The following is a 229,112-nucleotide window of genomic DNA, read 5'->3' as shown; positions in this document are numbered from 1 at the left end:
GATCCGTTTTCGCCGGAAAAACCAGAAGAGACCCGTTTCTGGCAGGGTGTGCTGGATACCACGCACCGGCAGTTCATCGCCATGGTCAAGCAGGGGCGGGGTGAGCGCCTGAAGGATAAGGAGCACCCGGAGTTGTTCAGCGGCCTGATCTGGTCGGGTGAGCAGGCCAAGGCGCTGGGGCTGGTGGATGGCTTGGGCAGTGCCAGCTATGTGGCGCGTGAGATCGTGGGCGAGAAGGAGTTGGTTGACTTCACCGTTCAGGAGTCGCCTTTCGATCGCTTCTCCAAGCGCGTGGGTGCCAGCGTGGCTGAGCACCTGGCGATGTGGATGGGGTTCCAGGGGCCGCAGTTGCGTTGAGTTCGTCGCAGTTCTTGTGGTGCCTGGCAGATCAAGCGCCGCCCGCGCGGCGCATCGCGCGCGGGCTCGCTCATCGATCAGGGTGCCCAGCGGTATGTTGTAGGCGCGGGTTTACCCGCGAATAGGCCGGACCTGCTGTCCAGCATCCCTGATCGTTCACCCTCCCGGGCGGCGCTCGATCTGCCGGGCGCCCCAAATCCCCAGCCAGGTTACGGAACCATCACCCCTTCCTTGGTCAGCATATCCACCAGCCGAATCAGCGGCAGCCCGATCAGGCTGGTCGCGTCGCACCCGTGCGTGCTCTGGAACAAGCTCACCCCCAGCCCCTCCGCCTTGAAACTCCCTGCGCAATCCAGCGGCTGTTCTGCTGCCACGTAACGCTCGACCTGCTCCCTGCTCAGTTCACGCAGTGTCACGGTAAAAGGCACGCAATCCACCTGGCATTGCCCGGTGGCGCTGTTCAGCAGTGCCAGCCCGGTAAGAAAGCTCACCTGCTGCCCGCTGCACTCCAGTAGTTGCTCGCAAGCGCGCTCGAACGTATGCGGCTTGCCCAGCACCTGCTCGCCCAATACCGCAACCTGGTCCGAGCCTATGATCAAGTGTCGGGGGTGGCTGCCTGCCAATGCCTCGGCCTTTTGCCTGGCCAGCCGGCGCACCAGCTCTACGGGCGGTTCGCCATCCAGGCGTTGCTCGTCTATATCGGGGCTTGCCCAGGTGAAGGGCAGGTGCAGGCGTGCGAGCAGTTCGCGGCGATAGGCAGAGCTGGAAGCCAGTAACAAAGGAAGCATGGTAGACTCCGGGTTCGGTTGAACCAATTCTATCACGCACGATGCCGCCTAATTTCCTTTGACAGGGGCGGGGGGCATCCCTAGAATGCTGCGCCTATGTTGAATGACCCGATTCCACCTCACGTTGACCCGCGCAAATTAGCCGATCGTGGCGTAACCCTTAACGGTTCGCTGCAACTCGCTGATTTGGAAAGACTCTGCGACCCGCTTTCCGACAATGTCGGTACGGTGCAGGCGAAGTTCGATTTTGAACGAGATGAACAGCACGTGGTGGTTATCCACAGCGAGCTGGACGTCGAAGTCAAGATGGTTTGCCAGCGTTGTCTTGAGCTGGTCACCCTACCGATCCACAGCGAATGTACATACGCCGTGGTGAAGGAGGGTGCGAATACCCAGTCGTTGCCGAAAGGCTATGACGTGCTGGAACTGGGCGAAGATCCTTTGGATCTGCAGGCATTGGTCGAGGAGGAGCTTTTGCTCGCCTTGCCAATCGTGCCTGCTCATCATCCGGAAGAATGCCAGCAGCCGGCGGGCGCAGACGAGCCCGAATCGAGCAAGGACGAGGTATCGCGGTCCAACCCGTTCAGTGTTTTGGCGCAGTTAAAGCGTGACCCAAACGTTTAGGAGTTAATCAATTATGGCTGTTCAGCAGAACAAAAAATCCCGCTCTGCCCGTGACATGCGCCGTTCGCACGACGCCCTGTCGGAAAACGCGCTGTCGGTAGAGAAAACCACCGGTGAAGTTCACCTGCGTCACCACGTTTCGCCAGAAGGCGTATACCGTGGTCGTAAAGTGGTCGACAAGGGCGCTGACGAGTAATCCTTGTCCGCTCAGGTCATCGCGATCGACGCAATGGGCGGGGACTTCGGTCCCCGCAGCATTGTCCAGGCTAGCATTGCCTGCCTTTCGGCTACCCCCTCGCTTCATCTGACCCTCGTCGGTCAACCCTCCCTCCTTGAAGATCTCATCAGTGGCTTGCCAGCTGCGGATCGCGCGCGCCTGCAGGTTGTGGCCGCCAGTGAGGTAGTCGGCATGGACGAGCGGCCATCCCAGGCGTTGCGCGGCAAGCCGGATTCGTCGATGCGCATCGCCCTCGAACTGGTGCGCGACGGAAAAGCCCAGGCCTGTGTCAGTGCCGGCAATACCGGGGCGCTGATGGCGTTGTCGCGCTTCGTGCTCAAGACCTTGCCGGGTATCGACCGGCCGGCCATGGTGGCGGCGATCCCGACCCAGACAGGTTACTGTCAACTGCTCGATCTGGGCGCCAATGTCGACTGCAGTGCCGAAAACCTCTATCAGTTCGCGGTAATGGGCTCGGTGGCCGCTCAGGCCCTGGGTGTGCATCGGCCACGCGTGGCGCTGTTGAACATCGGTACCGAGGACATCAAGGGTAACCAGCAGGTCAAGCTGGCTGCCACGCTGTTGCAGAGCGCCCGCGGCCTCAACTATGTCGGTTTCGTCGAAGGGGATGGCCTGTACCGGGGTGAGGCAGACGTGGTGGTGTGCGACGGTTTTGTCGGCAACATACTGCTCAAGTCCAGCGAGGGCTTGGCGACGATGATCGGTGCGCGCATCGAAAAACTGTTCAAGGGCGGTGCTTTTGCCCGCGTTGCCGGGGCCGTTGCCATGCCGCTGCTCAAGCGTCTGCAGGCTGACCTGGCGCCGGCGCGGCATAATGGGGCGAGCTTTCTGGGGCTACAGGGTATCGTCATCAAGAGTCATGGCTCGGCGGGCGTGCAGGGGTTTCAGAGTGCCATCCAGCGGGCGCTGATCGAAATTCAGGAAAACCTGCCGCAGCGGCTGCATGGCCGCCTTGAAGACCTGTTGCCTTAGGCATTTCGCCGATGAAGTGCTTAAATGTGACCGCTTGGTCTGTGTTTCCATCCAAGTTTTCAGATTCCGCGCCTGGCCTCGGGCCTGGCGCACACTATCCGACGACAAGATCATAAGGGCTTGTTCAATGTCTGCATCCCTCGCATTCGTCTTTCCCGGTCAAGGTTCCCAGTCGCTGGGCATGCTCGCCGAGCTCGGCGCCGAGAAGCCAGTGATCATCGAAACCTTCAAGGAAGCGTCCGAAGCGCTCGGCTACGACCTGTGGAAGCTGGTCCAGGACGGCCCGGAAGAGCAACTTAACCAGACCGACAAGACCCAGCCGGCGATCCTTACTGCGTCCATCGCACTGTGGCGCCTGTGGCTGGAAGAGGGCGGTGCCAAGCCGGCCTTCGTTTCCGGTCACAGCCTGGGCGAATACAGCGCCCTGGTCGCCGCCGGCAGCATCAGCCTGAAAGATGCCGTTCGCCTGGTCGAGCGCCGCGGTCAGCTGATGCAGGAAGCCGTACCGGCCGGTCACGGCGCCATGGCTGCCATTCTCGGCCTGGACGATGCTGTGGTCGTGGAACTCTGCGCCGAAGCCGCTGAAGATGAAGTGGTCAGCGCCGTGAACTTCAACTCGCCTGGTCAGGTGGTCATCGCCGGTAACAAGGCGGCGGTAGACCGCGCCATGGAGCTGTGCAAGGCCAAAGGTGCCAAGCGCGCCCTGCCACTGGCGGTGAGCGTCCCGTCGCACTGCGCCCTGATGAAGCCAGCCGCCGAGCGCTTTGCCGAATCGGTCAATGCCATCGAATGGAAGGCCCCGCAGATTCCGGTGGTGCAGAACGTCACTGCAGCCGTCGCCGCCGACCTCGATGCCCTCAAGCACGACCTGCTGGCACAGCTGTACCAGCCGGTACGCTGGGTCGAGTGCGTGCAGACCCTGGCCGCCAACGGTGCGGTCAACCTGGTCGAGTGTGGCCCGGGCAAGGTGCTGGCTGGCCTTAACAAGCGTTGCGCCGACGGCGTGACCACCTACAACCTCAACACCCCTGACGCCGTTGCTGCCACCCGCGCGGCACTGGCCTGATTTGGAGAAGCTTGCATGAGCCTGCAAGGTAAAGTTGCACTGGTTACCGGCGCCAGCCGTGGCATTGGCCAGGCCATCGCCCTCGAGCTGGGCCGCCAGGGCGCGACCGTGATCGGTACCGCCACGTCGGCGTCCGGTGCCGAGCGCATCGCTGCCACCCTGAAAGAACACGGCATTACCGGCACTGGCATGGAGCTGAACGTGACCAGCGCCGAATCGGTTGAAGCCGTACTGGCCGCCATTGGCGAGCAGTTCGGCGCGCCGGCCATCTTGGTCAACAATGCCGGTATCACCCGCGACAACCTCATGCTGCGCATGAAAGACGACGAGTGGTTTGATGTCATCGACACCAACCTGAACAGCCTCTACCGTCTGTCCAAGGGCGTGCTGCGTGGCATGACCAAGGCGCGTTGGGGTCGTATCATCAGCATCGGCTCGGTCGTTGGTGCCATGGGTAACGCAGGTCAGGCCAACTACGCGGCTGCCAAGGCCGGTCTGGAAGGTTTCAGCCGCGCCCTGGCGCGTGAAGTGGGTTCGCGTGGTATCACCGTCAACTCGGTGACCCCAGGCTTCATCGATACCGACATGACCCGCGAGCTGCCAGAAGCTCAGCGCGAAGCCCTGCAGACCCAGATTCCGCTGGGCCGCCTGGGCCAGGCTGACGAAATTGCCAAGGTGGTTTCGTTCCTGGCATCCGACGGCGCCGCCTACGTGACCGGCGCTACCGTGCCGGTCAACGGCGGGATGTACATGTAATACTGCAACTCAATGTGACGGGTTTCGTAAAAAAAGAGTCATACTGCGAGCCTAAAATCCGTTATAAAGCTGCAACCAGATTCCAGGCAGCGGGTGTGGTGACTAGCCTGAAGGTGCGTTTTGCTTGAAAAGCGAACGTCTTTCTATAAAATTAGCCACCGGCCAGCTGCCTGACATATATCCATTAGGAGTGAAAACTAGGTATGAGCACCATCGAAGAACGCGTCAAGAAAATCGTCGCCGAGCAACTGGGCGTCAAGGAAGAAGAAGTGACTGTTGAGAAGTCCTTCGTCGATGACCTGGGTGCCGATTCGCTTGACACCGTTGAACTGGTGATGGCTCTGGAAGAGGAATTCGAGACCGAAATCCCTGACGAAGAAGCCGAGAAGATCACTACCGTTCAAGCTGCCATCGACTACGTCAAAGCCCACCAGGCCTAAGACGCTACAGTCGACGTTTCTTGTCGGGGAAAACCGCACTGCCTTCGCTGGCGTGCGGTTTTTTCTTTGCGAGCGCCTCGCATTTTTCAGGCGGCTTCGTTCACCGCGCACCAAGAGCCTGTTGCCATTTCATTCCAGCACTTGAATGCAATGGCAAGAGACTCTGTTATTAGAAAAGGAGAGTACTGTGTCGCGTAGACGCGTCGTGGTCACCGGTATGGGTATGCTGTCGCCACTGGGTACCGATGTACCGAGCACCTGGCAGGGCATTCTGGCTGGCCGCAGTGGCATCGGTCCGATCGAACACACGGACCTGTCTGCCTACTCCACCCGTTTTGGCGGCTCGGTGAAAGGCTTCGAGGTTGAGCAGTACCTGTCGGCCAAAGAGGCCCGCAAGCTCGACCTGTTCATCCAGTACGGCCTGGCGGCTGGTTTCCAGGCCGTGCGTAATGCCGGCCTGGAGGTCACCGATGCCAACCGCGAGCGTATTGGCGTGGCCATGGGCTCGGGTATCGGTGGTTTGACCAACATCGAAGAAACCAGCCGCACCCTGCACGATTCAGGGCCGCGCCGCATTTCGCCGTTCTTCGTGCCGGGTTCGATCATCAACATGATCTCCGGTTTCCTGTCGATCCACCTGGGTCTGCAAGGGCCGAACTATGCCATCGCCACTGCGTGCACCACTGGCACCCATTGCATCGGCATGGCCGCGCGCAATATCGCCTACGGTGAGGCTGACGTGATGATCGCCGGTGGCGCCGAAATGGCCGCTTGTGGTCTGGGCATGGGCGGTTTTGGCGCTTCGCGCGCACTGTCTACCCGCAACGATGAACCCAGCCGGGCCAGCCGCCCGTGGGACAAGGGTCGTGACGGCTTTGTATTGTCCGACGGTGCCGGAGCCCTGGTGCTCGAGGAGCTGGAGCACGCCAAGGCCCGCGGTGCGACTATCTATGCCGAGCTGGTTGGCTTTGGCATGAGCGGCGACGCCTACCACATGACCTCGCCACCCGACTCTGGCGAGGGCGCTGCCCGCTGCATGGCCAACGCCTTGCGCGATGCCGGTATCCAGCCGGAAGAAGTCAGCTACATCAACGCCCACGGCACTTCTACCCCGGCGGGCGATGTGGCCGAAGTGGCGGCGATCAAGCGCGTGTTCGGCGAGCATGCCTACAAGCTGGCGGTCAGCTCGACCAAGTCGATGACCGGTCACTTGCTGGGCGCCGCGGGCGCGGTGGAGGCGATCTTCAGCGTGCTGGCCATCAATAGCCAGATGGCCCCGCCGACCATCAACCTGGACGAGCCGGACGAGGGGTGTGACCTCGACTTCGTTCCCCACCAGGCGCGCAGCATGCCGATCGACGTGGTGCTGTCCAACTCGTTCGGCTTTGGCGGCACCAACGGCTCGCTGGTATTCCGCCGGTTTGCCGGCTGATGCACAGCTGGATCGACGGCCAGCCGGCGACTGCACTCAACCTGCAGAACCGCGGCCTGGCCTATGGCGATGGCCTGTTCGAAACCATCGCTGTGCGAGGCGCCCGGCCCAGCTTGCTGGACGGCCACCTCGCACGCCTGGCACTGGGCTGCCAGCGCCTGGCGATCAACGCCGATCTGGCGCTGGTGCGCGACGAGCTGCTGCGCTACGCCAGCCAGCTGGGTGAGGGTGTCGTCAAACTCATCCTTACCCGTGGCGATAGCCAGCGTGGCTATGCGCCAGCTGTCGATGCAGCGCCGCGGCGTATCCTGCAAGGCAGCCCATTACCCCGTTATCCTGTCGAGCATGCTGAGCATGGCGTGCGTTTGTTCCCTTGCCATACCCGGCTTGGGGAACAACCACTGCTGGCCGGCCTCAAACACCTTAACCGCCTGGAGCAGGTGCTGGCCCGTGCCGAATGGCAGGACAGCGACCATGCCGAAGGCCTGATGCGTGACGCGCAGGGCAGGGTGATCGAAGGGGTATACAGCAATCTGTTTCTGGTGCGCGATGGCGTGCTGCTTACCGCCGACCTTAGCCGTTGTGGCGTGGCGGGCGTGATGCGTGCCGCACTGCTGGAACAGGCCCCGCTGCTGGGTATTGCGGTACAGGTCTGCGACCTGTCGTTCGAGGCGCTGGAGCAAGCGAATGAAGTATTTGTTTGCAATAGCGTTTACGGCATTTGGCCCGTGCGTGGCGTAGCCGCGCTAAACTGGTCGCCGGGCCCGCTCACTCGTAAACTGCAGGCCGTTGCCCGTACGTTACTGGAAACCTGAATTCGTGAGACGTAAATTCCTGCTGTTGCTGGAAATGGGCTTGATCCTTGCCGGCCTGGCGTTTGGCTGGTCGGCCTGGAAGGTCAACTCGGTCCTGGAGCAGCCCCTGCACATCACGCAGGAACGCCTGCTGGATGTGCCCAATGGCACTAACCCCAACCGCATGTTCTACAGCATGCAAAGGGAAGGGTTGCTCGACGACGCTGTCTGGTTGCGTTTGTACTGGCGCTTCAACATGGCCGGCACCCCCCTGCACACCGGCGAGTACCGTCTTACCCCTGGCATGACCGTCGAGCAATTGTTCGACGCCTGGCGCCGTGCCGACGTGGTGCAGTACAACCTCACCCTGGTCGAAGGCTGGACCTTCCGCCAGGTGCGTGCGGCCGTGGCCAAGCATGAAAAGATCAAGCATACCCTGGAGGGCTTGTCGGATGCCGAGGTCATGGACAAGCTCGGCCATACCGGTGTGTTCCCCGAAGGCCGCTTCTTCCCCGACACCTACCGCTTCGTGCGGGGTATGAGCGATGTCGAGTTGCTGCAGCAGGCCTACATGCGTCTGGACGAGGTGCTGGCCAAGGAGTGGGCCGAGCGTTCCACCGACCTGCCGTATCGTGACCCGTACCAGGCGCTGATCATGGCCTCCCTGGTAGAAAAGGAAACCGGCATTCCGCAGGAGCGCGGGCAGATCGCCGGCGTGTTCGTGCGGCGCATGCGCCTGGGTATGATGCTGCAGACCGACCCGACGGTTATCTATGGCATGGGTGAGCGCTACAACGGCAGGATCACCCGCGCGGACCTGCGCGAGCCTACGCCTTACAACACCTACACCATGACCGGCCTGCCGCCGACCCCGATCGCCATGGTCGGCCGCGAGGCGATTCACGCGGCGCTGAACCCGTCCAATGGCACCAGTCTTTACTTCGTCGCCCGCGGCGATGGCAGCCATGTGTTTTCCGACGACCTCGACGACCACAATTCGGCAGTGCGCGAGTTCCAGCTCAAGCGCCGGTCGGACTACCGCTCCAGCCCCGCGCCGCAGCAAGAGGCCAAGCCAGGTGCCGATGATGCCGAACAGGCATCGGGCGCCGACGATGCGCAGCGCCCTGAGCCCCCAGCAGCGGACCCGTCAGCAACGGATGAGCCAACTGCGCAGCCAGCCCCCGATGAAGCGCCCGCGCAGGATGCCCCTGCCGGCGGTGCACAAGCGGCCGAGCGGCCGACGCCTGACGAACAACATTAAGGACTGCCTGTGAGCGGCTTGTTTATTACTTTGGAAGGCCCCGAAGGCGCGGGCAAGAGCACCAATCGCGACTACCTGGCCGCGCGCCTGCGCGAGCACGGCCTGGACGTGGTGCTGACCCGTGAGCCAGGCGGTACGCCGCTGGCGGAAAAGGTGCGTGAACTGTTGCTGACGCCCAGCGACGAAGGCATGGCGGCCGACACCGAGCTGCTGCTGGTGTTCGCCGCCCGCGCCCAGCACCTGGCGCAGGTCATCCGCCCGGCGCTGGCCCGCGGGGCTGTGGTGCTGTGTGACCGTTTCACGGACGCCACCTATGCCTATCAGGGCGGCGGTCGTGGTCTGTCGGTCGAGCGTATCGCGGTTCTGGAACAATTCGTCCAGGGCGACCTGCGCCCGGACCTGACCCTGGTCTTCGACCTGCCGGTGGAAGTGGGCCTTGCCCGCGCCGCCGCCCGTGGTCGCCTGGACCGATTCGAGCAGGAAGGGCAGGCGTTCTTCGAAGCGGTGCGCCAGGCGTACCTGCAGCGCGCCCAAGGCGCGCCACAGCGCTACAGCCTGCTTGATGCGGCACAATCCCTGGAGGCGGTGCAGCGTGACATCGACGTACTGCTGCCAGGCATTCTGGAGCGTTGCCGTGGCTGAGGCCTACCCTTGGCAGCAGGCGCTGTGGCAGCAACTGGCCGGTCGCAGCCGCCACGCCCACGCTTACCTGCTGCATGGGCCGCAGGGTATTGGCAAGCGAGCCATGGCCGAGCGTCTGATGGCGCGCCTGTTGTGCCAGCAGCCGCAGGGCCTGGACGCTTGTGGGGCGTGTAAGTCGTGCCTGTTGCTCAAGGCCGGCAGCCACCCGGACAACTTCGTCCTCGAGCCGGAGGAGGCTGACAAGCCGATCAAGGTCGACCAGGTACGCGAGCTGGTGGCCTTTGTGGTGCAGACCGCGCAGTTAGGCGGGCGCAAGGTGGTGTTGATCGAGCCGGTGGAGGCGATGAATGTCAACGCCTCCAACGCCCTGCTCAAAAGCCTTGAAGAACCTTCCGGTGATACCGTGTTGTTGCTGGTGACGCACCAGCCCAGCCGTCTGTTGCCGACGATCAAGAGCCGCTGCCAGCAGGTGGCCTGTCCGCAGCCCAGTCTGGCCCAGAGCCAGGCATGGCTGGCTGGCGCGTTACCCGACTGCGACGAGGTCGAGCGCGATGAGCTGCTGACGCTGGCGGCAGGTTCGCCATTGATGGCGGTCAGCCTGCAGGCGCAGGGGGTTCGCGAGCAACGCGCGCTGGTAACCGACGGGGTGAAGAAGCTGCTCAAGCAGCAGCAATCGCCCAGCCAGCTGGCCGATGCCTGGAGCGGTGTGCCGTTGTTGCTGCTGTTCGACTGGTTCTGCGATTGGACGCACCTGATCCTGCGCTACCAGTTGACCCAGGACGAAGAAGGGTTAGGCTTGGCCGATATGCGCAAGGTCGTGCAATACCTGGCGCAGAAGAGCCGCCAGGCCAAGGTGCTGGAGGTGCAGGCATGGATCCTCGAACAGCGCCAGAAGGTACTGGGCAAGGCCAACCTCAACCGCGCCTTGTTGCTTGAATCGCTGCTGGCTCACTGGCTGCAACTGCCGGGTGCCCGCTGATTTTCCATTTTTCATGTGTGCCGTTATCCCATGCTCGTAGATTCCCATTGCCACCTCGACCGTCTTGACCTCACTGCTCACCAGGGCTCCCTCGACGCTGCCCTGCAGGCGGCGCGTGAGCGTGGGGTCGGGCATTTCCTGTGCATTGGCGTCAGTGCCGAGAATGCGGGTGCAGTGAAGGCGCTGAGCGAGCAGTACGCTGACGTCGACTGCTCGGTGGGCGTGCACCCGCTGGACCTGGCCCCTGGCGAAACCCCGGCGTTGGAATGGTTGTTGCGCGAACTGGCCCACCCGCATGTGGTGGCGATTGGTGAAACCGGGCTGGATTACCACTACGAGCCGGAGGCTGCCGAGCTGCAGCAGGCCTCGTTCCGCCTGCACCTGGAGGCCTCCAGGCAGACCGGCAAGCCGGTGATCGTGCATACCCGGGCGGCGCGCGCCGATACCCTGGCGCTGCTGCGTGAGGCCAACCTGCCGCAGGCTGGCGTGCTGCACTGCTTTACCGAGGACTGGGACATGGCCAAGGCCGCGCTGGACCTGGGTTATTACATTTCGCTGTCGGGCATCGTTACCTTCCGCAATGCCGATGCCTTGCGGGAAGTGGCGCGGCAGGTGCCGGTCGATCGCTTGTTGGTGGAGACCGATTCGCCCTACCTGGCGCCGATTCCGCACCGGGGCAAGCCGAACCTGCCGCAGTATGTGCGGGAGGTGGCGGAGTATGTGGCTTCGCTGCGTGGGGCCAGTTATGAGCAGTTGGCAGAGCAGACCACGGCAAATTTCAAGCGATTGTTCCCATTGGCGCGGGTGGCTTGATTTACCGGGGTTAGAGATTGTGTGAGGCACGCACCTGACAGCCGTCACACCATCCTCCCCACAAAAACACAAAAAAAACCCGGGTTCTGGGGGAGGAATCCGGGTTAAGACCATTAGGAGTAAAACAAAGGTACGCGGTCCCTGAGCACCTTTATCGGCGCGCCACTGGGGGGGATGCGCCGCGCCAACACTTCAAGTATTGGTCAGGTTTGGCGCAGTGCCAGTGCATATTGGACGTTTTTTAAACAGATTTGGAATACGCCAACGTTTCGTTCCTCCCGCAGCGCATGGCCGTATGCATCGTGAAACACAGACATGCGTGGATGATCCGTGCAATTTCCCGCAAGTTAGGCATAATAAACCGCTTCGATTGTCATCCAGTCCTTCCCATGCAGAAAGAACCTCGTAAGGTCCGTGAGTTTCGCCGTCGCGAACAGGAAATCCTCGATACCGCGCTCAAGCTGTTTCTCGAGCAAGGTGAAGACAGCGTCACCGTCGAGATGATCGCCGACGCCGTGGGCATCGGCAAAGGCACGATCTACAAGCACTTCAAGTCCAAGGCGGAGATCTACCTGCGCCTGATGCTCGATTACGAGCGTGACCTGAACGAGCTGTTGCACTCGGCCGACGTTGACCGTGACAAGGAAGCGCTGTCGCGCGCCTACTTCGAGTTCCGCATGCGCGACCCGCAACGCTACCGGCTGTTCGACCGCCTTGAAGAAAAGGTGGTCAAGGGCAATCAGGTGCCGGAAATGGTCGAGCAGCTGCACAGCATCCGTGCCTCCAATTTCGACCGCCTGACCCAGCTGATCAAGGGCCGTATCAGCGAAGGCAAGCTCGAAGACGTGCCGCCGTATTTCCACTACTGCGCTGCCTGGGCGCTGGTGCACGGCGCTGTGGCGCTGTACCACTCGCCGTTCTGGAGCAACGTACTGGAAGACCAGGAAGGCTTCTTCCAGTTCCTGATGGACATTGGCGTGCGTATGGGCAACAAGCGCAAGCGCGACCCGGAACCCTCGAACTGAGCATTTAGCGAAACGGCGTCGTGCGTTCGCTGCGCGGCAGTGCAGCCCGAAGCGTTTGGCTATCGTTTGGAAATTCGGCATTGCGCATTGGGGCTTGCAAAAACCTGATTTATGAGTCAGGTTTTGCCGGCCCCTTCATCCATGCCGGAGTCATTCATGATTGTCGATCGTCAAGGCAGGCGCTTTCGCAACCTGCGCGTCAGCCTGACGGCTGCCTGCAACTACGCCTGTACCTACTGCGTACCTGACGGAAAGCGGCTGGTGGCGGCGCAGGACGAGCTGTCGGCGGATGCCTTGGCCCGTGGCGTGGCCTACCTGATCGAAGCCGCCGGCATCGAGCGCCTGCGGATTACTGGCGGTGAGCCACTGGTCAGCCCGCGCCTGGATGCCTTTATGGCTGCCGTGGCCAAACTCGACCTTGATGACGTCTCGCTGACCACCAACGGCCAGTTGCTGGCGCGCAAGTTGCCGCAACTGCAGGCGGCCGGGATTCGTCGGCTGAACGTTTCCCTCGACACCCTCGACCCGCTGGCTTTCCGCCAGATTGCCCGTGGCGGCGACCTGAGCACTGTGCTGGATGGAATGGAGCAGGCCAGCGCCCTGGGTATGCGAATCAAGGTCAACATGGTGCCGATGCGCGGGAAAAACCTTGATCAGGTACTGCCCCTGCTGGATTACTGCCTCGCGCGCGGCTTCGAGCTGCGCTTCATCGAACTGATGCGCATGGGCCACCTCTCTCACGATCGCAACGCCTTCCTCCAGCAGTTTGTAGGCCTCGACCAGCTGCTTGCGCTGATCGGCGGCCAGCATGCCTACGCCCAGGTGAATGCGCCGCTGGACGCCACTGCCATGCGTTACCACATCCCCGGCAGGGGCCACTTCGGCGTCATTGCCAACGAAAGCGTGCCGTTTTGCCGTACCTGCTCGCGGTTGCGCCTGTCTTCTACGGGCTGGCTGCATGGCTGCCTGTCGTCAGGTAACCGGCACTTCGTCGGCGACCTGCTGGAAAAACCGCGTCATCAGGCGCTGCCGGCCTTGCAGCGGTTGTTGGTCAAGGCTTTGGCTGACAAGCAGGACGTGGCCTTTTCCGGCGGCGTGACCGTCATGAAAGTGATCGGTGGCTGAAGCTGGCGCAAAAGCTGCATCCGCCGGCTATTCGCCGGTTTTTCGTCGCCGGCCACTGGAGGAAAGATGCGTAGCCTGGTCTTGCTGCTGGCGCTGATGGCGCTGGGCGGCTGCATGAATGTCAGCGATATGGGCGAAGGCGTCCGCTATCACATGAGCGATGCCGGTCTGCTGGACCACAGCGAAACTCGTCGCACCTTGTCGATCCGCCTGCAGCCTGATTCGTTCATCTTCATTGGCCAGGGTGCATTCGTGCCGCCGGGCGAGGGGCCGGTGCCTCGGCAGAATGCAGTGGCCCAGCAGGCCTTCAAGAGCTTCGTCGAATACTTCCCGATGGTACGTCGTGCCCAGGGCCCGCTGGGCCTCGAAGAGGCCATCGCCCAGGCGCGCTCGGTAGGTGCGGACTACGTGTTGTACACGCGCTTCGCACGTACCGACGATCGCATCGGCAATGGTGACGAGTGGTATGACGAGCAGGCCGTCGACCGCCTGGGCTGGGACACTGGCGTGGTGCAGATGATGCTGATCGAAACCAGTACCCGCTATCTGATCGACACCGCACGCATCAAGAGCCGTGGCGGTTTGTTGACGTTCCACGACAACACCCCGGAGGATTTGCTTGGTGCGCCGATGCGCGAGTACGCTCGTAGCCTTCTGGGCATGAGTGAATGAGGCAAGCGTGATGAGCGACTCCGGCAAGGCCAATGACCTTCTGGCGCAGATCCCCAAGGCCAAGGGGCTGCCGCCGGTGCACCTGTGGAACCCGGAATTCTGTGGTGACATCGACATGCGCATCGCCCGCGATGGCACCTGGTACTACCTGGGCACGCCGATCGGGCGCAAGCCGATGGTGCGGCTGTTCTCTACCATCATTCGCCGCGACGGAGATGACTACTTCCTGATTACCCCGGTAGAGAAGGTCGGCATTCGTGTCGACGATGCGCCGTTCGTGGCCGTGTTGCTGGAAGTGCAGGGCGAAGGCGAGCAGCAGGTGCTGCGTTTTACCAGCAATGTCGAGGACCAGGTCGAGGCGGGGCCGGATAACCCCCTGCGGGTGGTGATCGACCCGCTGACGCAGGAGCCATCACCGTATGTGCTGATGCGCAGCAACCTGGAGGCGCTGATACATCGCAATGTGTTTTACCAACTGGTGGAGCTGGCGGTGCCGCATGTGATCGACGGGGAGGAATGGCTTGGGGTGTGGAGCCGGGGGGCGTTTTACCCGATTGGGCGCAGTGATTGAGGCCTCTGTTGGCGATGCCGGCTTCTTCGCGGGTAAACCCGCTCCTACACCGGATCGGTGGTGGACACACATCGGTGGTTGAACACAGGCCGTCGTAGGAGCGGGTTTACCCGCGAAAGGGCCGGGCCTGCTGGCCAATCTCCGCCCGCCGTTCACCGTTGCTGGCCAATAATTCCAGCGCAACGAAAAAGCCCCCGGTTGCTTGCGCATCCGGGGGCTTCTTCAATGTCTGGCTCCGCGACCTGGACTCGAACCAGGGACCCAATGATTAACAGTCATTTGCTCTACCGACTGAGCTATCGCGGAATCTGCGCGTATCTTACTGATTGCCCGGGAGAAGTCAACCCACCCCCAGGCAAAACAATGAGTTACAGCACTTCCACGATCGCTTTGGTCACCACGTGGATGTTGCTCTGGTTCAGCGCGGCCACCGCGATACGGCCGGTGTCCAGGGCATAGATGCCGAAGTCGTTCTTCAGGCGGGTGACCTGTTCAACGGTCAGGCCCGAGTAGGAGAACATGCCGACCTGGCGGCCAACGAAGCTGAAGTCGCGGTTTGCACCGTATTCGGCCAGCAGCGATACCATCTGCTTGCGCATGCCGTGGATGCGCTCGCGCATTTCGGCCAGTTCGGTTTCCCACATCTGGCGCAGTTCTGCGCTGTTCAGCACGGTGGCAACAATGGTTGCGCCGTGGGTTGGCGGGTTGGAGTAGGTGGTGCGGATCACGCGCTTGACCTGCGACAGCACGCGGGTGCTCTCGTCCTTGGAGGCGGTGACGATCGACAGTGCGCCGACGCGCTCGCCGTACAGCGAGAACGATTTGGAGAACGAGCTGGAAACGAAGAACTCCAGGCCCGACTCGGCGAACAGGCGCACGGCGAAGGCGTCTTCGGCGATACCGTCACCAAAGCCCTGGTAGGCCATGTCGAGGAACGGCACGTGGCCCTTGGCCTTGACCACTTCCAGGACGTTCTTCCAGTCGTCCAGGTTCAGGTCGACACCGGTCGGGTTGTGGCAGCAGGCGTGCAGCACCACGATCGAACCGGATGGCAGGGCGTTGAGGTCTTCGAGCATGCCAGCGCGGTTGACGTCGTTGGTCGGCGCATCGTAGTAGCGGTAGGTCTGCACCGGGAAGCCGGCCGATTCGAACAGCGCACGGTGGTTTTCCCAGCTAGGGTCGCTGATGGCAACCACGGCATTGGGCGAGAGGCGCTTGAGGAAGTCGGCACCGATCTTCAGCGCGCCGGTACCACCGACGGCCTGCACGGTGACCACGCGGCCGGCGGCCAGCAGTGGCGACTCGGCGCCGAACAGCAGCTTCTGCACAGCCTGGTCGTAGGTGGCGATGCCGTCGATCGGCAGGTAGCCGCGCGAAGCGTGCTGGGCGGCACGCTGGGTTTCGGCTTCGATCACGGCGCGCAGCAGCGGAATGCGGCCTTCCTCATTGCAATACACGCCTACGCCCAGGTTGACCTTGTCGGTACGTGGGTCGGCGTTGAATGCTTCGTTGAGGCCCAGAATAGGGTCGCGGGGTGCCAGCTCGACAGCGGAAAACAGGCTCATTGTTACCTTGGCTCTGATTGGAGTGTGATAGGGCGTACACGCTCCAGCCGAATGCACTGAAGCGGTGCACAAACGGGGAGTCAGTATAGTGATACCGACCGGTCACCGCGACACTCTGGCGCAGCTTTTGGGGCTATTTGCGCAAATATTTTTCGACCATTGGTCTAAATACCGTGTCCACCGTTGCAGGCGCCCACACCTGTGCCTTGAAAGCGCCCCCGAACGGGCGCATTTGGGTATAGACTACTGGCTAAATTTACAGCTGCTGCACCGCGAGGTCCTTCATGTCCGAGTTCCAGCTCGTCACACGTTTCCAGCCGGCTGGCGACCAGCCCGAGGCTATCCGCCAGTTGGTCGAAGGCATCGAGGCGGGGCTGTCGCACCAGACGTTGCTCGGGGTGACCGGTTCGGGCAAGACCTTCAGCATTGCCAACGTCATCCAGCAGGTGCAGCGCCCGACGCTGGTGCTGGCGCCCAACAAGACGCTGGCCGCCCAGTTGTACGGGGAGTTCAAGGCATTCTTCCCCAACAACGCGGTGGAGTACTTCGTTTCCTATTACGACTACTACCAGCCGGAAGCCTACGTGCCGTCGTCGGACACCTTCATCGAGAAGGACGCCTCGATCAACGACCACATCGAGCAGATGCGCCTGTCGGCCACCAAGGCGCTGCTGGAGCGGCGTGACGCGATCATCGTGACCACTGTGTCGTGCATCTACGGCCTGGGCAGCCCCGAGACCTACCTGAAAATGGTCCTGCACGTTGACCGTGGCGACAAGCTCGACCAGCGCGCGCTGCTGCGCCGCCTGGCCGACCTGCAGTACACCCGCAACGAAATGGACTTTGCCCGCGCCACCTTCCGGGTACGCGGCGACGTGATCGACATCTTCCCGGCCGAATCGGACCTGGAAGCCATCCGCATTGAGCTGTTCGATGATGAAGTGGAGAACATCGCCGCCTTCGATCCGTTGACCGGCGAGGTTTTCCGCAAGCTGCCACGTTTCACGTTCTACCCCAAGAGCCACTACGTGACCCCGCGGGAAACCCTGCTGGAAGCGGTGGAGGGCATCAAGGAAGAACTGAAGGAGCGTCTGGAGTACCTGCACAAGGCCAACAAGCTGGTCGAAGCGCAGCGTCTGGAGCAACGCACCCGCTTCGATCTGGAGATGATCCTCGAGCTGGGCTACTGCAACGGCATCGAAAACTACTCGCGTTACCTGTCCGGGCGCCCGGCCGGGGCGCCGCCGCCCACCCTGTACGATTACCTGCCGCCCGATGCGCTGCTGGTGATCGACGAATCACACGTCAGCGTTCCGCAGGTCGGCGCCATGTACAAGGGCGACCGTTCACGCAAGGAGACCCTGGTCGAGTACGGCTTCCGCATGCCTTCCGCGCTGGACAACCGGCCGATGCGTTTCGACGAGTGGGAGGATGTCAGCCCGCAGACCATTTTTGTTTCGGCCACTCCGGGCCCCTACGAGGCTGAGCATGCCGGGCGCGTGGTGGAGCAAGTGGTGCGCCCGACCGGGCTGGTCGACCCGCAGGTAGAGGTGCGCCCGGCGCTGACCCAGGTCGACGACCTGCTGTCCGAGATCCGCAAGCGTGTCGCGGCAGGCGAGCGAGTGCTGGCGACCACGTTGACCAAACGCATGGCCGAGGACCTCAGCGATTACCTGGCCGACCACGACGTGCGGGTACGCTACCTGCACTCGGACATCGACACGGTGGAGCGGGTGGAGATTATCCGCGACCTGCGCCTGGGCACCTTCGACGTGCTGGTGGGCATCAACCTGCTGCGCGAGGGCCTGGACATGCCCGAGGTGTCGCTGGTGGCCATCCTCGATGCGGACAAGGAAGGTTTTCTGCGTTCCGAGCGCTCCCTGATCCAGACCATTGGCCGCGCGGCACGTAACCTCAATGGCCGGGCCATTCTGTACGCCGATAACGTAACAGGCTCCATGCAGCGAGCCATCGACGAAACCGAGCGCCGCCGCGAGAAGCAGATCGCCTTCAACGAAGCCAACGGCATCGTGCCCAAGGGCGTGGTCAAGGACATCACCGACATCATGGAAGGTGCCACCGTGCCCGGTGCGCGCAGCAAGAAGCGCAAGGGCATGGCCAAGGCGGCGGAGGAGAGCGCCCGTTACGAGGCCGAACTGCGTACGCCGGGCGAGATCACCAAGCGCATCAAGCAGTTGGAAGAGAAAATGATGCAGTTCGCCCGCGACCTGGAGTTCGAAGCTGCGGCGCAGTTGCGTGACGAGATTGCGCAGCTGCGGGAGCGGTTGATCAGCAGCTGAAGCCGGGCGCGGGCCCTGTGGGAGCGGGCGTGCCCGCGAAGAATTCAACGCGGTGGCTGGCACCGGCTGCGCCGGTGTTCGCGGGCATGCCCGCTCCCACAGGGACCGCATCTGATCTGTAATAGCCTCAATGGGCTTCCCCAGCCTTCAACCCTTCCGGCAACTTGCGGGTCAGCAGCACCGCCACCATGCTCACCGCCAACCCGATCCCGACAAAGTGGAAGGCATCGTTGTAAGCCATGATCAGCGCCTGCTGGTGGGTAATTTCGCTAAGTTTGCCCAGCGCTGCATTGTCATTGCCCAAGCGCTCCGCCAATTGCGCCAGCCGCTCAGCCACCTGTGGGTTGCTCGGCACCACCGATTCGCGCAGGTAGTCGAAGTACACCTTGGTGCGCGCATCCAGCAGGGTGGCCAGCAAGGCAATACCGATGGCCCCGCCCAGGTTACGCAGAATATTGAACAGGCTCGACGCGGACCCGGCATCCTGTTGTTGGATATACGCGGTGGCAATCAGCGAGATGGTCACCATGATCATCGGCTGGCCCAGGGCGCGGATGATCTGGATATGGTTGAACTGCGGCCCGGCAAAGTCCGGGTTGAGCACCCCCGAACCGAAACTGGCAGCGCCGAACAGGCAAAACCCCAGCGCGCATAGTACCTTGGGCGATATCACCTTCATCAGTTGCGGCACCAGCGGGATCAGGAACAGCTGCGGAATACCCATCCACATGATCACCTCGCCAATCTGCAAGGCGTTGTAACCCTGTACCTGCGCCAGGTACAGCGGTAGCAGATAGATCGAGCCGTACAGGCCCACACCCATGCCCAGGCTGGCGATGCTCGACAGGCCAAAGTTGCGGTTGCCGAGGATACGCAGGTTGATCAGCGGGTGAGGCTTGGAAAACTGCAGGATGACGAAGGTGATCAGGCTGACCAGTGCAACGCTGCCCAGGCCGACGATCAGGTGCGACTCCAGCCAGTCCTTGCGATGGCCTTCCTCGAGAAACACCTGCAGGCAGCCCAACCCAAGGCCGAGCGTGACGATGCCGGCATAATCGGTACTTTTCAGCAGCTCCCAGTGCGCCTCCTTCTTCTCAAGCCCGTATAACAAGCCGGCGATCATTAGCAGGCCCGGTGGGATATTGATGTAGAAGATGTATTCCCAGCCCCAGTTCTCGGTCAGCCAGCCGCCCAGGGTGGGTCCGATGGAGGGGGCAAAAGTGGCGGTCATGGCGAACATCGCCATGCCTTTGGCGCGGTGGTGCTCGGGCAGCTTGATCAGCGTCAGGGTGAAGGCCAGCGGGATCAGCGCGCCACCGGTGAAACCCTGCAAGGCACGGAACAGGATCATGCTCTCCAGGTTCCAGGCCATCGAGCACAGCAGCGACGACAGCAGGAAACCGCCGGATACCCACACCGCCAGGCGCCGCGCCGACAACAGCTGCACCAGCCAGGCCGTCAGCGGGATCATGATGATTTCCGCCACCAGGTAGGAGGTTGAAATCCATGAGCCTTCTTCCAGGGTCGCCGACAGAGCGCCCTGGATGTCCTTCAGCGAGGAGTTGGTGATCTGGATATCCAGCACTGCCATGAAGGCACCGAGCATCACGCTCATCACCGCGATCCAGTCGCGTCGGGTTGGCTCCGCTGTGGGGCGCAGCAGCTGGTCACCGGCCATTGTGGCCTTCGTCTTCGCTGCGCAGGTCGACGGTGGCGGTCACCGACATGCCGGGGCGAATACGCCCATGCAATGGGTTGTCGGCGTGGAACGTGAGTTTTATCGGGATGCGCTGCACAACTTTGGTGAAGTTGCCGGTGGCGTTGTCCGGTGGCAGCAGGCTGAACTGCGCACCGGACGCGGCGAACAGGCTGTCCACCCGGCCTTCGATCGGTGTGTCGGGGTAGCTGTCGAACAACAGTTCCGCGCGCTGGCCGGGGTGCATGCGGCCGATCTGGGTTTCCTTGAAGTTGGCCTGCACCCAGATGTCTTCATCCGGCACGATCGACAGCAGGTAGGCGCCGGCCTGCACCACCTGGCCATTGCGCGCATTGCGCTGGCCGATGGTGCCGCTGATCGGGGCATGGATTTCGCAGCGGGTCAGGTTCAGTTCGGCCTGGGCCAGGTCGGTGCGGGCATTGGCGATTTGCGCATCGAGGCGCTTGAGTTCGGCGTTCAGGGCGGTGACCTGCTGGCGCTGGCTTTGCAGGTCGGCGCGGGCCTTGTCGACCTGGGAGCCGGCGACATGGCTGTCCGCCGACAGGGTAGTGACCCGCTCTTCAGAGACAAAACCCGGCTTGCGCAGCTTCTCGGCACGGCTCAGGTCCAGCCGTGAACGGTCGAACGTGGCCTGGGTCGCCGCCAACTGGGCCTGGCCGGCAGCAATCAGGCTGCCTTGTTGGGTGAGGCGGCTTTGCGCTTGTGCGTACTCGGCTTCGCGGGTGGCCAGGGCGGCACGGGCGCGTTCGACCGCCAGCTCAAAGTCGGCGGCTTCCAGGCGCACCAGCAGGTCGCCCTTGCTGACGTGCTGGTTGTCCTCGACCGGCACCGTTTCGATACGTGCGCCAAGCTGGCTGGAGATACGGGTGATCTCACCCTGCACGTAAGCGTTGTCGGTGCTCTCGTAGAAGCGGCCCTTGAAGTACCAGTGGCCCAGGAAGGCGAGGGCGATGATGGCCACCAGGGCGAAGAAGAGCGTCAGGCGGCGTTTGAGTTGGGCAGGCATGGGGACTATCGTTCCAGAAATGTAAACAAATTTAACAGCGGCGCAGGGCCCGTCGACAAGTGACGTTCGCGCCATTGCTGGAGCCCGGTGCCCGCCTCCTGCTAACATCCCGCCTTTGTTTCATCTTTCGTTCGAGACTCTCCATGACCACCGTACGCACGCGTATTGCGCCATCGCCTACCGGCGACCCCCATGTCGGCACTGCCTACATCGCCCTGTTCAACTACTGCTTTGCCAAGCAGCACGGCGGTGAGTTCATCCTGCGCATCGAAGACACCGATCAGCTGCGCTCCACGCGTGAGTCGGAGCAACAGATCTTCGACGCCCTGCGCTGGCTTGGCATCGAATGGAACGAAGGCCCGGATGTCGGCGGTCCGCACGGCCCTTACCGGCAGAGCGAGCGTGGCGAAATCTACGCCAAATACGCCAAGGAACTGGTAGACGCCGGCCACGCTTTCTACTGCTTCTGCACTGCCGAAGAGCTGGAGCAGATGCGTGCCGAGCAGCAGGCTCGCGGCGAAACCCCGCGTTACGATGGCCGTGCGTTGCTGATGAGCGCCGAAGAAGTGCAGCGCCGCCTGGACGCTGGCGAGCCGCACGTGATCCGCATGAAGGTGCCGAGCGAAGGGATCTGCGTGGTGCCGGACATGCTGCGCGGCGATGTCGAGATCCCGTGGGACCGCATGGACATGCAGGTGCTGATGAAGAACGACGGCCTGCCGACGTACTTCCTGGCCAACGTGGTCGACGACCACCTGATGGGCATCACCCACGTGCTGCGTGGGGAAGAGTGGCTGCCATCGGCGCCCAAGCTGATCAAACTGTACGAGTACTTCGGCTGGGAGCAGCCCAAGCTGTGCTACATGCCGCTGCTGCGCAACCCGGACAAATCGAAACTGTCCAAGCGCAAGAACCCGACCTCGGTCACCTTCTACGAGCGCATGGGCTTCATGCCTGAAGCGATGCTCAACTACCTTGGCCGCATGGGCTGGTCGATGCCTGACGAGCGCGAGAAGTTCTCGCTGGCCGAAATGGTCGAGCACTTCGACCTGTCACGTATCTCGCTGGGCGGCCCGATCTTCGACATCGAGAAGCTGTCCTGGCTCAACGGCCAGTGGCTGCGCGAGCTGCCGGTAGAGGAGTTTGCCGCACGCCTGCAGAAGTGGGCGTTCAACAGCGACTACATGATGAAGATTGCCCCGCACGTGCAAGGCAGGGTCGAAACCTTCAGCCAGGTTGCCCCGTTGGGCGGGTTCTTCTTCGAAGGCGCGCTCAAGCTGGACGCCAAGCTGTTCGAAAGCAAGAAACTGTCGGCCGACCAGGTGCGCCAAGTGATCCAGCTGATCCTGTGGAAGCTTGAAAGCCTGCGTCAGTGGGAAAAAGAGCGCATCACCGGTTGCATCCAGGCTGTGGTCGAAGCGCTGGAACTGAAGCTGCGTGACGCCATGCCGCTGATGTTCGCCGCCATCACGGGCCAGGCCAGCTCGGTTTCGGTGCTGGACGCCATGGAAATCCTCGGCCCCGACCTGACGCGCTACCGCCTGCGCCAGGCTCTGGACCTGCTGGGTGGGGTGTCGAAGAAAGAAAACAAAGAGTGGGAAAAGCTGTTGGCTTCCATCGCCTGATTCAGCTTTGCACCTAACCAGTGGGAGCGGGCGTGCCCGCGAATGCAATGGTAAATTCAATATCGCATTCGCCGGCACGCCCGCTCCCACAGGCCAACTAAGCCCCAAAAAACCGGGGTAGGGCGGTAAGTGATTGTTATCTGTGAAAAAATTTTTGAATATTTTTGAAAATTAGTTTGACAGCCCTGCAATCCGAACTTAATATGCGCCCCGTCCACAGCGATGAACGAAAACGAAACGCCAGGCACCCAGCCAGCGATTCAGTTCAAAGCGACATTGTGGGGCTATAGCTCAGCTGGGAGAGCGCCTGCATGGCATGCAGGAGGTCAGCGGTTCGATCCCGCTTAGCTCCACCAAATTCCGCTTAGCAGCTAAGGCTGATAAGCAAGACCGGGTCCAGCAACCGGGTCTTGAAGGTAAGAAGGTTCGTCCCCTTCGTCTAGTGGCCTAGGACACCGCCCTTTCACGGCGGTAACAGGGGTTCGAGTCCCCTAGGGGACGCCAGTTTTACACAAGCGATGTTTTAATGTCGCTGGGCCGCGAGGCTAGAAATCCGGGGCTATAGCTCAGCTGGGAGAGCGCCTGCATGGCATGCAGGAGGTCAGCGGTTCGATCCCGCTTAGCTCCACCAATTTTGCCGCGGTTCGCGTTAGCGGATCGGCACGAAGGTTACGTCCCCTTCGTCTAGTGGCCTAGGACACCGCCCTTTCACGGCGGTAACAGGGGTTCGAGTCCCCTAGGGGACGCCACTTTTCCTGCGTTTTGCAGGGCTTAAAAAGGCTCGTCGATTATTGATGAGCCTTTTGTTTCGGGGCTATAGCTCAGCTGGGAGAGCGCCTGCATGGCATGCAGGAGGTCAGCGGTTCGATCCCGCTTAGCTCCACCATTTCTGCCAGGGTTCACGCAAGTGGATCTTCGCGAAGGTTACGTCCCCTTCGTCTAGTGGCCTAGGACACCGCCCTTTCACGGCGGTAACAGGGGTTCGAGTCCCCTAGGGGACGCCACGTTTACCCGCGTTTTGCGGGACTTTAAAGGCTCATTCGCTTATTGAATGGGCCTTTTGTTTTTTCCCTTCTCAATAATTTTCCCCCGACAAACGGCCGCAGATTTTGCTTGCCAAAAAATATGATGAGAATAATATTTCGATCATCATATTTTGCTTGGTGCGTGCCAGATGAGCGACAAGAAGAGCAGAACCCGCGAACGCATTCTGGAGGCTGCGCGCACTGCGTTGATCCAGCACGGCCCGGCCGAGCCCAGCGTCAGTCAGGTGATGGGTGCGGCAGGCCTGACCGTCGGCGGCTTCTATGCGCACTTCGACAGCAAGGACGAGCTTATGCTCGAAGCGTTCCGCCAGTTGTTGGGTGAGCGCCGTGCCTTGCTCGCCCAGATCGACCCCAATCTCGATGGCGCCGGGCGGCGAGCGCTGGCCGGGGCCTTCTACCTCTCGCGCAAGCACCGGGACTGCGAAGTACATGCTTGCCCGCTGCCTAACGCGTTGGGCGAAATGCAGCGCCTGCCGGAGGTCTTCCGCGAGGTGCTGGCCGAGCACATCGAGTTGATGACTGCCGCGATGGTCGACCGCCCTGAGGATGCCGACAAAGCGCTGGCCGACCTGGCCCTGATGGTTGGGGGGCTGGCGCTGGCCCGGGCCTTGGGGACCAGTGACCTGTCTGACCGTATTCTGCGCGCCGCCAAATCGGCGGTGCTTTAACCCTGGAGCATGGCGATGACTACCCTGAGCTGGATTCGCGGTGTCAATGGCACCTTGGGCCGCCTGGCCCCCGAGCATGTCGCGGGCAAGATGCGCCGAGCCTTCATGACCCCGCGCAACCTGCCGCCGCGGGATTGGGAGCTGCCTGTGCTGGCCAGCGCCGAGCGCATTACGCTGCGCTTCGGCCTGTCTGCCTTGCGCTGGGGTCAAGGGCCGACCGTGCTGCTGATGCACGGTTGGGAAGGGCGCCCGACGCAGTTTGCCGCCTTGATCGAGACCTTGGTTCAGGCGGGGCATACGGTGGTGTCGCTGGAAGGGCCTGGGCATGGTCGTTCGCCTGGCGAGCAAGCGAATGTGGTGCTGTTTGCCCGGGCGCTGCTTGAGGCTGCGGCTGAGTTGCCGCCCTTGCGTGCAGTCATTGGCCATTCCATGGGTGGGGCAAGCGTGCTGCTGGCTTTGCAGATGGGGCTGCGCACAGAGGCGGCTGTCAGCATTGCAGCGCCGGCGCGGTTGCTCGGTGTGTTGCGTGGTTTTGCCCATCGCCTGGGGCTGCCAGCACGGGCACGGGCAGCGTTCATTCGCCAGATCGAGCGCGATGTGGGCATGCAGATTGCGCGGCTGGATGTCACGGGGTACCAGCTGGAGCTGCCGGGGCTGGTGGTGCATGCTGCCGATGATGCTCTCGTGCCCGCAGATGAGGCACATGTCATCCACAAGTCCTGGTTCGACAGCCGGCTGATGCTGCTGGAAGAGGGTGGTCACCAGCGAGTGCTGGCCGACCCGCGGCTAAGTGAAGCCGTGCTCGAATTGCTGGCTCGGGCTGAAGCGGTTAGTGTCGGGGCGGCTTCAGTCGCGAACATCGGTATCGCCGCCGGTGCCATCCGCCGCGGTGTCTGATTCGCGGGCAAGCCCGCCCCTATAACGACTGCCTCAGGCTCACGGGGGCTGGACATTGCCCCGCAGATCGCTGCTAAATCGCCTTTTGCGCCAAGGAAGCGAAAATGAGCTGGGACCTGGCAACACCCTTCGTCATCGACCTGCGCGTCGGCAGCGAGGACATCGACGGCCTTGGCCATGCCAACAATGCCGTCTACGTCACCTGGCTTGAGCGCTGCGCCTGGCGCCACTCCCAGCGTCTGGGGCTGGACCTGGCCGAGTACCGGCGCCTTGACCGGGCGATGGCTGTGGTGCGCCACGAAATCGACTACCTGGCCGCCGCGTATGAAGACGACGAGCTGCAACTGGCCACCTGGATCATTGACTGGGACCAGCGCCTGCGCATGACGCGGCGGTTTCAGCTCAAGCGCCCGCGCGATGGTGTGACGCTGCTGCGTGCGCAAACCACCTTCGCCTGCATCGAGCTGTCCAGCGGCAAGCCCAGGCGCATGCCGGCGGAATTCGTCGAAGGTTACGGTCCGGCGCTGATCGGCGCCTGAGTGGCCGGCATTTTTTGTTAAACTGCCGGCTTTTTCCGCTGAGACCCCGACATGCAAATTGCCCTGGCCCCCATGGAGGGGCTGGTCGACAACATCCTGCGCGACGTATTGACTCGTGTGGGCGGTATCGACTGGTGCGTCACCGAGTTCATTCGCGTGTGCGACCGCCTGTTGCCGGCGTCCTCGTTCGACAAGCTGGCGCCTGAACTGCGTCAGGGCGCGCGCACGGCTGCCGGTGTGCCCATGCGCGTGCAATTGCTGGGTTCTGACCCAGTATGCCTGGCGGAAAACGCTGCACTGGCTTGCGAGCTTGGGGCGCCGGTGATCGACCTGAACTTCGGTTGCCCGGCAAAGACGGTGAACAAGTCGCGCGGTGGCGCGGTACTGCTCAAAGAGCCGGAGTTGCTGCACGCCATTGTGCGTGAAGTGCGGCGGGCGGTGCCGGCAAATATCCCGGTGACCTCGAAGATGCGCCTGGGCTTCGACAGCCCCGACGGGGCACTGGAGTGCGCCACGGCTTTGGCCGAAGGCGGTTCGGCACACCTGGTGGTGCACGCTCGGACCAAGGTTGAGGGCTACAAGCCGCCAGCGCACTGGGAGTGGGTGGCGCGGGTACAGGATGTGGTCAAGGTGCCGGTGTTCGCCAATGGTGAGATCTGGACGGTCGATGACTGGCGGCGTTGCCGCGAGGTCAGTGGCGCTGAAGACATCATGCTCGGGCGTGGGCTGGTATCGCGCCCGGACCTGGGCCTGCAGATTGCGGCGGCGCGGGACGGGCGCGACTATCAACCGATGAGCTGGCATGACTTGTTGCCTCTGTTGCGCGAGTTCTGGCGCCAGGCCCAGGCCAAATTGTCGCCGCGTTATGCGCCGGGGCGGATGAAGCAGTGGCTGGCGATGCTGACTCGCAGTTACCCTGAAGCGGTGGTGTTGTTTGCCGAGTTGCGCCGGGAAGATGACTGCGCGCGGATCAGCCGGTTGCTGGGGGTAGAGGCGCAAGTCTTGGAGGCTTGCGTCGCCTGAGCAGGCCGCTGGTACTGCACCTGTAGGAGCGGGTTTACCCGCGAAAGGGCCGGCCCTGCTGGCCAATCCCCACCCGCCGTTCACTGTTGCCGCCGCTACCCTATTCGCGGGTAAACCCGCTCCTACGCCTGATCGAGGATGGACACAGGTCGGTGGTTGGGCACAGGCCGCCGTGTAGGAACGGGTTCACCCGCGAAGAGGCCATCAAACCCCGTGCAAAAAAATCAAATTTTTTCTATTTATCCCTTGAAAGCATTTCCCTCGGCCATATCTTTTGAGTACGCGATGCCGAAGCCGGGTCGCGTAATGACTTACTTGCTGAATCTCAGGAGTTTATGACCATGACTACTGCTTTCTCTCTTGCTCCACTGTTCCGTCATTCCGTTGGTTTCGACCGTTTCAACGACCTGTTCGAATCCGCGGCACGTAACGAGGCCGGTAGCAGCTACCCGCCCTATAACGTGGAAAAGCATGGCGATGACCACTACCGCATCGTGGTTGCTGCAGCCGGTTTCCAGGAAGAGGACCTCGACCTGCAGGTCGAAAAAGGTGTCCTGACCGTGACCGGTGGCAAGCGCGACAATAGCGCCGCTGAAGTGACCTACCTGCACCAGGGTATCGCACAACGCGCCTTCAAGCTGTCGTTCCGCCTGGCAGATCACATCGAAGTGAAGGCCGCCGGCCTGGCCAATGGCCTGCTCAGCATCGACCTGCTGCGCATCGTGCCTGAAGAAGCCAAGGCCAAGCGCATTCCGATCAATGGCGAAAAACCAGCGCTGAACTGATCGAGCTGCAACGAAAAAAAGGGCACCTCCAGAGGTGCCCTTTTTCGTGCTTCTCACGCAGTCCCGCGTAGGTGCGCGGCCGTCATGCGATCAGTAATCTGCCGGCGCCTCCAGCAACATCTGCCGAAACTCCGGTAACGGTAATGGCCGGCTGTGCAGATAACCCTGGTACAGATGGCACCCCAGCCGCTCGAGAAACGCCAGCTGTTCGGTCAGTTCTACCCCTTCGGCAATCACCGCCAGGTCCAGGCTGCGCGCCATGGCGACAATGGCGCGGACAATTTCTGCGTCGTTGGGGTCGACCGGAGCATCGCGTACGAAGCTCTGGTCGATCTTCAGCGCATCGACCGGCAGGCGCTTCAGGTAAGTCAGCGAGGAATAGCCGGTGCCGAAGTCATCCATGGCAAAACTCACCCCGTAGCGCTTCAGCTCGCACATCTTGCTGATGGTGTCTTCCAGGTTCTGTATGACGATGCCTTCTGTGATTTCCAGCGTCAGCATCTGCCGCGGCAGGCGGTAATCGTCCAGGCTGCGCAGCACCCGCCCGACAAAGTCGTTCTGGCGGAACTGTCGCGGGCTTATGTTCACGCACAGGTTGAAATCATCAGCGTCGATCAGCCCGTCGGTCAGCATGCGGGCGCAGGCGTCGCAGGCTTCGTCGAGAATCCAGCTGCCAACTTCAAGGATCAGGCCACTTTCTTCCAGTACCTGGATGAACTGCGAGGGCGGTTGCTGACCCAGTTGCGGGTGGTGCCAGCGCAACAGTACTTCGGCACCGACGATGCGGTTGTCGCGGGCATCCACCTGCGGCTGGAAGTGCAGTGCCAGCTCGCCACGGGCCAGGGCCAGGCGCAGGTCGTTTTCCATGCGCAGGCGCTCGCTGGCGGCCTTCTGCATGGTGGTGTGAAACAGCTGGGTGGTGTTGCGACCGGAGTCCTTGGCCCGGTACAGGGCGATATCGGCACGTTTGAGCAGGTCGGCCGGTGTGGTGCCGTGGTCGGGGATCAGCGCCACGCCGATGCTGGGCGTTACCTGCAGGCGCTGGCCATCCAGTGACATTGGCTCGGCCAGCAGTTCGCGCAGGGTGTCGGCCAGCTCGCGCACTTTCTCTTCAACGTGTTCGCGGCTCCCTTCCAGGCCGCTAAGCAGCACCACGAATTCGTCGCCCCCCAGACGCGCCACGGTGTCCTCCAGGCGCACGCTGGCCTCAAGGCGGGCGGTGATGATCTTCAGCACGGTGTCGCCCACCGGGTGGCCCAGCGAGTCGTTGATGTGCTTGAAGTGGTCGAGGTCGAGGAACAGCAGGGCGCCACGCAGGTTATGGCGCTTGAGCAGGGCGATCTGCTGGCTCAGGCGGTCCATCAGCAAGGCGCGGTTGGGCAGGTTGGTCAGCGGGTCGTGATAGGCCAGGTGGCGTATCTGCGCCTGGGCGTTCTTCAGCTGGCTGACGTCGCGGGCGGTCAGCAGCAGGCAATCCACTTCGTTGAGGGTGATCGGTTCCACCGAAACCTCGACCGTGAGGATATCGCCACGCTTGTTGCGCCCGAGCATCTCGCGGTGGTGTACCCGGCCGCGCTCGCGCAACTCGGCCAGCAGCGCGCTGCGCTGCTTGTCGTCGGCCCAGATGCCGATCTCATACACCGTGTGGCCGATCACTTCATCAGTGCTGTAGCCGGTCAGGCGGCAGAAGCCGTCGTTGACCTCCAGGTAGCGGCCGCTGTGGCGTTCGGTGATGGTGATGGCGTCGGGGCTGGAGTGGAAGGCCTTGGCGAACTTCTCCTCGCTGGACTTCAGCGCGGCTTCGGCGCGTTGTTGCTGGGTGATGTCGCGCAGGGTGGTCACGCTGCAGGGCTGGTCGTCGACGGTGATCAGGCGGCTGGAAATCACACAGGTCAGCGGGTCGCCATTGCGGTGGTTGAGTACCACGGCGACGTTACTCAAGGCCTGTTCGCGGATCACCTGCTCGATACGTTTCGCGCGCTCGACGGACTCGGCCCACAGGCCGATTTCCTCGGCGGTACGCCCAAGCACCTGCGCGCTGCTCCAGCCGAAGGTCTGGGTGAACGCCGGATTGATCTCGATGAACTGGCCAGTGTCCTGGCGTGTGACGCAGATCGGGTCGGGGCTGACCTGGAACAGGCTGGCAAACTTCTCTTCCGAGGCGCTCAGGCGTTGTTCGCGCTCCACCTGATCGGTGATGTCGAGCAAGGTGCCCGCCATGCGCAGGGGGATGCCCTGGTCGTCGCGGTACAGCCGCGCGCGGCTTTCGATGTAGCGTGAAGTGCCGTTTTCCAGCTGCACCCGGTAGGTGATCTGATAGTTGCCGGCGGGCCCTTCGCGCAGGCTACGGTAGGCTTGTCGCATCGAGTTGCGCTCGTGCTCCGGCACGCCCTCGAAGAACGCATCGAACGATTCATGAAAGGGGATGGGCGGCAAGCCATGCAGCTGCGCGGCGCGGGCCGAGCCGTAGAGCATGCCGCTTGGGATGTGCCAGTCCCAGGTGCCAAGTTGCGCCGAGTCCAGGGCCAGGTCCAGGCGCTCCTGGCTGTCCTTCAGGGCCTGCTCGGCACGCTTGCGTTCGGTGGTGTCGACGAATGTACTGATCAGGAAAGTCACGCCTTCCAGCTCGATGCCCTGGGTGCACAGGATGCCGTCATGCACCTTGCCGCTGGTTGCGCGGAATTGCACCTCCATGATCAGCGGGCCGCCGTTGGCACGGGTCGACTCCACTATCTGGTGGCGCTGTTCGGGGTTGACCCACAGGCCCAGTTCCAGGCTGGTCTTGCCGATCACCTGGCTGCCGGGCCAGCCGAACATGTCTTCGAAGTGCTGGTTGACCTCGAAGATCATGCCATCGCGGCGGCGGGTCAGCAAAATGGCGTTGGGGCTCAGGTGAAACAGCGTGGCGAAGCGCTTTTCCGAATTGATCAGCGCCGTTTCCCGTTCGCGCTGGCGGGTGATCTCGCGGATCACGCCGATCATCTGCGGTCGGCCGTGCGGGTCGTGGGTCAGGCTGCCGTTGATCTCCAGCCAGTGCAGGCTGCCGTCCGGCCAGCGGATACGGTGGCGCATGGCTTGCTCCACCGGCTCGCCATTGACCACCGCCTGGAACACCTGGCGCGTGCGGGCGCGATCCTCCTCGGGCAGCAGGTCGAGGTAATCGATATCGGCGGGCAGTGGCCGCTGTGGATCGAAACCGAACAGGGCCTGGGTGCCCCGCGACCAACTAACCCTGCCGCTTTCGATATCCCATAGCCAGGCACCCAGGTGCGCACCGTTGAGCGCTGCCAGCAGTTGCGGGGCGTTCTGCCAGGCCTGCTCGGACTCCTGGGGATCAGCTGCGGGTATTCGCGGCAGGCGCAAAAAGCGGTTTGCTGATTTGGGCATTGGTACCAGACCTGTGGCGTATGACGTGTCCTTGGAATACGAATAGCTGGCTGACAGCCGGTCAGGTGGGCCCTGAGTGGCTGTCGAGCAGGGCCATGAATGCCCTGGCCGCATTCGATAGCGTACGCTCCGTGTGCAGAATGTAGCCTAGCTGGCGCGACAGCTGTATGCCGGGTAAAGCGATGGGTGCAACCTGTTCGTCGAGCATGGTGCGTGGCAGCACGCTCCAGGCCAGGCCGATCGACACCATCATCTTGATGGTTTCCAGGTAGTTGGTGCTCATGGCGATGTTCGGCGTCAAGCCCTGGCTTTCGAACAGGCGCTGGACAATATGGTGGGTAAAGGTGTTGCCGCCGGGAAATACCGCCGGGTGGCGGGCGATGTCAGCCAGGCTGACCGACTGGTTGTTGGCCAGCGGGTGCTCGGGGGCGGCGACGAAGTCCAGGGCGTCGTCCCACACCGGCACGGCCTTGACCAAATGGTGCGGCTCGGGCGCCAGGGTGATAACGGCGATTTCGGCGCGGCCATGCAGAATCTCGTCGTAGGCCTGTTCCGAATCCATGAACTGAATATCCAGTGCTACTGCCGGGTACTGGCGGGTGAAAACCCGTAACAACGGGGGCAGGCGGTGCAGGCCGATGTGGTGGCTGGTGGCCAGGGTCAGGCGACCGCTCACGGCCCCGGTCAGATTGGTCAGCGCCCGTCGGGTATCATCCAGGACGTTGAGGATCTGGTACGCACGCGGCAGCAGTGCGCGCCCGGCTTCAGTCAGGGTCACCTCGCGGCCCAGGCGGTCGAACAGGCGCACGTCCAGTTGCTGCTCCAGGCCGGCGATGCGTTTGCTGATGGCCGGCTGGGTCAGGAACAGGCGTTCGGCTGCGCCGGAAAAGCTGCCGGTTTCGGCAATGGCGATGAAGGCACTGAGGTTGGCCAGGTCCATGGTGTCGTATTCCTTTGGGTTATCCAAAGCATAAAAATTATGAATTTGAGTTATTCAATCTAACCCCCTAGCATCGTCCGTACAAGCCAAGGGGTCTTTGGCATAGAAAGACGCTGATGAGGAACAGTCTGATGGCTGGCAAAACGCTCTACGACAAACTCTGGGAAGCCCATGAGGTCAAGCGCCGTGATGACGGCTCGTCCCTGATCTACATCGACCGCCACATCATCCACGAAGTGACGTCGCCCCAGGCCTTCGAAGGCCTGCGCCTGGCCAACCGCAAGCCATGGCGTATCGACGCCAACATCGCCACGCCCGACCACAACGTGCCGACCACGCCAGAGCGCAAGGGCGGTATCGAGGCGATCGTCGACCAGGTGTCGCGCCTGCAGGTGCAGACCCTCGACGAGAACTGTGACGAATACGGCATCGTCGAATTCAAGATGAATGACGAGCGCCAGGGCATCGTCCACGTCATCAGCCCGGAGCAGGGCGCCACCTTGCCGGGCATGACCGTGGTCTGCGGTGACTCGCACACCTCCACTCACGGCGCCTTCGGTGCCTTGGCCCATGGCATCGGCACTTCCGAGGTCGAGCACGTGCTCGCCACCCAGTGCCTGGTCGCCAAGAAGATGAAGAACATGCTGGTGCGCGTGGAAGGCCAATTGCCTGCCGGCGTCACCGCCAAGGATATCGTGCTGGCCGTGATCGGCAAGATCGGCACCGCCGGTGGCAACGGTCACGCCATGGAATTCGCAGGCAGTGCCATTCGCGAATTGTCGATGGAAGGCCGCATGACCATCTGCAACATGTCCATCGAAGCCGGCGCCCGCGTGGGCCTGGTGGCAACCGATGCCACTACCGTTGCCTACGTCGAAGGGCGCCCGTACGCGCCGAAGGGCGAGCAGTGGAAGCAAGCGGTCGAGTCGTGGAAAGACCTGGTGTCGGATGACGATGCCGTATTCGACACCGTGGTCGAGCTGGATGCCAGCCAGATCAAGCCACAGGTCAGCTGGGGCACTTCGCCCGAGATGGTCCTGGCCGTCGACCAGCGCGTACCGGATCCGGCTGCCGAAACCGACCTGGTCAAGCGTGGTTCGATCGAGCGTGCCTTGAAGTACATGGGTCTGACCGCCAACCAGGCGATCACCGACATCAAGCTGGACCGTGTGTTCATCGGCTCGTGCACCAACTCGCGAATCGAGGACCTGCGCGCTGCGGCGGAAATCGCCAAGGGCCGCAAGGTGGCCGCCAGCGTCAAGCAAGCCATCGTCGTGCCAGGTTCCGGTCTGGTCAAGGCCCAGGCCGAGCGTGAGGGCCTGGACAAGATCTTCCTCGAAGCCGGTTTCGAATGGCGTGAACCAGGCTGCTCGATGTGCCTGGCGATGAACCCGGACCGCCTTGAAAGCGGCGAGCACTGTGCGTCCACCTCCAACCGCAACTTCGAAGGCCGTCAGGGCGCCGGTGGCCGTACCCACCTGGTCAGTCCGGCCATGGCCGCCGCTGCTGCTGTAGCGGGCCACTTCATCGATGTCCGCGAGTTGATCCAAGGGAGCGCAGCATGAAAGCCTTTACCCAGCACACTGGCATCGTCGCACCGTTGGACCGTGCCAACGTCGACACCGACCAGATCATCCCCAAGCAGTTCTTGAAGTCGATCAAGCGCACTGGCTTTGGCCCGAACCTGTTCGACGAGTGGCGTTACCTGGACGTGGGTCAGCCCTACCAGGACAACAGCAAGCGCCCGCTCAACGAAGAGTTCGTGCTCAACCACGCGCGCTACCAAGGTGCCAGCGTGTTGCTGGCGCGGGAAAACTTTGGTTGCGGCTCCAGCCGTGAGCATGCCCCCTGGGCGCTGGACGAGTACGGCTTCCGCAGCATCATTGCGCCGAGCTTTGCCGACATTTTCTTCAACAACAGCTTCAAGAACGGCTTGCTGCCGATCATTCTCAGCGATGAGGAAGTCGACGAGCTGTTCAAGCAGGTCGAAGCCAACCCGGGCTACCAGCTGACCATCGACCTGCAGGCGCAGGCGGTGACCCGCCCGGATGGCAAGGTGCTGCACTTCGAGATCGATGCGTTCCGCAAGCACTGCCTGCTCAACGGTCTGGACGATATCGGCCTGACCTTGCAGGACAGCGACGCGATCAAGGCCTTCGAAGCCAAGCACCGCGCCAGCCAGCCTTGGCTGTTCCGTGATGCCTGAAGTTCGTAGGTGACAGTGCGGGCCTCCTCGCTCCTACAGAAAGTTACGCGGTCGCTGTAGGCGCGGGTTTACCCGCGAAGAGGCCGGCACAGGCAACAAAAATCTAAAGGAACGAGACATGACCAGCACCCAGCACATCGATGTGGTCCAACGCCAGTTCGGCGAGCAGGCCAGCGCCTACCTCAGCAGCGCCGTGCACGCCCAAGGCAGTGAATTCGCCCTGCTGCAGGCTGAGCTGGCAGGGCAGGCCCATGCCCGCGTGCTGGACCTGGGCTGCGGTGCCGGTCATGTCAGCTTCCACGTCGCCCCGCTGGTTGCCGAAGTGGTCGCCTACGACCTCTCGCAGTCCATGCTCGACGTGGTCGCCAGCGCCGCCGCCGAGCGTGGCCTGGCCAATATCACGACCGAACGCGGCGCTGCCGAACGCCTGCCGTTCGCCGATGCTTCGTTCGACTTTGTCTTCAGCCGTTATTCGGCCCACCACTGGAGCGACCTGGGCCTGGCTCTGCGCGAGGTGCGCCGGGTGCTCAAGCCAGGTGGTGTGGCGGCGTTCATCGACGTGATGTCGCCGGGCAGCCCGCTGCTCGACACTTACCTGCAAACGGTCGAAGTGCTGCGCGACACCAGCCACGTGCGCGACTACTCCGCCGCCGAGTGGCAACGCCAGGTCAGCGAAGCCGGCCTGCACGTGCGCAGCCACACCCGCCAAACGTTGCGCCTGGAGTGGAGCACCTGGGTTGAGCGCATGCGCACCCCCGAGCCGATGCGCGTGGCCATCCGCCAATTGCAGCAAGCCATGGGCGAAGAAGTACGGCAGTATTACCAGATCGAGGCCGACGGCTCGTTCAGCACCGATGTGCTGGTGTTGTGGGCCGAGCGTTAAGCACTTTTCGGTGGGGCCCGCTTGGCCACGCCGCGTGAATGGATAGAGGAAAGCATGAGCAAGCAGATTCTGATTCTCCCAGGTGACGGTATCGGCCCGGAAATCATGGCCGAGGCAGTCAAGGTACTGGAGCTGGCCAACGACAAGTTCCAGCTCGGCTTCAGCCTGGCGCACGACGTGATTGGCGGTGCCGCCATCGACAAGCACGGTGTGCCGCTGGCCGACGAAACCCTGGAGCGTGCGCGCAAGGCCGATGCAGTGCTGCTGGGGGCTGTGGGCGGGCCGAAGTGGGACAAGATCGAGCGAGACATTCGCCCGGAGCGCGGCCTGCTGAAGATCCGCTCGCAACTGGGCCTGTTCGCCAACCTGCGCCCGGCCATCCTTTACCCGCAACTGGCCGATGCCTCGTCGCTGAAGCCGGAAATCGTGTCGGGCCTGGACATCCTCATTGTCCGTGAGCTGACCGGCGGCATCTACTTCGGTGCCCCGCGTGGCCAGCGCGAGCTGGAAGGTGGCGAACGCCAGGCCTACGACACCCTGCCGTACAGCGAAAGCGAAGTGCGCCGCATTGCCCGTGTCGGCTTCGACATGGCCCGCGTGCGCGGCAAGAAGCTGTGCTCGGTGGACAAGGCCAACGTTCTGGCCTCCAGCCAGCTGTGGCGTGAAGTGGTCGAAGACGTGGCCAAGGACTACCCGGACGTGGAACTGAGCCACATGTACGTCGACAACGCTGCCATGCAGCTGGTGCGTGCCCCCAAACAGTTCGACGTGATGGTGACCGACAACATGTTCGGTGACATTCTGTCGGATGAAGCTTCCATGTTGACCGGTTCCATCGGCATGCTGCCTTCGGCGTCCCTGGATGCCGACAACAAAGGCATGTACGAGCCTTGCCACGGCTCGGCACCGGACATCGCCGGCCTTGGCATCGCCAACCCACTGGCGACCATCCTGTCGGTGTCGATGATGTTGCGTTACAGCTTCAATCAGTCGGCTGCCGCCGAGGCGATCGAGAAGGCCGTGAGCCTGGTTCTGGACCAGGGGCTGCGTACCGGCGACATCTTCTCGGAAGGCTGCCGCAAAGTTGGTACGCAGGAAATGGGCGACGCAGTAGTCGCAGCGCTGCGGAATCTGTAATCTCTCTGGCCCGCCCCCCAAAATTCCCGGTGGCGGCCCACTTTTAGCAAAGGTGTAGTTGCGATGAAACGTGTAGGTCTGATCGGTTGGCGCGGTATGGTCGGTTCCGTGCTCATGCAGCGGATGCTGGAGGAGCAGGATTTCGACCTTATCGAGCCGGTGTTCTTCACTACCTCCAATGTTGGTGGCCAGGGTCCGAACGTGGGCAAGGATACAGCGCCCCTCAAGGACGCTTATTCGATTGAAGAACTCAAGACCCTCGACGTGATCCTGACCTGCCAGGGTGGCGACTACACCAACGAGGTCTTCCCCAAGCTGCGTGAAGCCGGCTGGCAGGGTTACTGGATCGACGCCGCTTCGTCCCTGCGCATGCAGGATGACGCGGTGATCATCCTCGACCCGGTCAACCGCAAGGTCATCGACCAGCAGCTGGATGCCGGTACCAAGAACTACATCGGTGGCAACTGCACCGTCAGTCTGATGCTGATGGGCCTGGGTGGCCTGTTCGAGGCCGGTCTGGTCGAGTGGATGAGCGCCATGACCTACCAGGCGGCTTCGGGTGCCGGCGCGCAGAACATGCGCGAGCTGATCAAGCAGATGGGTGCTACCCACGCGGCAGTGGCCGATGACCTGGCCAACCCGGCCAGCGCCATTCTCGATATCGACCGCAAGGTTGCCGAGACCATGCGCAGCGAAGCGTTCCCGACCGAGAACTTCGGCGTGCCGCTGGCGGGCAGCCTGATCCCATGGATCGACAAGGAACTGCCGAACGGTCAGAGCCGCGAAGAGTGGAAGGCCCAGGCCGAAACCAACAAGATCCTCGGTCGCTTCAAGAGCCCGATCCCGGTCGACGGCATCTGTGTGCGCATTGGCGCCATGCGCTGCCACAGCCAGGCGCTGACCATCAAGCTGAACAAGGACGTGCCGATCGCCGACATCGAAGGCATGATCAGCCAGCACAACCCTTGGGTGAAGCTGGTGCCGAACCAGCGTGAAATCAGCATGCAGGAGCTGACCCCGACCAAGGTTACCGGCACCCTGAACATCCCGGTTGGCCGTCTGCGCAAGCTGAACATGGGGTCGCAGTACCTGGGCGCGTTCACCGTGGGTGACCAGCTGCTGTGGGGCGCCGCCGAACCGCTGCGCCGCATGTTGCGGATTCTGCTGGAGCGTTGATCGTTCAGGCTTCACCTGAAAAATACCGCACTGGTGACAGTGCGGTATTTTTTTATGCCTGAAAGTATGCATTTGGGTCGCGGGCCTAATCGCCGGATAATTCATGCCGCTGTTTAATGGCGAAATGTCTGCTCTGACAGAGCCGTTGCCGTTGCCGTTGCTTTTGCTTTTGCTTCTAAGTGCGCGGTAGTTCAGGCGACGCAGATTGCGACTTCAGGAGGCCGAGCGCAGGGCTTGCGGAGGGAGGTGACGGGCATGGATGCCCGTCAAGCGCTGGGCCCCAGGATGGGGCCTGCAGCGCGGTCCTCCCGGGAGCAAGCCCGGAGCGAGGGGACCCCGGAGCGTAGCGCAGGGGCCGGATGATGGGAGCCGACGGTTTTTGGTTCCTTTTTGCCACGACAAAAAGGGACCCGCCGTAAGGGCGGAAAGGTGACTATGCGCCACCTGCGTGAATGAATACCTACTCGGTGTGAATGCCCACATCCAAGAAGCAAGAAGCAAGAAGCAAGAAGCAAATTCGTCTGTTTTGACTCAGCGAACAGTCCATTCACGATGGCGACACATACTCACCTTTTCGCCCTTACGGCCATCCCTTTCAAGGTCTTCGGTAGAATTCGCTGAAATCCAGTCAGGAAGACCCGAGCGATGTGGGCTGATGTACTAGCGCGATTCGAGAAAAAAGCACCCGCCAGCGTAATGGCCAAACTTGCCTTGGAGCAGGCCATTGCGCCGGAGTGGGTCGATCAGGTTTTCGAGGAGCACCGCCAACGGCAGTATTCTCGCGAGCTGCTGTTCTCGACCATTATCAAGTTGATGTCGCTTGTTTCATTGGGCTTGAAGCCATCGCTGCATGCTGCGGCAAGACAACTGGACGACCTTCCCGTCAGCCTGGCAGCTCTGTACGACAAGATCAGTCGAACCGAACCTGCCCTGTTGCGTGCTCTGGTGACAGGCTGCGCGCAGCGCTTGGCGCCGACAATCCATGAGTTGGGCTGCTCAGCCATGCTTCCTGATTGGCAAGTTCGGGTGGTCGATGGCAGCCACTTGGCCTCTACCGAAAAGCGTCTTGGCGCGTTGCGCCAAGAGCGCGGAGCGGCTCGCCCCGGGTTTTCGGTGGTGGTTTACGACCCCGACCTGGATCAGGTAATTGACCTCCAGCCGTGCGAGGACGCCTACGCAAGCGAACGAGTTTGTGTTTTGCCGTTGCTGGCTGAAGCAAAGACCAATCAGGTTTGGATCGCTGACCGTCTCTACTGCACGCTGCCTGTAATGGAGGCGTGCGAACAGGTGAAGACATCATTTGTCATTCGCCAGCAGGCCAAGCATCCACGCTTGATCCAGGAAGGTGAGTGGCAAGCACCGATGCCCGTCGCCACAGGCACTGTGCGCGAGCAATCCATCGAAGTAAAAGGCGGGCACCGCTGGCGACGTGTCGAGTTAACGCTTCATTCACCAAACGACTCAGGTGATAACAGCTTGATGTTCTGGAGCAACCTGCCCGAGAGCATCAGTGCGCAACAGATCGCAGACTTCTATCGGCGCCGCTGGAGCATTGAAGGGATGTTCCAGCGGTTGGAAGCAATTCTGGAAAGTGAAATTGAAACCCTCGGCAGTCCGCGAGCCGCCTTGCTTGGATTCACCACTGCCGTGCTGGCATACAACGTTCTGGCCTTGCTCAAGCGAAGTGTTGAACAGGCTCACCGCGATGCCTTGCCCGAGAATTGGGAAGCCTCGATCTATCACTTGGCGGTGCAGATCAGAGGGGGTTACGAAGGCATGCAGATTGCCCTGCCATCCGAGTACATGCCCGTTGTTCCGATGGAAAACCTGGCTCAGCGCCTGCTGGAGCTGGCCAGAAACATCCAGCCCAGACAGGTTGCGAAAAGCCCACGAGGCCCCAAGGTGCTCAAAGCGAAGGCCTGGGTGCAAGGGACGGCTGTACATGCTCATGTTTCGACGGATCGGGTCATCAAAGCCGCCAAAACCAAAAGACCTTGAAAGGGATGGCCCTTACGGCGAGTCACTTTTTGTCAAACGCGACAAAAAGTAACCAAAAAACGCTGCGCTCCCATCATCCGGCCCCTGCGCTGCGCTCCGGGGTCCCCTCACTCCGGCCTTGCTCCCGGCAGGACCGCGCCGAAGGCCCCATCCTGGGGCCTCAGCGCTTGACGGGCATCCATGCCCGTCACCTGCCTCCGCAAGGCCTGCGTTCGGCCTCCTGAAGTCGCGAAGATCAAGATCAAGATCAAGATCAAGATCAAGATCAACAGCAACAGCAATAGCTACAGCAATAGGCAACGCTGGGGGAGGCACAGACAAAACCCTACAATCCGAGTAAAGTGCCGCCCCCGCCGTTTACAGCAAAAGGATCCCTTCCATGACACACCCTTTGGATATCGCCGTCGTCGGCGCCACCGGCAGCGTCGGTGAAGCCTTGGTGCAGATCCTCGAAGAACTGGCATTCCCGGTTGCCACTCTGCACCTGCTGGCCAGCATGGAATCGGCGGGCAGCAGCGTGATGTTCGCTGGCAAGAAACTGAAGGTGCGCGAAGTCGACAGCTTCGACTTCGCCCAGGTCAAGCTGGCCTTCTTCGCCACCGGCGCCGCCGTCAGCCGCAGCTTTGCCGGCAAGGCGCTGCAGGCGGGCTGCACGGTCATCGACCTGTCCGGCGGCCTGGACGACGCCCTGGCCCTGGTGCCGGAAGCCAACGCCGAACGCCTGGCCAGCCTGTCGTTGCCAGCGCGTATCGTCAGCCCATGCTCGGCCGCAGTAGCCCTGGCCGTCGCGCTGGCGCCGCTCAAAGGCCTGCTGGACATCGAGCGGGTGCAAGTGATGGCCGCGTTGGCGGTGTCTGCGCAAGGCCGTGAAGCGGTCAGCGAGCTGGCCCGGCAAACCGCCGAACTGCTCAATGCCCGCCCGCTGGAGCCGCGCTTCTTCGACCGCCAGGTGGCATTCAACCTGCTGGCCCAGGTCGGTGCTGCCGACGAGCAGGGCCATACCGCGCTGGAGCGCCGCCTGGTCAGCGAACTGCGCGTACTGCTGGGCCTGCCTGAACTGAAGATTTCCGTGAGCTGTGTTCAAGTCCCGGTGTTTTTCGGCGATAGCTTCAGTGTGGCCGTGCAAAGCCGTCGCCCGGTAGACCTGGCAGCGGTCAACCAGGCCCTGGAGGCAGCCGACAGCATCGAGCGGGTGGAAAACGATGATTATCCGACCCCGGTAGGTGACGCAGTGGGCCAAGACGTGGTCTATGTTGGACGTGTACGTCACGGTGTTGATGAAGACCAGCAACTCAACCTCTGGCTAACCACCGACAACGTGCGCAAAGGCGCCGCGCTCAATGCCGTGCAAGTGGCGCAATTGTTGATTAAACACATGCCGTAAAAGATACTGGCGAGCACTTTTGTCCTGCTCCGCATGCAGGTTTCGGGACGATTCATACAAGGGAAGAGGTCATGCTTCGAATTCGCAAACTGGTTCTGGCCATGGCTGCAGCATCCGCGCTGTCGTCTGGCATGGCGAATGCGCTGGGCCTGGGGGAGCTGACCCTGAAGTCGGCACAGAATCAGCCGCTGGACGCCGAGATCGAATTGCTCGACGTGCGCGACCTCAAAGCCGCCGAAGTGGCGCCGAGCCTGGCGCCACCGGAAGAGTTCAGCAAGGCCGGGGTGGCGTTTCCGACCTACCTCGAAGACCTGACCTTCACACCGGTGATCAACCCCAACGGCAAAAGTGTGCTGCGCGTGACCTCCAGTCAGCCGCTGCCAGGTCCGGTGGTCAAGTTCCTGGTGCAGGTGATGTGGCCGCAGGGCCGCCTGCTGCGTGACTATAGCGTGCTGCTCGACCAGGCCAAGGCACAGGGCGAACAGCCGGCGGCAGGCAATGTCACACCGGCCATCACCGGTGCCAGCAGCTACACCACCCAGCGTCGCGACACCTTGTGGCAGATTGCCGCGCGTAACACCCAGGGTGGATCGATCCAGCAGACCATGATCGCGATCCAGGCTTTGAACCCGGATGCCTTCATCGGCAACAACATCAACCAGCTGAAGGTTGGCCAGGTACTGCGCCTGCCCGACCAGCAGCAGATCCAGAGCATCGCCCAGGGCGAGGCGAACCGCGAGGTGGCCGAGCAGTATGCGGCCTGGCGTGAAGGCCGTCGCCTGGGACCGCGTGCCCGCCAGCTGGATGCCACTCGCCGTGGCGCCGCCGAGGCTGCACCGTCGCGTATCGCCCAGGGCGACAACCTGCGCCTGGTCAGCCCGGGCAACCAGGCCGGTGCAGGCCAGGCCAAGGCGTTGAATGACGAGCTGGCCATGGCCCAGGAAAGCCTGGACACCAGCCGTCGCGACAACGAAGAACTGAAAAGCCGCATGGCCGACCTGCAGAGCCAGCTGGACAAGCTGCAGCGCCTGATCGAGCTGAAGAACAACCAGTTGGCACGCCTGGAAGGCCAGGGCGCAGCCGCGTCGGCAGCGGCTGCCGATACCCCGGAGCAGCCCGTGGTCAATCCGGCACCTGCTGCTGCCGATACCGCACCCCAGCCTGTGCCGGACACCCAGCCAGCACCCGCCAGCCAGCCGAAGGGGGCGCTCGACTCGGTCCTGGGCAACCCGTGGCTTCTGGGCGTGATTGCCGGTTCCAGCATCCTGGTGCTGGCACTGCTGCTGTGGCTGCTGGCGCGCAAACGCAAGGCCCAGCAAGAAGCCGAGAAGCACCTGCGCATGGCGCGGGCGCTGGAAGAAGAGCAGGGCGCAGGTTTCGACAGCGATATCGAGAGCTTCGGCGGCGTCGAAGCCCCCGAGCCGGGTGTAACCCTGTCGCCGGCTGTGGTTGCCGCTTCGGCTGCAGCTGCCGTCGCTGCGGAAAAAGTGGCAGAACCGGTCGCCGAGGCAGCACCCGAGCCTGAACCACAAGCAGACCCGCACGCCGCGCTGCTGGCGCAAGTCGACCAATGCCTGGCCGAAGGCCGCCTTAATCGTGCCACCGAGCTGCTGGAGCCCGCCGTGGCCGCCGCACCGGAGCGTGACGACCTGCGCCTGAAACTGATGGACGTGTACGCCCGCCAGGGTGACCAGAGCGCGTTCGCCGAACAGGAGCGTCAGTTGCCGGCCAGCGAGCAGAACGTTGCTGAAGTCGCCGGCCTGAAAGAGCGTTACCCCGCCATGCTCGGCCTGGCCGCTGCCGGCCTGGGTGCGGCGGCGCTGGCTGCCGAAATGGATGAGCAGTACGTGCAAGAGCTGCTGCACGATGAGCCCAAAGCGCCAGTGGTTGCCGATGTGGTGCCTGACGAGTTGTCCGGGTTCGAGCCGCAAGAGCAGGCTGAGCCAGAGGTTGTCGCGCAAGCAGCGCCTGACGCTGAGCTGGACGCCTTCGATGATGTGCCAACGCTCGATGCAACGGACCTGGCCGAGCAGGATCTGGACAGCGCCTTCGACCTGAGCCTGGGTGAAGACCTGGCCGATCAAGACCCGCTGGCCGCGTCCGTGCTGGACGAGCCGATGGCGCAGGGGGGCGTACCCGACGAACTGATAATCGCTGAGCCTGTGCTCGATGAGCCCGTACAGGAAGAAGCTCAGCCGGAAGAACAGCCCTTTGCCGTGGATGCCGAGCTGCAAGCCGACGCCGACGCCGATTTCGAGGCCATGCTGGCTCAGGCCGAGCCTCAGCCTGCCGTGGACCTGTCTGATTTCGACCTCGACGTCAGCGAGCCGGTTGCCCCGGCTGCCCCTGAGGCGCTGGAGCAAGATCCGCTGGATGTCACCGCCGAACTGGCTGCCTTCGACAGCGAACCGGAGTTTGATCCGGTCTCCGAGTTCGACTTGCCATCGGACTTCGACCTGTCCCTGTCGTTGGAAGACGATTCGCCAGCCGCCAAGAGCTTTGCCTCGGAGCTCAATGACGTCAACGCCGAGCTGGACAAGCTGTCGCAGAGCCTCGAAACGCCATCGCTGGAGCCGCACTTCACCAGCGAAGACGCGGTGGCGCAACCAGAGCCTGAGCCTTTGGACGACCTGGACTTCGACTTCTTCTCCGGCAGTGACGAAGTCGCCACCAAGCTCGACCTGGCCCGTGCCTATATCGACATGGGTGACAGCCAGGGCGCGCGCGACATCCTCGACGAAGTGGTCAAGGATGGCGACGACAGCCAGCGTCAGGAAGCCGAGGACATGCTCTCCCGGCTGGTCTGATGCAAGCAGGTCAGGCCTCTTGGCGGGCTGACCGCGCCCGCGAAGAGGCCCGCGCATGCAGTGCGCAATCAGCGGCAGCCCTACGAGGCTGCCGTTGTCGTTATAATCCCCGCCATTCCGTACACCCCACAGGTTTCATGCTCTTGGACATCATCGACACCGCTACCGCCGAATCCGCGGCCGAAGGCTACTCCCGCATCGCCCTGGGCGTGGAATACAAAGGCGCGCGCTACCGCGGCTGGCAACGTCAGGCCAGCGGCGTGCCGAGTGTCCAGCAAGCCCTGGAGCAAGCGCTGTCCAAGGTCGCCAACGAGCCGATTTCGGTGGTCTGCGCCGGGCGTACCGACGCCGGCGTTCACGGCTGCGGGCAGGTCGTGCACTTCGATACCCGTGCCGTGCGTGACGAGCGCGCCTGGACCATGGGCACCAACTTCAACCTGCCGCACGACATCAGCGTGGTCTGGTCGCGGCCAATGCCGGCCGACTTTCATGCCCGCTTCAAGGCCTGCGCCCGGCGTTACCGCTATGTCATCTACAACGACCCGATTCGCCCGGCGCACCTGGCCGAAGAAGTGACCTGGAACCACCGTCCGCTGGACGTCGATCGCATGGCCGAGGCGGCGCAGTACCTGCTCGGTACCCACGACTTCAGCGCCTTCCGTGCCAGCCAGTGTCAGGCCAAGTCACCGATCAAGCACATCTACCACCTGCGTGTTACCCGCCATGGCCAGATGATCGTGCTGGACGTGCGTGCCACCGCCTTCCTGCACCACATGGTGCGTAACATTGCCGGTGTGCTGATGGCCATCGGCGCCGGCGAGCGTCCGGTTGCCTGGGCACGCGAGGTGCTGGAAGGGCGCAACCGCCGTGAAGGTGGGGTAACGGCCCACCCATACGGGCTTTACCTGGTGCAGGTGGAGTACCCCGAAGCGTTTGCGTTGCCCAAGCGTTACATCGGCCCACACTTTTTGAGTGGTTACGAGGCGTTGGCAGACTGACGAGCGAAAAGCCATTTGCTAACATCCGCCCTTTCGCCGCAACAATCAGGGTTCTTGTTCCATGAGCAATGTTCGCAGCAAGATCTGCGGGATTACCCGCATCGAAGACGCACTGGCCGCTGCCGAAGCGGGGGCCGATGCCATCGGCTTCGTCTTCTATGCCAAGAGCCCGCGGGCGGTGGACGTGCGCCAGGCGCGGGCGATCATTGCCGAGTTGCCGCCCTTCGTGACCACGGTCGGGCTGTTCGTCAATGCCTCGCGCTGCGAGCTGAACGAGATCCTCGAAGTGGTCCCGCTGGACCTGCTACAGTTTCACGGCGATGAAACCCCGCAGGACTGTGAAGGCTACCACCGCCCCTGGATCAAGGCCCTGCGTGTGCGCCCTGGCGATGACCTGGAGGCGGCCTGTCGGCTTTACGCGGGTGCCCGCGGCATTTTGCTCGACACCTATGTACCGGGCGTGCCAGGGGGAACCGGCGAGGCGTTCGACTGGTCATTGGTACCGGCGCGTCTTGGCAAGCCGATCATCCTTGCGGGCGGGCTGTCGGCCGATAACGTTGGCCAGGCCATTGCCCAGGTAAAGCCTTATGCGGTGGATGTCAGCGGTGGCGTGGAACAGGCCAAGGGCATCAAGGATGCGGCGAAGATCGAGGCCTTCATGCGTGCGGTGAAACAGGCTTGATGGCAGATGTGACGGCTGGCTGCGCGCCATCGTCCATAGCTTTCGCAGCCCTGCGGGCCGCATGCCAGCACCTGTGGCGGCAAAAAAACACATTAGCGGTGGAGTGGCGCGCTGGAAGCCCCGGCGGCCGGTCCACCATCGTTTCATAAAAGATTTTGAGCTCAAGGGCAGGGCAGGGCCGGTGACGCCGTCCCCCGCCTGCCAATACTGGAGAAAGAAAGCATGAGCAACTGGTTAGTCGACAAACTGATCCCTTCGATCATGCGTTCCGAGGTGAAAAAGAGCTCGGTGCCTGAGGGCCTGTGGCACAAGTGCCCGTCCTGCGAGGCCGTGCTGTATCGTCCGGAGCTGGAAAAGACCCTGGATGTCTGCCCCAAGTGCAATCACCACATGCGCATCGGCGCACGTGCGCGCATCGACATCTTCCTTGACGCCGAAGGCCGTGCCGAACTGGGCGCTGACCTGGAACCGGTCGACCGCCTGAAGTTCCGTGATGGCAAGAAGTACAAGGACCGCCTGACCGCTGCGCAGAAGCAGACTGGCGAAAAGGACGCGCTGATCTCCATGAGCGGCACCCTGATGGGCATGCCGATCGTGGTTAGCGCCTTCGAGTTCTCGTTCATGGGCGGCTCCATGGGTGCCATCGTCGGCGAGCGCTTCGTCCGTGCGGCCAACTATGCCCTGGAAAACCGCTGCCCAATGGTTTGCTTCTCCGCTTCGGGCGGTGCGCGCATGCAGGAAGCGCTGATCTCGCTGATGCAGATGGCCAAGACCTCTGCCGTGCTGGCGCGCCTGCGCGAAGAAGGCATCCCGTTCATCTCGGTACTGACCGACCCGGTGTATGGCGGTGTTTCCGCCAGCCTGGCGATGCTCGGCGACGTCATCGTCGGTGAGCCGAAGGCCCTGATTGGTTTCGCCGGTCCACGCGTGATCGAGCAGACCGTACGCGAGAAGCTGCCTGAAGGCTTCCAGCGCAGCGAGTTCCTGCTGGAGCACGGTGCCATCGACCTGATCATCTCCCGTGGCGAATTGCGCCCGCGTCTGGCCCGCCTGCTGGCGCAGATGACCGGTCAGCAAACGCCGGAAGAAGCGCGTGAGGCGGCTGCCGTCGCGTGATGAAACAACGATCCCTGGGCGAATGGCTCGCCTACCTCGAGCAGTTGCACCCCTCGGCCATCGACATGGGCCTGGAGCGGTCGCAGAAGGTGCTTGCCCGCTTGGCGCTGGGCAAGCTGGCGCCGCGCGTGGTGACGGTAACCGGCACCAACGGCAAGGGTTCGACCTGCGCCTTCGTGGCGTCGTTGCTGCGTGCCCAGGGGCTCAAGGTCGGCGTGTACAGTTCGCCGCACCTGCTACGTTACAACGAGCGGGTGGTGATCGATGGCCAAGAGGCCAGCGATGAGCGCCTGTGCGAAGCCTTCGCCGCCGTCGAGGCGGCGCGGGGCGATATTTCCCTGACCTACTTCGAGATGGGGACGTTGGCCGCGTTCTGGTTGTTCTACCAGTCGCAGCTCGATGCGGTGGTGCTGGAGGTGGGCCTGGGTGGCCGCCTGGATACCGTCAACGTAGTGGATGCCGACTTCGCCCTGGTGACCAGCATCGGTGTCGACCATGTTGATTACCTGGGTGATACCCGCGAGCTGGTGGCCTTCGAGAAGGCGGGCATCTTCCGCCCGGGCAAGCCGGCCCTGTGCGGTGATCTGGATCCGCCCGGGCCGTTGCTGGACAAGGCCGCCGAACTGGCCGCGCCACTGTTCCTGCGCGGTCGGGAATTCGACCTGGCCAGTGCCGAAGGCTGCTGGAGCTGGCGTGGTACTGCCGCTGATGGTGCGCAGGTCGAGCTGCGCGACCTGCCTTTGCTGGACCTGCCCATGGAAAACGCCACGCTGGCCTTGCAGGCTTTCCTGCTGATGGGGCTGCCGTGGAACGCGGCGCAAGTCCGCCAGGCGCTGCTGGATACCCGTATCACTGGGCGTCTCGACCTCCGTAATGTGAACTGGCAGGGCAAACCGGTAGCGTTGCTGCTGGATGTCGGGCACAACCCGCATGCGGCGCAGTACCTGGCCAGGCGCCTGGCGGCCCGGCCGCTGAAGGGGCGCCGCCTCGCGGTCTTTGGCCTGCTCGCCGACAAGGATCTGGAGGGCGTCATCGCGCCGCTGCAGGGCCTCATCGACGACTGGGCGGTGGCGCCGCTGGATACCCCGCGCAGTCGCCCGGCCGCAGAACTGGCCTCGTCCTTGGCGAACCTCGGTGCCACGGTGAAGTCTTATGTCAGCGTCGACGCCGCCCTTGAAGGGCAATGTGCGCAGGCGACGGCGGATGATCAGATCCTGCTGTTCGGTTCGTTTTTCTGTGTCGCCCAGGCGCTGGAATGGCTGGAGCGGCACGCCCAGGAGGGTGGAATAGATGGCTGTGCTGGATAAAGGGATGAAACAGCGCATGGTGGGTGCGCTGGTGCTGGTGGCGCTGGCGGTTATCTTCCTGCCGATGCTGTTTACCCGCCAGGACGAGATGCGCCAGGTGCACGTCGAAGCCCCGCAGGCACCGGCCATGCCCAGCCTGCCGGAAGTGAAGGTGGAGCCGGTTGCCGTGCCGGAGCCACAGGTTATTGCGCAGGAGGCGCAGCAGGCGCCGGTGGTGATCGACGAGGCCACTGCGCCGGCGAGTACACCCAGCCAGCCAATCACCCCGTCGCCACAGACCCAGGCTCAGGTTCAGCCACCCAAGCCCCAGGCGCCCGCGCCCAAGGTGGAGGCCAAAGCTGCTGCAACACCAGCACCTGCCGCGCCATCGAAGATCGACGCCAATGGCCTGCCCGTCAGTTGGTCGATCCAGCTGGCCAGTCTGTCCAACCGCGCAGGAGCCGAAAAGCTGCAGCAAACCCTGCGTAGCCAGGGTTACAACGCCTATATCCGTACGGCGGGTGGCATGAACCGCGTTTACGTGGGGCCGTTGATCGAGCGCGCCGAGGCCGAGCGCGTGCGTGACGCCATCAACCGTCAGAACAGCCTCAAGGGCTTCGTGGTGCGCTTCCAGCCTGAGCGCAGCTGATTCCCCGGGGCGGCTAGGCCGCCCATTCGCGGGTGAGCCCGCGCCTGCAGGTACTTTGCCGCTGCAAGGCTTACCCGGAACCTGTCGGGGCGGGTTTGCCTGCCAATGGCCCAACACCAATCCAGCTGACATTCCGCTTACTCCCGGCCCTCTGCTCTGGTAAAATGCGCCGCCTCAAACGTCTGCAGGCAACACCGTGGCATTTACCTTGGTTGATTGGGCGATCATCGCGATCATCGCCGTCTCCACACTGATCAGTCTCAAGCGCGGCTTCGTCAAGGAGGCCTTGTCCTTGCTCATCTGGATCATTGCCGGTGCGGTTGCCTGGATGTTCGGCGGTTCGCTCTCGGTGTATCTTGAGAGCTATATCCAGACGCCATCGATGCGCATCATCGCTGGTTGCGCCATTCTTTTCGTCGCCACCTTGCTGGTGGGGGCCATGGTCAACTTCCTTGTCGGTGAGCTGATCCGCGTGACCGGGCTGTCCGGCACCGATCGTTTCCTGGGCATGGCCTTTGGCGCTGCGCGCGGGGCCTTGCTGGTAGTGGTGGCCATAGGCCTGATCAGCCTGGGGCCGGTTCAACAAGACACCTGGTGGCAGGAATCACGCCTGATACCACAATTTCTCTTGGTCGCCGACTGGTCGAAAAACCTGATTCTGGGTTTCACCGACCAATGGACGCCCAGTGGGCTGATCAGCACTCCGGCTGATCTTCCGTTCAAGGAACAGTTGCTCGGGCCGTCCAAGCCCTGAGCGCTATTCACTCAAGTTTCATCAAAGTAGGGGTTGCGTCGCATGTGTGGCATCGTCGGTATCGTCGGTAAGTCGAACGTCAATCAGGCGCTGTATGACGCGCTTACGGTCCTCCAGCACCGCGGCCAGGACGCTGCCGGTATCGTGACCAGCCATGACGGCCGGTTGTTCCTGCGCAAGGATAATGGCCTGGTGCGCGACGTGTTCCAGCAGCGCCACATGCAGCGCCTGGTTGGCAACATCGGTATCGGCCACGTGCGCTACCCGACTGCGGGCAGCTCGACCTCGGCCGAGGCCCAGCCGTTCTACGTCAACTCGCCTTACGGCATCACCCTGGCTCACAACGGCAACCTGACCAATGTCGAGCAGTTGGCCAAGGAGATCTACGAGTCCGACCTGCGCCACGTCAACACCAACTCCGACTCGGAAGTGCTGCTGAACGTGTTCGCCCATGAGCTGGCAGTGCGCGGCAAGCTGCAGCCGACCGAAGAAGACGTGTTCGCTGCGGTCTCCCATGTGCACAGCCGCTGCGTTGGCGGTTACGCCGTGGTGGCCATGATCACCGGCTACGGCATCGTCGGTTTCCGCGACCCCCATGGCATTCGCCCGGTGGTGTTCGGTCAGCGTCACACCGACGAAGGTGTGGAATACATGATCGCCTCGGAAAGCGTCGCCCTGGACGTGCTCGGCTTCACCCTGATCCGCGACCTGGCGCCGGGCGAAGCGGTGTACATCACCGAAGAAGGCCAGTTGTTCACCAAGCAGTGCGCCGAATCGCCAAAGTTGCAGCCGTGCATCTTCGAGCACGTCTACCTGGCGCGTCCGGACTCGATCATCGATGGGGTCTCGGTGTACAAGGCGCGTCTGCGCATGGGTGAAAAGCTGGCCGACAAGATCATGCGCGAGCGCCCCGATCATGATATCGACGTGGTCATCCCGATCCCGGATACCAGTCGTACTGCCGCGCTGGAACTGGCCAACCGGTTGGGCGTCAAGTTCCGCGAAGGTTTCGTCAAGAACCGTTACATCGGCCGTACCTTCATCATGCCCGGCCAGGCCGCGCGCAAGAAGTCGGTGCGTCAGAAGCTCAACGCCATCGAGCTGGAGTTCCGCGGCAAGAATGTGATGCTGGTGGACGACTCGATCGTGCGCGGCACCACCTGCAAGCAGATCATCCAGATGGCCCGCGAAGCCGGCGCCAAGAATGTCTACTTCTGCTCCGCAGCGCCTGCAGTACGCTACCCCAACGTCTACGGCATCGACATGCCGAGTGTTCACGAACTGATCGCCCACAACCGCACCACCGAACAGGTGGGTGAGTTGATTGGCGCCGATTGGCTGGTCTATCAGGACCTGCCAGACCTGATCGACTCGGTCGGCGGCGGCAAGATCAAGATCGAGCAGTTCGATTGTGCGGTGTTCAACGGCGAGTACGTCACTGGCGATATCGACGAAGCCTACCTCGACCGCATCGAGCAGGCCCGTAACGACTTGGCCAAGGTCAAGAACCAGGCCGTCAGCGCGATCATCGACCTTTACAACAACTGATTTTGGGAGCGACGGCATGACGGATCAATGGGATGCCGGGCGACTGGACAGTGACCTCGAGGGTGTCGGTTTCGACACCCTGGCGGTACGCGCTGGCCAAAACCGTACCCCGGAAGGCGAGCACAGCGAAGCGCTGTTCCTGACCTCCAGCTATGTGTTCCGCACGGCAGCCGATGCTGCTGCGCGCTTTGCCGGCGAAACGCCGGGCAACGTCTACTCGCGCTACACCAACCCGTCGGTGCGTGCCTTCGAGGAGCGCCTGGCGGCCATGGAAGGTGCCGAACAGGCCGTGGGTACGTCCACCGGCATGGCGGCGATCCTGGCCGTGGTCATGTCGCTGTGCAGCGCCGGTGACCATGTGCTGGTGTCGCAGAGCGTATTCGGCTCCACCATCAGCCTGTTCGAGAAGTACTTCAAGCGCTTTGGTGTAGAAGTGGACTACGTGCCACTGGTCGACCTCACCGGTTGGGAAAAGGCCATCAAGGCCAACACCAAGCTGCTGATCGTCGAATCGCCCTCCAACCCGCTGGCCGAGTTGGTCGATATCACCGCGCTCAGCGAAATCGCCCATGCTCAGGGTGCCATGCTGGTGGTGGACAACTGTTTCAGTACCCCGGCGTTGCAGCAGCCGCTGAAGCTGGGTGCCGACATTGTGTTCCACTCGGCCACCAAGTTCATCGACGGCCAGGGCCGCTGCATGGGCGGTGTGGTTGCCGGCCGTACTGAGCAAATGAAAGAAGTGGTGGGTTTCCTGCGAACCGCAGGTCCAACCCTCAGCCCGTTCAACGCCTGGATCTTCACCAAGGGCCTGGAAACGCTGCGCCTGCGTATGCGTGCGCACTGCGAAAGCGCTCAGGCCCTGGCCGAATGGCTGGAGCAGCAGGACGGCGTGGAGAAGGTGCATTACGCCGGCCTGCCCAGCCACCCGCAGCACGAACTGGCCAAGCGCCAGATGAGCGGTTTTGGTGCAGTGGTCAGCTTTGAAGTCAAGGGGGGCAAAGAGGGCGCCTGGCGTTTCATCGACGCTACCCGAGTGATTTCCATCACGACCAACCTGGGTGACAGCAAAACCACCATCGCTCATCCGGCGACCACCTCACACGGTCGTCTGTCGCCGCAGAAGCGTGAAGCGGCTGGTATCCGCGACAGCCTGATCCGTGTTGCCGTGGGTCTGGAAGACGTGGCTGACCTGCAGGCTGACCTGGCGCGCGGGCTGGCGGCATTGTGATCGAAATCAGCGGCAGCACCCCGGGCCACAATGGCCGGGTAGCCTTGGTCACGGGCGCCGCCCGCGGCATCGGTCTGGGCATTGCCGCATGGCTGATCTGCGAAGGCTGGCAAGTGGTGCTGAGTGATCTGGACCGCCAGCGTGGTACCAAAGTGGCCAAGGCGTTGGGCGACAACGCCTGGTTCATCACCATGGACGTTGCCGACGAGGCCCAGGTCAGTGCCGGCGTGTCCGAAGTGCTCGGGCAGTTCGGCCGGCTGGACGCGCTGGTGTGCAATGCGGCCATTGCCAACCCGCACAACCAGACGCTGGAAAGCCTGAGCCTGGCACAATGGAACCGGGTGCTGGGGGTCAACCTCAGCGGCCCCATGCTGCTGGCCAAGCATTGTGCGCCGTACCTGCGTGCGCACAATGGGGCGATCGTCAACCTGACCTCTACCCGTGCTCGGCAGTCCGAACCCGACACCGAGGCTTACGCGGCAAGCAAGGGCGGCCTGGTGGCTTTGACCCATGCCCTGGCCATGAGCCTGGGCCCGGAGATTCGCGTCAATGCGGTGAGCCCGGGCTGGATCGATGCCCGTGATCCGTCGCAGCGCCGTGCCGAGCCGTTGAGCGAAGCTGACCATGCCCAGCATCCAACGGGCAGGGTAGGGACCGTGGAAGATGTCGCGGCCATGGTTGCCTGGTTGCTGTCACGCCAGGCGGCATTTGTCACCGGCCAGGAGTTTGTGGTCGATGGCGGCATGACCCGCAAGATGATCTATACCTGAGCACCTTGTTTAAACTGCGCCGGCCTCTTCGCGGCTAAACCCGCTCCTACAACGGTTAATGTCCGACTGTAGGAGCGGGTTTACCCGCGAAGAGGCCGGCACAGGCAATCACATCACGTTGCCTTTTTGAAAAAAATTCAATGGGGCTATTGACTTAGCTTCGCCACCTGCGTAAATTTCGCGGCCTCAGCGAAGCAAACGCAACAAGCAACATCGCGAGGGTGATTAGCTCAGCCGGGAGAGCATCTGCCTTACAAGCAGAGGGTCGGCGGTTCGATCCCGTCATCACCCACCACTTCCTGAGATGTTCCTGGAGCTTCGGGTTCGCAAGAAGCCGATAGCCAGAGAGGAACGCACTGCGCAGCGGTAGTTCAGTCGGTTAGAATACCGGCCTGTCACGCCGGGGGTCGCGGGTTCGAGTCCCGTCCGCTGCGCCATTTTTCAGTAACAGATGGGTGCCTGGCACCGGTCTGAAGCCACAAGGCACATGCCTTGGGCTGATCCCAGTTTCAATCGGGCGCAAGCCTGAACGATACGCAGCGGTAGTTCAGTCGGTTAGAATACCGGCCTGTCACGCCGGGGGTCGCGGGTTCGAGTCCCGTCCGCTGCGCCATCTTCGTTTCAAGGTCCCTAGAACACCTTGAAGCAAACACAAGAGAAGCGATCGCGTTATCGCTTTTTTTGTGCCTGCCCTGAGGCCATCGCGCCGGAAGGGTAGACCCAGGTTTCAATCGGGCGCAAGCCTGAATGATACGCAGCGGTAGTTCAGTCGGTTAGAATACCGGCCTGTCACGCCGGGGGTCGCGGGTTCGAGTCCCGTCCGCTGCGCCATCTTCGCTTCAAGGCCCCATGAACGCCTTGACGCAACGTTAAAGCGACCTTCGGGTCGCTTTTTTCGTTGGTGCGCCTGACAAGTGCCTGCCTTTACCCAGATTTGCACCAACCTGACAGATTCTTCACCGACCAGCGGTTCCTGTGCCTGCCTGCTGTGTTGCACAATAGGCACTTTCCCGACATACCCGGAATTCGCAATGACCAGATCTTCCGTCTTTGGTGCGCTCGGGCTGGCCCTGGTGCTGGCGGGCGTGACCGGTTGTTCCTCGAAAAAAGCGGCCGTCTACGAGCACGAGAACTTCGATGACTCGGGTACCTTCTCGCGCAGCTTTCCGGTGAGCGATGCCGGCTCTTGCGAGGCCGCCCGGCGTGCTTTGCTCAGCCAGGGGTACATCATCACCAGCAGCGGCGCCAACCAGGTGGTGGGTAACAAGAGCTTTCAGCAAAACAGCGAGAACCACCTGCAGATCAGCTTCAATGTCACCTGTGCACCGGACGTGAGCGACGATCAGCGCTCGACCATGTTCGCCAACGCCCTCCAGGACCGCTATGCGCTGAAAAAGTCCAACACCTCCGCCAGCCTGGGTGTGGGGGTGCTGGGTTCGGTGTCAATGCCGATCGGCTCCAGTGACGACTCGATGGTCAAGGTGGCCAGTGAGACGGTGACCGCGGTGCAGTTCTATGACCGCTATTTCGCCTTGGTGGAGAGCTACCTGCCCAAGCCGAAAAAAGTGAGCAAGGCCAAGGTCGAAGAGCCAGCGCCGAAGGTTGAAAAACCGGCGGCTGACCTTGGGCTTCCGGAGCAAGCTGCGGCGAACCCGGTGGCGCCGGCCCCGGCAGCTGCGCCGTTGGTTGACGCGGCGCCTGCATCTGCGGGGGTAGCCCCGGCCAGCGAGGCGCCAGCGGCGCCGGTGGTGGATGACAGCCAGGGTTCGCAGCCTGTGGCCCCGCCGGCCGAAGCTGCACCCATTCAGGTGCAGCAGGATGCCCAGCCGGCCGAGGCCGCCGCCCCCTCCCTTTGATGGGTCGCCTGAACCGACCCTTTCGCCGGCAGCCCGCGAAAGGGCCGGTTCAGGCTGTAAACATCCCCTGTTACAGACGCCCCGCGATAACTTTCTGAACACCTGCTACGTTTACCACTCATAAGCTTGTCATCATCCCTTCATCCCACCTGCTTAGGCTGAAGGCGATACCTACAAAGGCAAAATGAGCAAAGAGGACGCAGGGCAATGGATGAATACCAGGAAGAACTACTCGAAACCCAGGCTTACGAACTGGACACCCCGGAACCGGCCGACGACGCCACCGAACTCTAGCTCGGCTGCCGCTGGCTGCGGCGGAACTCCCCCGGCGTGAGGCCCGTCCAGCGCTTGAATGCGCGCTGGAAGGCCTCGGCCGAAGCAAACCCCAACAGATAGGCTATCTCGCCAAAGGCCAGCGCCGTGTCACGGATGTAGGTCTCGGCCAGGTCGCGCCGGGTTTCGTTGAGCAGGTCGCGAAAGCGCGTGCCTTCCTCCGCGAGCTTGCGGCGCAAGGTCCAGCTTGGTAGCTGCAAGTGCAGCGCCACTTCTTCCAGGTCCGGTTCACGGCCGCCATTGAGCAGCGGGCCCAGCAGGTGGGTGATGCGCTCACCCAGACTGCGCACCCGCGTGCGCTGCAGCAGCTCTGCTTCGCACAACTGCAACAGGTGCTGCCAGGTACTCGGGCAATGCCCGGGGTTGGCCAGTTGCAAGGTAGCGCGGCTCAGACGCAGCTGATTGCCGTCGGCGGCGAACTGCACAGGCGTGCTGCAAAGCGGTTGATAGCGCGCGGCATAGGAGGGCGCGGCAAACTCGATCTCCAGGCGATCGGCCTGCACCGGGGTGCCGGCCAGCTCGGCCAACTGGGCCAGCCAGCCGGCCAGCAGTGAGTCGACCACAAAGCGGTTGTAGTCGTTGTAGGGGCTGATGGAATAGAAGCGCAGCCAGGCGCCCTGGGCATCTTCCTCAAAGCGGGAATGGCCGCGGTAGTTGGCCGCGTAAAGCGGCTCGAAACGCAGCAGGGTACGCGCGGCCTCGCCCAGGGTGGGGGCCTGGGCCGCAGTGACCCCGGCCAGGCCCGTATGCGCCAGCCGGCTGAGGCGCCCCATACGCAGACCTAAAGCGGCCTCACCGCTCATTTCGATGGCTGCGTGGCCCATGTGCATGTAGCGGGGTATGGACAGGCGTGCGCCGGCTTCGCTCAGGCGGGTCGCGTCCAGGCCGTAGCGGCGCAGCAATGGTTCAGGGTCGTGGCCCAGCTCGCGCAGGGCTTCGCTCAAAGGCTGGACAAAACCAACCGACAGTTCGCCCAGGCGCACGCGGGGGCGGGCCATGGGTTTACAACCACACATTCAACAGGCGGGCGCCTGGGCTGGGGGGGCCGGCGAGCAACGCTCCCGACTGGCGAGCAAAGCCCTGGCCATCGCTGCCCTGTTCCCAGAACTGCCCGCGCATGAACACGCTCATGCTGCTGATGCCGGTTCCGGCCACTTCGGTCAGGCGTTGCCAAGCCGTCTGTTCACTGACTTCGCCGCGCTGCAAGGCCAGCCCGGCGCTGGCATCCTGATGGCGATTTCCCCGCCAGGGTGCTTGCCAGCTGCCCTTGCCACTGAGAAACGCCGGGTTGGCGACCAGTTGTACGGCTTGTTCAGTCAGTTGCTGGTGGTTTTCCGGGTACCAGCTGTCACTGCCCACCAGTATCCCGAGGCGCCCGGCCGGGGTCTGCACGACCTGCAGCGGGTGCTGGCGGCCGTGGTGGACGTAGCGGCGCATTTCACTGTCGGGATATTGCTGGCGCTGGGGCTGCCCCAGTAGCGAGCCGTCTCCGGCAAACACCACACTGCTGTTGAACAGCGGGCCACGGCCGGTATGCAGTACGCCTTGTTTCACATAAGGTTCGGGCAGCACGATCGAACCGGCCACCAAGGTGACGCCAAATTCCCTGGCCAGGCCGCCGAACAGCTGCTGGTAGTCTGCGGCCATCTGCTCGGCCTTCATGCGCAAGTGCGCATCGGCGCGCCAGTCGTCGCCGTCAGCGCCAAGAACCGCGAGGCCATAGCGCAGCGGGTTGCTCAGTTCCAGCCATTGTCGGGCTTCGTGGCTTTGGGTGACTTGATACAGCTCGTTCTTCTCTCCGCGCGCCCACAGCCAGGTACCGATGTGTTCCGGCAGCACCACCACGGTGCGCGGGTTCACCAGGCCTTGGGCGCGGGCTTGCTCCAGATAGGCTGCGAGCTTGCGGTGCAGGCGTTGCAGGTTTTGATAGTCGCCGGGGTACAGCAGTGGTTCGACACCGAGCAGGTTGCCGTGCTCGCCCGGTACGCCATGGTTAAGCGCCAGTTCGATGCGCAGGTCGGACAGGTAGTGGCCTTCCGGGCGCTGTTGGGTCCAGAAGCCATAGCCGCAGAGGGCGGCGATCATCACCAGCGCCAGGGCGCTTGCCAGGAGTTTTCGCATCAAGCGTGGGTATTCGCTAAAAGTGGAGTGGCCATACGGAGCGATGCAGCCGCAATCTCGCGCCTTGTGATCGGTTTGAGCAGCGCACTGCATGGATCCATGCACAATCGACTTTTGATCATACCAAAGGAATGGCGATGGGCGTGCAACGAACCCCGGGCGTTGAGCCCGGGGTTGTGTTGGCAGGGTCAGGCGGCCAGCGTCGCCAGGGCGAGACGTTTGTCCTGGATGCAGAATTTCTCGAGCAACTTCAGCGAGCCACCGAATATCAGGGCACCGGAGTAGGTGATGTCGGTCAGGACAAAGGCATCCGGTTCACTGAATGGCCATTTGACCTGGTTCGCCGCCACTTTGACCATGGGCGCTATGGACGGAATGTTGTTGGTTACCCCACCCGCCACCACGCGCTCGATGATCACGTGGATGACGATGCTGACAATGGCCACCACCAACGCTGCGATGATGCCGACGATCAACGCCATCACCTTGCCGCCCACGCCACCCGCCACGGCGGTGGCCACGGCGGCAATTGCGCCCAGGATGGCTTCGGTGATGACCACCCAGGTGGCGATGTCTGTCGTGTTTTGGACATCCGGGTCTCCGACCATGGCATATACCATCACCTGTTCGCCCTTGTCGTTGACGCCCAGTTGCAGCGTCTGCTTGGTGACGATACGGGTATAGGCCACGACACCCGGTGAGATATCGGTGCGTACCTTGCATTCGGTGCGGATATAGGACTCGTCGAAGTTGATATCGAACTTTTCGGCCACGGGGTGATAGGTGATGGCTCCAAACTTGACGCTATCGAGCTTCAGGTCGTTGGCAGTGATGGACGTGCCCGCTGCATCCAGGGTGAAGTTGGCCTCGGTGGTACCCTCGAAGATGAACGGCAATGCCGCCAGCAACTGGTACTTGACGAAGATCTCCCGGCTGATGAGGAAGTTGGCATTGTTGTCCGCAGCCAGCATCACGGCAGGCAACTGGTTCGGCAATCCCGTGGAGTCACGCTCGTTGGTCATGGCCAGCACCCCGAAGATGCTGCTTTCCTCACTGTTCTTGTCGGTATAGGCATAGCTCATGGAGGTGGCCCGCAGCCATTTGAATTCCTCGCTTTCCTTGCCCATGTTGTTGATCAGTACGGTACTGAACAGGGTGTCGAACTTCTTCAGGTTCTCGGGCTGGTTCAGCCAGTCTTCGAGTACGCCGCGCATCACGCTCTGGTCAATGCCGCTCAAGACGTTGTTCGGGTCCCTCAGGGCAATCACCGCCGCGATCGGGTCATCCGGGTCCGTTGCCTGGGTGTTGACTTGCAGTTCATACGTGCCGTCTGAAGCCGATACTGGATTGGGCGCCGGGAAGTAGCTGAGCTTGACGTAGACATCCGCAGACATTCCCTGGATCTGGTAGGTTTTGCCGTTCAGGCCCTTGTATGTCCCTGAGCCGAAGGGGATGCGTACCTTGACGTTGCGTCCGTCGCCGCCGGTGGTAATCGACCAGGCGTCGAAGTCGGCCTTGAGCGAGAAGCTGTCGACCCCGGCGTCGATGTTGGCGGGGTAGGTTTTTTCCAGGGCGATGCGCTGGTTGAGCGCAGAGACCCGGCAGATGCTCACGGTATCCCAGCCATTGGTCGTGACCGTACTGGCCAGTGTTCCGGCATTGGTCAGTAGCTGCGCGGCGCGCAAGGTGTCTTCGGAACTGTGTACAAACGCCGCGTTGCGGTACAGGGGCGATTCGCGCAGGGTCTGGCGCGCGGTTTCATTGAGGTGATCGAGGCGCAGCGAGATGGGTTGGGCAAACCCGGACAGCATGACCTTGCTTTCATTGCTCATGATACGGCTCCTTGTGTTGGTGGGGTCACACGTAGTTGATGACAAGGGCCTCGGCGAGGTAGCTCGACGAAGCGGTATGGGTGTCGTTGCTCCAGGACACGCAATCGATGGTGTCGGCCTTGACCGAGCCGCCACGCGCGGCGATGGCGCTGATCAGGTCATCGGAGATCACAGCGGCGACGATGTGGGTGATCAGGCTGACGATGGGCGAGAGCCAGGCCAGGTACCAGGGAATATGCACTTCCTTTCTGAAGTCGGACGATTGCTTGACGAAGTTGATGGTGTTGCCATCGAGCACCAGCTTCATCCTCAGCCAGCCGTTCCACTTCATGTCGATACCTGCGTGCAGGTCACAGTCGCCCTTATAGTCGACGGTGATGAAGTCACCGAGCATTCGTGCAGGGTTGCAACCGGCGAAGACAACGGGGGTGTACCAGATCGCCCCTGATTTGATGGCCTTCATGCGCAAGGTCGGTATGTTGACCATTTGCGTATTGTCCAAGCGGTAGTCCTGCGCCGTGGCACCCTGGTAAAGCTGAAGTAGCCCGGGCAGTACCAGATGCTCCAGGACCATGCGTGGAGAAAGCACATAGCTCGACTGTCCACCCTGGCTGATACCCGACACATCGATATCCAGTGGCAGCCCACTGATGTCGCGTTCGGTACATACGGCCATGATCGCCAGGAAACCTGAATCGAGGTACGCATAGGTACATTTTCGCGGTCTGGCCCATTCCGGGGCAGTGGCTTTGCTGAAGTTGATGGTCGCGAAGGTATGGGTGAACTGTAGGGGATGCTCGACCAGGTAGTTGCAGATGCAGTCCAACACCACGGAGGCGAAAGGACCTAGCGAACCGTCGGGGTCTTGCAGGGTAATGCCGCGCAGCCAGCCGCCTTCGTCGCCCTGCAGGGGTTGAGTGGCTCCGGCCTTGTGCAGGAAGGCCGACTTCAACTGCACCTGGCCGTTGCCTTGTGGCAACAGCGACAGGGTGACCTCGATGATGGCAACCGCGCCGGCCAGCGAGCGGCTGGTGCCACTGGCCTCGAAAAAACCTGAGCGTATAGGCATGCGCAGGCGCAGCAAGCGACCGCCACCACCGTTGATGACCGACCAGCAGTCGAACACCCCGTGGCAGGCGTAGCCTTCATCCGAGGTGTAGGAAAATTCGTGGTCGAGGCTGTTCCAGCTGGCTGCCAGGTCACTGTTCACGCTGTCCTGGCGAACGATGCTGATGGTGTCCCATCCTTTTGTCAGCATGAGCGAACCCTCCGGGCGCACTGAGTAGGCGCCACGTTCCATGGGTGGATGATCAAACGTGCTTGAAGAGTCTGGCAGAGCCGCGTTGTCTGGCAAATGCGCGGGGAGACTGTTTGGCGATCAAGCCAGGCGAACCTTATAGCGCTGAAGTTCTGGAGCCTTCCCGACAGTCGCTGCCTCTGCTGTTCATCACGATCATTAACTTGTCAGTTTTGATCATTGAGGCAATTCAAACGGCTGTTTAATGTCGCAGGCAGACAAACGACGGGGCCCGCCACCCAGTGAGGTGCCCGCATTCCGTGATCACGCCATCAGGGGACCTTTCCATGGCCGCCGACCGCTACCCGCACCTGCTTGCTCCGCTGGACCTGGGCTTTACCACCTTGCGCAACCGCACCCTGATGGGCTCGATGCACACCGGCCTCGAAGAGCGCCCCGGCGGCTTCGAGCGCATGGCAGCTTACTTTGCCGAGCGCGCCCGGGGCGGCGTTGGCCTGATGGTCACGGGCGGCATTGCGCCCAATGATGAAGGCGGGGTGTATTCCGGTGCGGCAAAGCTCAGCACCGAGGAAGAGGCCGACAAGCACCGCATCGTCACCGAGGCGGTGCACGCTGCCGGTGGCAAGATCTGCCTGCAGATACTGCATGCCGGGCGCTACGCCTACAGCCCACGGCAGGTGGCACCTAGCGCGATCCAGGCGCCGATCAACCCGTTCAAGCCCAAAGAGCTGGATGAGGCGGGCATCGAGAAGCAGATCGCCGACTTCGTCAATTGTGCCGTGCTGGCTCAGCGTGCCGGTTACGACGGCGTCGAAATCATGGGTTCGGAAGGCTACTTCATCAACCAGTTCCTGGCCGCCCACACCAACCACCGCACCGACCGCTGGGGCGGCAGTTATGAAAACCGCATGCGCCTGGCAGTGGAAATCGTCAGCCGGGTGCGTGGCGCGGTAGGGCCGAACTTCATCATCATCTTCCGCCTGTCGATGCTCGACCTGGTCGAGGGTGGCAGCACCTGGGACGAGATCGAGCTGCTGGCCAAGGCCATCGAGCAGGCCGGCGCGACCTTGATCAACACCGGAATCGGTTGGCACGAGGCGCGTATTCCGACCATCGCCACCAAAGTGCCGCGTGCGGCCTTCAGCAAAGTCACCGCCAAGTTGCGCGGCGTGGTGAGCATTCCGCTGATCACCACCAACCGCATCAACACCCCGGAAGTGGCCGAGGCAGTGCTGGCCGAGGGCGATGCGGACATGGTCTCGATGGCGCGACCGTTTCTCGCCGACCCGGACTTCGTCAACAAGGCCGCTGCCGGTCGTGCGGATGAAATCAACACCTGCATCGGCTGCAACCAGGCCTGCCTGGACCATACCTTCGGCGGCAAGCTGACCAGTTGCCTGGTCAACCCGCGGGCCTGCCACGAGACCGAACTCAACTACTTGCCTGTACGTACGGTGAAGCGCATTGCCGTGGTCGGCGCCGGCCCGGCTGGCCTGGCGGCGGCCACCGTGGCGGCCGAGCGGGGCCACGCGGTGACCCTGTTTGACGCCGCCAGCGAAATCGGTGGCCAGTTCAACGTGGCCAAGCGGGTGCCGGGCAAGGAAGAATTCTTCGAAACGCTGCGTTACTTCCGCAACAAGGTCAAAAGCACGGGCGTCGACCTGCGCCTGAATACCCGCGTGGATGTGCAGGCACTGGTGGGCGGCGGCTTTGATGAAGTCATCCTGGCTACCGGCATCGCCCCGCGTACCCCGGACATCGCGGGCGTGGAGCATGCCAAGGTGCTCAGCTACCTGGACGTGCTGCTCGAGCGCAAGCCGGTGGGCAAGTCGGTGGCCGTGATTGGCGCGGGAGGTATCGGCTTCGATGTGTCCGAGTACCTGGTGCATCAGGGCGTGGCCACCAGTCAGGACCGAGCGGCATTCTGGAAAGAGTGGGGCATCGATACCCATCTTCAGGCGCGAGGTGGTGTGGCCGGGATCAAGGCCGAGCCGCATGCTCCGGCGCGGCAGGTGTACCTGTTGCAGCGCAAGAAATCCAAGGTGGGCGACGGGCTCGGCAAGACGACCGGCTGGATTCACCGCACCGGGTTGAAGAACAAGGGGGTGCAGATGCTCAACAGTGTCGAGTATCTGGGTATCGACGATGCCGGCCTGCACATTCGTGTGGACGGCGGCGAGCCCCAGGTGCTGGCGGTGGATAACGTGGTGATCTGTGCCGGGCAAGATCCGCTGCGCGAGCTGCAGGAAGGGCTGGTGGCGGCGGGGCAGTCGGTGCACCTGATCGGCGGCGCGGATGTGGCGGCCGAGCTGGATGCCAAGCGGGCGATCAACCAAGGCTCGCGGTTGGCGGCTGAGCTCTGAGGTTGTCGGGGCTGCGTGAGCCCGACACCTGCACGCGTGGGAGCGGGCATGCCCGCGAAACAGGTGACGCGGTGGATGGCACCGGCATTGCCGGTGTTCGCGGGTGAACCCGCTCCTACGACGGGCTGTGCCGGGGCATCGATGCCTGTGTCGAGCCACCCTGGCACTGTGATGCCTCGGCGGGGGCGGGTCATCGATTACAAGCGCTTGCGGGATTACCCTGTAAACTGCGATCCATGCATGTATTCGACCTCCCCCAAGCCCCGCTGCATTTTCTGGACTTGCCCTGGCTGGAACAAGCCCAGGTCCAGGCCGCCACTCTGCGCCTGGACCTGATCGACCCGCTGATCAGCGGCAACAAGTGGTTCAAACTACGCCACCACCTGCAACAGGCCGGCGCCAGCAACGCTCCAGGCCTGATCAGCCTCGGCGGTAACCATTCCAACCATCTGCACGCCTTGGCCGCTGCCGGCAAGCGTTTCGGCTTCGCCACCGTCGGCCTGTTACGCGGCCATGCCCAGGACACGCCAACCGTGCGTGACCTGCAGGCGCTGGGCATGGAACTGCATTGGCTAGGCTACGGCGGCTACCGTGCACGCAACGAACCCGGCTTCTGGGAACCTTGGCAAGCGCGCTATCCAGGCTGGCACTGCATCCCCGAAGGGGGCGGCGGGCTGGCCGGTGCGCAGGGCTGCGCACTGATCATGCAGCAGGCGCGCGCGCAGATCGCGGGATTGGGCTGGTCAGACCATGACGCCTGGTGGCTGGCTGCCGGAACGGGGACTACCTTGGCCGGCCTTGTACTGGCCGAGGCGGGTGCACATGCCGTGCATGGCGCGCTGGCAGTGCCCAGGGATCATGGGGTGCCAGAGACGGTGGCAGCACTGGCCGGCACGCACGGCTACCAGCTACACGACGCCTGCCGTGGCGGTTTCGGAAAATTCGACGATGAGCTACTGACCTTCATCGCCGACTGCGAGCGGCGCACTGGCGTGCCGCTCGAAGCCCTCTATACCGGCAAGGCTCTGCTGGCCTTGCGTGATCAGGTTGCTGCCGGGCTGTTCAAGCCCGGCAGCCGCCTGATCTTCGTACACACGGGTGGCCTGCAGGGGCGACGCGGTTACTTGTAAGGCAGCATGCGCAACAGCGTGTTGTCGCGCTGCACATAGTGATGGTATAGCCCGGCCAGTGCATGCAAGCCGATCAGCCAGTAGCCCCAGCTGCCAATACGCTCATGCCAACCTTTGATGAACTTGGCCTGGTCCGGGTTCGGGCCGATCAGGTGTGGCAGCTCCAGGCCAAAGAACGGCACCGGTTTGTCGGCGGCACTGAGGATCAGCCAGCCGGCCAGCGGCAGGCCGATCATCATCAGGTACAGTGCCAGGTGCATCAGGTGCGCCAGGCCGGTCTGCCAGGCCGGTGGTTTGGGCACGATGGGCGGAGTCGGGCGGCTCAGGCGCATGGCCAGGCGCAGCCAGACCAGCACGAACACGCTGAGCCCGAGCATGAAGTGCAGGTCTTTCATCAGGTTGCGTTCGGCGCTGTCCTTGGGGAACAGGCCACGCAGTTCGATGAGTGCATAGACAGCGGCCAGCAGCACCAGCATCAGCCAATGCAGGGCGATGGACAGGCGCGCGTAATGGGTGGTGGGGGGGGATGAAACCATGATTGGTCCTCGTCATCAGGTCTGAATGGCGCTCTTGCTGGCGCTCAGGAGTCATTTTAATGGCTACCGGAAACAGATCTTTGCGCCAGGTCTGTGAAAAATGTGTTGCCAGCCACCGGCCTCTTCGCTGGCACGCCCGCTCCCACAGTCCAACTGCACAGTCTTGGAAGCCTGTGCAGTTGGACTGTGGGAGCGGGCGTGCCCGCGAAGGGGCCGGAGCAGGCGACATCAGTTACCGGGCAGATAGGGCCAGTCATCACCCACCAGAAACACCCGTTCTGCCTCCTGCCAGGCACCATCGGCATCAGGCACCAGTCGTACCAGCAAGTGCGCCGGTGCCTGCTGCTCCAGCACATGCAGCCAGGCTGCAAACTGCTCCGCCTGCCAGCACTCACCTGACTCCACCCTTGCCGGCGCCAGCCAGGCATGCCGCTGCAGCGGTTGCCAACGCTCGCCCTCGGCCATCACCCAGTCCCGCCGACGAAGCCAGCGCCCCCGCAAATGTTGCGGGTTGGCGCCCTCCGGCGCCTCGGCATGCCCAGGCCGTGGATAGAACAGGTAACCACCCAGCCACATTTGCGCCTGCACCTGCTCCACCCCTAGCTGCGCCAGCGCCTGACGGCTGTGCGCTCCCGTGGACATGGGCAACTGGTGCCCCGCCAGGTGCGCAAGCTTGGTCCCCAGCCGGTCATGGCAACCTGGCCCCAGCCAGGCATGGGGATCGTGCCCGGCGTCTTCCGGGCCCAGGTACAGCTTGATCGCCAGTTCCAGGTGGTGCACGCCGTCGCGGTCGCGCAGCACCACGTCGAGCTCGCCCAGGGTGTGCCCGCCGTCGCGAATCGCCAGGTTGGCGGCCAGCAGCTCGATGCCTGGCGCCTGGCTCAGGGCAAATTGCCACAGGCGTTCGTAGTAATGCCCCAGGCGCCGGCTGCCCAATTGCGCCAGCCAGGCGCGCAACGGTCGGTCATCGGCATCCAGGGCCCGCAACCATTGTTCAAGGCGTTGCGGCTGCTGCGCCCACAGGCTGCCCGCCAGCGGGTGTCGCTGGGGGCAGGGCGGGGCGCTGAGCAGGGGCGGCGACAACAAGGCCCATGCCAGGTCACGCACGGTGGAGTGCTGCAGTTGTCGGGGCAGGTCGTGAAGCTGGGCGAATGGCGTCATCCTGCGAGCATAGCCGGTTTGCCGCTGCCCGGTGGTTTCGCCCATAATCGGCGCATCGTCACCCGCCGCAGAGCCTTGCAGGAGCCCCATGGAGCAATTTCGCAATATCGGTATCATCGGTCGCCTTGGCAGCTCGCAGGTGCTCGACACCATTCGCCGACTGAAAAAATTCCTCCTCGATCGCCACCTGCACGTGATCCTCGAGGACACCATTGCCGAAGTGCTGCCCGGCCACGGCTTGCAGACGTCCACCCGCAAGCTGCTGGGCGAGGTCTGCGACCTGGTCATCGTGGTCGGCGGCGATGGCAGCCTGCTGGGTGCTGCCCGCGCGCTGGCCCGGCACAACATTCCGGTGCTGGGTATCAACCGTGGCAACCTGGGTTTTCTCACCGACATTCGTCCCGACGAGCTGGAACAGAAGGTCGCCGAAGTGCTCGACGGCCACTACCTGGTAGAAAACCGTTTCCTGCTGCAGGCCGAGGTGCGTCGCCACCATGAGGCCATCGGCCAGGGCGATGCGCTGAACGACGTGGTGCTGCACCCGGGCAAGTCCACTCGCATGATCGAGTTCGAGATCTACATCGACGGCCAGTTCGTCTGCAGCCAGAAGGCCGACGGCCTGATCGTCGCCACCCCCACCGGCTCCACCGCCTATGCGCTGTCGGCCGGTGGCCCGATCATGCACCCCAAGCTCGATGCCATCGTCATCGTGCCGATGTACCCGCACACCTTGTCGGGTCGGCCGATCGTGGTTGACGGCAACAGCGAGCTGAAGATCGTGGTGTCCAAGGACCTGCAGATCTACCCGCAGGTGTCCTGTGACGGCCAGAACCACTTCACCTGTGCCCCCGGCGACACCATCACGGTCAGCAAGAAGCCGCACAAGCTGCGCCTGATCCACCCGCTGGACCACAATTACTACGAGGTCTGCCGCACCAAACTGGGTTGGGGCAGCCGCCTGGGGAGCAGTGACGACTGATGCTCGATCCGGCGCGAAGTTTTGACATCATCGGCGACGTGCACGGCTGTGCACTGACCCTTGAACGCCTGCTCGACGCCCTCGGATACAAGCGCGTGGCCGGCGTGTGGCGCCACCCGCGACGTCAGGCGCTGTTCCTTGGCGATATCGTCGACCGCGGGCCACGCATTCGCGAGGCGCTGCACATCGTCCACGACATGGTCGAAGCCGGCCAGGCGTTCTGCATCATGGGCAACCACGAATACAATGCCCTGGGCTGGGTCACCCCGGCGCTGCCTGGCAGCGGCAAGGCCTATGTCCGCGAACACACGCCGCGGCATGCCCGGCTGATCGACGAAACCCTGACTCAGTTTGCCCAGCACCCCGGCGATTGGCACGATTTCGTCAACTGGTTCTACCAGCTGCCGCTGTTCATCGACGCAGGGCGCTTCCGTCTGGTGCACGCCTGCTGGGACCCGCGGCTGATCGAGCCGCTGCGCCAGCAATACCCCGACGGCCGCATCGATGAACACTTCATCCAGGCCTCGGCGGTCAGTGGCAGTTTTGCCGACACAGTGTGCAACCGCCTGTTGCGCGGTACCGACATGCGCCTGCCGGACGGGCTGACGCTGACCGGCGGCGACGGCCTGACCCGCGCGTTTTTCCGCACCAAGTTCTGGGAAGAAGACCCGAAAACCTACGGTGACATCGTGTTCCAGCCTGATGCCCTGCCCGAGGAAGTGGCCAGCACCCCGCTCAGCCACAGCCAGAAGAACGCCTTGCTGCGCTATGACGAAGACCAGCCGATGCTTTTCGTCGGGCATTACTGGCGCAGCGGCCGCCCGGCACCGATCCGCGCCAACCTGGCCTGCCTGGACTACAGCGCCGTGCTCTACGGCAAGCTGGTCGCCTACCGGCTGGATGATGAAACCCGTATCGACCCACACAAGTTCGTCTGGGTCGACGTCGACCGCCCACAGGCCAATCAATGAACATTATCGAAGTGATGCGCCTGCCGCTGTCGGTTGACCTCAGCGGCTTCGTCCACCTGTTGCAACGCCTGCAGGTGCCGCACCGGGTCAGCGAGGAGGGTGATGCCCAGGTCCTCTGGGCCCCCGACACCCTGGCCGAAGATGTGCTGCAGCTCTACCAGCGCTACCCCGACGGCAACGCCGACCTGCCGGCCACCGCTGACCCTGTAGGGGCGGGGGCACCGGCGAATGCCCCCACACAACCTTCCCTGGCAGCCCAGGCCAAGGCCTGCAAGATCACCACCCTGACCCTGCTGCTGTGCTTCATCGTCGCCGGCCTCACGGGCCTTGGCGACAACTTCACCACCATCAGCTGGTTCACCTTCCTCGACTTCCGTGTCCAGGGCGACTACCTGTACTTCAGCCCGTTGGCGCAAAGCCTGGATGAAGGCCAGTGGTGGCGCCTGGTATCGCCCATGCTGCTGCATTTCGGTGTGCTGCACCTGGCCATGAACAGCCTGTGGTACTGGGAGCTGGGCAAACGCATCGAACTGCGCCAGGGCCCGTGGGCGTTGCTGGGCCTGACCCTGCTGTTCAGCCTGGTCTCCAACCTGGCCCAGCACTACACCAGCGGGCCGAGCCTGTTTGGCGGCCTGTCCGGCGTGCTGTACGGCCTGCTCGGGCATATCTGGCTGTACCAGTGGCTGGCGCCTGACCGTTACTTCAACCTGCCCAAGGGCGTGCTGGTGATGATGCTGATCTGGCTGGTGGTATGCCTGACCGGCGTGGTCGGCACGCTCGGCCTTGGCCAGATCGCCAATGCCGCCCACGTCGGCGGGCTGCTCATCGGATGCCTGACCGGGCTCTTGGGTGGGGCGCTGGCCCGGCGTAAACTGTCGGCTTGAATCAGGAGACACTATGTCCACTTTCGCGCAAATGATTGAAAACATCACCCCGGAAATCTACCAGAGCCTGAAACTGGCCGTGGAAATCGGCAAATGGTCCGACGGCCGCAAGCTCACCGCCGAGCAGAAAGAGCTGTCGCTGCAGGCGGTCATCGCCTGGGAGATGAAGAACCTGCCCGAAGACCAGCGCACCGGCTACATGGGCCCACAGGAATGTGCGTCGAAGTCCGCGCCCATCGCCAACATTCTGTTCAAGTCGGACTCGGTACATTGATCGAACTCGCACGTGGCTCGTTGAGCAAGATGGCCGTAAGCCTGCAGGCACCGGTGGTGCAGTACAGCTTCCGCCTGGATGACACCCAGGTGCCGGTCAACCCCATGATCGGCCAGCGTCTGCGCCTGGAATACCTCGGCGCCATTCATTGCAGCCATTGCGGCAAGCGCACCAAGACCAGCTTCAGCCAGGGTTACTGCTACCCGTGCATGACCAAGCTGGCTCAGTGCGACGTGTGCATCATGGCCCCGGAAAAATGCCACTACGACGCCGGCACCTGCCGCGAACCGTCGTGGGGCGAACAGTTCTGCATGACCGACCACGTCGTCTACCTGGCCAATTCGTCGGGGATCAAGGTCGGCATCACCCGTGCCACCCAGCTGCCCACCCGCTGGCTCGACCAGGGCGCCAGCCAGGCGTTGCCGATCATGCGCGTGGCCACCCGGCAGCAATCGGGCCTGGTCGAAGACGTGCTGCGCAGCCAGGTGCCGGACCGGACCAACTGGCGCGCGCTGCTCAAGGGCGATGCCGAGGTGCTCGACCTGCCGGCCATCCGGGAGCAGGTCTTCGAAGCCTGCGCCGACGGCCTGCGCGAGCTGCAGGGGCGCTTTGGCCTGCAGGCGATCCAGCCGCTGCCGGACGCCGAAGTGGTGCAGATGAACTACCCGGTCGAGGCGTACCCGAAGAAGATTGTCAGCTTCAACCTCGACAAGGACCCGGTGGCCGAGGGCACGCTGCTGGGCATCAAGGGCCAGTACCTGATCTTCGACACCGGTGTGATCAATATTCGCAAGTACACGGCCTACCAGTTGGCCGTGCTCCAGTAAAAAGGACCTGCACATGCGTACCGAACAACCGCAAGTGATCTACCTCAAGGATTACCAGGCGCCGGAGTACCTGATCGACGAGACGCACCTGACCTTCGAGCTGTTCGAGGACCACACGCTGGTTCACGCGCAACTGGTCATGCGCCGCAACCCGGCACGCGGTGCCGGCCTGCCGCCACTGGAACTCGATGGCCAGCAGCTGGAACTGCTGCGCGCCTCGCTGGATGACCAGGAATTGCAGCCAGGCGAGTACCAACTCGACGCCGACAGCCTGACCGTGCAGCCCAAGGCCGAGCGCTTCACCCTCGACACCAGCGTGAAGATCCACCCGGAAAGCAACACCGCCCTGGAAGGCCTGTACAAGTCGGGCAAGATGTTCTGCACCCAGTGCGAGGCCGAGGGCTTCCGCAAGATCACCTACTACCTCGACCGCCCGGACGTGATGAGCACCTTCACCACCACGGTCATCGCCGAGCAGCATCGCTACCCGGTCTTGCTGTCGAATGGCAACCCGATCGGCAGCGGGCCGGCCGAAGATGGCCGCCACTGGGCGACCTGGGAAGACCCGTTCATGAAGCCGGCCTACCTGTTCGCCCTGGTGGCCGGTGACCTGTGGTGCGTTGAAGACAGCTTCACCCGCCAGTCCGGCCGTGAGGTGACCCTGCGCATCTACGTCGAACCCGAGAACATCGACAAGTGCGACCACGCCATGGTCAGCCTGAAAAAGTCCATGCGCTGGGACGAAGAAGTCTATGGCCGCGAGTACGACCTGGACATCTTCATGATTGTTGCGGTCAATGACTTCAACATGGGCGCCATGGAAAACAAGGGCCTTAACATCTTCAACTCCAGCTGTGTGCTGGCCCGTGCCGAAACCGCCACCGATGCTGCGCACCAGCGCGTCGAAGGGGTGGTCGCCCACGAGTACTTCCACAACTGGTCGGGCAACCGCGTCACCTGCCGTGACTGGTTCCAGCTGTCGCTGAAGGAAGGCTTCACGGTATTCCGCGATGCCGAGTTCAGTGCCGACATGAACTCGCGCACGGTCAAGCGCATCGAAGACGTCGCCTACCTGCGCACCCACCAGTTCGCCGAAGACGCGGGCCCCATGGCCCACCCGGTGCGCCCGGACAGCTTCATCGAAATCTCCAACTTCTACACCCTGACCGTCTACGAGAAGGGCGCCGAAGTGGTGCGCATGGTCCGTACCCTGTTGGGTAGCGAAGGCTTCCGTAAGGGCAGCGACCTGTACTTTGAACGTCATGATGGCCAGGCGGTAACCACCGACGACTTCATCAAGGCCATGGAAGACGCCAACGGCGTCGACTTTACCCAGTTCAAGCGCTGGTACAGCCAGGCGGGCACCCCACGCCTGGAGGTCAGCGAGGCGTATGACGCCGCCGCGCAGACCTACAGCCTGACGTTCCGCCAGAGCTGCCCGCAGACCCCGGACAAGGCCGAGAAACTGCCGTTCGTGATCCCGGTGGAGCTGGGCCTGCTGGATGCCGACGGCAACGACCTGCCGCTGCAACTGACTGGCGAAGACGCTGCTCAAGGAACCAGCCGCGTGCTGTCGGTAACCGAAGCCGAGCAAACCTTCACCTTCCAGGGCATCCAGGCCAAGCCGCTGCCGTCGCTGCTGCGTGGCTTCAGCGCCCCGGTGAAGCTGAGCTTCCCGTATGACCGCGACCAGCTGATGTTCCTGATGCAGCACGACAGCGACGGCTTCAACCGCTGGGAAGCGGGCCAGCAGCTGTCGGTGCAGGTACTGCAGGAACTGATCGGCCAGCATCAACGCGGCGAAGCCCTGAAGCTCGACCAGCGCCTGATCACCGCCCTGGGCACTGTGCTGGGCAATGTATCGCTGGACCCGGCCATGGTGGCCGAAATGCTCTCGCTGCCAGGTGAGGCGTACCTTACCGAGATCAGCCAGGTGGCCGACGTCGACGCCATCCACGCCGCCCGCGAGTTCGCACGCCAGCAGATCGCCGAACACCTGTTCGACGCCCTGTGGGCGCGTTACCAGGCCAACCGTGAAGTGTCGCGCAGCACTGCCTATGTGGCCTCGGCCGAGCACTTTGCCCGCCGCAGCCTGCAGAACATCGCCCTGTCGTACCTGATGCAGAGTGGCAAGCAACAGGTACTGGACGCGACCCTGGAGCAGTTCGAGCACTGCGACAACATGACCGAGCGCCTTACCGCGCTGGCGGTACTGGTCAACTCGCCGTTCGAGGCCGAGCGCGCCAAAGCGCTGGAGGCCTTTGCCGAGCACTTCAAGGACAACCCGCTGGTCATGGACCAATGGTTCAGCGTGCAGGCGGCCAGCACGCTGCCGGGCGGGCTGGCGCGGGTCAAGGCGTTGATGCAGCACCCGGCCTTCACCCTGAAGAACCCGAACAAGGTGCGTGCGCTGATCGGCGCCTTTGCCGGGCAGAACCTGGTCAACTTCCATGCTGCCGATGGCTCCGGGTATCGCTTCCTGGCGGACCTGGTGATCGAGCTGAATGCGCTGAATCCGCAGATTGCCTCGCGGCAACTGGCGCCGCTGACACGCTGGCGCAAGTATGACGATGCGCGTCAGGCGCTGATGAAGGGTGAGCTGGAGCGCATTCTGGCTTCGGGTGAGTTGTCCAGTGATGTGTATGAGGTTGTGAGCAAGAGTCTGGCGTAATTCTGGTGAATTGGGGCCGCCCAGCGGCCCCGGCTTTCCCCGGCCGACAACAAAACATAACACCCCGCCCGTTGTACTCCCGCAAACATCCCCGCTACGATCTCCTCAAGCTATTGCAGGCCTCTAGATCAGGCTTTCTGCAAAGCCTGCAATGCATTGACCCACCAAAAAAGAACACAACAAGGGGGCAGTCATGAGGGAACAGTTACGTACGTCAGCCAGGCGTGGTGCCTGGCCATGGGCAGCCAGCGCGATGCTGGCACTGGCATTGGGGGTGTGGGCCGACAGCGCCCAGGCCGCAGCAGCCGACCAATACTCCACCGAATCGGCCAAGGCCAGCCAAAGCCTGTTGATCGACGCCACCCATGCCGGCAAGCGCCTGGTGGTGGTGGGTGATCGCGGCCACATTCTGTTCTCCGACGACCAGGGCAGTACCTGGACCCAGGCTCGGGTACCCACCCGGCAATTGCTCACTGCCGTGTTTTTCCTCGACGACAAGCGTGGCTGGGCCGTCGGCCATGACGCGCAGATCCTCGCCAGCACCGACGGCGGCGCCACCTGGAGCAAGCAGTTCGAAGACCTCGCCCGTGAAGCACCCTTGCTCGATGTCACCTTCCTCGACGCCCAGCACGGCTTTGCCGTGGGGGCCTATGGTGCCTTGCTGGAAACCACCGATGGTGGGCAGCACTGGCAGGATGTGGCCGAGCGGCTGGACAACCCGGACCAGCTGCACCTGAACGGTATCGCCCAAGTGCGCGATGCCGGCCTGTTCATCGTGGGTGAGCAGGGCGGCATGTTCCGCTCCACCGACAACGGCCAGACCTGGGCCAAGGTCCAGGGCCCCTACGAGGGCTCGCTGTTCGGCGTGATCGGCACCGCCAGGCCGCAGACCCTGCTGGCCTACGGCCTTCGCGGCAACCTGTTCCGCTCCAGCGACTTCGGTGACAACTGGCAGCCGATCGAACTCAAGGCCGCACGCGGTACCCTGGAGTTCGGCCTGGCAGGCGCTACGCTTGTCGATGATGGCACCCTGGTGCTGGTCGGCAATGGTGGCAGCGTGCTGCGCAGCACGGACGACGGCCAGACCTTCAGCGTGTACAACCGCGCCGACCGCCTGGCCCTGGCCGGCGTCAGTGGCCTGGCCAACGGCGGCCTGCTGCTGGTGGGGCAGGGTGGTGTGCACCTGGCCAGCGCCGAAGGGGCTGATCAGCCTGCCCCGGAGGTGCGCCCATGACCAGCAGGGAGAGCATTACCATGCACCCGCATCACCAGGATAAAGCCACGCTGCTCGAACGCCTGATCTTCAACAACCGCCCAGTGGTCATCGCCCTGTGCGTGCTGGTCAGCATTTTCCTGTTCTGGCAGGCCACGCAGATTCGCCCGTCCACCAGCTTCGAGAAGATGATCCCGCTGCAGCATCCGTTCATCGAGCAGATGATGGAGCACCGCAACGACCTGGCCAACCTCGGCAACACCGTGCGCATCTCGGTGGAGGCGGTGAACGGTGACATCTTCGACAAGGACTACATGGAGACCCTGCGTCAGATCCATGACGAGGTGTTCTACATCCCCGGTGTCGACCGGGCCGGGCTGAAGTCACTGTGGAGCCCCAGCGTGCGCTGGAGCGAGGTCACCGAAGAGGGTTTTTCCGGTGGCGAGGTCATCCCTAACACCTACAACGGGTCGCAGGACAGCCTCGATACCCTGCGCGACAACGTGCTCAAGTCAGGCCAGGTGGGGCGCCTGGTAGGCAACAACTTCAAGTCCAGCATCGTCGACGTGCCGCTGCTGGAGAGCTACCCCGACCCGCAGGACCCGGGCAAACAGGTGAAGCTGGACTACCAGCAGTTCTCTCACCTGCTGGAAGAGAAGATCCGCGACAAGTTCCAGGCGCAGAACCCCAATGTAAAAATCCACATCGTCGGCTTTGCAAAGAAGGTCGGTGACCTGATCGATGGCCTGGTGATGGTGGCGATGTTCTTCGGCGTCGCCCTGGTGATCACCTTGGTGTTGTTGTACTGGTTCACCTGGTGCATCCGCAGCACTGTCGCCGTGCTCATCACCACGCTGGTGGCGGTGGTCTGGCAACTGGGGCTGATGCATGCGGTAGGCTTTGGCCTGGACCCGTATTCGATGCTGGTGCCGTTCCTGATCTTCGCCATCGGCATTTCCCACGGGGTGCAGAAGATCAACGGCATCGCCCTGCAGTCGAGTGATGCCGACAACGCCCTTACCGCTGCCCGGCGCACGTTCCGTCAGTTGTTCCTGCCGGGAATGATCGCCATCCTTGCCGACGCAGTGGGCTTCATTACCCTGCTGATCATCGACATCGGGGTGATTCGCGAACTGGCCATCGGCGCCTCCATCGGCGTGGCGGTGATCGTGTTCACCAACCTGATCCTGTTGCCGGTGGCCATCTCCTATGTCGGCATCAGCAAGAAGGCCATCGAGCGCAGCAAGAAAGACGCAACCTGCGAGCACCCGTTCTGGCGCCTGTTGTCGAACTTCGCCAGTGCCAAGGTGGCGCCGGTGTCGGTGGTGCTGGCACTGCTCGCCTTCGCCGGTGGCCTGTGGTACAGCCAGAACCTGAAGATCGGCGACCTCGACCAGGGCGCACCGGAGCTGCGCCCCGACTCGCGCTACAACCAGGACAACAACTTCATCATCAGCAACTACTCGACCAGTTCCGATGTGCTGGTGATCATGGTCAAGACGCCGTCGGAGAAGTGCTCGGTCCACTCGACCATGGCGCCGATCGACGAGCTGATGTGGACCATGGAAAACACCCCAGGCGTGCAGTCGGCGATTTCCCTGGTCACCGTTTCCAAACAGGTGATCAAGGGCATGAACGAGGGCAGCCTGAAATGGGAAACCCTGTCGCGCAACCCGGACATCCTCAACAACTCCATCGCCCGGGCCGACGGCCTTTACAACGGCGACTGCTCATTGGCACCCGTGCTGGTGTTCCTCAATGACCACAAGGCTGAAACGCTGGAGCGCGTCACCGCCGTGGCCAAGGCATTTGCCGACAGCCATGACAAGGAAGGCCTGCAGTTCCTGCTGGCGGCGGGCAACGCCGGCATCGAGGCAGCGACCAACGAAGTGATCAAGTCGGCCGAGCTGACCATCCTGATCCTGGTGTACATCTGCGTGGCCGTGATGTGCCTGATCACCTTCCGCTCGTTCGCCGCCACGCTGTGCATCGTGCTACCGTTGGTGCTGACCTCGGTGCTGGGCAACGCGCTGATGGCCTACATGGGTATCGGGGTGAAAGTGGCGACCTTGCCGGTGGTGGCGTTGGGGGTGGGCATTGGCGTGGACTATGGCATCTATATCTACAGCCGCCTGGAAAGCTTCCTGCGTGCCGGTTTGCCGTTGCAGGAGGCGTATTACCAGACCCTGCGCTCGACCGGCAAGGCGGTGCTGTTCACCGGGTTGTGCCTGGCTATTGGTGTATGCACCTGGATCTTCTCGGCGATCAAGTTCCAGGCGGACATGGGCCTGATGCTGACCTTCATGCTGCTTTGGAACATGTTTGGTGCGCTGTGGCTGCTACCGGCATTGGCGCGGTTCCTGATCAAGCCTGAGAAGATGGTGGGCAAGGAGGGTGGGTCGATCTTCGCCCATTGATTGGAGGGGGCCGCATTGCGGCCCCCCGGTTATACTGCCAGCTCATTTCAGATGGGTACCCCTATGTCCCCCCTCGCTACCGCCCTGCAGTCCTGCGATATGCTTTTGATCGACGGCCTGCACGCCTTCGATTTCACCGTTGATGAAGCCGGCCTCACTGTCGAATGCATGGACGGCCGCCAATTGCGTCGCTGGTCGTTCACCCCTGAGCAAATCGCTGCCGCCATCGCCACCGGAGACGAGTGGCAACTCGACGATGCCAACGGCGCGCATCGGCTAGTCTGTATGAGTGCCTTTCGCGCCCCGGATGATGACCAAGATGAACCGGACCTGGACGAGCCTGCTGACCGCTAGCCTGATGAGCCTGACAATCTCTGCCCACGCTGCCACCTTGCTGGTGGGCAGCTACACCGATGGCGCCAGCCAGGGTATCTACCGCTACCATTTCGACGACAAGGCCGGCCAAATCGGCCCCACACCTCTGCAGGTGGTGAAAAGCGTCAGCCCTTCGTGGCTGGTGCTGTCGGCCGACCAGCGTCAGCTGTTCGCGGTGAATGAGACCCCGCAGGGCCATGCCAGCAGTTTCAGCATCAGCAGCAAAGGCGAAATCAAGCCGCTCAACCAAGTGGTCACCCAGGGCGACGAGCCCACCCACGCCAGCCTCAGCCGTGACCAGCGCTACCTGTTCGTGGCCAACTACGCGGTCAACCCCGACCCCGGTGGCAGCCTGGTGGTGATCCCGGTGGCCAAGGACGGCACGCTCAAGCCCGTGGTGCAACAGGCCCGGCATAAGGCGAGTGGGGTCAACCCTGAGCGCCAGGCCGGTGCCCACGTGCATTCGCTGGTGCTGTCGCCGGATGGCCAGCACCTGTATGCCAGCGACCTGGGTGCCGACAAGGTGTTCATCTACCGCTACGACGGTGCCAGTGCGGACCACCCGCTGACAGCGGCGATACCTGCGTCCGTGGCCTTGCCGCCGGGCAGCGGTCCGCGTCACTTGCTGTTCGACGCCAAGGGCCGGCACGCCTACCTCACCCTGGAAATGAACGCCGAGGTGGTGATGTTCGATGTGCAGGACGGCAACCTGGTTGAACGCCAGCGCTTACCCCTGACCGAGCGCCAGGAGGCCGCAGCGAAGGCAGCAGGTGGCTTGCACCTGTCGGCGGACGGGCGCTTCCTGTACGTGAGCAACCGTGGCACGGCCAATGAAATTGTGGCGTTCAGCGTGGGCAAGCAGGACGGCCAGTTGACGTTCCTGCAGCGTCGCCCGGCAGAAGGTGATCACCCTCGGGAGTTTGCCCTGGACCCGAGTGACAACTTCCTGCTGGTGGCCAACCAGAAGAGCAACCAGATCGTGGTGATACGTCGCGATCCGCGCAGTGGCAAGCTGCTGGAGACGGTGCAGACGCTGAAGCAGGATGCACCCTCGGACCTCAAGTTCATCGAGTGATATCGATCAGCGTGATAATCGGTACTGCTGCAATGAATTTTTGCGTGCGGCCTCGGCGGCGTAAGTTTGACCCAAGGCCCAAAAGGGCCACCGTCAAACCACCGCCGTCGAGGTAAGCCCAGATGAACTTCAATCTCTTCCCGGTTATTGCCGCATCCGCCATTTCCGCATCGGTCGTACTGCCAGCGCATGCCCATGCCGACAGCAGCAAGGCTTCTGCCACCCACAGCTACACCGAGCAGTACCTGCGCCAGAGCGCCAATTTCCATGCGGCCCTGAGTGGCAAGCACCACCACTGATCTGGCTTGTGTGAGGTCCTTGTGGGAGCGGGCATGCCCGCGAACACCGGCAGAGCCGGTGCCATCCACCGCGGTGCCCGCTTCGCGGGCATGCCCGCTCCCACACGGACCCATGTGCAGCCCGATGTTTAATCAGCGGACCATGATTGCCTTGAACAGCTCCGAAGCCAGCCACCCCTCCAGCCAGCTCCGCACACGCGGATAAGCCGCCTCGGCGAACCACTGCGGTTCGACCCCGGCAAACTGGCGCATCAGGGGCAGCAACGCGGCATCGGCCATGCTCGGGTGGTCGGCCAGCAGGTAAGCCCGCCCCGCCAGCAAGCCTTCGAGCTCCGCCAGCCAGGCCTCGGCCTGCTGGCGGTAATGCTCGCGGGAATGCTCCGGGTAACGTTCGGCATACTTGTACAGGTTCACGTGCGCCTTGAACGTGGTGTCATTGCGCGCAATCAGCGTTTCAGCCTGCTGCGCAGCCGCAGGGTTGGCCTGTAGCCTCCAATCCTGCGGGTCGTTTTGCGTCAGCGCCCAGCGCATGATGTCCAGGCTCTCTTCCAGTACCTCGGCACCGGTGTCCAGCACCGGTACCGTGCCCTTGGGCGACAAGGCCAGCAGCTCTGCCGGCTTGTTCTTCATCGCCACCTCGCAGATTTCCACCTCGCAGCCGGCATAGCGCAGGGCCAGGCGCGCACGCATGGCCCACGGGCAGCGGCGGAACGAGTAGAGGATCACCCGCACACCTCCACGTCACTGAGGCCATTACCCTGGCGCCGCACCTGGATCTGCACCGGGATGCGCTCGTGCATTTCCTGTACGTGGGAGATCACCGCCACTTTGCGACCCTGGGCTTGCAAGCCGTCGAGGGCGTCCATTGCCAGTTGCAGCGACTCGGGGTCGAGGCTGCCGAAACCTTCGTCGATGAACAGCGACTCGATACGCAAGGTGCTGGACGCCATCGACGCCAGGCCCAGGGCCAGGGCCAGCGACACCAGGAAGGTTTCCCCGCCCGACAACGAGTGCACCGAACGCAGTTCGTCGCCCATCTCGGTGTCCAGCACCAGCAGGCCCAGGGCGCTGCCGCCGCGCTTGAGGCGGTAGCGACGGGCCAGCTGACGTAGCTGGGCGTTGGCGTGGTGCAGCAGCAGGTCAAGGTTGTAGCCTTGGGCGATCTTGCGGAACACATCACCGGAGGCCGAACCGATCAGGGCATTGAGGCGGGCCCAGCGTTGCCACTGCTGGTGGGCCTGTTCGATTTCTGCCGCCAGCGCCTGGTGGGCCTGCTGGCGGCGCTGGTCGTCGGCCTGTTGTGCACGCAATTCGGCGCATTGCTGCTCGTGGTTTGCCAGGCGTTCGCGCAGTTCGGCCAAGGCTTGCTCCAGGGCTTGGACCGTGGTGTCCACGGTCATCTGTGCCGCGTGATGCTGCAGGCGCTGTTCGCGCTCCTGCAGCAGGACGCGGCCCTGCTCGATGGCTTTTTCCGCGCCTTGCAAACGCTGGCGCAATTCATTGACTTGCGCGTCATCCATGGCCAGCAGGCGATCGAGGCCGGCATCGTCCAGTTCCGGATGCTCGCTGCGCCACTGGGCGATCTGGGCCTGCAACTGTTGGCATTCGGCATCCAGTGCCTGTTGTTGCTGGGTATTGGCCTTGAGCTCGCTGGCCAGTTGCACGCCTTGGGTGCGCAGATCTTGCAGGCGCTGGGCGGTGTCGGCGTCAAGGGTGCGGGCGTGCTCCAGCGCGGTGTCCATGTGCTGCTGCCAGGCTTCGGCGCTGGCATGTTCGCCGAGCAGTTCGGCGAGTGAGGCCAGGGCTTGCTGGCGTTGCTCGTCGAGGGCGGCCAGTTTCTGCTGTAACTGCTGCTGGCCTTGCACGCGCGCCTGCTGTTGGTCACGCAGCTTGTCCAGCTGGGTTTGGCGGGCTTGCTGCTCTTCCAGTTCGTCCTTGCGCTGTTCCAGTTGCTGCAGGCGCTGGGCAATCTGCTGGTCGAGGGCGAGGAAGGCATTGGCCGGGTCGTCGTTGAGGGCCTTGAGCGCTTCCTCTGGTAGTACGCCGGCCAGGTCGTTCAGGCCTTGCTGCAACAGCTGCTCGTCGTTGGCCAGGGCTTGGTGCTGTTGCTCCAGGTGGCGCTGGGCCTGTTGTTGGGCGTCGTGGGCAGCCTGCAATTGCTGGTTGAGGCGGGCCGCGTCCCGTTGCAGGGCGAGCAGGGCGCTCTGGCGTTTCTCGTCCTGGCTGATTTCTTCATCCAGGCGACGCAGCTGGCTGTCGAGCCAGGCGCTACGGGCCTTGTCGTCCTGCGGGGCGAGGGCTGGCCACAGGCTGTGTGCCTGTACCTGAGCCACCAGCGGTTGCAACTGTTCGCCCAGTCGCTGCTGCTGTTGCTGGAAGTCCTTGAGCTGGGCATTGACCACACCCAGCTGGGTACGCAGCTCCACCAGCTTGCTGTTGAGCGTCTCGACCTGCTTCTGGGCGGCGTGCTCTTCGGCCTGGTCATGGCGGCCCAGGCTCTGCAGCAGCGCTTCTGGCTGATGGAAGGGGTGTTCGGCGCTGCCACAGACCGGGCAGGGTTCGCCGTCACGCAGTTGGTTACGCAGTTCTTCGACGCTGGTGTTGCGTGCCAGGCGTTGGCGTTCCAGCAGTTGACGGGTGAGCGTCAACGCCTGTTCGGCGGCCTCCAGCTCGGCCTTGGCGGCGGTGCCTTCGGTAATCAGTTGCTGGCGTTGCAGCATGGCCTGCTGCTGCCGTTCGCGCAGGGCATCCAGCTGCTGGCGCAGCTCCTGTTCACGGCCGTGCAGGCGTGACATTTCCTCTACGGCGCGCTGCTGTTTGCGGTTGTCCTGCAACATGCCGCCGAGCAGGTCGATCTGCTCGGCCAGGGCCTGGGGTTCGGCCTTGGCTTCACGGAACAACAGGTCGTAGGCGTCGCGCTCGGCCTGCAAGCGCGCATTGGCCTGGCTGGCCTGGGCCTGCAGGCCGGGTAGCTCTTCTCGGCCCTTGGTCAGCCGGCCACCGATCAGCATCACCTGCTTCAGTTGCGGCAGGTAGGCGTGCCAGGCATTGGCCAGGCCCGCCAGGTGCTGGCTGTCGGCAAGCGCGGTGTCGATCAGCGCCAGTTGTTGCACGCTGCGCTGCTGGTTGTCTTCCAGCTGCTGCAGTTGCTGCTGGCCGTCAGCAACCTGCTGTTGCGCCTGCTGGCTGATGCTGCGCTGGGCGGCCAGCTCCTGGTCCAGGCGTGCCAGCGTATCCTGAGCGGCAAAGGCCTGGCGCAGGCGCGGCGCATTCTCGCCGTGCTCGGCCTGGCGGTCGGCAAGCGCTTGGCGCGCAGTGTCCAGCGCCTGTTCGAGTTCGCGGGTGCGCACCTGCAGTTCGGCTTGCTGCTGTTGCTGTTCGGCAATTTTCGCGGCCACTGGCGCCAGCTGTGCGCTCAGGGCCTGTCGGCGGTGGAACTGGTGACGCTGTGGGGCCAGGCGCTCCAGGCGTGCCAGGTCCAGGCGTGGTTCGGCCAGCTGTTGCCAGTCCAGTTCGGCGGCCTGCAGCGTGGTGCCGGCTTCGGTGTGTTGGGCCTGAAGCTGGCGTTGTTCATTCAGCCAGTTGCGTTGCTGCTCCAGCTGGCGCTCGCCGGCCTGGTCGGCCTTGAACTGCTGTTGCGCCTGCTCCAGGCGCTGGTCGAGCTCGGCACGGGCCTCGGCAGCCATCGGCAGTAGATGGCTGGCGCGTTCTTTCAGGGCGTTGTGCGCCTCGCCGGCTTCGCGCGCCTTGCTGAAGGCACGCTGGCCCAGGCGGGTGTAGATCGCGGTGTTGGTGAGCTTTTCCAGCAACTCGCTACGGTCTTTGTCGTCGGCCTTGAGGAACGCGCCGAACTCGCTCTGGGCCAGCATCACCGCACGGGTGAACTGTTCGAAGTTCAGGCCCAGACGGGCTTCGACCAGTTGCTTGTATTCGTTCTTGCCACTGCCGAGCACTTGCTCGCTGTCGAGGTCGTAGAAGCTTTGACGGCTGTGCTGCAGTTTGCCGTTGGCCTTGTCGCGGGCGCGGTTGGCTTCCCAGCGGGCGCGGTAGCGGCGGCCGTCGATGCCGACGAAATCGACCTCGGCAAAACCGCTGCCGGTGCCACGGCGCAGCAGGTTGCGCGGGTCGGAGGTGGGGATGTCGCCGTCGGCATCCGGCACCTTGGCCTCACGGCCAATGGCATTGAGGCGCGGCACGGTGCCGAACAGCGCCAGGCACAGGGCGTCAAGCAGGGTGCTCTTGCCGGCACCGGTAGGCCCGGTGATGGCGAACAGGCCAGCGCTGGCCAAGGGTTCTGCGGTGAAATCGATGTCGATCGGGCCGGCCAGCGATGCCAGGTTCTTCAGGCGGATGGCGAGAATCTTCATGGCTGTTCCTCTTCCTGCTGCACGTCCTGCAACAGCAGGGCGAAGTCGGCCAGCGCCTGATCGTCGGCGGGGTTGCCGTAGGCTTGTTCCCAGGCGCGGCTGAACAGGTCTTGCGGGGTCATCTGGGCCAGTTCGACAAAGGCCAGGTCATCGTCTTCGGCGTTGTTGCGGCCGGCGTACTCGGCGCTGATACGAATCAGCCGTACCGCCTTGCCTTCAAGCGCGGTTTCGATCTGCTGGCGCAGGTCGGGTTGCGGCTCGTCGAGCAACACCCGCACCTCCAGCCAGGGCTGGCGGTTGGGGTCTTCAAGCAGGTCGACCACGGGCAGGTCGGCCAGTTGCTGCAACAGCTCGCCCAGCGGTGCCGGGCCCACCCGTTGCAGGGCCACGGCGCGTGGTACGGGGCGTGGCTCGACGCTGACCAGGCCGTTACCGTCCAACTCCACTTCCAGGACCTGGTGCGGGTAGTTGATTTCGGCGAACGACAGCGGGATTGGCGAGCCGCTGTAGCGGATGCGCTCTTCGCGGTTGACCTTCTGCGGCTTGTGCAGATGGCCCAGGGCGACGTAGCTGATAGCCTTGTCGAACAGCTTGGCCGGCAGCGCCTCGGCGTTGCCGATGATCAGGCTGCGTTCGGAGTCTTCCGATACCGCGCCACCGGCCATGTGCGCGTGGCTGATGGCGATCAGCGCCTGGTCTTTCTTGCGTTTCTTCAGGGCGGCGGCGATCAGTTGCTGATGCACCTGGGTGATGCCTTGCAGGTAGTCGTCACCCAGCTGCGGGCCGGTCACTTCGGCCGGGCGCAGGAACGGCAGGGCCAGGCACCAGGCGGCCACCTTGCCACGGCCGTTGGTCAGCGGAATCAACAGGCGTTCGGCATCCAGCTGGCCCTCGTCCAGCCAGTGCACACGGCCCAACGCATGGGTGCGCAGGCGGCGCATGAGTGCGGCCGGCAGCTCGATGCGCGAACCGGAGTCGTGGTTGCCGGCAATCATCACGATGTCCAGCTTGGGCTGTTGCTCGTGGGCCTGGACGATGAAGTCGTAGAGGCGTTCCTGGGCTTTGACGGGCGGGTTGACGGTGTCGAAGATGTCGCCCGCAATCAGCAGCGCATCCGGCTGGCGCAGGCGCAGTTGGCCGAGCAGCCAGTCGAGGAAGCAGGCGTGTTCGAAGTCGCGTTCCTGGCCGTGCAGGCTTTGGCCCAGGTGCCAGTCGGAGGTATGAAACAGACGCATGGATGACCTGTTGGTGTCGAGTCGGGCAAGCGGGGAAAGGGCGGTATGGTAACCCAAGCGTGGGGCCGCTGTGCGGCCCGATCGCGGGCAAGCCAGCTTCTATCAAACAAAAGATAACCCACTGTTCTTTCTAGCGAAAAAAACAGGCGCGCGGGGTCAATGGCGGCGAAGTGTTCACTCTTCTATACGTGGTCACAGCAAGCTGTGCCGACAGGGATTAACGCCGATGCCATTTGGGCCACTCTCTCATTCGGGAGCAAAGCAGCACACCAGTGCGGTCTACGGCCTCTTTCCCGCGCATTGGGAACCATAGCAAAGTATTCGGCGGCTGACCTACCCGGATCAGTCGGCGAATGCTTTTCTAGATCTCGATGTCAGTGCAGATCTGACGTCATGCGCATCCTGTTTGCTGTGCGACAGCGCAGCCCGGAAGGGCTGGGTGATCTCTCATAGAACTGCGCATCACTTACTGATTTAGCAGGGACCCTGTGGGAGCGGGCGTGCCCGCGAAGAATCCAACGCGGTGCATGGCACCGGCTGCGCCGGTGTTCGCGGGCGCGCCCGCTCCCACATGGACCACGCTTGCCTGGCATTTTTGTCAGTTGTCTCGCCGTTGATTGCGGCGGAAAAATTGTGTTCGAGCAAACTACAACTGGCTCACTTGTATGAGGCTAGGCGATGGCGACCTTGGCACAGGTCTATACAGCATACGGGTACTCCAAGCGGCCATCGAAAAGCACGCTACTCGGTTTCAACGGCGAACGGCTGGCCGTTGAGTTGACGAGTTACCTATTGGGCAACGGGTATCGTGCATTCAGCCCGGCTCTGATGCGCTTTCTGTCGGCGGACAGCTTCAGCCCGTTTGGTGAGGGTGGGGTGAACAGCTACGCCTTTTGTTCGAATGATCCTGTTAATCGGCAGGATCCAAGTGGGCATGGGTTCGAGAGAAATGCTCTTTCACGGCGACCCGTGCGGATCAAGCCAGTCTCCGTGAAGAAAGTTCAGCAGCTAACTACAGATCAGTTGGTTGAACGGTACAACACACTAGGTTCGCAAATGGTCGACAGTATGATTTCGAAGTCCAAGAGAACGCATTACGCGTTGCACGAGCAACAAATGCTTTTGATCAGTGAATTGGCATCCAGGCAGGATAAAAGGAGCCTCAAACCACTGCTGAGCGGTCCACAAGGTGATGCATCCAGTGCAACGCCAATGATCGACGCGCTTCTGAATCCGAACGATCCCTTCCCGCCCAAGCCAGGGCCAACCGAGGCAGTCGCAGAGCAGCCCGCTCAGTCGGCTTCACGGCTGCGTAAAGCAGAATGGTTTTAAGCACGATCATCAAGGGTTTGCGGTTCGGTTCATTGTGGGAGCTGCCTTGCCGGACCGGTCGCAGAGGGCCGCAACATGGCCCGGCGATTTGGCTGTGATGCGAAGACCCTGGGGGCGCTTCGCACCCCGATCGCGACACAAGGCCGCTCCTACAAAGGCTGCAATCAGCGCAGGGTGATTTCCCCGGTCTGCCGGTGTAGCAGCAACTCGGCCAGCGCTCTGGTCATCTGCACGTGATGCACTGCGTTGACCAGCATGTTGATACCGGGTTCACCGGCATTGGCGCAGATGTATTCGTCCAGCGAGTCTTCGATGCCGGCCATCAACTGGAGGGTGTGGGTCAGGGCGTCAACCGAAGGCGTGTCCTGGTTGATGGTGTAGAAGGGGCGGGCTGTCAGGATTGCAGGAGGATCGGGGACGATCTTCTTCATGGCGTATTCCTCTGAAACAGAAGGGCACTGCCACCTGAATCTTTCTCACGGATCGAGGGTGGCAGCCGTACGCGGGGTGAGAAACCGAGGAGAAATACGCAATGACTCGGCCAGGCCGAAGCCTGCCCACGTACGGCCGCCATTAGAGGTGCTGCGTAAAATCTCTGTCGGGTTCTCACACCCGGTCACCGAAGCGACCCGGAAACGTTATCCGTGAGGTGTTTCCCCGACAACAGCGATAGTTCGGCAGCGCGCGTAGGGTAATTCCTAAGCGGGTTGATTCTGAAGCATTGGGTTGCAGGTTCAGAAATATCTTACGGTGGTAGCTGCGCCGGTGTTCGCGGGCACGCCCGCTCCCACAGGTACGGCGCAAGGTTCTCGGCGTACGCGGTCAGTGGGAGCGGGCATGCCCGCGAAGAGGCCCGCACAGGCAACCACTTACTTGGGATAGAGCGGCGGCAAGCTGCCGTTCTCGCCCGCCGGCAGCAACACCTGCTCAGCTGGCGGAATGGTACCAATCGCCCGCCACAAATCCTCCCCCTGCCAATACTGCCCGCTCTCGCTGTACAACGCCCCGTTCAAACCATCCAGCGCATCCGACAACGGCACGAAGCGCGCCGCCATCTCGGCCAGGGTTTCCGGTTGCTGCCGGGCCCAGGCATCCAGCGCCTGGCGCGTAGCCTGGGGGTCGTTGGCCTGGCATGCGCGCTTGAGGTCGTCCAGCAAGGTGCGTGGGCTTGGCCCGTTCTGCGCCGTGCGCAGCACCGCTGGCCGCGAACGGGCGCGCCACCACAGGGCAAAGCCCAGCACGGTGGTCAGGGCAAACACCAGTGTGGACAGCTGCCAGGGCCACAGCAGGGTGCTGGCGCTGCTGTTGTCGCCCACCGGGGTGTCGGCGCTCAGTGCCGGGTTGTCCAGCACGTTCAGCGTGCGCGCCGGCAGGCTGCTGTGCTCCAGGTGGTCTTCGCGGGTGTTCCACCAGGCCACTTCCAGCGCCGGCAACGCCAGCGTGCCGCTGTGGGTCGGCACCAGGGCCTCGCGCTCTTCGCGGTTGGCGGTCATGCCCCGTTCGCTGATTTCGTTGCGCAGCAGCGGCTGGTCAGGGTAACGGCGCAGGCCGATGATCTCCGTAGCCGGCAGCGGCGGCAGTTGGGTGCTGGACAAGCCTTCGGCACGCAAGGTGATGTTGCGCGTCAGCGAGTCGCCAATCTGTACCTGCTGGCTGCCGGGGTCCGGGCTCCAGTGCTCTTCCAGGGTCAGGCTGCTGGCTGGCAACCACGGCAAGCCAGCCGGCCAGGCTGCCGGAATCGGCCGTACCGTGAGGCGCAAGGGCAGCGAGCTGACCTGCACCTGGTGGCCGGCGCGGGCCGTGCCATTGGCCTGCGCTGCTTCGTCGCTGCTGGCAGCTGCCGTGGCGGTGAACGTCAGCGACGGGATGTCGAGGGTGCCACTTTGCTGGGCATACACCGCATAGCGGGTTTCGATCACGCCATGACGCACGCCGTTGATTTCCTTTTCATACGTGCGCGACTCGCCCAACGGCTCGACCTTGGCGTTCTCCAGTTGCAGGGAGCTGAGGCTGCTGTCGTCGTACAGCGCTACCGAGTGGTAGATGCGCAGGGTCAGCACGGCTTGGGCCTGGACATAGACGTCGTGGCTGTCGAGGGTGGCTTCGATGAATACCTGAGCGTTGTCCTGGCGGTTGGCATCGGCCTGCAGCACTTGCAGTTCGATGGCCTGGCTGTGCGACTGGCCCAGCCGCAGCTCGGGGATGCGCAGGGTACCGCTGCGCCGTGGCAGCAGGGTAATGATCCAGCGGGTGCTGGCACGGGTTTCGCCGTCCAGGGTGTGCAGGCTGTTCAGCTGTCGCGTGCCGCGCACTTCGAAGTCACCTTCCAGGGCGCGCAGGTCGGGCTTGCCGAACTGGGTGACGTCCTGGCTTTCCAGGGTCAGTTCCAGGCTTTCGCCAGCTTCCAGGCGGGTGCGGTCGACGCTGGCCTGCAGCAGCGGTTCGGCCTGGGCCAGCACGGCCCACAGCAGGGTGAGGAGAAAGACGCCGAAGCGACTCATTGTGATTTTTCCTGATGCAATTGCTGTTCATACCAGAATTTGCGTCGCAGCAGCTCTGCCGGGTTGTCGGGGATTTCCCGCAGCCATTGCTCCAGGGCTTGGCGCTGTTCGCCGTCGAGGCTGGTCGACACCGGGCGCTGTGGCGGCTGGATGACACTGTCGTCGCTCCCGGCCTGGTTGCCGGGGGCGGCCTGGCTGTTGCTGCTGCTTTCGCCGGGTTGTTCGGGGCTGGCCTGTTGGTCGTCGCCGGGTGTGCCTTGGGCCGGGCTGCTGGCCGAGCTGCTGTTGCCTTCGGTTTCGCTGCCGGGCGTGTCTTGGGCATCGCTGCCGGGCGGTTGTTCCTCGGCCTTGGCTTCACGTTGTTGCAGCAGTTGCTGCACCAGCGCCTGGTTGTCCAGCGCGGCCTGCAGGTCGGGCTGACGCTCCAGGGCTTGCTCGTAGGCATCCAGGGCGGCTTCCAGCTCGCCACTGCGGGCCAGGGCATTGCCTCGATTGTAGTGGGCTGCTGCAGTGTCGCCTTGGGAAAATGCCTCGGCGGCACCGGCATAGTCGCCGGCCTGGTACAGGGCCATGCCGCGCCATTGCGGGTTCTGGAAGTGACGCGCAGCGCTGGCCGGGCGGTTTTGCTCCAGCAGCTTCTGGCCTTGCTGGTCGGGGCGCAGCCACAGGTCGTTGAGCTCGAAAGCCTGGCCAGGCTGCGGCAAGGCCAGCAGTAGCGGCAGGCAGAACAGCCAGCCGCGCCGGCCGGCGCAGGCGGCCAGCAGCAACAACGGAATCAGCAGCCAGTAACCTTGGTCGGCCCAGCTGTCCAGTTGCAGGGTCTGGCCGTCATTGCGCCCGCTCCGCGGGTTGTCGAACAGGCCCAGGCCACGCAGGTCGAGGTCGTCGATGCGGGCGTGCCGGTAGCGCCCGCCCGTGCCGCTGATAAAACCCTTCAGGCTGGCGCTGTCCAGGCGAGGCAAGAGGATGCCGCCCTGGTCGTCTTTAAGGTATTCGCCATTGGCCTGGCGCACCGGGGCGCCTTCGCGGCTGCCGATGCCCAGCATCAGCAGGCTTGGGCCCTGGCGGCCGAGGGCCTGGGTGATGCCCTGGCGCTCGGCGGCGCTGAGCGCTGAGCCTACCAGCAGCAGGCGGCCTTGGCCGAGGCCGCTCTGGGCCAGGAGCGCCAGGCCTTTTTGCACGGCCAGGTCGGCACGCTGGCCGGGTTTGGGCATGATCGACGGGTCGATGGCCTCGAGCAAATTGCGGGTGGTGGCCAGGTCGTCGGACAGCGGCACCAGGGTGTGCGCGGAGCCGGCATACACCACCAGCGCCGTCTGGCTGTCGCGGCGGTGTTCAAGCAGGTCGAGGATCTTGCGCCGGGCCTGTTCCAGGCGGTTGGGCGGGCTGTCCTCGGCGAGCATTTGCGGGGTCAGTTCGAGCAGGATCACCAGCGGGTCGGCCGGGCGCTGACGGCTTTCTTCCAGCCGCTGCCAGCTGGGCCCGAGCAGCGCCAGGATCACCAGTAACCAGGCAAGGCCCAGCGCCACCCACGGCAGTTTGCTGGTGCTGCCGCTGCCGCCACCCAGCAGTACACCGTGGAAGGCTGGCGGCAGAATCATCTGCCAGCGCCCGGCGCGCTTGCGCCGGTGCCACAGTTTGTACAGCAGCCAGCCGAGCACGGGAACCGCCAGCAGCCAGAGCGGGCGCAGCCATTGGGGCCACAAGTCGATCATCGCCGTCTCCTTAAACGCAGGCGCTTCAAGCGCTGGCGCCATTCCGGGTGCGGCTGCAGGAAGCGCGGCTTGCGCAGCAGGCGCTGCAACAGGTTGTCGGGCCACTGCACGGCCACCACCAGCAGCACGCTGAGCAGCAGCGCCAGCGCCAGCGGCCAGGCGTACAGGGCCTGGGCTGTGCGCGCCTGGGTCGGTTGCTGGGCTACTGGCTCCAGCTGGTCGAGGGTATCGCCGATAGCGTCCAGTTCGGCGCCGTCATGGGCACGGAAGTAGGCGCCGTGGGTGATGTCGGCAATTTCCTTGAGCGCGGCTTCGTCCAGGTCCAGGCTCGGGTTGAGGCCGAGCAGGCCTGGGGTGCCACTGGCTTCGGGGTTGGCGCCGATACCGATGGTGTAGATGCGCACGCCTTCCTGGGCCGCCAGGCGGGCGGCTGTCAGCGGGTGAATCTGCCCGCCGTTGTTGGCGCCGTCCGTGATCAGCACCAGCACCCGGCTTTGTGCCGGGCGTTCGCGCAGGCGTTTGACCGCCAGGCCAATGGCGTCGCCGATGGCGGTGTTCTTGCCTGCGATGCCGATCTGCGCCTCGATGAGGAAGGTGCGCACGGTGCGCCGGTCAAAGGTGAGCGGCGCCTGCAGGTAGGCCTGGCTGCCGAACAGGATCAGGCCCACGCGGTCGCCTTCACGGTCTTGCAGGAAGTCGCCCATCAGCGCCTTGACCAGGTCGAGGCGGCTGATGTCCTCGTTCTGCCACTGCATGTCGGGGAAGTCCATCGACCCGGACACGTCCACCGCCACCAGCAGGTCGCGGCCGCTGGCGGCGATCGGCACCGGTTCGCCCAGCCATTGCGGGCGAGCGGCGGCGCACAGCAGCAACAGCCAGATGACGACGAACGGTGCCTGCTGGCGCCAGGTGGGCAGGTTGAGCCTTGCGCGGCGCCCGGCCAGGCCTTCCAGCTCGTTGAGGAAACCCACCTTGAGCACCGGTTCACCACTGTCGGCAGCGGGCAGCAGCAGGCGCGCCAGCCATGGCAGCGGCAACAGGGCGAAGACCCACGGCCAGGCCAGTTCAAACATGCTTGCGGATCCAGATTTCGACGGCTTGGCTGAGCCCGGCGATGGCCTTGTCGTCGAGCTTGCACTCGGGTTTATAGGCGCCTTCTACCAGTACCATCCAGCGGGTCAGGCCGGCGGCCGGGCAGCGGTTATCCAGAAAGGCCAGCCACTCGCGGCCGTTGAGGGTGTGGCTGTTGGCGCCTGGGTAGTGGTTGCGGCACAGGCGCTTGAGCAGGGCGTTGATCTGTTGCAGCCAGGCGCCGGCCGGGGCGCCGTCATACGGGCGTGGCAGGCGGGCCAGCTCGGCCAAGGCCTCCAGGCGCACCGGGTCCAGGGGTTGTTCGGCGCGCACGATGCGGCGTTTGCCCGGGCGCCAGCGGCGCAGCCGCCACAGGCCCCAGCCCAGGAGTGGCAGGACGGCCAGCAGCAGCCACCAGCCTGGTGCGGGTGGCCACAGGCTGACCGGTGCCGGGGCGATCAGTGGGTGCAACTGGTCGAGCGGGTTCATGACGCGCTCCGTGGCCGCTGGGCGTTCAGGTACTCGCGCAGTTGTTCGACCATTTCACTTTGCGTGCTCAGAGGCATCAGCACCACCCTCAGCTTTTGCGCCATCAGCTCCCAGCGCTCGATGCGGGCTTCGGCCTGCTGGCGGTAGGCCTGGCGCAGGTTGGCGTCGAGGGTATCGAGCTCCAGCTGGGCACTGCGCTGGGCGAAGCGCAGCAGGCCGGCGGCAGGCAACGCGTGGTCGAGCGGGTCGGATACCGGCAGCAACAGCAGGTCGCAATGCCGTGAGAGCATGGCCAGGTGCTGTTCCACCTGGGCGCTGAGCGAGCGTTCATCGCAGATCACGATGGCCAGGCTGCCGGGGCGCAGCACTTCGCGGGCGCGGCGCAGGGCCAGGCCGAGGCTGTCGGCCCCGGGTATGGCTTCGGTGTGCAGTGACTGGTTGACCTTTGCCAAGCGGTTGAGCAGTTGCAGCAGGCTTTGCTTGCTGCGTCGGGGCTTGATTTCGTGGTGTTCGTTGTCGCCGAACACCAGGCCGCCGATGCGGTCGTTGTGGCCCAGCGCTGCCCAGCCGAACAGCGCCGCAGCCTGGGCCGCCAGCACGGACTTGAACATCAGCCCTGAGCCGAAGAAAAGCCGTTGGCTTTGCTCGACGAGGATGAAGATCGGCCGCTCGCGTTCTTCGTGGAACAGCTTGGTGTGCGGCTCCTGGGTACGCGCAGTGACACGCCAGTCGATGTTGCGCACATCATCGCCGGCCTGGTAAACGCGCACCTGGTCGAAGTCCACGCCGCGCCCGCGCAGCTTGGAATGGTGCAGGCCCACCAGTGGGCTGCGCTGGCCGGGCTTGGAAAACAGCTGGATTTCGCGCACGCGGTGGCGCATGTCGATCAGCTCGGCAAGGCCAATGCGGATGCCGTGTTCGGCCAGCTGCGCAGTGGGCATGGGTTCAGGCAACGGCGACGACGTCGAGGATGCGCTGGACCACGCGGTCCTGGTCGATCCCTGCCGCCTCGGCCTCGAACGAGAGGATGATGCGGTGGCGCAGTACGTCGAACAGCACGGCCTGGATGTCTTCGGGGCTGACGAAGTCGCGCCCGGCCAGCCAGGCATGGGCACGCGCGCAGCGGTCCAGCGAGATGGAGCCACGCGGGCTGGCGCCGTAGGCGATCCAGTCGGCCAGCTCGGTGTCGAACTTGGCCGGGGTGCGGGTGGCCATGACCAGCTGCACCAGGTATTCCTCCACTGCGTCGGCCATGTACAGGCCAAGGATTTCCTTGCGCGCGGCGAAGATGGCCTGTTGGCTGACCCGGCGTTCAGGCTTGGTCTCGCCGCCCAGGGCTTCACCCCGGGCCTGCGCCAGGATGCGCCGCTCTACGGCGGCGTCGGGGAAGCCGATTTTTACATGCATCAGGAAGCGGTCGAGCTGGGCTTCGGGCAGCGGGTAGGTGCCTTCCTGCTCGATCGGGTTCTGCGTGGCCATGACCAGAAACAGCGGCGACAGGTCGTAGGTGCTGCGGCCCACGCTGACCTGGCGCTCGGCCATGGCTTCGAGCAGTGCCGACTGAACCTTGGCCGGTGCGCGGTTGATTTCGTCGGCCAGCACCAGATTATGGAAGATAGGCCCCTGCTGGAACACGAAGCTGCCGGTTTCCGGGCGGTAAATCTCCGTGCCGGTGATGTCGGCCGGGAGCAGGTCGGGGGTGAACTGGATGCGATGGAACTGCGCTTCGATGCCTTCTGCGAGTTCTTTGATGGCTTTGGTCTTGGCCAGGCCCGGTGCCCCTTCGACCAGCATGTGGCCGTCGGCCAGCAGCACGATCAACAGCCGTTCGACCAGTTTCTCCTGGCCTAGGATCTGGGTAGAAAGAAAAGTGCGCAGCGCGATCAGCGCTTCACGGTGTTCCATCGGCGACGGTTCCTGGTAGGGGGCCTGAGGCGGCGCGAGGCAGCAGCCTTGGCAAGGGGGGATACTTTAATCTATCCGGGGGGGCGACCACCAATGGCGGCGGGTAAATTTATCGTTGCAGACGGGCCTGCGGGCAAAGAAATGTCCCACGCATGGCTGGCCTTTGCCTGATGGTCCGTGACGGCGTGCTGGCGCCTGCTTGTGCTTTTCGGACAAGCAGGAGACACGATGATGAAAATGAGCAGCGCCAGCACGGCAAACCTTACGCCGGTCACCCTGCGTTTTGGCGTGTTCTTCGATGGCACCGGAAACAACCTGCACAATGCCACGGCGGAGGGTGAGCAGGGTGACAAGGGTGGCAGCTATGGCAACGCCTTGAGCAATGTGGCCCTGTTGCATGCGTTGTATCCGGCTGATGCTGCCGGTGCCGACGGGCCGCAGGCGTTCTTGAAGCGCTATGTGGAAGGCGTGGGCACGCTGGCGGGTGAAGCCGACCATGTCTACGCCTCGGCCACCGGGCATGGGCGCACAGGGGCAGAGGCCCGGGTTGCCGAGGCGTTGCAGGGAATGGCCGAGCAACTGCGGGCATGGCGCCAGGCGCATCCGCAGGCGACGCTGGAAGGGGTCGAGTTCGATCTTTTCGGTTTCAGCCGCGGCGCGGCAGCGGTGCGGCATCTGGCCAACCTGCTGCACGATGGCGCGGGCGGGCTGTTGTCGGTGGCGTGCGAAACCTCAATCAACTTTATCGGCCTGTTCGACACCGTGGCGGCGATCATTGCGCCCTTACAGGGTGACTTCGACCCTGCAGACGGCCGCCACGGTGGCCTGCGCCTGGGCCTGGGTGCGGATATTGCCCGGCACGTGGTGCAGCTGGTGGCCGAGGACGAGCGGCGGCATAACTTCCCGCTGGTGCGCAGTGGCCACGACATCGTGCTGCCGGGCGTGCACTCGAATATTGGGGGTGGTTACCCGGAGACCCTTCTGGAGCAGGTGTTGCTGTGCAAGCCGCAGTCCCAGTGCGTGCCTGTAGGCACGCGTGTCGAGCAGTGCCGCGTACATGCCAAGGTGAGTGCCTTGCTGGCTTCGGCGTTTGCCGATATGGGCGAACCCAGGCCGCGCGTGATGACCTGGGAGGAGCCGATTGCCGGTGGGCGGCGGGACGAGGCGCAAAAGCAGGTCTATGCGGCGGTGTACCGGGAGCGGCACGTGGCGGGGCACTTGTCCCGGGTGTACTTGAGCGTGATGCGGGCGTTGGCGGTGCGCGCTGGCGTGCCGTTTGCGCCGTTGGGGGCGCAGGCTGAGCATCGGCTGCCGGATGAGTTGTCGGGCATTAGCCGCAAATTGCATGCGTTCGCCTTGGGGGAAACTGGCCAGGTGGGGTTGAGCGAGGAAGAACAGCGGCTGCTGCGCGACAGATACGTGCATGCGTCAGCGAACTGGAACGCCCTGAAGGGCTTGCGCAACAGTGTGCTTGATGTGCTGTTCGTCAATCGGCCGGGGGCAGGCGGGCGCGTGGTGCATGCCAACCCGGCGCAATGAATGACTGATCCTGGCCTGGCAATGTTGTACCGGGCCTACAGGGCGCGCGCCAGCTGTTCAGTCGCGCGCCTTCTGGCTGAATACATCTCCTGTGCCAGGGTCAGCAGCACCGTCAGCAGCATGAACACCACCGATGCGACGAAAATCCCGTTGGGCAGGCGCTGATCGAGCATCCAGCCGAACGCCACCGGCCCGATGGCACCGCCGACGTTGAACCCGGTCGACACCAGGCCGAAGGTTTTGCCCTCGGCCCCGGGTGGCGCTGCCGCCTTGACCAGCATGTCCCGTGATGGGGCGATGACCCCGGTGAGCAAGCCGATGGCACCCAGTACGACCACCAATGCCCAGCCCTGCAGCAGCCCCAGCGCCACCAGTGCAGTCAGCGCAGCCGCCAGCGCGAAGGCCAGTGCCGCCACCAGGCCATGGCGCCGGGTACGGTCGGCCAAAGCGCCTCCGCACAGCACGCCGGCTGCGCTGCTCAGCAGGAAAGCGGTGAGCGCGGCGTTGGCCCAGGCCAGTGTCAGGCCTTGGCCCTGGACCAGGGCGGCTACGGAGAACTTCTCGATGGCACTGGTGCTCAGGTTGAGCAGGATGAACAGCACCGTCAGCACGCCGATCATGGGGGTGAACAAACGTACGCGGCCTGTTGCTGCGGTCGGGCCTGTATCTTGTTTGTTGGCAGGCCTGGCGACCCGGTAAACGCCACTGCCTGGTATCGATATCAGCAGTAGCGCGGCTACCCCGAATACGGCGCCCGCCGCCAGGGCTGCCCGCGTGCCGAGCGCCGCGGCGATGCCGAGAAATACGGCTGGGGTAACGGCCGAACCGAGGAAACCGGCAAAGGTATGTATAGAGAACGACCGCCCCAGGCGTGCGGGCTCGATGCCGTTGGCCAGCAGCGCATAGTCGGCCGGGTGGTACACACCATTGGCCAGGCCAGCCATGGCCATCGCCACCAGCAATACCGCATACCCGGGGCTGGCCGCCAGTAGCACGAAACTGAGGCTGCCCAGCAACAGCCCGGCCTTGAGCACTTTACGTGCGCCATAGTGGTCGACGGCATAACCCAGCGGGGCCTGTACCAGCGCGGAGACGATGTTGAACACCGCCAGGGCTACGCCCAGCTCTACGAAGCCTACGCCCAGCAGGCCGGGCAGCACGGGCAGTAGCGCCGGGATCAGCATGATGTGCACATGGCTGACGAAGTGCACGGCAGCAATTTGGGTCAGCAGCTTGGGGCCAGCGTGGGGCATGTCGATACCTGTTGAACAGCGTGCGCCCCTGGCGCACGGCAAGGTGGTGGAAAGCTCGCTTAGCGGGAGGCGCCGCGCAAACCGGGCAGGCGACCGTTCAGGACAACGTGGGCCAGCAGACCAATGACCAGGCCCCAGAAAGCCCCGCCAATACCCAACAGGCTGATGTTGGCCGCCGCCGCCAGGAAGGTGATCAGTGCTGACTCGCGTGAACGGGCATCGGCCAGGGCGCTGGCCAGGCTGGCGCCGATGGTGCCCAGCAGGGCAAGGCCCGCCAGGGTGGTGATAAAGGTGCCCGGCAGGGCCATGAAGACACTCGCCAGCGTGACCCCGAACACCCCGACGAGGATGTAACAGACACCGGCGGCGATACCCGCCACCCAGCGCTTGTCCGGGTTTTCATGGGCTTCCTTGCCGGTGCAGATGGCCGCGGTGATGGCCGCGATGTTGAACGCGTGTGAACCGAAGGGCGCCATCAGCAACGAGCCCATGCCGGTGACGGCGACAATCGGGTTGGCGCTGGTCTTGAATCCATCGTTGCGCAGCACCAGCATGCCGGGCATGTACTGGCCGGTGAGGGTGATCAGGAACAAGGGCAGGGCCACGCTGAGGGCCGCGTTCAGGGAGAAGGTGGGCGCTGTGAAAACCGGGGAGGCAAATTCCAGCCGCAACGTGGTCAGGCCTACTTGCCCCTGCAGCAACAGGTACCCCAGGCCCAGCAGCAGTATGGCGACCACGGCGTAACGGGCGGTGAAGCGTTTGAAAGCCACATACGCTGCAATCAGCAACCCGGCGAGGCTGGGGTCGACCGACAGGCTGGCAAAGGCACCGATGCCGAACTGCAGCAGGATGCCGGCCAGCAGGCCGGCGGCAATGCCGCCGGGCACTACGCGCACCAGCCGCTCGAAGCACCCGCTCAGCCCCAGCACCACGAAGCCGGCGGCCGACAGCAGGTAGGCACCTATGGCCTCGCTGTAGGGCACGCTGGCCAGGGCGGTGACCAAGAACGCGGCGGCTGGCGTGGACCAGGCTGTGATGACCGGCTCGCGGCTGTACCAGGACAATGCCAGGCCGCTGAGGCCGACGCCGATCGACACCGCCCAGACCCACGATGACGTCAGCTCCGGGCTCAGCCCGGCCACTTTGGCCGCCTGGAACACCAGGATGAACGTGCCGCCGTAGTTGACGATCACCGAAACGAGTCCGGCAATCACCGGGTGAAGGATGTCTGTCAGCCTGAGCGGGGTTGCAGAGCTTTGAGCAGGCGCGTCCATGGTTGCCTCTGGTAATGGTCAGATGAGGAGCAGTTTTGTGCGGCGAAGGGGTAATCCGACTGCAGCGTCATTGGCCCTTTCGCAGCCCAAGGCTGTTCCTGAAGAAAAAGGCTGCCCGACAGCGACAGGCTGCCGGGCAGGTTTGGGCGTCAGTTGGTCAGCGCCACCAGCAGGCTTTTCAGGTGGTTGCTGCCTTGCGCATCCAGCGGCTGCAGGGGCAGGCGTGGGGCGCCGACATCCTGGCCGAGCATTTTCAGGCCGGCCTTGATGGTGGTCGGCAGGCCACGGCGGGTGATGTACTCCAGCAGCTCGTACTGGCGGTAGAACAACGCACGGGCTTCGGCCAGATCGCCTTGTTGTACGGCGTCCCACAGCGCCAGGTTGAGTGCCGGGATCAGGTTGGGCGCGGCGGTACACCAGCCCGTGGCGCCGGCCACCAAGGCTTCCAGGGTCAGCGGGTTGCAACCGTTGTAGAACGCCACCTGCCCATCTGTAGCCGTGAACAGGCGGTGCATGCGCTGGATGTCACCGGTGCTTTCCTTGACCATGGTCACATTGGGCACCTCGCCGAGGATACGCAGGATCAGCTCCACCGACAGGTCGGTGCCGCTGGTGCCCGGGTTGTTGTAGAGCATGATCGGAATGTCGATGGCGGCGCCGACCGCCTTGTAGTGGGCGACCACTTCGGCTTCGGTGAGCTTCCAGTAAGAGATGGGCAGCACCATCACCGCCGTAGCACCGCAGGCCTGTGCCAGGCGGGCACGCTGCACGGTGCGGGCGGTGGTCAGGTCGGAGACGCTGACCACGCTGGGTACGCGCCCGGCAATGCGTGCCTGGCTGAAGCGCACCACGGTTTCCCATTCGCTGTCGGACAGGTAAGCCCCTTCGCCGGTGCTGCCCAGCGGCGCGATGGCGTGCACGCCGCCTGCAATCAGGCTATCGATGGACGTGCCCAAGGCATCCAGGTCGAGTGTGCCGTCTGCCGTGAAGGGAGTGATGGTGTAGCCGATAACGCCGCGAATTACAGGTGTAGACATGACCAGGCACCTTTGCCGTTGTTGAGGAAAGAGTACAGCTTCGATCAGCCCAGGCAGTCGCCATGGGCACGCAAGGCACGGCGCGCGTAGTAGCTGAAGGCAGCACCGTGACGTTTGGGGGTGGAAATCCAGTCGTGGGCCTCTTTGCCCAGTGCTTCGGGGATGGGGCGGATGTCACCGGCGCCCATGGCCAGCAGTTGCATCTTTGCTGCGCGCTCGAACAGCAGAGCGAGCACGCAGGCTTCCTCGATCGAACGCCCAGCGATCAGCAGGCCATGATGGGAAAGCAGGATTGCGCGCTTGTCGCCAATCGCGTTCGCGATGATTTCGCCTTCTTCGTTGCCCACCGGTACACCGGGCCATTCCTTGAGGAATGCACAGTCGTCGAACAGGGGGCACAGGTCCATGTGCGAGATGGCCAGCGGAACTTCCAGCATCGACAAGGCGGCGCTGTGCAGCGGGTGGGTGTGGATGATGCAGTTGACGTCGGGGCGGGCGCGGTACAGCCAGCTGTGGAAGCGGTTGGCCGGGTTGGCCATGCCATGGCCTTGCAGCACCGTCAGGTCTTCGTCCACCACCAGCAGGTTGGAAGCGGCGATTTCGTCGAAGCCAAGCCCCAGTTGTTGGGTGTAGTAGGTGCCAGGCTCCTGCGCACGCGCAGTGATCTGCCCGGCCAGGCCAGAGTCGTGGCCGCCGTCGAACAGGATACGGCAGGTGAGGGCGAGTTTTTGTCGCACGGTGTAGGTGTTGTCGGTCAGCGCCGTCAGCATCTGTTGCTGGGCGAGTTTGACAAGCTGGTCCTTGGGGGTGTGCATGGTGGTCGTCATAGGCGGTACCTGCAGGGGGTTGAGACTAGGAATGGCTGATCGGCGTGGAGGCGACGCCAGGACACGGCGTTGATCATAATGACACAAAGTGTCATATGCAAGCGATGTGTCATCCTTGCCTCAGGGCGTCAACCTATCAGTGCCAGCGCAATCTGTTATGGCGTGCATACGCAACTGGTATTACTTGCCCCGGCTTCACGCTGTTTAGCATCGATCGGGTCTTAACCGTCGACGAGAACAACAACGTGAACCTTGGAACCCTATCCAGTCGAAGTGCCAGATACTGGCCTGAACGTCTGGCGGTGATCGACCGCCACACCCGGCTGACCTTCGCTCAGCTCGAACAACGGGCCAACCAGCTGGCCTCGGCCTTGCTGGCACAGGGCATCGCCACGGGCGAGCATGTCGCCATCCTGGCGCCCAACCGCGCCGAACTGGTGGAAGCAGAGGTGGCTTTCTACAAGGCCGGCCTGGTCAAGGTACCGGTCAATGCGCGCCTGGCACCGGATGAAGTGATTCAGGTGCTCAACGACGCCTGCAGTGTCGCGCTGATCGCCGATGCGCAACTCGCCCAGGCGTTGCTGGCCCGCAGGCAGGAGGTACCTGCGTTACGCTTGATCGTGACCTTGGGTGAGCGGGGCGGTGACATCACCTATGCCGCACTGCTGGCCCAAGGCAGTAGCCAGCCAATCAGCTGCGACCTGCCTGACGACGCCCTCGCCGTTTTGCATTACACCTCTGGCAGCTCTGGTGTGCTCAAGGCTGCGATGCTCAGCGTGGGCAACCGCAAGGCGCTTATCCGCAAGAGCCTCGCCAGCCCTACCCGTCGCGCCGCCCCGGGCGATGTCATGGCTCACGTCGGGCCTATCACCCATGCCAGCGGCATGCAGCTGATGCCACTGCTGGCGGTCGGTGCCTGCAACCTGCTGCTGGAGCGCTACGACGACCAGCTGTTGCTCGAGACCATCCAGCGCGAAGGCGTAACCCGCTTGTTCCTGGTGCCTGCCATGATCAATCGCCTGGTCAACTTCCCCGATGTCGAGCGCTACGACCTGAGCAGCTTGCGCCTGGTGATGTACGGTGCCGCGCCGATGGCACCAGCGCTGGTGAAGCGGGCCATCGAGGTCTTCGGGCCGATCCTGGCCCAGGGTTACGGTGCTGGCGAGACCTGCTCGCTGGTAACCGTCCTGACCGAACAGGACCATTTGTGCGAGGGCGGCGACTACCGGCGCCTGGCCTCATGCGGGCGTTGCTACTTCGAAACCGACCTGCGCGTGGTGAACGACCACTTCCAGGACGTCCAGCCGGGAGAGGTGGGCGAAATCGTAGTCAAGGGCCCGGACATCATGCAGGGCTACTGGCGCGCACCCCACCTCACCGCCGAGGTGATGCGCGACGGCTACTACCTGACTGGCGACCTGGCCACGGTGGATGAGCAGGGGTATGTGTTCATCGTCGACCGCAAGAAAGAAATGATCATTTCCGGTGGTTTCAACATTTACCCCAGCGAGGTCGAGCAGGTGCTCTACAGCATGCCGCAGGTGTTCGAGGCGGCGGTGGTGGGGGTGCCTGACGAGCAGTGGGGCGAAGCGGTGCGGGCGGTGATCGTGCTCAAGCCGGGCATGGCGCTGCAGGAGCAGGACGTCATCGAACATTGCGCCCAGGCCCTGGCCGGTTTCAAGAAACCACGTGCCGTGGACTTCGTCAGCGAGCTGCCGAAAAACCCCAACGGCAAGGTGGTGCGCCGGTTGATCCGTGACGCCTACTGGCAAAACAGCGAACGCCGTATCTGACACGAGGAACGACCATGTATCAGCCAAGCGAAAAGGCCCAGCAGATCATCGAGGCCATCAGTGGCTTCGTTCGCAACGAAATCCTGCCCCTGGAACAGCAAGCCGGTCTCAGTTGGGCAGAGCCGCACCCGCGGGCGGTGCTGCAGCAGGTATGGCAGCGCTCGTGCGAGCAGGGCTTCTACAACATCATGCTGCCCGAGGCGATAGGTGGCGCCGGGTTGAGCGTGTCAGACCTGTGTGCGGTCAAGGAAGCCACGGTGCTCACCGGCTCGATGCTGGCGCCGCATATTCTCGGCGAGCTTTCCGGGCCGCCCCGTATCGGCCATCTGTTCAAGGTGGCGAGCCCGACCCAGATCGAGGCGTTCCTGCAGCCGGTGTGCCGTGCCGAAAAGGCCGTGTGCTTCGCCCTGACTGAAAGCGAAGCCGGCTCTGATGCAACGGCGATCAAGACCTCCGCACGGCGGGAAGGTGAACACTATGTGCTGAACGGCGCCAAGCGTTACATTTCGGGTGCGCCCTATGCCGACATTGCGGTGCTGCTTGCAGTGACGGATCCTGGACGCGGTGCCCAAGGGATTTCGGCATTCTTCGTCGACCTGAGCGCGCCGGGGGTAAGGGTTGAAAGTGATTATTCGGTCATGTCCGGCGGTGGTGCGCATGGCGACATCATGCTTGATGACGTTCGGGTGCCGGCGGCCAATCGCATTGGTGAGCAGGGGCAGGGTTTCAAGCTGGCGATGGGGCGTATCACCCTCAACCGCCTGCTGCATTGCCCCACCTTGCTGGGGCTGGCCGGCCTGGCACTGAACCTCTCGATCGACTATGCCCGCACGCGCAAGCAGTTCGGCCAGCCTATCGCCATGTTCCAGTCGATCAACCATATGATCGCCGACATGGCCACCGAGCTGCATGCTGCACGCAGCATGGTCTACGCCACGGCAGCGGTGAATGACGCCGGCGGCAATATCCGCACCCAGGCCCCGATGTGCAAGCTGTTCGTTTCGGAGACGGCCTTCCGCATCGCCGATCGCGCCGTGCAGATACACGGCGGTGCCGGGCTGCTGCGTGGCAACCCGGTGGAGTGGATATTCCGTGCGACACGTATGATGCGCATTCTCACCGGAACCAGCGAGATCCAGCGCAACACCATCGCCAAGGGCGTGCTCATGCCTGAGCAATGACGCGGTATGCCCGGCCCGTGGTGGCCGGGTTCTCCAGACAAGAACAATAACGAGAGATCATCATGACTCATACTGACACCCCCGCACGTGCAGGCACGGCCTGGATGATTGCGGTACTGCTGGCGCTGTTGATGCTGGTGAACTTCCTGGACAAGGTGGTCATCGGCCTGGTGGCGGTGCCGATGTCCAGGGAACTGGGCTTGTCCCCTGCCGAGTTCGGCCTGGTAGGGGGCGCACTGCACTGGTTCTTCGCCATCTCGGCGGTGATAGGCGGCTTCATGGCCAATCGCCGGCCAACCCGCACCCTGCTGCTGGGCATGGGCGCGTTCTGGGCGCTTATCCAGTTGCCCATGTTGTTCGTCAGCTCGCTGTGGGCGATCGTCGCCTGCCGGGTGCTGCTGGGTATTGGCGAGGGACCGGCCTCACCGGTGGCTACACATGCCTTGTACAAGTGGTTCCCCAATGACCGTCGCAACCTTCCCGTGGCGCTGTTGCATACCGGCAGTGCGCTGGGGCTGCTGGTAGCGGGTGCCATGATCCCATGGATCAGTGTGCACTACGGCTGGCGCATGAACTTCATCGTGCTGGCGGTGATCGGCGCGGTGTGGTGCGTGCTGTGGTGGCGGCTTGGCAGCGAGGGCAACCTCGACCGCATTCGCCCGGGCCAGCTTGAAGAAGGGCAGGCCCCTGTTCCCTATCGTCGACTGCTCGGTGACCGCACGGTATTGGGCAACTACTTGTGCCACTTCGCCGCCAATTGGTCCCTGGCATTGACCCTGACCTGGGTACCGAGCTACCTGGAAACCGGGCTGGGTATCGACCCGATCATGACCGGCCAGGTGTTCGTCCTGTTCGTGGTGGTTACCACGCCGCTGAGCCTGTTCATGGCCTGGCTGTCCCAGCGAATGATGCGTGCCGGGTTGGCCACACGCTGGTCGCGCGGTGCGTTCGTTTCCGTGTGCCTGATCGCCAGCGGGCTGCTGTCGGCGGCATTGTTTCTGCCCGGTCTGAGCAACGTCGAGCGGATCGTCAGCCTCACGTTCAGCGGTGGGCTGGCGCTGGTGATGTACTCCGTGGGGCCTGCCATGCTGGCGGAGTTCACGCCCAGCGGGCAGCGCGGCGGCATTCTGGCGATCGGCAACGGTATCGCCTCGTTGGCCGGGCTGTCGGCACCGGTGGTCACCGGTTTGCTGGTGCAGGGCGCCGGGGCCGGGCACACGGCAGGGTTTGGCCAGGGTTTTCTGGTGTGCGGCGCGGTGCTGGTGATTGCCGGGCTGATCGGGCTGGCCTGGATGGACCCGCAGAAAACCCGGCAACGTCTGGTGCAGGTGGGCACGGCTGCGCCTGCCCAAGCGTGATGTTCACTGCGCTCAGAGGCTCTGCTCCGCCAGGGCCTCGCGCTCGATCAAGGTTCCTTTCCAGCGCTCGCTGCGCACCGCATCCACCAGCAGTGCGCGCACCAGGTCGCGCATGCAGGCGGCGGCGAACGACAGCGGCTTGTGCTGCGAGTGGGCCAAGGCGATGGTGCGGGTGATGCGCGGTTCCACTATCAGCCGCGCGCTGGCAGGCGCGGCCAGATCCAGCAGCGGCGGCCAGTTGCTGATGGTGGCCGCCAGGCCAGCACGGACCAGGCTGGTGATACCGGGGGCCGACTGCTGTTCGTAGCTGGAGTCCAGTGTCACACCGGTTTCCATGGCAGCCTGCTCGATGCGCCTGCGCAAGTGCAGGCTACGGGGTGGCATTACCAGGCGGCTCGCTGCGGCTTCAGCCAAGGTGATGGGCGACTCGTCAGGGCCGTGCCCAGGCAGGCCGACCCAATACAGGTCTTCGGAAAACACGGGCTCGGCGACCACATGGACAAGTTCTTCGGCGTTGGGCACCACGCCGAAATCCACCTTGCCCAGCTCGATCGCCTGGCCACCTTCGCGGCTCAGGCCATCCCAAACGGTGAGCTTGATCCCCGGGAAGCGTGCCTGGGCCTGGGTAATGATGGCCGGCAACAACAGTGCCGAGGCAGTGGCGGGAATCGAGATGGCCACGTGCCCCTTGGGGTTGCCGCGGCTGGATTTCAGCTCGTCTTTCACCGAATCGAGCTGCTGCACGACCGATCGGGCCACTTCGTACAACTGCCGCCCGGCATCGGTCAGTTCGATACCGTCATGCTGGCGCGCCAGCAGTTGCATTTCCAGTTCGCTCTCCAGCAGGCCTATCTGTCGGCTCAAGGCCGGTTGGGCGATGAACGCCTGGCGTGCGGCATTGGAAAAACTGCCGGCTTCGACAATGGCGATCAAATAACGCAGCTGTTTCAAAGTCATTGTGGTTCTCAGGCTATGCCGAAGTGATATGGCAACCATCGGGAGACGCTATTTGTTCAGCCCCGGTGGCCTACTTAGTATCGGTAAGCAGCAAAACGAGGATAACAGAAACGTTCGAATAATTACCCAAGCCCTTGCCTGCAGGCCTTTGCGCCGTACTTAAGCATTAACTCGCAATTCACTCTCTAATAAACACAATAAGAGGTTAAGAGTGATGGCATCTCGTATTTCCGGTCGCTCGGGACCGTTGTCGGTACTTGCCTCATCAGTACTTTTTTCTGCGTCTGCCGGTGCCGCTCAGTTTCACTGGGGTGAACTTGAGGGGCAATTCGACTCGGCGCTTTCCTTTGGTAGCAGCATTGCGACTGCCAACCCTGACCCGGCCCTGCACAACAGCGCCAACAGCGATGACGGCCGCCTGAACTTTGCCTCTGGCGATGTGTTTTCAGCGGTGTTCAAAGGCACCCATGACCTGGAGCTCAAGCACGACAACCTGGGGGTGTTCCTGCGCGGTACCTACTGGTACGACACGGCCCTGCGTGATCACGATCAGCGCTTCAAGCAGGTCGAGGACAACAACCGCAAGCGCTCAGCCAAGACCGCAGGTAGCCAGCTGCTCGATGCCTTCGGTTACTACCTGTACGACATCGACGGCCAACCGGGTTCGCTCAGGCTGGGCAAGCAGGTGGTCAACTGGGGTGAGAGCACCTTCATCCAGGGCGGACTGAACGTCATCAACCCCTTCAACCTGGCGGCCTTGCGCCGCCCCGGCTCGGAAGTGAAGGACGCGCTGGTGCCGGTGAACCTGTTCTACTTCACCCAGAACCTCACCGAAGCGCTGTCGGTCGACGGTTTCTATCAGCTGGACTGGGAACAGACCCAGCTCGACAACTGTGGCACGTTCTTTTCGAACAACGACTTTTTGCCCGATGGGTGCGATGGCCTCGACGTGGGCGCCAAATTGCTCGGCAACCCCACAGCCGTGGCGGGGCTTGCGCCGTTCGGTGTGAACCTCACCAGCGAAGGCGTGCGCATACCTCGCGGCAGCGACCAGGATGCCCGCAACAGCGGGCAGTGGGGCGTTTCGCTGCGCTGGTACGTGGCGGCGCTGGACACCGAGTTTGGCGCTTACGCGGCGAACTACCACAGCCGCACGCCTTACCTGGGTACGGTCAGCAGCCCGTATTTCGACAACCGCCGTTTCGCCCCGCAGTTGTGCGCCAACCTCGCTATCGGGCTTGCAGACTGTGCCGCTTTTCTGGGTTCCAGCGCAGGCCAGTCGCTGGTCGGCGCGCTACGCCTGGGCACCTCGCAGTACCGGGTGCAATACCCCGAGGACATTCGCCTCTACGGCCTTTCGTTCTCCACCACCCTGCGCACCGGCACGGCGCTGCAGGGGGAGCTGAGCTACCGGCCGAACATGCCCATGCAGCTCAACGGTACCGATATCATCCAGTCGTTGTTGAACGTCGATGGCCGCTCGCCCTTGCTGGGTGACGGCCTGCGGCCAGACAGCGCCAGTACGCTGTTCGACGGCTACCGCCGTAAAGAGATGACCCAGTTGCAGATAACCGCTGTTCACGCTTTCAGCCAGGTGATGGGGGCCAACCAGTTGCTGTTGATAGGCGAGGCTGGCGCCACCTACGTGGGCGGTCTGGAGGGCGCCTATGGCCCCCGTTACGGGCGCTCGGGCACGTTCAACAGCGGCGAACTGGCGGACAACAGCGTGTGCGTGGCCATTTCCAAAACCCCTGAGCATTGCAACGACGAAGGCTTCATGACCCCGTTTTCCTGGGGCTACCGGCTGCGTGCCACCTGGGCCTACCCCAACGTGATTGCCGGTTTCGACCTGCGGCCGAACCTGTCCTGGGCACATGACGTGCACGGCACCGGCCCGGTGGAGGGGTCGGCGTTCAGCGAAGGCTCCAGGGCCATCAGTGTCGGGTTGGATGCGACGCTCGCCAGCACCTACAGCCTGAGTGTGTCGTACACCGACTTTATCGACGGCGACTATGGCACCCGCGGCGACCGGGACTTCATCTCGCTGAGCCTGGGCGTCACTTTCTGAGGGCATGACAATGAAAATGCGCATGGTGATGATTGGCCTGTTCTGGGCGAGTGGCACGCTGGCAGCAGCCGGCCTGCCCGACAACCTGACCCCGGTGGGAGCCGAGCGTGCTGCCAGCCCCGACGGGCGCATACCGGCCTGGCAAGGTGGGTTGAGTACAGCCCAGCAACGCCTGGGCGACAACGGCACGCCGCTGGACCCGTTTGCCGATGAGCAGCCTCTGTACCGGATCACGGCCGCCAACTACCGGCAGTACCGAGGTCAGCTTACCGACGGCCAGGTGGCCTTGCTCAAACGCTTCCCAGCCAGCCTGAGCTTGCCGGTGTATCCCACCCACCGCAGTGTTGCGGTACCCGACGCGGTCGCGGCATCGGCCGCCCGCAACGCCGAGCAGGCGCAGCTGGATGACCAGGGCAACGGTGTGCGCGGTTTCACTGGCGTCATCGCCTTTGCGCAGCCAACCAACGGCCTGGAGGTGATCTGGAACCACCTGACCCGGCATCGCAACGTGAGTTACAGCCTGAGCTCCGACAGCGTCACGCCGCTGAAGAATGGCCGCTTCGTGCTGATGAGCGCGCGTCAGGAAGTGGCCCGGCCCGAAGGTTTGGCCAACCTGGGGGCGGGCAATGTACTTTATTACTTCACCTACCGCATGACGGCGCCCTCGCGGCTTGCCGGCGATGCGATGGTGGTGCATGAGACACTGGACCAGGTCGCCGAACCGCGTTTGTCCTGGGTGTACAGCGCCAGCCAGCGGCGGGTACGACGGGCGCCGAACATCGCCTATGACACCACTGGCCCTGGCACCGCCGGCCTGCGGACCGCCGACAGTCGCGACATGTTCAATGGCGCGCCTGACCGGTATGACTGGAAGCTGCTGGGCAAGCAGGCGCTGCACGTGCCCTACAACTGTTACCGCCTGGCATCGCCCGAGCTGCGCTATGTGGACCTGATCAAGCCAGGCCACATCGACCCGGCACCGACCCGCTACGAACTGCACCGGGTGTGGGTCGTGGAGGCGACGTTGAAGCCCGGGGCGCAGCATATCTATGCCAAGCGCCGGTTCTACCTGGATGAAGACACCTGGGCCATTCTCGAAACAGACAGCTACGACGCGCGTGGCGAGCTGTGGCGCACCTCACAGGCCCATGGTTTCTTTCACCCCAGCGGCCAGGTGGCGGTCAACGCCATGGAGATCACCTACGACCTCAAGAGCGGCCGCTACCATGCATCGGGCTTGATCAACGAGCAGCGTCGGCCCTTTGCCTTCAATGTGCGCACCAGCCTTTCGTACTTCTCGCCCGGCGCCCTGCGCAGCTTTGGTGTGCGCTGATGGGCGTGCCTGAACCACGGCCTGACTGGTCGCGGCGGCTGTTGGGGCAGGGTGAGGCGCCTGATCCGCGCTTCACGCTGGCCAACGAACGTACCTTCCTGGCCTGGGTCCGGACCGCGCTGGCGCTGCTGGGTGGCGCAATCGCCATCGAAACTTTCGCCGGCCACGTCCTCGAGACACCCCTGCGGCTGTGGCTGGTCGCTGGCCTGATGCTGCTGAGTGCATTGCTGAGCGCTGGCGCCTGCCTGCGCTGGCTGCGGGTAGAGCGGGCATTGCGTCGGCGACGTCCGTTGCCGTTGCCGGCACTGGTGCCCTTGTTGGCGCTGGGCTGCCTGGTCGCTGTACTGCTGGCAGGTCTCGTCCTGTGGCCACGCTGGCATGGGTGATCCGGGCCTGCAGGCAGAACGCACCGAGTTGGCCTGGCGGCGCACTGTGCTGGCGCTGGTGGTGGTGGCGGGGTTGGCCTGTCGTCAGGGCGATGTGTACGTGCTGACATTGGCGGGCGTGGCCGCGCTGGCGCTGCTGACTCGCCAGGGACGGCGTTACGAGCGGGGCCTGGCGATGTTGCAGGCCGAACGCGGTCAGCCTGCGCCCTGGGGAGTGCTGGCACTGGGCAGCGTGGTGTGGCTGATGGCACTGGCAGGCTTGTGCCGGTTGGCGAAGGGCGGCTGAGCACAGTGCCGGCGCCGCCCGCTGCCGCTCAGGGCGTGACGATATTGAAGCGCGAATCAGCCTCTTCCAGCCCCCCCATGAATTGCAGGAACTTCACCCGCTCGCCTTTGATTTCGATTGCCCCTGCTGTGGCTTCCTTGAGAAAGCCTGTCTGCTTCAAGGCAATGCTGTCCAGTGTCTGTTTGCGCATGATGACCTCTACATCGGCCTTGGCGTGGCGCGCCAGGTCGCGGTGGGTGAGGACGCCGTTGCGCAGGGTGAGGGCGTAGTCTTCGTCCAGGTCGGAAAACCGCCAGTTGATGGTCAGGTTGCTATCGGCAGCGTTGTAGGCATTCACCCGAACACCCAGGTAGTCGAAAAACAGGCTGGGTGTCAGGGCCCGCACCATGTCATCGGCGTTGCCGCCGCTACCCGCACCGGCGGCAACGCCTGAGCGCAATTCCTGCGCGCCACTGAGGTAGGCATTGCGCCAGGTGGCGTTCTCACTCTGGTAACCCAGTTGCTCCAGCGCGTCGGCCTGCAGTTCGCGGGCCTCGGTGTTGTCTGGCTCGGCGAATACCAGGTGGTTGGCCAATTGCGCCACCCAGCGATAGTCGCCCTCGGCGAAGGCCTGGCGGGCCTGGGTCAGCACCTGATCGGCACCCCCCATCGCCGCCACGTAACGCTTGCCGGCCGCTTGCGGTGGCAATGGGTCGAGGTTGGCCGGGTTGCCGTCGTAGAACCCCATGTAGCGTTGATAGACGGCCCTGACGTTATGGCTAAGCGAGCCGTAGTAGTCGCGGCTGTACCATTTGCTTGCCAGGCGCGGCGGCAGGCTGGCCAGGGTCTGGGCAATTTCCATGGGGGTCTGGCCCTGATTGATCAGGCGCAAGGTCTGGCTGTCGATGAAGGCATACATATCGCGCTGGTCGGCCAGGTAGTCGCGGATGGCCGCACCACCCCAAGTGGGCCAGTGATGCTGGGCGAACACCACCTCGGCCTGCTCGCCGTAGCGCACCAGCGATTGGTCCAGGTAATGGGCCCACACTTTCGGATCGCGCACCAGGGCCCCGCGCAGCGTCAGTACGTTGTGCTGCACATGGGTGGCGTTCTCGGCCATGCACAGTGCCCTGAGCGCCGGGAAATAAATGTTCATTTCCGCCGGCGCCTCGGTGCCCGGGGTCAGCTGGAACTCCACCTCCACGCCGCTCAGGGTCATGCGTTGCAGCGGTTGGCTGATTTCGAGCGTCGGCGCGATGAGGCTGACAGTGGCATTGGCCGGCACGCCCTTGCCCAGTCCGGCATCCACCTGGCCTCGCGGCCCACGGGGCAGGGGGGCGCCGTACATGTACTGGGCGCGGCGTTTCATGGCCGGTCCGGCCAGCACGTTTTCGCCGATGGCATGTTCGAAGAACCCCTCGGGCGCGATGACCTGGACTTTGCCAGCCTTGACGTCCGCCTCGTTGATCACCCCGCGCACGCCGCCGAAATGGTCGACGTGCGGGTGGGTGTAGATCACCGTGGTCACCGGCTTGCGCGGGCGGTGCTTGAAGTACAGTTCGAGGCCCGCCTTGGCAGTCTCCACGGCAAGCAGCGGGTCAAGCACAATCAGCCCGTCCTTCCCTTCGACGATGGTCATGTTGGCCAGGTCCAGACCGCGAAGCTGGTAGATGCCCTCGGTGACCTTGAACAGCCCGGCGATGTTGTTCAACTGAGCGATGCGCCACAAGCTCGGGTTTACCGTGGCAGGGGATTGCGCCGGTTCCAGAAAAGCATACTGGGCCAGGTTCCACACCGTCTTGCCATCGGCCGTGGCGACTGGCCCGTTGAACCGCTCGACCAGCCCACGCCGGGCTGTTTCGTAATCGACGCGATCCTCGAAAGGCAACCGTTGCAGCCACTGCTGGTTGCTGGCCAGGGTGGCCGCGGTGGCATCCTTGGCCGCTGTTGCGCCCAGGCTCGGAAGGGGGGCCAGCAGGGCAAGCGCCAGCATCGACAGTGAAAAGCGCATGGGATTTCCTTGTTGTTCTTGAGGCAGAACACTCTAGGGGAGGGGCTTGCGCACCAGCCAATACCAGAGCGGCATGGCCGCTATCGCGTTTCCTGATGGCTTCAGGCGGGGGGGAGCGTGAGGATCTGTTCGACCAGCCAGGCCAGGGCGGGGTCGTGCTGACGGTGGCTCAGGTGCACCACTTCCAATTCGAAAGGCTCCAGGGCAAATGGCAGTTCGTGCACCGCCAATGGCAGCAGGTGCGCAAACTGCTGCGCCAGTTGCCGCGGCAGCACCACACACATGTCGGTGGCTGCGGCCAGATGGGCGGCCTGCAGGTAGTTGGGCGTGGTATAGGCGATTTGCCGGGTCAGGCCTTGCTCGGCCAGCCACTGGTCGACCATGCCCCGGGTCTGGCCGCCGTGCACCCAGATGTGCCGCAAGCCCAGGAATGCGTCGAGGTCCAGTGCCTGGCCCGGCGCCAGGTGCGGGTGCTGCTGGCGCAGCGCGATCTGCAGGGTTTCACGGCGCCAGGGGTGGCGGGTGAAGCGCGCCGGCACCTCGTCGAAACGGCCCAGTACCAGGTCGAGGTCGCCCCGGTCCAGCGCCTCGGCCGGCAGGTTGGGGGCCAGGTGCACCACGTCGATGCGCACGTTGGGTGCCAGTAGCTCCAGCCGCGCCAGGAGTGGCGGCATGCACAGCTGTTCGACGAAATCGGTGAGGGCGATGCGCAGCTGGCGATGGCTGCGCTGAGGCTCGAAACCATCGCCGGTGCCCAGCGTCTGCTCGATCTGCTGTAACGCCGCACGTATCGGCCCCTCCAGTGCCAAGGCCCGTGGCGTCGGGCGCATGCGCCGGCCCACGCGGACCAGCAGCGGGTCACCCAGCTGGTCACGCAGGCGCGCCAGGGCATTGCTCACGGTCGGCTGGGTCAGGGCCAGACGCTCGGCTGCCCGGGATACATTCTGTTCACGCAGCAACATGTCGAAGACGCGCAGCAGGTTCAGGTCGAAGTTCGAAATATTCATGCTGAAAATATATGGCATACGAAATGGAAATTTCAAAAATACCTTCGGCCTGCTTAGGGTGATCACAGTCCTCATACCTACAAGAAAGCAGGAGCGTTGCGCGTGAATACTCCCTTCCCGATCAATCAGGTGGCTGTGATAGGTGCAGGCACCATGGGCCGCGGCATCGTCATCAGCCTGGCCAACGCCGGGCTGTCGGTGCTGTGGCTGGACTGCAACGCGGCAGCGCTCGAAGCCGGGCTGGGCATGGTCAGCCAGGCCTGGGCCCAGCAGGTGGACAAGCAGCGCATCACCCAGGCCCAGGCCGACGCCTGCCTGGCGCGTGTGCAGGCAGTGGACGGCTATCCGGCGTTGGCGGAGGCCGACCTGGTGATTGAAGCGGTGTATGAAAACCTGGCGCTCAAGCAGGAAATCTTCTGTGCACTGGATGCACACCTCAAGCCACGGGCGATCCTGGCCAGCAACACCTCGGCGCTGGACATCGACGCGATTGCCGCCGTCACCCAGCGGCCGTCCCAGGTCCTGGGGCTGCATTTCTTCAGCCCTGCGCATGTCATGAAGCTGCTCGAAATCGTGCGTGGGACGCACACCGATCAGAAGGTGCTCGATGCCGCCAAAGCGCTGGGCGAGCGCATGGGCAAGGTGGCGATAGTGGCAGGCAACTGCCCTGGTTTCATTGGCAATCGCATGTTGCGCAGCTATGTGGGCGAAGCGCGCAAGTTGCTGCTTGAAGGGGCGTTGCCACATCAGGTGGATGCGGTACTGCAGCAGTTCGGCTTCGCCATGGGGCCGTTCCGCATGTACGACGTGGTGGGCATCGACCTGGAGTGGCGCGCCCGGCAGTTGGCCGGGCAAGGCATGCACGACCCGCTGGTGCAGGTCGATAATGCGCTGTGCGAGCTCGGCCGCCTTGGGCAGAAGACCGGGCAGGGCTATTACCGCTATGCCCCCGGCAGCCGGCAGGCCGAGCATGACCCGCAGGTCGACGCGTTGGTGCTGCAGGTGTCCCAGAACCTTGGCTACCGACGTCGGGGCATCAGTGCCGAGGAAATCCTCGAACGTTGCCTGCTGGCACTGGTCAACGAAGGGGCGAAGGTTCTCCAGGAAGGTATCGCCGCCAGCAGCGGCGACATCGACCAGGTCTGGCTCCACGGCTATGGCTTCCCGGCTGCCACTGGCGGGCCCATGCGCTGGGCTGACGAACAAGGGGCGCCGTTTATCCTGGCCCGGCTGGAATACCTACAGGGCGTGCTTGGCGAGCATTGGCGCCCGGCAGGGCTGCTCTACTCACTCGTGGCCGGTGGCAAGCGTTTCGAACCGCGTGGGGAGGTTCAGGCATGAACTACCAGGCGCCCCTTCGCGACATGCGTTTCGTGCTGCATGAACTGTTCGACCTGAGCGGACATTGCCAGCAACTCGGTATCGAACTGGACCGCGACACCCTCGACGGCATCCTTGAGGAGGCCGCACGTTTCACTGGCCAGATCATCGCACCGCTCAATCGCAACAGTGACGAACAGGGCTGTCAGTGGGTGGGCGGTGAGGTCACCACCCCGGACGGCATGCGGGACGCCTATCGGCAATACGTCGAACATGGCTGGGCCAGCATGACCGGGCCGCAGGCCTATGGTGGGCAGGGTCTGCCGCAGATGGCATCGGCCAGCTTCCATGAAATGCTGATGGCGGCGTCGTTGTCGTTCCGCATCTACTCCGGCCTGACCGAGGGCGCGGTCCTGGCGTTGCATCGCCATGGCAGCGAGCCACTCAAGCAGGCCTACCTGAGCCGTATGGTCAGTGGCGAGTGGGCCGGCACCATGTGCCTGACCGAGCCGCAGGCCGGCACCGACCTGGCGTTGCTGCGTACCCGCGCCCAGCCGGAAGCGGACGGCAGCTACCGCATTACCGGCAGCAAGATATTCATCAGTGGTGGCGAGCAGGACCTGACCGACAACATTGTTCATCTGGTACTCGCGCGCCTGCCTGATGCGCCGGCCGGTGTCAGGGGCATCAGCCTGTTCCTGGTGCCCAAGCTGCTGCCCGGTGGCGAGCGCAATGCGCTGGGCTGCGGGGCGCTGGAGCACAAGATGGGCATCAAGGGGGCCTCGACCTGCGTGATGAACTTCGACGGTGCCCAGGGCTGGCTGGTGGGGGAGGCCAACCAGGGCCTGGCCTGCATGTTCACCATGATGAACGATGCCCGCTTCCAGGTCGGCCTGCAGGGGCTTGGTATTGCCGAGGCCGCTTTTCAGGGAGGGCTGGCCTACGCCCGGGAGCGTCTGCAGTCGCGCTCGCTTGCCGGGCCGGTGGCAGCGGAAAAGCCTGCCGATCCGATCATCGTCCATCCAGACGTGCGGCGCATGCTGCTGACCCAGAAGACCCTTACCGAGGGCTGTCGCATGCTGGGCATCTACACCGCTCGGCAACTGGACCTGGAGCATGCTGCGAAAAGTGCACCGGCGCGCCAGGCCGCAGCTCGGCGGGCGGCGTTGCTGATCCCTATCGTCAAGGCGTTCTTCACCGACGTCGGTCAGGAAGTCGCCAGTCTTGGGGTGCAGGTGTACGGCGGTCACGGCTACATCCGCGAGTGGGGCATGGAGCAGTTGATGCGCGATAGCCGCATCACCCAGCTTTATGAAGGCACCAACGGCATACAGGCCCTCGACCTGATACGCCGCAAGGTCCTGGGGGACGGCGGGGCCGAGCTCAATCTGCTGATCGACGAAATGGCGCCGCACGTCAGGGCTGCCAATGCGCTCGGCGGCCTGCAGGCCATGGCGACGGGCGTGGGGCAACGTCTGGAGGAGTGGCGCGCCTTGTCCGGCCATGTGGTCGAGGCCTGTGAACGTGACCCTCAGGAGTCAGGGGCAGTGTCGGTTGATTTTCTTGCCTACTCGGCCTACGTGCTGTTGGCGGCGATGTGGTTGCAAGCGGCTGTGCGCGCTCAAGCAACACTTGCCACCGGCAGCGCGGAAACAGCCTTCTACAGGGCCAAGCTTGACGCCGCAACGTTCTACTGGCGGCGGATCCTGCCCCGCGCCACTGCTCACCGCGAGGCCCTGCTGGGTGGCGCGGATTGCCTGATGGCGTTACCGGCGAGCGATTTCGCGTTCTAGCGCACGGCAAACCACACGAACAAGGAGAGTGCGATGCAGCCTTTCAGCTTTGCCACCACTGCGCAGATCCTCTGCGAACCCGGCGCGGTGCAGCGCCTTGCAGGTCTGTGCCGTGAGCGCGGTGCCAAGCGTGTTTTGATTATCAGTGACCCGGGTATCGCCCGCCTTGGCATGCTCGATGACCTGCTGCCGGGGTTCACGGCAGCCAAGGTCGGTGTGGCGATCTTCAGTGAGGTTACGGCCGACCCCAGCGAGGCATGCGTGCTGGCGGCCGCCCAGCGCGCCCGGCATATCGGCGCCGACCTGGTGGTGGGGTTCGGCGGCGGCAGCTCGATGGATGTGGCCAAGCTGGTTGCGCTGCTGGCCCACCGCGATTGTTCGCAGCCCATCGCCGAGCTGTACGGCATCGACAGGGCCAAGGGCCGCCGGCTGCCGTTGATCCAGGTGCCCACCACGGCAGGTACCGGTTCGGAGGTGACGCCGATCGCCATCGTCACCACCGGCGCCACCACCAAGATGGGCATTGTTTCGCCGCTGCTGTTGCCAGACCTGGCAGTGCTCGACGCCGTCTGCACCCTCGGCCTGCCATCGGCGGTGACTGCTGCTACCGGTATCGATGCCATGGTGCATGCCATCGAAGCCTATACCAGCCGCCTCAAACGTAACCCGCTGTCCAGCCTGCTGGCCCGTGAGGCGCTGCGGCTGCTGGCGGATAACCTTGACCAGGCTGTGCACAACGGCGGCAACCTGCAGGCCCGCCAGGCCATGCTGTTGGGGGCTTGCCTGGCCGGCCAGGCCTTTGCCAATGCACCGGTGGCGGCGGTGCATGCCCTGGCCTATCCGCTGGGTGGGCACTTTCATGTTCCCCATGGCCTGGCCAACGCGCTGGTGTTGCCGCATGTGCTGCGCTTCAACCTGCCGGTGGCGGCAGTGGACTACGCCGAATTGGCCGTGCCGCTGTTGGGGGCCCGTTTGCAGCCCGGTGATCAGCGCCAGCAGGCAGAACAATTCGTGGCCGAGCTGGCCGCGCTGAGCAGCCGCTGCGGGTTACCTGACCGCCTGCGCGACGCCGATGTACCGCGTCATCGGCTTGGCCAGCTGGCCGAAGACGCGATGCAACAGCAGCGCCTTTTGGTCAATAACCCGCGTGAAGTCACCCAGGCCGATGCGTTGGCCATCTATGAGGCAGCCTACTGATGAACCACCTCCGGCGACGTGAACACTATCGGCACTACACGCCCATAACCACTCGGTGGCACGACAACGATGTCTATGGCCACGTGAACAACGTGGTCTATTACAGCTTTTTCGACAGCGCCGTGAACCGCCTGCTGGTGCGGGAGGGCGGGTTGGATATCGACCAGGGGAGGGTGATCGCGCTGGTGGTCAGCTCCGCCTGCGACTACCAGGCGCCGGTGGCCTTCCCGCATGACATCGAAGTGGGCCTTGCGGTGAGCCGGTTGGGCAACACCTCGGTGCACTATCAGTTGGCGGTGTTCCTCTCCGGCCAGCCACTGGCCTGTGCCACCGGCCGCTTCGTCCATGTATTCGTCGACCGCGAAGGGCGGCGTCCGGTGCCGGTGCCTGACTGCCTACGGCATGTGTTGAGCGAACTGCAGCCCCTATCCTCTGAGGAACAGCCATCATGAAAGATGCCGTGATCGTCGCCACTGCTCGCACCCCTATCGGCAAAGCCATGCGTGGCGCCTTCAACGACCTGAAAACCCCCAGCATGACGGCTGTCGCTATCCGCGCCGCAGTAGAACGTGCTGGCATCGAACCGGCGCAGGTCGATGACCTGGTGCTGGGGACTGCCATGCAGAGCGGCACTGCCGCGATCAACCCGGGTCGGCTGTCGGCGCTGGCCGCCGGCCTGCCCCAATCGGTCAGCGGTCAGACCGTCGACCGCCAGTGTGCTTCAGGCCTGATGGCCATTGCCACGGCGGCGAAGCAGATCATGGTTGATGGCATGCAGGTGACCATTGGCGCAGGTCAGGAGCAGATCAGCCTGGTGCAGCAGGTGCACAACCAGCTGGCCAGTGAGGCTTATGACCCCGCGGTATTGCGCATGAGCGAGCATGCCTACATGCCGATGCTGCAAACGGCCGAACGGGTGGCCCGGCGTTATGGCATAAGCCGCGAAGCACAGGACGTCTACGCCCTGCAGTCGCAGCAGCGCACGGCGGCGGCGCAGGCGGCGGGGTTGTTCGCCGCTGAAATCGTGCCGGTGATCGCACGCAAGAAGGTGGTGGACAAGCTGACAGGTGTCGTCAGCCATGAAGAGGTGCGCCTTACCCAGGACGAAGGGAACCGGCCGGCGACGACCCTGGCCGATCTGCAGGGGCTCAAGCCCGTGGTCGAAGGCGGTTGTGTCACGGCCGGCAATGCCAGTCAGCTGTCCGATGGCGCCAGTGCCTGCGTGCTGATGGAAGGTGCGCTGGCGGCGCGCTCGGGCATCGCGGCCCTGGGGCTTTACCGCGGTATCGCCGTGGCTGGCCTGGCCCCCGAGGAAATGGGCATCGGCCCGGTGTTGGCGGTGCCCAAGCTACTGCGCCAGCAGGGCCTGACGGTAGACGATATCGGGCTATGGGAGCTGAATGAGGCGTTTGCCTGCCAGGTGCTGTATTGCGCCCAGCAGTTGCAGATCGACCCGGCGAAACTGAACGTCAACGGCGGCGCCATTGCTATCGGCCACCCCTATGGCATGAGCGGCGCGCGGATGGTCGGCCATGCCTTGCTGGAGGGCAAGCGACGTAAGGTGAAGTACGTGGTCGTGACGATGTGCGTGGGCGGCGGCATGGGCGCAGCGGGCCTGTTCGAAGTGCTCTAGGCCGGTACCCAAGGCCAGCCCATGGCGCTGACCGGGACGCAGGCGCAACTCGCGCCCACAGTGTCCCGGCCAGGGCTGGTTATGAGCCTACAGCAACCGCGTGACGCGGAGCCGGCTGTGGCAATTGGCGGAAGCCTTCACGGATGGCAGCGATCAGTTCCGCGTCCTTGACGGGGCACAACCCGGGGAAAGGTTTGTTGGCATGGGTGAGCACGGCTTCGACGCTTTCCTGGTTATCCAGGTAAACCTGCCTGATTGCCTGGCTTTCCAGGTCCTTGCTGTTGCTGCAGTTCAGGGCGTGGTGAATGGCGAGCCCGGCGCCAAACGCCAGGGCCGGGGTTGCAATACCGTGCTTGCGGGCAAGGTCGATGCTGCTGAGGATGCGTTCGTTGCGTTGCAGCTTGCGCAAGGGGTCGCGGCCTACCCGGGCGCAGGGGTCTTTGAACGAGGTTTTGCAGCGCTCGAGAAATGCCTCGGCAAAGCGGCTGACCACCTCGGCCATCTGTGGGTATTCGGCCACCAGTGCGGGCGCGACCTCCTGGCGAATCAGGCGCTCGGCCAGTTCACTCACCCGCGCATCGCCCATGCCCTGGCCGACCCAGGCATGGCCCAGCAGGCTGGCGTACCAGGCCACAATGGCGTGCGGGCCGTTCCACAGGCGGTTCTTGATGATCTGGATCTGGGCAATGTCTGGCACTGTCTTCACCTGGCGCAGGCGTTCGAGCAGATCGCTGCCGCGTTCGGCGTAAAGCGGCATGTCGGCTTCACTGTTGAACAGCACCAGATGCAGCTGGCTCATGGCGCTGCTGGGCTGTGCAAAAGGCCTGAAGTGGCCGATCAGCCGTTCGTACTCCGGTAGCGGCGTTGAAGATTTGCGTGTGCTTGCGGGCTCGTCTTCCAGGCTGTTCTGGAACATCTGCGACTTGATGCGCAGCTGCCGTACCAGCGCGTCATTGCCCAGTTTGGACACGATGCGGCTGACCACCGTTTCGGCGAAATGGGTCTTCTGCAAAACCTGCTCGCTGATCGCAGGCGGGCACAGTAGCGACAACTCGGCTTGCACATGACGCCGCACGAACGCTGCACCGCCAACCTTGTTCAGCACGATCAGCAGGGTCAGCTCGCGGCCTCGGCGCTCGAAGCGTTGCAGCAGGCCTTGGGCGATCACCCTGGCCTGGCTTCTGATGGCCTGCTCGGGCAGGCTCAGGCCGATGATTTCGGCAGTGGTGTACATGCTGATGACCGCGTCGTCGTCGTCCATGTCGATCATGCGCACGTTGTCGATGGTCTGGTCGAACGACGTGGCACCGTAGCGCACGCTGTAGCGGCCGAAGGCGCTGACGCTTTCGCGCAGCATGCGCGAGCGGGTTGCGGCAATGATTTCACGCGGTCGGGTGTAGCCGTCCCAATGGGAAAATACCTGCGTCAGGTAACCGCCGCCGATGGCGCCGAAACCATGAATGCCCACGCTGAACTGGTTCATCGAGGCCGGGAACGGCTCGCTCAATGCAGGCATGCCCAGGTCGGGTACGCACTCGCTCAGGTCGGCGAGAAATTCATGCATGCTGCGGTAGGCTTTGAGCGCGCCTGCCTTGATTTCCGGCGCAGGCGGCTTGATGTCCTCGATCAGGATCGCCTGCCCTTCGGCGCGCATCGCTGACAGCATGCCGTTTTCCGAGTCCTCGACCATGAAGCACTGGCCTGGCTCGCAATTGAGCGCGCGGGCGGCTTTCAGGAAAATCTCGGGGTGGGGTTTGCCTTGGCCCACTTCATCGCCACAAACGGTGATGTCGAAGTACTTCAGCACGTTGGCGTTGATCAGGTATTCCTCGGCGATGGCACGGCGGCTGGACGTGGCCACCGCCATGGTCAGGCCTGATTTGCGCAAGCGCTCCAGCACCTCCAGCAGGCCGGCCTTGATCGGTACGCCGTGATTGCGCACATACTCCAGTTCAAGTTCATCCGCGCGTTGGCGGATTTGTGCGTAAGGGAAGTCTTCGCCGTTATGCGCCTTGGCGAGGGCTTCGGCCTTTTTTGCGCTCAGGCCCAGCGAGCCAATCAGGGTCTGCTCGCTCAGCGCTTTGCCGAAGATTTCCAGAGAAGCTTGCTTGAGTGTCCTGAAGCGCAGGCGCTCGGTGTCGAAGAGGGTGCCATCCATATCGAAGATGGCGCTGAAAATCTGTTTACCGTGAAAGAAAAGCATTGGCTGTTGCCCCTTGTCGTTGCGTCAGGCATCTCGCCTGCAACAGGCGAGAACGGTGTGTGAGCTGCAGTGGGGGCAGTCAGGTCGGGGGCACACGTTCGACAGGGGGACGCTCAGGAGTGACGCAGAGGTAAGGCGGGGCGGAGCGGGGCGTGCAGAGGAGGTTGGCAACCGTTGCGGCGAGGTGGGTGGCGCGTTTGGCCTTGAGGTCACGCCCACTGGCTGCAGTCGGTTTTGCAGGCAGTGGGCGCAAATAGCGATGGATACGTGTGATTCCAAGCATGAGGTGCTTTGCTTCCTTTTCGTCATGGGTGATCCTTTTTCAGCCTTGCACGTATGCGCCGCGACATGCAAGGCTTGGCCTCCCGCTCGCATTACGCAACAAGGTGAACCCCAATGACCCAAGCTACCGACCAGGCCTTTTACGATCGTGCCGATGCGCACATCGAACTGGCGAACCAGCAGATCGAAAAGTTCGAGGACCTGGGCAAGGTAAGCGCCTCGCTGACCTTCGGTGCCGCGCGCTTCAGCGCCTGGATGAGCGCCCGCAGCTTCAAGAGCGGCGCGGAGCTGGGCGCGGCACGGGAAGAGATTCTGAAGTACTTCTGCGATCAGTACCGGATGATGCTCGAGGACAACCTCGATGAGCATATCGAGCATTTTGACCGGTACATGCTGGGTAAGAACGACTAAGGCCGCGCGCGGCTTCCTTCAGCGATTTGGCCATTTCTGCAGCAGGATCGAAACGAATTTCTCCGCAGCCGGCGACAGCGATGCGCCGCGCCGGTACACCAGCCCTAGCGTGCGGGTGACTTGCGGCTCGATCAACGGCACGCTCACCAGCGTGGGGTGGTCGGCATTGGGCATGGCCAGGCTGGGCATGGCCGACACGCCCAGCCCGGCCTCGACCATGCCCAGCGACGTGGACAGGTGTTGCACTTCGTAGAACCACTTGGGCCGCAGGTTGAGCCCGGACAACGCATGGTCCAGCAGCATGCGGTTGCCACTCAGGCGGCCGACGCCGATCAGGCGGTAATCAGCCAGCTCTGTCCAGGTAACGGAGGCGCGATTCGCCAGTGGGTGGTCACGCCGGCAGGCCAGTACAAAGTGCTCCTGCACCAGCGAGACAAACTCGATGTCCGGGTGCTGGCCACTCATCATGTTGATGCCGAAGTCGGCCTCGCCGCGCAGCACGGCTTCGAGCCCGTCGTTGGCGCTAAGGTCCAGCAGGCGAATGCGGATTTTCGGGTATTGCTCGTTGTAATCGCGGATCACCGACGGCAGGAAGTAGAACGCCGCGGTAGGAATGCAGGCGAGGGTAACCTGACCGGTCTGGCGCTCGGCCAGCTCGCGGATGCTGAGGATCGAGTCTTCAAAATCATCCAGCAGGCGCCTGGCCTTGGGCAGGAAGTCGCGGCCCACGCTGGTCAGGCTGACCCGGCGAGTGGTGCGTTCCAGTAGCGAGGTGCCCAGGCCTTCCTCCAGCTTCTTGATCCGTCGGCTCAGGGCCGGCTGGGACAAGTGGAGCGCTTCGGCGGCCTCATGGAAACTGCCCAGTTCGGCGATTTTCACGAAAGATCTGATGTCTTGCAGCTCATATTCCATAAGAAACCTTCGATTGGCCTGGTACTTTATTCATGTTTGAATCGCAATAATAGCTACGATATTTGCATTGGATTGATTTATCCATCCCTGTCACTCTTTTGCTCACAGCATCAATGATGTCCATTGATCAACAAGAGTGCGAAATCATGCAACGAATTCCTTGCGTACTCATGCGCGGCGGTACCTCCAAAGGGCCGTTCTTCCACGCCTGGGACCTGCCTGCCAATGTGGTCGAGCGCGACGAGTTGCTGATCAACCTCATGGGCTCTGGCCATGAGCTGGAAATCGACGGCATCGGTGGCGGCAGCCCGCAGACCAGCAAAGTGGCGATCATCAGCCCGTCATTGCATGCCGACGCCGACGTCGACTACCTGTTCGTGCAGGTGATGGTCGCACAGCGCCGGGTCGATACGGCCCCCAACTGCGGCAACATGCTGTGTGCTGTTGGGCCGTTCGCCATCGAACAGGGGTTGGTAAAAGGCCAGGAAGGCAAGACCTTGGTGCGCATTCGCAACCTCAACACCGGCACCTTCGTCAATTCGCTGGTCGAAACGCCCGGCGGTATCGTGCGCTACGAAGGCCGCACGGCGATCGATGGGGTACCGGGCACTGCCGCCCCGGTGCATCTGACCTTCCTCGACGCGGTCGGCAGCAAGACCGGCAAGCTGTTCCCCACGGGCAAGGCCCAGGACGTGATTGATGGCGTGCCGGTGACCTGCATCGACATGGCCATGCCGATGATGGTTGTGGAGGCCAGCCAGTTGGGTGTCAGCGGCTCGGAAACCCCGGCTCAGCTGGACGCCAACAGCGCGCTGCTCGAACGCCTGGAAGCGTTGCGGCTGAAGGCCGGAAAGGCCATGGGCCTGGGCGATGTCAGTGGCATGGTCATCCCCAAGCCAGTGCTGGTGTCCAAGCCGCGCTACGACGGCACGCTGCAGGTTCGCTATTTCATGCCGCACAACTGCCATCGTGCCTTGGCGATCACTGGAGCGGTGGGGCTGGCGACTGCCTGCGTCAGCCCTGGCACCGTGATTGCCGACCTGTTGGGCGAAGGCGCGCAGCAACTGGCCCAGGTCCGCCTGGAGCACCCAAGTGGCGGCATCGATGTTGCGCTGACGCGCAGCGGTGCCGAGGGCCAGACGATCCAGGCTTCGGTGGTGCGAACCGCCCGGCGGCTCTTCTCAGGGTTCGTCTACGCCCCTACATTCCGCAGGTTGGCCGGGTAGTTCCAGGCACCGATCCAGACCTGCACATTCGTAACAAGCGCATCCGCACAATTTCAACAATGGGTGATGCCATGAGACTCGCCAAATCGCTGTATTTCCAGATTCTCTGCGCCGTCCTGCTGGGCGTGGTGGTCGGACACTTCTGGGCGCAACAGGCCGTGGCCCTCAAGCCGCTGGGTGATGCGTTCATCAAGCTGATCAAGATGATGATCGCGCCGGTGGTGTTCTGCACCATCGTCACCGGCATTGCCGGCATGACCGACAAGCGTTCACTGGGGCGCTTGATGAGCAAGACCCTGCTGCTGTTCCTGGGTCTGACGGTGGTCAGCCTGGTGATCGGACTGGCGGCGGTCTACCTGTTCAAGCCAGGTGCCGGCATGAACATCGATCCTGCCACCTTGAGCACAGCGGGCCTGAGCCAGTACACCGCGTCGGCCGCCAAGCTGAGCGTGGTGGACTTCTTCATGCACATCATCCCGGACACCTTCATCGGTGCCTTCAACAAGGGTGAGGTGTTGCCGGTCCTGTTCATCGCCGTACTCAGCGGTTTCGCTCTCTCGTCGATGGGCGAAAAGGGCAAGCCGGTACTGGACGTGCTGGAGTCGGCCTCGACCATGGTGTTTCGCATCTTCGGCTACCTGATGCGCTTTGCCCCGATCGGCGCTTTCGGCGCACTGGCATTCACCGTGGGCCAGTACGGGATTACGTCCCTTGGCGCGCTGGCCAAGCTGGTCGGGACGTTGTACATCGCCTGCGCCTTCTTCGTGCTGGTGGTGCTCGGTGGCATCTGCCGCGCCCATGGCTTCAGCCTGTGGAAGTTGCTGCGCTATTTCCGCGAAGAGTTCCTCGTGGTGCTGGGTACTTCCTCCACCGAGCCGGTGCTGCCGCGCATGCTTGAGAAACTCGAGAAGCTTGGGTGCAAGAAAGGCGTGGTTGGCCTGGTGCTGCCCACTGGCTACTCGTTCAACCTGGACGGTACTGCCATCTATCTGTCGTTGGCAGCCGTGTTCATCGCGCAGGCCTGCAACATCGACCTGAGCCTGGGCCAGGTGGTCACCATGCTGGCGATCATGCTGCTGTCCTCCAAGGGCGCGGCAGGTGTCACCGGCAGCGGTTTCGTGGCCTTGGCCTCGACCCTTACCGTGATCCACGACATTCCCCTGGCCGGCCTGGCCCTGTTGATCGGGGTCGACCGCTTCATGTCGGAAGCCCGTGCGCTGACGAGTCTTGCCAGCAACGCAGTGGCGACGGTGGTGGTTTCGTTGTCGGAAAACGCCTGTGACCGCCAGACGCTGCACAGCCGGCTGAACGGCGAGCCGGTGGTCACCCCCGTCGCTGAAACAGCCGACTGGGTCGCCGAACCACACCGCCACGGCTGAGCCCCGACACCCTCAAGCTTTTTGCAGGCCCCCACCAGGCGTTGCCGGGTGGGGGTCAGGGGGCCGTCTGCGCTGCAGGTGGCCACATAGACAATAAAAACAAGAGAACAAACCATGCTCGCACTTCTGGGCCTGATCATGGTGGTGACCTTCACCTACCTGATCATGAGTAAACGCCTGTCACCGATCGTCGCGCTGACCATCGTGCCGATTGTTTTCGCCCTTGTTGGCGGTTTCGCGCCAGACCTGGGCAAGATGATGCTCGATGGGCTGAAAATGGTCGCACCGTCTGCCGCGCTGCTGCTGTTCGCCATCCTGTTCTTCGGCCTGATGATCGACGCCGGCCTGTTCGACCCGCTGATCCGCAAGATCCTCAAGCGGGTGAATGGCGACCCGATCAAGATCGCCATCGGCACCGCCTTGCTGTCGCTGCTGGTGGCGCTGGACGGTGACGGCACCACGACTTACATGATTACCTGCGCTGCCATGCTGCCGCTGTACAAGCGCATCGGCATGAACCCGATGATCCTGGCGACTGTATCGATGCTGTCATTGAGCATCATGAGCGGCATGAGCCCGTGGGGTGGTCCCGCCACCCGTGCCATTGCCGCGCTCGGCCTGGATGCGACCGAATACTTCATTCCGATGTTGCCCACCGTCATCGGTGGGGCGGCGTGGGTCGTGTTCACCGCCTACCTGCTGGGCCGTGCCGAGCGCCGGCGTATCGGCAATATTGCCCTGGAGTCCGGTGGCGGCAACTGCTACATCAAGGAAATCCTCGGCGACAACCCGCACAAGCGCCCGCGCCTTGCCTATGTGAACCTGGTGCTGGTGATCGCCGTGATGACCGCGTTGGTGCTGGGGCTGATGCACGCGGCCATCCTGTTCATGATCGGTTTCGTCGCCGCACTGATGATCAACTACCCGCAGCTGGACCTGCAGAAAGAGCGCATCCTCGCCCATTCGGGCAACGCCATGACCGTGGTGCTGCTGGTGTTCGCCGCGGGCATCTTTGCCGGTATTTTCTCGGGTACCAAGATGGTCGATGCATTGGCCCAGACGCTGGTGGACTGGATTCCGGAAGCGTGGAGCCACTGGTTCCCGCTGGTGGTGGCGCTGACCAGCATGCCGCTGACCTTCGTGCTGTCCAACGACGCGTACTACTTCGGCGTTGTGCCGATCCTGGCCAATGCCGCGGCCGCGTACGGCATCGACCCGGTGGAAATTGCCCGCGCCTCGGTGCTTGGCCAGCCGGTTCACCTGATGAGCCCGCTGGTGGCCTCGACCCTGCTGCTGGTGGGCATGGTCGACCGCGATATCGGTGATTTCCAGAAAGCCACCGTGAAATGGGCCGTGCTCACCTCTCTGGTGATCACTGCGCTGGCACTGCTGACGGGCGCCTTGTCCTTCATGGTTTGAAGCACCCAGGGCGCCGCTCGGCGCCCCGCTGACTCACCCAAGAACAACAACAGAGTAACCATCATGTCCCGATTTCTTTTCCGTGGGGCCACTTGTGGCCTGCTGTGCGGCTGGCTGCCTGTGGCCGGTGCCGCCGGTTTCATCGAAGACAGCAAGCTCAAGCTGCAGTTGCGCAACGTGTATTTCAACGAGAATTTCCGTGACGAGCAGGGTATGAGCGCCCGCGCCGCCGCCACTGCCAAAAGCGAACGGGTGGAATGGGCTCAAGGCTTTCTGCTCGACTACCAGTCGGGTTTTACCCAAGGCACCCTGGGCTTGGGCGTCGACGCCATGGGCCTGCTGGGCGTACGCCTTGACTCCGGCCGTGGGCGCAGCGGCACCGGACTGTTGCCGGTGCATGACGATGGTCGCGCGGCCGACGAATTCGCCAGCGCCGGTATCACGGCCAAAGCCCGCCTGGGCAGCACCGTGGTCAAGCATGGCACCTTGCTGCCCAAGACGCCGGTACTGGTGTACAACGATGCGCGCCTGCTGCCGCAGACCTATCAGGGCACTCAGCTGACCAGCACCGACATCGACAACCTCACCCTTACCGCCGGCCACCTGGATCGCTTCAAACAACGCGATTCATCCGATAGCACCGGGCTGTACCTGGACGGGTATGGCGGCCCAGCGTCTGGCGATTTCAGCTTCGCCGGTGCTGACTATGCCGTCAGCAAGCAACTGCGCCTGAGTTATTTCCATGGCGAGCTCGAGCATTTCTACCGCCAGGACTTCGCCGGGCTGGTGCACGACCTGCCGCTGGGCGGCGGCGTGCTGACCACCGACCTGCGTTACTTCAAAAGCCGCGACAGCGGTACGGCGTATGGCGGTGGCATCGACAACGACATGTTCAGCGGCCAACTGTCGTACGCCCATTCCGGGCATACCGTCGGCGCAGGTTACCAGGTGCTCGATGGTGAAGCGGGGCTGCCGTATATCAGTGGGGCCACGGTCTATTCGTTCAGCAACGTCGGCATCGGCAAGTTCATCGAGGAAGAAGAGAAGACCTGGATGGCCAGCTATGCCTACAATTTCGCTGCCGCCGGGGTGCCGGGGCTGACCTTCATGACGCGCTACCTGAGTGGCGACAATGGCCGTTCAGGTGGCGAGGGCATCAAAGAATGGGAGCGTGACGCCGAAATTGCCTACGTGGTGCAGGGCGGGCCGCTGAAAGGGCTGGGCGTAAAGCTGCGAAACTATGTGTATCGATCAGATTTCGCCCGCGGCCGAGACAGCAATCGCCTTTACCTGACCTACGATATCGCCATCTGGTGATGGCGCAGGCCGGACAAGATATCCGGCCCTGAACCGCCTGAGGCGCCGTGGTTCAGCGGCGCAGCAGGCGAGAGACCACCAGTGTGACGGCGGCGGTGATGGCCAGTGCGGCGAAGGGCTTTTCCTTGACGAACGAGGACACCGTGTCCAGGGTGTCGCCGTAGGTCTTGGTCACCTGGCCTGCGGCCTGACGCGCATCGCCTTCGGCTTCCAGCGCCGGGTCTTCGACCAGGCGACCTACGGCGCTTTGCGCCTTGCCAGCCAGGTCTTCTGCTACACCTTCGATCTGTTCGCGTTTCATGATGGCTTAGTTCCTTCCTGTGAGCGGCTTTGGGTTAACAGCACAGGGTTAGGGCGGTGATTCGTCGCAATGGTTCAAAGCGACTGTTTGTCACCTGCAGGTCATGCGCGCCGGCATAGATTCGCATCTGACATGAGCGTGCTAGGTTAGCGTGCCTTCTTTTCGAGGATCCGCGCCCCGGTCCCTTCCTTGCCCAGCACATCCTCGGGGTTGCGCAGTGGGCAGTCCTCCAGCGACAGGCAACCGCAGCCAATGCAGTTGTCGAGGCTGTCGCGCAGTGCTTCCAGTGTGCGAATGCGGGCATTCAGGTCTTCGCGCCAGGCCGTGGACATCTCGCTCCATTGTGCGGCCGTGAGCTTGCTGTTGGGGGCATAACGGCTGAAGGCTTGTTTGATTTCCTCAAGCGGAATTCCCGTGCGCTGGGCTACCTTGATGATCGCCAGGGTACGCAGCACCAGCGAGGGATAGCGGCGCTGGTTGCCAGCCGTGCGGACGCTGGCGATCAGCCCCTTGGTTTCGTAGAAGTGCAGCGCAGACACCGCCACGCCGCTGCGCTTGGCCACTTCACCCACTGTGAGCATCCGTGTGTTGTCCGCTGCCATATATGTTCGACCTAAAGTTAAGTTGAGCTTTTATAAGCCGGCCCGGTCGGCGGTGCAACGGTTTTTCCGGGTCATTGGGGTATGGCATGACGGCATTCGCCTTTGCCCATCACTTTCCAGTTGTTGGCACGTTACCCAAAGCCACGACGCACGGTTCTCACTTCATAGCCCAACCCTTCCAGGTAGGCCTTTACGAGCGCTGTGCGCCAGGGCTCAGGCTGATAGTGTCCGGACCAGTCGTCGACAATAAATACCCCGTTCTCATAGGCGATATAACCCGCAGCGCTAACGTTATTGCTGGCATTGAAATTCCACATTTCAGCGCCGCTGGCGTGAGTATTCAAGAGGGCGTCAGTAGAGGCGCCGAAGACGACCAGGGTCGTTTCGTCGCCTTCATTTATGAGTGTGTATTTGTAAATCAGTGATGGGCTGATTTTTTTGCGCTATTGTTGTCGTTGATAATATTGATGTCTACGATGCCCTTGCTTATAAAGCTTTTGGCATCCTTGAGTTCGGTTTTAAGGTGTTTGGCTTGGTTGTTAGAAAGTAGGTGTCCCGTATGGGAGGGTTTGAATCGTTTGCTATAAGTCTTGCCTATCTTGATGGCGGTCTGAACAAATGTATTGATTGCGTTTTTTCCGCTAGGGTCTTGTGCGTTGACTGGGTCGTTCAGGCAGTAGGCATAGGCGTTGATGCCGCCTTTGAGGAAAGGGCTCTGGTGGTCTGGGCTGATGAATCGCATCAAGCATGGGATGAATATTCGGTACCCGTTTCCGAGTGCGTAACCGTTCAGCGCAGAAATGTAAAATTCACCATTGAACCCCACTGCTCCGGTCGGCTCCGCGTTGGCGTTTCGAAACCCATAGGGTGTGTAGTTTGCTGGCTGGCCTGTTGTTGGGGCCGTGGATGTTCGTGCGGCGCCATGTTGGTCACGGGCCTGGCTTTCCAAACGGGGTGCAATGGTCGGATCGTGTTTTTTACGGGGTGTCGAAGTTTTATGCGTTGACATATATCTGACTCCGTCAGATCTGGCACTTGGCATCAGTGATTACCCATTAGCCATTCGTGCTGTTTCGACGTCTTTTCGCTGCCAGGCCTGCAGGCTTCAAAGGAAGGTGAGTTTCTGTAGTCCTGCCCGATCTTTCACTGCCAGGGATCAAGGCGGACATTCCGATGAAGTCCCCAAGGCGCAAGCGAATTTTTAGTGCGCGAAGGCGCAACGTACGCACAAGAGCAGATTGGTGAGACTTAATCGTTCGCGGGATACGCTGCCTCCGATATTAGGTTTGCTGCCGGGCACGAATACGTTAGAGACGTGCTGCATAGCCTTTAGAAGGCGTATTCTCCCTCAAGCTCGTTACTGCTATACCGAGCGACTCAAGATGGGCTTTCGCGGGTTTCAACTGCTCAACCGAAGGTTTATAGTGTCCAGAATGGGTGTCTAACGTATAACCGTTGCCGTCTTTTATGATGCCCCCTGCACTGACAACTTCACTCTTGGTTCCGGTTATCCCTTGACCAAGATGGGCGATGCTTGGATGGCTGGGTTCATCTGCGCTGTAACTGCCTATGAAGAAATTTCTATCGCGTGTAAAGACAAATTTATGTTTGAATTGAGAATCGTTAAGTCTGAATAAGCTGGCGGGATTTTTGACCAGGGTGATGTGGGTTGTTTGATTTTTTATTGATTGGATTGCGAGCTTTACGTCCTCACTCAACTCATCGGCATACCAGTTGCCAAGTGCTTTCCAGTGATTGGTATTTTCTGTCCTCGATGAAAGATTTTTCTTAAATTTGACCGCTGCCAAGGCTACAGTGCCTGCCGTCTTGAATCGGGATTTTCCGCTAGGGTCGGTTGCGTTGATTGGGTCGTTCAGGCAGTAGGCATAGCAATTTAGACCGCCACGATCGAAAGGGCTCAGTGTGTCTGCGCTTATGAATCGCATCAAACGGGGGCTCAAACGGGGGCTATAGACTCGATGTCCATTACCGAGGGCGTAGCATTCCCTTAGGGTAAATAGAGGCTCGCCATTGTAGCCTAAGATTCCGATCGGCTGCTTTTCGGCGTTTCGATAGCCATAGGGCATGTAGTTGCTTGGCACGCGTCTTGATGTATGCGTGGAGTAAGTGCCTGTAGACATGGTCTTGAAGAACCCAAGCTGAAGGAGGTATGAGTGTGCCTCACATGCCAAAGGTTCGATACTGATAAAATTGTCAGGTGATTCCAGTTCAATGATGTCGTGATTGCCTCGCACTACCACTTCAACGTCTATCAGCAGCCAGGGGGTGCCATCAACATTCCGCTGCCATGCCTGTTGACCTCAAGTAAAGTTGAGCTTTTATAGTCCTGCCCGATCTTCCCTGCAACCGCTTTCCCTGTGATCGGAGCTGTGCATGAACAAACGGACGTTACTGGCCTGGGCTGGCGCTGTTGCCGGTGCGCTGGCCGCTGCCTATGCGCTGGTGGGAAGCGGCTCGGCGCCGCCCGCTGCGGCGGTGTGGCCGGCGACCAAGGTGGCGCTGGCCACGGCCGAGCAGGTGCAACTGGCGCGGCAGCGCTTTGCTTCGGGGGAGTTGGAGGCGGTCAACCAGGTGCAGGTGGCGGCCGAGATGCCAGGGCGTATTACCCGCATCGCCTTCGAGTCGGGGCAGACAGTCGCGGCCGGGCAGTTGCTGGTGCAGCTCAACGACGCACCCGAGCAGGCCCTGCGCGTGCAGTTGCAGGCCAGGTTGCGTAACGCTGACGTGGTGTTGCAGCGCAGCCGCAAACTGCGCGCGATGAATGCCGTGTCGCAAGAGCTGCTGGACAACGCCGCCACGGCCGTGGACGTGGCCCGTGGTGAGCTGCAGCATGTCGAGGCGCTGATTGCGCAGAAGGCCATTCGTGCTCCGTTCGCCGGCAAGCTCGGCATCCGCCGTGTGCATCAGGGCCAGTACCTGGCCGCTGGCGAGACCATCGTCAGCCTGGCCGACATCAGCCAGTTGCATGTGAACTTCGCCTTGGGCGAGCAGGCCGCCCCCGAAGTGCACGCCGGGCAAGTGCTGGCACTGACGGTGGACGCGGTGCGTGGGCAAGACTTCCAGGCGCGGGTGGTGGCGGTCGATCCGGTGGTCAGCACAGCACGCCTTGTGCAGGTACAGGCGGCCTTGCCGAACCCGCAAGGGCAGTTGCAGCCGGGTATGTATGCCGGCGTGCGGCTGGATGCTGCGCAGCCGTCGACCGTGCTGGCCGTGCCGGAAACCGCGATCACCTACACCGCCTATGGGCAGACGGTGTTTGTCGCGACCCAGGACCCGCAGCATGGCACCCGGGTGAGCCGGGTGCAGGTAACCACCGGTGAGCGCTGGCAGGGGCGGGTGGAAATCACCTCCGGCCTGACGCCCGGTGACCGTGTGGTGGTTTCCGGCCAGCTGAAACTGAGTGATGGCATGCCGGTCGAGCCCGTGGCGCAGGACAGCCTGCAGGCCAGCCAGGGAGGGCGGCAGTCGTGAGGTTTACCGACGTCTTCGTGCGCCGCCCGGTGCTGGCGCTGGTGGTCAGCAGCCTGATCATCCTGATGGGGCTGTTTGCCATGGGCAAGTTGCCGATCCGCCAGTACCCGTTGCTGGAAAGCTCGACCATTACCATCAGCACCGAGTACCCCGGTGCCTCCGCCGAGTTGATGCAGGGTTTCGTGACGCAGCCGATCACCCAGGCAGTGTCGTCGGTCGAAGGCATCGACTACCTGTCCTCGTCGTCGCAGCAGGGGCGCAGCCTGATCACCTTGCGCATGGTGCTCAACCGCGATTCGACCCAGGCGCTGGCCGAAACCATGGCCAAGGTCAACCAGGTGCGCTATCGCCTGCCGGAAAAAGCCTACGACCCGGTGGTGGAACTGTCGGCAGGTGACTCCACCGCCGTGGCCTATGTGGGGTTTGCCAGCGACAGCCTGTCGATACCGGAACTGAGCGATTACCTGTCGCGGGTGGTGGAACCGCAGTTCTCCGGTATCGACGGCGTGGCCAAGGTGCAGTCGTTCGGCGGGCAGCGCCTGGCCATGCGCCTGTGGTTGGACAGTGAGCAGATGGCCGGGCGCGGGGTGACGGCGGCGGACGTGGCGCAGGCGGTACGTGCCAACAACTACCAGGCAACGCCGGGCCAGGTGCGCGGGCAGTACGTGCTGGCCGATATCCAGGTGGACACCGACCTGACCCGGGTCGAAGACTTCCGTGAGCTGATCATCCGCAACGATGGCACCGACCTGGTGCGCCTGCGCGATATCGGCACCGTCGAGCTGAGTGCGGCGGCCACGCAGACCAGCGCCACCATGGACGGCAAACCTGCCGTGCACCTGGGGCTGTTCCCCACGCCCAGCGGCAACCCACTGGTGATCGTCGAGGGTATTCGCCAACTGCTGCCACAGATCCAGCAGACCTTGCCGCCTGGCGTGTACGTGGCGCTGGCCTATGAAACCGCACGCTTCATCGATGCGTCGATCCATGAAGTGCTGCGCACCTTGGTGGAGGCGATGCTGATCGTGGTGTTGGTGATCTGGCTGTGCCTGGGTTCGCTGCGCAGCGTGCTGATCGCGGTGGTGGCCATTCCGCTGTCGATGCTGGGGGCTGCGGGCCTGATGTTGATGTTTGGTTTCAGCCTCAACCTGCTGACCTTGCTGGCGATGGTGCTGGCCATCGGCCTGGTGGTGGACGATGCCATTGTGGTGGTGGAAAACGTGCACCGGCATATCGAGGAGGGCAAGTCGCCGATCGCGGCAGCATTGGCCGGGGCGCGGGAAATTGCCGGGCCGGTGATCGCCATGACCCTGACCCTGGCGGCGGTGTATGCGCCCATTGGCTTGATGGGCGGGCTGACCGGCACGCTGTTCCGTGAGTTTGCCTTGACCCTGGCGGGGGCGGTGATCGTGTCCGGCATTGTGGCGCTGACCTTGTCGCCGGTGATGAGCTCGCTGTTGCTGCAACCCGGTCAGCAGCATGGGGCAATGGCCGCTATCGCCGATCGGTTGTTTGGTACGCTGAGCGGGGTCTATGGACGGGTGCTGGCCTACACACTGGCACACCGCTGGATCAGTGGCGGCGTGGCGTTGCTGGTGTGCCTGAGCCTGCCCTGGCTGTACCTGCTGCCACAGCGCGAGCTGGCGCCGCCCGAGGACCAGGCGGCGGTGCTGACCGCCATCAAGTCGCCGCAGCATGCCAGCCTCGAATACGCAGAACGCTTTGCGCTGAAGCTCGACCAGGTGATGAAGTCCATTGCCGAAACCACCGACACCTGGATCATCAACGGTACCGACGGCCCGGCCGCCAGTTTCGGTGGCATCAACCTCAGCGCCTGGCAGGCGCGCGAGCGTTCCGCCGCACAGGTGCAGGCGCAGTTGCAGCAGGCCGTTGCGGATATCGAGGGCAGCAGCATCTTCGCCTTCCAGGTCGCGTCGCTGCCGGGCTCCAGCGGTGGCCTGCCGGTGCAGATGGTGCTGCGCAGCGCCCAGGATTACCCCGAGCTGTTCCAGACCATGGAAGTGCTCAAGCAACGCGCCCGCGACAGTGGCCTGTTCGCCGTGGTGGACAGCGACCTCGACTACAACAACCCAGTGGTCAAGGTGCGCGTGGACCGGGCCAAGGCGGCGAGCCTGGGCATCAGCATGCAGGCCATTGGTGAGTCGCTGGGGGTGCTGGTGGGCGAGCAGTACCTCAACCGCTTTGCCCTGTTCGGGCGTTCTTATGACGTGATCCCGCAGAGTATCCAGGACCAACGCCTGACGCCTGCGGCGCTGAGCCGCCAGTATGTGCGCGCCGAGGATGGCAGCCTGGTGCCGCTGGCCACGTTGGTGCGCCTGGATATCGAAGTGGCACCCAACCGCCTGTTGCAGTTCGATCAGCAGAACGCCAGTACCCTGCAGGCGATCCCGGCCCCGGGTGTATCGATGGGCAACGCCGTGGCATTTCTGGAACAGCTCACCGCCGAGCTGCCACCGGGCTTCAGCCACGACTGGCAATCGGAATCGCGCCAGTATGTGCAGGAGGGCTTTGCCTTGATGTGGGCATTTCTCGCCGCCCTGGTGGTGATCTACCTGGTGCTGGCGGCGCAGTACGAAAGCCTGGTCGACCCCCTGATCATTCTGGTGACCGTGCCGCTGTCGATCTGCGGTGCGCTGCTGCCGCTGGCGCTGGGCTGGGCCACGCTGAACATCTACACACAGATTGGCCTGGTGACGCTGATCGGCCTGATCAGCAAGCACGGTATCCTGATGGTGGCGTTCGCCAACGAGATTCAGGTGCGCGACAACCTCGATCGTGCTGCCGCCATTGTTCGTGCGGCGCAAATACGCTTGCGGCCAGTGCTGATGACCACGGCGGCGATGACTTTTGGCGTGCTGCCACTGCTGTTCGCCAGCGGCGCCGGCGCCAACAGCCGTTTCGGGTTGGGGGTGGTGATTGTGTGCGGGATGCTGGTGGGGACCTTGTTCACCTTGTTCGTGCTACCGACGATCTACGCCTGGCTGGCACGCGATCACCGGGTGAGCACGGCGCGGGCGAGGCAGTTGGTCGAAGCTGAAAGGCAACTGGGGGCGCTTTAGGGGCAACGGTCTGTTCATTGGCTGAAAGTTGCACCATCCCTGTACGAGCGGGTTCAGGCGGGGGAGCGGTCGCGGCGCATCTGGGTGACCAAGGTAAAGCGGTCATCCGGGTGCACGGTCTCGGAAACCGCCATCAAATCACCATTTTCCTCGCGGTAGTGGCGGATGATCTTCAGTCCCGGCGAGCCCGCCTCGGCCTTCAGCGCCCGGGCCATTTCCGCTGTCAACAACACCGCGCGCACCTGCTGGTCGACCACTGCGATTGCCCGGCCATAGTGCTGTTCGATCAAGCCGGCAATCAGCTGGTCAGGGTGCTCGCGGGCCAGCTCGATGACCGCGGTGTAGTCGCGCTGTGCATACACGTCGGTCCAGCACAGCGGCGCGCCATCGTGCTGCCGGTCGACGCGGATGCTCGACACGCAGAAGTAATGCTCCCCTGGCACCAGCCCCAGCCTCGCCGCCTCGCTCAGGTCGGCGACAAAGTGGCGCACGCCCTGGATTTCCCGCTGCTGGGTGTCTGCCAGGTGCGCCAGCTCAGCCACGCTGGCCAACGACTGCGAATAGCCGCCGCGCGGGCTGCTGGCCTCCACCCGGGTGCCCACGCGCTTGCGCCGCGACACCAGCCCTTGAGTGAGCAACTGGTCGATAGCGGCACGCACCGTGTGCCGGCTCACATTGTAAAGGTCGCACAGCTCGAACTCGGTCGGCAGCAGGCTGCCCACCGGGTAGCGGCCGCTGGCAATCGCTTGCATCAAGTCCTTTGCCACGGTGGAGTAGCGCGTTGGGTTCATACCTTTGCTCGGGCTCGCCAATTTCATCGGTTGACAGTGTAACAGCGGCCGAATGCCGAACGCTCCGGCCGCCCACAGCGGTCAATGCTGCTGCCTGGCCCGCAGCAGCAGCGCTGCCAGGGCACACCCGACCAATGCCAGGCACGCCAGGTAGAACGCATCACTGTAGGCCATCAGGTAAGCCTCTCGTCGAATGGTCGCCTCCAACGCTTCCAGCATTTGCTGCTGAGGCGGCAGCCAGCTTTGCACCGTCTGGTTGATACGCGCCTGCACGCTTGGCTCGAACAGCGTCACCTGCTCGTGAATGCGCTCACTGTGAAAGCGTTCACGGGTCGCCACCAGTTGCGTCAACCCGGCCGTACCGATGGCGCCACCCAGGTTGCGCAACATCGAGAACACCGCCGAGGCTGAGCCGGCTTCACGCTTGTCCAGCCCGGCCACCGCCAGCACCGATAACGCAACCATGATGAAAGGCTGGCCAATACCACGCACCACCGTGGACGGGATGATCACGTTGTCGGCACTGTCGGCGCTCAGGCCAGCCCCCAGCCAGCAGCCCAGCGCCATGATCAAAAAGCCGCTGGCGACCATGAACTTGGCACTGGTCCAGCCCATCAGCCGGGGCATCAACGGCGCCAGCAGCAACTGCACCACGCCATAGGCGATCAGCGCCACGCCCACGTCGTGCGCGCTGAACCCCTGCAACTGCGAGAGGTAGTTGGGCACCAGGAACACCAGGCCGAACGTGGCAGCGCCAAAGATGAACATCGCCACGCTGGCAACGCCGAAGTTGTAGTGCCCCAGCAAGCGCAGATTGATGAACGCGCGCTGGCCGAACAGCTGGGTCACCACGAACACCACCAACGCAATGGCAGCGACCACGCTCATGCCGACAATGAGCGGCGAGCCGAACCAGTCCAGCCGGCCGCCTTCTTCCAGCACGATCTGCAAGCCGCCCAGGCCGATCACCATGGCCGCGATACCCAGCCAATCACCTTTGCGTAACAGTTCGAGCTTCATCGGCTTGGCTTCGATCGACCAGGCGATGGCCAACAGCAGCGCAATGCCGGGGAAGAGTTGCAGATAGAAGATCCAGCGCCACGAATAGGCATCGGTCAGCCAGCCGCCAATCGACGGCCCGGCGGCCTGCGCCACGCTGTTGGCCAGGCTGAACAGCGCCATGCCCATGGCCATCTTGCTGGCCGGCAGTTCGGTGATGATCAGCTGGAACGACAGGGGAATCAGCACCGCGCCCGCAGCCCCCTGGATCACCCGGATTACGATCATCGCCTCCAGGTTGGGCGCCCATGAGCAGGCCACCGAGGCGATCAGAAAGATGAGCGAGCCGGTCCACATGACCCGGCGCAGCGAGAACACGTCCACCAACCAGGCCGTCAGCGGAATCATCACGATTTCCGCCACCAGGTAGGCGGTGGAGATCCATGAGCCTTCCTCGAAGCTGGCACCCAGCGAGCCACGGATTTCCGGTAGTGCGGCGCTGGTGACATGCACGTTCATGCCCGCCATGAAGCAGCCGAACAGGCCGCCAAGCACCGCTACCCAGGCACGCAGCGAAACCGGCTGTTCAGTGCGCATCGGCAACCTCTGCGGGGCGTGTGTCGACTGTACTGACCACCGACATGCCGGGCAGTACCTGCGGGCCATCCAGCGGTTTGTCGAGCAAAATGCGCACCGGGAAACGCTGGACGATCTTGGTGAAGTTGCCGGTGGCGTTGTCCGACGGCAGCAAGGCGAAGACATTGCCCGAGGCTGGCGAAAAACTGGCCACATGGCCATGCAGTGGCTGGCTGGCGAAGCTGTCGACACGTATTTCTACCGGTTGCCCGGGGCGCATGCGGGCCAGTTGGGTTTCCTTGTAGTTGGCCACTACATAGGCTTGCTGCAGGGGCACCACAGCCAACAGCGGCTGGCCCGGCACCACGTACTGGCCGGTGCGCACGCGGCGCTGGCCGACCACGCCGGTGATCGGCGCGCGGATCACGGTGTCCTGTTCGTCCTGCTCGGCGAGCTGCTGGTGGGCCTGGGCGCGTGCCAGGGCCGCTGCCCGTTGTTGCAGCTCGGCCTCGGCCTGGGCTGCCCGGGCCTTGGCCATGGCCAGTTGTGAGCGTTGCTGGCGCAGCGCGGCCTGGGCACCTTGCAGCGCGGCTTGTGCCTGGCTGGCATGGGCACTGGCGGTTTCCAGGCGCTGCACGGTCGCTGCGTCGTCACGCACCAGGCCACGGTAGCGTTGGACATCCAGTTCACTGCGGCGCTGTTCGGCGGTGGCGCTGCGCACGACGGCCTCGGCCTGCAGGATGGCTTGCTGTTGCTGGTCGATGCGCTCGGTCGCTACCTGTTGGCTGGCCTGGGCGGCGGCCAGTGCCGCCTGTGCCTCGGTCACGCCAGCCCGGGCCTGGTCGAGGCGGGCGCGGTAGTCGCGGTTTTGCAGGCGCACCAGCACATCGCCGGCTTTCACCGGCTGGTCGTCAGCCACCTCGACCTTGGCTACGTAGCCCGCCACGCGTGGGCTCAGGGCCACCCAGTCGGCGCGGACATAGGCATCGTCGGTGGTTTCCAGATAGCGGCCGGTGCTGAACCAGTAGCTGGTGAAGGCCAGCAGGGTGATTGCGGCCAGGCTGCCGCTGGCGATGACTGCCAGGCGGCGACGGGTTTTAGCGCTCGGCCGCTGTTCAGTTTCGGCGGGTGAGGGTTTGTCTACGGCAACATTCATGGTTGGTTTCCAATCTCGAATTGGGCCTGCTGGCTGTCGGTTGTGGGAGCCACTGTCTTGCTCAATTTCTAAAAGCTGGCGCGTGTGGGAGCGGGCTTGCCCGCGAACACGGGCGAAGCCCGTGCCATCCACCGCGGTGTATTCTTCGCGGGTACAGTGGGCGGTGCTCGCTGCTGGTCTTGCCTCTCGCTACCACCGCCCGCCCAGCGCGCGGAACAGGTTTACCTGCGCTTGCGCCAGGCGCCCTCGGGCTTCTGTGTGGTTGGCCCGCAGGCTGATCATTTCGCGCTCGCTGTCGAGCAGGGCCAGCCCGTCCACGGTGCCGGCACGGTAGTTACCCTGGGCCAGGGCAAAGCTGTGCTGGCTGTGCGCCAGGGCTGCGTCAAGCGCCTGCAACCGTTGTCGCTCGCCGTCGTAGCGGGCCAGTGCCTGGCGCACGTCTTTCAGCGCGCTCAGCGCTACGCCGCGGTAACGGGCGACCTGCGCCCGCTGCAATGCCTCGGCCTTGCTCACCCGTGCGCGGTTGGCTTTCAGGTTGGGAAACTCCCAGCGGATCAGCGGGCCAATGCCGAACATCACCGCGCGGCTGTCGCCGAGGTTGGCAAGGTGATGGTCCGAAGACGTCAACGAAGCGCCGAAGCTGACCTTTGGGTAAAGGTCGGCCCGCACGATGTCGGTCTCTAGGGTGGCCGCCTGCAGTTCCCGTTCGGCCTGGCGCACATCTGGCCGGCGTTCGAGCAAATGCCAGCCATCGCCAGCCGGCAGCGGCACCGACAGCGTGGGGATGGCTACGCAGGTCGTGGCCTCGGCCACCGAGGCCTGGCCACTGAGCATGCTCAGTTCGTAAAGCGCCATCTGCCGCCGGGCTGAGAGCATCGGCAGTTGCGCACGCACCTGTTCCCGCAAGCCCAGCAGGCGCTCGCTGTCGAGGGCAGTGGCCACACCGGCCTGGCGCTGACGCTGGCTGAGTTGCACGCTTTGGTCGAGGGTTTGCAAGGCCTGCTTCGCTGCCTCCAGACGCGCCGCGTAGGTGCACTGGTCGATGTAGGCGCGGGTGGTCTGGGCGACCACCTGCAGGCGTACCAGATCTAGCGCCGCAGCGCTGGCTTCGGCTTGCACCCTGGCACGTTGGATGGCGGCGCGTACCTGGCCCCAGATGTCCACCTGATAGGCCAGCTCGAGGCCCGGGTTGAATTGCCATTGCGACGGCGCGTTGCTGTCGGTCGCCTCGGCCAGCGTCTGGTCATCGGCGCTTCTGCCATAGGTAGCGGCAACGCCCATGTCGGTAGACGGCCAGCGCCTGGCGTCGAACTCGCCGATGCCGGCCAGCATGGCCTGCACGTTGGCCTCGGCCTGTGCCAAGCCTTGGTTGTGCGCCAGGGCTTGCTGTACCCAGCGATTGAGTTGGGGGTCTTGATACAGTGCCCACCAGCGTTCGGGCAGGGGCTGTTTGCTGACGCCGGCCGGCATGTTCGCCAGCGGGTCTGCCTGCAGCGCTACAGCGGGTTCGGCAGGTGTGGGTTGGTGGCCGCAGGCCGCGAGTGCAGCAAGCATGCCGAGGGCTGTGGCAAGCCGGGCAGGGCCGGGAAATGAGTGCAGTAAGGGCATCACGATTGTCGCTCAAAGGTCGTGATGCGAGGTTAACGAGGGTTGCATGGGCGTCGCTGTCGCAAGCGGGACAACCCTGCGCGCAAGCGGGACAACCTGAGGCTCAGTACTCGCGCGCGGTACCGTTTTGCCAATCACTCGGCGCATGGCCGAGGATGCGCTTGAACATGGCAGTAAAGGCGCTGGCGCTCTGGTAGCCGTGCTCCAGCGCAACGTTCAGGATCGGCTTGCCATCGGCCAGGCATTGCTGGCTGAGCATCACCCGGGCACGGGCGCGCCATTGGCCATACGACATGCCCACCTCGCGCTGGAACAGCCTGGCCACACTGCGGGCACTCATGTTCAGTTGTGCGCCGCATTGCTCCAGGGTCAGGTCCTGGGCCGGGTCCTGCAGGAAGCGCTCGCACCAGGCACGCAGGCGTGCGTGCTGCGGCGTCGGGACGAAGGCATCGATGCGCCGGGCGGCGGCGAGTTCGTACAGGATCAGCGCCCGAGCATGCGCGCCGTCGCGCAGGTTCAGCACCCGTGACGCCGCCAGGATCAGTTCGCGCAGCAGGCCGGACACGACGATGACCTGGCAGCGTTCGATGTGGGCATCGAGCAGCAAGGTGCGCATGCAGACCACGCCTTTCATGCGGATGGCATGGCTGACCCCGGCGGGCATCCACAAGGCATGCCCGCCGGGGATCACCCAGCTGCCGCCCTCGCTGCTGACCCGCATCACGCCGCTGGCGGCGTAAATCAGCTGGTCTTCGGCGTGGCAGTGGCTGGCCACTTCATCGCCGTGTCCGTAGTCCCTTTCCAGTGCTTGCATGCAGGCCATCCTCGTTATTGGATCCAATTATATCGAGGCGACCTTGTGCCGGGTTGCGAAGTGTGGGCTACGAGCGAATTGCCATGATTAGAAATGGCTGTAAAGCGATTTTTTATGGTTAATTATTGCTGTGAAGTCAGCGACTACAGCTTGAAAGTGGTGAGTGTTGTTAAATCCAGACATCGCTCTCTGCTGTGCGATTCCCCCCTTCATGACCGGTATTCAGAATGCCCCGCGGTTCGATCATCATCAGTTTCGCTTCGCCTTGCGCAGCGGTCCGGTGCTCGACGCCGCGGGGCACCACATAGAGTTCCCCGGGGTTCACATGCACGCAGCCATCCGGCAGGTCGATACGCAGGGTGCCTTCCAGCACCAGGAATGCTTCGTCGGTCTCCGGGTGCGCGTGCCAGATGAATTCGCCTTCGATGCGCACGACCTTGAACTGGTAATCGTTCATCTCGGCAACGACCCTGGGGCTCCATTGCTGTTCGATTAGCGCTGCCTTGTGGACCAGGTTCACTGGCAGGGAGGGATGTGGATGACGGGATTCAGGCATGACAGTTCCTCGGAAAGTGGAGTGGTCAGCCTATCGCTCCGGGCGAGTCCGGTTCTTGTACGATCCTGCAAGCCTGCTCCCACGGGATACGCGGGCGCCTGCGGTAACTCAGCGTGACGCTCGCAAACGCTCCAGCCAGCGTAACGGCGGTACGCCATAGCAGCGGGTGAAGTGCCGGGTCATGTGGCTCTGGTCATGAAAGCCTGCGGCAAGGGCGGCGTCGACCAAGGTGAAGCCGTCCAGGATCATTCGGCGCAAGCAGTCGAGGCGGCGCAGGGTGACAAAGCGATAGGGGCTGGTGCCGTACAGCGTGCGAAAGTCCCGCGACAGGCTCCAGCGTTCGCGGCCACTGGCCTGTTCCAGCATGTCCAGTGTTATGCCCACATGCAGGTGTTCCATGATGAAGGCTCGGGCGCGTTCGGCTGCCTGGTAATCCAGGCGCTTGCGCCCGCGCGGCTTGCCGCCGACGGCCCGCAAGGCGATCGCCAGGTCATACAGGGCGTCCTGTTCTTCCAATGGTTCCAGCGCGTGGTCCACTGCCTGTACGAACGCTTCGCTGGCGTGGTACAGACGCGGGTCGCTGGACAGCCCGCCAGCGATGAAGGGCAAAGGCTGACCACCCAGCACGTTCTGGATCAGTGCCGGGTCGACGTAGGCCATGCGGTAGCGAAAGCCTGCGTCGGTGCCGGCCATGCCGTCATGCAGTTCGTCCGGGTGCAGCACCAGCGTGTTGCCCGGTATGCCGTGGCGCAGCGAACCCTTGTAATGGAAGCTTTGCACACCGGCCAGCGTACGGCCGATCGAATAGGTATCGTGGCGATGCGGGTCGTAGCCGTGGCTACCGAACCAGGCTTCGATACGCTCGATACCGCCCGGTTGGGCACTACGGATGACCCAGTCGGACGGCGGTAGGGGCTTCGCTTTGCGGGCCATCGCGGTCAGTGCCTCCTGCTCACGCCCGGGTGGGCAGGCTCATGTGCAGCAAGGGGAACGGGCGACCTTCGCCATCCAGTGGTGAACGGCCAGTCTGGACGAAGCCATAGTGCTGGTAGAACGCTGTTGCCTGTGGGTTCTGCTCGTTGACATCGACACTCATCGCACTGCGTGACTGGCGGCCGAAATCCAGCAATGCACGGCCAATGCCCTGGCGGTGGCGCGCTGGGTCGACGAAGAGCATTTCCACATGGTTTTCATTGAAGCCGACAAAGCCCAGTGGCTGGTCATCGGTGTCTACCGCAACCCACAGCTCGACGGCCGGGAAGTACACGTCGCGCAGCTGTGGCAACAGTGCGTCGATGTCGGAGGGTTGCAGGAAGTGGTGCGTCGCGCGAACAGCGCGCAGCCAGATGTCGAGCAGCTGCGGGTAGTCTGCAGCGATGCCTTGGCGAATGATCATGGTGTCATCCTGAGTGTATTGATGGCGGATGTGCGCGCCAGTGAGCGGCGGCCATGCAAGTGTCGGCATCATGAATGACCGCTTCGCGAGTCAACGCCTGGGCGGTGCACGGCAGGGGAGGCCGGAAGGGAAGTGAGCGGAAGATTACCCCGGTCGCGCAGTAGGGGGCAATGGCGATTGCATAGGGTGCAGTGCAGGTTTCGACTCGGCTAGGATGCATGTCGATGCTGGAATTGAACCCGAACAACAAGCACGGCCCGGGAGCACCCATGAACCGCAACGAACTGCGCAAAGCCGATATCAACCTGATGGTGGTGTTCGAAGCGCTGATGCAGGAGCGCAACCTCACCCGTGCCGCGGAGAAGCTGTTCGTCGCCCAGCCCACGGTCAGCGCCGCGCTGGCCAGGTTGCGTGCGATGTTCAACGACCCGCTGCTGGTTCGAGTGGGCAACCGCATGGAGCCCTCGGCCAGGGCCGAAGAGGTGATCAAGTACCTCACGCCAGCCTTGGATGCGATGTCTGTCGCCCTCAGCATGACCCATGATTTCGACCCGCTGACCAGCAGGATGACCTTCCGCATCGGCTTGTCCGATGATGTCGAGTCGGGCCTGCTGCCGCCGCTGTTGCGGGCGCTGCGGGTGGAGGCGCCAAACGTGGTGGTGGTCGTGCAGCATGTGGACTACTGGCGCATTCCGGACCTGCTGGCGGCGGGCGACGTGACGGTGGGTATCAGCCAGACCAAGGGCCTGCCCGCCAATGCCAAACGCAAGGTGCTACGCACCCTGCAAGCCAGGGTAGTGCGGGCCGACAAGTCCAGCACGCCGCTTTCACTGGATGAGTTTTGCCAACGTCCGCATGTCCAGGTTTCGCCAACCGCCAACACCCAGGGTGTGGTCGATGACTGGTTGAAAGACATCGGCCGTGAACGCAAGGTGGTGTTGTCGGTGCCGCAGTTCAGTTCGCTGCCGGCGATTCTGGCCGGTACCGACCTGCTGGCCTGTTGCCCGGACTATGCCGCACAGGGTATGGAACGCTGGGGCAACCTGCAGGCCGAGACGCTGCCGTTCGAGACTGCTGCACTGGAGCTGGCCATGGTCTGGTTGAGCACCACCGACAGCGACCCGGCCGAGCGTTGGCTGCGCAGTCGCCTGGAGCACTACATGGGCGGACTACGGGAAGCGGTCATGGGATGATGGATTTGCATCGTGCTGCAACTGGCTGCCGATGAAGTGCGCCGGGTGCAGTTGGATCAGTCACTTTCGTTGGCCTGTTGAGGAGTAGAGCGCTTGCGTGGTTTTTTCGCCGGCCGCTTGCCGGGCTTGAGCTGCCAGCGGTCGGCGTTGGCGAGCAGGCGTGCCTGGATTGCGGGTGGGTAGTCGCTCAGGGTTGTCACGGGTGGGACTGGCTTGCCGGGCAGGCCGGCCTCGCGGATGACCTTCGGCCAGCGCGGTCGCCAGCACAGCAGCAGGCTGAGCCAGTGGGCGGTGCCGATGATGACGAACGCGGGCCAGACAAACAGCAGTGCAACTTTGAACAGCCAGCTGCTTTTGCGGAAGAAACGCCCAAGGCCTTCGAACTGGGCGCTGAATGCTTGGATGGGTGAGGGTAGCTGGGTGCTCAGGCGGGGGCGGGGGACGGCGTGTGGGCCTTCTTCCATATAACGACGGATGAATTCCCACTCATCACGCAGTTCGCTGCCGCCTTGGCCTTGTTTGCCCAGCAGGGCCATTTCCATGTGAGGCAGGCCGGTGCGGCTGGGGTGCCAGACCAGGCCGAGCCGCGTGCCCACGCTGAGTGAGTCATCTTCTGGGTCGATGGCTGTGCTTCCGGTTGTTTTCCACGGGAAAGTGACGATGCCGCCGCAGTATTTCGGTCGATGTAGGTGAACTTGTTGGGTTACTCGATTGAATCGAATGAGCAAGTGACGGCTAGTCAGCATTTCTAGTCGGGTTAAGTGGATTCCATACTTTGAATAAAGATACACTAAGGCCGAGCTGACTGAGAGCATTATAATTGTTGAAAGAATAGTGATTACGGAGCGCCCCTCAGGATCGGTGATGTCCATCCATAAAAATCCAGTGCTGATCATTAGTCCCACAGCAATGGCCGGGGCGACAGCGCCGAGCGTTGCGAGCGTAATAAGCCCACGCTTCTCTTCTGAGCCTCCGCAGCGCATTTCTAAAACAGTTTCGCTGAATGCGAAAATAGGTCCTCTTGCATAGGGTTGTTTACTAACGGATTGGAAGTGGATTTCTTCACTCAGGTCACCCTCATACAAATCTTTACGCTTTTCGCTCGGTGTCAGTTCTGCTTCATATGATTTTCTCGCGGCTTCGGATTCAGTAGCCATTTTCCAAAAAACCCATTCGATCAGATACATCACAATACCTCGCTGAATGCGGAGTGCAGGGTCTTCAGCTCTTCTTGTTCTTCAAACGGTCTTGAGTTTTTTGCAAAGCGAAAGCTGCTGCGTTTGCACCACTTTTCCAAAGCGTCGTCTTCAAATATGTAAATAATCAATGTGAGGACCAAGCCAATCCAGAACGCCCCAAGAACGAGGCGGGTAAGTAATAACCGAGCAGCCTGCGTTCCGAGCTTTTTTGCAAGTGCTCCCAATGAGGTGGATAGCATCCTGACGAGCTTGGTCTTGGCATTTTGAGAAAGGTAGTCGAAAAAAGGTTTTGCAGTCGCAACGGCCGTTCCTAACTCAGCAAGTGAGAGAGTCACTGTAGCGACCCCTCTTACAAAATAAGTAGCCGCCAAGAGTCTGGAGTTTTTTTGAACCTGCTTGGTAGCGCCACTCTGGCTGCTTTTGTAATGCTCAATCGAGTCAGTGAAATCCCACCACGCGAGTACCAACCCCCCGGTGCCAGCTAAACTGGCGCCCCATAGTTTCAAACGCCCTAGAGCGGCCGCTGCTCCTCGTCCGGTCACACTGTTCGCGCCGTACCGCGCGACCACCTGGTCCACATAACTGGCTCCAACTTCGAAGCCCGCCGCAGCCGTAGTCATCGCGGCCGCCAGGAGTTCGGTCTTCACCCGCGCATCACTGTCAGGCAGTTCGCGCGCTTTGAAGGCCATCAGCATCCCCTCCAGCAGGCACACTAGCCCGGAAACACGCACTTTGTAGAAGTCACTGTTCCGGGCCTGCATCAACCCTTCAGCCCAAGCCTGGTCGAGGTACCTTGATACCTGGCCTGCGCTGCGTTGTGGGTTGATGGGCTGCCCGCTACGTGCAGCTTCACTCAGGCGAATATCGACAGCCGTTTCATGCACCGAAGCGAACAAGGTCAGCCGCAAACCCTGGTGCAGTGCGCGGTCCATGCTGTTGGGGGTCGCGGTGCGCAGCACTTGCCGCCCCAACGCGACGTACCAGGCATACAGGCCGATGCTGGCCGTGCTGCTCTGTGCTTGCATCTGTTCATACAGGGTGTTGATGCGCCCAAAGGCATTGGCAGCGACATGGGCTTGCCTGGCAAGCGCTTCCGGCAGGGCGAAGGATGACGCTGACGGCGGTTCGCTTTTGGCCGCTTCCAGCAGCGCCGCCAGTTCTTCCCGCAGGTCCTCCTGGTTGTAGGTGATGCCGCGTATTGCCAGGTTGCCCCGGTCTGCCACGTCACTGCGCCACCAGTGGTCCAGTACCTTCGTGCCCCCTTCACTCAACTCCATGCCGATCACGCACTGGCCGGTCTGTTCGGCAAAGGCCAGGCCGTTGATGAGGTCGGCGTTGTCGTAGCGGTCCAGCGCTTGCAACAAGCGTTCGCTGACCACCCAGCGGGTATGGTCCTTGGCGCGGTCTTCGGCGGCTTGCTGAGCGTGTTGCATGGCCTGCTCGAAACCGTCGAGCTGATCGTGCATGGCCTGGCGGTCGACCAGGTGGCCGTATTTCTGATCGAACCGCTTACGGAACTCGCCGGCATCCTGGCGGGCCTGGACTTTGCTGCGGACGCCGCGCTCGAACTGCGCCATGTGCGGCTTCATGCGTTCATCATGGGCATCGGCCTGTTGCCTGGCCCGTTCGGAGAACAAGTAGATCTCGGGATGCAGGTGGAGCTGGTTGCGGACTTTTTCGGCCATGACTTCGCGCTTGACGATCTGCTCGGCCACCATCTGCGGGTAGAGCTTTTCGATTTCCAGAAACGACTGCGCGACCAGCAGCTTGCGCTCGTTGTCGACCCCGGGCTCCACAGTTCGCGCCAGCCACTGGGTTTTCACATCCTCGACAGCGGCGTTGCGCCAGGCGTTGAGCTCCTGGGTGATCCCGATGGCGTCTTCGATGACGATGGCGGCGCCACGGGGTTTGCTGTGGTTCACCAGCGGTGCCAGCGCTTGGCGTGATGCGTGCGGCGAGACGATCTGGTCGTTGTTGAACGGCTGCAGGTCCAGTAGCGCCTGCAGGTCTGCATCGTCCTGGGCCTTGAAGTCGGCCACCCAGCTCAGTTGGTCATGCTTGAGGACGTGGGGCTGTGGCGGGGCGTCGGAAGGCTGGATGAAGCGGGCGATATCGATTGTGGGCAGGCTGCTGCGGTATTCGTCGTCGAGCAGGCGGTAGTTGTCGAGCATGCGCGGGGTCAGCGGGGAAGGGCTGAACAATGGACGCAGCTCCTGGATGTCATCCAGGTCGTAGAGGGTGATGGTCCAGCCGAAACCGCGAAGGATCTCATCCAGATTGCCGGCGCTGGGGGCAGGCTCCCAGGGGGCGTCGCTGCTGATGTACAGCAGCGAGCCATTGGGCGCCACGCGGTACTGGCTGTGCCATTCGTAGGCCGGTGCGCTATGGCGCTTGATCAGCAGGTAGAGAAAGCCCTCGCGCAAAGGGCGGATGGCGTAGCTGGAATGGGTCAGCTCGCCGACATCCTGGAACGGGCTGAGATAGCCCGGCAATTTGGGCAGGCGGGCACGTTGTGCCGGGTTGCCGCCGACGGCGGCGTAGCGCAGGGGCAGCAGTTCGAAGCGGCGGGTGCAGTCGGCGACGGGGCTGTTACGCAGGGCCGGGCGGTAGCCGGAGGTGATGCGCCTGCACAGTTCGAGGGTTTCTTTCAACGAGTCCATGTATAGCTCCAGCGAGCAGGGATAATCATCAAATGCATGCAAGCGTTGCATTCGACCCGAGGCTGGACACTAGCGAGGAATCACTTCTCAAAGGAGCATTGCGCTTCCGATAGGTGCGTAGGAAATTTCTGATTAAGCGGTATCGTTGACGTTGGCAGGCTTTTCGTCGCCTTTCACGTCAACCCACCTGCCTCTCGTTGCGCCAGGGCTATCGGGTGCAGAGCCACCCTGGTCGCTTTTTTTAATACGGTGCCGCATCGAGACAGGGCCGCAAAGCGGCCCGATCTCACCCAGCTTGAGCGTGCCGGGGGATGAAGCTGGAGGTGAAGGCCAGTTGGAAGCGGGCGTGCCCGCAAAAGAGTGTGCACGCCCAGGGGCGATCTTTAGAAATCCGCCTCCAGGCTCAGCAGGTCCTGCACCGTCTGCCGCCGGCGGATCATCCGCAGGGCACCGTTCTCGATCAGGAACTCCGGCAGCAGCGGCCGGCTGTTGTAGTTCGACGACATCGACGCGCCATAGGCCCCGGCATCGTGGATCACCAGCAGGTCGCCCACCTGTGCCTGGGGCAGGTCCTGCGGGGTCAGTGCCTGGTCATCCTGGGTGAACACGTCACCCGATTCACACAACGGCCCGGCCACCACGGTCGGCTGGCGCGGGCGATCTACTGCCTGGCCATCGGCATCGAGCAGGGTCATGCCGTGGTAGGCGCCGTACATCGCCGGGCGCATCAGGTCGTTGAAGCCGGCGTCGATAATGACGAAGGTATTGCGCCCCACCTGTTTCACGGCACGGACTTCGGCCACCAGATAGCCCGACTCCGCCACCAGGAAGCGCCCGGGTTCGATCTCCATGCGCACCGGGTGGCCGAGCATCGCTTCGATCTCCTTGCGCGCCACCGCCCAGGTCTGCGCATAACGCTGCAGGTCGACCGGTTTGTCGGTGCTGCGGTAAGGGGTGGAAAGGCCGCCGCCGATGGAGAACGCCTCGATGTCCACGCCCAGGCGGCCGATCAGCTCGATCATCGAGCGGGCCACCTGTTCCAGGTGCTGGTAGTCCACCCCGGAGCCAATGTGCATGTGCACGCCCACCAGGTGCAGGCCATGGGCCTTGATGCACGCCAGCGCCTCGTCCAGCTCTTCGTGCCAGATGCCATGCTTGCTGTTTTCGCCGCCGGTATTGGTCTTGCGGCTGTGGCCATGGCCGAAGCCCGGGTTGATGCGGATCCACACGCGGTGGCCGGGCGAGCGCTCACCCAGTTGGTGCAGCATGTCGATGGAGCCGGCGTTGACTTCGATCTTCGACGCCACCACGCGTTCCAGGGTGGGGCGGTCCAGCGCGTCGCAGGTCAGCACCACGCCGGCAGGGTCACCGTCAACGCTCGCGCCGGCGGCGAAGGCCCGTTCCATCTCACCCAGCGACACGGCGTCCAGCACCAGGCCATGGGCGCGCATCAGGCGCAGCACATGCAAGTTCGGGTTGGCTTTCTGGGCGAAACGTACGGTGTCGAACACGTTCAGCTGCTCGACACGATCGGCGATGGTGCGGGTGTCGTATGCCCATAGTGGCGAGCCGTGCTGGCGAACCGCCTCGGCCAAGAGGGTGAAGGGTGCGGTCATGGTGGCGTTACTCGTATAAGGAAGGCCACGAGGATGAGCCAAAGGGTGAATTCAGAAAAATAGCTATTTTTCTATCTGCCATTCATATTTGATATACCCATTGTCGACTCTCCGGGTATTGCCGTGAAACTGTCCGTCCGCCACATCGAAGTGTTCCGCGCCATCATGGCCGCTGGCAGTGTCACGGGGGCGGCGCGCCTGCTGTTCACCTCGCAGCCGACCGTCAGCCGCGAACTGGCGCGGCTGGAGCAGGTGACTGGCCTGAACCTGTTCGAGCGCGAGGGCGGGCGCCTGGTGGCGACGGCCCAGGCGCTGCTGTTGATCGAAGAGGTCGAGCGGGCCTACGTCGGGCTGGAGCGGATCGATCGCTTTGCCCAGGCCATCCGCAACTTCGAGCAGGGCCGGCTGGCCATCACCTGCCTGCCGCTGTTCTCGCAAACCTTGTTGCCCAAGGCTTGCCAGCGCTTTCACCAGCAGCACAGTGGCGTGAGCGTGAGCATTCTGGCGCAGGAGTCGCCGTTGCTGGAGGAGTCACTGGTTGCCCAGCAGCATGACCTTGGCCTGACTGAAGTCGAACAGATACCGCGCGGCGCGTATGGTGAATTGCTGTTCAGTGCCAACATGGTGTGCGTGTTGCCCGAGCATCACCCGCTGCAGGTGAAGGCTGAACTGGAGCTGAGTGATTTCCATGAGGTCGATTTCATTAACCTGGCCAGCCTGGATACCTACCGCCAGCGTCTGGATCAGCACTTTCGTGCAGCCGGGGTTAACCGCCGCACGGTCATCGAAACCACCAGTGCCGCTTCGGTGTGCGCCATGGTCAGGCAAGGCCTGGGGGTGGCGATCATCAACCCGCTCAGCGGGCTGGAGGCGGCGCAAGGCGGGTTGCCGATCCGCAGGTTACGGGTATCGGTGCCCTATCAGGTGATGCTCATACGCCCGGACCATCGGCCGGCATCGGCAGCGGTGGAGCCGTTTTGCGAGGCGTTGCGGGTGCAGGCCAAAGAAATGCAGCAGGCGCTGGCCTGATCATTGTGGGGGCAACTGTCTTGCTCAATTTCTAAAAGCTGGCGCGCTCCCACAGGGTGGACCGCGCTCCCACTAGGCAGGGTTCAAAGCTCGCAGACCAAGGTTCCAGTACCGGCCAGGATGTTCTCCAGGGTTTCCTTCACTTCATCCATGTCACTCAAATCGCTGGTCAGGTTGATTTCCAGTACTTCATCCCCCTTCAGCGCGTCCCGGTCGCCTGCCGCCACTTCGATCAGCAGGCGCTTGGCGCTCAGGGTCACCTTAAGGCCATCCAGCGTCGACGGCTCGTCATCCAGCGTCAGGTCGACGGTGTCCTCGTCCGGGTAACGGGTAAGCAGGAACATCTGACCCTTGTCGCTGTGGCAGCACAGGGTCGCCATGTTGTCTTCCTCGTCATCGCAAGGGGTGGCGAACAGCAGGGCGGTGTTGATTTGCATGAGCAGGCTCGGGTCAAAGGAAACGGAAGGGAATTCTGACAGTCTTGCGTACAGGCATAAACGTAAAGTTACCGCCCCTTGACCGAAATTGTCGCAGCGCTGCAAGCGTAGATGACCGATCAGTCGTTAAGCTTCGGCGAGCCCTGGGCGTGCCTGCGCACGTTCAACGTCTGGTTTTTTACCGTCCGTCATGCCACGGGTTGGCTATCGTTGATCCGTACACGGCGCACGCAGCGACGCTTCAATTATTACAAAGCCCAAGCGGAGTACCACAGATGGCGTTCTTCACCGCAGCCAGCAAAGCCGACTTCCAGCATCAACTGCAAGCGGCCCTGGCGCAGCACATCAGCGAACAGTCCCTGCCACAAGTGGCGCTGTTCGCCGAGCAGTTCTTCGGCATCATCTCTCTGGACGAACTCACCCAGCGCAGGCTTTCCGACCTGGCCGGCTGCACCCTGTCAGCCTGGCGCATCATCGAGCGTTTCGACCCCGAATACCCGCAAGTGCGGGTGTACAACCCTGATTACGAACGCAATGGCTGGCAGTCGACCCATACCGTGGTCGAAGTGCTGCACCATGACCTGCCGTTCCTGGTCGACTCGGTGCGCACCGAGCTCAACCGCCGTGGCTACAGCATCCACACCCTGCAAACCACCGTGCTCAGCGTGCGCCGTGGCGCCAAGGGCGAGCTGTTGGAGCTGCTGCCCAAGGGAACCCAGGGCGAAGGCGTGCGCTACGAGTCACTGATGTACCTGGAGATCGACCGCTGCGCCAATGCCGCCGAGCTGACAGTGCTGACCCGCGAGATCGAGCAGGTGCTGGCCGAGGTACGGGTGGTGGTGGCCGACTTCGAACCGATGAAGGCCAAGCTGCGTGAAGTGGTAGCGCAGGTGGAGCAAACCGCCTTTGGCCCCGCCCAAAACGAGAAAGGCGAAGTCAAGGCCTTCCTCGAATGGCTGCTGGATAACCACTTCACCTTCCTGGGCTATGAAGAATTCACCGTCAAGGGCGACGCCGATGGCGGCCAGATGGTCTACGACGAGCAGTCGTTCCTCGGCCTGCCGCGCCGTCTGCGCGTGGGCCTGACCGCAGAAGAGCTGCGCATCGAAGACTACGCTGTGGCCTACCTCAACGAGCCGCTGCTGCTGTCGTTCGCCAAGGCCGCACTGCCCAGCCGCGTGCACCGCCCGGCCTACCCGGACTACGTGTCGATCCGCCAGCTGGACGCCGACGGCAAGGTCATCAAGGAGCACCGCTTCATGGGGCTGTACACCTCGTCGGTGTATGGCGAAAGCGTGCATGCCATTCCGTACATCCGCGTGAAGGTGGCCGAAGTCGAGCGCCGTTCGGGCTTTGATCCCAAGGCCCACCTGGGCAAGGAACTGGCCCAGGTGCTGGAAGTGCTGCCGCGCGACGACCTGTTCCAGACGCCGATCGACGAGCTGTTCAGCACGGTCATGGCAATCGTGCAGATCCAGGAGCGCAACAAGATCCGCGTGTTCCTGCGTAAAGACCCGTATGGCCGCTTCTGCTACTGCCTGGCCTACGTCCCGCGTGAAATCTATTCCACCGAAGTACGGCAGAAGATCCAGCAGGTGCTGATGGAGCGCCTGAAGGCCAGCGACTGCGAGTTCTGGACCTTCTTCTCCGAATCGGTACTGGCCCGTGTGCAACTGATCCTGCGGGTCGACCCCAAGAACCGTATCGACATCGACCCGCAGCAGCTGGAACGCGAAGTCATCCAGGCCTGCCGCTCGTGGCATGACGACTACTCGGCACTGGTGGTGGAGAACTTCGGCGAAGCCCAGGGCACCAACATCCTCGCCGATTTCCCCAAAGGCTTCCCGGCCGGTTACCGCGAGCGCTTCGCCGCGCACTCGGCGGTGGTCGACCTGCAGCATGTGCTGAACCTGTCGGAAAGCAAGCCGCTGGCCATGAGCTTCTACCAGCCGTTGACCCAGGTGGGCGAGCGCATCCTGCACTGCAAGCTGTACCACGCCGACACCCCGCTGGCGCTGTCCGACGTGCTGCCGATTCTGGAAAACCTCGGCCTGCGCGTGCTCGGCGAGTTCCCGTACCGCCTGCGCCATGCCAATGGCCGCGAATACTGGATCCACGACTTCGCCTTCACCTACAGCGAAGGCCTGAGCCTGGACATCCAGCAGCTCAACGACACCCTGCAGGACGCCTTCATCCACATCGTCCGTGGTGACGCCGAGAACGACGCTTTCAACCGCCTGGTGCTCACCGCCGGCTTGCCGTGGCGCGACGTGGCCTTGCTGCGTGCCTACGCCCGTTACCTGAAACAGATCCGTCTGGGCTTCGATCTGGGCTATATCGCCAGCACCCTGAACAACCACACCGACATCGCCCGTGAGCTGACCCGGTTGTTCAAGACCCGCTTCTACCTGGCGCGCAAGCTTACCCAGGACGACCTTGACGACAAGCAGCAGCGCCTGGAACAGGCCATCCTGAGCGCCCTGGATGACGTGCAGGTGCTCAACGAAGACCGCATCCTGCGGCGCTACCTGGACTTGATCAAGGCCACCCTGCGTACCAACTTCTACCAGCCCGACGCCAACGGCCAGAACAAGTCGTACTTCAGCTTCAAGTTCAACCCCAAGCTGATCCCCGAACTGCCCAAACCGGTGCCAAAGTTCGAGATATTCGTCTATTCGCCGCGCGTCGAGGGCGTGCACCTGCGCTTTGGCAACGTTGCCCGTGGTGGCCTGCGCTGGTCCGACCGCGAAGAGGACTTCCGTACCGAAGTGCTGGGGCTGGTGAAAGCCCAGCAGGTGAAGAACTCGGTCATCGTGCCGGTCGGCGCCAAGGGTGGTTTCCTGCCGCGTCGCCTGCCGCTGGGCGGCAGCCGTGACGAGATCGCCGCCGAAGGCGTGGCGTGCTACCGCATCTTCATTTCCGGCCTGCTCGACATCACCGACAACCTCAAGGACGGTGGCGTGGTGCCGCCGGCCAACGTGGTGCGTCATGACGATGACGACCCGTACCTGGTGGTAGCGGCCGACAAAGGCACCGCGACCTTCTCCGACATCGCCAACGGCATTGCCATCGACTACGGCTTCTGGCTTGGCGATGCCTTTGCCTCGGGCGGCTCGGCCGGTTACGACCACAAGAAGATGGGCATTACCGCGCGCGGCGCCTGGGTGGGCGTGCAGCGTCACTTCCGCGAGCGTGGCATCAACGTGCAGGAAGACCCGATCACCGTCATTGGTGTGGGCGATATGGCCGGCGACGTGTTCGGCAATGGCCTGCTGATGTCCGACAAGCTGCAACTGGTGGCTGCGTTCAACCACCTGCATATCTTCATCGACCCCAACCCCGACCCTGCCACCAGCTTTGCCGAGCGCAAGCGCCTGTTCGACCTGCCGCGTTCGGCCTGGAGCGACTACGACACCAGCATCATGTCCGAAGGCGGCGGGATCTTCCCGCGCAGTGCCAAGAGCATCGCCATCAGCCCGCAGATGAAAGAGCGCTTCGCCATCGAAGCCGACCGCCTGACCCCGACCGAGCTGCTGAACGCGCTGCTCAAGGCCCCGGTGGACCTGCTGTGGAACGGCGGCATCGGTACCTACGTGAAGGCCAGCACTGAAAGCCACGCCGATGTCGGCGACAAGGCCAACGATGCGCTGCGGGTCAACGGTAACGAACTGCGCTGCAAGGTAGTGGGCGAGGGCGGCAACCTGGGCATGACCCAGCTCGGCCGCGTCGAGTTCGGCCTGAACGGCGGCGCCACCAACACCGACTTCATCGACAACGCCGGCGGCGTGGACTGCTCCGACCACGAGGTCAACATCAAGATCCTGCTCAACGAAGTGGTGCAGGGTGGCGACATGACCGAGAAGCAGCGCAACCAGCTGCTGGGCAGCATGACCGACGAAGTGGCCGGCCTGGTGCTGGGCAACAACTACAAGCAGACCCAGGCGCTTTCGCTGGCCGCTCGCCGCGCCCGCGAGCGGATTGCCGAGTACAAGCGCCTGATGGCCGACCTCGAGGCGCGGGGCAAGCTGGACCGTGCCATCGAATTCCTGCCGTCCGAAGAGCAGTTGGCCGAACGCCTGGCTGCCGGCCAGGGCCTGACCCGCGCCGAGCTGTCGGTGCTGATCTCGTACAGCAAGATCGACCTCAAGGAGCAACTGCTCAAGTCGCTGGTGCCGGACGACGACTACCTGACCCGTGACATGGAAACCGCTTTCCCGCCGTCCCTGGTCAGCAAGTTCGCCGAGGCCATGCGCCGCCACCGCCTGAAGCGCGAAATCGTCAGCACCCAGATCGCCAACGACCTGGTCAACAACATGGGTATCACCTTCGTCCAGCGCCTGAAGGAGTCGACCGGCATGAGCCCGGCCAACGTGGCCGGTGCTTACGTGATCGTGCGCGATATCTTCCACCTGCCGCACTGGTTCCGCCAGATCGAGGCGCTGGACTATCAGGTGCCGGCAGAGATCCAGCTCACCCTGATGGACGAGCTGATGCGACTGGGCCGCCGAGCCACCCGCTGGTTCCTGCGTAGCCGCCGCAACGAACAGGACGCCGGGCGCGATACCGCGCACTTCGGGCCGAAGATCGCGCAGCTGGGTCTGAAGCTGGATGAGCTGCTCGAAGGCCCTACCCGCGAACGCTGGATGGTCCGCTACCAGGGCTTTGTCGACGCCGGTGTGCCGGAGTTGCTGGCGCGTATGGTGGCGGGTACCAGCCACCTGTACACCCTGCTGCCGATCATTGAAGCGGCCGACGTGACCGGCCATGAGCCTGCGCAGGTGGCCAAGGCATTCTTCGCCGTGGGCAGCGCGCTGGACCTGACCTGGTACCTGCAGGAAATCAGCAACCTGCCGGTGGAAAACAACTGGCAGGCGCTGGCGCGCGAGGCATTCCGCGACGATATCGACTTGCAGCAGCGGGCGATCACCATTTCAGTCCTGCAGATGGCCGATGCACCGCAAGACATGGATGCCCGCGTGGCGCTGTGGTCAGAGCAGCATCGGGGAATGGTGGAGCGCTGGCGCGCCATGCTCGACGACCTGCGCAATGCCACGGGCACTGACTATGCGATGTACGCGGTGGCCAACCGCGAGCTGGTCGACCTGGCCATGAGCGGGCAGGCAGCGGTGGTGCCGTCCTGAGCCTTGTAGTGAGGTAAAACAAAGCCCCGGCAGTGATGCCGGGGCTTTTTTTTGTATGCCTGGGCGGGCCATTTCGCGGGTGAACTCGCTCCTACAGGGGGGGCGGGGCTGTTACTTGAACCGTCTCTCCACGCCTTTTTCGACCAGGATCTTGGCGGAAATCTCTTCCACCGAAAAATGCGTGGAATTGATATTGGGAATGTTCTCCCTGCGGAACAGGCTTTCCACTTCACGCACTTCGAATTCGCACTGGGCAAAGCTGGAATAACGGCTGTTGGGCTTGCGTTCGTGGCGGATGGCGGTGAGGCGGTCGGGGTCGATGGTCAGGCCGAACAGCTTGCTGTGGTGCTTTTTCAGCACCGCCGGCAGCTGCAGGCGCTCCATGTCATCCTCGGTCAGCGGGTAATTGGCGGCACGGATGCCGAACTGCATGGCCATGTACAGGCAGGTTGGGGTTTTGCCGCAACGCGACACGCCAACCAGAATCAGGTCGGCTTTGTCGTAGTAGTGGGTGCGTGCACCATCGTCGTTATCCAGGGCGAAATTCACCGCCTCGATGCGTTCCATGTAGTTGGAATTGCCACCAATCGAGTGGGATTTGCCCACGGAATACGACGAATGGGCAATCAATTCCTGCTCAAGTGGGGATAAAAACGAAGAAAAGATGTCGATCATGAAGCCATTCGACGTCGCCAGGATCTCGCGGATGTCCTGGTTGACAATGGTGTCGAAGATGATCGGGCGGACCCCATCCCGCTCGGCCGCAGCGTTGATTTGCTGGACCATGACCCGCGCTTTGTCCGGCGAGTCGATGTAAGGGCGGGTGAATTTGTTGAAGGGAATGCTCTCGAATTGCGCGAGCAAACTCTGGCCCAGGGTTTCGGCAGTGATACCGGTGCCGTCGGAGATGAAGAACGCGGTTCGTTTCATTTGCGATCTGGGCCTTAAGCTGATGACGATTCTTGGATATGATAAGTTCGGTTTGCCGAATGCGGCTGTCGACATTCTGCCACATTTGCAGCGCCTATTTTCCAGGTACAGGCCACAAACGCCCGGCCAAGTCATAGAAGACAGGCGGGCGCCTTTTGAGCTTTTCCAACACAGTTAGTGGAGAGATCACCTTGGTAGAGTACGTAGTTTCCCTCGATAAGCTCGGCGTCCATGATGTGGAGCATGTGGGGGGCAAGAACGCATCCCTGGGCGAGATGATCAGTAACCTCGCCGGTGCCGGCGTGTCGGTGCCGGGCGGCTTTGCCACTACGGCTCAGGCGTACCGTGACTTTCTCGAGCAGAGTGGGCTGAACGACCGCATTCACGCCGCGCTCGACGCGCTGGACGTTGACGACATCAATGCCCTGACCAAGACCGGCGCGCAGATTCGCCAGTGGGTCATGGAAGCCGAATTCCCGCCACGCCTGGATTCGGAAATCCGTACGGCCTTCGCCGAAATGGCCGCCGGCAACGACAACATGGCCGTTGCCGTGCGTTCCTCGGCTACCGCTGAAGACCTGCCGGACGCCTCGTTCGCCGGCCAGCAGGAAACCTTCCTCAACATCCGCGGCGTCGATAACGTGATCCGCGCGGCCAAGGAAGTGTTCGCTTCGCTGTTCAACGACCGCGCCATCGCCTACCGCGTGCACCAGGGCTTCGACCACAAGCTGGTGGCCCTGTCTGCCGGCGTGCAGCGCATGGTCCGCTCCGAAACCGGCACCGCCGGGGTGATGTTCACCCTCGACACCGAGTCGGGCTTCCGCGACGTGGTGTTCATCACCGGCGCCTATGGCCTGGGCGAAACCGTGGTGCAGGGTGCAGTCAACCCTGACGAATTCTACGTGCACAAGAACACCCTGCAGGCCGGCCGCCCGGCCATCCTGCGCCGCAACCTGGGCAGCAAGGCGATCAAGATGATCTACGGCGACGAGGCTAAGGCCGGTCGTTCGGTCAAGACCGTCGAAGTCGACCGCGCCGAGCGCGCACGCTTCTGCCTGACCGATGCCGAGGTCAGCGAGCTGGCCAAGCAGGCCATGATCATCGAGCAGCACTACCAGCGCCCGATGGACATCGAGTGGGCCAAGGACGGTGACGACGGCAAGCTGTACATCGTCCAGGCCCGCCCTGAGACGGTGAAGAGCCGTTCCAGCGCCAACGTCATGGAACGCTACCTGCTCAAAGAGAAAGGCACCGTGCTGGTCGAAGGCCGTGCCATTGGCCAGCGTATCGGCGCCGGCAAGGTTCGCGTCATCAACGACGTCTCAGAAATGGACAAGGTCCAGCCGGGTGACGTGCTGGTCTCCGACATGACCGACCCTGACTGGGAGCCGGTGATGAAGCGCGCCAGCGCCATCGTCACCAACCGCGGTGGCCGTACCTGCCACGCGGCGATCATCGCCCGTGAGCTGGGTATCCCGGCGGTTGTCGGTTGCGGCAACGCTACCCAGGTGCTGAAAGACGGCCAGGGCGTGACCGTTTCCTGTGCCGAAGGCGACACCGGCTTCATCTTCGAAGGTGAGCTGGGCTTCGACATCAAGCAGAACTCGGTCGATGCCATGCCGGAACTGCCGTTCAAGATCATGATGAACGTCGGCAACCCGGACCGCGCCTTCGACTTCGCCCAGCTGCCCAACGCCGGTGTCGGTCTGGCACGCCTGGAGTTCATCATCAACCGCATGATCGGCGTGCACCCCAAGGCGCTGCTGAACTATGCGGGCCTGCCTGCCGACCTGAAAGACAGCGTCGACAAGCGCATTGCCGGCTACAACGACCCGGTCGGCTTCTATGTCGAGAAGCTGGTCGAGGGTATCAGCACCCTGGCGGCGGCCTTCTACCCGAAAAAGGTCATCGTGCGTCTGTCGGACTTCAAGTCCAACGAGTACGCCAACCTGATCGGCGGCAAGCTGTACGAGCCGGAAGAAGAAAACCCGATGCTGGGCTTCCGCGGTGCTTCGCGTTACATCAGTGAATCGTTCCGTGACTGCTTCGAGCTCGAGTGCCGTGCACTGAAGCGTGTGCGCAACGAGATGGGCCTGACCAACGTCGAGATCATGGTGCCGTTCGTGCGTACCTTGGGCGAAGCCAGCCAGGTCGTCGACCTGCTCGCCGAAAACGGCCTGGCCCGCGGCGACAACGGCCTGCGCGTGATCATGATGTGCGAACTGCCGTCCAACGCCATCCTCGCCGAAGAGTTCCTGGAATACTTCGACGGCTTCTCGATCGGCTCCAACGACCTGACCCAGTTGACCCTGGGCCTGGACCGTGATTCGGGCATCATCGCCCACCTGTTCGACGAGCGTAACCCTGCGGTGAAGAAGCTGCTGGCCAACGCCATTGCCGCCTGCAACAAGGCTGGCAAGTACATCGGCATCTGCGGCCAAGGCCCATCGGACCACCCGGACCTGGCCAAGTGGCTGATGGAGCAGGGCATCGAAAGCGTGTCGCTGAACCCGGACTCGGTACTCGAGACCTGGTTCTTCCTGGCCGAAGGCCAAGGCGCGGCCTGATGCAGTAAACGCGGGGGGGCGTCTGGCGCCCTCCTGCCTGGTTTTTTCCAGGGCGAGCTCCAGCAATGGACCCCGCCCTTTTTTGTGCACCAAGCAACCTTATGCAAAGCAGCAGCACTTTATTCCCCGTGGCCCTGCTCAGTGCCGAGCGCCGCGGCGATCTCAGCGAAGACGTGTATCGGATCAAGGCCGGCAATGGCCCGGACCCCAGCGTCGAGCTCGCCATCACCCGTCTGGGGCTGGCCGACCAGGCTCAGGCCCAGGGCGTGCCGGTCATTCTCCTGCATGGCAGTTTTTCCAATCGGCGCTTCTGGTATTCGCCCAAAGGGGTTGGCCTGGGCGCCTACCTTGCACGTGCCGGTTTCGATGTCTGGATCCCGGAAATGCGAGGCCACGGCCTGTCGCCGCGTAACCATGACTGGAAACACAACAGCGTTGCCGCCTACGCCCGTGATGACCTGCCGCTGATCAACGCCTTCGTGCGCGAGCAATCGGGCCAGGCGCCGCACTGGGTTGGTCATTCCCTGGGTGGCACCACCCTGGTAGCTGCGCTGGGCGGTGGTTTTCTGGCTGCCGAGCAGTTGGCCAGCGTGGCGCTGTTCGGTACCCAGATCAGCCGTGTCTATTGGCCGTTGAAAGTGCCGCCGCTGGCTTGGGGCGCGAAGCTGGTGCTCAAGCGTTGGGGGCAGATATCCGGGCCACGTTTCAAGCGTGGGCCTGAAGACGAGCCGATAGGCCTCGCCCTGGAGAGCATGCGCTGGCACGGCCTGTTCGGGCGCTTTGGCGACAAGCAGAACGATTGGTGGGCAGGGCTGGCTGAAGTGGATGTACCGCTGCTGGCAGTGGCCGGTGCAGGGGACTTCCAGGACCCGGTGTGGGCCTGTCGCAAGCTGTTCGAGCAGTTGGGCGGCGAGCGCAAGCAGTTCCTGCGGCTGGGTCGTGAAGAAGGTTTCGAGGCCTTTGGGCATGTCGACATGCTGGTGAGCAAGGCTGCGCAGGTGCAGGTGTGGCCGCTGGTGGAGCGCTGGCTGCACAACCCGCTGCTGCCGGTGCATGCGTCCACTGTCGTTGCGGAACCTGTGCCTGCCAGCTGAGTTTGCTGTACCTGTCATGGCCTCTTCGCGGGTGAACCCGCTCCTACACTGGATAACGCGCGTTCCTGTGCAGGAACGGGTCATGCATGGAAGGGCCGAGACAGGATGAATACAAATGACTGCCCGGTCCCGGATGACTACGACAGCCTCCAAGGTGTAGCCTTGGCCGATACCCGCTTTCGTTGTGACTGACAGGAGCTTCCCATGCAGCATTACGTAACGCCCGACCTGTGTGACGCCTACCCGGACCTGGTACAAGTGCTGGAGCCGATGTTCAGCAATTTTGGTGGCCGCGATTCGTTCGGTGGCCAGATCGTTACCATCAAGTGTTTCGAGGACAATTCGCTGGTCAAGGAGCAGGTCGAACTCGACGGCAAGGGCAAAGTGCTGGTGGTCGATGGCGGTGGGTCGCTGCGCCGTGCGCTGCTCGGCGACATGCTCGCCGAAAAAGCCGCAAAAAACGGTTGGGAAGGCTTGGTGATCTACGGCTGCGTGCGTGATGTCGACGTGCTGATCCAGACCGACGTTGGCGTGCAGGCCCTGGCCAGCCACCCGATGAAGACCGACAAGCGGGGTATTGGCGATCTCAACGTGGTGGTGACCTTCGCCGGGGTAACTTTCCGCCCGGGTGAGTATGTGTATGCCGACAACAATGGCGTGCTGGTCTCGCCGAAACCGCTGAAAATGCCGGAGTAATGCGCCGCACGCGCTGATGGAGCTTTGATGTTCGAGGAAGACAACGCGCAGTGGGGGCTGGTGCATGCCCTGGTGCTCGATGGCAAAGGTGGCGCGCGCTCGATTGCCCGTACCGAACTGGACGACCTGCAGTTGCAACCGGAGCAGAGCCTGTGGCTGCACTGGGACCGCAGCCATCCGCAAACCCGTTCCTGGCTGCTGCACGACAGCGGCCTGAGCGAGTTCGCCTGCGAGCTGCTGCTGGAAGAAAACACCCGGCCGCGCCTGCTGCCCATGGCGGACGAACAGCTGTTGCTGTTCCTGCGGGGGGTCAACCTCAACCCGGGTGCCGAGCCCGAAGACATGGTTTCGGTACGCATCTTCGCCGAGGCGCAGCGGGTTATTTCGCTGCGCCTGCGGCCGTTGCGCGCCAGCGATGAAATTCTCCAGCTGCTGGAACAGGGCAGGGGGCCGAAATCGGCCTCGGAACTGTTGCTGTTGATGGGCGAGTTGCTGACCGAAAAGGTCCAGGGCCTGGTCAGCGACCTGGCCGAGCTCGTCGATCTGGAGGAAGAAAAGGTCGAATCCGACGAGCGGTATGCCCCGGAGCAGGGCAGCCTGCAGCAGATCCGCCGCCGTGCCGCTGGCTTGCGCCGCTTTCTCGCCCCGCAACGGGAAATCTACGCGCAGTTGTCGCGCAGCAAATGGAGCTGGTTCGCCAATGCCGACGCCGATTACTGGAATGAACTCAACAACAGCCTGATCCGCTACCTCGAAGAGCTGGAACTGGCCCGCGAACGCGCTGCGCTGGTGCTGGAAAGCGAGGACCGGCGGCGCAGCGAGCGGATGAACCGCACCATGTACCGCTTTGGCATCATCACCTGCATCTTCCTGCCCATGAGCTTTGTCACCGGGCTGCTGGGCATCAATGTCGGCGGCATCCCCGGGGCGGAAAACCCTTTGGGCTTCCTGTTCGCCTGCATCGTCGTGCTGGGGTTGGCCGTGGGGCAGTGGTGGCTGTTCCGGCGGTTGCGGTGGGTATAGCTGTGCAATTTGAAACCTTCGTGCCAACAGGATGTGTGACCCGTCGCCCGGCCATCTCGTCTCTTGCTGACACTGCGCGAGGTGCCCATGCACGATCCGTTTGAAGAATCCCTGCGCGACCTGCTCAAGGCGTCACCCTCCGGCAATGACCGGGACGACCGGGACGACGCCGCTTGCCTGGGTCGCGTGCTGAAAACCGCCAACCGCCAGGTTGGCGCGGGTGATCTGTTCAGCCTGCTTGGCCGCTGGAGCCAGGCGCTGCTGATTGCCGTGAACAATGGCTCGGCGCATGTTGCGCCGGTGCGTCGACACTCTTCCCGCAACGCTGCCAATGGCAGCAAAGCAGATAAGGCCGATTGAATATGGAACTCGATCTCTGGACCCAGAGCCTGGTCACCGCGATGACTGCCCTTTGGACCAAGGTAGCGAACTTCATCCCCAACCTGTTCGGCGCGCTGGTCGTGGTGCTGCTCGGTTTCGTGGTGGCCAAGCTGCTCGACACGCTGCTGTCCAAACTGTTGGCCAAATTTGGCCTGGACCGCCTGATGGCCGGCACCGGCCTCACCAAAATGCTCGGTCGCGGCGGCATCCAGGTGCCGATCTCGACCCTGATCGGCAAGATCGTCTATTGGTTCGTGCTGCTCATCTTCCTGGTCTCGGCTGCCGAATCGCTGGGCCTTGAGCGGGTTTCGGCAACCCTCGACATGCTCGCCCTGTACTTGCCCAAGGTGTTCGGCGCGGCTCTGGTGCTGCTGGCCGGCGTACTGCTGGCGCAGGTGGCCAACGGCCTGGTGCGTGGCGCTGCCGAAGGTATCGGCCTGGAATATTCGGCGGGCCTGGGGCGTATTACCCAAGGCCTGGTGATCATCATCAGCATCTCGGTGGCCATCAGCCAGCTTGAAGTGAAAACCGACCTGCTGAACCACGTCATCGTTATCGGGCTGATTACCGTTGGTCTGGCCGTTGCCTTGGCCATGGGCCTTGGCAGTCGCGAAATTGCCGGGCAGATCCTGGCCGGCATCTACGTGCGCGAGCTGTACCAAGTCGGCCAGCAGGTGCGGATTGGAGAGGTCGAAGGGCATATCGAGGAGATCGGTACGGTGAAGACGACGCTGCTGACCGATGATGGCGAACTGGTGTCACTGGCTAACCGCGAGCTGCTTGAACAGCGCGTCAATAGCCGCTAACCGCACAAAAGCTGTTAATGTATGCCGCCGCGAAATTCGACCCACGGGGTCGCGCGGCGACATTGACCTGACTGTCGGCCAGATCCGTTTTGAATAAAGTTCATTCGCCGCCCATGCGCTATGACCCCCGCGAGCTCACAGACGAAGAGTTGGTGGCGCGTTCGCATGAGGAGCTGTACCACGTTACCCGCGCCTATGAAGAGCTCATGCGGCGCTACCAACGGACCCTGTTCAACGTCTGTGCGCGTTATCTGGGGAACGACCGTGACGCGGACGATGTCTGTCAGGAAGTGATGCTGAAAGTGCTGTACGGGCTGAAGAACTTCGAGGGTAAGTCGAAGTTCAAGACCTGGCTCTACAGCATCACCTACAACGAGTGCATTACCCAGTACCGCAAGGAGCGTCGCAAACGTCGGTTGATGGATGCCTTGAGTCTGGACCCTGTTGAAGAGGCGTCCGAAGACAAGGCTCCGAAGCCGGAAGAAAAAGGCGGGCTGGACAAGTGGCTGGTGCATGTGAACCCGATTGACCGGGAAATTCTGGTGCTGCGTTTTGTCGCAGAGCTGGAGTTCCAGGAAATTGCCGACATCATGCACATGGGCCTGAGCGCGACGAAAATGCGTTACAAGCGCGCGCTAGACAAGCTTCGGGAGAAATTTGCCGGCCTTGATGAAACTTAGTGGCGTGCAAATATCTCTAACGAACCGGCGAGTTCTGCTAGACTCGCCGTCGAGTTGTCCCTCTTGTTTGTGGTGGGACTGCTTAACTATCACCAGATGGGGATTTAACGGATGAAACTGAAAAACACCTTGGGCTTGGCCATTGGTTCGCTTGTAGCCGCCACTTCGATTGGCGCTATGGCACAAGGTCAAGGCGCCGTCGAGACTGAAATCTTCTACAAGAAAGAATTCTTCGACAGCCAGCGCGACTTCAAGAACGACGGCAACCTGTTCGGCGGCTCGATCGGTTACTTCCTGACCGACGACGTTGAGCTGCGTCTGGGCTACGACGAAGTGCACAACGCTCGTGGCGAAGACGGCAAGAACATCAAGGGCTCGAACACTGCCCTGGACGCCGTTTACCACTTCAACAACCCGTACGACGCTATCCGTCCATACGTTTCCGCTGGTTTCTCGCACCAGTCGCTGGGCCAGACCGGCCGTGGCGGTCGTGACCACTCCACCTTCGCCAACGTTGGCGCTGGCGCCAAGTGGTACATCACCGACATGTTCTATGCCCGTGCCGGCGTAGAAGCTCAGTACAACATCGACCAGGGCGACACCGAGTGGGCCCCGAGCGTTGGTGTTGGCCTGAACTTCGGCGGTAGCCCGAAGCAAGCTGAAGCTGCTCCTGCTCCAGTTGCTGAAGTCTGCTCCGACTCCGACAACGACGGCGTGTGCGACAACGTCGACAAGTGCCCAGACACCCCGGCCAACGTTACCGTTGACGCCGACGGCTGCCCGGCTGTTGCCGAAGTCGTTCGCGTTGAGCTGGACGTCAAGTTCGACTTCGACAAGTCGGTCGTCAAGCCTAACAGCTACGGCGACATCAAAAACCTGGCTGACTTCATGAAGCAGTACCCACAAACCACCACCGTGGTTGAAGGTCACACTGACTCCGTGGGTCCAGACGCTTACAACCAGAAGCTGTCCGAGCGTCGTGCCAACGCTGTCAAGCAAGTGCTGACCCAGCAGTACGGCGTAGAATCCAGCCGTGTTGACTCGGTTGGCTACGGCGAAACCCGTCCGGTTGCTGACAACGCCACCGAAGAAGGCCGTGCTGTCAACCGTCGCGTTGAAGCTCAGGTAGAAGCCCAGGCCAAGTAATTGGTTTGAAGCTTCATGAAAAACCCGGCCTCGGCCGGGTTTTTCTTTGCCTGGGTTTTAACCGGCCCTGAAGGCCGCTCCTGCGGTCAGCCTGCGATTGCGATCCGCCCCATAGCCTGCTGCTCCCCAACCACCTCCCCAATCACCAGGATTGCCGGGCTACGCAAACCAAACGCCCGCGCAGCTTCCACCATTCCCTGCACATCGCTTCTGCACTCCCGCTGCTGCGGCAACGAGGCATTTTCGATCATCGCCACCGGCATTCCCGGCGCCATGCCCCCCGCCAGCAATCCTTGGCGCACTTGTTCCAGCCGCGCCACTCCCATGTAGACCACCAGCGTTGTCCCGCCCTGAGCCAAGGCCGCCCAGTTCAGCTCGCTATCGTCCTGGGTGTGCGCCGTCACCAGCGTCACCCCTCGGCTCACGCCCCGTGAAGTCAGGGGAATCCCGCATTGGGTGGCCCCGGCCAGGCCGGCGGTGATGCCATTGATCACCTCCACTTCGATGCCATGCCCTTGCAACCACAGCGCCTCTTCACCGCCACGGCCGAAAATGCAAGGGTCGCCGCCCTTGAGCCGCACCACGCAACGGCCCTGTCGCGCGTGGCGCAGCATCAGGCGCTGAATGAACGCTTGCGGTGTAGAGCGGCAGCCGCCGCGCTTGCCCACGGTCATTATCCGGGCCTGCGGGCAATGCTCGAGCACTGCCGGGTTGACGAGGTCGTCTACCATGACCACGGCGGCTTGCTGCAACGCACGCACTGCCTTGAGGGTGAGCAGTTCAGGGTCACCAGGGCCGGCACCGACCAGCCATACTTTTGCATTCATCAGCGTTTCCTCATCGGCAAGGCGCGTTCAGCCCTTGAGCAGGGTGAACAGCAGTATCAGATTGATCAGCAACGACAACAGGGCCAGGGTGCGCCATACCTTCAGCGGCTCGCGTTCCAGCAGCGGCCGGGGGCGGCTGGGCAGTTCCTGGCGGTCGCCGCGCTCGAGCAGCAGCAACCAGTGTTCGGCGGTTTCGAAGCGCTGCGCCGGGTCGCTCGCCACGGCCTGCAGCAGGTTGTGCTGCAGCCATTCCGGCAGGTCGGGTCGGTAGCGCGCGGCGTTGACCGGCTGGCCGAAGCGCGGGCGCTGGAAGGCCTCTACCTCGCCGTACGGGTAGTGTCCGGTCAGCAGGTGGTACAGGGTCACGCCCACTGCATACAAGTCCTGACGCGGGCTGGGCGGGTGGCCATCGAATGCTTCCGGGGCGATATACGAGGGCGTGCCGGGCAGCTCGTGCAGCGGGTCTTCGGACAGGCCCGGGCAATAAGCCAGGCCGAAGTCCAGCAGGCGCAGCTGGCCATCACGGCCCAGGTGCAGGTTGTCTGGCTTGATATCGCGGTGCAGCAAGTTGCGCCGATGCAGCACACCGACTGCCTGCAGCAGTTGCCGTGCGACTTCCAGCCATTGCGGCAGGGGCAGCGGGCCCTGTTCGGCTAGCAACGCCGCCAGGTTCTGGCCGGGATATTCGCGCATCACGTAGTACAGGTGCTGGCGCTGACTGGCGGCGTGTAGCTCGGGGAAGTGCCGGCCGGCGATGCGGCGCAGAAACCACTCTTCCAGCAACAGCCCTTGCGCCGCCCCCGGTTCCTGTTCGCGTGCAGTGGGCAGGGTCTTGAGCAGCCAAGGCTGGTTCTGGCTATCGCGCACTTTGTACAGCAAGGACTGGCGGCTGTGCGCATGCAGTGTTTCGACCTGCCAGCCGTCGATCACCTGGCCTTCGCGCAGCGGGCCGGGCACTGGCCATTGTTGCAGTTGCGCCAGGGTATCGCCCAGGTTGGCCGTGCCCAGTTGTTCGACTTGCACCAGTAAGGCGCTGGCGTTGTCCTTGCTGCCGCTGAGGTGGGCACTGGCCACCAGGGTGTCGGCGGCCAGTTGCAGGTCAGTTTGCTCGCGCAGCACGGCCTGGATGTGCTGTTCGCCCAGGCTGGCCCAGACCCCGTCGCTGAGCAGCAGAAAACATTCGCCCGGTTGCAGCTCGCCTTCCAGGTAATCCACCAGCAGGTGCTGGTCCAGGCCCAGCGCCCGTTTCAGTACATGCTGCATGCCCGGTTGGTCCCAGACATGGTCTTCGCTCAGGCATTGCAGGTTCCCCTCGTGCCAGCGGTACACCCGGCAGTCGCCTACATGGGCCAAGGTAAAGCGCCGGCCGCGCAACACCAGCGCGCTAAGTGTGGTCAGCAACGGCTGGCCGCTGCCCTGGGCGCGCAACCAGCGGTTTTGCGCCAGCAGCAGGCGGTCGAGGGCCTGGGCCACGCTCCAGGTGGCCGGCGTGGCGTAGTAATCCAGGGCCAGTGCCTGCAGGCTGGCGCGCGCCGCCAGGCCGCCGTCGGTACATTGGCTGACGCCGTCGGCCAGGGCGAACAGGTAGCCTTTGCTGGCGGCCAGTTCTGGTGCCGGCGTGACCAGGCGCAGGGCGTCCTGGTTTTCCGCGCGCGGCCCGGTGGCGCTGGCTTGGGCAAAGCTCAGTTGCAGGCTCATCGGCGTGCCTCAGACCCGTGCTGCGGTGACTGCAGCCGAGCCCCAGGTGGTGCGCCAGCGCTGTTTCACCCCGTGCAGGCCGAACCAGGCCAGCAGGCCCAGGCTGGCGAACAGCCACAGCCCCAGTTGGTAATCGCCAGTGTGCTGCTTGATGGTGCCAAGCCCGGCCGCCAGCAGGAAGCCGCCGATGCCCCCGGCCATGCCGATCAGGCCGGTCATTACCCCGATCTCTTGGCGGAAGCGTTGTGGCACCAGTTGGAACACTGCGCCATTGCCGGCACCCAGGCCGAGCATGGCGCTGACGAACAACGCCAGTGCGGCCGCGGCAGAGGGCAGGTTGAAGCCGACTGCGGCAATGCAGATGGCGGCCACGCCGTACATGCCCAGCAGGGTGCGGATGCCGCCAAAACGGTCAGCCAGGGCGCCGCCGAGCGGGCGCATCAGGCTGCCGGCGAACACACAAGCGGCGGTGTAGTAGCCGGCGGTGACCGGGCTCAGGCCGTATTGGTCGCTGAAATAGCCGGGCAGGGCGCTGGCCAGGCCGATGAAGCCGCCGAAGGTAACGCTGTAGAAAAACATGAACCACCAGCTGTCACGGTCGCCCAGTGCCTTGAGGTAGTCGGCCATGGCTTTCGGCTTGGGCCGTTGCGGGGCATTGCGCGCCAACAGGGCGAACACCACCAGCGCCAGTGACAGCGGGATCAGCGCAAAGCCGAACACATTGTTCCAGCCAAAGCCGGCTGCCAGTGCCGGTGCCAGCAAGGCCGCGAACACCGTGCCGGAGTTGCCTGCGCCGGCGATGCCCATGGCCTTGCCCTGGTGCTGTGGCGGGTACCACTGCGAGGCCAGCGGCAGCGAAACGGCGAAGGACGCACCGGCAAAGCCCAGGAACACGCCTAGCAGCAGGGCCTGTTCATAGCTGTGTACGCCAAGGTGCCAGGCTGCGGCCAGGGCGACGATGACCACCACCTGGCCGATCAGGCCAGCCGTCTTGGGCGACAGGCGGTCGACCAGAACGCCCATGGCGAAGCGCAGGATTGCCCCGGCCAGGATCGGCGTGGCCACCATCAGGCCCCGTTGTTGTGCGCTCAGTTGCAGGTCGGCAGCAATCTGCACCGCCAACGGGCCCAGCAGGTACCAGACCATGAAGCTGAGGTCGAAGTACAGAAACGCGGCGAACAGCGTGGGCACATGCCCGGATTTCCAGAAGCTGGCACTCATCGAACACCTCACTCGGTAGTACAACGGAACGAAAAAGACGCCGCTACCCGCTCCATGGGTGTGGAGGGGAGAGCGACGTCTTTGTCGGGATTCAAGTGGGGTAACCGCCGTTGGCTACCGGTGAGATTTGTTCAGCAAGAGATGGGCCAACTTCCGGGGCGGCTTGCTCGGAATTTTCAGCGCATCAGCCGAGCATCTCATGCATGGCAATGATCTGTTCGGCAACCTGGATCAGCTTCTGCTGCCGGCTCATGGCCTGGCGACGCATCAGGGTGTAGGCCTGCTCTTCGTTGCAGTCCTTCATTTTCATCAGCAAGCCCTTGGCCTGCTCGATGCGCTTGCGTTCGGCCAATTGCTGGTCGCGCGCCAGCAGCTGTGCCTTCAGTGCCTGGTCGCTTTCGAAGCGGGCCATGGCCACGTCCAGGATCGGCTGCAGCCGCGCAGCATGGATACCTTCGACGATATAGGCACTGACCCCTGCCTGGATCGCCTGGCGCATCATCCCGGGGTCGTGCTCGTCGGTGAACAACACGATGGGCCGCGGCTGGTCACGGCTGACCAGCACTACCTGTTCCATCACATCGCGGTCTGGCGAGTCGGTATCGATCAGCACCACGTCCGGGCGCACCGTTTCGACGCAGGCGGGCAGGTCGATGGTCAGGTCTGGGGCTTCGATGATCTCGAAGCCGGCCTCACTCAACGCAGCCCTCAGGCGACCGAGCTTGCTCTGGGTGTCGTCGATAAGCAGGATGCGCAACATGTTCGTCCCCCTCACGCGCCGACACGGGCATCGGGCAACTCGCCCAAGGCATGCAAGCTGAAACTGCGGGCATAGCCGAAGGGGTCGCTGCCGTCCCAGCGGGAGCCATCGATCAGCAGGCTGCTGCGCATCGGTTGGCCTGGGCAAGCGATGCCCAGGCTCTGTGCGGCCTCGCTGTACAACTGCAGTTGCTGGACCTGCCGGGCCACGCCGAGGTAGTCGGGGTCTTCGCGCAGCAGGCCCCAGCGGCGGAACTGGGTCATGAACCACATACCGTCGGACAGGTAGGGCAGGTTGGCCCGGCCTTGGTCGAACAGGCGCAGGGCGTGTGGGTCTTGCCACTGGTTGCCCAGGCCATCCTCATAATGGCCGAGCAGGCGGGGGGCTATGCTGTCCAGCGGGGTGTCCAGGTAAGCGCTTGCGCTGAGCAGTTGCGCGGTGCTGCGGCGGTTTTCCGGGCTTTGCTCGATGAATCGGCTGGCGGTGAGGATCGCCTTGATCAGCGCACGGGCGCTGTTGGGGTATTGCTCGGCAAAGACGCGGGCGCAGGCCAGGACCTTTTCCGGGTGATCCGGCCAGATCGACTGGCTGGTGGCCAGGGTGAAGCCTTGGCCTTTGGCCACCGCGTCGGCGGCCCAGGGCTCACCAACGCAGAAGCCGTCAATGCGCCCGGCCTGGAGGTGTGCAGCCATCTGCGCCGGTGGCACCACTACGCTGTCGACGTCGCGCAGCGGGTGAATGCCCTGGCTGGCCAGCCAGTAATACAGCCACATGGCGTGGGTGCCGGTGGGGAAGGTCTGGGCGAACGTCAGGCGTGCGCCATGCTGGTGCACCAGGCGCGCCAGTGCCTCAGGGTTGGTCACGCCCTTGCGCTGCAAGGCAGGGGACAGGTTGATAGCCTGGGCGTTCTGGTTCAGCCCCATGAGCACGGCCATGTCGCTGGCAGGTACGCCGCCAATGCCCAGGTGCACGGCGTAGACCAGGCCATACAGGCAATGTGCGGCGTCCAGTTCGCCGCTGACCAGCTTGTCGCGCAGCCCGGCCCACGAGCCCTGGCGCTGGAGGTTGAGGGTAAGGCCGTGCTGCTGGGCGAAGCCCTGGGTGGCGGCGACCACGACCGAGGCGCAGTCGGTCAGGGCCATATAGCCGATGTTCAGGCTGGTTTTTTCCGGCGCGTCGCTGCCGTTGACCCAGGCCAGGGGCGTTGCTCGGGGTACAGTGTTCACAAGAGTCCTCGCCCTTACTGATAAGGCTGTGGGCTGAACGGGTGCAACCGATGTGCCAAGCGCTCCACGATTTGCTGTCCTGCCAGCCCCGCGCTGGCTATAATCGCCCCCTCACTCACCCTGAGCCTTGCCCGCCCATGTATACCCTGGCCCGCCAGCTGCTGTTCAAGCTTTCCCCGGAAACTTCCCACGACCTGTCCCTGGACCTGATCGGCGCCGGTGGCCGTTTGGGCCTCAACGGCATGCTGTGCAAGCAACCGGCGTCATTGCCGGTTTCGGTCATGGGCTTGAACTTCGCCAACCCGGTGGGGCTGGCGGCTGGCCTGGACAAGAACGGCGCGGCCATCGACGGCTTCGCCCAGCTGGGCTTCGGTTTTGTCGAAATCGGCACTGTCACCCCGCGTCCGCAGCCTGGCAACCCCAAGCCACGGTTGTTCCGCCTGCCGGAAGCCACGGCCATCATCAACCGCATGGGCTTCAACAACCTGGGCGTTGATCACCTGCTGGGGCGCGTACGCGCCTCGCGCTACAAGGGGGTGCTGGGCATCAACATCGGCAAGAACTTCGATACCCCGGTCGAACGTGCTGTCGATGACTACCTGATCTGCCTGGACAAGGTCTACACCGCCGCCAGCTACATCACGGTCAACGTCAGCTCGCCCAATACCCCGGGCCTGCGCAGCCTGCAGTTCGGCGACTCGCTCAAGCAGTTGCTCGACGCCCTGGCCGAGCGCCGCGAACAACTGGCCGGTGCACATGGCAAGCGCGTGCCCCTGGCAATCAAGATCGCGCCGGACATGAGCGACGAAGAAACGGCGCTGGTGGCCGCTGCGCTGATGGAGTCGGGCATGGATGCGGTGATCGCCACCAACACCACGCTGGGCCGTGAAGGTGTCGAAGCATTGCCGTACGGTGGCGAGGCGGGCGGCCTGTCGGGCGCACCGGTGCTGGAGAAGAGCACCCATATCGTCAAGGTGCTGGCAGGTGAGCTGGGCGGCAAGTTGCCGATCATTGCCGCCGGGGGCATTACCGAAGGCCGCCATGCTGCCGAGAAGATCGCGGCCGGGGCGAGCCTGGTGCAGATATACTCGGGCTTCATCTACAAAGGGCCGGCGCTGATTCGCGAAGCGGTGGATGCTATCGCGGCAATGCCGCGGTGACCAGCCCGCCCCTGTGGGGGGGCGGGTGGGTGCAGCTGATGAGGTTTGCCAAGGCATAAAAAAGGGCCCCTTCAAGGGGCCCCTGGGCCTTCGCCCGCCGCCCGGATGGGGCGTGCATGGTAAATCGAATTCAGTGTCCTCGTTCAGCCAACGGCGTGATTTTCGTTGAGTCTATGGATGCCAGCGGTGCCAGTCATTCCGTCCCAGTTATCACCGCGACCTTCACGCCAGCCGTTGATCCAGGCTTGGCGAACAGAAGGAAGATTGAAGGGGCAAAGTTCGCGGGATTTGCCGGTGACCCCGTATTGGTAGCCACGTGAATATGCTCTTTCCAACGGATCACGCTTAAGTCTTCTCATAGGGTGTTGCCCTCACTTGTTGACTGTAATGTCCCGTCGGCCTCTCCGAGGCCGGGCAGAGTCGTTCTGCCGGTTTGCGCTCGCTGCCGGCGTGGCGAGCTGAAAGTGCCGCCTCGTTGCGAAGCGGCCTGAGACCAGTTCTATCGAATGCGAGTCACGGTGTGAATGACCGATTTGTCATAAGCACGTAACCTTTCCAAGGGTGAGGGGATAAGTAAATAAATGCGACTCAACCTTGTTTGGTGTTTAGCCCTGCAATGATCGGGGTTTGCCGATCTTTGACGTCATTTCGCCAGGGTTGTTTGCGGATGACAGAAATAATTTGAAATGCGACGAAGGGTCACATTGGCCCGGAGATCGCCAGAATTATGCGTACTGCCTGATGATCTAAGCTGTCCTTGCCACTGGGCCAGGCACGGATCGGTCAGGCGGCCCGGCTTTTCTGCAGCACGTTGTGTGTCGCAGAAGGCCACCCGCACGCCTGCTGGAAAGGTGTACGGGCAAACATCGCGGGGCGATGCGTCGCCCCGTCAGTCAAATAGCCCAAGGCGCTGGAATACTCATGTCGGACCGTTTCGAACTTTACCTCACCTGTCCCAAAGGCCTTGAAAGCCTGCTCGCCGAAGAGGCCAAGGGCCTCGGCCTTGACGAGGTGCGCGAGCACACCTCGGCCATTCGCGGCGCCGCCGACATGGAAACTGCTTACCGCCTGTGTGTCTGGTCACGTCTGGCCAACCGCGTATTGCTGGTGCTCAAGCGCTTCTCGATGAAGAACGCCGACGACCTTTACGACGGTGTGCACGCGGTCGACTGGGCCGACCACCTGGCAGCCGACGGCACCCTGGCGGTGGAGTTCAGCGGCCATGGCTCTGGCATCGACAATACCCACTTCGGTGCGCTGAAGGTCAAGGATGCGATCGTCGACAAGCTGCGTAACCGCGAAGGCCTGCGCCCGTCCGTGGAAAAGATCGACCCTGACGTGCGTGTGCATCTGCGCCTGGACCGCGGCGAGGCCATTCTGTCCCTCGACCTGTCTGGGCACAGCCTGCACCAGCGTGGCTACCGCCTGCAGCAAGGCGCCGCGCCGCTGAAGGAAAACCTGGCGGCAGCGGTGCTGATCCGTGCTGGCTGGCCGCGTATTGCTGCCGAAGGTGGTGCGCTGGCCGACCCGATGTGCGGCGTGGGTACCTTCCTGGTCGAGGCCGCGATGATCGCCGCCGATATCGCCCCCAACCTCAAGCGCGAACGCTGGGGCTTCAGTGCTTGGCTCGGCCATGTGCCGGCGCTGTGGCGCAAGGTGCATGACGAAGCGCAGGCGCGCGCGCAGGCCGGCCTGGCCAAGCCACCGCTGTGGATCCGTGGCTATGAGGCTGACCCACGGCTGATCCAGCCGGGCCGCAACAACGTCGAGCGTGCCGGCCTGGGCGACTGGGTGAAGATCTACCAGGGCGAAGTGAGCACCTTCGAGCCACGCCCGGACCAGAACCAGAAAGGCCTGGTCATCAGCAACCCGCCCTACGGTGAGCGTCTGGGTGACGAAGCCAGCCTGCTGTACCTCTACCAGAATCTGGGTGAGCGCCTGCGCCAGGCCTGCATGGGCTGGGAAGCAGCGGTATTCACCGGTGCGCCGCAACTGGGCAAGCGCATGGGTATTCGTAGCCATAAGCAGTACGCGTTCTGGAACGGCGCATTGCCGTGCAAGCTGCTGCTGTTCAAGGTGCAGCCGGACCAGTTCGTCACCGGTGAACGCCGCGAAGCGCAACCTGAAGGCACCGAAGCCCGACAGCAGGTGCCGCAGGCCAGCGAGCCCGCGCGGCTCTCGGAAGGGGCGCAGATGTTTGCCAACCGCCTGCAGAAGAACCTCAAGCAACTGGGCAAGTGGGCCCGTCGCGAGCAGATCGACTGCTACCGGCTGTACGATGCCGACATGCCCGAATATGCCCTCGCGGTCGACCTGTATCAGGACTGGGTACACGTGCAGGAATACGCCGCGCCACGTTCGGTCGACCCGGACAAGGCTCAGGCCCGTCTGCTCGACGCACTGGCTGCCATCCCGCAGGCGCTGGGCATTTCGCCGCAGCGTGTAGTGCTCAAGCGTCGCGAGCGGCAAAGCGGCACGCGCCAGTACGAACGTCAGGCTACCGAGGGCCGTTTCCAGGAAGTGAACGAAGGTGGCGTCAAGCTGCTGGTCAACCTCACCGACTACCTGGATACCGGGCTGTTCCTCGACCACCGCCCGATGCGTATGCGCATCCAGCGCGAGGCTGCCGGCAAGCGCTTCCTCAACCTGTTCTGCTACACCGCCACGGCCACCGTGCACGCGGCCAAGGGCGGTGCGCGCAGCACCACCAGCGTCGACCTGTCGAAAACCTACCTGGACTGGGCACGGCGTAACCTGGCGCTCAATGGCTATTCCGAGCGCAACCGCCTGGAGCAGAGCGATGTAATGACCTGGCTGGAAGGCAACCGTGACAGCTACGACCTGATCTTCATCGACCCGCCAACCTTCTCCAACTCCAAGCGTATGGAAGGCGTATTCGACGTGCAGCGTGACCATGTGCAGCTGTTGGACCTGGCCATGGCCCGTCTGGCGCCGGGGGGCGTGCTGTATTTCTCCAACAACTTCCGCAAGTTCCAGCTGGACGAGCACCTGATTGCGCGTTACGTGGTGGAAGAAATCAGCGCCCAGACCCTGGATCCGGACTTCGCCCGTAACAACCGTATCCACCGCGCCTGGCGTTTGCAGCTTCGTTGAGGCGACGAGGTACATTGCGCGGCTAATGGCCAATAGCTATAACTGAGGGCAGGGCAAGATAATCCGCAGGACGCTGACGTGACGAGATGGGTGTATGTCAAAGTGTGGCGTGCGTGCGCGGTTGCTTGGCTTGTGCACAGAGAGGGCGTCCGCCTGGGCGATGGCGCTGATTGCACTGGTGGCGGGCGGCTTGTTGACCGCTGCCTTGGCATTTGCCGCGCACACCTTCTACAAACAGCAGCTGCGCCAGCGCTTCGAGCTGCTGGCCAGCGAGCGCGCCAGCCGTATTGCCGAGCGCTTTGACGAACAGCAGCAGCGCTTGGACGGGCTGCGGCGGTTCTTCAGTTTTTCCAGCGAGATCACCCCGCGCGAATTCGACGGCTATGCCCGACCACTGCTGCAACGCACCTTGGCCTATGCCTGGGCGCCGCGCGTCGAGGCTGCGCAACGCGCCGAATTCGAGCGCCTGGCCAGTGCCCATACCGGCCCAGGTTATGTGATCCGTGACCTGGACGCGCAAGGCCAATGGCGCCCGGCTTCGCAGCGCGACCATTACTTCCCGGTGCTCTATACCCAATCGAGCGAGCGGCCCGGGTTGCCTTACGGCCTGGACCTCGCTGGTCAAAGCGAGCCCCAGGCGGCCCTGGCGCGGGCGCTGGCGCCGGCGCTGGCGCCGGGCAGCATGGCGGTGTCCGAGCCATTGGCCCTGTTCGATACCCAGTCGGCAGAGCGCGGCCTGCTGATGGTGGCGCCGGTATTTTCCGATGCCGACCCCCGCGGTGCGGCAGTGGGCTATGTGATGGCGTTGCTGAGCATGCGCGAGCTGGTCAGCGACGGTCGACCGGTAGCGGTTGATGACAACCTGGTCGTGCGCATCACGGACCCGTCCGGGTTACAAGGCCCCGTCGTGTTGTTCGACTCGCAAAATCCGGTCGCGCCCTTGGCCCTGGCCAGCAATCAGTTGTTGCGCCTGGCCGATCACCATTTCCAGCTGAGCATTCAGCCAAGCCAGGCGTTCGCGCAGGCGAACCGCTCCTCGGCGGTGATGGCGGTCGGTTTGTTGGGCGGACTTTTGAGCCTGTTGCTCAGCGTGCTGCTCTACAGCCTGTTCAGCCAGCGTCAGCGCGCCCTGGCCCTGGTCGCTCAGCGTACTGCCGAGTTGCAGGTCAGCGAGCAGTCGTTGCGTGGCACCCACAACCAACTGCGCAGTGTGCTGGATGCCGCGACCCAGGTGGCGATCATCGCCACCAACCTCAAGGGGGTGGTCAGCACGTTCAACGCCGGTGCCGAACGCATGCTCGGTTACGCGGCCAGCGAAGCGATCGGCCGGTTGCGCCTTGAAGACCTGGTACTGCCGGAGGAGCTGAACCTGCGTGCCCAGGCCTTGAGCTTGCGTTTTGGCCGCGCCATTGCTGGCGGCCAGGCGATGTTCGCTGAAACGGTGCAGGAGCACGGGGCCGAGCCTGGCGAGTGGACCTTGCTACGGGCCGATGGCAGCCAGCTGGTCGCCAACATGCTGGTGACTGCCATGCTCGACGAACAGGGGTTGTGGGTTGGCTACCTGGCCATCTGCATTGACGTGACCGAGCGGCGCCGGGTGCATGAGGCGTTGGCAGCGCGTGACCGGTTGCTGGAAAAGCTCAGTGCCGAGGTGCCGGGCGGCATCTACCAATATCGCCTGGATGCCAACGGCCATTCGTGTTTTCCATACGCCAGCATGGGCCTGTATGACATTTATGAGATCGACCTGATGCAGTTGCGTGAGGATGCCTCGGCGGTGTTCGAACGTATCCACCCCGATGACCTGGAACGCGTGCGCCGCTCGGTGCGCTATTCGGCCGAACACTTGTCACCCTGGCGTGAGGAGTATCGAGTCTGCCTGCCACGGGCCGGACTGCGCTGGGTGCGTGGCGAGGCGACCCCGGAAGTGGGCGAGCAGGGCTGCACCCTGTGGCATGGCTACCTGACTGACATCTCCGACCTGAAGGGTGTGGAGGAAGAGTTGCGGGCGCTGTCGGTCACCGACTCGCTGACCGGTATCCATAACCGTCGCTATTTCCAGGAGCGGCTCAAGATCGAACTGGAAAGGGCCCAGCGCGATGGCTTGCCGCTGGCGGTGATCATGCTCGACATTGATCACTTCAAGCGCATCAACGACCGCTTCGGCCATGCCGTCGGCGACCGGGTGCTGCGTAGCCTGTGCCAGCGCATCGCTCAGCGTTTGCGGCGTACCGATGTGTTCTGCCGCTTGGGCGGGGAAGAGTTCATGGTGCTTTGCCCGGGCAGCGATGCCAATCAGGCCCGGCTGCTGGCGCTGGAGTTATGGCAAGGGGTGCGCAATGTACCGGTGGAAGGCGTGGGCCAGGTGACTGCAAGCTTCGGTGTGGCGGGCTGGCGGTCGGGCGAAGGCGCCGATGCCTTGCTGTTGCGCGCCGACGCCGGCGTATATGCGGCCAAACAGGCCGGGCGGGACCGGGTGGAGGGGGAGCCGGTATAAAACCGTGCGCGCGGTCGGCGTGGGGGCCGCTTTGCGGCCCTTTCGGGACGCAAAGCCGCTCCTGCATCGACCGCGCAAGCGGGCCCGGGTGTGTGGCAGGTGGCGTCAGTTGGCCGCTGTACTGCCAGCCAGCTTCGGCTGGCGATACAGGTCAAGCAACACCTGATCCAGCACCTGCGAGGCACCCCACGGTTTCGGGTCGTTGAGAATCGCCGCTACCGCCCAGGTATGGCCGTTACTGTCGCGGCTGAAGCCGGCAATCGCCCGCACAGTGTTCAGTGTGCCGGTCTTGATGTGCCCTTCGCCGGCCATCGCGGTGCGCTTGAGACGCTTGCGCATCGTGCCGTCCATGCCCACCAGCGGCATCGAGCTCATGAATTCGGCAGCATAAGGGCTCTTCCAGGCGGCTTTCAGCATCTCGGCCATTTCCCGGGTACTGACCCGTTCGGCACGCGACAGGCCAGAGCCGTTTTCCATCACCAGATGCGGCGCGGTGATGCCCTTTTTCGCCAGCCATTGGCGTACCACGCGCTGGGCAGCACGGGCGTCGTCGCCATCGGCATCGGTGCGGAACTGCGCGCCAAGGCTCAGGAACAGCTGCTGGGCCATGGTGTTGTTGCTGTACTTGTTGATGTCGCGGATCACTTCCACCAGGTCTGGCGAGAAGGCGCGGGCCAGCAGGCGAGCACTCTTGGGCACATTCTCGATGCGGTCGCCACCCTGGATGTTGCCACCCAGTTCGTTCCAGATTGCGCGCACGGCACCGGCGGCGTAGGTGGAATGGTCGAGCAGTGACAGGTAGGTTTGCGAGTTGCAGCCGTCACCTAGTTGGCCGCTGACCGTTACACTGATGCCGTCGGCCTGGGGCACCGGGTTGTAGCGCACATCACCGGTGCATTTCTTAGAGGCTACCGGCTTGACCTGGTTGTCGATGCGGATGCGGGCAATCGGTGGCTCGACGGCGACGGTGACCTTGCCACCATCATTGCGCGCCACGAAGCGCAGGGCCTTGAGGTTGACCAGCAGCGAGTCGGGCTTGACCAGGAACGGCTTGTTTTCATCACCGCCGTCGTCGTTGAACTGCGGCAGGTTGGGTTGCACGAAGTGGCTGCGGTCCAGCACCAGGTCACCGGTGACGGTGCGCACGCCATTGGCGCGCAGGTCACGCATCAGCAGCCACAGCTTTTCCATGTTCAGTTTGGGGTCACCGCCACCTTTAAGGTAGAGGTTACCGTTAAGCACGCCGTTGCTCAGGGTGCCGTCGGTGTAGAACTCGGTTTTCCACTGGAAGGTCGGGCCAAGCAGTTCGAGGGCGGCGTAGGTGGTGACCAGTTTCATGGTCGACGCCGGGTTCACCGACACATCGGCATTGAACACGGTCGGGGTGCCGGGGCCGTCCAGCGGCAGCATCACCAGCGACAGTGCTGTGTCCTGCAGCTTGTTGGCCTTGAGCGCCTGCTGCACTTTGGCAGGCAGGGTGGTATTGACGGCGGCGTGGCTGGGCAAGGCAAGTGGCAACAGCAGGCCGGCAAGTATGAGGGGACGAAGCGTTTTGATCATAGCGAGTGAATACCCTGCGGCGAGGGAAAAGGGCTTTGGGGCTGTAAGAGATGATGGCCCCACGACGTAAACAGTACGCATTATGCCCCAAGCGCAGCCGCGATGCGTCACGTTCGACGGAAAAGCATCGCCAATAAAAAGGCCACCCGAATGGGGTGGCCTTTTCAGCAATCAACCTTTCAGCCCGAAGCTGACAAGTATCACTCAGCCTTGTTGATAGGCTTTTCCGGGTACCAGGCATCCAGCAGCGGGCTGACTTCGATCTTGGTCAGTTCGCTGCGGCCTTTGAGCCAGGCTTCAACGGCAGCGCGCTGTTCTTCGCTGACCGAGCCGCGTTTGACCGAGCACACCAGGCCGAAATCGTCACCGCCTACATAATCCAGGCCGTTGGCGTCCATGGCTTCTTCCAGGAACGCGTCGAGGAAAGCATCGATAGCCTGGTCATCCAGATCTTCCTTGAATTCCAGGTTCAGCTCGAAGCCCAATTCCTGAAACTCGTCGACACACAGCTTCTTGCGCAGACGACGGGAGCGGTTTGTGGCCATGAAACAATCCTCTTAGGTAATAACGCCGCGCAGTCTACCAGTTAACACGTGTGGTTGCCTGCCTGAGTATCCGTGCTTGTGGCCAATTCCTTGGCCAGGGCACGTTCCACTCGGCACATATGCCGTGCCAGTGCCTGGCGCCGCAGGCGCACCTGGGCAGTGGGCAAGTCGCTGGCCTCGAGGGCTTCACAGGCCGCCATCAGGTCAGGGGCTTCCAGCATGCGCGCGGCGCTGAGCACCTTGTGGGCCTGCTCGGCAATGGCGCCGCTGTCGTGTTGCGGGTGAAGCGCCATCAGGCTGGCCAGGTCGGCCTGAAGGCTCTGGTGCAAGGTTTCCAGGAAGCGCTGACGGTCAACCGGGTCAGGCCCGACCACGGCGGCCAGGCCCTCCAGCTGGTACAGCTTGCGTCGGGGGCGTTGCTGGCGGCGCGGGCGAATGCCAGCCAGGCGCTGGCTGAGGGTGCTCAGGCTGATGGGCTTGAGCAGACAGTCGTCCATGCCGGCGGTCAGGCACTTGCGGCGTACTTCCGGCTGTGCGTTGGCGGTATAGCCGAGGATGGTGCAGGGTGGTCGCTTGCCATGGCGTTCTTCGGCGCGCACGGCAGTGGCCAGCTGGTAACCGTTCATGTGCGGCATGTTGCAGTCGAGTACCAGCACATCGAAGTCGCCTTCCCGCCAGGTCGCCAGGCCTTCCTGCCCATCGCGGGCGCTGGCGTGCTCCAGGCCCAGGTAGCCAAGTTGTTGCGCCATCAGTTGCAGGTTGGCAGGGTGATCATCGATGACCAGCACGTTCAGCCGTGGGTCGGGCACGTCGAGCTGCTCGGGCAGCGGTTTGGGCTGCTCTGCGCCATCCACCCGTTGCAGCGGCATCTTCAGGCGCACCTGGGTACCGACATCCTCCAGGCTCTTCATGGACAGGCTGCCGCCCATCATTTCGCACAGGTTGCGGCAGATGGCCAGGCCCAGCCCGGTACCGGCGCGGGCGCCCTGGCTGTGCGGGTTGGCCTGGATGAACGGGTTGAACAGGCGCTGCAGGTCGTCGGGGTGGATGCCGATGCCACTGTCGCGCACCTCCAGCTCCAGTACGGCTGGTGTGCTGGTTCCGTCATCCAGCAGCCTGACGCTGATGCGCACCTGACCGTGCTCGGTGAACTTGATGGCATTGCTCACCAGGTTGGACAGCACCTGCTTGAAGCGCAGCGGGTCAAGCAGGACATGGCAGCGTGCGGCCGGGGCGATCTGCACCTCCAGGGCCAGGCCTTTCTGCCGCGCCTGACCATCGAAAATGCGCGCCACCGATTCGACCAGCGCCGCCAGGTCGACCACCTCCGGGGCCAGGGACAAGTGCCCGGACTCGATGCGCACGATGTCGAGAATGTCACCGATCAGGCCTAGCAGGTCTTTGGCCGAATGGTGTGCCAGTTCCAGCGCGCTGCGGTCCACCCGGCCCTGGTCGGCGCGCTTGACCGCCAGTTCCAGCATGCCGATCACGGCATTCATCGGGGTGCGGATTTCGTGGCTGATGGTCGCCAGGAACGTGCTCTTGGCGCGGTTGGCATCGTCGGCCTGCTGCTTGGCCTGGCGCAGCTCCAGGACCAGTTGGCGGCGTTCGCTGATGTCGATCCAGCCGCCGATGATCCCCTGCACCTCACCCAGGGAGTCGCGGTACGGCAGGATCCAGTGGTAGATGGTCAGGTCCCGGCCCTTGATCCGTAATGGACGGTCCTTGATCAGTGGTGAGCCCGCCGCCATGACTTTCTGGTAATCCGCCTGGATCTGCCGAGCCTGCTCGGAATCGGCAAACAGGCTGTCCTTGAGTTTTTTGCCGATCACCTGATCGGAGCGGGCCTGCACGGCTTCAAGGTAGCTGTAGTTGCAACTTTTCAGGCAACCCTCGCGGTCGCGCACATACATGGGGTGGGGCGTACCGTTGAGCAGGGCGCGCATGAATTCCAACTGGTCGTTCAGCGCGCGTTCGGCGCGCTGGCGCTGGCGAATCTGCAGGCGCAGGCGGGCATTCCAGAGCAGGGCCAGCAACAAAAGCACGGCCGTGGCCAGCACCACCTGCAGGGCCAGGCGGCTGTAGCCTTTGGAGTTGTCATCCTCATGCCTGCCAAAGCCACGCCAGCGGTTGTTGATTACCCCCAGCTCTTCCGGTGAGATGCTCAGCAAAGCTTTGTCGAGGATCGACAACAGCGCCGGTGACGGGGCAATGGTGGCCATGGCGAAGTTGGCGGGTTCGCTGCCGACCGAGGTGCGGATGACCAGTTCTGGGTTGCTGGCCAGGGCGTGATTGGCGTCGATCAGGGTGGTGATCACCGCATCGACAGCCCCGCTGTTGAGCAACGCCATGGAGTAGAACGCGCTTTCGGTTTCGACCCAGCTTATCTTTGGGTAGTCCCGGGACAGCATGGCGTTCATGGTGCTGTAGCGGGTAATGGCGATGCGATGCCCCTGCAACTGCTCCAGTGAACTCAATGCGTTGTTGTCCTTGTGGTTGACCAGCACATAGGCGCTTTCGAGGTAGGGGCGGCTGATTTGCAGGTCGTCCCCTGCTTTGCCGGCGCTGGCCAGTGCGGCGATGACATCGGCCCGGCCATCCTTGAGGCGAGCGACCATGTCGGCAATGCCACTGGCGCGCTGCACTTCGAAACGCAACCCGGTGCGCAGGCGAATGAGTTCCAGCAGGTCGGCGGTGATGCCTCGGAAATGTCCCGAATCATCGAAGTAGGACAGTGGTGCAGCCGCGTCATCGGCTGCCACGCGCATCACGGGGTGCTTCTCCAGCCACTGCTGCTCGGCCGCGCTCAATTGCAGTTGGCGATCGCTCAGCAACAGGTCGCTGCCGGCGCTCCAGCGTTTGAAGATACTGGAGCGAATGGCCGGGCTTTGCCTGTCCAGGATGGTGTTCACCAGGTCCAGCAGCACGGTATCTTGCTGACGCAAGGCAAAACCGAAGCCGATGGCCTCGTGTTTGCCGAAGTTGGCCATGCGCAGGCGGGGCAGATGACCACGGTTGAGCTGGTAGTGTGTGGAGATGGTATCGCCGATGAACACGTCGGCCTGCCCGAACGCGACAGCATTCAGTGCCTGGCTGGAAGAACCGAAGGCCAGCAGCTCGGCCTTGGGGTAGGCGGTGAGTACTTCCTGTCTGGGCAAATAGTGGTAGAGCATGCCCAGGCGCATGCCGGCAAGGTCCGTGTCCAGTGCCCGGTTTTCGTCTTCACGCGTTACCAGTACAGGTTGGTCGACGGCATAGGGGCGCGACAGTGCCAGGCCGTCACTGGCCGCTTCGTAGCCATTGGCGCTGCCCAGCAGGTCGATATCACCGTGCCTGAGCGCCTCCACCGCCGCCTGCCGGCTGGAGAAACGCAGCACCCTCACTGGCAACTGCAAGGCCTTGCCGATCAGGTTTGCATACTCGGCGGTCAGGCCCTGGTAGTCGTTGCCGCCACCGGTGATGTCGAACGGTGGATAGTCGGGTGCCGACGTGCCCAGCACCAGTTCCTGCCGGCCTTCGCGCCATTGCCGTTGTTCGGGCGTGAGCACGGGCTGGACGGGGCGGGCCGATGAGCGCGCCAGTAGCGTAAAGGACGCGGCTTCGCGATGGCCAGCCTGTGTCGCGCCGCTGAGCAGCAGCAGGACGAGCAGCAGGCGATTGATAACTCGGGCCATGACCACGTTCAGACCAGCGCGTTGCGCTTGGCCATCTCGATCAGATCGACCAGCGTATTGACTTGCAGTTTGTGCATGAGGCGCTTCTTGTAGGTACTGACAGTCTTGCTGCTGAGAAACATGCCCTTGGCAATTTCCTTGTTGCTGCGGCCTTGGGCGAAAAGTTGAAGCACCATCAGTTCGCGGTCATTTACCTGGCGGAAAAGTTGCAGGTCACTGTCGGTGGTCTGGTTGTTTTTTATTGCCTGGCTGGGGAAGTAGTTATAACCGGCCAGTACAGCCTTGATTGCACTGAGCAGTTCGCTCAGGTCTTCCTGTTTGCAGACATAACCCGCCGCGCCCGAGTGCATGCAACGTACGGCAAACAATGCCGGGGACTGTGCAGTCAGCACCAGAACCTTCAAGGGCAGGGCCATGCTCTGAAAGCGGGCCAGCACCTCCAGGCCGTCTAGCTTGGGGATGCTGATGTCGAGAATGACCAGGTCGGGGTTGCTCTCGCGGATCATCTGCATGGCGTCTACGCCGTTGTCCGACTCGCCGACAATCTTGTAATTCTGGTTTTCCAGCAGCATACGCACGGCCAGGCGAATCACCGGATGGTCGTCAACGATAAATATGGAGTGCATGTTCAACTTCCCTGCGGTCGATTGAGGGTGACAGGGGCACCTTATCGCAGTTGGAAGTCCTCAGGCGTGCGAGGAATGGCTGTTAGGCCTATATGGGAAACGGCTTACAAGATAAAACAAAATGGGCTACGGAATAGGTGTGCTTAACTCGCTGTCAAAGCGATTTTGGTAACTTTTCATTAGTTTTTATTCGTGCCGTTTAGTGTGGCCCCGTTGGTGTAGGAAGTTTCCTGCAAGCGTGGTGCAGCGCCTGGCCGAGCCTGCGCTGCACCGACGCGTTTCAGGCCGGGCTGGAGCGCCCGGTCATCTCCCGGGCCATTTCGCTGGCATAGCTGTCGGTCATGCCGGCGATGAAGTCGATCATGCGCAGGAAGGCGCTGTGCAACGAGGCATGCGGGTCTGGCGCATTGTTGCCGATCAGGTCCAGCACCCTGCGACTCTTGAACGATGGCGTACGTCCACCGTGCTGCTCGAGGGCCGCACCGCAGAACGTGTTCAGCAGAATCTCCAGGGTGGTGTAGGCGCCGATTTCGTGTAGGGTCTTGCGTTTGTCCTGGAAGATCTTGTTGCGCGCCATGTCCTTGGCTTGCAGTACACAGCGTTTGGCTGGGCCATGCATGTGTTCCACCAGGTCGCCCGGCAGTTGCCCGGCCAGCAACGCCTGCTGCTGCTCGACGAATGCATGGGCGGCGGCGTTGGTCAGGTGTTCGATGGCCTTGCCGCGCAGGATGGCCAGTTTGCGCCGACGAGAATCGCGTGGGCCGAGCTGGCGGTAGGTTTCTGGCAGGTCTTCGCCGACCAGGTCGAGCAACAGCGCCTCGACTTCTGCGTATTGCAGCAGCTCCATTTCCAGGCCGTCTTCCAGGTCGATCAGCGCGTAGCAGATGTCATCGGCAGCCTCCATCAGATACACCAGCGGGTGGCGCGCCCAGCGCTGGTGTTCCAGCTGCGGCAGGCCGAGCTTGCGGGCGATCTGTTCGAGCAGGGGCAGCCCACTACGGGCAATTCAGCAACCAAACCGTAAGGTTGCTATCTAATTGATTTATATGAGTAAAAAGTAGTTTTAGGCTTTGTTCTGAAAGCCCAGAGATCGTGATGCCAACGGTAGTGATGGGGAACGTCCCTAAGAAATCGCAAAAGATTTTCGTTAGGCATCGAGCATTCTTGGTGGTGGATAGACAAGGTCAGGTACCTTATTCCCATCGGGGAATTGCTGACGAGACCAAGCATCTGCTGCTCAGGATCGTCAATATTTCTAAGGTCTGGAGCGTGTTCCCAATTTGGGAACAAATGCTTGACGGTCTATCGAATCAAGGGTAGCTTGTTCCCAAATTGGGAACAAAAATACGTGATCATGAGACTGCTAGGGCGTGACAAGCTCCTTCCCTTGAAAGGGGAAAGCGAGCAAATCGACAAATGGATTTCCAGCTGGGTTAGCGAGATCGCTAATGCCAACTGGAAAAGCCCCGATGAATTGATTGAACAATATCCCAGTGCTCAAAAGGTAAAGGAAGGACACTTTTCGTTCTGTGTTTGCTCTTCCCGCTACTTTATTGAACTGACGATTGCCTTCGCTCAAGGCATTGCCATCATCACTGCTCCGATTAAAAAGCTATGAATATTTTAGAAGCGAGAATCATCCGTACTGAACAACAGTACCAAGCGTACTTTGAAAAAGTACAACAACTAGTTCATTCTATGCCTAAGCCGGGCACTAAAGAAAGTGATGAGCTTGAACTGCTTTCCATACTTATCGAAGATTATGAAAAACAAAAATATCCAGTAGAAACCCCTGATCCAATAGATGCAATTCTGTTCAGGATGGAAGAGAAAGGGTTAAAACAAGCAGATTTAGTTCCATACTTTGGCACTAGGAGTCGTGTGTCTGAAATACTTTCACGCAAACGACCTCTCACAGTTCCAATGATACGAGCACTTGCGATAGGGCTAGGGATATCAACAGATACTCTAATTGGACTTTCCGAAGTACAAAGCTCTTCACATAAAGAGAGTATAGATTGGAAAAAATTTCCGCTTTCTGAAATGGTCACAAGAGGTTGGATTCTAAAAGCAACCGAAAAAGCAAAAACAACCGCCGAAGACATAGTTAAAAGCTTTATATCTGAAATGGGGTTGCAGGCAGGCGGTGCTTCATTTAGGAGAACGCTCAAAGGTGAGGCAGCAACACCGACAACCCATTACACGCTTTACGCATGGGTAGCTCGAATCATTCAAAAATCCCGTGCAACGCGTAAAAATACAAATTACAAAAAAGAATTAATAGATAACAGCTTCATTAAGGAGTTGTCGCATTTAAGTAGGTATGAGAACGGGCCGCTGCTGGCAGTCAATCTACTTGAAGAGATTGGTGTGTCTGTAATTATAGAGCCGCATCTTAAAGGGACTATGCTTGACGGTGCAGCATTACAAGATAATGATGGGACACCTATAATTGGCTTAACCTTACGATATGACAGAATAGATAATTTCTGGTTTACACTGATGCATGAAGTTGCTCACATATGGAAGCATGTGGAAGATAACTCTGAAGCAATACTAGATGACTTAGAAGCTCCATCTGATGATAGGAGAGAAGCCGAGGCAAATAGAATCGCCCGTGAGACTTTCATCCCAAGAGCCATATGGAAAAGATCTGAGGCGTATTTGAATCCTAGTAAAGAAACTATACTGCAACTTTCTCAGGAATTGAGAATACACCCAGCAATAATCGCTGGACGACTGAGGCAAGAAAGTGGCAACTACAATCTGTTTTCTGACCTTGTCGGACAAGGTGAGGTAAGAAAACTTTTCAGATCTGAATCTTGAGGTACTTTTGTGATGAATAACCAATACTTTCCAATTCTAAAAGCAAAAAAAGGTGAGCTAGAAGCTCTGAGCAAGCTTTCGCCCAGCGTTCTTGCTCGTACCACGCCAATTATCGAGCTAGCGAAATTGGGTGGTAAGCAGTTAGAGACGGCGATAAAGCGTACCAACACCCCTTTCAAAGAGTATGTTGAAAAATGCTCTCTTGCCGTGTCGAAAGCCACTCCAAAAAAGCAGGTTATTATTGATATTTTTCAATGGCCAGCGAATTTTACTGTGGAAACAGGCGAGCACATTTTAAACTACAGCATCGATCAACTCGCTGCACAAGGATTCTCCGATCAAGTCAGCACAGGCCATCTGACCTGTGCTGAAATAGCCCTCCGTCCAACTGCCTTCTACAAGTCCGCCATCCCATGAGCCAGATGAGCTTTTCCGATTTCGAGTACGCCGGTAAGCGCAAGCAAACCCGTCGCGAGCGTTTCCTGGCCGAGATGGAACAGGTGGTTCCGTGGAGTGGACTGGTGGCGTTGATCGAGCCTCACTACCCAAAGGCTGGCGGTGGCCGCAAGCCTTATCCTCTGGAAACCATGCTGCGCATTCACCTGCTGCAGAATTGGTTCTCTTTGAGCGATCCCGCCATGGAAGAGGCGCTGTACGAGATCACTTCGATGCGCCAGTTCGCTCGTCTGACGCTCAGCGCTCCGATCCCCGAAGACACGACGATCATGAACTTCCGGCACCTGCTGGAGAAGCATCAGTTGGCGGCCGGCATTCTGGAAACCATCAACAATTACCTGCAAGACAAGGGCCTGTCGTTGCGCCAGGGCACCATTGTCGACGCTACCATCATCCACGCGCCCAGTTCGACCAAGAACAAGGAAGGCAAGCGCGATCCTGAAATGCATCAAACGAAGAAGGGCAACCAGTACTATTTCGGCATGAAGGCCCACATCGGCGCGGATGCTGAATCGGGTCTGGTGCATCACGTTCATGGTACCGCCGCGAACGTAGCTGACGTGACGGAGGTCGCTCAGCTATTGCATGGCGAAGAGAATGTCGTGTGTGCGGATGCGGGTTACACAGGCTTGGAAAAGCGGCCAGAACACGAGGGACGGCAGGTGATATGGCAGGTCGCTGCCCGCCGCAGCACCTACAAGCACTTGAGCAAACGCAGCGTGCTCTACCAAGCCAAGCGCAAGATCGAAAAGGCCAAGGCGCAAGTGCGTGCGAAGGTGGAGCACCCGTTCCGGGTGGTCAAACGCCAGTTCGGCTATGTGAAGACTCGTTTTCGTGGCTTGGCCAAGAACACGGCGCAACTGACCACGCTGTTTGCCCTGTCGAATCTGTGGATGGTGCGCCGGCAATTATTGCCTGCTGCGGGAGAGGTGCGCCCGTGAGTCCAGATAACCAAGGCTTTGCCTTGGTTATCCAATAATCAGCGACTGAAAATCGGGCTTTTCGGCATCCCTAAGCTGCCCATTTTCGACTGATGAGCAACTTGTTCGGAGTTTCCCAAGGCGTTATCCCTTGCCCGATCATAGGATATGATCGTTGGGATATTGTAGAATACAAAGAGGCAATTAAGTCGATTAATCTCGGAGAGGGCCAATTCTTTAGTATCCGTTTAGATAGCGTAGCTCTCGAAGACATGCTCGACCCTGACTATTTCAATGAAATAATTGAAGATATTACTGTCGAAACCGGATTAGAACCAGCCTCTACTCCTGTCATAATCGATTTGGCAGATATTTCGAATAAATCTGTAAGTGACGCGATTGAAACAATACAGCAAGCTTACGAGCATATGCGTTCCGTGGGCTTTACTTACATAATAGCGATTGGTAGCTCTATTCCAGCATCGGTTAATTTAGCCGTGAAAACAAAAGATTCTTCTGGGACTATATTCAGAAAGGAAATTTTGGCTTGGAAAGGTTTTTTGCAGGCGTTCCCCAAAGCAAGCCTATATTTTGGTGACTATGGTGTTCGTAACCCTAGGGCTGCGGAGAACATTATTGCACCTGATATGAACGGTAAAATACGTTACACGATTGAAAACAGCTATTTTATAGCTAGAGGGCACTCGTTAAGACAGGATAATAAAACGGCTCAAAACAACGTGTTGGCAAAAGCGATTGTTGATTCACATCACTATATGGGAGCCAATTTTAGCTGGGGTGACTCACGTATAATGGATTGCAGTCAAGGGCTTTTTGTCGGCAGCCCAACCACATGGATTTCAATTGATACTAATCACCATATAAGCTCGTTAACAACTGAGATTTATGAATTTACTAGCCAGCTTGCCGCAACAGTTTCTCGAACTGAAAAGGCGTAACCCGAAATAGGCCCAGATATGCTTTTGTCGGGCCTATATCTTATCTAGTGGGTATCTTGCTCCTTATTTATAGATGTGTTCTAAAGGTTGGAAGTTACCTTGTAGAGAACAGTCAAACACTTATTAGTGAGTATTTTTAGCAAGCTGATATGCGAGAGTAAAGAACGCCTTGGCTAATTCCATTGATTTAGGTATTGGTGGCGAGGTAATCGTCACTATGGGGGTTATTTGTTTGAATTTAATATGTTTTCTACCTTTAAGGTAATGAGTAAGAGCGGGTGTTGTTGGAACGGTTTGCAGATTTTTTGGTGTAGTGTTAATTTGACATCATTTTGAAAAGAAGAGAAAATACGAGGATAGACTTATCATCCTGATAAGCATAAGGAGGTGCTGATAATGATCACTGTTGATGAAATATATTCATGCTTGCAGCAAGAAGAATCTCCAGTTATTGAGTTTAAGCGTGATTGGTATTGGAGTGACAGCACGCCTTCGCAAGAGCTTGCCCGTCAATGGGGCGAGCTTCAAAAGGACTTGATATCGCTATGCAATGCATATATTGGATACTGCGGAGTTAATAGATACCTGATTGTAGGGTTCAGCGAGACTGAGAGAAAAATACATTCGCTTGATTTGTCTGCAATCAAAAAGCTAAAGGATTTGAAAGCTTTTAAGAAAGAGTTAATTGTCAAACTCGAAAAGCTTGTTAAAAATCCTCCGTTGAACTTAGAAATAGAAACAGTTCTGATTGAGGGGCAAACGTTACTCGTATTTAAAATCCCGTCTCCTACCTCAATCACCGAATTGAAGAATGAGCTGCAGACTAAAACAATTACAATAATGTCCGGTATCATTATTGTGCGTAAAGGTCAAGATGCAGACTCTGTCAGGGCTGCATCACCAGAAGAAACTAGTGAGCTGATTGCCCAGTTTTCATCCTATAAAGACGCTCTCGCGAAACAGAAGCCTAAACAGGATGCGAAGCGTGATCGAAGTATTAAGAACACAGTTGATCTTTATATTGATAAGAATCGGAGTTTAAGTATTGATGAGGGTTATCCAGTAATTGTAAAAGACTGGGGTGAAAATATCCTTTTTGAAGTATTTAAACTCAAGCAGCAATTCTCTCCTCCGACCTACTTCCTCTATATCCACGAACACGCTGCCCAGAACAAAACTTACGAATATATTCAAAAGAATAAGCTTATTGAAACTAACGCTACTCAGATTATTCTAACTGAGAGGCCTTTGGATCTAAAGGATCTCGAACGTAGGAAAACCAATTTGAAGGCTCGCTTCAAAACGGATCACGTTTTTTTCATCGACGAATTCGGCTACAAAAATCTTTATTCTGAACACATGCTGGAGTATCGGCCTTATCGCGTAGAGAATTATGTTGAGGGGATCGCAGATATTGGCGGAGACGATAAAAAGAAAGCCCTTGATCAATTGACGGATTGGTATGAATCCGTCTCCAATCCATTGATGGTTATTAAAGGGTTTGGCGGAATAGGAAAAACAACGCTTGTAAAACAATTTCTAGATAGCGTGTATGATGCAAATGAAGATGCAGGGATTCTTTTTATTGACTCTAATGAAATTGTAGACGAGTTAATAAAAATCGCACGCTCAGATCATAGAATTGATGATATCTATGATTTTTATCTTGCCCAAATGAAGAAACGGGATTTTGATGGGAAGGGTTTTAGTAAAGAATTATTGAAGCTATCGGTGGATAATGGGAATCTACTTATAGTTTTGGATGGCATAGACGAGGTGATTGCAAAACTTGGAACTGGGTTTGATGTTTCGTCGTTTATATCGTCGATATCTACAAGTTATACAACTAATCTAGAAAGGACAAAGATTGTAATCACTTGTCGAGATTACTTTTGGGATACTCTTGAGTATAAAACGCAAATTGAAGAAATTACTCTCGAGCCTTTTAGCGAGGATCTAGCAAAAAACTTTTTTGAGAAATACTTCGATGGCGATCAAGCGAAAGTAACTAAGGCCTTAAAGATGGCCTCTGATTTCAGTCTCAATGGTGAGGGAAATAAGGGTGAGCTAGTATACATTCCTTATGTTCTCGATATGATCGCTTATCTAATCAAGCAGCATTCAGAATTTCGAGGTAACGAGAAGTCGTCAAGTCATGCAAGATTACTTGTCCACACAATTCCGAACGATTTCTTAATCTTAAGTGTGTGTGAGCGAGAGGTTGAAAAGCTTGGGAACTTCAGTATAGATAATCAGGTTGATTTCTTTGTTAACCTCTCTACTCAAGAAAACGGTTATGTAACTGACTATGACATAAAAAGTATCTCGCCATGTGAGATAGACGATCAGACAATCGCAAAACTTAAAGGGCATCCACTGCTTCATCATAATCAGGGAAAATTGAATTTCAGGTACGACTTTTTCAATGAGTACTTTAAAGGTCTGTCTATTTATAACTATTTCTTAACGCAGGATAGCCAACTGCTGAATGAAAAGCTCATAGAGCTAATAGGGTCTTATGTCAGGCATGGCAACCAGCTTTGCAGCACCCTATGTAAAAAGCTAGAGTATAGTGAAGAAATCGTCTTCTTCATAATGGAAACCATTGAGCGTCTTCATGCTCTAGTTGAAAGTGCAGAGCCGTCAGAGAAAACCACGTATCTTTCTGCGATCTCGTCGAGTTTTATATTGAATATTGCTCTTTTAATGGAGTCTGGCGATATTAAATATGATATATCATCTGCGACCGAACTGTTGATGACGATATTTGGAGAGTCGTCAGAAGAAGTTAACGGTCTTGTTTTGATGAACGTAATTGCTGGTGAGTCTAAGAAACTTACTTTTGACTTGAAGTCCAAAACCATTAGAAACTCTCACTTTGAGCGTTATGATTACTTCTGGGACTGCTCATTCGATGAAAGCACTCACTTTGTAAGCTCAAGCTTTTCCCAACTAGAGCCAAGGAAAGGCCTGCGTCCACCAGTAGTTCCAACATTTGAAGATTGCGATACTGTTGATATTCAACATATTATCAGTAAAAGAATGGAAGAGGATGATGCACAGCAAGATAAGCTAAAGGAAAAAATTAAGCGTATCTTCGAGCTTTTCAAGGAGCGTGGAAACTTCTACCCTCAGAAGCAGCAGTATATCAACTCTAAAATATTCACCGGCAAAACATTGCAAATTCTTGTGAAGAATGGTGCGATTGAAGAGTACATAGATAAAAAGAAGCCAACGTTGCGTCAGTACAAGGTGAGTGACGATTATCGTGGTATTCAAAAATTCGTAGATCAAGGGACGCCTTGTATTGAACTAGATCGGATTCTAGACTTTTTTAAATGATGTATTGAGTATTCGTGTTCTGCCATTTTAGCTCTGCTAACTTATTCATTTTAAAGGCCATCTTAATTGATGGCTTTTATTTTGATGTTCGGAATATTTCATGATGATTCGTTCTCTATTTGTGTTTGTCTAGATAATAGACTATTGTTGTTTGTTGTCGTGATTTTGTTGCGGAGTGACACATGGGTTTCATGAGTTGGGACAGCTTGTTGAACACCACTCGCTTAGGCGGGCGGCCCCCAAAGTCGGAGCTTGGTCGTTCCCCCTTCCACTCAGACCACGATAAAGTCATTTTCTCCGGTGCGTTTAGACGGCTTGCAAGAAAGACTCAGGTACATCCTCTAGCTACCAATGACCATGTGCATAATCGCCTGACCCATAGTTTGGAGGTGGCTTGTGTAGGTAGGACACTCGGAGTCCGAGTTGGGCAGGAGCTTTTGAAGGAAAGGCTAATTTCTGATTACTATTCAGCTTCGGACATTGGCGACATCGTACAGACTGCATGTCTCGCTCACGATATTGGCAACCCACCATTCGGACACACTGGTGAAGAGGCCATACGTCATTGGTTCACTAATGACGCAGGTGCGAAGATGATTGAGCACTTGCCTTTCAATGAAGCTACTGACTTCCGTAGATTTGAAGGGAACGCCCAAGGTTTCCGAGTATTAACAACCTCAGAGTATCATCCGTATGATGGGGGTATGCGTCTAACTTATGCATCATTGGGGGCTTTTATAAAGTATCCGTGGATGGCAGGTGATGCAGTCAATCAGTTGCGGCCTATTAAGAATAAATACGGTATTTACTGCTCGGAGCTTGGTTTTTTCGATGAGGTAGCGGATGCGACGGGGTTATTAAAGCTTGGTGATGGCTGGCGTTGCCGGCATCCGCTAGCTAACTTGATGGAAGTTTCAGATGACTTTTGCTACGCCATTCTTGATTTGGAGGATGGTGTGGAGATGGGTATTCTCGAATGGGACAAGGTTTTTGATATTTTGTGCCTTGTTCTTGATGAGCAACAACGGGACCAGTTAGCCAAAGAAACGCAGGGAATGAAAGTTGGGCGTAGGTTGTCGATGGCTCGCGGTAAGGTAATCTCGGCTTTTGTAGATGCCGGGGTAGCTGCATTTATGGGTAATTATGATCAGATTATGGCCGGGAACGCTCTTGGTATATTTGAGTTGTGCAGTAACAATGTACGTGATTGCGTAAGTGCGGCCAAGGTTCTTGCCCGAGAGGAAATTTTCCAGCATCCCCGTAAGGTAGAGCTTGAGATTGGGGCATACAGCACGATTTCTACCCTGCTGAATGTAAGCTGTGCTGCTGCCTTGAACTTCGTCAGAAGTGGTGGTGTTACTGATTCTAAGACAAAAAGGGTAGTGGACCTTTTGGGACTTGACCTTAATGCTTTGGACGATAGCACGGGCGTTTCAAGTGATTATGCGGCTATTATGCAGGTTTTGGATTATGTTAGTGGAATGACTGATAATTACGCGATACATCTGGCCCGCCAGTTTAATGGAATGGGTATGGAACGGTAGAAGTATAATTTATATCAAGGGAGCGACGGGGATGGGCTGGCTGGATTTGTTCAAAGGAAAAAAAGAAGAAGTGGTGGTTCAAAGTGCCGTTGAGTTCAAGGCGGGCGAGAAACCAAAGGCGAAAGAGGTGGTTCAACCAAAGCAACCGTTAAGGCTTTGTGGTGTTGAGTTGGAGAGAATGCCAGCGAACGCTGATGAGCTTAATAGAATGATGGCTAGGACGGCGGTTTCTATCATACCACACCTGCCGACTGAGCAAGATGTTTATTGGTTTGTTATTGAGCAGTACGACCGGATAATTTCGTGTGGGGAAACTGTCGCATCAATAGTGGCTACATATCCTTTTCATATGTATGAAATTGAATTCTTGAATAGGAAGTCGGAGGAGTCATACGTGGGGCATAAAAATCCCGGTGTTGTGTATGTTCTCAATGTTATCTTGCCTGACTTGGTTAGGCATTATGGGGTGGTCCCGGCTCAAACCATGTTGGCTTTTATTTTTGGTACATATTTACATGGGAATGCTCAACTGGTTCAAGAGTTGCGTTTGAAGTATGCAGTGCATTACCACAATAATTGTATTTCAGCCGGTAGCTTCCATGCTGCGGATAAATGGGGTGAAGTGATAACAGCTTTAGATAAATAGCTAAACGCTTTGCTTGAAATTATATTAGTAGTTATGGTGGATAATTATATTTCTCGATTATGAACTTATGTTATCAAGTCCGTTTTTACCACGGCTTGACTGTATGGAAGGGCGAAAATCTAGGTGGAGTTACTCTTGTGATTGGTGGTATAGTCGTGACCTAGCAAGATTCTTCTTATTCTTTTTTTGATGATCAAATGTGTTTTTAATGCCAAAATATTTTTGCTTATAACTTTTTGGCTGTTGATTTTCAAAAAATGTCATTTTTGGCTGTTTTCTATAGCCACAGTTCGCTCTGATAGCTGCCGAACTTGTGCTTCTTGTAGCCCAGGGCGTCGGCGTGGCGGGCGCTCCACGGGTACTTGAGGTAGGTGCCGAGGGTGGCATAGGTCAGCCGGGTCCCCCCATCGAACTGGTGGTATTCCAGTTGGGTGAGCACGCGAAAACCCTGGGCATTGCCTTCGAAGTTGAGAAAGTCGGCCCGTTCGTCATCGCTCATGTCGTCCAGCCAGCCACGCCCGGCCGCCTGCTGGAACCAGTGGCGAATGGCGTCTTCGCCGGAGTGGCCGAATGGCGGGTTGCCGATGTCGTGGGCCAGGCAGGCTGACTGCACGATCATCCCCAGGTCACTTGGGGCGCACCAGTCCGGCAGGTTGTCGCGCAGGGTCTCGCCGACGCGCATCCCCAGCGAGCGGCCGACGCAGCTGACTTCCAGCGAATGAGTCAGGCGCGTATGGATATGGTCGTTGCTCGACACCGGGTGCACCTGGGTCTTGCGGCCGAGGCGGCGGAAGGCACCGGAGAAAATGATGCGGTCGTGGTCTTTGTGGAAGGGGCTGCGCCCGAGTTCATCGGCGCTGTACAGGGCTTTGCCCAGCCGTTCGCGGGTAAGCAAGGTGTGCCAGTCCAAGGCGCGGTCTCCTGTCGTTCGAAGGCAGCAGCATACCCTGCAGGAAGCGCATTGTGCTGCGAAGAAGAGGCCAGCCCTTTGATGCATTCGTATCGATGGAACGGGCCTCTTCGCAGCACAAGGCTGCTTCTGCCGGGGCGAACCCTGGTCAGGGGCGGCGGTTGCCTTGCAGGTAGAGGCGTACCAGTGGCAACAGGGTGCTGCCCAACCGTATCAGGCGTGTCAGGTTGCCGCTGCGTACGCCCTTGCCGGTGAGAAAGCCCAGCGCCACCACGGCACCGATGCCCCACAGTGGCGCATGCTTGATACCCAGGCCTTCATGTAGCGAGCTGCCCATACCGCGCACGCGGCGCAGCGGTTCAAGCAACTGACCGGACTCATGACGGATTTCCTGGCGGTGCATTTCCATGCGCAGGCGCAGCAGCGCCTTGCGCAGTTCGCGCGGGTTACGCGTGTTTGGCAGTTCTGGCAGGCTCATGGCAACAGGCGCTCCCTGTCCTTGGCAAGTTCGTCGAGGGTGGCGCCGAAGGGCGATGATTCGTCGAACACCGCCGCCTTCAGGCGCACGCCGCAGTACAGTGCAGCAATGCCATAGAACACGCACAGACCAATGATACCGGCCAGTCGATAGCTGTCCCACAGCAGCACCAGCAGCAGCCCGGACAGCGCGGTCAGCAGCAGCAGGGCGAACACCAGCGCCAGGCCGGCGAACAGCAGCAGGCTCAAGGTACGGCCCTTCTGCTCCTGCAACTCGATACCGAACAGCTCGATGTGACTGTGCAGCAGCCCCAGCATGGCCGCGCCCAGGCGCTTGCCCGAAGCGCTGGCGCCGTTGGCGTCATTCTCCATGGGTTCCCCTTAGCGCCGGTTGGCCAGCAGACCGATCAACAGGCCGACGCCGGCGGCGATGCCGATTGCCCGCCACGGGTTTTCCTGCACGTACTGCTCGGCGCTGCCAAGCGCTGCCTGACCGCGTTCACGTACCGAGTCCTGGGTCAGTTGCAGGGTTTCGCGGGCCTGGGCCAGGCGCTCGTGAATCTGCTCGCGCAATTCGTCGGCCTGGTCGCCGGCCAGGTTGGCGGTGTCGGCCAGCAGCTTCTCGGTGTCGCGCACCAAGGCCTGGAAGTCAGCCATCAATATCTCTTGTGCATTCTTTGCCGATTTGCTGGCCATGGGTCTCTCCCTGTCGATGAGTGTTGGTACTTCGAGTGACAGCACGCATGGAAGGTTCAAGTGCGGCTGCTGGTATGGGCCTTGCTATGTTTTTGCCACGTTGCGGAGCGCCTGTGACCGGTTATGCGCCGATTCAGGGCGCCCGCGCAGCGGATACCGATAAACCTTAACCCAATCCACGACAAACCCAAGAAAAAACCACGCAGGCTTCACCCCGCTCACCTGAACAGGGTAGGGGCTGGCACCGATTCGGTGCAGGGATGCAGGTTCTTGAACTGTCCTGGTGCCTTTTTCAGCAGGTCTGCCTATTTCATGGAAAACATGCACAGCGCTATGGACTCTCTGGTCCACGGTTCCAACACCCTGTTCATTCTCATGGGCGCCATTCTGGTGCTGGCCATGCATGCCGGCTTCGCGTTCCTTGAAGTGGGCACGGTGCGCCACAAGAACCAGGTCAACGCCTTGTCGAAGATCCTCAGCGACTTCGCCATCTCGGCGCTGGTCTACTTCTTTATAGGCTACTGGATCGCCTATGGGGTCAACTTCTTCCAGCCGGCGACAACGCTGGCTGTCGACCATGGCTATGCGCTGGTCAAGTGTTTCTTCCTGCTGACCTTCGCGGCGGCGATTCCGGCGATCATCTCCGGGGGCATTGCCGAGCGGGCGCGGTTCGTGCCGCAGTTGTGCGCTACGGCGTTGATCGTGGCGTTCGTCTATCCGTTCTTCGAGGGTGTGGTGTGGAACGGTAATCTGGGCCTACAGGCTTGGCTGCAGGCACGCTTCGGCGCACCGTTCCACGACTTTGCCGGGTCTGTGGTGGTACACGCCATGGGGGGCTGGCTGGCGCTGGCGGCGGTGCTGTTGCTGGGCGCGCGCCGTGGGCGGTACCGCGATGGGCGTTTGGTGGCTTTTGCGCCATCGAGCATTCCCTTTCTGGCGCTGGGCTCGTGGATCCTCATCATCGGCTGGTTCGGCTTCAACGTCATGAGTGCCCAGACCTTGCAGGGCGTCAGCGGCCTGGTGGCGATCAACTCGTTGATGGCCATGGTGGGTGGCACCCTGTCAGCGTTGCTGGCCGGGCGCAACGACCCGGGCTTTCTGCATAACGGCCCGCTGGCCGGGCTGGTGGCGATTTGCGCAGGTTCCGATCTGATGCACCCGGTGGGTGCGCTCGCCACCGGCCTGGTGGCGGGGGCGCTGTTTGTCTGGACCTTCACCGCCGCGCAAAATCGCTGGAAAATCGACGACGTCCTGGGCGTATGGCCGTTGCATGGTCTGTGTGGCGTGTGGGGTGGCATCGCCTGTGGCGTGTTCGGCCAGGTGGCGTTGGGTGGCATGGGCGGTGTCAGCCTGGTCAGCCAGTTGCTGGGCAGCCTGATGGGCGTGCTGGTGGCCTTGGCCGGTGGATTTGCCGTGTACGGAGCCATTCGTGCGCTGCATGGCCTGCGCTTGAGCCATGAGCAGGAGTTCCAGGGCGCGGACCTGTCGCTGCACCGGATCGGTGCTACCAGCCAGGATTGAGCCAGGTCAGGTGCAGGGTGGGCGTGGCGCGCCTAGAATAGGCTTCTGTGTATGCCAACCCGGGACCTGCCACATGCTGCCTGAATGTCAACTGTTCGGCACCCTCGGCTGCCACCTCTGCGAAGTGGCCGAGGCTGTGTTGATGCCTCTGGTCGATCATGGCCTGCTGGTAGAGCTGGTCGACATCGCCGAGAGCGAGCCTTTGTTCGAGCGTTATGGCCTGATCATTCCGGTGCTGCGGCGCTGTGACAACGGCGCCGAGTTGCACTGGCCGTTCGATACCGAACAAGTGGTGGCCTTTCTTGGGCAATGATGGCTGCAGAGGAGTTGCAACCCTGCTCCATGATCTGTGAAGCGAGCTGATGATCCGGTGGAGGCGCACCATCGCCGGTAACCTTCTCCATCATCGGAACAGCTCGCCATGTTGATCACTCCACATTTCACCCTCGATGAAATGACCGTTTCCCAGCTCGCCGCCCGCGAGGGGTTCGATAATGCACCGCCCCTCGAAGCCAGGGCCAACCTGCAATTACTGTGTGGTGCGCTGGAACAGGTACGTGCGTTGTTTGACGCGCCCATCATCATCAGCAGCGGGTATCGCAGCGAAAGGGTCAATCGGTTGATCGGTGGCGCCTCCGATAGCCAGCACGTGCAAGGGCTGGCGGCGGACTTCACGGTGATCGAGGTCAGCCCGCGCGAGACCGTCCGGCGAATCAGCAAAAGTGCGGTGCCCTTCGATCAGCTGATCCTGGAATTCGACAGATGGGTGCATCTGTCGGTGACGCGCGGCACGCCGCGCAGGCAGGTGCTGACCATGCGCAAAGGCAGCGGCTACCTGGCGGGGCTGCAATGAAGCGCATTGACGGCAGCAAGGGGATGTTCGTATGCTGTATATAAATACAGTGTCGAGGTGAAGCCATGCTCAATGTCGAGCAACTCAAGTACAGCGTCAACCGCATGCCCGTGGATCGGGTGGCTGACGCCGTTCTGGAACTGCGCCTCGAAGGCCTGGTGACGGGCGACTGCACGCCGTTCGGCAAAGTCCACTTCAATACCTGCTTCGCCGAGATCGAGGCCTTGTTCCAGCGGGCCGGTTACCACCGGGGGCTGGATGTAGTGGGCTATCAGGGGTTGCTCTATGCACTCTACGACCCTGGCCGCTGGGAGCCGGTGCAAGTACTGCGCTGGCTGAAGGATCGCTGCGAGGCGATGGCCCAGGCTGGTTGAGGGGGCGGGGTTGGGCGATAATGCGCGGCCATGAACGTCTCGAGCCCAGCCATGACCACGCCTTTCGACCCCGCCCGCCAGCAAGCCAGTACGGTGTGCCTGCCTCCTGGTAACTGGGTGACGGTGCTCGATTGCTTGTGTGACCATTTCAAGGCCATCGACCGCGCCCAGTGGCTTGACCGCTTTGCCCGTGGCCGGGTGCTGGATGCCAAGGGGCAGGCAGTTGCCGCCGACCTGCCTTACAAGCGTGGCATGCGTTTGCATTACTTCCGCGAAGTGCCGAACGAACGGCCGATTCCGGTGCAGGAGGTGGTGCTGCATGTGGACGAGCACCTGGTGGTGGCCGATAAACCGCATTTCCTGCCGGTGACGCCGACCGGTGAATACGTCGAGCAGACCTTGTTGCGCCGCCTGATCCGTCGCCTGGACAATCCGCACCTGGTGCCGTTGCACCGCATCGACCGGCACACCGCCGGGCTGGTGTTGTTTTCCGCCAACCCGCACAGCCGCAGCGCCTACCAGCGGCTGTTCCCCGAGCGGCGTATCGACAAGCGTTACCAAGCCATTGCCGCTGCCATGCCACAGCATGCCTTTCCGCTGGTGCACAAAAGCCGCCTGGTGCATGGCGAGCCATTTTTCCGCATGCATGAGGTGGAGGGTGAGGCCAACAGTGAAACCCTGGCCGAGGTGTTGGAGAAGAACGGTGAGCGATGGCGCTATGGGCTGTCGCCAGTGACCGGCAAGACCCATCAGTTGCGTGTGCACATGGCGGCTTTGGGGGCAGGGATCAGCAATGACCCGTTCTATCCGCAATTGCTCAACGAAGAGGATGACTACCAGCGGCCGCTGAAACTGCTGGCGCAGAGCCTGCGTTTCGAGGACCCGCTGAGTGGCAAAGAGCGCTACTTCGAGAGCCGCTTGCGGTTGGACTGGTAACACAGCAAGCGGGCTTGCCTGCTAAAGGGGCGGGCCTGCTCGCCAATTTCCACCCGCCGTTCACCGTTGCTGCCGCTACCGTATTCGCGGGTAAACCCGCTCCTACATGGACCGGGCTGGACGCGCATCAGTGGTTCGACACAGGCATCGACGGCCCGGCACAGCATCGGTGGTTCGGCACAGCCGTTGTAGGAGCGGGTTCACCCGCGAACACCGGCAGAGCCGGTGCCATCCCCAGCGGAAGTCTCGAGCTTCAGCGGTTGAAGCGCTCCACCAGCGAATACTGGCTACCCGCCGTGCTGGTCAGTTCTTCGCTCAGCAGTGCCGAGTGCTGCGCCTGTTCGGCGGTCTGGTCGGCCAGTTCGGCAATGGTGCTGATGTTGCGGCTGATCTCGTCAGCCACTGCGGTCTGCTCCTCGGTTGCAGCAGCAATCTGGGTGGCCATGTCGGTGATATTGGCCACCGCTTCGCTGATGCCTACCAGCGCCTCGTCGGCCTGCATTACCCGATCGACGCCTTCCTGTGCCTGGCGGTGGCCGGTTTCCATGGTCAGCACTGCGTTGCTGGCGGTCTGTTGCAGCTTGGCGATCAGGCCGTGGATCTGCCCGGTGGATTCGGCGGTGCGCTGGGCCAACTGTCGCACTTCATCAGCCACCACGGCAAAGCCACGGCCCATTTCACCGGCGCGCGCCGCTTCAATGGCTGCGTTCAGCGCCAGCAGATTGGTCTGGTCGGCGATGCCCTTGATCACGTCGACCACGCCCCCAATCTCGTCGCTGTCTTTGGCCAGTTGCGTAACCGTCTGGCCGGTCTCGCCCACTGCCGCCGACAGGCGCTCGATGGCCTCGCGGGTTTCTCCGGCAATCTGCCGGCCCTGGCTGGTCAGGCGGTTGGCTTCCTGGGTGGCATCGGCGGTGCGCTGTACATGGTTGGCCACTTCCTGAGTGGTGGCGGCCATCTGGTTTACCGCGGCGGCGACTTGCTCGGTCTCCACCCGCTGGCGCTCCAGCCCCGTAGAGCTCTTGTGCGCCAGGGCATCGGACTGGCGTGCCTGGTCGCTCAGGTGTTCGGCACTGTCTTGAAGACGCGTCAGGCAGGTTTTCATGCGTGCGTCCTGGCTGAGCATGGCCATTTCCAGGCGCGCCTGCACGCCACGGCTGTCGGTGAACATCTGCGCGATCAGTGGGTCGGAAGTGGTTTGCTCGGCCAGGCGCAGCAGGCGCTTGAGGCCGCGCTGCTGCCAGCTCAGGCCAAGCAGACCCAGTGGTACCGAAAGCCCTGCGGCCAAGGCAAAGCCCCAGGAATGACCCAGCCAGTTGCCGATCAGGAAGCCCACCTGGCTGATCAGGATGAACGGGAGCCAGTCCTGCAGCACTGGCAGCCACTTGTCGCGACGCGGTACCGGCGGCTTACCCTGGTTGATGCGCTGGTACAGGGCCTCGGCGCGGCGGATCTGTTCGGCGGTGGGTTTGACCCGCACCGACTCGAAGCCGACAACCTGGTTGTTATCGAAAATGGGGGTGACATAGGCGTTGACCCAGTAATGGTCGCCGGACTTGCAGCGGTTCTTGACGATACCCATCCACGGCTGGCCCTGCTTGAGGGTTTGCCACATATGGGCAAACACGGCAGGCGGTACGTCGGGGTGGCGCACCAGGTTGTGCGGTGCGCCCGTCAGCTCCTCGCGGGTGAAACCACTGATTTCGATAAAGGCATCGTTGCAGTAGGTGATCACACCCTTGGCGTTGGTAGTGGAGATCAACCGCTGCTGGGCTGGGAAAGTCCGTTCTCTCTGGGTAATCGGCTGGTTGTTACGCATGGGTGATAGTCCGCAGGGCTTTCGACAGGTATCGGCAAGCGGCTGGTTTTATTGAATGGATATTTGATTCATTGATTGCAGAGATCGAGCGCCGCCCCCGCGGCGCTCGGTTTCAAGAACGGAACGAATCTTCGGCCAGACTCAACTGGCGATCATCTGGCGCAACACATAATGCAGAATCCCCCCCGCCTTGAAGTATTCCACCTCGTTCAGGGTATCAATCCGGCATAGCACCTCGATCTGTTCCTGTTGGCCATCTTCGCGGGTAATGCGCAAGGGCAGGCTCATGCCAGGGTGGATATGCGCGCCGTCCAGCCCCAGTACATCGATCTGCTCCTTGCCGGTCAGCCCCAGCTGTTTGCGGTTGTGCCCAGCCTTGAATTGCAGCGGTAATACGCCCATGCCCACCAGGTTGGAGCGGTGAATACGCTCGAAGCTTTCTGCCAGCACGGCCTTGACCCCCAGCAGGTTGGTACCCTTGGCAGCCCAGTCGCGGCTCGAACCGGTGCCGTACTCCTGGCCGGCAATCACCAGCAGCGGGGTGCCTTCCTGCTGGTAACGCATGGCCGCGTCGTAGATCGACAGCTTCTCGCCAGTGGGCACATGCAAGGTGTTGCCGCCTTCTTCACCTGCCAGCATCTCGTTGCGAATACGGATGTTGGCGAAGGTGCCGCGCATCATCACTTCGTGGTTGCCACGCCGCGAACCGTAGGAGTTGAAGTCGCGTGGCTCCACACCTTGTTCCCGCAGGTAGCGCCCGGCCGGGCTGTCGGTCTTGATGTTGCCGGCGGGGGAAATGTGGTCGGTGGTCACTGAATCGCCCAGCAGCGCCAGCACCCGTGCGCCGTGAATATTGGCAATTTGTGGCGGCGGCCCGCCGATGCCGTCGAAGAACGGTGGGTGCTGGATGTAGGTGGAGTCAGCCTGCCACACGTAAGTGGCGGCCTGTGGCACCTCGATGGCCTGCCATTGCGCATCACCGGCAAACACTTCGGCGTACTCCTTGTGGAACATCGCCGTATCGACCTTGGCCACGGCCTCGGCAATTTCCTGCTGGCTCGGCCAGATATCCCGCAGGTAGACCGGTTGGCCGTCCTTGCCTGACCCCAGCGGGTCGCGCGTCAAGTCCAGGCGCACGCTGCCGGCCAGGGCGTAGGCCACCACCAGCGGGGGCGAGGCCAGCCAGTTGGTCTTGACCAGTGGGTGCACGCGGCCCTCGAAGTTGCGGTTGCCCGATAGCACCGAGGCCACGGTGAGGTCGGCGCTGCCAATGGCTTTTTCGATCGCCTCGTCCAGCGGGCCGGAGTTGCCGATGCAGGTGGTGCAGCCATAGCCGACCAGATCAAAACCCAGTTGGTCGAGGTAAGGCGTGAGCCCGGCTGCCTTGAAGTAGTCAGTGACGACTTTGGAGCCCGGCGCCAGCGAACTCTTGACCCAAGGTTTGCGTTGCAGGCCCTTTTCCAGTGCTTTTTTCGCCACCAGCCCGGCAGCCATCATCACACTGGGGTTGGACGTGTTGGTGCATGAGGTGATCGCGGCAATCACCACGGCCCCATCGCGCAGGGTGTGGGTCTGGCCCTGATGGCTGTAGTCGACTGCGCCGGTCTGGTCGGCGTTGCCCACTGCCACACCGCCGCCACCTTCGCTTTCCAGGCGGCCAACTTCTTTGGCCAGCGGTTTGGGCTGCAGTTCGATGAAGTGGTCGAAGGCTTGGCTGACCTGGCCCAGCGCTACGCGGTCCTGCGGCCGTTTGGGCCCGGCCAGGCTGGCTTCGACGTCGTCCATGTCCAGGGCCAGCGTGTCGCTGAATGACGGCTCCTGGCCGGGCAGGCGCCACATGCCCTGTGCCTTGCAGTACTGCTCGACCAGTTGCACGGTCGCTTCGGGGCGGCCCGAGAGGCGCAGATAGTCCAGAGTGACTTGGTCGACCGGGAAGAAACCACAGGTGGCGCCGTATTCCGGTGCCATGTTGGCGATGGTTGCGCGGTCGGCCAGGGGCAACTCGGCCAGGCCGTCCCCGTAGAACTCGACGAACTTGCCCACCACGCCTTTCTTGCGCAGCATCTGTGTCACGGTCAGCACCAGGTCAGTGGCAGTGATGCCCTCCCGCAGCTTGCCGGTCAGCTTGAAGCCGATCACTTCGGGGATCAGCATCGATACCGGCTGGCCGAGCATGGCCGCTTCCGCTTCGATGCCGCCGACACCCCAGCCGAGTACGCCCAGGCCGTTGATCATGGTGGTGTGCGAGTCTGTGCCCACCAAGGTATCGGGGAAGGCATAGGTGCGGCCGTCGGCCTCACGGGTCCACACCGTGCGGCCCAGGTATTCCAGGTTGACCTGGTGGCAAATGCCGGTGCCCGGGGGGACCACGCGGAAGTTGTCGAAGGCGCTCTGGCCCCAACGCAGAAAGGCATAGCGCTCGCCATTGCGCTGCATTTCGATGTCGACGTTTTCGGCAAAGGCTTGCGGCGTGCCGTAGCGGTCGACCATTACCGAGTGATCGATCACCAGGTCGACCGGTGACAGCGGGTTGATCCGTTGCGGGTCGCCGCCAGCCTTGGCCATGGCGGCGCGCATGGCCGCCAGGTCGACCACGGCGGGCACGCCGGTGAAGTCCTGCATCAACACCCGCGCCGGGCGGTACTGGATCTCGCGGTCGGAGCGCCGTTCGCCAAGCCATTGGGCAATGGCGCGCAAGTCGTCGCCGGTGACGGTCGCGCCATCCTCCCAGCGCAGCAGATTTTCCAGCAGCACTTTCAGCGACATGGGCAGGCGCTGCAGGTCACCCAGCTGGCGGGCGGCCTCGGTGAGGCTGAAGTAGTGGTAGGTCTTGTCGCCGACCTTGAGGGGCTTGAGGGTGTTCAGGCTATCGAGCGAGGGCATTGCCAACTCCTTCTGCACCGGTGCCCGGCAAATATTCACGGTTTGCCGGCAGCACCGCTCTGTATCGGTCCGCACGGCACGGACCTGGCTGAATGGTCAGGTTAGACCGGTTTACGCTACCTGACCTTTTTCTGGACCGGCGGGGCGTGTCGCAGGTTCCGAACTTCCTTTATCATCGCCGCCCTGCCGGCGCCTGTGGTGCGCCAGCCGTAGTGGAGTGAGAGATGAATACCCTGTTCATGCATTGCCGGCCCGGTTTCGAGGGCGAGGTTTGCGCCGAAATCAGCGAACATGCCGCCCGCCTGGGTGTTGCCGGCTATGCCAAAGGCAAGCCGCAAAGTGCCAGTGCCGAGTTTGTCTGTAGCGAGGAGGGCGGTGCCGAGCGCTTGATGGGGGAGCTGCGTTTCAACCAGCTGATTTTCCCGCGGCAGTGGGCACGTGGCGGTTACGTCGAACTGCCGGAAAGAGACCGCATCAGCGTACTGCTGGCGCAGTTGGCTGACTTCCCGGTGTTCGGTAGCCTTTGGCTGGAGGTGCTGGACAGCAACGAAGGCAAGGAATTGTCCACCTTCTGCCGAAAGTTCGAAGTGCCGTTGCGCAAGGCCCTGGAGAAGGCCGGCCGCCTGGTCGACGACCCCGGTCGCCCACGCTTGCTGCTGACCTTCATCAGCGGCCGGCGGGTATTTGTCGGCGTTGCATCGGCCAGCAACAGCGCCTTGTGGCCCATGGGCATCCCACGCCTGAAGTTCCCTCGCGAGGCACCTAGCCGTTCGACGCTCAAACTGGAAGAAGCCTGGCACCAGTTCATCCCGCGTGAGCAGTGGGAGCAGCGCCTGGGTGATGACATGACCGGCGTCGACCTGGGAGCCTCGCCGGGTGGCTGGACCTACCAGCTGGTGCGCCGTGGCATGCTGGTGACAGCCATCGACAACGGGCCTATGGCCGAAAGCCTGATGGACACCGGCCTGGTCCAGCACTTGATGGCCGATGGGTTTACCTGGCAGCCGAAGCAGCCGGTAGACTGGATGGTGTGCGATATCGTCGAGAAGCCGGCGCGTACCACCTCGCTGATTGAAACCTGGCTGGGTGAGGGGCTGTGCCGCGAGGCGGTGGTCAACCTGAAGTTGCCGATGAAGCAGCGTTATGCCGAAGTACGGCGCCTGCTCGACCGTATGGAGGCAACATTCAAGGCACGCAAGATCAGGGTGTCGATTGCCTGCAAGCAGCTGTACCACGACCGCGAGGAAGTGACGTGCCACCTGCGGCGGCTCGATTTGAAGCCACGCTGAGGCCAGCACGTCGTTCTGCTTCTGCGTCTGCGTCTGCTTCTGCTTTTGCTGTTGCTTCTAAGCGCGCGATAGTTCAGGCGACGCAGATTGCGACTTCAGGAGGCCGAGCGTAGGGCTTGCGAAGGGAGGTGACGGGCATGGATGCCCGTCAAGCGCTGAGGCCCCATGGATGGGGCCTGCAGCGCGTACTCCCGGGAGCAAGCCCGGAGCGAGGGAACCCCGGAGCGTAGCGCAGGGGCCGGATGATAGGAGCGCAGCGTTTTTTGGTTACTTTTTGTCGCGTTTGACAAAAAGTGACCCGCCGTAAGGGCCATCCCTTTCAAGGTCTTCGGTAGAATTCGCTGAAATCCAGTCAGGAAGACCCGAGCGATGTGGGCTGATGTACTAGCGCGATTCGAGAAAAAAGCACCCGCCAGCGTAATGGCCAAACTTGCCTTGGAGCAGGCCATTGCGCCGGAGTGGGTCGATCAGGTTTTCGAGGAGCACCGCCAACGGCAGTATTCTCGCGAGCTGCTGTTCTCGACCATTATCAAGTTGATGTCGCTTGTTTCATTGGGCTTGAAGCCATCGCTGCATGCTGCGGCAAGACAACTGGACGACCTTCCCGTCAGCCTGGCAGCTCTGTACGACAAGATCAGTCGAACCGAACCTGCCCTGTTGCGTGCTCTGGTGACAGGCTGCGCGCAGCGCTTGGCGCCGACAATCCATGAGTTGGGCTGCTCAGCCATGCTTCCTGATTGGCAAGTTCGGGTGGTCGATGGCAGCCACTTGGCCTCTACCGAAAAGCGTCTTGGCGCGTTGCGCCAAGAGCGCGGAGCGGCTCGCCCCGGGTTTTCGGTGGTGGTTTACGACCCCGACCTGGATCAGGTAATTGACCTCCAGCCGTGCGAGGACGCCTACGCAAGCGAACGAGTTTGTGTTTTGCCGTTGCTGGCTGAAGCAAAGACCAATCAGGTTTGGATCGCTGACCGTCTCTACTGCACGCTGCCTGTAATGGAGGCGTGCGAACAGGTGAAGACATCATTTGTCATTCGCCAGCAGGCCAAGCATCCACGCTTGATCCAGGAAGGTGAGTGGCAAGCACCGATGCCCGTCGCCACAGGCACTGTGCGCGAGCAATCCATCGAAGTAAAAGGCGGGCACCGCTGGCGACGTGTCGAGTTAACGCTTCATTCACCAAACGACTCAGGTGATAACAGCTTGATGTTCTGGAGCAACCTGCCCGAGAGCATCAGTGCGCAACAGATCGCAGACTTCTATCGGCGCCGCTGGAGCATTGAAGGGATGTTCCAGCGGTTGGAAGCAATTCTGGAAAGTGAAATTGAAACCCTCGGCAGTCCGCGAGCCGCCTTGCTTGGATTCACCACTGCCGTGCTGGCATACAACGTTCTGGCCTTGCTCAAGCGAAGTGTTGAACAGGCTCACCGCGATGCCTTGCCCGAGAATTGGGAAGCCTCGATCTATCACTTGGCGGTGCAGATCAGAGGGGGTTACGAAGGCATGCAGATTGCCCTGCCATCCGAGTACATGCCCGTTGTTCCGATGGAAAACCTGGCTCAGCGCCTGCTGGAGCTGGCCAGAAACATCCAGCCCAGACAGGTTGCGAAAAGCCCACGAGGCCCCAAGGTGCTCAAAGCGAAGGCCTGGGTGCAAGGGACGGCTGTACATGCTCATGTTTCGACGGATCGGGTCATCAAAGCCGCCAAAACCAAAAGACCTTGAAAGGGATGGCCGTAAGGGCGGAAAGGTGACTGTGCGCCACCTGCGTGAATGAATACCTACTCGATGTGAATGCCCACATCCAAGAAGCAAGAAGCAAGAAGCAAGAAGCAAATTCGTCTGTTTTGACTCAGCGAACAGTCCATTCGCGATGGCGACACTGACTCACCTTTTCGCCCTTACGGCGAGTCACTTTTTGTCAAACGCGACAAAAAGTAACCAAAAAACGCTGCGCTCCCATCATCCGGCCCCTGCGCTGCGCTCCGGGGTCCCCTCACTCCGGCCTTGCTCCCGGCAGGACCGCGCCGAAGGCCCCATCCTGGGGCCTCAGCGCTTGACGGGCATCCATGCCCGTCACCTGCCTTCGCAAGGCCTGCGTTCGGCCTCCTGAAGTCGCGAAGATCAAGATCAAGATCAAGATCAAGATCAAGATCAAGATCAAGATCAAGATCAAGATCAAGATCAAGATCAAGATCAAGATCGAGATCAAGATCAAGATCGAGATCAAGAGCGCTGGGTTTGAAAGCCGTGCTTGGACCGCGTCGCGCTATGCGCGACAATAGCGATCATTTTCGGAGCCCCCCATGACCGATTTCACCCCCGACGCCATCCTCGATGCCACCGGCCTGAACTGCCCGGAACCGGTGATGATGCTGCACCAGCACGTACGCAACCTGGCCGCCGGCGGCCTGCTCAAGGTCATCGCCACCGACCCGTCGACCCGCCGCGACATCCCCAAGTTCTGCAACTTCCTGGGCCACGAGCTGCTGCAGCAGCAAGAGGACGCCGGCACTTTCCTGTACTGGATCCGCAAGAAAGCCGACTGAATCGCTCTGGAACACGCCCGGCGTTGCGCCTACACTGCGCTCCCCAGACAGGAGAGCGCCATGCTGATAGTTGCCGACGAGAACATCCCGCTGCTCGATGCCTTCTTCCAGGGTTTCGGTGAAATTCGCCGCTACCCCGGCCGAAGCCTCGATGCTGCCAGCGTCAAGGACGCCGATATCCTGCTGGTGCGCTCGGTGACCAAGGTCGACCGTCAGTTGCTCGAAGGCAGCCGTGTACGCTTTGTCGGCACCTGCACCATCGGCACTGATCACCTGGACCTGGACTACTTTGCAGAAGCTGGCATCCACTGGAGCAGCGCACCTGGCTGCAATGCCCGCGGCGTGGTCGATTACGTGCTGGGCAGCCTGCTGACCCTGGCCGAACTGGATGGCGTGGCATTGCCCGAGCGCGTGTATGGCGTAGTGGGCGCGGGTGAAGTGGGTGGCCGCCTCGTGCGGGTGCTGCATGGCCTGGGCTGGAAGGTGCTGGTGTGCGACCCGTTGCGTCAGGCCGCCGAGGGCGGCGACTACGTCAGCCTCGAAACCATCCTGCAGCAGTGCGATGTGATCAGCTTGCATACCCCGTTGCAACGCGGCGGCCAGCACCCGACCTGGCACCTGCTGGGGCAGGCGCAGCTGGCACAGTTGCGCCCGGGTGCCTGGCTGGTAAACGCCAGCCGTGGCCCGGTGGTGGACAACGTGGCCCTGCGCGAGCTGCTGCTGGACCGCGAAGACGTGCACGCGGTGCTGGATGTGTGGGAAGGGGAGCCGCAGGTCGACCTGCAGTTGGCCGACCTGTGCACCCTGGCTACGCCGCACATTGCCGGCTATAGCCTCGATGGCCGCCAGCGTGGCACGGCGCGGATCTACCAGGCGCTGTGCCGCTTCCTCGGTGTGAACGAGCAGGTGCGGCTGGCCGAGCTGCTGCCCAAACCACCGCTGGCACAGATTGAGCTGGATGCCAGCACCGACCTGTCCTGGGCCTTGGCCACCCTGTGTCGCGCCGTGTATGACCCGCGCCGTGATGATGCCGATTTCCGCCGTAGCCTCAGCGATGATCCGCAGCAACAGCGAGCGGCGTTCGACCAGTTGCGCAAGCAATACCCGCCAAGGCGCGAGATCGAGGGGCTGGCCGTGCGCTTGCACGGGGAGGCGCCGCAGTTGGCGCAGTTGGTCAGTGCCCTGGGTGGGGTGTTGGTCTAAGCACGCCTTGTCTTGACCTTGCAGGTAGGTGTGGTTACCTGTTGGGGCGGCCAAGCCCACTGGCTGGGCCAATAAAAACCCGGCGCAAGCGCCGGGTTGCAGAGAATTCGCCGATCAACCTTTGCGTACGCGCTCGACACGGCTTTCTTCCAGGGCCTTGCAGGCCTGCTGGATCATCTGCTCGGTGATCGGCACTTCGCGCCCCTTGGCGTCGATGATCGAACCGCATACTTGCGGTTGTGGGGAAGTCTGGGGCTTCTGGTTATCACTGCCATGCTGCAAGCTCATGCACTGTCTCCTCTTCAGGTTCAAGCTCAGGGTAGCCCTGCGCCGTGACTGGCCTGTGACAGCTTCCGGGTCACGGCAGCAACAGTCCAGCAGAAACCCTGTGAAAGCTCCATAAGCTGGTTAGATCGATGCGTTATAGCAACCTTCATGCAGTCTCCCGACCGGGATGAGTGGTAGGCTGCCGCTTCCCCACCCTTTGTGGTCGTCGCCATGCCCGAATCGGTTTCCCTGCGCCAACGCCGTGCCTTGCGCCTGGCCTGGCAGTTCGTTCGCCCTTATCGCCGCCAGGTGCTGCTGGCATTGCTGGCGCTGGTGGTCACCGCTGCCATCACCCTGTCGATGGGCCAAGGTATCCGCCTGCTGGTGGATCAAGGCTTCATGACCCGCTCCGCGCACCAGCTCAATCAGACCATCGGGCTGTTCCTGCTGCTGGTGCTGGCGCTGGCGGTGGGTACCTTCAGCCGTTTCTATCTGGTGTCGTGGATTGGCGAGCGTTGTGTGGCCGATATCCGTCGTGCGGTCTTCGATCACCTGATCGGCCTGCACCCAGGTTTTTTCGAGGACAACCGCAGCTCCGAGATCCAGTCTCGGCTGACTGCGGACACCACCTTGCTGCAATCAGTGATCGGTTCATCGCTGTCGATGTTCCTGCGCAACGCGCTGATGGTCATTGGCGGTGTGGTATTGCTGTTCATCACCAACCCCAAGCTCACCAGCATCGTGGTGGTAACGCTGCCGCTGGTGTTGGCACCGATCCTGTTGTTCGGCCGTCGGGTGCGCAGCCTGTCGCGGCAGAGCCAGGACAGAGTCGCCGATGTGGGCAGCTACGTGGCTGAGACGCTGGGGCAGATCAAGACCGTGCAGGCCTACAACCACCAGGCGCACGACCGCGAACTGTTCGCCGATACGGTCGAAGCAGCGTTTACTGTTGCCCGCAAGCGGATTACACAGCGTGCCTGGCTGATTACCCTGGTGATCGTGCTGGTGTTGGGGGCGGTGGGGGTGATGCTGTGGGTCGGCGGCATGGATGTGATCGCCGGGCGTATATCCGCAGGCGAGCTGGCAGCATTCGTGTTCTACAGCCTGATCGTCGGCAGCGCCTTCGGTACCCTCAGTGAGGTGATCGGCGAGCTGCAACGGGCCGCGGGTGCAGCCGAGCGCATTGCCGAACTGTTGGCCGCGCGCAGTGCCATCCTGCCCCCCGACGTGGCGCAGGTGCTGCCGCAGCCGCGGGCCAGCGGTCATATCGAGCTGCAACAGGTCGTGTTCGCTTACCCTTCACGGCCCACGGTGGCAGCTGTCGACGGCCTGAGCCTGACCATCGAACCCGGGCAGACCGTCGCCCTGGTAGGCCCTTCCGGGGCAGGCAAGTCGACCCTGTTCGATCTGTTGCTGCGCTTTTACGACCCACAGCAAGGGCGCATCCTGCTCGATGGTCAGCCGGTTACCGACTTTGATCCCGACCAGCTACGCCGGCAGTTCGCTTTGGTGGCACAAAACCCCTCGCTGTTCCGTGGCACGGTGGAGGCCAACATTCGTTATGGCCGGCCCGAGGCGACCTTGGCTGAAGTCGAAGCAGCAGCCCGCGGCGCCCATGCCGACGAATTCATCCGGCAATTGCCCCAAGGCTACCAGACCCCGCTGGGGGAGGGCGGCATCGGCCTTTCCGGCGGGCAACGCCAGCGCCTGGCGATTGCCCGGGCCTTGCTGGTCGATGCGCCGATCCTGTTGCTGGACGAAGCCACCAGTGCCCTTGATGCACAAAGTGAATACTTGATCCAGCAAGCGCTGCCCAGCCTGATGGCCGGCCGTACCACGCTGGTGATCGCCCATCGCCTGGCCACGGTACAGCATGCCGAGCGCATCGCGGTCATCGACCAGGGCCGGCTGGTGGCGGTGGGCACCCACCGTCAGTTGATTGAGGACAGCCCGTTGTATGCGCGGCTGGCAGCGCTGCAATTCACCACGGGCTAGCGTGTCGTGGCCTTGTAACATTTCTGTAGTAATTGCCTGAGAAGATTTGCCTCAACTGTTGCGTAAGTGCTCGACCTGGCTGCCATTGCGTGATGGCAGCTTTTTTTTGGCCTGCCAGTAATGAGGCTGTACAGCGGCCTCAGCCTACTCCCTCTGGTTCCGAGACCCTCGATGTTGCGTAAATCCCTCAGAGTGCAAATTCTCTCGCTGCTCGGCGGCAGTGTGCTGGCGATGCTGCTGATCGCCCTGGTGTGTTTCCAGTTCCTGTCGTCCAGCGTGCGTGGCTACGCCGAGCTGGTCGACGGGCCGCTGCGGGCCTCGCAATTGATTGACGAAGCCAACCTGCAGTTCAAGATCCAGGTGCAGGAATGGAAGAACGTGCTGTTGCGAGGGCGCCAGCCTGCGGAAATGGACAAGTACTGGCAGCAGTTCCAGGCCCGAGAACAGCAAGTTCAACAACTGCTCGGGCAATTGATCGACAACAGCGATGCCAGGCTCAAGGCGTCGCTGCAGCAATTGCGCGACAGCCACCGCCAGTTGGGCCAGGCCTATGCACAAGGCCGCCAGGCGTTCCTGGCGGCAGGCGGCGACCCGGTAGCGGGCGACCGGGCGGTCAAAGGCGTGGACCGTGCCGCCAGTGAGCAAATGAGCGAACTGGTCGAGCAACTGCGCGCCGATGCTCGCCAGCGTGCAGCCAGCATCAATGCCAGTGCCGAGCGCACGGTATGGTTGGGCCTGCTGGTGATGCTGGCTTCAGCGGTGCTGGTGGGGCTGCTCAGCCTGTGGCTGGTCAACCGTAGCCTGATCGAGCCGATCCGCCAGTTGATCGAGTACGTCGCGCAGCTCAGCCAAGGCAGCTTTGCTGCCCGGGTCGACAGCCGTCGGGAGGATGAGCTGGGGCGCCTGGCGCGGGCGGCCAACACCCTGCGTGACTTCCTTGCCGATACCGTCGGCCGGCTGCAGGACAACGCTCAGGAGCTGGAAGGTGCCAGCGGCCAGTTGCGCAGTATTGCCGGTGACATGGCCCGCGGTACTCATGACCAGTTCCAGCGTACCGACCAGGTAGCCACGGCCATGCACGAAATGTCCGCCACTGCCCAAGAGGTCGCTCGCCACGCTGCCGAGGCGGCCCGCGCGGCCGATGACGCCGACCACAGCGCCCAGGCCGGCGAGCAGGTGATGCAGCAGACCATCGACATCATCGGGCTGGTCAACCGCGAAATCGCCGGCACGGCAACGGTAATTCGCGATCTGGAGCATGACAGCACACGGATAGGCAAAGTGCTGGAAGTGATCCGCGGCATTGCTGAACAGACCAACCTGCTGGCGCTTAACGCGGCCATCGAAGCGGCCCGTGCTGGCGAAGCCGGGCGTGGTTTTGCGGTGGTCGCCGATGAAGTGCGTAGCCTGGCCCAGCGCACGGCAGCGTCGATTGCAGAAATTCACCAGATCATCGAAGCGGTACAGTCAGGGGCTGTGGAGGCGGTCAAGGCCATCGAAAGTGGCCAGCAACGTAGCCAGGAAGGGGCTGAGCAAGTCGAGCAGGCCGGGCAGATGCTGCAACGTATCACGCAGGCGGTGGAAGCGATCCGCGACATGAACCGGCAGATCGCCACAGCGGCCGAGGAGCAGACCAGCGTGGCCGAAGATATCTCGCGCAACCTGATCGAAATTACCCGAATTGCCACGGCCAACCAGGAAGCGGTGCAGCATACCGAGCAGGCGGGGCAGCGCCTGCATGGTTTGTCAGGGCAGTTGGGCGAAGTCACCTCCCGCCTGAGTGCCTGACTCGGTCTGCAGGAGTTGCAGGTGCCATAGAGGCTGAAGCCGCGCACTGACGTATTTTTCGCACACAACACAAAGCCCGCACATGGCGGGCTTTGTGACAAGGATTTGGTCGGAGAGACAGGATTCGAACCTGCGGCCTTCTCGTCCCGAACGAGACGCGCTACCTGGCTGCGCTACACTCCGATGAACAAAATCCTACTGCATCCCGTTTTTGCTCGCAAGCCCTTGTTGTTTAAAGGGCCATAGCCTGAACGGGGCCTTGATCAGAGCTCTTTGACGGTGCGGATCTGGTCCTTGTTCAGGCGTGTGCGCTTGCCGTCGAGTTGCTCGAATTCATAGAAGCCAGAGTCTTCATCGTAGGACGGTTTGTCGGTTGCCTGGATCTCCCGGCCATCGTTCAGGGTAATGACGGTTGGGGTCGAGCAGCCAGCAAGGGCGCCCAAACCCAAGGCAAGCAGGAAGGCGGGTAGGGTCCGTTTGATCATCGTGTTTCTCCAAGTGCGATGGTGCTAGATGACATTTATGACGCAGGACGTTAGTGCAAGTTCACTCCAAGTGCAGCATAGCGATTAATTCGTTCTCTTGACCCAAGGCAAGGCTGAGGGGGGCAACGCTGGAAAAGGTGCGCTGTGATATAACTGCGTCCATCTCATCCTGTTGTGACGGACACCCATGAAAGCCAAGGCAGATACCCCCTTCGTGGCGCTGAACATCGCCGTGCTCACGGTCAGCGACACCCGTACCTTCGACACCGACACCTCTGGCCAGATGTTCGTCGACCGCCTGAGCGCCGCCGGTCACCGCCTTGCCGAGCGTGTGCTGCTCAAGGATGACCTGTACAAGATCCGGGCCCAGGTCGCCACATGGATCGCCGATGACAACGTGCAAGTGGTGCTGATTACCGGCGGTACCGGGTTTACTGGTCGCGACAGCACCCCCGAGGCGGTGGCCTGCCTGCTGGACAAGCAAGTAGACGGCTTTGGTGAGCTGTTCCGGCAGATTTCCGTGGCCGACATTGGCACCTCCACCGTGCAGTCGCGTGCCTTGGCCGGGCTGGCCAACGGCACGCTGGTGTGCTGCCTGCCAGGCTCCACCAACGCTGTGCGTACCGGTTGGGATGGCATCCTGGCCGAGCAGCTCGATGCCCGTCATCGCCCTTGCAACTTCGTGGCGCACCTGAAGCAGGCAGCGGCCTGTGACAGCCGTGGCTGAGGTCAGCCAGGCCCGGCCGCTGATGCCGGTGGAACAGGCGCTGGAGCAACTGCTGGCGCTGGCCGAAGCTGCACCGATCCGCGAGACCGAAAACCTGCCGCTGGCCGAAGCCGAGGGCCGCGTGCTGGCCACCGACCTGGTGGCCTCGCTCGACCTGCCGCCCTGGCCGAACAGCGCCATGGACGGTTATGCCTTGCGCCTGGCTGACTGGCAGGGCCAGCCGCTGCCGGTCAGCCAGCGTATTTTCGCCGGCCATGCGCCCCAGCCGCTGCAACCGGGTACCTGCGCGCGGATCTTCACCGGCGCGCCTGTGCCGGAGGGGGCCGACTGCGTCGAGATGCAGGAAAACACCGAAGTACTCGAAGATGGCCGGGTGCGCTTTCTCGAAGCGTTGCGCACCGAGCAGAACATACGCCCTCAAGGTCAGGAGACCCGCAAGGGCGAGCAGGTGATGAGCGCCGGCACCCGCCTTGGGCCGATCGAACTGGGCCTGGCGGCGACCTTGGGGCATGGCCGTCTGGACGTGGTGCGCAAGGTAAAAGTGGCGGTGCTGTCCACCGGCGACGAACTGGTCGAGCCAGGCCTGCCGCTCGGGCCTGGGCAGATCTACAACAGCAATCGCAGGCTGCTGGTCAGCTGGTTGCAGCGGCTGGGTTGCGAAGTGGTCGATGCCGGCATCCTGCCGGATGACCTGGCCCGCACTCGCGCCTGCCTGGCTGAACTGGGTGGCGTAGACCTGATTCTGTCCACCGGAGGCGTCTCGGTGGGCGAGGCCGACTACCTCGGTGCCGCCCTGCGCGAGGCCGGCGAACTGGCGTTGTGGAAGCTGGCGATCAAACCGGGCAAGCCGCTGACCTTCGGCCACTTCCAGGGCGTGCCGGTGATTGGCTTGCCGGGTAACCCGGCCTCGACCTTGGTCACCTTCGGTCTGCTGACCAGGCCCTACCTGCTGCGTCGTCAGGGTGTGATTGACGTCACGCCGTTGCGGTTCGACATGCCGGCCGGGTTTGACTGGCCCAAGCCGGGTACGCGCCGCGAATACCTGCGCGCGCGCATCGAACAGGGCCGCGTGCGCATCTACAAGAACCAGAGCTCGGGTGTGCTGCGCAGCGCAGCCTGGGCGGAGGGCCTGGTGGAAGTGCGTGAAGGCAGCACGCCGAAGCAGGGCGACATCGTGCCATTCATCCCCTTCAGCGAGCTACTTGGCTGAGCGGCCCAGCCAGGCACTGGCCAGCGGCGCGGCCTCGTCCGGTGCCGCCTGGGTCAGGCGTATGTGCACATTCTCCAGTTGTTGGGCAGCCACGCTCCAGTCGTGGCGCTGGCGGGCAAACTGGCGCCCGGCATCGCTCAACTGGCTCATGCGCCAGGGCTGATTGAGCAGCTGGGTGATCAGCAATGCCAGTTGATCACCGTCGTCACTGCCCAAGTAGTGTTCGCCGTTGTTCACGGTCAGGCCTGAAACGCCCTTGTCGGTGGTGATCACGGGTAAGCCGGCGGCCATCGCTTCGAGGATTTTCACCTTCGAGCCACCGGCATAGCGCAAGGGGGCAAAGAACAGCGCGGAACGTCGTTGCAGTTCACGCAGGTCGGGGCGGTAGCCGAACCATTCAATGCGTGGGTCGTTCCAGTGAAGCTTCCAGTTGGCCGGCATGGCGTGCCCGGCAATCGCCAGGCGCACCGCCGGGTTGCTCATCCACACCTTCGGCATGATGTCGTCCAGTGCCCACTCGATGGCCTCCAGATTGGCGCCGTATTCGAAATTGCCGACGAACAACAGACGCTGGCTGTGCAGCGCAGGTTGCACCTGCTGGTAGAAATCACAGTCCACGCCGTTGACCACCACATTCACCGGGCGCCCACTGATCTGCGCGATCAGCTCGGCATCGTGGGCGCTGACAGCCACCAGTTCGGTGGGCTGGCGCAGCACACGGTGCTCCCAGCGCCGGTAGCGCCAGCGGTCGAAGGCGTTGAGCGGGCGCAGCCACAGCGGCAGGCGATCGTGGCAGGCACCGCCCATTACCGACTCCAGGGTGTGCTCGCTAAGCATGAAGGGCAGCCTGCGAGCCTGCAGGGCTTTTTCGAACGGCTGGAAGCTGTAGCTGTGCTCGATCTGGATCACGTCCCAGGGTTCGTCCAGCAGTTGCTCGAACCGGTGCCGCAGGCAAGGTGCCAGGCCATTGATGATTGCCCGCATGGGGTAGTCGATGATGGGGGAAGCCAGCAGGTTGAGTGGGCTGTGCAGCGGCCTGCGGGGTAGCACGATCAGGCGTTCGAGGAGTGGCTCGAGGGCCTCACGAGCTGCGTCGCAGAGAGGGATCTTCGACTGCACCAGCAGGGTAATCCGGTGGCCGCGCTGGGCCAGTGCGCGCAGCAGATGGTATTGCCGGGTCTTGTGGCCGCTGGTGGTCGGCCAAGGCAGGTAGGGCAGTGTCCAGAGAATGCGCATGACCCAAAGTCCTCGCAAAAGGCTGCAGATAGCAAAACGCGCCCGTTGACAGCAGTGGGGGAGCCACTGCCGGGCGCGTCCATGGCAATAGGGGTATTTGCTGAGCATAGCCGGGATTGCCAAGTGTGGAAAAAATGACCGGCGATGCGATCAGTTGCAGGCCTGGCGCCGGCCCAATGTTTTTTCCAGGCCATGCAACGATCCGGGCAGGCCAGTGGTCGAGATAGGGGGTGGTCCATTTTACGGAGACGCGCACATGCAAGGGCGCAAGGCAATGCTGGTGCTGCACGGCAAGCAGGCGATGAACGAAGACGTGCGCAGCGCCGTGGGCGACCTGCGCGATAGCGGCTGGGTGCTGGATGTACGGGTTACCTGGGAGGCGGGCGACGCCCAACGGCTGGTCGCCGAGGCACTGGCAGCGGGCTACAGCCATATCGTCGCCGGTGGCGGGGACGGCACGTTGCGTGATGTGGCCGAGGCCATGGGCCTGGCCGCTACCCAGGCCAGCCTGGCCTTGTTGCCCTTGGGTACGGCCAACGATTTTGCCAAAGCCGCTGGCATCCCCTTGGAGCCGGCATCGGCGCTGGCCTTGCTGAATGTCGCGCCACAACCGATAGACCTGGGGCAGGCTGGCGATCAGTTGTTCCTCAACATGGCCACGGGTGGCTTTGGCAGCCAGGTCACCGCCAATACCTCCGAAGACCTCAAGAAAGTGCTGGGCGCTGCCGCCTACCTGTTCACCGGGTTATCCCGCTTCAGTGAGCTACAGGCGGCTTCGGTAGAGCTACAGGGGCCAGGCTTCCATTGGCAAGGAGATTTGCTGGCGCTGGGTATCGGCAATGGCCGACAGGCTGGGGGCGGGCAGGTGCTGTGCCCCGAAGCCATGGTCAACGACGGTTTGCTTGACGTCGCTATTCTGCCTGCACCACAGGAAGTGGTGGGGGCTCTGCGGGACCTGTTGGGCGGTGACGGCCTGTTCGTTCGGGCCAGGTTGCCATGGGTCGAGATCAAGAGTTCGCAAGGGTTGGACATCAACCTCGATGGCGAGCCGTTGCAGGCTGCCAACCTGCGCTTTCAGGCAAGGCCGGCGGCGTTGCACCTGCACCTGCCGGCCGGGTCACCGTTGCTCAGTCATCCAGGCTGATGATTTTTTCGCGTACGGCGAACAGCACCAGGCCGGCTACGTCGTGAATCTGCAGGCGCTTCATGATTTGCGAGCGGTGAGTTTCCACGGTCTTGATGGACAGGCCCAGGCCCGCAGCGATCTCCCGGGTGGACTTGCCGCGCACGATCAGGCGCAGGATCTCAAGTTGCCGTGACGTCAGATTATGCCGTTCGCCAGCGCTCGGCTTGCCTTGTTTGGTGTGCCGCAGCGCCTGGTTGATGACGGTGTGGGCGATGGCCGGGCTGAGGTAGCGCTCACCGTGGCGTACGGCACCCAGCGCCTGTTCCAGCTCGGTGGCGCTGGTGTCCTTGAGCAGGTAGCCGTGGGCGCCGCTTTCCAGGGCCCGCATGATCAGGTCCGGGTCAGTGTGCATGGACAGGATCAGCACTTTGCAGGTACTGCCGCTGGCCCGCAGTTGGGTAAGGGCGTCCAGGCCGCTGGTCGAACGCATGGAGATGTCCAGCAAGATGATGTCGGGCGCCAGTGTGCGTACCTGGTCGAGTAGCTGGTTGCCGTCGTCGGCTTCGCCGACCACGTCATAGCCGGGGATATCGCAGACCAGTGCCCGCACCCCGGCGCGGATCAGCGAGTGGTCATCTACCAGCAGTAGTCTACAGGTCATGGTTGGTAATACTCCTGGCGCGTTGCTGGGTGCGCGGGGACCACGGGAACATCGCTTCGATCTGCGTGCCTCGGCCAGGCTGACTGGTGATGTCGAGGCTGCCCTGCAGCGCGATTACCCGCTCCTGCATGCCGGCCAGGCCGCGCTGACCGGCCTCGGCCGGGTGCCGGGCAGGGGCGAAACCACGACCATCGTCCTGGATCGACAACGACAGCCCTTCAGGGGTGCGTTGCAGGCGGATGACCAGGTTGTGTGCCTGGGCGTGGCGCAGCATGTTGGTCACTGCCTCCTGGGTAATACGGAACACCGCCATGGCCACGGCTTCGTCGATGCCGCCCAGGCGCTGGTTGCACGCCAGGCTCCAGTGCACGCCGCTGGTGGCCAGGGTGCGTACCAGGTGTGCGCGCAGGCTGGCTTCCAGGCCAAGGCTGGCCAACTGCCGTGGGTTGAGCAGCGCGGAAACATCGCGCACGTTACCGAGGGTGTCATCCAGCGTGCTGCGCAGGGCGTCGCAGTGCCCCTGCAACTCGTCGGGCATGCGCCGTTGCAGCCACTGCAGTTGCAGCTTGGCAGCGGTGAGCAGTTGACCGATGTCGTCGTGCAGTTCCCGGCCCAGATGCTGGCGCTCGTCTTCTTGCACCTTGAGCATGCGCTCGGCCAGCTCGGCCGGGCGCAGGTGGATCGACCTGGCGCCCAGGCCCAGTTGTACAACAGCACCCAGCGTGGCGACCAACTGCAGCACCAGCAGGCTGGCCGGGATTGCCTGGTTGGCCAGGTACAGCGCCATGTTGGCAATCAGTGAGGCCACGCACAGCCCGACCGTTGCCCAGCGCAGCACGGCGGCGCGGGAGCAGCAATGCAAAGAAGTCTTCAAGCGTGGAAACATAGGTAGGGAGGCCACTGAAGTATTGCTGATGGAGGCCTTGCACAATGCTGCTCAGAGGCTTTGGCGCAGTACTTTCGTTGTTTTTTTGAACACGTATTCTTGCCCCCGTTGTTCCGGTTGCAAGCGTTTGTGGGGGCGCATATTACCACTTTGCATTGCATCGGTCGCGGCCGGGTAACGCGTTGAAACGCCTACTGGTCGGGCGCTTTCGGGTAGCAAAGTGCCACCCTTTAATCGCGCTGTACCCACTTGTGCTGTAACTAGCGCGGCAATGATTCAACGGCATGCACCGAAAGCCTGGTGAACTTTCAAAGTTCGACCATGGTCGGGTTTCAATAAAGTTGCTTAGTTGCACTTTGCGCCAGGTTAATGCATGCGGTTAGAGCGGTTGGGGAGGGCGCTGGTTGCCGCGTCATTGTGCGGGTGAATGCACGCATTGCCTTCTTCATCGCAGGACGCACAGGCTGGCGCAAAGGGGGGTTGTACGACCTTGGCCAGTTCACCCAGCAGCACCAGTTGCTCACCGATGTCCAGGTTCAGTCGCCCTGTACGGCTATCGACCAGCTCCAACTGCCAGGCCAGCAAGGTCAGGCACGCCCCTATCGCGGGTAAGGCTTCACGCTGCAGGCAACCACCGTGACAGGCCGGGGCGAGCAACTGTTGCAGGGAGGTGGTGTAGTGGGCAACTTCACGCAGGCCCAGGCGCGTAGCTTGACGGGCGATAGTGTCGAGGGTGTTGTTCAGGCAACTGCAGGCATCCGGGTCATTGTCTATAAGCTCCAGATGCTGCAGGCATTCCTGGGCCTGGGTCAGCAGTACCTGGGCATCCAGCAGAAAGCCCTGCAGGGCGTCATCGAACGATAAGGCAGTGTCCATCATCAAGTCCCCGCGCGTGGGGTAGGCGCAGGGGGCGGGCACGCCGAAACGATAGCTAGCAAAAGCCTGACTCCATTCATGCAATGAGAATGGCGTCACATTAATGGCTAAAGGATATCGCGAACATCAGGTTGCACCCGATTGCTGCTAAGGGTTTCCCTGATCAAGGGCTAGGGTAGGGAACTTTTGTCGTGCCCCTGATTTGCCCCGGCGTGTCGGCAGTAAAGCATGATGGTAAAGTGATATCAATCATCCGCGCGGCATTTTCCCGCAAGGGTCAAGGTGTGCGTGAAGCCGCCGATACAGGGTAGATGATTTCACCTTTTACGACTCAAGCCTGGGGGCTTTCCAATGGCTGGCATTCTCGACACGGTAGACCAACGCACGCAACTGGTGGGTGAGAACCGCCTGGAAATTCTGATGTTTCGCCTGGCCGGTCGCCAGCTGTTCGCGATCAACGTGTTCAAGGTGCAGGAAGTACTGCAACTGCCCAAGCTGACCCTGATGCCCCAGCGCCACGCCTATGTCTGCGGTGTGGTCAACCTGCGCGGGCAGACCCTGCCGGTGATCGACCTGTCCCAGGCGATCGGTATGCGCCCGCTACAGCCGGGGCCGGACAGCACCATCATCGTCACCGAATACAACCGCTCGGTGCAGGCCTTCCTGGTAGGCGGTGTCGACCGCATCGTCAACATGAACTGGGAGTCGATCATGCCGCCGCCTTCCAGTGCCGGTCGCCAGCACTACCTGACTGCCATCACCAAGGTCGATGAGAAGCTGGTGGAGGTGATCGACGTGGAAAAGGTGCTGGCCGAAATCGTGCCCTACAACGCCCGGGTTTCTGGCGACAAGCTCGCCGACCCAGTGCTGGCCCGGGCCCGCGGCCGCGAAGTGCTGCTGGTGGACGACTCCAGTGTGGCCTTGGCGCAATTGCGCGATACCTTGTCCCAGCTGGGCATGAAGCTGCATGTGGCCAGTGATGGCCTGAAGGCGCTGCGCATGCTCAAGGGCTGGGCCGACGCCGGTGAAGACGTGTGCGAAAAGCTGCTGATGGTGTTCACCGATGCAGAAATGCCGGAAATGGACGGCTATCGGCTGACCACCGAGATCCGCAGCGATGCTCGTCTGCGCCAGCTCTATGTGGTGCTGCACACCTCGCTGTCGGGCAGTTTCAACGAATCCATGGTCAAGAAGGTGGGCTGTGACAACTTCCTTTCCAAGTTCCAGCCTGATCGCCTGGTCGATGTGGTCAAGCAGCGCCTGCTGCTGGATACCACCGCTGCGTGAACGTTGTACCGGCCAGGTATAAGCTTGGCTTTTGGCATGAAGCGAGGCAGCAGGGATGTTTCTCAGTGAGTTGTATCGATACCCGGTGAAGTCGGGGCAGGCGCAAAGCCTGAAGGCCTCACCGGTGGGGTTGCTGGGGTTGCAAGGCGACCGGCGCTGGATGGTGGTCGAGGAAGAAAACGGACGCTTCCTGACCCAGCGTGCCTGGCCACAACTTGGCCAGATCGACGCGAGCGATGACGACAGCGGCCAGTTGCTGCTGCAAGCCCCTGGACAGGCGCCGTTGCGGGTGCCTGTACCGCCTGCCGATGACGCCCTGCGCGGTGTGACGATCTGGCGCGATACCCTGCGTGTGCCGGACGCTGGCGATGCCGCGGCGGCCTGGTTGAGTGAGTTGCTGGGCAAAGCCGTACGCCTGGTACATTGCCCGGAGCAGCGTGCGCGTTACCTGCCCAATGGTTACGGCTTGAACAGTGACCGTGCGGCGTTTCCGGATGGTTTCCCCTTGCTGCTGATTGGGCAGGGCTCGCTGGACGAGCTTAACCGGCGTATTGGCCGGCCCATGTCGATGCGGCGCTTTCGGCCCAACCTGGTGGTGCAGGGTGCGGAGCCGTTTGCCGAGGATGGCTGGAAGCGGATTCGCATCGGCAGCTTGGTGTTTCGCGTGCTCAAGCCCAGTGTGCGGTGCATCTTCACGACCATCGATCCAGTCACCGGGGAGCGTAGCGCTGACCGTGAGCCGATGGCTACGCTGAAGACTTTCCGCGAAAAAGAAGGCGACGTGCTGTTCGGCCAGAACCTGGCTGTGGATGGCAGTGGGTGGCTGGAGGTGGGGATGGAAGTAGAAATCCTGGAATAGGTGTGTTGCCTGTGCCGGCCTCTTCGCGGGTGAACCCGCTCCTACAACGACCGCTCAAACTCTTGTAGGAGCGGGTTCACCCGCGAAGAGGCCGGTACAGGCTCAACAGCAATCACATGTCATCGAAATACCGTTCATGCCAATCCACCAATGGCTGCGGTGAATTCAGCTTCTGCCCGTAGATCACCGAATACGACAGCACGTTCTGTACATACTGGCGCGTTTCGTCGAACGGGATCGACTCCACCCACACATCGAAGCTCAGGTGCTTGGCCCCTTTGAGCCACTGTCGCACGCGCCCGGGCCCGGCGTTGTAGGCTGCCGAAGCCAGCACCCGGTTGCCGTTGAACTGGCTGTGTACCTGGCTCAGGTAGGCCGCACCCAGCTGGATGTTCTTGTCCGGGTTCAGCACTTGCGCCGGTGAGGCCAGCGGGATGCTGAACTTGCGTGCGGTTTCCTTGGCGGTGGCCGGCATCAGCTGCATCAGGCCGCTGGCGCCCACGGGTGAGCGTGCGTCCTCCATGAAGGCGCTTTCCTGGCGAGTGATGGCGAATACCCAGCTCGAATGCAGGCCGCGAACCTTGGCTTCACGCACCAGCGTGTCGCGGTGGGCCATGGGGAAGCGGATGTCCAGGTCGTCCCAGTACCGGGCCTGGCTGATGGTGCGGATAGCCGGGAAGTACCAACGCAGCTCATAGCCCAGGCGTGCCTGCGCAACCATCTCGTCACGGGTGAAGTGGCGGCTGACGTGGTACCACTCACGGCGGCCGTCGACGATCTGGCCGCGGGCGTGGAATTCCAGTGCGCGCTGGATGCCGGGCGTGTTGCGAACCTTCTTGACCAGTTGTGGGCTCAGCAGCAGCGGCTTGTTGTTCAGCTGGTACGGTGTCTGTGCCCGGTCGGCGGCGAGGAAGCCATAGAAGTCACGCTCACGCGCTGCGGCCTTGTAAAGAAGCGGGACCTGCGGGTTGTTTGGCTGTGCCAGCTCCAGGCTGCGAGCCTGCCAGTACTTCCAGCGGCTGGTGCTGGCCAGGTCCTGGGGAAGGCGCTTGGTCAACTCGTAGGCGTCCTCCCAGCGGCCCAGGCGCAGCAGCAGGCGAAGGCGCCATTCGCTGACGGTGTTGTCGCGCAGCTGGGGGTCATAGCGGGTCATCAGGTCGAGCGCGCGTGGGTCGTAGCGGCGTGCGAGGGTCAGGCCGATTTCGCGGGCGATGGCCACTTTTTCGTCACCCGAGAAGTGCATGCGCTGGGCGTAATCGTCGAGCAGTGCCATGGCCCGCTCCGGGTTCTGCCGGGCCAGGCGACGAAGGCCGAGGCTGACCACGTCGGACATGGCCTCGTTGACCGGGGTAAAGCGCGACGGCTGGTTGAGCAGCTCGGGCTTCTGCGCGACGTCGATCAGCAGGCGCCCCTGCGGGCCGAGGGTGGTCAGGGTCTTGACCAGGGTGTTGGCCAGGCCGTAGTTGCGCGCCTGGGCGGCCAGCTTGGTGCGTTCCCAGCGCTTGGCCTCGGTCAGCTGGCCTTCGGCTGCCCACATGCCGAACAGTGTGTCGCAGGCGGCAGGTTGCGATTTGCCGACGTTCCACAGCTTGTCGGCGGTGGCGTAACCTTCGGCGCGCAGGCCGTGGCTGAGCTGGTATTGGCCGTTGAGGCAGTCCAGTTCGGTGAAGTTGAGCTTGGGGTCGTAGTACTTGACGAACGTATCCCACTCGCCGCGTTCTGCCAGCCAGCGCAACCAGCGCAGTTTCATCCAGTTGGCCTGGGGCAGGTCGCCATGCTTGGCCAGGAAACCTTCGATTTCCTGGTTGCTGGCACTCTTCAGGCGGGCGGTGAGTTCGTCGTAGGCCAGGTAGGGCGTCAGCGGGTAGTCGCTCAAGGCCTGGGCATAGCGCAGGTACGGGCCTTTGTCGCCTTTGGCCAGCGCTCGCTTGGCCTCGTCATAGTACTGGCGTTGCAGGGTCAGGTCGGTGGCCTGCGCTGCGCAGGTGGCAGCGGTAAGCAGCAGGCAGGATGCGATATGTAACAGGCGGCTGCGCATGATACGTCCGGGCAGTTGAACCATGGGAAGTGTCGGCGGAGCCAGCACTATTGAAAGCTATTGCCTTAGCTTAGCTGTTTGCCGGCAGTGGGTGAAAGCACTGTGCTTGTATCGGGATATTAAGTTCGACCAGATGTCGCCAGGTGCCTACCGGTTGGCCTGGCGGATGCCGTCGAAGGCCAAGTCAGGTAGAATGCGCGCCCGATTTATGGAGACGAACATGACCCTGCTCAAATTCAGCGATGTGTCCCTCGCATTCGGCGCCATGCCGCTGCTGGACAAAGTGTCCTGGCAGATCGCTCGTGGCGAGCGGGTGTGCATCATCGGCCGCAACGGCACCGGCAAGTCGAGCATGCTGCGCCTGGTCAAGGGCGAGCAGAAGGGCGACGACGGTGAAATCTGGCGTGCTCCTGGCCTGAAGATCGGTGAGTTGCCACAGGAATTGCCGGTGGCCGACGAGCGCACCGTGTTCGACGTGGTAGCCGCTGGTCTGGACGGCGTGGGCGAATTGCTGGCGCAGTTCCACCACCTGAGCATGAACATCCAGGGCGATGAAGACCTGGAAAAACTCATGCACGTCCAGCACGAGCTGGAAGCCCGCGACGGCTGGCGCCTGCAGCAGGTGGTGGAAAGCACACTCAGCCGCCTGCAGCTGCCGGCCGACAAGACCCTGGCCGAGCTGTCCGGTGGCTGGCGCCGCCGCGTACTGCTGGCCCAGGCGCTGGTGTCCGAGCCTGACCTGCTGCTGCTCGACGAACCGACCAACCACCTGGACATCGGTGCCATCGCCTGGCTCGAAGAGGCCTTGCGTGGCTTCAACGGCGCGGTATTGTTCATCACCCACGACCGTTCGTTCCTGCAGAACCTGGCCACCCGTATCCTCGAACTGGACCGCGGCGGCCTGATCGACTGGAACGGTGACTACGCCAGCTTCCTGGTGCACAAGGAGGCCGCACTGGCCGCTGAAGAAACCGCCAACGCGCTGTTCGACAAGCGCCTGGCCCAGGAAGAAGTGTGGATCCGCCAGGGTATCAAGGCCCGCCGTACCCGCAACGAAGGCCGCGTGCGTGCACTGAAGGCCCTGCGTGTGGAGCGTGGCGAGCGCCGTGAACGACAGGGCAAGGCCAACATCCAGATCGAAGCCGCGGACAAATCCGGCAAGCAGGTGATGGTGCTGGAGAATGTCAGCTTCCATCACGCGGACGGCCCCCTGCTGGTCAAGGACTTTTCCATGGTCCTGCAGCGGCAGGATCGCATCGGTCTGCTGGGCGCAAACGGCACTGGCAAGACCACGTTGCTCAAGATGATGCTGGGCGACCTTGAGCCCACTGCGGGCAAAGTGGAGCGCGGCACCAAGCTTGAGGTGGCCTATTTCGACCAGATGCGCCACCAGCTCGACCTGGAAAAGACCGTAATCGACAACCTGGCTGAAGGCCGTGATTTCATCGAGATCGATGGCCAGAACCGCCACGTGCTGAGCTACCTGGGCGACTTCCTGTTCAGCCCCCAGCGCGCGCGCACGCCGGTCAAGGCGCTGTCAGGTGGTGAGCGTGCGCGGCTGCTGCTGGCCAAGCTGTTCAGCAAGCCGGCCAACCTGCTGGTGCTCGACGAACCGACCAACGACCTGGACGTGGAAACCCTCGAGCTGCTGGAAGAGGTGCTGTCCAACTACAAGGGCACCGTGCTGATGGTCAGCCACGACCGGGCCTTCCTCGATAACGTCGTGACCAGCACGCTGGTGTTCGAAGGCGAGGGCAAGGTGCGTGAGTATGTGGGCGGTTACGAGGACTGGATTCGCCAGGGCGGCTCGCCGAAGCTGCTGGGTGTGACCGAGAGCAAGGGCGGTAAGTCTGCGCTCAACAGTGCGGTGGTGGAGAAGGTCGAGGCCAAGCCTGAGCCTGTTGCGGCGCCGGTGGTGGAAGACGCTTCGAAGAAGAAGCTGAGCTACAAGCTGCAGCGTGAGCTGGAGATGCTGCCGGGGCAGATCGATGAGCTGGAGCAGCGTATGGCTGAAGCCCAGGAAGAAGTGAATGCGGCGGGCTTCTATCAGCGGCCGATTGCAGAAACTTCGGCGGTGCTGGCGCGGATCGAGAAGCTGCAGGGCGAGCTGGATGTATTGGTGGAGCGCTGGGCTGAGCTGGAAGGCTGATTGGCGTTAGCCTGTTCCGGCCTCTTCGCGGGTAAAGCCGCACCTGCAGGGATTGCCATACCCTTGCAGGCGCGGGCTGGCCCGCGAAGAGGCGGGTTCAGGTCCAGTCAATCCTTCTTCAGCAAGCGTACCGCCAGCACGTCACACGGCGCACCGTGCAGCACATCGTTGGCCGTGGAGCCCAGCAGCAATGCCAGGCCGTGACGGCCATGGCTGCCGACAACGATCAGGTCGCACTTCTGGTCCTTGGCCAACTGGTGGATTTCCTGGCGAGGCTGGCCGTAGGTCAGGTGCGAGTCGCCGCGGTTGATTGCCGGGTATTTATTGAACAGGCGGTCCATGCGCTCCTTGGCCTGGTCGAACTGCTGCTGTTGCAGCTGCGACAGGTCCATCGGTACGTCACCGCCGAAGGCCATGGCCATCGGCTCGACGATGTGCACCAGGGATACCTTGGCTTTCGAAGGCTCTGCCAGCGCCATGGCGCGCTTGATCACCGGGTCGCATTCTTCGGTCAGGTCGACGGCGACCAACAAATGTTCGTATTGCATGAGCGGTACTCCTGACAATCGCGATAGAAGAAGTATGGTCGCTTTAGGGCGGGTCTACCGTGAAAAATGGCTAACCAGCTCATTTGCAACGCTTTATGGGAACTACTGATATGACGGTATTGCTGGTGGTGTCAATCCTTGCGCTGATTCTCAGCCCGCTTTCCTGGCTGCGCAGCTCGCGCAAGCAGAGCGAGCAGATGAAGTTGCGCCTGGAGGCGCGGCGCATGGGTTTGGCCATGCAACTGGCGCCGCAGCAGTGGCCGCACTGGCTGGAAAAGGAGCCGCCAAGCCCCTGCCCGCAGTATCACAGAGCCCGGCGCCGTGGGCATGAGGACAGCTTCAGCTTCTGGCAGGTCAGCCCCGGAGTGTGGTGGAACCAGTGGCGCGAGCCCTGCGAAGACCCACGTTTCATGGGCGCGTTGTCGCGCTTGCCGGCGAGTGTGTACAAGGTCGAGGCCGATGCGCGGATGATTGCCCTGTACTGGACCGAACGTGGCGATACTGCTGTGTTGCAGGATGTTGCCTACGCCCTCGAAACCTTGGCTTGAGCGCCGCCCATACGCGACCCCTGTAGGCGCGGATTCATCTGCGAACACTGGCAGAGCCGGTGCCAAACTCCGCGGTGCCTGCTTCGCGGGTAAACCCGCTCCTACGGGGGCATCCAGGCTGGTCAATCTGTTCTGTAACGACAAAGCGGCGGCTCGGCATAACCCTGAAGGGGTGGGGTGCCAAGTCGCCGCTTTGCGTTCTGCTGCGCAGAAAAGGCCAGGCAGGCCGGGTTATTCATTCAAGCAAGTGCCAGTGTAGTCGCCTTGGCTCTTCGCGCAAGCGCAAAGCAATAAGCCGATGCTTGTGGTCAATCGCTGACATGAATGACCGGCGATCACTGTCATCATGTTTTGTACCCGGACGATAGAAAATGACTGGAAAGTCGCGTTTTCGCCGTGCTCGTGAGCATTTGACAACGCCCATCTTTTCGGAGAATGTGTGCACACCCAAATCAAACGGGCGTATGAATTGAGCGTTTGTATGTCATGACGCCAAGCCATACTTCCGACTAGCGCGCTGACGGGTGTGCCTGGGGCAAGGCAGCTTAGGCCTGCTTCTGCTGCAGCGATCGGCGTGTACAGTTCAGCTTCCATATCGTGGAGATCAGTTGATGATTTACGAAGGTAAAGCCATCACGGTTAAGGCTCTTGAAAGTGGCATCGTCGAGCTCAAGTTCGACCTCAAGGGTGAGTCCGTCAACAAGTTCAACCGCCTTACCCTGAACGAGCTGCGCCAGGCCGTCGATGCCATCCGGGCCGATGCTTCGGTCAAGGGCGTGATCGTCAGGAGTGGCAAGGACGTGTTCATCGTCGGCGCCGACATCACCGAGTTCGTCGACAACTTCAAGCTGCCTGAGGCCGAACTGGTCGCTGGCAACCTGGAAGCCAATCGCATCTTCAACGCGTTCGAAGACCTCGAAGTGCCGACCGTTGCCGCCATCAACGGCATCGCGCTGGGCGGCGGCCTGGAAATGTGCCTGGCGGCCGACTACCGGGTCATGTCCACCAGCGCCAGGATCGGCCTGCCGGAAGTCAAGCTGGGTATCTACCCGGGCTTTGGCGGTACCGTGCGCCTGCCGCGCCTGATCGGCTCGGACAACGCCATCGAGTGGATCGCCGCCGGCAAGGAAAACCGTGCCGAAGATGCCCTGAAAGTGGGGGCCGTCGACGCCGTGGTCGCCCCTGAGCTGCTGCTGGCCGGTGCCCTCGACCTGATCAAGCGTGCCATCAGTGGCGAGCTGGACTACAAGGCCAAGCGCCAGCCGAAGCTGGAAAAGCTCAAGCTCAATGCCATCGAGCAGATGATGGCCTTCGAGACTGCCAAGGGCTTCGTCGCTGGCCAGGCCGGCCCGAACTACCCGGCCCCGGTCGAAGCGATCAAGAGCATCCAGAAAGCCGCCAACTTCGGTCGCGACAAGGCCCTGGAAGTCGAAGCCGCAGGCTTTGCCAAGCTGGCCAAGACCTCTGTCGCCGAGAGCCTGATCGGCTTGTTCCTCAACGATCAGGAACTCAAGCGCAAGGCCAAGGCGCATGACGAGATCGCCCACGACGTGAAGCAGGCCGCCGTGCTCGGCGCCGGCATCATGGGCGGCGGTATCGCCTACCAGTCGGCGGTCAAAGGTACGCCGATCCTGATGAAGGACATCCGCGAGGAAGCCATTCAGCTGGGTCTGAACGAGGCCTCCAAGTTGCTTGGCAACCGCGTCGAGAAGGGCCGCCTGACCCCGGCCAAGATGGCCGAGGCCCTCAACGCCATTCGCCCGACCCTGTCCTATGGCGATTTCGCCAATGTCGACATCGTCGTCGAGGCTGTGGTCGAGAACCCGAAGGTCAAGCAAGCGGTACTGGCGGAAGTGGAAGGCCAGGTGAAGGACGATGCGATCCTCGCTTCCAACACCTCTACCATCTCCATCAACCTGCTGGCCAAGGCGCTCAAGCGCCCGGAAAACTTCGTCGGCATGCACTTCTTCAACCCGGTGCACATGATGCCGCTGGTTGAAGTGATCCGTGGCGAGAAGTCCAGTGACGTGGCGGTCGCCACCACCGTGGCCTACGCCAAGAAAATGGGCAAGAACCCGATCGTGGTCAACGACTGCCCGGGCT

Annotated in this window: 191 protein-coding genes, 12 tRNA genes and 3 pseudogenes (2 of these 206 running past the window's edge); 131 read left to right on the top strand and 75 right to left on the bottom strand. The window is 62.1% G+C overall.

Annotated features, from left to right (window positions below; translation table 11 throughout):
- A protein-coding gene (locus LU682_RS21290) for a S49 family peptidase (protein ID WP_010952932.1) crosses the window boundary here: on the top strand, positions 1-357 show its final stretch. 633 nt of this gene lie to the left of the window's left edge; only the last 357 of its 990 coding nucleotides appear in the window; its start codon lies off the left edge, out of view; the stop codon is at positions 355-357.
- Between the two features lie 209 nt (positions 358-566).
- Here the strand turns inward: LU682_RS21290 and LU682_RS21285 are convergent, their stop codons facing one another.
- Positions 567-1,145 carry a Maf family protein gene (locus tag LU682_RS21285; protein WP_049586855.1) on the bottom strand — a complete coding sequence of 193 codons (579 nt, stop codon included), beginning with the start codon at positions 1,143-1,145 and terminating at the stop codon, positions 567-569.
- Positions 1,146-1,241: 96 nt separating this feature from the next.
- On the opposite strand from LU682_RS21285, the gene LU682_RS21280 reads away from it, so the two are divergent.
- The 16 genes from LU682_RS21280 to LU682_RS21205 all read left to right on the top strand — a co-directional run bounded on the left by LU682_RS21280 (position 1,242) and on the right by LU682_RS21205 (position 14,555).
- Positions 1,242-1,769: a YceD family protein gene (locus LU682_RS21280; protein ID WP_010952934.1), complete on the top strand. Its 528-nt coding sequence runs from the start codon at positions 1,242-1,244 to the stop codon at positions 1,767-1,769.
- A 13-nt stretch (positions 1,770-1,782) separates the two neighbouring features.
- Positions 1,783-1,965, top strand: a complete 183-nt coding sequence (rpmF, locus tag LU682_RS21275) for a 50S ribosomal protein L32 (protein WP_003247154.1) — start codon at positions 1,783-1,785, stop codon at positions 1,963-1,965.
- Positions 1,966-1,968: 3 nt separating this feature from the next.
- A complete protein-coding gene (gene plsX / locus LU682_RS21270; RefSeq protein WP_010952935.1) occupies positions 1,969-2,979 on the top strand; it encodes a phosphate acyltransferase PlsX in 1,011 nt (336 codons plus the stop codon).
- Between the two features lie 127 nt (positions 2,980-3,106).
- Positions 3,107-4,045 (top strand): ACP S-malonyltransferase, encoded by a 939-nt coding sequence (gene fabD / locus LU682_RS21265; RefSeq protein WP_010952936.1) that lies wholly within the window; start codon positions 3,107-3,109, stop codon positions 4,043-4,045.
- 15 nt (positions 4,046-4,060) lie between these two features.
- Positions 4,061-4,801 (top strand): 3-oxoacyl-ACP reductase FabG, encoded by a 741-nt coding sequence (fabG, locus tag LU682_RS21260; protein ID WP_003247160.1) that lies wholly within the window; start codon positions 4,061-4,063, stop codon positions 4,799-4,801.
- 203 nt (positions 4,802-5,004) lie between these two features.
- On the top strand, positions 5,005-5,241 hold the full coding sequence (gene acpP / locus LU682_RS21255; RefSeq protein ID WP_010952937.1) for an acyl carrier protein: 237 nt from the start codon (positions 5,005-5,007) through the stop codon (positions 5,239-5,241).
- A gap of 187 nt (positions 5,242-5,428) precedes the next feature.
- Positions 5,429-6,673 (top strand): beta-ketoacyl-ACP synthase II, encoded by a 1,245-nt coding sequence (gene fabF / locus LU682_RS21250; RefSeq protein WP_010952938.1) that lies wholly within the window; start codon positions 5,429-5,431, stop codon positions 6,671-6,673.
- A complete protein-coding gene (pabC, locus tag LU682_RS21245; protein ID WP_010952939.1) occupies positions 6,673-7,488 on the top strand; it encodes an aminodeoxychorismate lyase in 816 nt (271 codons plus the stop codon). Before fabF ends, pabC begins: the two co-directional genes overlap by 1 nt.
- A gap of 4 nt (positions 7,489-7,492) precedes the next feature.
- On the top strand, positions 7,493-8,728 hold the full coding sequence (gene mltG, locus LU682_RS21240; RefSeq protein WP_049586850.1) for an endolytic transglycosylase MltG: 1,236 nt from the start codon (positions 7,493-7,495) through the stop codon (positions 8,726-8,728).
- A 9-nt stretch (positions 8,729-8,737) separates the two neighbouring features.
- Entirely contained in the window at positions 8,738-9,370 is a 633-nt protein-coding gene (gene tmk / locus LU682_RS21235) for a dTMP kinase (RefSeq protein ID WP_020192642.1), read from the top strand.
- A complete protein-coding gene (locus LU682_RS21230) occupies positions 9,363-10,349 on the top strand; it encodes a DNA polymerase III subunit delta' (protein ID WP_010952985.1) in 987 nt (328 codons plus the stop codon). Before tmk ends, LU682_RS21230 begins: the two co-directional genes overlap by 8 nt.
- 30 nt (positions 10,350-10,379) lie before the next feature.
- Positions 10,380-11,162, top strand: a complete 783-nt coding sequence (locus LU682_RS21225; RefSeq protein WP_010952986.1) for a TatD family hydrolase — start codon at positions 10,380-10,382, stop codon at positions 11,160-11,162.
- Positions 11,163-11,551: 389 nt separating this feature from the next.
- Positions 11,552-12,187, top strand: a complete 636-nt coding sequence (locus tag LU682_RS21220; RefSeq protein WP_003247170.1) for a TetR/AcrR family transcriptional regulator — start codon at positions 11,552-11,554, stop codon at positions 12,185-12,187.
- 156 nt (positions 12,188-12,343) lie between these two features.
- Positions 12,344-13,312 (top strand): GTP 3',8-cyclase MoaA, encoded by a 969-nt coding sequence (locus LU682_RS21215; protein WP_049586799.1) that lies wholly within the window; start codon positions 12,344-12,346, stop codon positions 13,310-13,312.
- Positions 13,313-13,378: 66 nt separating this feature from the next.
- Positions 13,379-13,984 (top strand): DUF4823 domain-containing protein, encoded by a 606-nt coding sequence (locus LU682_RS21210; RefSeq protein ID WP_010952988.1) that lies wholly within the window; start codon positions 13,379-13,381, stop codon positions 13,982-13,984.
- A 10-nt stretch (positions 13,985-13,994) separates the two neighbouring features.
- Positions 13,995-14,555, top strand: a complete 561-nt coding sequence (locus LU682_RS21205) for a DUF1285 domain-containing protein (RefSeq protein WP_020193441.1) — start codon at positions 13,995-13,997, stop codon at positions 14,553-14,555.
- A gap of 230 nt (positions 14,556-14,785) precedes the next feature.
- Here the strand turns inward: LU682_RS21205 and LU682_RS21200 are convergent.
- Both LU682_RS21200 and LU682_RS21195 read right to left on the bottom strand, forming a co-directional pair.
- Positions 14,786-14,861: transfer RNA gene (locus tag LU682_RS21200), tRNA-Asn, on the bottom strand.
- A 62-nt stretch (positions 14,862-14,923) separates the two neighbouring features.
- Positions 14,924-16,120: an amino acid aminotransferase gene (locus tag LU682_RS21195; protein WP_010952990.1), complete on the bottom strand. Its 1,197-nt coding sequence runs from the start codon at positions 16,118-16,120 to the stop codon at positions 14,924-14,926.
- A gap of 284 nt (positions 16,121-16,404) precedes the next feature.
- Here LU682_RS21195 and uvrB point away from each other — a divergent pair, with 284 nt between their 5' ends.
- Positions 16,405-18,420, top strand: coding sequence for an excinuclease ABC subunit UvrB (gene uvrB, locus LU682_RS21190; RefSeq protein WP_010952992.1), 2,016 nt, complete (start codon positions 16,405-16,407; stop codon positions 18,418-18,420).
- Between the two features lie 127 nt (positions 18,421-18,547).
- Here the strand turns inward: uvrB and LU682_RS21185 are convergent, their stop codons facing one another.
- Positions 18,548-20,098: an MDR family MFS transporter gene (locus tag LU682_RS21185; protein ID WP_010952993.1), complete on the bottom strand. Its 1,551-nt coding sequence runs from the start codon at positions 20,096-20,098 to the stop codon at positions 18,548-18,550.
- Positions 20,088-21,143: an HlyD family secretion protein gene (locus LU682_RS21180; protein WP_049586797.1), complete on the bottom strand. Its 1,056-nt coding sequence runs from the start codon at positions 21,141-21,143 to the stop codon at positions 20,088-20,090. The genes LU682_RS21185 and LU682_RS21180 overlap by 11 nt, the downstream gene beginning before the upstream one ends.
- Positions 21,144-21,286: 143 nt before the next feature.
- On the opposite strand from LU682_RS21180, the gene gltX reads away from it, so the two are divergent.
- From gltX to LU682_RS21120, 12 genes are all read left to right on the top strand, one after another.
- A complete protein-coding gene (gene gltX / locus LU682_RS21175) occupies positions 21,287-22,768 on the top strand; it encodes a glutamate--tRNA ligase (RefSeq protein WP_010952995.1) in 1,482 nt (493 codons plus the stop codon).
- Positions 22,769-23,048: 280 nt separating this feature from the next.
- Positions 23,049-23,124: transfer RNA gene (locus LU682_RS21170), tRNA-Ala, on the top strand.
- A gap of 72 nt (positions 23,125-23,196) precedes the next feature.
- A tRNA-Glu gene (locus LU682_RS21165) sits at positions 23,197-23,272 on the top strand.
- Positions 23,273-23,323: 51 nt separating this feature from the next.
- A tRNA-Ala gene (locus LU682_RS21160) sits at positions 23,324-23,399 on the top strand.
- Between the two features lie 42 nt (positions 23,400-23,441).
- Positions 23,442-23,517, top strand: a tRNA-Glu gene (locus LU682_RS21155).
- A gap of 61 nt (positions 23,518-23,578) precedes the next feature.
- A tRNA-Ala gene (locus LU682_RS21150) sits at positions 23,579-23,654 on the top strand.
- A 42-nt stretch (positions 23,655-23,696) separates the two neighbouring features.
- Positions 23,697-23,772: transfer RNA gene (locus LU682_RS21145), tRNA-Glu, on the top strand.
- 170 nt (positions 23,773-23,942) lie between these two features.
- Positions 23,943-24,482, top strand: coding sequence for a TetR/AcrR family transcriptional regulator (locus LU682_RS21140; protein ID WP_010952996.1), 540 nt, complete (start codon positions 23,943-23,945; stop codon positions 24,480-24,482).
- Positions 24,483-24,497: 15 nt separating this feature from the next.
- Positions 24,498-25,379, top strand: a complete 882-nt coding sequence (locus LU682_RS21135) for an alpha/beta fold hydrolase (protein WP_010952997.1) — start codon at positions 24,498-24,500, stop codon at positions 25,377-25,379.
- Positions 25,380-25,483: 104 nt separating this feature from the next.
- On the top strand, positions 25,484-25,918 hold the full coding sequence (locus LU682_RS21130) for an acyl-CoA thioesterase (RefSeq protein ID WP_003247186.1): 435 nt from the start codon (positions 25,484-25,486) through the stop codon (positions 25,916-25,918).
- Between the two features lie 51 nt (positions 25,919-25,969).
- Entirely contained in the window at positions 25,970-26,941 is a 972-nt protein-coding gene (locus tag LU682_RS21125) for a tRNA dihydrouridine synthase (protein ID WP_010952998.1), read from the top strand.
- A 341-nt stretch (positions 26,942-27,282) separates the two neighbouring features.
- Complete coding sequence (locus LU682_RS21120) at positions 27,283-27,726, top strand: Hsp20 family protein (RefSeq protein WP_019437397.1); 444 nt, start codon at positions 27,283-27,285, stop codon at positions 27,724-27,726.
- A gap of 90 nt (positions 27,727-27,816) precedes the next feature.
- Here LU682_RS21120 and LU682_RS21115 read toward each other — a convergent pair whose 3' ends face one another.
- Together LU682_RS21115 and LU682_RS21110 are read right to left on the bottom strand one after the other, a co-directional pair.
- The gene (locus tag LU682_RS21115) at positions 27,817-31,113 is read right to left on the bottom strand and encodes a bifunctional diguanylate cyclase/phosphodiesterase (RefSeq protein ID WP_049586794.1); all 3,297 of its coding nucleotides are present in this window, start codon (positions 31,111-31,113) and stop codon (positions 27,817-27,819) included.
- A gap of 61 nt (positions 31,114-31,174) precedes the next feature.
- Complete coding sequence (locus LU682_RS21110) at positions 31,175-32,053, bottom strand: LysR family transcriptional regulator (protein ID WP_010953001.1); 879 nt, start codon at positions 32,051-32,053, stop codon at positions 31,175-31,177.
- Between the two features lie 131 nt (positions 32,054-32,184).
- Here LU682_RS21110 and leuC point away from each other — a divergent pair, with 131 nt between their 5' ends.
- The 23 genes from leuC to LU682_RS20995 all read left to right on the top strand — a co-directional run bounded on the left by leuC (position 32,185) and on the right by LU682_RS20995 (position 54,531).
- Positions 32,185-33,618: a 3-isopropylmalate dehydratase large subunit gene (leuC, locus tag LU682_RS21105; protein ID WP_010953002.1), complete on the top strand. Its 1,434-nt coding sequence runs from the start codon at positions 32,185-32,187 to the stop codon at positions 33,616-33,618.
- On the top strand, positions 33,615-34,259 hold the full coding sequence (leuD, locus tag LU682_RS21100; protein ID WP_010953003.1) for a 3-isopropylmalate dehydratase small subunit: 645 nt from the start codon (positions 33,615-33,617) through the stop codon (positions 34,257-34,259). Before leuC ends, leuD begins: the two co-directional genes overlap by 4 nt.
- A gap of 118 nt (positions 34,260-34,377) precedes the next feature.
- On the top strand, positions 34,378-35,142 hold the full coding sequence (locus LU682_RS21095) for a class I SAM-dependent methyltransferase (RefSeq protein WP_010953004.1): 765 nt from the start codon (positions 34,378-34,380) through the stop codon (positions 35,140-35,142).
- Between the two features lie 54 nt (positions 35,143-35,196).
- Positions 35,197-36,279 carry a 3-isopropylmalate dehydrogenase gene (gene leuB, locus LU682_RS21090; protein WP_003247194.1) on the top strand — a complete coding sequence of 361 codons (1,083 nt, stop codon included), beginning with the start codon at positions 35,197-35,199 and terminating at the stop codon, positions 36,277-36,279.
- Positions 36,280-36,342: 63 nt separating this feature from the next.
- Entirely contained in the window at positions 36,343-37,455 is a 1,113-nt protein-coding gene (gene asd / locus LU682_RS21085; protein ID WP_003247195.1) for an aspartate-semialdehyde dehydrogenase, read from the top strand.
- A 696-nt stretch (positions 37,456-38,151) separates the two neighbouring features.
- Positions 38,152-39,453 (top strand): IS4-like element ISPpu8 family transposase, encoded by a 1,302-nt coding sequence (locus LU682_RS21080; protein WP_010952894.1) that lies wholly within the window; start codon positions 38,152-38,154, stop codon positions 39,451-39,453.
- 180 nt (positions 39,454-39,633) lie between these two features.
- Positions 39,634-39,885: a hypothetical protein gene (locus tag LU682_RS21075; protein WP_232857637.1), complete on the top strand. Its 252-nt coding sequence runs from the start codon at positions 39,634-39,636 to the stop codon at positions 39,883-39,885.
- Positions 39,833-40,837, top strand: a complete 1,005-nt coding sequence (locus tag LU682_RS21070) for an aspartate-semialdehyde dehydrogenase (protein WP_010953006.1) — start codon at positions 39,833-39,835, stop codon at positions 40,835-40,837. The genes LU682_RS21075 and LU682_RS21070 overlap by 53 nt, the downstream gene beginning before the upstream one ends.
- Positions 40,838-40,908: 71 nt before the next feature.
- The gene (locus LU682_RS21065; protein ID WP_010953007.1) at positions 40,909-43,644 is read left to right on the top strand and encodes a FimV/HubP family polar landmark protein; all 2,736 of its coding nucleotides are present in this window, start codon (positions 40,909-40,911) and stop codon (positions 43,642-43,644) included.
- Between the two features lie 137 nt (positions 43,645-43,781).
- Positions 43,782-44,642: a tRNA pseudouridine(38-40) synthase TruA gene (gene truA / locus LU682_RS21060; RefSeq protein WP_014754042.1), complete on the top strand. Its 861-nt coding sequence runs from the start codon at positions 43,782-43,784 to the stop codon at positions 44,640-44,642.
- Between the two features lie 61 nt (positions 44,643-44,703).
- Complete coding sequence (locus tag LU682_RS21055) at positions 44,704-45,324, top strand: phosphoribosylanthranilate isomerase (protein WP_010953008.1); 621 nt, start codon at positions 44,704-44,706, stop codon at positions 45,322-45,324.
- A gap of 222 nt (positions 45,325-45,546) precedes the next feature.
- Positions 45,547-46,440, top strand: coding sequence for an acetyl-CoA carboxylase, carboxyltransferase subunit beta (gene accD, locus LU682_RS21050; RefSeq protein WP_004574892.1), 894 nt, complete (start codon positions 45,547-45,549; stop codon positions 46,438-46,440).
- Positions 46,440-47,747: a bifunctional tetrahydrofolate synthase/dihydrofolate synthase gene (folC, locus tag LU682_RS21045; protein WP_049586623.1), complete on the top strand. Its 1,308-nt coding sequence runs from the start codon at positions 46,440-46,442 to the stop codon at positions 47,745-47,747. The genes accD and folC overlap by 1 nt, the downstream gene beginning before the upstream one ends.
- A complete protein-coding gene (locus LU682_RS21040) occupies positions 47,731-48,375 on the top strand; it encodes an SPOR domain-containing protein (RefSeq protein WP_010953010.1) in 645 nt (214 codons plus the stop codon). The genes folC and LU682_RS21040 overlap by 17 nt, the downstream gene beginning before the upstream one ends.
- A 196-nt stretch (positions 48,376-48,571) precedes the next feature.
- Positions 48,572-49,129 carry a CvpA family protein gene (locus LU682_RS21035; RefSeq protein WP_010953011.1) on the top strand — a complete coding sequence of 186 codons (558 nt, stop codon included), beginning with the start codon at positions 48,572-48,574 and terminating at the stop codon, positions 49,127-49,129.
- A 42-nt stretch (positions 49,130-49,171) separates the two neighbouring features.
- Positions 49,172-50,677, top strand: a complete 1,506-nt coding sequence (purF, locus tag LU682_RS21030; protein ID WP_003247207.1) for an amidophosphoribosyltransferase — start codon at positions 49,172-49,174, stop codon at positions 50,675-50,677.
- Positions 50,678-50,693: 16 nt separating this feature from the next.
- Complete coding sequence (locus LU682_RS21025; RefSeq protein ID WP_232914933.1) at positions 50,694-51,905, top strand: O-succinylhomoserine sulfhydrylase; 1,212 nt, start codon at positions 50,694-50,696, stop codon at positions 51,903-51,905.
- Entirely contained in the window at positions 51,902-52,675 is a 774-nt protein-coding gene (locus tag LU682_RS21020; RefSeq protein WP_010953013.1) for an SDR family oxidoreductase, read from the top strand. The genes LU682_RS21025 and LU682_RS21020 overlap by 4 nt, the downstream gene beginning before the upstream one ends.
- Before the next feature lie 219 nt (positions 52,676-52,894).
- Positions 52,895-52,970: transfer RNA gene (locus tag LU682_RS21015), tRNA-Val, on the top strand.
- 65 nt (positions 52,971-53,035) lie between these two features.
- Positions 53,036-53,112, top strand: a tRNA-Asp gene (locus tag LU682_RS21010).
- Between the two features lie 99 nt (positions 53,113-53,211).
- Positions 53,212-53,288, top strand: a tRNA-Asp gene (locus tag LU682_RS21005).
- Between the two features lie 141 nt (positions 53,289-53,429).
- A tRNA-Asp gene (locus LU682_RS21000) sits at positions 53,430-53,506 on the top strand.
- 200 nt (positions 53,507-53,706) lie between these two features.
- Positions 53,707-54,531 carry a DUF2242 domain-containing protein gene (locus tag LU682_RS20995; protein WP_232885767.1) on the top strand — a complete coding sequence of 275 codons (825 nt, stop codon included), beginning with the start codon at positions 53,707-53,709 and terminating at the stop codon, positions 54,529-54,531.
- 290 nt (positions 54,532-54,821) lie between these two features.
- On the opposite strand, the gene LU682_RS20990 is transcribed toward LU682_RS20995, so the two are convergent.
- From LU682_RS20990 to LU682_RS20975, 4 genes are all read right to left on the bottom strand, one after another.
- Positions 54,822-55,862, bottom strand: a complete 1,041-nt coding sequence (locus LU682_RS20990) for an AraC family transcriptional regulator (RefSeq protein WP_232857607.1) — start codon at positions 55,860-55,862, stop codon at positions 54,822-54,824.
- A gap of 4 nt (positions 55,863-55,866) precedes the next feature.
- A complete protein-coding gene (locus tag LU682_RS20985; RefSeq protein WP_010953016.1) occupies positions 55,867-56,985 on the bottom strand; it encodes a nitrilase-related carbon-nitrogen hydrolase in 1,119 nt (372 codons plus the stop codon).
- 188 nt (positions 56,986-57,173) lie between these two features.
- Entirely contained in the window at positions 57,174-58,817 is a 1,644-nt protein-coding gene (locus LU682_RS20980) for a TULIP family P47-like protein (protein WP_049586629.1), read from the bottom strand.
- A 25-nt stretch (positions 58,818-58,842) separates the two neighbouring features.
- Positions 58,843-60,075, bottom strand: a complete 1,233-nt coding sequence (locus LU682_RS20975; RefSeq protein WP_010953018.1) for a TULIP family P47-like protein — start codon at positions 60,073-60,075, stop codon at positions 58,843-58,845.
- 326 nt (positions 60,076-60,401) lie between these two features.
- Between LU682_RS20975 and LU682_RS20970 the strand changes: the two genes are divergently transcribed.
- Both LU682_RS20970 and LU682_RS20965 read left to right on the top strand, forming a co-directional pair.
- The gene (locus LU682_RS20970; protein WP_049586633.1) at positions 60,402-62,438 is read left to right on the top strand and encodes an NADPH-dependent 2,4-dienoyl-CoA reductase; all 2,037 of its coding nucleotides are present in this window, start codon (positions 60,402-60,404) and stop codon (positions 62,436-62,438) included.
- A 236-nt stretch (positions 62,439-62,674) separates the two neighbouring features.
- Complete coding sequence (locus LU682_RS20965) at positions 62,675-63,568, top strand: 1-aminocyclopropane-1-carboxylate deaminase/D-cysteine desulfhydrase (protein ID WP_010953020.1); 894 nt, start codon at positions 62,675-62,677, stop codon at positions 63,566-63,568.
- On the opposite strand, the gene LU682_RS20960 is transcribed toward LU682_RS20965, so the two are convergent.
- Together LU682_RS20960 and LU682_RS20955 are read right to left on the bottom strand one after the other, a co-directional pair.
- Positions 63,559-64,104: a cytochrome b gene (locus LU682_RS20960; protein WP_010953021.1), complete on the bottom strand. Its 546-nt coding sequence runs from the start codon at positions 64,102-64,104 to the stop codon at positions 63,559-63,561. The two genes, LU682_RS20965 and LU682_RS20960, sit on opposite strands and share 10 nt — an antisense overlap.
- A 228-nt stretch (positions 64,105-64,332) precedes the next feature.
- A complete protein-coding gene (locus LU682_RS20955; protein ID WP_049586635.1) occupies positions 64,333-65,355 on the bottom strand; it encodes a DUF1853 family protein in 1,023 nt (340 codons plus the stop codon).
- Here LU682_RS20955 and LU682_RS20950 point away from each other — a divergent pair.
- From LU682_RS20950 to LU682_RS20900, 11 genes are all read left to right on the top strand, one after another.
- Positions 65,354-66,244, top strand: coding sequence for an NAD(+) kinase (locus LU682_RS20950; RefSeq protein WP_232885766.1), 891 nt, complete (start codon positions 65,354-65,356; stop codon positions 66,242-66,244). The two genes, LU682_RS20955 and LU682_RS20950, sit on opposite strands and share 2 nt — an antisense overlap.
- Positions 66,244-67,215 (top strand): metallophosphoesterase, encoded by a 972-nt coding sequence (locus LU682_RS20945; RefSeq protein WP_010953024.1) that lies wholly within the window; start codon positions 66,244-66,246, stop codon positions 67,213-67,215. The genes LU682_RS20950 and LU682_RS20945 overlap by 1 nt, the downstream gene beginning before the upstream one ends.
- Positions 67,212-68,099 (top strand): rhomboid family intramembrane serine protease, encoded by an 888-nt coding sequence (locus tag LU682_RS20940; RefSeq protein WP_010953025.1) that lies wholly within the window; start codon positions 67,212-67,214, stop codon positions 68,097-68,099. The genes LU682_RS20945 and LU682_RS20940 overlap by 4 nt, the downstream gene beginning before the upstream one ends.
- A 13-nt stretch (positions 68,100-68,112) precedes the next feature.
- Positions 68,113-68,373 (top strand): YeaC family protein, encoded by a 261-nt coding sequence (locus tag LU682_RS20935; RefSeq protein WP_003247224.1) that lies wholly within the window; start codon positions 68,113-68,115, stop codon positions 68,371-68,373.
- The gene (locus LU682_RS20930; protein WP_003247225.1) at positions 68,370-69,200 is read left to right on the top strand and encodes a DUF2797 domain-containing protein; all 831 of its coding nucleotides are present in this window, start codon (positions 68,370-68,372) and stop codon (positions 69,198-69,200) included. Before LU682_RS20935 ends, LU682_RS20930 begins: the two co-directional genes overlap by 4 nt.
- 13 nt (positions 69,201-69,213) lie before the next feature.
- Positions 69,214-71,871, top strand: coding sequence for an aminopeptidase N (gene pepN / locus LU682_RS20925; RefSeq protein WP_010953026.1), 2,658 nt, complete (start codon positions 69,214-69,216; stop codon positions 71,869-71,871).
- A 193-nt stretch (positions 71,872-72,064) separates the two neighbouring features.
- Complete coding sequence (locus LU682_RS20920) at positions 72,065-73,105, top strand: WD40/YVTN/BNR-like repeat-containing protein (RefSeq protein WP_049586637.1); 1,041 nt, start codon at positions 72,065-72,067, stop codon at positions 73,103-73,105.
- 20 nt (positions 73,106-73,125) lie between these two features.
- Positions 73,126-75,501, top strand: coding sequence for an efflux RND transporter permease subunit (locus LU682_RS20915; RefSeq protein ID WP_049586703.1), 2,376 nt, complete (start codon positions 73,126-73,128; stop codon positions 75,499-75,501).
- A gap of 63 nt (positions 75,502-75,564) precedes the next feature.
- Positions 75,565-75,855, top strand: a complete 291-nt coding sequence (locus LU682_RS20910; RefSeq protein WP_049586638.1) for a DUF5629 family protein — start codon at positions 75,565-75,567, stop codon at positions 75,853-75,855.
- A complete protein-coding gene (locus LU682_RS20905) occupies positions 75,821-76,951 on the top strand; it encodes a lactonase family protein (protein WP_010953030.1) in 1,131 nt (376 codons plus the stop codon). Before LU682_RS20910 ends, LU682_RS20905 begins: the two co-directional genes overlap by 35 nt.
- A 122-nt stretch (positions 76,952-77,073) precedes the next feature.
- Complete coding sequence (locus tag LU682_RS20900) at positions 77,074-77,250, top strand: hypothetical protein (protein ID WP_003247232.1); 177 nt, start codon at positions 77,074-77,076, stop codon at positions 77,248-77,250.
- Positions 77,251-77,382: 132 nt separating this feature from the next.
- On the opposite strand, the gene LU682_RS20895 is transcribed toward LU682_RS20900, so the two are convergent.
- The 3 genes from LU682_RS20895 to LU682_RS20885 are packed head-to-tail and all read right to left on the bottom strand — an operon-like array spanning position 77,383 to position 82,852.
- Positions 77,383-77,976, bottom strand: coding sequence for a glutathione S-transferase (locus LU682_RS20895; protein WP_060489095.1), 594 nt, complete (start codon positions 77,974-77,976; stop codon positions 77,383-77,385).
- Positions 77,973-81,617 (bottom strand): AAA family ATPase, encoded by a 3,645-nt coding sequence (locus LU682_RS20890; protein WP_232885765.1) that lies wholly within the window; start codon positions 81,615-81,617, stop codon positions 77,973-77,975. Before LU682_RS20890 ends, LU682_RS20895 begins: the two co-directional genes overlap by 4 nt.
- A complete protein-coding gene (locus LU682_RS20885; protein WP_010953034.1) occupies positions 81,614-82,852 on the bottom strand; it encodes an exonuclease SbcCD subunit D C-terminal domain-containing protein in 1,239 nt (412 codons plus the stop codon). Before LU682_RS20885 ends, LU682_RS20890 begins: the two co-directional genes overlap by 4 nt.
- Positions 82,853-83,530: 678 nt before the next feature.
- Here LU682_RS20885 and LU682_RS30065 point away from each other — a divergent pair.
- Positions 83,531-84,184 carry an RHS repeat-associated core domain-containing protein gene (locus LU682_RS30065; protein WP_051122543.1) on the top strand — a complete coding sequence of 218 codons (654 nt, stop codon included), beginning with the start codon at positions 83,531-83,533 and terminating at the stop codon, positions 84,182-84,184.
- Between the two features lie 164 nt (positions 84,185-84,348).
- Here the strand turns inward: LU682_RS30065 and LU682_RS20875 are convergent, their stop codons facing one another.
- The 7 genes from LU682_RS20875 to LU682_RS20845 form a co-directional block, all read right to left on the bottom strand.
- Entirely contained in the window at positions 84,349-84,615 is a 267-nt protein-coding gene (locus tag LU682_RS20875; protein WP_010953035.1) for a hypothetical protein, read from the bottom strand.
- 438 nt (positions 84,616-85,053) lie between these two features.
- The gene (locus LU682_RS20870) at positions 85,054-86,685 is read right to left on the bottom strand and encodes a BatD family protein (protein WP_010953036.1); all 1,632 of its coding nucleotides are present in this window, start codon (positions 86,683-86,685) and stop codon (positions 85,054-85,056) included.
- Complete coding sequence (locus tag LU682_RS20865) at positions 86,682-88,400, bottom strand: vWA domain-containing protein (RefSeq protein ID WP_010953037.1); 1,719 nt, start codon at positions 88,398-88,400, stop codon at positions 86,682-86,684. The genes LU682_RS20870 and LU682_RS20865 overlap by 4 nt, the downstream gene beginning before the upstream one ends.
- Positions 88,397-89,473, bottom strand: a complete 1,077-nt coding sequence (locus LU682_RS20860; RefSeq protein WP_010953038.1) for a vWA domain-containing protein — start codon at positions 89,471-89,473, stop codon at positions 88,397-88,399. Before LU682_RS20860 ends, LU682_RS20865 begins: the two co-directional genes overlap by 4 nt.
- Positions 89,466-89,960, bottom strand: coding sequence for a DUF4381 domain-containing protein (locus LU682_RS20855; RefSeq protein ID WP_010953039.1), 495 nt, complete (start codon positions 89,958-89,960; stop codon positions 89,466-89,468). The genes LU682_RS20860 and LU682_RS20855 overlap by 8 nt, the downstream gene beginning before the upstream one ends.
- Complete coding sequence (locus LU682_RS20850; RefSeq protein ID WP_020193144.1) at positions 89,957-90,901, bottom strand: DUF58 domain-containing protein; 945 nt, start codon at positions 90,899-90,901, stop codon at positions 89,957-89,959. Before LU682_RS20850 ends, LU682_RS20855 begins: the two co-directional genes overlap by 4 nt.
- A 4-nt stretch (positions 90,902-90,905) precedes the next feature.
- Positions 90,906-91,865, bottom strand: coding sequence for an AAA family ATPase (locus LU682_RS20845; protein ID WP_003247242.1), 960 nt, complete (start codon positions 91,863-91,865; stop codon positions 90,906-90,908).
- A 228-nt stretch (positions 91,866-92,093) separates the two neighbouring features.
- On the opposite strand from LU682_RS20845, the gene LU682_RS20840 reads away from it, so the two are divergent.
- Positions 92,094-93,404, top strand: coding sequence for a phospholipase effector Tle1 domain-containing protein (locus LU682_RS20840; RefSeq protein WP_049586647.1), 1,311 nt, complete (start codon positions 92,094-92,096; stop codon positions 93,402-93,404).
- Between the two features lie 35 nt (positions 93,405-93,439).
- Here the strand turns inward: LU682_RS20840 and LU682_RS20835 are convergent, their stop codons facing one another.
- From LU682_RS20835 to LU682_RS20820, 4 genes are all read right to left on the bottom strand, one after another.
- Positions 93,440-94,657: an MFS transporter gene (locus LU682_RS20835; RefSeq protein WP_049586649.1), complete on the bottom strand. Its 1,218-nt coding sequence runs from the start codon at positions 94,655-94,657 to the stop codon at positions 93,440-93,442.
- Between the two features lie 59 nt (positions 94,658-94,716).
- Positions 94,717-95,931, bottom strand: a complete 1,215-nt coding sequence (locus tag LU682_RS20830; RefSeq protein ID WP_010953043.1) for a benzoate/H(+) symporter BenE family transporter — start codon at positions 95,929-95,931, stop codon at positions 94,717-94,719.
- Positions 95,932-96,080: 149 nt separating this feature from the next.
- A complete protein-coding gene (locus LU682_RS20825) occupies positions 96,081-96,968 on the bottom strand; it encodes a dihydrodipicolinate synthase family protein (protein WP_010953044.1) in 888 nt (295 codons plus the stop codon).
- Positions 96,969-97,012: 44 nt separating this feature from the next.
- A complete protein-coding gene (locus tag LU682_RS20820) occupies positions 97,013-97,795 on the bottom strand; it encodes an aldolase (RefSeq protein WP_003247249.1) in 783 nt (260 codons plus the stop codon).
- A 245-nt stretch (positions 97,796-98,040) separates the two neighbouring features.
- Between LU682_RS20820 and LU682_RS20815 the strand changes: the two genes are divergently transcribed.
- The 3 genes from LU682_RS20815 (at position 98,041) to LU682_RS20805 (ending at position 102,127) form a co-directional block, all read left to right on the top strand.
- Positions 98,041-99,588: an AMP-binding protein gene (locus LU682_RS20815; protein ID WP_033725201.1), complete on the top strand. Its 1,548-nt coding sequence runs from the start codon at positions 98,041-98,043 to the stop codon at positions 99,586-99,588.
- Between the two features lie 14 nt (positions 99,589-99,602).
- The gene (locus LU682_RS20810; protein WP_010953046.1) at positions 99,603-100,769 is read left to right on the top strand and encodes an acyl-CoA dehydrogenase family protein; all 1,167 of its coding nucleotides are present in this window, start codon (positions 99,603-99,605) and stop codon (positions 100,767-100,769) included.
- 104 nt (positions 100,770-100,873) lie between these two features.
- A complete protein-coding gene (locus LU682_RS20805; protein ID WP_049586654.1) occupies positions 100,874-102,127 on the top strand; it encodes an MFS transporter in 1,254 nt (417 codons plus the stop codon).
- 12 nt (positions 102,128-102,139) lie between these two features.
- Here the strand turns inward: LU682_RS20805 and LU682_RS20800 are convergent, their stop codons facing one another.
- Positions 102,140-103,084, bottom strand: a complete 945-nt coding sequence (locus LU682_RS20800) for a LysR family transcriptional regulator (protein ID WP_003247253.1) — start codon at positions 103,082-103,084, stop codon at positions 102,140-102,142.
- A gap of 214 nt (positions 103,085-103,298) precedes the next feature.
- Between LU682_RS20800 and LU682_RS20795 the strand changes: the two genes are divergently transcribed.
- Genes LU682_RS20795 through LU682_RS20780 form a run of 4 tightly spaced genes read left to right on the top strand, consistent with a single transcriptional unit; the run spans position 103,299 to position 107,157 of the window.
- Positions 103,299-105,152 carry a DUF1302 domain-containing protein gene (locus tag LU682_RS20795; RefSeq protein WP_049586656.1) on the top strand — a complete coding sequence of 618 codons (1,854 nt, stop codon included), beginning with the start codon at positions 103,299-103,301 and terminating at the stop codon, positions 105,150-105,152.
- Between the two features lie 22 nt (positions 105,153-105,174).
- The gene (locus LU682_RS20790) at positions 105,175-106,485 is read left to right on the top strand and encodes a DUF1329 domain-containing protein (RefSeq protein ID WP_049586658.1); all 1,311 of its coding nucleotides are present in this window, start codon (positions 105,175-105,177) and stop codon (positions 106,483-106,485) included.
- A complete protein-coding gene (locus LU682_RS20785; protein ID WP_010953050.1) occupies positions 106,485-106,871 on the top strand; it encodes a YidH family protein in 387 nt (128 codons plus the stop codon). The genes LU682_RS20790 and LU682_RS20785 overlap by 1 nt, the downstream gene beginning before the upstream one ends.
- Complete coding sequence (locus LU682_RS20780; RefSeq protein WP_049586660.1) at positions 106,864-107,157, top strand: DUF202 domain-containing protein; 294 nt, start codon at positions 106,864-106,866, stop codon at positions 107,155-107,157. The genes LU682_RS20785 and LU682_RS20780 overlap by 8 nt, the downstream gene beginning before the upstream one ends.
- Before the next feature lie 28 nt (positions 107,158-107,185).
- Here the strand turns inward: LU682_RS20780 and LU682_RS20775 are convergent, their stop codons facing one another.
- Positions 107,186-109,147: an alkyl/aryl-sulfatase gene (locus tag LU682_RS20775; RefSeq protein WP_010953051.1), complete on the bottom strand. Its 1,962-nt coding sequence runs from the start codon at positions 109,145-109,147 to the stop codon at positions 107,186-107,188.
- Between the two features lie 101 nt (positions 109,148-109,248).
- Positions 109,249-110,172 carry a LysR family transcriptional regulator gene (locus LU682_RS20770; RefSeq protein ID WP_010953052.1) on the bottom strand — a complete coding sequence of 308 codons (924 nt, stop codon included), beginning with the start codon at positions 110,170-110,172 and terminating at the stop codon, positions 109,249-109,251.
- 84 nt (positions 110,173-110,256) lie between these two features.
- On the opposite strand from LU682_RS20770, the gene LU682_RS20765 reads away from it, so the two are divergent.
- The 5 genes from LU682_RS20765 to LU682_RS20745 are packed head-to-tail and all read left to right on the top strand — an operon-like array spanning position 110,257 to position 116,097.
- Positions 110,257-111,495, top strand: a complete 1,239-nt coding sequence (locus tag LU682_RS20765; RefSeq protein ID WP_010953053.1) for a 3-hydroxyacyl-CoA dehydrogenase — start codon at positions 110,257-110,259, stop codon at positions 111,493-111,495.
- Complete coding sequence (locus LU682_RS20760; RefSeq protein ID WP_049586662.1) at positions 111,492-113,267, top strand: acyl-CoA dehydrogenase C-terminal domain-containing protein; 1,776 nt, start codon at positions 111,492-111,494, stop codon at positions 113,265-113,267. Before LU682_RS20765 ends, LU682_RS20760 begins: the two co-directional genes overlap by 4 nt.
- Before the next feature lie 33 nt (positions 113,268-113,300).
- Complete coding sequence (locus LU682_RS20755) at positions 113,301-114,464, top strand: iron-containing alcohol dehydrogenase (protein ID WP_010953055.1); 1,164 nt, start codon at positions 113,301-113,303, stop codon at positions 114,462-114,464.
- Entirely contained in the window at positions 114,464-114,916 is a 453-nt protein-coding gene (locus LU682_RS20750; protein ID WP_010953056.1) for an acyl-CoA thioesterase, read from the top strand. Before LU682_RS20755 ends, LU682_RS20750 begins: the two co-directional genes overlap by 1 nt.
- Positions 114,913-116,097 carry an acetyl-CoA C-acyltransferase gene (locus LU682_RS20745; protein ID WP_010953057.1) on the top strand — a complete coding sequence of 395 codons (1,185 nt, stop codon included), beginning with the start codon at positions 114,913-114,915 and terminating at the stop codon, positions 116,095-116,097. Before LU682_RS20750 ends, LU682_RS20745 begins: the two co-directional genes overlap by 4 nt.
- A 79-nt stretch (positions 116,098-116,176) precedes the next feature.
- On the opposite strand, the gene mtlD is transcribed toward LU682_RS20745, so the two are convergent.
- Positions 116,177-118,300: a bifunctional mannitol-1-phosphate dehydrogenase/phosphatase gene (gene mtlD / locus LU682_RS20740; protein WP_010953058.1), complete on the bottom strand. Its 2,124-nt coding sequence runs from the start codon at positions 118,298-118,300 to the stop codon at positions 116,177-116,179.
- 396 nt (positions 118,301-118,696) lie between these two features.
- On the opposite strand from mtlD, the gene LU682_RS20735 reads away from it, so the two are divergent.
- Positions 118,697-118,993 (top strand): DUF3144 domain-containing protein, encoded by a 297-nt coding sequence (locus LU682_RS20735; RefSeq protein ID WP_004577437.1) that lies wholly within the window; start codon positions 118,697-118,699, stop codon positions 118,991-118,993.
- 18 nt (positions 118,994-119,011) lie between these two features.
- Here the strand turns inward: LU682_RS20735 and LU682_RS20730 are convergent, their stop codons facing one another.
- Positions 119,012-119,905, bottom strand: coding sequence for a LysR family transcriptional regulator (locus LU682_RS20730; protein WP_003247268.1), 894 nt, complete (start codon positions 119,903-119,905; stop codon positions 119,012-119,014).
- A gap of 146 nt (positions 119,906-120,051) precedes the next feature.
- Between LU682_RS20730 and LU682_RS20725 the strand changes: the two genes are divergently transcribed.
- The 4 genes from LU682_RS20725 to LU682_RS20710 all read left to right on the top strand — a co-directional run bounded on the left by LU682_RS20725 (position 120,052) and on the right by LU682_RS20710 (position 125,246).
- The gene (locus LU682_RS20725) at positions 120,052-121,131 is read left to right on the top strand and encodes a 4-oxalomesaconate tautomerase (RefSeq protein WP_010953059.1); all 1,080 of its coding nucleotides are present in this window, start codon (positions 120,052-120,054) and stop codon (positions 121,129-121,131) included.
- A 71-nt stretch (positions 121,132-121,202) separates the two neighbouring features.
- Positions 121,203-122,510 (top strand): dicarboxylate/amino acid:cation symporter, encoded by a 1,308-nt coding sequence (locus LU682_RS20720; RefSeq protein WP_049586707.1) that lies wholly within the window; start codon positions 121,203-121,205, stop codon positions 122,508-122,510.
- Between the two features lie 114 nt (positions 122,511-122,624).
- Positions 122,625-123,929 (top strand): CitMHS family transporter, encoded by a 1,305-nt coding sequence (locus LU682_RS20715; protein WP_010953061.1) that lies wholly within the window; start codon positions 122,625-122,627, stop codon positions 123,927-123,929.
- A 63-nt stretch (positions 123,930-123,992) separates the two neighbouring features.
- The gene (locus tag LU682_RS20710; RefSeq protein ID WP_010953062.1) at positions 123,993-125,246 is read left to right on the top strand and encodes an OprD family porin; all 1,254 of its coding nucleotides are present in this window, start codon (positions 123,993-123,995) and stop codon (positions 125,244-125,246) included.
- Positions 125,247-125,298: 52 nt separating this feature from the next.
- Here LU682_RS20710 and LU682_RS20705 read toward each other — a convergent pair whose 3' ends face one another.
- Positions 125,299-125,547 carry a CsbD family protein gene (locus tag LU682_RS20705; protein ID WP_003247275.1) on the bottom strand — a complete coding sequence of 83 codons (249 nt, stop codon included), beginning with the start codon at positions 125,545-125,547 and terminating at the stop codon, positions 125,299-125,301.
- A 146-nt stretch (positions 125,548-125,693) separates the two neighbouring features.
- Entirely contained in the window at positions 125,694-126,149 is a 456-nt protein-coding gene (gene soxR / locus LU682_RS20700; RefSeq protein WP_003247276.1) for a redox-sensitive transcriptional activator SoxR, read from the bottom strand.
- Between the two features lie 86 nt (positions 126,150-126,235).
- Between soxR and LU682_RS20695 the strand changes: the two genes are divergently transcribed.
- The gene (locus tag LU682_RS20695; RefSeq protein WP_049586670.1) at positions 126,236-126,574 is read left to right on the top strand and encodes a hypothetical protein; all 339 of its coding nucleotides are present in this window, start codon (positions 126,236-126,238) and stop codon (positions 126,572-126,574) included.
- Here the strand turns inward: LU682_RS20695 and LU682_RS20690 are convergent.
- Both LU682_RS20690 and LU682_RS20685 read right to left on the bottom strand, forming a co-directional pair.
- Complete coding sequence (locus tag LU682_RS20690; protein WP_080985565.1) at positions 126,568-127,158, bottom strand: RHS repeat-associated core domain-containing protein; 591 nt, start codon at positions 127,156-127,158, stop codon at positions 126,568-126,570. The genes LU682_RS20695 and LU682_RS20690 overlap by 7 nt on opposite strands.
- A gap of 298 nt (positions 127,159-127,456) precedes the next feature.
- Positions 127,457-128,404: an RHS repeat-associated core domain-containing protein gene (locus LU682_RS20685; protein ID WP_232014086.1), complete on the bottom strand. Its 948-nt coding sequence runs from the start codon at positions 128,402-128,404 to the stop codon at positions 127,457-127,459.
- 139 nt (positions 128,405-128,543) lie between these two features.
- On the opposite strand from LU682_RS20685, the gene LU682_RS20680 reads away from it, so the two are divergent.
- Together LU682_RS20680 and LU682_RS20675 are read left to right on the top strand one after the other, a co-directional pair.
- Complete coding sequence (locus LU682_RS20680; protein ID WP_010953066.1) at positions 128,544-129,641, top strand: efflux RND transporter periplasmic adaptor subunit; 1,098 nt, start codon at positions 128,544-128,546, stop codon at positions 129,639-129,641.
- Entirely contained in the window at positions 129,638-132,721 is a 3,084-nt protein-coding gene (locus LU682_RS20675; protein WP_010953067.1) for a MexW/MexI family multidrug efflux RND transporter permease subunit, read from the top strand. The genes LU682_RS20680 and LU682_RS20675 overlap by 4 nt, the downstream gene beginning before the upstream one ends.
- A gap of 53 nt (positions 132,722-132,774) precedes the next feature.
- On the opposite strand, the gene LU682_RS20670 is transcribed toward LU682_RS20675, so the two are convergent.
- The 8 genes from LU682_RS20670 to LU682_RS20635 form a co-directional block, all read right to left on the bottom strand.
- Positions 132,775-133,512 (bottom strand): GntR family transcriptional regulator, encoded by a 738-nt coding sequence (locus LU682_RS20670; protein WP_049586672.1) that lies wholly within the window; start codon positions 133,510-133,512, stop codon positions 132,775-132,777.
- An 81-nt stretch (positions 133,513-133,593) separates the two neighbouring features.
- On the bottom strand, positions 133,594-135,108 hold the full coding sequence (locus LU682_RS20665; protein WP_049586675.1) for a DHA2 family efflux MFS transporter permease subunit: 1,515 nt from the start codon (positions 135,106-135,108) through the stop codon (positions 133,594-133,596).
- Complete coding sequence (locus LU682_RS20660) at positions 135,098-136,243, bottom strand: HlyD family secretion protein (protein ID WP_049586676.1); 1,146 nt, start codon at positions 136,241-136,243, stop codon at positions 135,098-135,100. Before LU682_RS20660 ends, LU682_RS20665 begins: the two co-directional genes overlap by 11 nt.
- Positions 136,244-136,432: 189 nt before the next feature.
- On the bottom strand, positions 136,433-137,851 hold the full coding sequence (locus tag LU682_RS20655; protein ID WP_079732510.1) for an efflux transporter outer membrane subunit: 1,419 nt from the start codon (positions 137,849-137,851) through the stop codon (positions 136,433-136,435).
- 103 nt (positions 137,852-137,954) lie between these two features.
- Positions 137,955-138,665 (bottom strand): AraC family transcriptional regulator, encoded by a 711-nt coding sequence (locus LU682_RS20650; protein WP_010953072.1) that lies wholly within the window; start codon positions 138,663-138,665, stop codon positions 137,955-137,957.
- A 169-nt stretch (positions 138,666-138,834) separates the two neighbouring features.
- Entirely contained in the window at positions 138,835-139,221 is a 387-nt protein-coding gene (locus LU682_RS20645) for a cupin domain-containing protein (protein WP_010953073.1), read from the bottom strand.
- Positions 139,222-139,329: 108 nt separating this feature from the next.
- On the bottom strand, positions 139,330-140,154 hold the full coding sequence (locus tag LU682_RS20640) for an AraC family transcriptional regulator (protein ID WP_010953074.1): 825 nt from the start codon (positions 140,152-140,154) through the stop codon (positions 139,330-139,332).
- A gap of 19 nt (positions 140,155-140,173) precedes the next feature.
- Positions 140,174-140,617, bottom strand: coding sequence for an acetyltransferase (locus LU682_RS20635; RefSeq protein ID WP_049586679.1), 444 nt, complete (start codon positions 140,615-140,617; stop codon positions 140,174-140,176).
- 269 nt (positions 140,618-140,886) lie between these two features.
- On the opposite strand from LU682_RS20635, the gene LU682_RS20630 reads away from it, so the two are divergent.
- On the top strand, positions 140,887-141,810 hold the full coding sequence (locus LU682_RS20630) for a LysR family transcriptional regulator (protein ID WP_010953076.1): 924 nt from the start codon (positions 140,887-140,889) through the stop codon (positions 141,808-141,810).
- A 56-nt stretch (positions 141,811-141,866) separates the two neighbouring features.
- Here LU682_RS20630 and LU682_RS20625 read toward each other — a convergent pair whose 3' ends face one another.
- The 3 genes from LU682_RS20625 to lysA form a co-directional block, all read right to left on the bottom strand.
- Positions 141,867-142,997 (bottom strand): DUF6708 domain-containing protein, encoded by a 1,131-nt coding sequence (locus LU682_RS20625; protein WP_079732511.1) that lies wholly within the window; start codon positions 142,995-142,997, stop codon positions 141,867-141,869.
- Positions 142,997-145,669 carry a T6SS effector BTH_I2691 family protein gene (locus LU682_RS20620; RefSeq protein ID WP_049586683.1) on the bottom strand — a complete coding sequence of 891 codons (2,673 nt, stop codon included), beginning with the start codon at positions 145,667-145,669 and terminating at the stop codon, positions 142,997-142,999. The genes LU682_RS20625 and LU682_RS20620 overlap by 1 nt, the downstream gene beginning before the upstream one ends.
- Before the next feature lie 383 nt (positions 145,670-146,052).
- On the bottom strand, positions 146,053-147,285 hold the full coding sequence (gene lysA / locus LU682_RS20615; RefSeq protein WP_010953079.1) for a diaminopimelate decarboxylase: 1,233 nt from the start codon (positions 147,283-147,285) through the stop codon (positions 146,053-146,055).
- 123 nt (positions 147,286-147,408) lie between these two features.
- Between lysA and LU682_RS20610 the strand changes: the two genes are divergently transcribed.
- Positions 147,409-148,314, top strand: a complete 906-nt coding sequence (locus tag LU682_RS20610; RefSeq protein WP_010953080.1) for a LysR family transcriptional regulator — start codon at positions 147,409-147,411, stop codon at positions 148,312-148,314.
- 83 nt (positions 148,315-148,397) lie between these two features.
- Here the strand turns inward: LU682_RS20610 and LU682_RS20605 are convergent, their stop codons facing one another.
- A complete protein-coding gene (locus LU682_RS20605; protein WP_020192899.1) occupies positions 148,398-148,751 on the bottom strand; it encodes a hypothetical protein in 354 nt (117 codons plus the stop codon).
- Between the two features lie 275 nt (positions 148,752-149,026).
- Here LU682_RS20605 and LU682_RS20600 point away from each other — a divergent pair, with 275 nt between their 5' ends.
- Entirely contained in the window at positions 149,027-153,892 is a 4,866-nt protein-coding gene (locus tag LU682_RS20600; protein WP_049586685.1) for an NAD-glutamate dehydrogenase, read from the top strand.
- 111 nt (positions 153,893-154,003) lie between these two features.
- On the opposite strand, the gene ppsR is transcribed toward LU682_RS20600, so the two are convergent.
- The gene (gene ppsR, locus LU682_RS20595; protein ID WP_010953083.1) at positions 154,004-154,822 is read right to left on the bottom strand and encodes a posphoenolpyruvate synthetase regulatory kinase/phosphorylase PpsR; all 819 of its coding nucleotides are present in this window, start codon (positions 154,820-154,822) and stop codon (positions 154,004-154,006) included.
- A gap of 191 nt (positions 154,823-155,013) precedes the next feature.
- Between ppsR and ppsA the strand changes: the two genes are divergently transcribed.
- From ppsA to LU682_RS20555, 8 genes are all read left to right on the top strand, one after another.
- Positions 155,014-157,389: a phosphoenolpyruvate synthase gene (gene ppsA, locus LU682_RS20590; protein ID WP_003248638.1), complete on the top strand. Its 2,376-nt coding sequence runs from the start codon at positions 155,014-155,016 to the stop codon at positions 157,387-157,389.
- A 101-nt stretch (positions 157,390-157,490) separates the two neighbouring features.
- Positions 157,491-158,483 carry an alpha/beta fold hydrolase gene (locus tag LU682_RS20585; protein WP_010953084.1) on the top strand — a complete coding sequence of 331 codons (993 nt, stop codon included), beginning with the start codon at positions 157,491-157,493 and terminating at the stop codon, positions 158,481-158,483.
- Positions 158,484-158,687: 204 nt separating this feature from the next.
- Positions 158,688-159,179: a ribonuclease E activity regulator RraA gene (rraA, locus tag LU682_RS20580; RefSeq protein WP_010953085.1), complete on the top strand. Its 492-nt coding sequence runs from the start codon at positions 158,688-158,690 to the stop codon at positions 159,177-159,179.
- 27 nt (positions 159,180-159,206) lie between these two features.
- On the top strand, positions 159,207-160,202 hold the full coding sequence (locus LU682_RS20575; protein ID WP_003248655.1) for a zinc transporter ZntB: 996 nt from the start codon (positions 159,207-159,209) through the stop codon (positions 160,200-160,202).
- Positions 160,203-160,289: 87 nt separating this feature from the next.
- Entirely contained in the window at positions 160,290-160,562 is a 273-nt protein-coding gene (locus tag LU682_RS20570) for a hypothetical protein (protein WP_010953087.1), read from the top strand.
- Between the two features lie 2 nt (positions 160,563-160,564).
- Positions 160,565-161,389, top strand: coding sequence for a mechanosensitive ion channel family protein (locus tag LU682_RS20565; protein ID WP_010953088.1), 825 nt, complete (start codon positions 160,565-160,567; stop codon positions 161,387-161,389).
- A 113-nt stretch (positions 161,390-161,502) separates the two neighbouring features.
- Complete coding sequence (gene sigX / locus LU682_RS20560; protein WP_003248665.1) at positions 161,503-162,069, top strand: RNA polymerase sigma factor SigX; 567 nt, start codon at positions 161,503-161,505, stop codon at positions 162,067-162,069.
- Positions 162,070-162,180: 111 nt separating this feature from the next.
- Positions 162,181-163,215, top strand: coding sequence for an OmpA family protein (locus LU682_RS20555; protein WP_010953090.1), 1,035 nt, complete (start codon positions 162,181-162,183; stop codon positions 163,213-163,215).
- Positions 163,216-163,301: 86 nt separating this feature from the next.
- Here LU682_RS20555 and cobA read toward each other — a convergent pair whose 3' ends face one another.
- The 5 genes from cobA to LU682_RS20530 all read right to left on the bottom strand — a co-directional run bounded on the left by cobA (position 163,302) and on the right by LU682_RS20530 (position 168,947).
- Positions 163,302-164,042 (bottom strand): uroporphyrinogen-III C-methyltransferase, encoded by a 741-nt coding sequence (gene cobA / locus LU682_RS20550; protein WP_010953091.1) that lies wholly within the window; start codon positions 164,040-164,042, stop codon positions 163,302-163,304.
- 27 nt (positions 164,043-164,069) lie between these two features.
- Positions 164,070-165,740, bottom strand: coding sequence for a bifunctional protein-serine/threonine kinase/phosphatase (locus LU682_RS20545; protein ID WP_010953092.1), 1,671 nt, complete (start codon positions 165,738-165,740; stop codon positions 164,070-164,072).
- A 9-nt stretch (positions 165,741-165,749) separates the two neighbouring features.
- Entirely contained in the window at positions 165,750-166,961 is a 1,212-nt protein-coding gene (locus LU682_RS20540; RefSeq protein WP_049586692.1) for a nitrate/nitrite transporter, read from the bottom strand.
- 184 nt (positions 166,962-167,145) lie between these two features.
- Complete coding sequence (locus tag LU682_RS20535; protein ID WP_003248677.1) at positions 167,146-167,721, bottom strand: ANTAR domain-containing response regulator; 576 nt, start codon at positions 167,719-167,721, stop codon at positions 167,146-167,148.
- Positions 167,722-167,732: 11 nt separating this feature from the next.
- Complete coding sequence (locus LU682_RS20530; RefSeq protein ID WP_010953094.1) at positions 167,733-168,947, bottom strand: CmpA/NrtA family ABC transporter substrate-binding protein; 1,215 nt, start codon at positions 168,945-168,947, stop codon at positions 167,733-167,735.
- A gap of 137 nt (positions 168,948-169,084) precedes the next feature.
- Between LU682_RS20530 and LU682_RS20525 the strand changes: the two genes are divergently transcribed.
- The gene (locus LU682_RS20525; RefSeq protein WP_010953095.1) at positions 169,085-170,107 is read left to right on the top strand and encodes a quinone-dependent dihydroorotate dehydrogenase; all 1,023 of its coding nucleotides are present in this window, start codon (positions 169,085-169,087) and stop codon (positions 170,105-170,107) included.
- A 143-nt stretch (positions 170,108-170,250) separates the two neighbouring features.
- On the opposite strand, the gene rmf is transcribed toward LU682_RS20525, so the two are convergent.
- On the bottom strand, positions 170,251-170,466 hold the full coding sequence (gene rmf, locus LU682_RS20520) for a ribosome modulation factor (protein WP_003248687.1): 216 nt from the start codon (positions 170,464-170,466) through the stop codon (positions 170,251-170,253).
- 562 nt (positions 170,467-171,028) lie between these two features.
- On the opposite strand from rmf, the gene rlmKL reads away from it, so the two are divergent.
- The gene (rlmKL, locus tag LU682_RS20515; RefSeq protein WP_232857586.1) at positions 171,029-173,221 is read left to right on the top strand and encodes a bifunctional 23S rRNA (guanine(2069)-N(7))-methyltransferase RlmK/23S rRNA (guanine(2445)-N(2))-methyltransferase RlmL; all 2,193 of its coding nucleotides are present in this window, start codon (positions 171,029-171,031) and stop codon (positions 173,219-173,221) included.
- Between the two features lie 94 nt (positions 173,222-173,315).
- Positions 173,316-175,718 carry a sensor domain-containing diguanylate cyclase gene (locus LU682_RS20510; RefSeq protein WP_060489101.1) on the top strand — a complete coding sequence of 801 codons (2,403 nt, stop codon included), beginning with the start codon at positions 173,316-173,318 and terminating at the stop codon, positions 175,716-175,718.
- A 105-nt stretch (positions 175,719-175,823) separates the two neighbouring features.
- Here LU682_RS20510 and dacB read toward each other — a convergent pair whose 3' ends face one another.
- The 5 genes and pseudogenes from dacB to LU682_RS20485 all read right to left on the bottom strand — a co-directional run.
- The gene (dacB, locus tag LU682_RS20505) at positions 175,824-177,278 is read right to left on the bottom strand and encodes a D-alanyl-D-alanine carboxypeptidase/D-alanyl-D-alanine endopeptidase (protein ID WP_049586694.1); all 1,455 of its coding nucleotides are present in this window, start codon (positions 177,276-177,278) and stop codon (positions 175,824-175,826) included.
- A 200-nt stretch (positions 177,279-177,478) separates the two neighbouring features.
- Positions 177,479-177,823 carry a YggL family protein gene (locus tag LU682_RS20500; RefSeq protein ID WP_003248695.1) on the bottom strand — a complete coding sequence of 115 codons (345 nt, stop codon included), beginning with the start codon at positions 177,821-177,823 and terminating at the stop codon, positions 177,479-177,481.
- 41 nt (positions 177,824-177,864) lie between these two features.
- The gene (locus LU682_RS20495; protein ID WP_060489103.1) at positions 177,865-181,497 is read right to left on the bottom strand and encodes an ATP-binding protein; all 3,633 of its coding nucleotides are present in this window, start codon (positions 181,495-181,497) and stop codon (positions 177,865-177,867) included.
- An 8-nt stretch (positions 181,498-181,505) separates the two neighbouring features.
- Positions 181,506-182,123, bottom strand: a complete 618-nt coding sequence (locus LU682_RS20490) for a response regulator transcription factor (protein ID WP_003248700.1) — start codon at positions 182,121-182,123, stop codon at positions 181,506-181,508.
- 280 nt (positions 182,124-182,403) lie between these two features.
- Positions 182,404-183,123: pseudogene (locus LU682_RS20485) on the bottom strand (deoxyguanosinetriphosphate triphosphohydrolase family protein); the annotation flags it as partial.
- A gap of 294 nt (positions 183,124-183,417) precedes the next feature.
- Between LU682_RS20485 and LU682_RS20480 the strand changes: the two are divergent.
- The 8 genes from LU682_RS20480 to LU682_RS20445 all read left to right on the top strand — a co-directional run bounded on the left by LU682_RS20480 (position 183,418) and on the right by LU682_RS20445 (position 192,816).
- The gene (locus LU682_RS20480; protein ID WP_175442668.1) at positions 183,418-183,741 is read left to right on the top strand and encodes a type II toxin-antitoxin system HigB family toxin; all 324 of its coding nucleotides are present in this window, start codon (positions 183,418-183,420) and stop codon (positions 183,739-183,741) included.
- Positions 183,738-184,949 (top strand): ImmA/IrrE family metallo-endopeptidase, encoded by a 1,212-nt coding sequence (locus LU682_RS20475; protein WP_082412155.1) that lies wholly within the window; start codon positions 183,738-183,740, stop codon positions 184,947-184,949. The genes LU682_RS20480 and LU682_RS20475 overlap by 4 nt, the downstream gene beginning before the upstream one ends.
- A 12-nt stretch (positions 184,950-184,961) precedes the next feature.
- Positions 184,962-185,366 carry a beta family protein gene (locus LU682_RS20470; RefSeq protein WP_289176013.1) on the top strand — a complete coding sequence of 135 codons (405 nt, stop codon included), beginning with the start codon at positions 184,962-184,964 and terminating at the stop codon, positions 185,364-185,366.
- Positions 185,363-186,346, top strand: a complete 984-nt coding sequence (locus tag LU682_RS20465; protein WP_180689090.1) for an IS5-like element IS2000 family transposase — start codon at positions 185,363-185,365, stop codon at positions 186,344-186,346. The genes LU682_RS20470 and LU682_RS20465 overlap by 4 nt, the downstream gene beginning before the upstream one ends.
- Before the next feature lie 92 nt (positions 186,347-186,438).
- Positions 186,439-187,284, top strand: a complete 846-nt coding sequence (locus tag LU682_RS20460) for a beta family protein (protein ID WP_232857626.1) — start codon at positions 186,439-186,441, stop codon at positions 187,282-187,284.
- Between the two features lie 396 nt (positions 187,285-187,680).
- Positions 187,681-190,626 carry a P-loop domain-containing protein gene (locus tag LU682_RS20455; RefSeq protein ID WP_060489109.1) on the top strand — a complete coding sequence of 982 codons (2,946 nt, stop codon included), beginning with the start codon at positions 187,681-187,683 and terminating at the stop codon, positions 190,624-190,626.
- A gap of 182 nt (positions 190,627-190,808) precedes the next feature.
- Complete coding sequence (locus tag LU682_RS20450) at positions 190,809-192,170, top strand: deoxyguanosinetriphosphate triphosphohydrolase (protein ID WP_370688798.1); 1,362 nt, start codon at positions 190,809-190,811, stop codon at positions 192,168-192,170.
- Between the two features lie 31 nt (positions 192,171-192,201).
- A complete protein-coding gene (locus tag LU682_RS20445; RefSeq protein ID WP_060489111.1) occupies positions 192,202-192,816 on the top strand; it encodes a hypothetical protein in 615 nt (204 codons plus the stop codon).
- Between the two features lie 286 nt (positions 192,817-193,102).
- On the opposite strand, the pseudogene dgt reads toward LU682_RS20445, so the two are convergent.
- The 4 genes and pseudogenes from dgt to LU682_RS20425 form a co-directional block, all read right to left on the bottom strand.
- A pseudogene (gene dgt, locus LU682_RS20440) lies at positions 193,103-193,726 on the bottom strand (dGTP triphosphohydrolase); the annotation flags it as partial.
- Between the two features lie 148 nt (positions 193,727-193,874).
- The gene (locus tag LU682_RS20435; protein WP_010953102.1) at positions 193,875-194,204 is read right to left on the bottom strand and encodes a hypothetical protein; all 330 of its coding nucleotides are present in this window, start codon (positions 194,202-194,204) and stop codon (positions 193,875-193,877) included.
- Complete coding sequence (locus tag LU682_RS20430) at positions 194,201-194,575, bottom strand: phage holin family protein (protein ID WP_010953103.1); 375 nt, start codon at positions 194,573-194,575, stop codon at positions 194,201-194,203. Before LU682_RS20430 ends, LU682_RS20435 begins: the two co-directional genes overlap by 4 nt.
- Positions 194,576-194,584: 9 nt before the next feature.
- Positions 194,585-194,899, bottom strand: a complete 315-nt coding sequence (locus LU682_RS20425; RefSeq protein ID WP_010953104.1) for an ElaB/YgaM/YqjD family protein — start codon at positions 194,897-194,899, stop codon at positions 194,585-194,587.
- A 312-nt stretch (positions 194,900-195,211) separates the two neighbouring features.
- Here LU682_RS20425 and LU682_RS20420 point away from each other — a divergent pair, with 312 nt between their 5' ends.
- The 5 genes from LU682_RS20420 (at position 195,212) to LU682_RS20400 (ending at position 198,583) form a co-directional block, all read left to right on the top strand.
- Complete coding sequence (locus LU682_RS20420; RefSeq protein ID WP_010953105.1) at positions 195,212-196,420, top strand: ammonium transporter; 1,209 nt, start codon at positions 195,212-195,214, stop codon at positions 196,418-196,420.
- 73 nt (positions 196,421-196,493) lie between these two features.
- Positions 196,494-196,733, top strand: coding sequence for a glutaredoxin family protein (locus LU682_RS20415; RefSeq protein ID WP_010953106.1), 240 nt, complete (start codon positions 196,494-196,496; stop codon positions 196,731-196,733).
- Between the two features lie 108 nt (positions 196,734-196,841).
- Complete coding sequence (locus tag LU682_RS20410; RefSeq protein WP_010953107.1) at positions 196,842-197,273, top strand: D-Ala-D-Ala carboxypeptidase family metallohydrolase; 432 nt, start codon at positions 196,842-196,844, stop codon at positions 197,271-197,273.
- 65 nt (positions 197,274-197,338) lie between these two features.
- Positions 197,339-197,647 carry a hypothetical protein gene (locus tag LU682_RS20405; RefSeq protein ID WP_010953108.1) on the top strand — a complete coding sequence of 103 codons (309 nt, stop codon included), beginning with the start codon at positions 197,339-197,341 and terminating at the stop codon, positions 197,645-197,647.
- Between the two features lie 51 nt (positions 197,648-197,698).
- Positions 197,699-198,583 (top strand): pseudouridine synthase, encoded by an 885-nt coding sequence (locus LU682_RS20400; RefSeq protein WP_049586701.1) that lies wholly within the window; start codon positions 197,699-197,701, stop codon positions 198,581-198,583.
- 253 nt (positions 198,584-198,836) lie between these two features.
- On the opposite strand, the gene LU682_RS20395 is transcribed toward LU682_RS20400, so the two are convergent.
- Together LU682_RS20395 and acnA are read right to left on the bottom strand one after the other, a co-directional pair.
- The gene (locus LU682_RS20395; protein ID WP_010953109.1) at positions 198,837-200,402 is read right to left on the bottom strand and encodes a methyl-accepting chemotaxis protein; all 1,566 of its coding nucleotides are present in this window, start codon (positions 200,400-200,402) and stop codon (positions 198,837-198,839) included.
- Positions 200,403-200,543: 141 nt separating this feature from the next.
- On the bottom strand, positions 200,544-203,285 hold the full coding sequence (gene acnA, locus LU682_RS20390) for an aconitate hydratase AcnA (protein ID WP_010953110.1): 2,742 nt from the start codon (positions 203,283-203,285) through the stop codon (positions 200,544-200,546).
- Positions 203,286-203,509: 224 nt separating this feature from the next.
- Here acnA and rlmM point away from each other — a divergent pair, with 224 nt between their 5' ends.
- The 5 genes from rlmM (at position 203,510) to pdxB (ending at position 208,323) form a co-directional block, all read left to right on the top strand.
- Entirely contained in the window at positions 203,510-204,574 is a 1,065-nt protein-coding gene (gene rlmM, locus LU682_RS20385) for a 23S rRNA (cytidine(2498)-2'-O)-methyltransferase RlmM (protein ID WP_010953111.1), read from the top strand.
- 420 nt (positions 204,575-204,994) lie between these two features.
- Positions 204,995-206,296, top strand: coding sequence for an IS4-like element ISPpu8 family transposase (locus tag LU682_RS20380; RefSeq protein WP_010952894.1), 1,302 nt, complete (start codon positions 204,995-204,997; stop codon positions 206,294-206,296).
- Positions 206,297-206,640: 344 nt separating this feature from the next.
- Entirely contained in the window at positions 206,641-206,856 is a 216-nt protein-coding gene (locus tag LU682_RS20375; protein WP_138868016.1) for a hypothetical protein, read from the top strand.
- A 21-nt stretch (positions 206,857-206,877) separates the two neighbouring features.
- Positions 206,878-207,120, top strand: a complete 243-nt coding sequence (gene tusA, locus LU682_RS20370) for a sulfurtransferase TusA (RefSeq protein WP_003248727.1) — start codon at positions 206,878-206,880, stop codon at positions 207,118-207,120.
- Positions 207,121-207,180: 60 nt separating this feature from the next.
- Positions 207,181-208,323 carry a 4-phosphoerythronate dehydrogenase PdxB gene (gene pdxB, locus LU682_RS20365; RefSeq protein ID WP_010953113.1) on the top strand — a complete coding sequence of 381 codons (1,143 nt, stop codon included), beginning with the start codon at positions 207,181-207,183 and terminating at the stop codon, positions 208,321-208,323.
- A gap of 114 nt (positions 208,324-208,437) precedes the next feature.
- Here the strand turns inward: pdxB and LU682_RS20360 are convergent, their stop codons facing one another.
- On the bottom strand, positions 208,438-208,611 hold the full coding sequence (locus LU682_RS20360; protein ID WP_003248731.1) for a PA1571 family protein: 174 nt from the start codon (positions 208,609-208,611) through the stop codon (positions 208,438-208,440).
- A gap of 210 nt (positions 208,612-208,821) precedes the next feature.
- Here LU682_RS20360 and LU682_RS20355 point away from each other — a divergent pair, with 210 nt between their 5' ends.
- The 3 genes and pseudogenes from LU682_RS20355 to LU682_RS30055 all read left to right on the top strand — a co-directional run bounded on the left by LU682_RS20355 (position 208,822) and on the right by LU682_RS30055 (position 212,373).
- Entirely contained in the window at positions 208,822-210,585 is a 1,764-nt protein-coding gene (locus LU682_RS20355) for an ABC transporter transmembrane domain-containing protein (RefSeq protein WP_010953115.1), read from the top strand.
- 120 nt (positions 210,586-210,705) lie between these two features.
- Positions 210,706-211,440: pseudogene (locus tag LU682_RS30060) on the top strand (methyl-accepting chemotaxis protein); the annotation flags it as partial.
- Positions 211,441-211,605: 165 nt separating this feature from the next.
- Positions 211,606-212,373 carry a methyl-accepting chemotaxis protein gene (locus LU682_RS30055; protein ID WP_370688774.1) on the top strand — a complete coding sequence of 256 codons (768 nt, stop codon included), beginning with the start codon at positions 211,606-211,608 and terminating at the stop codon, positions 212,371-212,373.
- A gap of 106 nt (positions 212,374-212,479) precedes the next feature.
- Here the strand turns inward: LU682_RS30055 and LU682_RS20345 are convergent.
- Positions 212,480-212,556: transfer RNA gene (locus LU682_RS20345), tRNA-Pro, on the bottom strand.
- A gap of 80 nt (positions 212,557-212,636) precedes the next feature.
- A complete protein-coding gene (locus tag LU682_RS20340; protein WP_003248738.1) occupies positions 212,637-212,858 on the bottom strand; it encodes a YgdI/YgdR family lipoprotein in 222 nt (73 codons plus the stop codon).
- Between the two features lie 187 nt (positions 212,859-213,045).
- Here LU682_RS20340 and moaB point away from each other — a divergent pair, with 187 nt between their 5' ends.
- Together moaB and LU682_RS20330 are read left to right on the top strand one after the other, a co-directional pair.
- Positions 213,046-213,585 (top strand): molybdenum cofactor biosynthesis protein B, encoded by a 540-nt coding sequence (gene moaB / locus LU682_RS20335; protein ID WP_010953117.1) that lies wholly within the window; start codon positions 213,046-213,048, stop codon positions 213,583-213,585.
- Positions 213,569-214,795 (top strand): molybdopterin molybdotransferase MoeA, encoded by a 1,227-nt coding sequence (locus LU682_RS20330; RefSeq protein ID WP_003248742.1) that lies wholly within the window; start codon positions 213,569-213,571, stop codon positions 214,793-214,795. The genes moaB and LU682_RS20330 overlap by 17 nt, the downstream gene beginning before the upstream one ends.
- Here the strand turns inward: LU682_RS20330 and LU682_RS20325 are convergent.
- Positions 214,784-216,031 carry a glycosyltransferase family 4 protein gene (locus LU682_RS20325; RefSeq protein WP_010953118.1) on the bottom strand — a complete coding sequence of 416 codons (1,248 nt, stop codon included), beginning with the start codon at positions 216,029-216,031 and terminating at the stop codon, positions 214,784-214,786. The genes LU682_RS20330 and LU682_RS20325 overlap by 12 nt on opposite strands.
- A gap of 256 nt (positions 216,032-216,287) precedes the next feature.
- On the opposite strand from LU682_RS20325, the gene yegS reads away from it, so the two are divergent.
- Positions 216,288-217,175: a lipid kinase YegS gene (gene yegS, locus LU682_RS20320; RefSeq protein WP_010953119.1), complete on the top strand. Its 888-nt coding sequence runs from the start codon at positions 216,288-216,290 to the stop codon at positions 217,173-217,175.
- On the opposite strand, the gene LU682_RS20315 is transcribed toward yegS, so the two are convergent.
- The 3 genes from LU682_RS20315 to LU682_RS20305 form a co-directional block, all read right to left on the bottom strand.
- Positions 217,159-217,818 carry a response regulator gene (locus LU682_RS20315; RefSeq protein WP_010953120.1) on the bottom strand — a complete coding sequence of 220 codons (660 nt, stop codon included), beginning with the start codon at positions 217,816-217,818 and terminating at the stop codon, positions 217,159-217,161. The genes yegS and LU682_RS20315 overlap by 17 nt on opposite strands.
- A complete protein-coding gene (locus tag LU682_RS20310) occupies positions 217,808-218,704 on the bottom strand; it encodes a sensor histidine kinase (protein ID WP_020192587.1) in 897 nt (298 codons plus the stop codon). The genes LU682_RS20315 and LU682_RS20310 overlap by 11 nt, the downstream gene beginning before the upstream one ends.
- A 366-nt stretch (positions 218,705-219,070) precedes the next feature.
- Positions 219,071-219,580 carry a hypothetical protein gene (locus LU682_RS20305; RefSeq protein ID WP_049587522.1) on the bottom strand — a complete coding sequence of 170 codons (510 nt, stop codon included), beginning with the start codon at positions 219,578-219,580 and terminating at the stop codon, positions 219,071-219,073.
- A 351-nt stretch (positions 219,581-219,931) separates the two neighbouring features.
- On the opposite strand from LU682_RS20305, the gene LU682_RS20300 reads away from it, so the two are divergent.
- Positions 219,932-220,867 carry a chemotaxis protein CheV gene (locus tag LU682_RS20300; RefSeq protein ID WP_003248753.1) on the top strand — a complete coding sequence of 312 codons (936 nt, stop codon included), beginning with the start codon at positions 219,932-219,934 and terminating at the stop codon, positions 220,865-220,867.
- A 55-nt stretch (positions 220,868-220,922) separates the two neighbouring features.
- Positions 220,923-221,726 carry an MOSC domain-containing protein gene (locus LU682_RS20295; RefSeq protein ID WP_010953122.1) on the top strand — a complete coding sequence of 268 codons (804 nt, stop codon included), beginning with the start codon at positions 220,923-220,925 and terminating at the stop codon, positions 221,724-221,726.
- 112 nt (positions 221,727-221,838) lie between these two features.
- On the opposite strand, the gene LU682_RS20290 is transcribed toward LU682_RS20295, so the two are convergent.
- Positions 221,839-223,764: a transglycosylase SLT domain-containing protein gene (locus tag LU682_RS20290; RefSeq protein ID WP_049587524.1), complete on the bottom strand. Its 1,926-nt coding sequence runs from the start codon at positions 223,762-223,764 to the stop codon at positions 221,839-221,841.
- A 220-nt stretch (positions 223,765-223,984) separates the two neighbouring features.
- Here LU682_RS20290 and LU682_RS20285 point away from each other — a divergent pair, with 220 nt between their 5' ends.
- The gene (locus tag LU682_RS20285; protein WP_003248759.1) at positions 223,985-225,913 is read left to right on the top strand and encodes an ATP-binding cassette domain-containing protein; all 1,929 of its coding nucleotides are present in this window, start codon (positions 223,985-223,987) and stop codon (positions 225,911-225,913) included.
- A gap of 107 nt (positions 225,914-226,020) precedes the next feature.
- On the opposite strand, the gene LU682_RS20280 is transcribed toward LU682_RS20285, so the two are convergent.
- The gene (locus LU682_RS20280) at positions 226,021-226,461 is read right to left on the bottom strand and encodes a universal stress protein (RefSeq protein ID WP_010953124.1); all 441 of its coding nucleotides are present in this window, start codon (positions 226,459-226,461) and stop codon (positions 226,021-226,023) included.
- 110 nt (positions 226,462-226,571) lie between these two features.
- Between LU682_RS20280 and LU682_RS20275 the strand changes: the two genes are divergently transcribed.
- Together LU682_RS20275 and fadB are read left to right on the top strand one after the other, a co-directional pair.
- On the top strand, positions 226,572-227,009 hold the full coding sequence (locus tag LU682_RS20275) for a hypothetical protein (RefSeq protein ID WP_003248762.1): 438 nt from the start codon (positions 226,572-226,574) through the stop codon (positions 227,007-227,009).
- A gap of 611 nt (positions 227,010-227,620) precedes the next feature.
- Positions 227,621-229,112, top strand: the 5' portion of a protein-coding gene (gene fadB / locus LU682_RS20270; protein ID WP_010953127.1) for a fatty acid oxidation complex subunit alpha FadB. Its footprint extends 656 nt past the window's final position; 1,492 of the gene's 2,148 nt are visible here — the first part of the coding sequence; it begins with the start codon at positions 227,621-227,623; its stop codon lies beyond the right edge, outside the window.

The sequence above is a fragment of the Pseudomonas alloputida genome (assembly GCF_021283545.2).
Classification (GTDB): Bacteria; Pseudomonadota; Gammaproteobacteria; order Pseudomonadales; family Pseudomonadaceae; genus Aquipseudomonas; species Aquipseudomonas alloputida.
The sequence above is the reverse complement of the archived record's forward strand: the minus strand, read 5'-3'. Positions and strand labels throughout refer to the sequence as shown.

What these genes read in the sequence shown, in the direction of transcription:
- LU682_RS21285 (WP_049586855.1), bottom strand. Translation starts at nt 1,145, where the DNA reads ATGCTTCCTTTGTTACTGGCTTCCAGCTCTGCCTATCGCCGCGAACTG.
- LU682_RS21280 (WP_010952934.1), top strand. Translation starts at nt 1,242, where the DNA reads ATGTTGAATGACCCGATTCCACCTCACGTTGACCCGCGCAAATTAGCC.
- rpmF (WP_003247154.1), top strand. Translation starts at nt 1,783, where the DNA reads ATGGCTGTTCAGCAGAACAAAAAATCCCGCTCTGCCCGTGACATGCGC.
- fabD (WP_010952936.1), top strand. Translation starts at nt 3,107, where the DNA reads ATGTCTGCATCCCTCGCATTCGTCTTTCCCGGTCAAGGTTCCCAGTCG.
- fabG (WP_003247160.1), top strand. Translation starts at nt 4,061, where the DNA reads ATGAGCCTGCAAGGTAAAGTTGCACTGGTTACCGGCGCCAGCCGTGGC.
- acpP (WP_010952937.1), top strand. Translation starts at nt 5,005, where the DNA reads ATGAGCACCATCGAAGAACGCGTCAAGAAAATCGTCGCCGAGCAACTG.
- pabC (WP_010952939.1), top strand. Translation starts at nt 6,673, where the DNA reads ATGCACAGCTGGATCGACGGCCAGCCGGCGACTGCACTCAACCTGCAG.
- LU682_RS21225 (WP_010952986.1), top strand. Translation starts at nt 10,380, where the DNA reads ATGCTCGTAGATTCCCATTGCCACCTCGACCGTCTTGACCTCACTGCT.
- LU682_RS21220 (WP_003247170.1), top strand. Translation starts at nt 11,552, where the DNA reads ATGCAGAAAGAACCTCGTAAGGTCCGTGAGTTTCGCCGTCGCGAACAG.
- LU682_RS21215 (WP_049586799.1), top strand. Translation starts at nt 12,344, where the DNA reads ATGATTGTCGATCGTCAAGGCAGGCGCTTTCGCAACCTGCGCGTCAGC.
- LU682_RS21210 (WP_010952988.1), top strand. Translation starts at nt 13,379, where the DNA reads ATGCGTAGCCTGGTCTTGCTGCTGGCGCTGATGGCGCTGGGCGGCTGC.
- LU682_RS21205 (WP_020193441.1), top strand. Translation starts at nt 13,995, where the DNA reads ATGAGCGACTCCGGCAAGGCCAATGACCTTCTGGCGCAGATCCCCAAG.
- LU682_RS21195 (WP_010952990.1), bottom strand. Translation starts at nt 16,120, where the DNA reads ATGAGCCTGTTTTCCGCTGTCGAGCTGGCACCCCGCGACCCTATTCTG.
- uvrB (WP_010952992.1), top strand. Translation starts at nt 16,405, where the DNA reads ATGTCCGAGTTCCAGCTCGTCACACGTTTCCAGCCGGCTGGCGACCAG.
- LU682_RS21185 (WP_010952993.1), bottom strand. Translation starts at nt 20,098, where the DNA reads ATGGCCGGTGACCAGCTGCTGCGCCCCACAGCGGAGCCAACCCGACGC.
- LU682_RS21180 (WP_049586797.1), bottom strand. Translation starts at nt 21,143, where the DNA reads ATGCCTGCCCAACTCAAACGCCGCCTGACGCTCTTCTTCGCCCTGGTG.
- gltX (WP_010952995.1), top strand. Translation starts at nt 21,287, where the DNA reads ATGACCACCGTACGCACGCGTATTGCGCCATCGCCTACCGGCGACCCC.
- LU682_RS21140 (WP_010952996.1), top strand. Translation starts at nt 23,943, where the DNA reads ATGAGCGACAAGAAGAGCAGAACCCGCGAACGCATTCTGGAGGCTGCG.
- LU682_RS21135 (WP_010952997.1), top strand. Translation starts at nt 24,498, where the DNA reads ATGACTACCCTGAGCTGGATTCGCGGTGTCAATGGCACCTTGGGCCGC.
- LU682_RS21130 (WP_003247186.1), top strand. Translation starts at nt 25,484, where the DNA reads ATGAGCTGGGACCTGGCAACACCCTTCGTCATCGACCTGCGCGTCGGC.
- LU682_RS21125 (WP_010952998.1), top strand. Translation starts at nt 25,970, where the DNA reads ATGCAAATTGCCCTGGCCCCCATGGAGGGGCTGGTCGACAACATCCTG.
- LU682_RS21120 (WP_019437397.1), top strand. Translation starts at nt 27,283, where the DNA reads ATGACTACTGCTTTCTCTCTTGCTCCACTGTTCCGTCATTCCGTTGGT.
- LU682_RS21115 (WP_049586794.1), bottom strand. Translation starts at nt 31,113, where the DNA reads ATGCCCAAATCAGCAAACCGCTTTTTGCGCCTGCCGCGAATACCCGCA.
- LU682_RS21110 (WP_010953001.1), bottom strand. Translation starts at nt 32,053, where the DNA reads ATGGACCTGGCCAACCTCAGTGCCTTCATCGCCATTGCCGAAACCGGC.
- leuC (WP_010953002.1), top strand. Translation starts at nt 32,185, where the DNA reads ATGGCTGGCAAAACGCTCTACGACAAACTCTGGGAAGCCCATGAGGTC.
- leuD (WP_010953003.1), top strand. Translation starts at nt 33,615, where the DNA reads ATGAAAGCCTTTACCCAGCACACTGGCATCGTCGCACCGTTGGACCGT.
- LU682_RS21095 (WP_010953004.1), top strand. Translation starts at nt 34,378, where the DNA reads ATGACCAGCACCCAGCACATCGATGTGGTCCAACGCCAGTTCGGCGAG.
- leuB (WP_003247194.1), top strand. Translation starts at nt 35,197, where the DNA reads ATGAGCAAGCAGATTCTGATTCTCCCAGGTGACGGTATCGGCCCGGAA.
- asd (WP_003247195.1), top strand. Translation starts at nt 36,343, where the DNA reads ATGAAACGTGTAGGTCTGATCGGTTGGCGCGGTATGGTCGGTTCCGTG.
- LU682_RS21080 (WP_010952894.1), top strand. Translation starts at nt 38,152, where the DNA reads ATGGCCAAACTTGCCTTGGAGCAGGCCATTGCGCCGGAGTGGGTCGAT.
- LU682_RS21075 (WP_232857637.1), top strand. Translation starts at nt 39,634, where the DNA reads ATGCCCGTCACCTGCCTCCGCAAGGCCTGCGTTCGGCCTCCTGAAGTC.
- LU682_RS21070 (WP_010953006.1), top strand. Translation starts at nt 39,833, where the DNA reads ATGACACACCCTTTGGATATCGCCGTCGTCGGCGCCACCGGCAGCGTC.
- LU682_RS21065 (WP_010953007.1), top strand. Translation starts at nt 40,909, where the DNA reads ATGCTTCGAATTCGCAAACTGGTTCTGGCCATGGCTGCAGCATCCGCG.
- truA (WP_014754042.1), top strand. Translation starts at nt 43,782, where the DNA reads ATGCTCTTGGACATCATCGACACCGCTACCGCCGAATCCGCGGCCGAA.
- LU682_RS21055 (WP_010953008.1), top strand. Translation starts at nt 44,704, where the DNA reads ATGAGCAATGTTCGCAGCAAGATCTGCGGGATTACCCGCATCGAAGAC.
- accD (WP_004574892.1), top strand. Translation starts at nt 45,547, where the DNA reads ATGAGCAACTGGTTAGTCGACAAACTGATCCCTTCGATCATGCGTTCC.
- folC (WP_049586623.1), top strand. Translation starts at nt 46,440, where the DNA reads ATGAAACAACGATCCCTGGGCGAATGGCTCGCCTACCTCGAGCAGTTG.
- LU682_RS21040 (WP_010953010.1), top strand. Translation starts at nt 47,731, where the DNA reads ATGGCTGTGCTGGATAAAGGGATGAAACAGCGCATGGTGGGTGCGCTG.
- purF (WP_003247207.1), top strand. Translation starts at nt 49,172, where the DNA reads ATGTGTGGCATCGTCGGTATCGTCGGTAAGTCGAACGTCAATCAGGCG.
- LU682_RS21025 (WP_232914933.1), top strand. Translation starts at nt 50,694, where the DNA reads ATGACGGATCAATGGGATGCCGGGCGACTGGACAGTGACCTCGAGGGT.
- LU682_RS20995 (WP_232885767.1), top strand. Translation starts at nt 53,707, where the DNA reads ATGACCAGATCTTCCGTCTTTGGTGCGCTCGGGCTGGCCCTGGTGCTG.
- LU682_RS20990 (WP_232857607.1), bottom strand. Translation starts at nt 55,862, where the DNA reads ATGGCCCGCCCCCGCGTGCGCCTGGGCGAACTGTCGGTTGGTTTTGTC.
- LU682_RS20985 (WP_010953016.1), bottom strand. Translation starts at nt 56,985, where the DNA reads ATGCGAAAACTCCTGGCAAGCGCCCTGGCGCTGGTGATGATCGCCGCC.
- LU682_RS20980 (WP_049586629.1), bottom strand. Translation starts at nt 58,817, where the DNA reads ATGAGCAATGAAAGCAAGGTCATGCTGTCCGGGTTTGCCCAACCCATC.
- LU682_RS20975 (WP_010953018.1), bottom strand. Translation starts at nt 60,075, where the DNA reads ATGCTGACAAAAGGATGGGACACCATCAGCATCGTTCGCCAGGACAGC.
- LU682_RS20970 (WP_049586633.1), top strand. Translation starts at nt 60,402, where the DNA reads ATGGCCGCCGACCGCTACCCGCACCTGCTTGCTCCGCTGGACCTGGGC.
- LU682_RS20965 (WP_010953020.1), top strand. Translation starts at nt 62,675, where the DNA reads ATGCATGTATTCGACCTCCCCCAAGCCCCGCTGCATTTTCTGGACTTG.
- LU682_RS20960 (WP_010953021.1), bottom strand. Translation starts at nt 64,104, where the DNA reads ATGGTTTCATCCCCCCCCACCACCCATTACGCGCGCCTGTCCATCGCC.
- LU682_RS20950 (WP_232885766.1), top strand. Translation starts at nt 65,354, where the DNA reads ATGGAGCAATTTCGCAATATCGGTATCATCGGTCGCCTTGGCAGCTCG.
- LU682_RS20955 (WP_049586635.1), bottom strand. Translation starts at nt 65,355, where the DNA reads ATGGGGCTCCTGCAAGGCTCTGCGGCGGGTGACGATGCGCCGATTATG.
- LU682_RS20945 (WP_010953024.1), top strand. Translation starts at nt 66,244, where the DNA reads ATGCTCGATCCGGCGCGAAGTTTTGACATCATCGGCGACGTGCACGGC.
- LU682_RS20940 (WP_010953025.1), top strand. Translation starts at nt 67,212, where the DNA reads ATGAACATTATCGAAGTGATGCGCCTGCCGCTGTCGGTTGACCTCAGC.
- LU682_RS20935 (WP_003247224.1), top strand. Translation starts at nt 68,113, where the DNA reads ATGTCCACTTTCGCGCAAATGATTGAAAACATCACCCCGGAAATCTAC.
- pepN (WP_010953026.1), top strand. Translation starts at nt 69,214, where the DNA reads ATGCGTACCGAACAACCGCAAGTGATCTACCTCAAGGATTACCAGGCG.
- LU682_RS20920 (WP_049586637.1), top strand. Translation starts at nt 72,065, where the DNA reads ATGAGGGAACAGTTACGTACGTCAGCCAGGCGTGGTGCCTGGCCATGG.
- LU682_RS20915 (WP_049586703.1), top strand. Translation starts at nt 73,126, where the DNA reads ATGCACCCGCATCACCAGGATAAAGCCACGCTGCTCGAACGCCTGATC.
- LU682_RS20910 (WP_049586638.1), top strand. Translation starts at nt 75,565, where the DNA reads ATGTCCCCCCTCGCTACCGCCCTGCAGTCCTGCGATATGCTTTTGATC.
- LU682_RS20905 (WP_010953030.1), top strand. Translation starts at nt 75,821, where the DNA reads ATGAACCGGACCTGGACGAGCCTGCTGACCGCTAGCCTGATGAGCCTG.
- LU682_RS20900 (WP_003247232.1), top strand. Translation starts at nt 77,074, where the DNA reads ATGAACTTCAATCTCTTCCCGGTTATTGCCGCATCCGCCATTTCCGCA.
- LU682_RS20890 (WP_232885765.1), bottom strand. Translation starts at nt 81,617, where the DNA reads ATGAAGATTCTCGCCATCCGCCTGAAGAACCTGGCATCGCTGGCCGGC.
- LU682_RS20885 (WP_010953034.1), bottom strand. Translation starts at nt 82,852, where the DNA reads ATGCGTCTGTTTCATACCTCCGACTGGCACCTGGGCCAAAGCCTGCAC.
- LU682_RS30065 (WP_051122543.1), top strand. Translation starts at nt 83,531, where the DNA reads ATGGCGACCTTGGCACAGGTCTATACAGCATACGGGTACTCCAAGCGG.
- LU682_RS20875 (WP_010953035.1), bottom strand. Translation starts at nt 84,615, where the DNA reads ATGAAGAAGATCGTCCCCGATCCTCCTGCAATCCTGACAGCCCGCCCC.
- LU682_RS20870 (WP_010953036.1), bottom strand. Translation starts at nt 86,685, where the DNA reads ATGAGTCGCTTCGGCGTCTTTCTCCTCACCCTGCTGTGGGCCGTGCTG.
- LU682_RS20865 (WP_010953037.1), bottom strand. Translation starts at nt 88,400, where the DNA reads ATGATCGACTTGTGGCCCCAATGGCTGCGCCCGCTCTGGCTGCTGGCG.
- LU682_RS20860 (WP_010953038.1), bottom strand. Translation starts at nt 89,473, where the DNA reads ATGTTTGAACTGGCCTGGCCGTGGGTCTTCGCCCTGTTGCCGCTGCCA.
- LU682_RS20855 (WP_010953039.1), bottom strand. Translation starts at nt 89,960, where the DNA reads ATGAACCCGCTCGACCAGTTGCACCCACTGATCGCCCCGGCACCGGTC.
- LU682_RS20850 (WP_020193144.1), bottom strand. Translation starts at nt 90,901, where the DNA reads ATGCCCACTGCGCAGCTGGCCGAACACGGCATCCGCATTGGCCTTGCC.
- LU682_RS20845 (WP_003247242.1), bottom strand. Translation starts at nt 91,865, where the DNA reads ATGGAACACCGTGAAGCGCTGATCGCGCTGCGCACTTTTCTTTCTACC.
- LU682_RS20840 (WP_049586647.1), top strand. Translation starts at nt 92,094, where the DNA reads ATGATGAAAATGAGCAGCGCCAGCACGGCAAACCTTACGCCGGTCACC.
- LU682_RS20835 (WP_049586649.1), bottom strand. Translation starts at nt 94,657, where the DNA reads ATGCCCCACGCTGGCCCCAAGCTGCTGACCCAAATTGCTGCCGTGCAC.
- LU682_RS20830 (WP_010953043.1), bottom strand. Translation starts at nt 95,931, where the DNA reads ATGGACGCGCCTGCTCAAAGCTCTGCAACCCCGCTCAGGCTGACAGAC.
- LU682_RS20825 (WP_010953044.1), bottom strand. Translation starts at nt 96,968, where the DNA reads ATGTCTACACCTGTAATTCGCGGCGTTATCGGCTACACCATCACTCCC.
- LU682_RS20820 (WP_003247249.1), bottom strand. Translation starts at nt 97,795, where the DNA reads ATGACGACCACCATGCACACCCCCAAGGACCAGCTTGTCAAACTCGCC.
- LU682_RS20810 (WP_010953046.1), top strand. Translation starts at nt 99,603, where the DNA reads ATGTATCAGCCAAGCGAAAAGGCCCAGCAGATCATCGAGGCCATCAGT.
- LU682_RS20805 (WP_049586654.1), top strand. Translation starts at nt 100,874, where the DNA reads ATGATTGCGGTACTGCTGGCGCTGTTGATGCTGGTGAACTTCCTGGAC.
- LU682_RS20800 (WP_003247253.1), bottom strand. Translation starts at nt 103,084, where the DNA reads ATGACTTTGAAACAGCTGCGTTATTTGATCGCCATTGTCGAAGCCGGC.
- LU682_RS20795 (WP_049586656.1), top strand. Translation starts at nt 103,299, where the DNA reads ATGGCATCTCGTATTTCCGGTCGCTCGGGACCGTTGTCGGTACTTGCC.
- LU682_RS20790 (WP_049586658.1), top strand. Translation starts at nt 105,175, where the DNA reads ATGGTGATGATTGGCCTGTTCTGGGCGAGTGGCACGCTGGCAGCAGCC.
- LU682_RS20785 (WP_010953050.1), top strand. Translation starts at nt 106,485, where the DNA reads ATGGGCGTGCCTGAACCACGGCCTGACTGGTCGCGGCGGCTGTTGGGG.
- LU682_RS20780 (WP_049586660.1), top strand. Translation starts at nt 106,864, where the DNA reads ATGGGTGATCCGGGCCTGCAGGCAGAACGCACCGAGTTGGCCTGGCGG.
- LU682_RS20775 (WP_010953051.1), bottom strand. Translation starts at nt 109,147, where the DNA reads ATGCGCTTTTCACTGTCGATGCTGGCGCTTGCCCTGCTGGCCCCCCTT.
- LU682_RS20770 (WP_010953052.1), bottom strand. Translation starts at nt 110,172, where the DNA reads ATGCCATATATTTTCAGCATGAATATTTCGAACTTCGACCTGAACCTG.
- LU682_RS20760 (WP_049586662.1), top strand. Translation starts at nt 111,492, where the DNA reads ATGAACTACCAGGCGCCCCTTCGCGACATGCGTTTCGTGCTGCATGAA.
- LU682_RS20755 (WP_010953055.1), top strand. Translation starts at nt 113,301, where the DNA reads ATGCAGCCTTTCAGCTTTGCCACCACTGCGCAGATCCTCTGCGAACCC.
- LU682_RS20750 (WP_010953056.1), top strand. Translation starts at nt 114,464, where the DNA reads ATGAACCACCTCCGGCGACGTGAACACTATCGGCACTACACGCCCATA.
- LU682_RS20745 (WP_010953057.1), top strand. Translation starts at nt 114,913, where the DNA reads ATGAAAGATGCCGTGATCGTCGCCACTGCTCGCACCCCTATCGGCAAA.
- mtlD (WP_010953058.1), bottom strand. Translation starts at nt 118,300, where the DNA reads ATGCTTTTCTTTCACGGTAAACAGATTTTCAGCGCCATCTTCGATATG.
- LU682_RS20735 (WP_004577437.1), top strand. Translation starts at nt 118,697, where the DNA reads ATGACCCAAGCTACCGACCAGGCCTTTTACGATCGTGCCGATGCGCAC.
- LU682_RS20730 (WP_003247268.1), bottom strand. Translation starts at nt 119,905, where the DNA reads ATGGAATATGAGCTGCAAGACATCAGATCTTTCGTGAAAATCGCCGAA.
- LU682_RS20725 (WP_010953059.1), top strand. Translation starts at nt 120,052, where the DNA reads ATGCAACGAATTCCTTGCGTACTCATGCGCGGCGGTACCTCCAAAGGG.
- LU682_RS20720 (WP_049586707.1), top strand. Translation starts at nt 121,203, where the DNA reads ATGAGACTCGCCAAATCGCTGTATTTCCAGATTCTCTGCGCCGTCCTG.
- LU682_RS20715 (WP_010953061.1), top strand. Translation starts at nt 122,625, where the DNA reads ATGCTCGCACTTCTGGGCCTGATCATGGTGGTGACCTTCACCTACCTG.
- LU682_RS20710 (WP_010953062.1), top strand. Translation starts at nt 123,993, where the DNA reads ATGTCCCGATTTCTTTTCCGTGGGGCCACTTGTGGCCTGCTGTGCGGC.
- LU682_RS20705 (WP_003247275.1), bottom strand. Translation starts at nt 125,547, where the DNA reads ATGAAACGCGAACAGATCGAAGGTGTAGCAGAAGACCTGGCTGGCAAG.
- soxR (WP_003247276.1), bottom strand. Translation starts at nt 126,149, where the DNA reads ATGGCAGCGGACAACACACGGATGCTCACAGTGGGTGAAGTGGCCAAG.
- LU682_RS20695 (WP_049586670.1), top strand. Translation starts at nt 126,236, where the DNA reads ATGACGGCATTCGCCTTTGCCCATCACTTTCCAGTTGTTGGCACGTTA.
- LU682_RS20690 (WP_080985565.1), bottom strand. Translation starts at nt 127,158, where the DNA reads ATGTCAACGCATAAAACTTCGACACCCCGTAAAAAACACGATCCGACC.
- LU682_RS20680 (WP_010953066.1), top strand. Translation starts at nt 128,544, where the DNA reads ATGAACAAACGGACGTTACTGGCCTGGGCTGGCGCTGTTGCCGGTGCG.
- LU682_RS20670 (WP_049586672.1), bottom strand. Translation starts at nt 133,512, where the DNA reads ATGAACCCAACGCGCTACTCCACCGTGGCAAAGGACTTGATGCAAGCG.
- LU682_RS20665 (WP_049586675.1), bottom strand. Translation starts at nt 135,108, where the DNA reads ATGCGCACTGAACAGCCGGTTTCGCTGCGTGCCTGGGTAGCGGTGCTT.
- LU682_RS20660 (WP_049586676.1), bottom strand. Translation starts at nt 136,243, where the DNA reads ATGAATGTTGCCGTAGACAAACCCTCACCCGCCGAAACTGAACAGCGG.
- LU682_RS20655 (WP_079732510.1), bottom strand. Translation starts at nt 137,851, where the DNA reads ATGCCCTTACTGCACTCATTTCCCGGCCCTGCCCGGCTTGCCACAGCC.
- LU682_RS20650 (WP_010953072.1), bottom strand. Translation starts at nt 138,665, where the DNA reads ATGCAAGCACTGGAAAGGGACTACGGACACGGCGATGAAGTGGCCAGC.
- LU682_RS20645 (WP_010953073.1), bottom strand. Translation starts at nt 139,221, where the DNA reads ATGCCTGAATCCCGTCATCCACATCCCTCCCTGCCAGTGAACCTGGTC.
- LU682_RS20640 (WP_010953074.1), bottom strand. Translation starts at nt 140,154, where the DNA reads ATGGCCCGCAAAGCGAAGCCCCTACCGCCGTCCGACTGGGTCATCCGT.
- LU682_RS20635 (WP_049586679.1), bottom strand. Translation starts at nt 140,617, where the DNA reads ATGATCATTCGCCAAGGCATCGCTGCAGACTACCCGCAGCTGCTCGAC.
- LU682_RS20630 (WP_010953076.1), top strand. Translation starts at nt 140,887, where the DNA reads ATGAACCGCAACGAACTGCGCAAAGCCGATATCAACCTGATGGTGGTG.
- LU682_RS20625 (WP_079732511.1), bottom strand. Translation starts at nt 142,997, where the DNA reads ATGTATCTGATCGAATGGGTTTTTTGGAAAATGGCTACTGAATCCGAA.
- LU682_RS20620 (WP_049586683.1), bottom strand. Translation starts at nt 145,669, where the DNA reads ATGGACTCGTTGAAAGAAACCCTCGAACTGTGCAGGCGCATCACCTCC.
- lysA (WP_010953079.1), bottom strand. Translation starts at nt 147,285, where the DNA reads ATGACCGCACCCTTCACCCTCTTGGCCGAGGCGGTTCGCCAGCACGGC.
- LU682_RS20605 (WP_020192899.1), bottom strand. Translation starts at nt 148,751, where the DNA reads ATGCAAATCAACACCGCCCTGCTGTTCGCCACCCCTTGCGATGACGAG.
- LU682_RS20600 (WP_049586685.1), top strand. Translation starts at nt 149,027, where the DNA reads ATGGCGTTCTTCACCGCAGCCAGCAAAGCCGACTTCCAGCATCAACTG.
- ppsR (WP_010953083.1), bottom strand. Translation starts at nt 154,822, where the DNA reads ATGAAACGAACCGCGTTCTTCATCTCCGACGGCACCGGTATCACTGCC.
- LU682_RS20585 (WP_010953084.1), top strand. Translation starts at nt 157,491, where the DNA reads ATGCAAAGCAGCAGCACTTTATTCCCCGTGGCCCTGCTCAGTGCCGAG.
- rraA (WP_010953085.1), top strand. Translation starts at nt 158,688, where the DNA reads ATGCAGCATTACGTAACGCCCGACCTGTGTGACGCCTACCCGGACCTG.
- LU682_RS20575 (WP_003248655.1), top strand. Translation starts at nt 159,207, where the DNA reads ATGTTCGAGGAAGACAACGCGCAGTGGGGGCTGGTGCATGCCCTGGTG.
- LU682_RS20570 (WP_010953087.1), top strand. Translation starts at nt 160,290, where the DNA reads ATGCACGATCCGTTTGAAGAATCCCTGCGCGACCTGCTCAAGGCGTCA.
- LU682_RS20565 (WP_010953088.1), top strand. Translation starts at nt 160,565, where the DNA reads ATGGAACTCGATCTCTGGACCCAGAGCCTGGTCACCGCGATGACTGCC.
- sigX (WP_003248665.1), top strand. Translation starts at nt 161,503, where the DNA reads ATGCGCTATGACCCCCGCGAGCTCACAGACGAAGAGTTGGTGGCGCGT.
- LU682_RS20555 (WP_010953090.1), top strand. Translation starts at nt 162,181, where the DNA reads ATGAAACTGAAAAACACCTTGGGCTTGGCCATTGGTTCGCTTGTAGCC.
- cobA (WP_010953091.1), bottom strand. Translation starts at nt 164,042, where the DNA reads ATGAATGCAAAAGTATGGCTGGTCGGTGCCGGCCCTGGTGACCCTGAA.
- LU682_RS20545 (WP_010953092.1), bottom strand. Translation starts at nt 165,740, where the DNA reads ATGAGCCTGCAACTGAGCTTTGCCCAAGCCAGCGCCACCGGGCCGCGC.
- LU682_RS20540 (WP_049586692.1), bottom strand. Translation starts at nt 166,961, where the DNA reads ATGAGTGCCAGCTTCTGGAAATCCGGGCATGTGCCCACGCTGTTCGCC.
- LU682_RS20535 (WP_003248677.1), bottom strand. Translation starts at nt 167,721, where the DNA reads ATGTTGCGCATCCTGCTTATCGACGACACCCAGAGCAAGCTCGGTCGC.
- LU682_RS20525 (WP_010953095.1), top strand. Translation starts at nt 169,085, where the DNA reads ATGTATACCCTGGCCCGCCAGCTGCTGTTCAAGCTTTCCCCGGAAACT.
- rmf (WP_003248687.1), bottom strand. Translation starts at nt 170,466, where the DNA reads ATGAGAAGACTTAAGCGTGATCCGTTGGAAAGAGCATATTCACGTGGC.
- rlmKL (WP_232857586.1), top strand. Translation starts at nt 171,029, where the DNA reads ATGTCGGACCGTTTCGAACTTTACCTCACCTGTCCCAAAGGCCTTGAA.
- LU682_RS20510 (WP_060489101.1), top strand. Translation starts at nt 173,316, where the DNA reads ATGTCAAAGTGTGGCGTGCGTGCGCGGTTGCTTGGCTTGTGCACAGAG.
- dacB (WP_049586694.1), bottom strand. Translation starts at nt 177,278, where the DNA reads ATGATCAAAACGCTTCGTCCCCTCATACTTGCCGGCCTGCTGTTGCCA.
- LU682_RS20500 (WP_003248695.1), bottom strand. Translation starts at nt 177,823, where the DNA reads ATGGCCACAAACCGCTCCCGTCGTCTGCGCAAGAAGCTGTGTGTCGAC.
- LU682_RS20495 (WP_060489103.1), bottom strand. Translation starts at nt 181,497, where the DNA reads ATGGCCCGAGTTATCAATCGCCTGCTGCTCGTCCTGCTGCTGCTCAGC.
- LU682_RS20490 (WP_003248700.1), bottom strand. Translation starts at nt 182,123, where the DNA reads ATGCACTCCATATTTATCGTTGACGACCATCCGGTGATTCGCCTGGCC.
- LU682_RS20475 (WP_082412155.1), top strand. Translation starts at nt 183,738, where the DNA reads ATGAATATTTTAGAAGCGAGAATCATCCGTACTGAACAACAGTACCAA.
- LU682_RS20470 (WP_289176013.1), top strand. Translation starts at nt 184,962, where the DNA reads ATGAATAACCAATACTTTCCAATTCTAAAAGCAAAAAAAGGTGAGCTA.
- LU682_RS20465 (WP_180689090.1), top strand. Translation starts at nt 185,363, where the DNA reads ATGAGCCAGATGAGCTTTTCCGATTTCGAGTACGCCGGTAAGCGCAAG.
- LU682_RS20460 (WP_232857626.1), top strand. Translation starts at nt 186,439, where the DNA reads ATGAGCAACTTGTTCGGAGTTTCCCAAGGCGTTATCCCTTGCCCGATC.
- LU682_RS20455 (WP_060489109.1), top strand. Translation starts at nt 187,681, where the DNA reads ATGATCACTGTTGATGAAATATATTCATGCTTGCAGCAAGAAGAATCT.
- LU682_RS20450 (WP_370688798.1), top strand. Translation starts at nt 190,809, where the DNA reads ATGGGTTTCATGAGTTGGGACAGCTTGTTGAACACCACTCGCTTAGGC.
- LU682_RS20445 (WP_060489111.1), top strand. Translation starts at nt 192,202, where the DNA reads ATGGGCTGGCTGGATTTGTTCAAAGGAAAAAAAGAAGAAGTGGTGGTT.
- LU682_RS20435 (WP_010953102.1), bottom strand. Translation starts at nt 194,204, where the DNA reads ATGAGCCTGCCAGAACTGCCAAACACGCGTAACCCGCGCGAACTGCGC.
- LU682_RS20430 (WP_010953103.1), bottom strand. Translation starts at nt 194,575, where the DNA reads ATGGAGAATGACGCCAACGGCGCCAGCGCTTCGGGCAAGCGCCTGGGC.
- LU682_RS20425 (WP_010953104.1), bottom strand. Translation starts at nt 194,899, where the DNA reads ATGGCCAGCAAATCGGCAAAGAATGCACAAGAGATATTGATGGCTGAC.
- LU682_RS20420 (WP_010953105.1), top strand. Translation starts at nt 195,212, where the DNA reads ATGGAAAACATGCACAGCGCTATGGACTCTCTGGTCCACGGTTCCAAC.
- LU682_RS20415 (WP_010953106.1), top strand. Translation starts at nt 196,494, where the DNA reads ATGCTGCCTGAATGTCAACTGTTCGGCACCCTCGGCTGCCACCTCTGC.
- LU682_RS20410 (WP_010953107.1), top strand. Translation starts at nt 196,842, where the DNA reads ATGTTGATCACTCCACATTTCACCCTCGATGAAATGACCGTTTCCCAG.
- LU682_RS20405 (WP_010953108.1), top strand. Translation starts at nt 197,339, where the DNA reads ATGCTCAATGTCGAGCAACTCAAGTACAGCGTCAACCGCATGCCCGTG.
- LU682_RS20400 (WP_049586701.1), top strand. Translation starts at nt 197,699, where the DNA reads ATGACCACGCCTTTCGACCCCGCCCGCCAGCAAGCCAGTACGGTGTGC.
- LU682_RS20395 (WP_010953109.1), bottom strand. Translation starts at nt 200,402, where the DNA reads ATGCGTAACAACCAGCCGATTACCCAGAGAGAACGGACTTTCCCAGCC.
- acnA (WP_010953110.1), bottom strand. Translation starts at nt 203,285, where the DNA reads ATGCCCTCGCTCGATAGCCTGAACACCCTCAAGCCCCTCAAGGTCGGC.
- rlmM (WP_010953111.1), top strand. Translation starts at nt 203,510, where the DNA reads ATGAATACCCTGTTCATGCATTGCCGGCCCGGTTTCGAGGGCGAGGTT.
- LU682_RS20380 (WP_010952894.1), top strand. Translation starts at nt 204,995, where the DNA reads ATGGCCAAACTTGCCTTGGAGCAGGCCATTGCGCCGGAGTGGGTCGAT.
- LU682_RS20375 (WP_138868016.1), top strand. Translation starts at nt 206,641, where the DNA reads ATGCCCGTCACCTGCCTTCGCAAGGCCTGCGTTCGGCCTCCTGAAGTC.
- tusA (WP_003248727.1), top strand. Translation starts at nt 206,878, where the DNA reads ATGACCGATTTCACCCCCGACGCCATCCTCGATGCCACCGGCCTGAAC.
- pdxB (WP_010953113.1), top strand. Translation starts at nt 207,181, where the DNA reads ATGCTGATAGTTGCCGACGAGAACATCCCGCTGCTCGATGCCTTCTTC.
- LU682_RS20360 (WP_003248731.1), bottom strand. Translation starts at nt 208,611, where the DNA reads ATGAGCTTGCAGCATGGCAGTGATAACCAGAAGCCCCAGACTTCCCCA.
- LU682_RS20355 (WP_010953115.1), top strand. Translation starts at nt 208,822, where the DNA reads ATGCCCGAATCGGTTTCCCTGCGCCAACGCCGTGCCTTGCGCCTGGCC.
- LU682_RS30055 (WP_370688774.1), top strand. Translation starts at nt 211,606, where the DNA reads ATGGCCCGCGGTACTCATGACCAGTTCCAGCGTACCGACCAGGTAGCC.
- LU682_RS20340 (WP_003248738.1), bottom strand. Translation starts at nt 212,858, where the DNA reads ATGATCAAACGGACCCTACCCGCCTTCCTGCTTGCCTTGGGTTTGGGC.
- moaB (WP_010953117.1), top strand. Translation starts at nt 213,046, where the DNA reads ATGAAAGCCAAGGCAGATACCCCCTTCGTGGCGCTGAACATCGCCGTG.
- LU682_RS20325 (WP_010953118.1), bottom strand. Translation starts at nt 216,031, where the DNA reads ATGCGCATTCTCTGGACACTGCCCTACCTGCCTTGGCCGACCACCAGC.
- yegS (WP_010953119.1), top strand. Translation starts at nt 216,288, where the DNA reads ATGCAAGGGCGCAAGGCAATGCTGGTGCTGCACGGCAAGCAGGCGATG.
- LU682_RS20315 (WP_010953120.1), bottom strand. Translation starts at nt 217,818, where the DNA reads ATGACCTGTAGACTACTGCTGGTAGATGACCACTCGCTGATCCGCGCC.
- LU682_RS20310 (WP_020192587.1), bottom strand. Translation starts at nt 218,704, where the DNA reads ATGTTTCCACGCTTGAAGACTTCTTTGCATTGCTGCTCCCGCGCCGCC.
- LU682_RS20305 (WP_049587522.1), bottom strand. Translation starts at nt 219,580, where the DNA reads ATGGACACTGCCTTATCGTTCGATGACGCCCTGCAGGGCTTTCTGCTG.
- LU682_RS20300 (WP_003248753.1), top strand. Translation starts at nt 219,932, where the DNA reads ATGGCTGGCATTCTCGACACGGTAGACCAACGCACGCAACTGGTGGGT.
- LU682_RS20295 (WP_010953122.1), top strand. Translation starts at nt 220,923, where the DNA reads ATGTTTCTCAGTGAGTTGTATCGATACCCGGTGAAGTCGGGGCAGGCG.
- LU682_RS20290 (WP_049587524.1), bottom strand. Translation starts at nt 223,764, where the DNA reads ATGCGCAGCCGCCTGTTACATATCGCATCCTGCCTGCTGCTTACCGCT.
- LU682_RS20285 (WP_003248759.1), top strand. Translation starts at nt 223,985, where the DNA reads ATGACCCTGCTCAAATTCAGCGATGTGTCCCTCGCATTCGGCGCCATG.
- LU682_RS20280 (WP_010953124.1), bottom strand. Translation starts at nt 226,461, where the DNA reads ATGCAATACGAACATTTGTTGGTCGCCGTCGACCTGACCGAAGAATGC.
- LU682_RS20275 (WP_003248762.1), top strand. Translation starts at nt 226,572, where the DNA reads ATGACGGTATTGCTGGTGGTGTCAATCCTTGCGCTGATTCTCAGCCCG.